Source organism: Nocardioides thalensis, from assembly GCF_013410655.1.
GTDB lineage: Bacteria > Actinomycetota > Actinomycetes > Propionibacteriales > Nocardioidaceae > Nocardioides > Nocardioides thalensis.
Genome location: NZ_JACCFP010000001.1, coordinates 4,347,306 through 4,569,810, shown reverse-complemented (window position 1 = coordinate 4,569,810; position 222,505 = coordinate 4,347,306). Strand labels below are relative to the sequence as shown.

The window sequence follows — 222,505 nt, the reverse complement described above, 5'->3', positions numbered from 1 at the left end:
AAGAGCCGCGCGCTGAGCGCCACCATCTCCTCGCCGTGCGCGTCGATGTGCGCGAGCAGCGGCGCGGAGAGCAGCGCCTTGGTCTCGCGCAGTCCCTGCGCCGCGCCGGTCGCGAGCTGTCCGGCGAGCTCGGTCACCGCGGCCTCCAGCTGATCGGCCGGGACCGCGCGCGTCACCAGGCCGTAGGTCGCCGCCTCGGCGCCGCTGAAGACCTCGCCGCCCAGCGCGGTCAGCGAGGCACCGCGCTGGGTGAGCCGCTGGAAGACCGTGAGCGAGATGACTGCCGGAGTCAGGCCGAGCTTGACCTCCGTCAGCGCGAACGTCGCGTCCTCCGCGACGATCGCGATGTCGGACGCCGCGATGATGCCGATGCCGCCGGCGCGGGCGGCACCCTCGACCACGGTGACGACGGGCTTCGGCATCGCGACGATCTGCCGCTGGAGCGCCACGATCGCCCGGGCGCCCTCCTCCATCGGCGTGGTGGCGGCCTCGGACAGGTCGGCGCCGGAACAGAACACGCGTCCCGACGACTTCAGCACCACGGCCAGCACGTCGCTGTCCGCCTCGGCCCGCTCGAGCCGCTCGAACAGCTCGGTGACCAGCTGCCGCGACAGGGCGTTGCGGTTGTGGGGCGAGTCGAGGGTGATCGTCGCGATCCGGTCGGCCACCTCGTAGTGGACGAGCTCGGCGGGCATCTCCTGTGCGTCGGTCATGCCCGTCATCCTGCCGAATCGGCGGTACGGCGCCGCGGGCGGTCCGACCTGCGGCGCCGTAGCGCTGGTTCAGCGGATGAGCTCGTAGAAGAGCAGGGCCACGGTGCCCTCCGAGCCACCCTTCGTCGTGACGCCCATTGTCTGCACATCCGGCGGGAGCACCCGGTTCAGGCCCCACCCGGCGCCGAAGCTGGTGACGGTCTCGTAGATCTCGCCGTCCTGGAAGAGGTCGGCGGCGACGTTGTGGTCGCCGTAGCGATGCGCGGTGCCGACGAGCAGCCGCTCGCCGCTCGGGGGGACGTCGGCCGTCCAGTCCTCGGCCGGCAGCGCGGTGACCTCCGTGTGGGTCAGCTGCCACACGTGCCCGCCCCATTCGACCGTCTCATCGACCTTGACGCCGCCGACCTCCACGACACCGGAGCGTGGCGCGTCGTATATCCCGAGTCCGATGACCGCGCCCGGCTCCGAGATCAGGTTGCCGTCCTCGTCCGTCAGACGCGCACTGAAGGTCACCTCGTCCCCCGCCTCGTAGGTGCGGCCACCGAGCCGGAAAGGCCCCAACAGGCTGCCGCCGCCGGTGCCGGGGTCGAGCATCGGGTCGGTCAGCTCGCCGTAGCCGCAACTGATGGTCGAAAGATCGTGACCGTCCGCGGAGAGGCTGATGTAGGCCTCGGGGTCCTCGATCCTGTTCGGTGTGGCATCGGTGCGCAGGTCGCACAGATCCGACCACGTGGGCTTCCCCTCATCGAGGGTGACGTCGACACTGACCTCGTTGTCCCCGGGCTCGCCGATCACGGCACCGAGGAGTGAGGACCCGGCGATGTCCTGACGGAAGGTGACCCCCTGCGCGGTGTAGCCGTCGGGATGCGCGCCGCTGAGCTCGTAGACCGCGAGTCCGACCACGGTGTGACCGGTCACGGTGATCTTCCGGTGTTCGCCGCTGTAGACGAGGACGTAGTCGGTGAAGTCCGGACGCGACGACTCGAAGCGCTGGGAGCCGTCCTTCACGAGCACGGCCTGGTCATCACCCTCCGTGGCCCAGGACACCAGCCGCGGCGCGTCCGACTTCGGCAGCGTCACCGTCACCGTCTCCTCGCCGGGCTCGGACTCGTAGCCGTCGGCGAACTCGAAGGTGTGACCCGTCGACGCGAGCGTCTCTGGTACCGGCACCCCCGCGAGCAGGTTGTCATTTGTCGGGTCGGGCCGGTCGAGGATCGCCACCCCGCCCACCACACCGGCCAGCACCACGGCGGCAGTACCACCCGCCACGGCGGCCCGGCGGCGCCGTACGGTCCGGACCCGGCCGTTGACCGCGCGGACCCGGTCGGTCAGGTAGTCGTCGTGCAGGTCGGCGCGCCCGGCGAGGGTCGCCCTGAGGTCGTCGATGGTGTTCATGCCTGTCCCTCCTCGGTCGCGAGAGCGGGGTCGATGCGCAGCTTGGCGAGCGCCTTGCTGGCCTGGCTCTTGACGGTGCCGACGCTGCAGTCGAGGAGCCGGGCGGTCTCCGCCTCGGACTGGTCCTCGAAGTAGCGCAGCACCACGACCGCCCGCTGCCGCTTCGGCAGCCGGCCGAGCGCCTGCCACAGGTCGTGGCTGGTGCCCGCCTGGTCGGTCGCGTCGGCGGCTCCGGTCTCCGGGAGGTCCTCCGTGGGGTGCTCGCCGTTCCACTTGCGCCGCCACCAGCTCGTGTAGGTGTTGACGAGGATCTTGCGGACGTAGGGCTCGGGGGTGCCGTCGATGCGGTCCCAGCTGAACCAGGCCTTCGTCAGCGCGGTCTGGAGGAGGTCCTCGGCGAGCGCGTGGTCGCGGGTGAGGAGGTACGCCGTCCGCAGCAGCGCCGTGGAGCGCGCTGCCACGAAGTCCTCGAACCCCACCGAGCGGGTCACGGCTCTCCCTTCGCCCGCGCCCTCGCGCAGGCCGGCCAGTGCTGTCATGTCCCCTACTACTGCGTGGGACCGCCAGATGGTTGCACGCCGTTCACCGGCTCTCTCTAGGCTCTGGGACATGAGTCAACCCCGCGACCCCTCCGCCTTCCTCGCCGACGGGGTCGTCGACCCGGGCGAGGGCGAGGAGCTGCTCCGCCTCGCCTCGGCCGACAACTTCCGCGACGTCGCCGGCCCGGGCTATCCGACGGAGGACGGCGGCGCCGTACGACGTGGGGTGTTCTACCGCTCCAACGAGCTGCGGCTCTCCGACGAGGACTCCTCGGCGCTCGCCGACCTCGGGCTGCGGCACGTCGTCGACCTGCGCTCGCAGCCGGAGATCGACCGGCACCCGGACCCGGAGATCGCGGGCGCCGACTGGGTGCACTTCGACGTGATCGGCATCCCGATGGAGGAGGTCGCCGGGCTCACCGACCGCGCCGGCGCCGTCGACGTCATGCACCGCGTCTATCGCAGCTTCGTCGAGACCGAGACCTCGCGCACCGCGTTCGGCGAGCTCTTCCGCCACCTCGCCACCGGCGGGCCGCAGCTCTACCACTGCACGGCCGGCAAGGACCGCACCGGCTGGGTCTCCGCGCTGCTCCTCCACATCGCGGGCGTCGACGACGCCACGATCGAGAGCGACTACCTGCTCACCAACCAGCTGACGGCGTCCAGCCGCGCCCGCGCCGAGGGCTCGCTGCGCCACCACCTCGGACCCGACGCCGTCGAGGTCTTCGAGCCCACGCTGGTCGCCGACATCGAGTACCTCCGCACGGCGTACGAGTCGGTGGAGAAGGAGTACGGCGACCGCGCGACCTACCTGCGGGAGGGCCTGGGGCTGGACGACGCCACGATCGGGGCGTTGCGGGAGCTGCTGGTGACGCGGTCGTAGGAGCCAGAGTGACCTATAGACCACTCTGGCTCCTACGACTCAGCGGGCGTCCGGGTCAGTAGGTCCCCTTGATCACGAAGAACGTGCCCCGGATCGTGCCGGCCAGCTTGGACTTCTGACGAGCGAACTTGAAGCGGTCGGCGAGCTCCTCGGGGACGTCCATCCCCTCGGACAGCTTGAAGCCGACCGCGCGCTTGCCGCCGTCCTCGAGCGCGTACATCACGTTGATCGCGAGGCCGGACTCGTAGAACACGAACGACCAGCGGGTGCCGTCGACGACGAACTCGGTCGCCTCGAGCGGGGTCGACTCGATGTAGAGGTCGCGCTCCTCCGCCAGGATCTGGTGCACCCGGTTGACGACGTCCGTGGCGTCCTCGGCCGGCTGGACCACGAACTCGTGGTCGTACTTGGTCTTGAAGTAGCGGGCCTCGTTCGCGCGGAGGCCGGCGAGGGCGTCGGCGACGGGCGACGACTCCAGCCCGGCGGTCGAGACGTCCTTGAAGTCGACTGCGGTGGTGGTCATGACTGCTCCTCTGAAGGTCTGGGTGAGTGGTGCTCGCTCTGTCGACGCCTGGCAGCGCGGGAGTGTGACACTCAGGGAGCAGGAGATCCGTGGGTGATCAGATCGACGGTGGCAGCTGCATCGGCTGGGTGACCTCGTCGGCCGCCTCGGGCCGTGGCGGCTTGCCGGGGATGTGCTGCTTGATGACCTGCTCGGTCGACGGGTCGAGCACGATCTCGTGGGTGTCGCCGTCACGGCCGTCGAAGCGCACCGAGACGGTCTCGAAGCCCTTGTGCCGCTGCATCTGGGCGTACATCGCGTAGGCCTTGCGGTCGGCCTCGGTGAGGTCGACGCGGTCGGTGAATGGGGTGAGCAGCGCCCGCGGCCACAGCCGTCGCGCGAGCACCACGTTGACCTCGATGCCGAGCACGCCCATGATCGCGCCGATGTAGAGCAGGCCGAACAGGCCCAGGACGACCGCGAAGACGTCCTCGAGCTGCTCGGTCGCGGCGAGCACGCGGGTGACGTAGACCGTTCCGAGGTACTGGAGGAGCTGCCACATCACGGCGATCGTGTAGCCGCCGGGCGCCGCGTGCGCGATCCGGTGCCGGGTCGCCTTCGCCGCGGCCATCCGCAGCAGGATCGTCATCACGAAGCCGAGAATCAGCAGCGTCAGCAGGCGCACCAGCCACGGGAACCAGCTGTGCGTCGCCATCTCGCCGACGATCTCGGTCTCGATCAGGACCGCGGAGAGCACGGAGATGCTGATGATCGCCGTGCCGGCGAAGGCCAGGAGCAGCAGGCTGTTGACCCGGATCAGCACCGGGTTGGTGCGGCTGTTGCGCGGCACCGACCACGCGGTCGCCTGCACGTTCTGGAGCGCCAGGCCCAGACCCATCGCACCGTAGAGGGCACCGAGCCCACCGACGATGATCGCTCCGACCGAGCCCTTCAGCCCGTCCTCGCCGCCGATCAGGTCGCCGATGATCGGGAACTGGCCGAGCGTCGAGTCGAGCACCTGCTCCTCGAACTGCGGGTTGCCCTGGAACACGAAGCCGAGGATCGACGTCGCCAGCAGCATCAGCGGAAAGATCGCGAAGAAGGCGTAGAACGTCAGGATCACGGCCAGGTAGTTGCCCTGGTCGTCGAAGAACTTGTAGATCACCGCCAGCGGGAACCCGAGGACGGGGTTGCGGCGCTGCGTCTCGTCGACAGAGCTCACCACACCCACGGGGGCAACCTATCCCGGCGTGCCCCACGGGGCCGGGAAGTTGGTCCCCTCAGAGCAGCCGCTGGCGGGCCAGAGCGACGGCAGCAGGCAGGTCGAGCTCCGCCCCGCGGGCCTCGGCGGCCGCTCGTATGCCCGGGTCCAGCGCCCGGATCGCCGCGCCGGTGCGACGCTCCCGGATGGTCGCGTCGGCGGGCACCTGGACGGCGCCCTCGTCGGCCAGCGCCCGGTCGGCGGCCGCCACGAGCGTGGCCGCGAGGTCGGCCGCACCGCGCTGCACGGCCAGCGCCGCGAACGTCTCGAGGCACTCGATCAGGCGGTAGTCCTGGCCGTGGGCGACGAGGACGTCGACCGACGCGCGCAGCCGGTCGGCGGCCGCGTCGGGCAGGCCGGCGGCGAGCTCGACGTCGGCGAGGCCCGCTTGCGCGAGCGCGACCTCGAGCTCGTCCTCGCCCTCGGTCCGCAGGCACTCCTCGAGACACTCCCGCGCCCGGTCGACGTCGCCGAGGTCGAGCGCCGTCATCGCGCGGTTGGCCAGCGCCACGGTCACGCCGAGGGCACCGTCGAGCGACCGGCGCATCGCGATCGCCTCGTCCATCAGCGCCGCCGCCTCCTCCGCCCGGCCGATGTCACGGGTGATCCCCGCGTAGGTGTTGAGTGCCCGGGCCGCCCACGAGCGGTCGACGGAGTCGCGAAGGAGCTCGTACGCCGCCCGGCTGTGCTCGTGCGCGAGCTCCGCGCGGCCCTGCTCGCCGAGGCAGATCGCCAGGGCGTACTCGGCCTGGCCGCGGATCTCGGGCGGAGCGTCGGGGGCAAGGGCGAGTGCGCGCGGCAGCCACTCGGTGTCCTCGCTGCCGGGTCCGGTGCGATACCAGTAGAGCCCGAGCGCGGCTGCGGTGCGGAGCAGCCGCACACCGGGCGGGTCGTCGCGGTCGGCCGCCGCGGCGAGGCGCTCGAGCGCGAGCCGGCAGTTCGCCCGCTCCCGGTCCAGGCGGCCGCGCCACGCCCGGTGCTGGTTTCCACGCAGTCCGCCGACGGAGGCGGCGGCCAGGTCGTGGAACCAGGCGGCATGCCGGTCGAGGGCCTCGTCCTCGGCACCTCGGTCGCCGGCGAGCCGCTCGGCGGCGTACTCCCGCACCGTCTCGAGCAGCCGGAACCCCGCCCCGGGGCGCGGTTCGAGCAGGTTGACCCGGGCGAGCGTCTCGATGTCCGCGGCCGTGGCGCCGGCCACCGCCTCCGCGGCGTCGGCGTCGAAGCCGCCGGCAAACGCCCCCAGCCGGGCGAACCGGTCGGCGAGGTCGGGTGGGAGCAGGTCGACGCTCCAGGCGATGGCGTCGCGGAGCGTCTGCTGCCGCGCCGTGCGGTCGCGGGGCCCGTCGGCTGCCAGGTCGAGCGCCTGCCGGGCGCGGAGCTGGGCGAGCATGGTGCCGACCGGGTGCTCCCCAGCGCGCGCGGCGACCAGCTCGAGGGCCAACGGCAGCCGGTCGAGGTGGTCGCACAGCTCCTCGAGCTCGGCGGTCGGCGCGTCCGGGAAGCGGTGGTCCGCGCTCCGTGCGCGCTCCACGAAGAGCCGGATCGCGTCGTCCATCGGGAGCGGATCGAGGACGCGGACGTGCTCGCCGTACAGCCTCAAGCGGACGCGGCTGGTGACCAGCACCCGCAGCCCGGGCGCCGCCGCCAGCAGCTCGGCGACGAAGGGCGCGGCGTCGTCCACCTGCTCGAAGTTGTCGAGGAGCAGCAGCGCGACCCGCGAGGCGAAGTGCTCCTTCAGGGGTACGACGACGTCGCCCGCCACCTCCTCGACGCCCACGGCGTCAGCGACGGCGCGCGCCACCAACCGCGGGTCCCGGAGCGCGTCGAGGCCGACGAACCACACCCCGTCCGGGTGGTCGGCGGCCAGCCGGTGCGCGACCGCGATGCCGACCCGGGTCTTGCCGATGCCGCCCGGGCCGGTGATCGTCGCCAGCCGCTGCTCGGGGTCGCGCAAGAGGTCGACGAGGCCGGTGACGTCGTCGTCGCGGCCGAGGAGCCGGGTGACCTGGGCGGGCAGGTGGCGGCGGGCGCGCAGCTCGACGTCCTCGGCCCGCAGCGCCGGGTCGTCGGCGAGGATCGCGGCCTGGAGGGCCTGGAGGTCGGAGCCGGGGTCGAGGCCGGTCTCTGTCGCCTTGAGGTCGCGCCCCGCGGTGTAGACCGCGAGCGCCTCGGCCTGGCGGTGGCACCGGTGCAGCGCGAGCATCAGGTGGCCGCGGAGCTCCTCGTGCAGGGGGTGGTCGTGCACTACCTGCTCCAGCCACGGGACCGCCTCCCGGTGTCGCCCGAGAGCCAGCATCGCCCGCGCCCTGGCGGCCAGGGCGGCCAGCCGCCTCTCCGCCAGCGCCACGGCCCGCGGCACGACGACCGGCACGTCGAGACCCGACCAGGCGTCACCGCGCCACAAGCAGAGCGCCTCGTCGACCTCGGTCAGCGCCGCGGCCGGGTCGGGCTCGGCAAGTGCGGAGGCCACCAGCTCGTCGAAGCGCAGCGCGTCGACCTCGACGCCGGAGAGGTCGAGCCGGTAGGCCCGTCCCTCGTTGAGCAGGCGGTCGCCGTACGGCCCGAGCGCGGAGCGCAGCGCCGAGACGTAGACCTGGAGGCTGCGCAACGGGTTGGCCGGGCCACCGCTCCCCCAGACCTCGTCCACCAGCCGCTCGACGAGGACCGCCTCGGGCGCGAGGGCGACCAGCACGCCCAGCACCGCGCGCTGCTTCGGCCCTCCGAGGTCGGCCACGACGCCGTCGACCGCGACCTCCAGCGGACCGAGCACGCCGATCCGGAGCCCGCTGTCCATGCCCTCGAGTCTCACCCGGCGCGTGCCGTCTTGAGCGGACTTTGAGCGAACCGGCGGAGACTCCCGTCACCCCCGATCGAGCCCGGAAGAGGTCACATCCATGCGACGTCCCGCCCTGTCCGCCCTGGCGGCCCTCCTCGCGCTCCCGCTGCTCCCCTCCGGGCCCGATGCGTACGGCGCCGCGCGCCTGCCCGATCTCGTGGTCAGCGCGGTGAGCGCGCCCGCCTCCGTCGACGCGGGCGCCACCCTCGCCGTGAAGGTCTCGGTGCGCAACGCCGGCCGGGCGCGCGCAGGGGCGTCGACGACGACGGTGCACCTCTCCGGCGACACCCGCCCCGGCGGCGACCTGGTGAGCCGCAGCGTCAAGGTCCCGCGGCTCGGGAGCGGGAGGACGGAGTCGGCGACCGTCCGCCTCGAGGTCCCCGCCGGCGCGGCCGGTGACTACCGCGTGCTGGCCTGCGCCGACGCCCGCAAGCAGGTCCGGGAGTCGAACGAGCGCAACAACTGCCGCGTGGCCACGCGCGCCGTGACGGTGGTGGCGCCGGTGGACTCCGAGTATCCGCGCACCCCGAACCCGCTCACGGTCGAGCCCGACCCCGACGAGGCACGCGCCGTCACCGAGATGGCCTACCAGCACCAGGACACGACGATCACCGCCACCGGTGCCGACGGCACGACGTACACGCTCACGATCCCCGCCCAGGCCCTGGTCGCGCCCGAGCAGATCACGATGACACCGGTCGCCGCGGTCGGTGACCTGCCTCTGTCAGGCGGCCTCGCCGCCGCCGTCGAGCTGAAGCCGCACGGCCTGCTGCTGATGAAGCCGGCGGTGCTCACCATCGACGGTCCGGACCTCGGGCCGCTCGCGCAGCAGACCCCGTTCTACTTCCACGGCGGCGGCGAGGACTTCCACCTCTACCCGCCGCTGCCTCCTCGGGCCGGCGACGGCGCCGACGTCGTGCGCCTGCCGGTCCTGCACTTCTCCACGCCGGGGGTCGGCCTGGGCACGACGGCCGACCGGGACGCGATGGCCGACTACCCGCCGTCCCGGCTCGGCGGCCAGATCACCGCCGACATCGCCGAGCTCCTGCGCAAGGAGCGGGAAGACCAGCTGAAGGGCGAGGAGCCGGACCCCGACGTGGGCCGTCAGGTCGTCGCCTTGCTGACGGAGTTCTACTACGCCGTCGTGAAGCCCGCGCTGGTGCGAGCGGAGGCGAACCCGCGCGACCGCGGCGCTGCCTTCGCCGCCATCGACCAGGCGCTCGGGTGGCTCCGGCAGATGCAGCTGCTCGGCGTCGGGGACGACGAGACCGACGAGACCCCGGAGATGCAGGACGCGATGGCGCGGTTCATCCGCGTCGCGGAGGCCGTGTACAGGGACGCGTGGAAGCAGTGCTCGGTCGAGCACGGCCTGGAGGCGCTGCCGGTCCTGCTGCGGCTGGCGCGGATGGCGCAGCTGCTCGGCTTCCCCTGGGGCGAGGAGGCGTTCCAGCGGTTCCTGAAGTGCGCGCGGTTCGAGGTCAGGTTCGACTCCCGGATCACCTACTCCGGTACGACGCCGGTGGGCGGCGAGAACCTGTACAACTACCCGGTCCAGCACTCCGGCTCGTGGCGGGCGAAGACGACCGCCATCGTCGAGCTCGCGGTCAACGGCGCCATCCAGCAGGCACCGCTGCCCCTCACGGAGGCGAGCTACCACTCGCACTACAGCTATCCCCGCAGTGACGGCAGCATGTGCTCCGGCTCGTCCACCCAGACCGGGTCGGTCCCCGGCACCCTCTCCACCTACGCCATCCCCGAGATCGTGAAGCCCAACCCGGCGGAGATCCTCCCCGGCGAGGAGGACACCTGGCGCGAGCCGGTCGTCAACCTGTTGGTCGTGGCCCGCCCCGTCCAGGTCAAGGACACCGTCCGCACGGTCGACTGCGGTGGTGGGGACTACACCGACACGACCACGTCACGGTGGCTGATGCAGTACAACGAGTTCCACGAGGCCGACCCGTCCCTCTACCGCGGCACCAAGGCCGACCGCAGCGGCGACCTGATGTACGCCAAGACGTGGGACGACAGCGTCAGCCACCCCAACCACCTCGGCGGGGAGGTCTGGCAGGAGACGACGGTGCTCGAGGTGTGGCACAAGCCGGCCGCGTGAGCCGAGGGCCCACGCGGCCGGTCCGAGAGGTGGGTCGTCAGCTGGGCGCGGGCAGCGACCGGCTGATGATCTCCTTCATGATCTCGCTGGTGCCGGCATAGATCTGCGAGACCCGGAGGTCGGCCCAGATCCGGGCGATCGGGTACTCGTTCATGTAGCCGTAGCCGCCGAACAGCTGGAGGCACTTGTCGGCGACCTTCTGCGCCCGCTCCGAGCACCACAGCTTGGCCATGGCGACGGTGGGGATGTCGAGCTTGCCCTCGAGGTGCAGCGCGATGCACTCGTCGACGAACGACCGCGCGACGCGTGCCTCGGTGGCGACCTCGGCCAGCTTGAACTTCGTGTTCTGGAAGCCCCAGATCGGGCGGCCGAACGCCTCCCGCTCGTGGACGTACTGCAGGGTCAGGTCGAGGCTCAGCTCCATCGCGGCCACGTTGGCGACGGCGACGATCAGCCGCTCCTGCGGGAGCTGCTGCATGAGCTGGATGAAGCCCTGGCCCTCCTCGGTGCCGAGCAGGTTGGAGACCGGGACCCGCACGTCCTCGTAGATCAGCTCGGCGGTGTCCTGGCCCTTCATCCCGACCTTGTCGAGGTGCTTGCCGCGCGAGAACCCGGGCGTGCTGGTGGGCACGAGGATCAGCGAGATGCCGGCCGCCGCCTCCTCGGGGTTGGTCTTGGCGACGGTGATGACCAGGTCGGCCTGGCGGCCGTTGGTGATGAAGATCTTCGAGCCGTTGATGACGTACTCGTCGCCCTCGCGGATCGCCTTGGTCTTCACGCTCTGGAGGTCCGACCCGGTGCCGGGCTCGGTCATCGCGATCGCGCCGACGCACTCGCCGGAGGCGAGCTTGGGCAGCCACTCGTGCTTCTGCTCCTCGGTTCCGTACGCGAGGATGTAGTGCGCCACAATCCCGTTGTGCAGCGAGACACCCCACGACGTGTCGAGGGCGCGAGCCTGCTCCTCGATGAGGATCGCCTCGTGCGCGAACGTGCCGCCGCCCCCGCCGTACTCCTCGGGGATGGAGCAGCAGAGCAGGCCGACGTCGCCGGCCTTGTTCCAGAGGTCGCGGTCGACCTCCTTGTTGGCGATGAACCGGTCGACGTTGGGCGTGATCTCCTTCTCGCAGAACGTGCGCGCTAGGTCACGGAAGTCGTCGAGGTCCTGGTCCATCCAGGGGGACCGGCGTCCGGGCATGTCAGTTTCTCCGTTGTCCTGTTGGGGGTTCAGTACGACTTGGGGAGGCCGAGCGAGTGCATGGCCACGAAGTTGAGGATCATCTCTCGGGAGACGGGGGCGATCCGGCCGAGGCGGGCGGCGATCAGGGCGTTGCCGAGACCGTACTCCGTGGCCAGGCCGTTGCCGCCGTGCGTCTGCACGGCGACGTCGGTCGCATTGCAGGCGATCTCGCCGCCGGCGTACTTGGCCATGTTGGCGTACTCGCCGGCCGTGAAGTCGTCGCCTGCGTCGTAGAGCGCCGCCGCCTTCTGCCACAGGAGGCGTGCCTGCTCGAGCTCGATCTTGACCTTCGCCAGCGGGTGGGCGATGCCCTGGTGGGTGCCGATCGGCTGGTCCTTCCAGACGCTGCGGGTCTTGGCGTACTCGACCGCCTTGTCGAGCGCGTAGCGCGCGGTGCCGCACGTCATCGCCGCGCCCATGATCCGCTCCGGGTTGAGGCCCGCGAAGAGCTGCCAGAGGCCGCCGTCCTCGTCGCCGATCAGCGCGTCGAGGGGCAGCCGCACGTCGTCGATGAACAGCGAGAACTGCTTCTCGGGAGCGTGGAAGTCCATCGGGATGTGCTGCGCCTCGAAGCCCGGCGCGTCGGTCGGCACCATGAACAGGGCCGGCTTGAGCTTGCCGGTCTTGGCGTCCTCGGTGCGCGCGACGATGAGCACCACGTCGGCCTCGTCGACGCCCGAGATGAAGACCTTGCGCCCGTTGAGGACCCACTCGTCGCCGTCGCGGGACGCGGTGGTCGTGATCTTGTGGCTGTTGGAGCCGGCGTCGGGCTCGGTGATGCCGAACGCCGCGATCGTCTCGCCGCTGGCGATCTTGGGCAGCCAGTGCTTCTTCTGCTCGTCGGTGCCGCAGCGGGTGATGATCGACCCGACGATCGCCGGGCTGACCACCATCATCAGCAGCGGCGCGCCCGCGGCCGACGCCTCCTCCAGCACCGCGGCGAGGTCGCCCATGCCGCCGCCACCGCCGCCGTACTCCTCGGGGATGTTGACGCCGAGGAAGCCGTGCTTGCCGAAGTCGGCCCACATCTCCGTGGTTTTGCCGCCCTCGCGGGTCTGGCGGGCGACGTACTCGTAGCCGTAGCGGCCGGCGAGCGCCTTGACGGACTCGCGGAGCGCGACGCGCTCCTCGGGCTCGGTGAACATCGCGGTCATCAGTTGTCCCCTTCTGCGTCAGAGGCGGCCTCGGCCGGCTCCACGACGGCGAGCACGGTGCCCGCCTCGACCTGCTGGCCCTCCGAGGCGGCCAGCTCCGTGACGATCCCGGCGTACGGCGCCGCGATCGTGTGCTGCATCTTCATGGCTTCCATGACCAGGATCGGCTGTCCCTCGGCGACCTCGTCGCCCACGGCCGCGCGCACTGCGACCACGCTGCCGGGCATCGGCGCCAGCAGGGAGCCCTCGGCGACCTGGTCGGCCGGGTCGACGAAGCGCGGCTTCTTGACCAGCGCGACGTGGCCCAGCGGCGACTCGACGTCGACCCGCGGCGCGAGCGGGTCGCCGCTCACGTGGACCGCGAAGGTACGGCGGACGCCGCCCACCTCGAGGACGACCTCGTCGCGACCGGCGCTCACGACAGTCACGTCCTCGAGGTCCGCGGAGCGGAAGCCGCGGCCGCCGTACCAACGGGCCTCGACCTCCTCCCCGTCGGAGCCCCCGTGCAGGAACGTGGTGACCTGCGGCTGCGAGACGACGTTGCGGAAGCCCGCCGGGATCCGCGTCTGCACCGGTCGGTCGAGGCGCGCGGCCTCGGCGAGTGCGACGGCGGCCGCGAACGCCGACAGCGGCACGGTCTGCTGGCCGCCCGGCGCCGCGCCGAGAACGGCGAGGTCGGAGCCGTCGAGCCAGGTGGTGTCCATGGTCGCGCCGGTCACGACCGGGTCGCGGAGAAGGTTGACCAGCAGGTCGCGGTTGGTCTTGAGTCCGTGGATCTCGGCCCGGGCGAGTGCCCCGGCGAGCTGGCGTAGCGCCTGGTCGCGGGTGGCCGCCCAGACGATGACCTTGGCGATCATCGCGTCGTAGAACGTGCCGATCTCGTCGCCCGCACCGACGCCGGAGTCGAGCCGGATGCCGTGGCCGGTCGTCCGGAACTCGCTGACGACGCCCGGCATCGTGAAGCGGGTGAGGGTGCCGGACTGCGGCTGGTAGCCGGCGGCGGGGTCCTCGGCGTAGAGGCGCACCTCGATCGCGTGGCCGTCGGGCTGCCCGACCTCGACGTCGGCGAGCGACCGGCCCTCGGCGACCGCGATCTGGAGCGCGACCAGGTCGACGCCGTGGACCGCCTCGGTGACCGGGTGCTCGACCTGGAGCCGCGTGTTCATCTCCAGGAAGTAGAAGCGATCCTTGGACACGTCGTAGAGGAACTCCACGGTGCCGGCGCCGAGGTAGTCGATCGCGTCGGCCGCGGCCTTCGCCGCCTCGTGCAGCGCCTTGCGGGTCGGCTCGGGCAGCGCGGGGGCGGGCGCCTCCTCGATCACCTTCTGGTGGCGCCGCTGCACGGAGCAGTCGCGCTCGCCGAAGACGATCGCGCCGTCAGGGGTGCCGACGACCTGGACCTCGATGTGGCGGCCGCTCTCGACGTACGGCTCCACGAAGACGGTGCCGTCGCCGAACGCCGACGCGGCCTCCGACGACGCCTTCGCGACCTCGTCGGCGAGCGCCGACAGCTCGCGGACGATCCGCATCCCGCGGCCCCCGCCGCCGGCGCTGGCCTTGACCAGGAGCGGGAGATCGGCCTCGGTCGCGGTCTCCGGCGTGAGGTTGCCGAGCACGGGCACGCCCGCCGCCTCCATCAGCTTCTTGGACTCGATCTTCGAGCCCATCCGCTCGATCGAGTCGGGCGCGGGACCGACCCAGGTGAGGCCCGCGTCGATCACGGCCTGCGCGAACGCGGCGTTCTCGGACAGGAATCCGTAGCCGGGGTGGACGGCGTCGGCGCCCGCCCGCCGGGCCGCCTCGATGACGAGGTCGCCGCGTAGGTAGGTCTCCGCGGGAGTGTTGCCGGGCAGGTGCACCGCCGCGTCGGCGTCGGCCACGAACGGCATGCCCGCGTCGGCGTCGGAGTGCACGGCGACGGTCTCGATGCCGAGGTCGCGGCAGGTGCGGAAGACGCGGCGGGCGATCTCGCCGCGGTTGGCGACCAGGAGTCGGGTGATGGTGGTGGTCACGGCGCGGCTCACATCCTGAAGACGCCGAAGTTCATGGCGCCCTCGATCGGCTGGTTGTCGATGACGGACAGGCAGATGCCCAGCACCGTCCGGGTGTCGCGCGGGTCGATGACCCCGTCGTCGTAGACCAGGCCCGACAGGAACTCCGGCAGCGACTGGTCCTCGACGGCCTGCATCACGAAGTCCTTGATGCCCTGGAACTCCTCGGCGTTGAAGGGCTCGCCCTTCTTCTCCGCCGACTCGCGCGCGACGATCTCCATCACGCCGGCGAGCTGCTCGGAGCCCATCACCGCCGACTTCGCCGACGGCCAGGTGAAGAGGAACCGCGGGTCGTAGGCGCGGCCGTTCATGCCGTAGTTGCCGGCGCCGTACGACGCGCCCATGATCACCGTCAGGTGCGGGACCTTGGAGTTGGAGACGGCGTTGATCATCTTCGCGCCGTCCTTGATGATGCCGCCCTGCTCGTAGTCCTTGCCGACCATGTAGCCGGTGGTGTTGTGCAGGAACAGCAGGGGCGTGTCCTTCTGGTTGGCCAGCTGGATGAACTGCGCGGCCTTCTGGGCCTCCTCGCTCATCAGCACGCCGCGCGCGTTGGTGACGATTCCGATCGGGTGCCCGTGCAGCTTGGCCCACCCGACGCAGAGCGAGGAGCCGTAGAGCGGCTTGAACTCGTCGAACGGCACGGCGTTGTCCGCCGAGGTGCCGTCGACGATCCGCAGGATCGCCTCGCGCGGGTCGAACGGCTCCTTGAGGTCCTCCGGGAAGAGGTCGAGCAGCTCCTCGGGGTCGAGGTCGGGCTCGGCGTACGTCGCCGCCGGCGGGTTGCCCTTCTTGCGCCAGTTCAGCCGCGCCATGCAGCGGCGGGCGAGCCGGATGGCGTCCTGCTCGTCCTGGGCGAGGAAGTCGCTCGAGCCGGAGATGCGGGAGTGCATCTCGGCGCCGCCGAGCGACTCGTCGTCGGTCTCCTCGCCGGTGGCCATCTTCACCAGCGGCGGCCCGGCCAGGAAGACCTTCGCGCGCTCCTTGACCATGATCACGTAGTCGCTCATGCCCGGCACGTAGGCGCCGCCCGCGGTCGAGTTGCCGAAGACGACCGAGATCGTCGGCAGCTTCATCGCCGACGACCGGGTCAGGTCGCGGAAGCCCTTGCCGCCGGGGATGAAGATGTCCTTCTGCGTCGGCAGGTCGGCGCCGGCCGACTCGGTGAGGTTGATCGACGGGAGCATGTTCTTCTCCGCGATCTCGGCGGCGCGGAAGCTCTTGCGCAGCGACATCGGGTTGAGGGCGCCGCCCTTCACCGTCGGGTCGTTGGCGACGATCATGCACTCGACGCCCTCGACGACGCCGATGCCGGTGACCATGCTCGCGCCGACGGCGAAGTCGGAGCCCCAGCCGGCCAGCGGCATCAGCTCGAGGAACGCCGAGCCCTCGTCGACGAGCAGCTCGATGCGCTCGCGGGCGGTGAGCTTGCCCCGCTGGTGGTGGCGCTCGATGTACTTGCCGCCCGCCTCGACGGCCTTGCGGTTCTGCTCCTCGATGCGGGCGATCTTCTCCAGCATCGCCGTACGGCGCCGCTGCTCGGGAGTGAGCTCCTCGGTAGCGGTGTCGGTAGCTGTGTCGGTCACGGTGTCGGTAGCGGTGTCGGTCACGGTGTCGGTCACTTGGCGTACCCCAACAGTCGGGCCGCCAGGTCGGTGAGCACCTCGGTGGCGCCACCCCCGATCGGCAGCAGGCGGACGTCCCGGTAGTGGCGCTCGACCTCGGACTCGCGCATGTAGCCCATGCCGCCGTGCAGCTGCACGGCCTGGTCGGCGACCCAGACGGCGGTGTCGACCGCGGTCTGCTTCGCGAGGCAGGCCTCGGCGATGACCTGCTCGCCGGCGATGTAGCGCTGGGCCACCTCGAGCGTGTAGGTCCGCGCGACCGCGACCTGCCGGTGCATCTCAGTCAGCTTCGCGCGCACGACCTGGTTGGCCAGGAGCGGCTTGCCGAACGTCTCCCGGTCCCTGCAGTACTGCGCGGTGAGGTTGAGGCATCGCAGCGCGTGGCCGTAGCCCAGCAGCGCGAGCCAGATCCGCTCGGTGACGAACTGGTCGGCGATGTAGTAGAAGCCGTGGTTCTCCTGGCCGACCAGGTTGGTGACCGGGACGCGCACGTCCTCGTAGGTCAGCTCGCCGGTGTCGGACGCGAGCCAGCCCATCTTGTCGAGCTTGCGGGAGACGCTGAAGCCGGGCGTGCCCTTGGGCACGACGATGAGCGAGATGCCGTGGGCTCCTTCGCCACCGGTGCGGCACGCGGTGGTGACGAAGTCGCCGCGCACCGAGGAGGTGATGAACATCTTGGCGCCGTTGATCACCCACTCGTCGCCGTCGCGCACCGCCTTGGTGGTGATGCCGGCGACGTCGGAGCCGGTGCCGGGCTCGGTGATCCCGAGCGAGCCGATCATGTCGCCGGAGAGGACGGGACGCACGTAGGTGTCGATGAGCTCCTTCGACCCGTTGGCCACGATGTGCGGGATCGCGATGCCGTGCGTGTAGGCCGAGGCCATCAGGCCGCCGGACCAGCCGGCCTCCATGAAGCCCTCCTGCATCGCGCAGGCGTCCATCAGGTCGCCGCCGTCGCCGCCGACCTCCTCCGGGACGCCGACGCCGAGCAGGCCCGCGTGCGCGAGCTTCTTCTGGAACTCCCGCGGGATCTCGCCGTCCTTCTCCCATTGGTCGAGGTGGGGCGTCACCTCGCGCTTGGTGAACTCGATCGCCGACTGCTTGAGGGCGATCTGCTCCTCGGAGAAGCCGTGGTTGAACGTGGTGGCCTGGACAGTCATCAGATGAGGTCCTCCTGGACGTGGACGATGCGGCTGCGCACCCATTCGCCGAGGCCCTTGGCCTGGGGGTCGAAGCGGTCGGTCTCGGCCACGCCCTGCCCCAGCAGGCCGCGGATGAGGATGTTGACGGCGCCCAGGTTGGGCAGCACGTAGACGTCGACGTCGAGGTCCTTGGCCTCGGGCACCAGCTCGCGCACCTTGCGCGGGCTCAGCAGCTTGGCGAGCCAGGTGACGCGGGCGTCGTACTTCGGCGAGCCGTCGTTGACCACCCACAGGCCGAGGTTGGCGTCGCCGCCCTTGTCGCCGGACCGGGCGTGCACGAAGGTGCCCAGCGGCATCCGGCGGGTGATGGAGTCCGGCGGCGCGGGGTACGGCGACGGGCGGCGGCCCAGGTCGGGGTCGAGCTCGTCGGGCGCGACCGACTCGATGAAGTCGGTCGGGTCGGCGATCACCTCGCGGGTGCCGTCGTGGTGCACGACGGTGTGCTCGACCAGCCCGCGGTCGACGTACTCCGGGGTGTAGACGCCGTACGGCGACGGCTTGCCCGGCGGGCCGGTCATCGTGAACCCCGGGTAGGAGCCGAGCGCGAGCTCCACGGCGGGGCCGGTGAACGGCTTGCCGAGCGGGTCGGGCGAGGGGTCCTTGCCGACGCAGCGCAGCAGCACCGACGCGCCTTCCTCGGTGTCGGCGTCGCCGAGCCGGGCGGCGGTCTGGGTCCAGGTCACCTCGCTGGCCTTGAACTGGCCGTCGAGCTGGCTGCGGATCCACTCCGCCTTCGCGTCGATGTCGAGGCCGGTGAGGATGAACTCCATCGTGTTGCGGTAGCCGCCGAGGCGATTGACCGCGACCTTGAGCTTCTCCGGCGGGGCGGTGCCGGTGACGCCGGAGATCTCGACCCGGTCCTTGGCGACCTCGCGCAGCCGGATGGTCTCGAGGCGGGTGGTGACGTCGGGGTTGAGGTAGCGGGTCGACTGGATCTCGTAGAGCAGCTGCGCGGTGACGGTGTCGACGGTGACCGCGCCGCCGGTGCCCTCGTGCTTGGTGATGACGCTCGAGCCGTCGGCGGCGACCTCGGCGATCGGGAACCCGAGCGGGCGGTCCATCGGCGCGCCGGAGCGGAACAGCTGACGGAACCCGGAGAAGTTGCCACCGGTGGCCTGGGTGCCGCACTCGATGACGTGGCCGGCGACGACGGCGCCTGCGAGCTGGTCGAAGTCTGTCGGGGTCCACCCGTGGTGGGCGATGGCCGGGGCGACGACGACCGAGGCGTCGGTGACGCGGCCGGTCACGACGACATCGGCACCCCGGGTCAGCGCGGAGGCGATGCCGAACGCGCCGAGGTAGGCGTTGGCGGTCAGCGCCCCCTCGAACAGGTTGGCCGGCCGCAGGTCGTCGCCCTCGACGTGGGCGACCTTCGCGTCGAGGCCGAGCCGCTCGGCGAGCTCGCGCACCTTGGTCGCGAGACCCGCGGGGTTGAGACCGCCGGCGTTGCTGACGATCTTCACGCCCCTGTCGAGCGCGAGCCCGAGGGTGTCCTCGAGCTGGCGGAGGAACGTGCGCGCGTAGCCGAGGTCGGCGTCGCGCAGCGTGTCCATGCCGAGGATGAGCATGGTCAGCTCGGCGAGGTAGTCGCCGGTGATCACGTCGACGTCGCCGCCCTCGAGCTGCTCGCGCAGTGCGGAGAGCCGGTCGCCGTAGAAGCCGGAGCAGTTGGCGATGCGGATCGCGCCGGTGGGTGCGGTCATCGGGGGTCCCTCCCTCCACCGGCGGGGCCGGCGAACGCCTGGGCGATGGTCAGCCACTTCTCGGCGTCAGCGCCGACGGCCACCAGGTCGGTGTCGTCGCGGTGCACGCGCTGGGTGACGAGCTGGCAGAAGTCGTAGGCCGATCCGGTCACCGACTGCGGCGCGTCGTCGGGTCCCCACGTCCAGGCCTCGCCGCTGGGCGCGGTCAGGGCGACGCGGAACTCCTCGGCGGGCGGCTCGAGCCCGTTGTTGGCGAAGGCGTAGTTGCGGGTGCGCACCCCGAGGTGGGCGACGTGCTTGATGCGGTCGGTGACCTCGGGTCGCCGCCCGACGGCGTCGTAGACGTCGAGCGCGTGGGCCCAGGTCTCCATGAAGCGAGCGGTGGCCATCGAGGTCGGCGACATCGGCGGCCCGAACCACGGCATCTTCTGCCCCTCGGGTACGGCGCGCAGCGCGCCCGCGAGCGCGGCGCGGCCTGCGTCCCAGCGCGCGAGGAGCTCAGCCGGCGCGTGGTTGCCGCTGATCTCGAAGGCGCCCTTGTCGACGAAGCCGTTGGGGTCCTCGATCGCCCGGAGGACGACCTCGTCCCACGCTTCCTTGCCCTCGGGGGTGTGGGCCGCGGCGGCGAGCACCGCCACCTCGTCGGTCCAGACCAGGTGCGCGATCGTGGTCGCGACGCTCCAGCCCTCGGCCGGCGTCGGCGCGTCCCAGCCGCTCTCGGGCAGGCCGGCGACCGCCGTACGCAGCTCGTCGCCCTCGGCGGTGAGGTCGGCGAGGACCCCTTCGAACACGCTCACGCGTCTCCTCCTTGCGTCTCCTGGAGGGCCGCCTCCAGCGTCACGGCCCACTGGTCGAGGATCCGCCGGCGACGGCGGGCGTCGTCGCCGATGGTGTTGGCGAGGCCGAGGCCGCGCACCAGGTCGAGCGTGGCCTGGACCAGCTCTCGGACGCCGGGCTGCGACTCGTCGGCACCGAGGAGGTCGAGCGTCATCCGATGCGTCTCGCGGCCGACGCGCTGCTCGAGGGGGGCGACCGCCTCGAGGAGCGCCGGGTCGGTCCGGGCGGCGACCCAGAGCTCGAGCGCCGCGGTGAACTCGGGACCGGCGAAGTGCTCCCCGAGCATGCGCACGACCGCCTGGGTGCGCTTGGCGCCCTGGGGCAGGTTCGCCACCGCGGCCAGCAGCTCCTGGCCGCGCCGCTCGGTCACGTGGGTCATCGTCGCGACGACGAGGTCGATCTTCGTGGGGAAGTGGTGCAGCTGCGCGCCCCGACTGACGCCGGCGCGCTCGGACACCAGCGTGGTGCTGGTGCCGCCGTACCCCTTCTCGACGAGCAGCTCGAAGGTCGCCTCCATCAGCCGCTGCCGCATGGCGCGGGTGCGCTCCTCCTGCGGAACGCGGGTGTGGGCGGACGTCGACACCCGCCCAGCATGGCCGCGAAGAAACAAACAGTCAAGACTGTCTGTAAGTGTTCATGTCACACTCACCCGCATGTCGAAGACGATCCTGATCACCGGCGCGTCCAGCGGCCTGGGCGCCGAGATGGCCCGCCAGTTCGCGGAGAAGGGCTACGACCTGGCGCTGGCGGCGCGCCGGACCGAGCGGCTCGAGGAGCTGAAGGCCGAGATCGCCTCGGCCCACGCAGGCCACGACCACGAGGCGCCGCGGATCGCAGTGCGCGCGCTCGACGTCACCGACCACGAGGCGGTCTTCTCGACGTTCCGGTCGTTCGCCGACGAGCTCGGCCGCATCGACCGGGTGGTGGTCAACGCCGGGCTCGGCAAGGGCGCGCGGCTCGGCACCGGACGGTTCGACGCCAACCTCGAGACGGCGATGACCAACTTCGTGGGCGCCCTCGCGCAGACCGAGGCGGCCATGGAGATCTTCCGCGAGCAGGAGGCCGGCCACCTGGTGATGGTGTCGTCGATGTCGGCGATGCGCGGGATGCCCAGCTCGATGACGACGTACGCCGCCACGAAGGCCGGTGTGGCGCACCTCGCCGAGGGGCTGCGCACCGAGCTGCACGGCACCCAGCTCCAGAAGCGGATCAAGGTGACCGTGCTCTACCCGGGCTACATCCGCTCGGAGATGAACGAGAAGGTCGAGCAGTCGACCCCGCTGATGGCCTCCACCGAGAAGGGCGTCCGCTCGATGGTCGCCGCCATCGAGAAGGAGGTCGCCGACGCCTGCGTGCCCCAGATCCCGTGGGCGGGCATGGCGCCGGTGATGAAGCACGCCCCGCTGGGCGTGCTCAAGAAGCTGATCTGACGGGTCAGACCCGTCCGCGGCGCAGCACCCAGAAGAGGGCCGCGATGACAAGGATGATCAGCAGGATGACCAGGATCGTCTTCATGAACCGCCGGTACCCAGAACCGCGGAGCCGAGCCGCTATCCGCCCTGGGTGATGATCCGGCGGCAGCGCTGCTCGAAGCCCGCGACCGCAGGCCCGAAGGCGGCGTACGCCTCGTTGGTCGTCTGCTTGTGGAAGTAGCGGTACCAGATCTGCTGTGCGATCACGGCGAACCGGAACAGCCCGTAGACCTCGTAGAACCGCCACTGCTCCGGCGTGAGCTCGAGACCCATCCGCTCGAGGTAGGCGTCGATGAGCTGGTGGCGGGTCCACATGCCCGGCTCGGCGGTGGGCTGCCGGCGGGTCATCTGGAAGAACTCGTCGTCGTCGGCCTGCACCCAGTACGCCAGCGTGCAGCCGAGGTCCATCAGCGGGTCGCCGACGGTGGCCAGCTCCCAGTCGAGCACGCCGATGATCCGGGTGGGGTCGTCGGCGGCGAGCACCATGTTGTCGAGCCGGTAGTCGTTGTGGATCATCCGCTGCCCGACGTCGGCGGGCTGGTGCTCGTCGAGCCAGGAGGTGATGTCGGACCAGTCGCCGGTGTCGTCGGTGCGCGCGTTGGCGAGCCGCTTGATCCAGCCACCGATCTGGCGCGCGACGTAGCCGTCGCCGCGGTTGAGCTCCTGGAGGTCGGGCACCGCCGTGACGTCGACGGAGTGCAGCGCGACCAGCGTGTCGACGGCCGCGTTGCAGAGGCCGTCGGCCTGCTCGGGGCTGACCGGGAAGCCGAAGTCGCGGCGCGGGATCAGCCCGTCGAGGCGCTCCATGACGTAGAGCTCGCTGCCGATGGGGCTGTCGGCCTCGGTGGCGTAGGCGATCATCCGCGGCACCTGGGGGAAGACCGGCGCCAGGGCCCGCTGGATGCGGTACTCCCGGCTCATGTCGTGGGCGCCCTTGGCCTTGGTGCCCGCGGGCGGCCGGCGCAGGATCAGCTCCCGCACGCCGCCCTCGCTCTCGACCAGCCGGAGCAGGTAGGTGAGGTTGGACGCGCCGCCGGGGAACTGCCGCACCTCGCCGATCTGTCCAGCGCCGGGGGCGACCTCGTCGAGCCACCTCTGCACGGCCCCGACGTCGAACGCGTCCTCGTCGCGGACCGGCCTGCTCTCGTCAGCCACTGCTCTCCTCCAGCTTCCGCGCCTGGGCGCGGAGCACCTGGTCGTAGGCGGGCCGGTCGCCCACCTTGAGGTCGTACGCCGCCCGCGCGGCCGGGTCGGGGAGCACCAGCTCCTCGCCGCGGTCGAGCGCCGCCAGCACCTCGGCGGCGATCTCCTCGGCGCCGAGGGGAGCCTGCTCGACCAGGTGCCGCATCACTCCGGCGAGCGCGGTGTCACGGCCCTGGATCGAGCTCATCAGGTTGGTGCGGAAGTACGACGGGCACACCACGTGGGCGGTCACGCCGTACGCCGCGAGCTCGTGGCCGGTCGTCTCGGTCAGGGCCACCACCGCGGCCTTGACCGCGTTGTAGGACGCCATGCCGGCCGGGTGTACCAGCCCCGCGAGCGAGGCGACGTTGACGACGCGACCGGACCGCTGCCGCTTGAACATCGGCGTGAACGCGCGGGTCCCGCGCACCGCCCCGAAGAGGTTGATGTCGAAGATCCACTGCCACTCGTCGAGGCCCGCCACGTCGAGCCGGCCGCCGCCCGCGACGCCGGCGTTGTTGACGAGCACGTCGATCCCGCCCCACGTCTCCTCGACGTGGGCGGCCGCCGCGGACCAGTCGTCGTCGCTGGTCACGTCGAGCCGGCGTACGCCGTCCGCCTCCCGCCGGTCGGTGCGCAGGACCTGCGCGCCGCGGCTCTCGTAGGCCGCGGCGAGCGCCGCGCCGAGGCCGGACGCGGCGCCGGTGATGAGAACACGTTCCGGTGCGGGCACGGCCGCGACTCTAGTGGGTCGGGCCAGACCGGGGGTGCGTCAGTTGTGCCCCACCCGCGGGCCGAGCCGGATGCTCCCGATGTCGAACGACCCGTCCCGCCGCGCGTCGTCGTACCAGATGTTGTCGGAGGTGCCGGTCGACGCGAGGGCACCGGTGCGCACCCAGCGCGGCTTGCCGATGCAGCCGCGCGGCACCGTGAACGACACCGTGTCGGCGCTCGGGCTGACGCCGGCACCGATGCGACCGGCGCACACGGCGGACCCGTTCTTCGTCGAGAGTCCCTTGAAGACCGTCCCGCCCTCGTTCTCGACGTACCCGAAGTAGCTCTTGCGCGGCGTGCGGATCCGGAGCTGCAGCGCGATGTGGTCGCCAAGCTCGCGAGCCTCGACCACGAGGCGCACCCGGGTGCCGCGGTGCCGGGTGGTGAAGCGGGTTACGTCGACCGTCTGGTTGGCGGGCGCGTCGGACTCGTCACCGCTCGGGATCGCGACCTTCACGACGTCGCGCGCCGGGTCACGGGCGACGTCGGTCGCCGCCGTCGCTGGCGGGACGCCCGCAGCAACGGCTGCCGCCGCCACGAGAGCGACGGCAGCCGTCCTGGTACCTCGAGAAAGCCTCATGTGCCGAGGCTAGGCCGCCGTGCGGGCGACGTCAGTCGTTCTGCGGGAAGCCCAGGTTGATCCCGCCGTGGCTCGGGTCGAGCCAGCGCGAGGTGACCGCCTTCTCGCGGGTGAAGAACTCCACGCCCTGCGGGCCGTAGGCCTTCGCGTCGCCGAAGATCGACGCCTTCCAACCACCGAACGAGTGGTAGGCGACCGGCACCGGGATCGGCACGTTGACGCCGACCATGCCGACCTCGGCGTCGAGCATGAACCGCCGGGCAGCGCCGCCGTCGTTGGTGAAGATGGCGGTGCCGTTGCCGTAGGGCCCGCTGTTGATGAGCTCGACGCCCTCGGCGTACGACGAGACGCGCACGACCGACAGCACCGGGCCGAAGATCTCGTCGGTGTAGACCGTCGAGGTGGTCGGCACCTTGTCGACGAGCGACGGGCCGAGCCAGAAGCCGTCGGGCTCACCGTCGACCTCGATCCCGCGCCCGTCGACCACGACCGACGCGCCGTCCTCGGCCGCGACGTCGAGGTAGCCCGCGACCTTGTCGCGGTGCTCCCGGGTGATCAGCGGGCCCATGTCGCAGCCGCGCCGGCCGTCGCCGATGACGAGCTTGCCCATCCGGTCGCGGACCTTCTCGATCAGCTCGTCGCCGACGGGGTCGACGGCGACGACGACCGAGATCGCCATGCACCGCTCGCCCGCGGAGCCGAAGCCCGCGTTGACGGCCGAGTCGGCGACCAGGTCGAGGTCGGCGTCGGGCAGCACCAGCATGTGGTTCTTGGCGCCGCCGAGGGCCTGCACCCGCTTGCCGTGGGTGGTCGCGGTCTCGTAGACGTACTTCGCGATCGGCGTGGAGCCGACGAACGAGATCGCCGCGACGTCGTCGTGCGTGAGCAGCGCGTCGACGGCCTCCTTGTCGCCGTGGACGACGTTGAAGACGCCGTCGGGGAGGCCGGCCTCCTTGAGCAGCGCGGCCATCCAGTTGGCGACGCTGGGGTCCTTCTCGCTCGGCTTCAGCACGACGGCGTTGCCCGTCGCGATCGCGATCGGGAAGAACCACATGGGCACCATCGCCGGGAAGTTGAACGGGCTGATGATGCCGACGACGCCCAGCGGCTCCTTGATCGAGTAGACGTCGACGTCGGTGGAGACGCCCAGCGAGTAGGCGCCCTTGCTCAGGTGCGGCATGCCGCACGCGAACTCCACGACCTCCAGGCCGCGGGCGACCTCGCCGGCCGCGTCGCCGAGCACCTTGCCGTGCTCGGAGGTGAGGATCGCCGCGAGCTCGTCCTTGCGCTGGTTGAGCAGCTCGCGGAAGCCGAACAGCACCTGCTGGCGCTTCGCGATCGACGTGCGGCCCCACGAGGCGAACGCCTCCTTGGCGGTGGCGACCGCCTTGTCGACGTCGGCCGCGGAGCCGAGGCGGACCTCCTTGGCCACGACGCCGAGCGCGGGGTCGTAGACGGGGCCGGTGCGGGTCGAGGTGCCGGCGTCGGGGCCGCCGGCGATCCAGTGGTCGAGCACGGGGGTGGTCATGCGATTTCTCCGTCCAGAAGGGTGAGTACGGCGTCGTACGTCGCGAGCGCCTCGCCGACCTCGTCGGCGGTGACGACGCACGGCGGTACGACGTGGATGCGGTTGTCGACGACGAAGGGCAGCAGTCCGCGCTCGACGCACGCCGCCTTCGCCTTGCCCATCAGCGCTGCGGGGAGGGGCTCGCGGGTCGCGGGGTCGGCGACCAGCTCCATCGCCCAGAAGACGCCCAGGCCGCGCACCTCGCCGACGACGCGGTGCTTGTCGGCCAGCTCGGCGAGGCCGGGCCCGATCACCTCGGCGCCGATCTGCCGGGCGTGGTCGACGATGCCCTCGGCCTGCATGGCGTCGAGCGCGCCGACGATCGAGGCCGCAGCGAGCGGGTGGCCGCTGTAGGTCAGGCCGCCGGGGAAGACCCGGTCGTCGAACGTCGCGGCGACCTCGTTGCTGATGATGACGCCGCCCACCGGCACGTAGCCGGAGTTGACGCCCTTGGCGAAGGTGATCAGGTCGGGCTTGACGTCGAAGCCGTCGAGGGCGAGCCACTCGCCCGTGCGGCCGAAGCCGGCCATCACCTCGTCGAGGATCAGCAGGATGCCGTGCTCGTCGGCGAGCGCCCCTACACCGGCGAGATAGCCCGGCGGCGGCACCATGATCCCGGCGGTGCCGGGGATGGTCTCGAGGAGGATCGCCGCGACGCTGGCGGGACCCTCGCACTCGACGACGCGCCGCAGGTGCTGGAGCGCGCGCTCGCACTCCTCCTCCGGCGTCGTGGCCCAGAACTCCGACCGGTAGAGGTAGGGGCCGAACGCGTGCACGTGGCCGCGCGCGTACTCGTTGGGGATCCGGCGCCAGTCGCCGGTCGCGACGATCGCGGCGCCGGTGTTGCCGTGGTAGGACCGGTAGCGCGAGATCACCTTGTCGCGACCGGTGTGCAGGCGCGCCATCCGGATCGCGTTCTCGATCGCGTCGGCCCCGCCGTTGGTGAAGAAGACCTTGTCGAGGCCGTCGGGTGCCAGCGCGGTGATCCGCTTGGCCGCCTCGCCCCGCGTCAGGTTGGCGGTCGCGGGCCCGATGGTCGCCAGCTTGTCGGCCTGCTCCTTGATCGCGGCGATCACCGCCGGGTGCTGGTGGCCGATGTTGACGTTGACCAGCTGGCTGGAGAAGTCGAGATAGGTGCGGCCCGAGTGGTCCCACACCTTGGTGCCGAGGCCGCCCGCGACGGGCAACGGCTTGAGCGCCGCCTGGGCGCTCCAGGAGTGGAAGACGTGCCCCTTGTCGAGCTCCGCGGTGAGCGCGTCGAGGTCACGGTCGAGGTCTGCTTGCGTCATTGCTCCTCATCTCGGTGCTGCTTCTCTGGTGATGCCGTGTCGTGCCCGGAACCGGCGGTACCGGGTGGATGAGCGCCCCACGCACTCACCCACCCGGCTGTCCCCGGACCGGGCGGGCGGCTAGTTGCCGCCCTCGGTGAGCTCGACCTCGATCGGCTCGTAGTCGGCACCGGTGGTGTCGACCTCGTCGCCCAGTTCCTCGATGGCCTGCTCGATGTAGGTGTTGTCGTAAGCGGTCTCGGGCGGCTCCTCGGTGATCAGGTTCTGTCCCTGCTCGTTGACCGCGGAGAGCGCCCCGTCGACGGTCTGCTGCCAGGCCGCCTCGTCGATCACGCCGATGCCGTTCTCTGCCGGCCAGATCAGCTTGTTGACCTCGTTGGCCATCCACAGCTCGTGGGTCGGCGGCCAGGCAGAGCCGGCGTCGACCGTGATCTGCGCGGCCTCCTCCACGTTGTCACGCGCGAACGCCCAGCCCTTGATGACGGCCTTCAGGAACGCGACCGTGGTCTCGGCGTACTCCTCGTCGCTCTCCAGCCGCTCGGTGTCGGCCCAGATCGCGTCCTGGAGCATGGCGCCCTCGGTGTCCTCGTAGGAGATGACGTTGAAGTCCTCCGGCTGGTAGAGCTCGCCGGTGTCGGGGTTCACGGTCTCGAGGAGCTGCGCGTACTCGTTGTAGGTCATCGCCTGCGCGGCGTCGATGTCGCCGGAGAGGAACGCGTTCATGTTGAAGTCCTGCGTGACGATCTCGACCGACTCGGAGTCGAGGCCCTCCGCGGCCATGGCCGCGAAGATCTCCCACTCGTTGCCGAAGCCCCACGAGCCGATGCGCTGACCCTCGAAGTCGGCGACCGACTCGATGCCGGAGTCGGCCCACGAGACCTGCAGCGTGCCCGAGCGCTGGAAGATCTGCGCGACGTTGGTCAGGTTGGCGCCACCCTCGATCGACCCGAGCACCTTCGGCACCCACGCGATCGCGTAGTCGGCGTCGCCGGCGGCGAGCGCGTCCTGCGGCACGATGTCGCCTCCGGACGGGACGATCTCGACCTCGAGGCCCTCCTCCTCGAAGAACCCCTGCTCGACGGCGGCGTAGTAGCCGGCGAACTGGGCCTGCGGCAGCCACTGCAGCTGCAGCGTGACCTCGGTCAGGTCGCCGTCGCCCCCGCCGCCACCGTCGTCGCTGTCACCACAGGCGGCGATCATCGGGGCGACGGCGATCGTGACCAGGCTGGTCACGAGGGCGCGTCTCATGCGGTTCTTCATGGGCAGGTTTCCTTTCATCGGGCATCCGTGGTGGGCCACTGGTGCTGCGCGAGGCGCTCGATCGCCGCGGTGACGACGTAGAACGCGAGACCGAGAAGGATCGCCGCGCCGACGTACGCCCAGGCACGGGCATAGGCGCTGGTCGCTGCGGACGTCGAGATGAAGGCGCCGAGCCCGCCGCGCGGACCGCCGAAGTACTCGGCCACCAGCGCGGAGATCACCGCGAGCGAGCTGGCGATGCGGACACCGGTGATGGCGTATGGCGCCGCTGTGGGCAGCGTGACCGCGCGGAACGACTGCAGCGGCCCGGCCGCGGTCGCGCGCATCAGGTCGCGCTGGATCGGCGTGGTCTGGCGCAGGCCCCGGAGCGTGTTGACGAAGACGGGCACGAACGCCGCGAGGGTGGCGATCATCCGTCGGCCGTACTCGCTGTCGGCGCCGTACATCGTGTTGAGGACCGGCGCGAGCGCGACGATCGGGACCACCGCGATCGAGGCGACGACCGGCGCGAGCATGCCGTCGACGGCGCGCACCCAGCCGGCGACGGTCGCCAGCAGGACGCCGAGCACACTGCCGGCCACCAGGCCGAAGAGCGCGTTGACGCCGGTGGTGGTCGCCGCCTCCTTGATCGCGTCGAAGTTGGCGGCGAACTCCTCGCGCACCTCCGCCGGGCCGGGCAGGAGGTACTCCTCGACGCCGACGACGTCGGTCAGCAGCCACCAGACGAACAGCCCGGCGAGCCCCACGACCACAGGCGCGGCGACGCGGAGCACCTGCCCGACCCCGCGCCCGGCGCGGGTCGGGGTGACGCTCGTGGTGACGGTGGTGGCAGTGGCCATCAGCGCTGCTCCCTGGCGGCCTTGGCCACCGGCGCGCCGTGCAGCGCCTCGCGCACCTCGGTGACCTTCTCGAAGAAGACGCTCGCCTCGCGCAGTGCCTCGTCGCGCGCGACCGACCGCGGGATCCCGGTGGTGACGATGCCGCTCACGCGGCCCGGGCGGGGCGACATCACGACGACCCGGTCGGACAGGAAGACCGCCTCCGGGATCGAGTGGGTGACGAACACGACCGCGGCCCCGGTCTCGCCGGCGATCCGCGCCAGCTCGGACTGCATCCGCTCGCGGGTCATCTCGTCGAGCGCGCCGAACGGCTCGTCCATCAGCAGCAGCCGCGGCCGCTCGGCCAGGGCGCGAGCGATCGCCACGCGCTGCTGCATGCCGCCCGACAGCTGGTCGGGGTGCCGGTCGACGAACGCCTCGAGGCCGACCAGCTCGGCGAGCTCGGCGACGCGCTCCTTGCGCTCGGCCTTGCCGACCCGGTGGAGCTCGAGCGGCAGCGCGATGTTGCCGGCGACCGTGCGCCAGGGCAGCAGGCCGGCCTGCTGGAACGCGATGCCGTAGTCCTGGTCGCGGCGCGCCTGGGCGGCGCTCTTGCCGAACACCTCGACGGTGCCGGCGGTCGGCTGGTCGAGGTCGGCGACCAGCCGCATCAGCGTGGACTTGCCGCACCCGGACGGGCCGATCAGCGACACGAACTCACCGGGGCCGACGGTGAGGTCGATGCCGGAGAGAGCCTCCACGGCGCCACCCTTGGCGGCGAAGACCTTGTCGACGCCGGTGACGCGGACGGCGTCGCCGGCCGGAGCGGTGTCGAAGGCGGAGCTGTCGAGGCTGTCGCGGCTGTTCACTGCTGGCCCTTCGGTGGGGGTCATCTCTTCGGTTCCGGTCATGCGGGGTCCCTGCGGCGTTGTTCGGAGGAGCGAAGCGGGGGAGAAGAACGTCGTGGGGTGCTCATGCTGTCGCCTCCCCGCGGCGGTAGTTCCTGAGCAGCACCCCGAGCAGCGCCACGAATCCGGCGGCCACCAGGCCGAGGCCGATGGCGCCGAGGATCGGCGCCCAGGCCTTCGCCGGGTCGCCGGACGCCTGGCCGGCGAAGCTGACCAGGAGCCGCCCGATGCCGTCGAGGTAGCCGGTCGACACCTCGGCGACCACGCCGCCGACCACGGCGCTGGCCGCAGCCAGTCGCAGGGCCGGCAGCAGGTAGGGCACGGCGGCGGGGAACCGCACCTTGAGCAGGGTCTTCCACCAGCCCGCGGCGTAGGTGTGCATCAGCTCGGTGTGGGTGCGCTCGGGCGACTGGAGGCCCTTGAGCGCTCCGACGGCGACCGGGAAGAACGCGAGATAGCTGGCGATCACCGCGACGGAGAGCCACGGCGGCCACTCCCAGCCGCCGATCTCGACGCGTGAGCCCCAACTGCGCACCACCGGGGCGAACGCGATGAGCGGCACGGTCTGGCTCAGCACGATCCAGGGCAGCAGGCCCCACTCGGCGATCCGGACGCCCTGCATCAGCACCGCGAGCAGGAGCCCGACGAGCGTGCCGGCGAGCCAGCCCACCGCGGCGATGCCGAGCGACACGCCCGCGGCCTTCGCCACGAGGAGCCACAGCGGCTCGGCGCCGTCGAGACTGGTGGCGGGCTCGAGGATCCGCTGCACGATGTCCCAGACGTGGGGCATCGCCAGGTCGGTGGTGCGCGGCAGCACCCGGTTGTCCCCCACCAGCAGGCCGTCCTCGGGACCGAGCGCCTTGTAGCCCTCCCACAGGGCGGCCACGGCGAGCAGGCCGAGGATCCCGAGGAGCAGGGGTCGGATTCGTGCGACCAAGGGCTCAGGCCTTCGCGGTCACGTGGTCGCGGAGCTTCGGCATGATCGACTCGCCGTACAGGCGCATCGTCTCCTCCTTGTTGTCGTGCTGGAGGTAGACCGAGAACTGGTCGACGCCGATGGCCTTGAGCTCCTCGAGCTTGGCGACGTGCTCCTCGGGGGTCCCGAGGATGCAGAAGCGGTCGACGATCTCGTCGGGCACGAAGTCGACGTGGTCGTTGTCGGCCTTGCCGTGGGTGTTGTAGTCGTAGCCGGTGCGGCCGGCGATGTAGTCGATCAGCACCTGCGGGAAGTCGGCCTCGGTCCCGTACTTGTTCACGATGTCGGCGATGTGGTTGCCGACCATGCCGCCGAACCACCGGGTCTGCTCGCGCATGTGCTTGATGTCGTCGCCGACGTACGCCGGCGCGGCGACGCAGAACGTCAGCGCCTCCGGGTCACGCCCGGCCGCCGCGGCCGCCTCCTTGACCTTGGTGATCATCCACTTGGCCACGTCGACGTCGGCGAGCTGGAGGATGAACCCGTCGCCCGCCTCGCCGGCCGTCTTCAGGGCGAGCGGTCCGTAGGCCGCGATCCAGACCTCGAGCTCGGACGTGCGTGCCCACGGGAACTGCAGGGTCGCGCCGTTGACCTCCACCGGCCGGCAGTTGCCGAGCTCGCGGATCACGTGGGTCGCCTCGCGCACCTCCTTGAGCGTGCACGGCTTGCCGTTGAGCACGCGGACGGCGGAGTCGCCGCGGCCGATGCCGACGACGGTGCGGTTGCCGTACATCTCGTTGAGCGTGGCGAACACCGACGCCGTGACCGTCCAGTCGCGCGTGGCCGGGTTGGTGACCATCGGGCCCACGATGACCCGCTTGGTCTCGTTGAGGATCGCCGAGTAGATGACGTAGGGCTCCTGCCACAGCAGGTGGGAGTCGAACGTCCACACGTAGTCGAACCCGTGCTCCTCCGCCTGCTTGGCCAGGCCGACCGTGCGCCAGGCGGGCGGGTTGGTCTGGAGAACAACTCCGAAGTCCATGGTGCTCCTTAGGTCAGGTACTGGGTCAGGTCGCGCTTGAGGAACTGGCCGTGGCCGACGGTTCCCTTGAACTCGCCGTTCTCGACGAGCACCGTGCCGCGGGAGATGGTCACGTCGACGTGCCCGTCGATCTCGAAGCCCTCCCACGCGGAGTGGTCCATGTTCATGTGGTGCTTCTTGCCCTCGCCGTAGCCGATCGAGGTGTGGCCGTTGGGGTCGTAGACCACGATGTCGGCGTCGGCACCGGGCTGGATGACGCCCTTCTTGCCGTAGAGGCCGAACATCCGCGCCGGCGTGGTGGAGATGAGCTCGACCCACCGCGGCAGCGAGATCCGGCCGTCGACGACGCCTTGGTAGAGCAGGTCGACGCGGTGCTCGATCGAGCCGATGCCGTTGGGGATCGCGCGGAAGTCGTCCTTGCCGAGCTCCTTCTGGTCCTTCATGCAGAACGGGCAGTGGTCGGTCGACACCATCTGGAGGTCGTTGGTGCGCAGCCCCTGCCACATGGCCTCCAGGTGGCCTTCCTCCTCGGAGCGAAGCGGCGTCGAGCAGACCCACTTGGCGCCCTCGAAGTCGCCCCACTCGTCGCTCTTCGCGCCGAGCTGCTTCTCGAGCGAGAGGTAGAGGTACTGCGGGCAGGTCTCGCCGAAGACGTTCTTGCCGTTGTCGCGGGCCCACGCGACCTGCTGCACGGCCTGCTTCGCGCTCATGTGGACGATGTAGAGCGGCGCGTCGGTGAGGTCGGCGAGCATGATCGCCCGGTGCGTGGCCTCCTCCTCCATCTGCCAGGCGCGCGCGATGCCGTGGAAGTACGGCGCGGTCTTGCCGGACTCGGCCAGCTGCGCGGCGAGGACGTCGATCGCGGGGCCGTTCTCGGCGTGCATCATCGTCAGGAGGCCCATCTCGCGGGCCTTCTGCATGGCCCGGAGGATCTGGGCGTCGTCGGAGTAGAAGACGCCGGGGTAGGCCATGAACATCTTGTAGGACGTGATGCCCTCGTCGACGAGGTTCTCCATCGCCTTGAGGGACTCGTCGTCGACGCCGCCGATGATCTGGTGGAAGCCGTAGTCGACGGCGCAGTTGCCGCCGGCCAGCTCGTGCCAGTGGGCGAGCCCGTCCTCGACGCGCTCGCCGTACTTCTGCACGGCGAAGTCGATGATCGAGGTGGTGCCGCCCCACGCCGCCGCGACGGTGCCGGTCTCGAACGTGTCGGACGCGAACGTGCCGCCGAACGGCAGCTGCATGTGGGTGTGGGCGTCGATGCCGCCCGGGATGACGAGCTTCCCGGTCGCGTCGATCACCGTGTCCACGCTGCTCGCGAGGTCGCTGCCGAGCAGCGTGGACCCGGGCTCGAGGACGGCGGCGATGGTCTCGCCGTCGACCAGCACGTCGGCGGTCACGGTGCCGGTCGCGTTGACGACCGTGCCGCCCTTGATCAGCAGGGTGCTCATTACTCTCCTCGGTGATCGAGTAGCCGGAGCCCCCTAGGGCTCCGGCGTATCGAGATTCAGGGCTTGGCGATCGCGGCGTACGAGTCGGGCCGGCGGTCGCGGTAGAACTGCCAGTCGTCGCGCATCTGCTGGACCATGTCGAGGTCGAGGTCGCGCACCAGCAGCTCCTCCTTCTCGCTCGAGCCGAGGTCGCCGACGAAGTTGCCGCGCGGGTCGATGATCTGGCTGGTGCCGTAGAACTTGACCGCCTCGGCGCCGTACTCGTTGTCCTCGAGACCGACCCGGTTGGGCTGGAGGACGAAGTAGCCGTTGGCGACCGCGGCGCAGGGGCCCTCGACCTCCCAGAGCCGGTTGGAGAGGCCGGGCTTGGTGGCGTTGGGGTTGAACACCATGTGCGCGCCGTTGAGGCCGAGCTCGCGCCAGCCCTCGGGGAAGTGGCGGTCGTAGCAGATGTAGGTGCCGACCTTGCCGACCGCGGTCTCGAAGACCGGGTAGCCGAGGTTGCCGGGACGGAAGTAGAACTTCTCCCAGAACTTCTCCACGTGCGGGATGTGGTTCTTGCGGTACTTGCCGAGGACCGTGCCGTCGGCGTCGACGACGACCGTGGTGTTGTAGTAGACGCCGGTCTGCTCCTCCTCGTAGATCGGGAGGATGTGCACCATGCCGAGCTCCTTCGCGAGCGCGGCGAAGCGCTGCACGATCGGGCCGTCGGCGGGCTCAGCGTAGCGGTAGTACTTCTGGTCCTGGGTGATGCCGAAGTAGGGGCCGTAGAAGAGCTCCTGGAAGCACATCACCTGGGCGCCCTGCTCGGCGGCGTCACGGGAGAACTGCTCGTGACGGTCGAGCATCGACTCCTTGTCGCCGGTCCAGGTGGTCTGGCTGATCGCTGCGCGCACGATGGTCAACGGGGGCCTCCGCAAGCTCGGGGAACTGTTATCTTGCTCACTGAACATTTCGCTTGGATTTCCCGCGTGTCAAGCGTTTCCGCACAATTCGGCGGTCGGAGGTGGCGATGGGACTAGACCTGTCCGCGCTGCCCGACCGCACGCCCCGGGGCATCGCCGGCGCGTTCAGCCGGGCGATCCGAGCGGGTGACCTCGCCCCCGGCGACCGGCTCCCGACGGTGCGCGACGTGGCCGAGGAGCTCGGCGTCTCCCCCGCCACGGTGAGCGCCGCCTGGCAGGCGCTGCGCCGTACGGGCACCGTCGTCTCGCGGGGCCGCGCGGGCACGTTCGTCAAGGACACGCCGACCCCGTGGCTCTCGCCGCGGCAGCGGTCACTGGTGGGCGCCGGGCGCGACGGGCTGCGGCTCGACCTGTCCCGCGGCACCCCCGACCCGACGCTGCTGCCGGACCTCGGCCCGGCGCTGCACCGGGTGTCCCAGCGCGCCACGACGCTGACCTACCAGGACGAGCCCGTGCTGCCCGGGCTGCGCGAGGAGCTGGTGCGCTCCTGGCCCTACGACGCGCCCGCGCTGACCGTCGTCGACGGCGCGACCGACGGCATCGCGCGCACCCTCGAGCTGCTCGTGTCGTACGGCGACCGCGTCGCGCTGGAGTCGCCCGGGTTCCCGCCGTTCTTCGACCTGGTGGAAGCCCTCGGCGGCGAGGTGGTGCCCGTCGATGTCGACGCCGAGGGCGTTCGGCCGGCCTCGCTGCGCGCGGCCCTCGACCAGCGACCGGTCGCTGTGGTGCTCCAGCCGCGCGCCCACAACCCGACGGGAGTCTCGATGTCGGCCGCCCGTGCGGAGCGGCTGGCCGGCCTGGTGCGTCGCGCCCGGACCGAGGTCTGGGTGATCGAGGACGACCACTCCGGCTGGATCTCGACCATGCCCGACGTGACCGTCGCGACCTGGCTGCCCGAGCGGGTCGTGCACGTGCGGTCCTACTCCAAGTCGCACGGTCCCGACCTGCGGATCGCGGCGCTCAGCGGCCCCACGGAGCTCGTCGACCGTCTCGTCGCGCGGCGCATGCTCGGCCCGGCCTGGACCTCGCGGATGCTCCAGACGATCCTCCTCGACCTGATCACCTCGTCGCGGTCGCTCGACGAGGTCGGCGAGGCGCGGCGGCAGTACTTCGCGCGTCAGCGCACCCTGGTCGACGCCCTCGCCGAGCACGGGGTGGCCATGTCGCAGCCGGACGGCATCAACCTGTGGCTGCCGGTGGCCGACGAGCGCGCTGCGATGGTGCACCTCGCCGCGTCCGGCGTGCGGGTCGCCGCGGGGACGGCGTTCGTCGCCGACCCTGGTCGCGGAGGTCCCCCGGGACCGTCACGAGACCACGTCCGCGTCACCTCGGGCCTGGTCACCCCCGCCGACGCGCCCGACGTGGCCGCGGCTCTGGCCGCGGCCACGCGGGCCGGCGGCTGAGAGCCCGCGCGATCGTCACCGGCTCGCCGCGCCGGGCCTCCGCGCGCGGCGCCGCGCGACGTGGTCCCAGACAGCGTTCTGTACGGCGAGGGTGAACCAGCCCGCGAGCGCCATGCCCGACAGGTTGACCAGCAGCTGGAGGCTGCTGCCCCAGATCTCCTCACCTGAGCCGAACGCCAGGCCGAGAGCGACGTTGCCCGCGGCCGGGATGGTCGTCACGGAGATGAACACCCCGGAGAGTCCACCAACCTTCGCAGAGGTCAAGGACAGGACGCCTGCGGCCGCTGCAATCACGGCGACGATGAAGGACCACTTGTCGGGCGTGTAGATGAAGGCCGTGCCGGCGCGCTCACCGGTGATGTCCTCCTCCACGATCCAGCCGAGCGCCCGGGCCGCCAGTGCGCACACGGACGTCACCGCGATCGCGATCACGAACCCGGTGACCAGGGTCCGTGCCGCGTGCCCGAACAGGGAGCCGCGGCGCCGTACCAGGGCTAGACCGAGTGCTGCGACGGCGGAGAACTCCGGTCCGAGAACCATCGCTCCGATCACGAGGATCTGGGAGTCCAGGACGATGGCGATGCTGGCGATCAGGGTGGCGAGGACCATGAAGGAGAGGTAGGTCCAGTTGAGCTCGGAGTCCTCGTAGGACCGCTGGGTCACCTCGGCCCACACGACGCTGTCCGCGCCGCTGCCGGGCGCGCGGCGCTCGGCGTCGAAGGCCGACTGGGAGAGCCAGGTCCGCACGGGCTCGATGTGCACCGTGCCGGACTTGTGCAGGCCGATCTCGCGCAGCTGGTCGACGATCGGGTTGGCGGCCTCGCGGGCGATGTCGGCCAGGACGAGGTCGCCCTCCGGCTTGCGGGCGGCGCCCGGGATCACCACCAATCCGCTGACGGCCGGGTCTGCCTCGAGCAGGTCGACCGCGCGCTGGGCGAGGTCGGGCGGCGCGGAGAGGCGAAGATGGAGCATCTGCTGATTGTCCTGTCGTGACGGCCGCGGTCACCGCGGCGGGTCGAAGCGGTAGCCCATCCCGGGCTCGGTGCGGAAGTAGACGGGCCGTGCCGGGTCGGGCTCGAGCTTGCGCCGCAGCTGGCCCATGTAGAGCCGCAGGTTGCCCTGCGCGGTCTCGTAGCCCGGGCCCCAGACCTCGAGGAGCAGCTGGCGCTGGCTCATCAGGGTCCCCGGGCTGCGCACCAGCACCTGGAGCAGGTGCCACTCGGTCGGTGTCAGCCGCACCTCCTCGCCGCGCACCGTCACCCTGGTGCGGGCGAGGTCGACCTCGACGTCGCCGAAGGTCACGGCGGGTTGCTCCTCCGCCGGCGTCGTACGGCGCAGCACCGCCCTCAGCCGCGCGAGCAGCTCGTCCATGCCGAAGGGCTTGGTGACGTAGTCGTCCGCGCCGGCGTCGAGCGCATCGACCTTGTCTGCACTGTCAGAGCGCCCGGACAGCACCAGGATCGGCACGTCGGAGCGGCCGCGCAGGGCGGCGATCACGGTGACCCCGTCCACGTCCGGCAAGCCGAGGTCCAGCACCACGGCATCGGGAGGGTTCTCCTGCGCGGCGGCGAGGGCCTCGGTGCCGTCGGCCGCGGCGACGACGTCGTAACCCCCCGCTCGAAGGTTGATGGCCAGCGCGCGCAGGATCTGCGGCTCGTCGTCGACGACGAGCACCCTGGTCATCTTGCACCAGCCACGGGCAGCGTGATCTCCATCGTCAGGCCCCCGCCGTCGGTGTCGTACGGCTTCAGTGTGCCTCCCATCGCATCGACGAGCCCGCGGGCGAGGGCCAGACCGAGGCCGAGTCCGCTCGCCGTGTCGGTGTCGCCGGCACGCTGGAACGGCTGGAACACCCGTTCGCGCTCGGCCGTCGGGATCCCCGGCCCCGAGTCGACGACCCGCAGCCGCACGTGCCCGTCCGCCACGTCCGCGGCGATCAGGGCAGGCCGCCCCGGCGGTGCGAACCGCTGGGCGTTGGCCACGAGGTTCGCCACGGCCCGCTCGAGGAGCCCGGCGTCGGCGATCACCGCAGGCAGGTCCTCGTCGACGTCGAGCACGACCGCGCGGGGGGCGACACCGAGCGAGTCCAGCGCCCGGGCCACCACGTCGTCGAGGTCGGTGGGGCGTAAATGCACGGGCAGCACGCCCGCCTGCAGCCGGCTCATGTCGAGGAGGTTGTCGACCAGGCCGGCGAGTCGGTCGAGCTCGCCGTCGGCCGCTTCGAGCAGCTCGGCACGGTCGCGGTCGGCCAGCGTGACGTCGGAGGACCGGAGCCCGGACACCGCAGCCTTCGCGGCGGCGAGCGGTGATCGCAGGTCGTGCCCCACCGCGGTGAGGAGGGCGGCCCGCAGTCGGTCGACGGCCTCCAGCTCGACGGCCGCGGCCGCTGCGGCCGCTCGCCGCTCCGCCACGTCGACGAGCCAGCTCACCATCCCCGCGACCGCGACGAACGCCGCGAGCGCGACCACGTTGTCCGGGGAGTCGACGTCCAGGGTCTGGTACGGCCGGGTGAAGAAGAAGTTCAGGAGCGCGGCCGAGACCACGACCGACAGCAGAGCAGGTCCCAGGCCGCCCACGAGCGCGGCGACCACGACCAGCACCAGGTAGATCGCGACGTCGCTCGCGAGGTTGAGGTGGTCGCGCAGCGGGACGAGGACCGGGAGCACCAGCGCCGGCGAGAGGACCGCGACGCCGTAGCCCCACCTCTGGCGCTGCTTGCTCACGCTAGTCGGACGCACGCCGGTCATTGTGCCGCCCTGAGGGACATCGCCACGGCACCAGCCAACCGCCCCGGCAGCCTTGGGTGCCCGTTCCTGTCAGGATCCTGACGCTCTGTGACGCAGGCCGCGTTAGGGACTCGTTAGGCGGCCGCCCGCGGCCGCCCAAGCGGAGTTGGGTGGCTCCTCGTGAACCACTCCGCACCCGCCGTGGCCGACACCGGCCACGCACCCCAGCCCTGGTGGAAGGTCATGTGCCTGACCGGCGTGGACTACTTCTCCACCCTCGGCTACCAGCCCGGTATCGCGTTCCTCGCGGCCGGCGCACTGAGCCCGCTGGCGACCGGGATCCTGGTCCTCCTCACGCTGTGCGGTGCCCTGCCGGTCTACCGCCGGGTCGCGGCCGAGAGCCCGCACGGCCAGGGCTCGATCGCGATGCTGGAGCGGCTGCTGCCGTTCTGGCGCGGCAAGCTGTTCGTCCTCGGCCTGCTCGGCTTCGCGCTCACCGACTTCATCATCACGATCACCCTCTCGGCGGCGGACGCCTCCGTCCACATCGTCGAGAACCCCCACGTGCCTGCCTTCCTGCACGGCCAGGAGCTCTGGATCACGATGGGCCTCATCGCGTTGCTGGGCGCGGTCTTCCTCAAGGGCTTCACCGAGGCGATCGGGCTCGCGGTCGGTCTCGTCGTCGCCTTCCTCGGCCTCAACGCGGTGGTGATCGTCGTGTCCGCCTTCCACGTCGTGGAGGACGCCCACCTGGTCACAGACTGGTCCGCGGCGCTCACCGCCGAGCACGGCAACGTCTTCTTCATGATCGCCGTCGCGCTCACGCTGTTCCCGAAGCTGGCGCTCGGCATGTCCGGCTTCGAGACCGGCGTCGCGGTGATGCCGCACGTCCTCGGCGCTGCGGGCGATGACGTGGAGCGACCTGCGGCGCGCATCGCCAACACCAAGAAGCTGCTGACGGCCGCGGCCGTCATCATGAGCGGCTACCTGATTTGCTCCAGCCTGGTGACCACCCTCCTGATCCCCGCGGCGGAGTTCGAGGACGGCGGCGAGGCCAACGGCCGCGCCCTTGCCTACCTCGCGCACCGCTACCTGGGCGAAGCCTTCGGCACGGCGTACGACGTCTCGACGATCGCCATCCTGTGGTTCGCCGGGGCCTCCGCGATGGCGGGGATGCTGAACCTGATCCCGCGCTACCTGCCGCGCTACGGCATGTCGCCCGAGTGGGCCGGCGCGGTCCGGCCCCTGGTCGTGGTGCTGACCTGCGCCGCGTTCCTGATCACCTGGATCTTCGACGCCGACGTCGACGCGCAGGGCGGCGCCTACGCGACCGGGGTGCTCGTGCTGATGGTGTCGGCGGCCGTCGCGGTGACGCTCGCGGCGCGCAAGGCGGGCCAGCGGTGGCTGACCGTCGGCTTCGGTGTCATCGCGCTGGTGCTGGGCTACACGCTCTTCGACAACGTCCTCGAGCGGCCCGACGGTGTGAAGATCGGTGGTTGCTTCATCGCCGCGATCATCACCGTCTCGCTGGTGTCGCGGCTCGCGCGTTCGCTCGAGCTGCGCACCACGGAGGTCACCTACGACGCCCGCGCCGAGGCGTTCGTCCGGGACTGCGCGCGCCGGCAGATGAGACTCATCGCCAACGAGCCCGACGGTCGCGACGTCGAGGAGTACCGCGCCAAGATCGTCCAGATCGTCGACGACCACGACCTCCCCGACACCAGCGACCTCGTGTTCATCGAGGTCACCGTCGAGGACTACTCCGACTTCGAGAGCCGGATCGAGGTGCACGGCGAGGTGCTGCACGGCGAGTTCCGCGTGCTCACGGTTCGGGCGTCCTCGATCCCGAACGCGCTCGCTGCGGTGACGCTGGACATCGCGCACCGCACCGGGACCCGGCCGCACATCTACTTCGAGTGGACGGAGGGCAATCCACTCGTGCAGCTGTCACGGTTCCTGCTGTTCGGGGTGGGCGACGTCGCGCCGGTGACCCGCGAGGTGGTCCGCCGCGCCGAGCCGGATCGTGGTCGGCGGCCGCACGTGCACGTGGGCTGACCGGGCCGACCCGGCGCGGCGGACATCCGGCCTAGCCGGCGTTGATCGCTTCCTGCCCGGAGGCGTAGAGGAACACGACGTAGGCCATCGCGTCGGAGTTGATGTCGAGCGCCTCGTGGCTGAGGTTGTCGATGCCGTCGCACTCCGAGTGGTAGCAGGGGTCGTAGGCGACGCCCGCCGTACCTCCCCACTTCGCGGCTTGGGCCGCGGTCTTCACGCCCTCCGCGCCGGTGAACAGGCCGCCCGCAGGGATGCCGTTGAGGATGAACGCCTGGTAGTCGGAGCGGGCGGTGAACGCCGTCGGCTCGGACGGGATGCCGCGCTCGGCGTAGTAGCGCTCGAACAGCGCCTCGATCTCGTCGGACCCGTCGGGACCGACCATGCCGAAGCCCGAGCCGTCACCGTCGTAGATGAACAGTCCGTAGTTGGGCGAGCCGACCATGTCGAAGTTGAGGTACATCTCGATCGCGGAACGCCCCTCGGTGCCAAGGTTGTTGACGTAGTAGTTCGAGCCGACCAGGCCGGCTTCCTCCGCGCCCCACCAGGCGAAGCGCACCTTGTTGGGGAACTCCCTGGTCGCCTTGGCGAGCTGCTCGGCGGTCTCCAGCAGCGCCGCGGAGCCCGAGCCGTTGTCGTTGATGCCTGCGCCCTCGGGGACCGAGTCGAGGTGGGCGCCGGCCATCACGACGTTGGTCGGGTCGCCGGTGCGCGACTCGGCGATCACGTTCTCGGTCTTTGCGGGCGTGCGGGTGACGTCGGCGAAGAGCCGCATCTCGAGGCCGTCGATGCCGGCGAACTCGGCCCCGCGGGCGTAGGTGGTGCTCAACGCGGGCAGCCCGCCGGTGTAGTCGTTGCCCAGGGTCACGGCAGGGATGCCGTTGCGGCTCGCGTCGGTGGTGTTGCCCTGGTTGAAGAACAGCACGCCGACCGCGCCGGCCTCGGCGGCGTTCTCGGCCTTGATCTCGAACGTGCAGTCGCCACGCTGGATCAGGGCGATGTCGCCCGCCGGGAACGTGGCGAAGTCACTGTCCTGGCAGCCACTGGTCGAGGTGTTGCCGAGCCCGAGGGCGATGTCGACGGCCGTGACGCCGGCGGTGACGTCGCCCGGCTCGGAGTGCGGCGTCGCGGCGAAGTCGGTGCCCAGGACGTACGACGTCGGCGTGGGCGCCGTCTGCTCGAGCTCCGAACCGCCCTGGTCCTCGAAGCTGTAGACGTCGAACTCCTGGCGGGTGACGACGTAGCCCGCCGCCTCCATCCGCTGCTCGACGTAGTCGACCGAGGCGTCGTAGCCGGGGGTGCCCGCGGAGCGGGTGCCGCCGTTGGCGGCGGCGATGTCAGCGAAGGCGTACTCGTGCTCCATGACGCCGTCGAGCGTCACGCACTCGAGCAGCTTGCGGACCGAGTCGTTGGTGCGGTTGCACTTCTGGCCGGGCTTGTCGGAGACGCCCGAGCCCGTGGCCGATGAGGCCGGGGTGAAGGCGAGGAGGATGAGTCCGAGGGTGGCAAGAACTGCGATGAGTCCCCGAGAAATTCTCAAGATGAGCTCCCTGTCCGGGGCGCGTCGGGTAGCGCCCGATCCGCCGAATGTAAGCCAGGTCACACATCTTGGGAAGGATCTCTGCGGCCGGACGCCGACCGGGCGATGGCCGGGTGAGTGCGCGGCCATCGGGTATCGCACCCCCATGACCGACGACGATCGGGACCTGCCGACGACCGACCACCCGCTGCACGGCGAGAAGCGGTCCAAGACCGGTCCGCTGCTGATCGTGCTGGGGATCTTCGTGGTCGCCGCGCTGATCTACGCGATCGGGCTCTGGGTCCGCTACAACACCTGAGCCGGCCGCGCTCCCGTGGCCGCGAGCGCGCAGACGCACGCCGCGGCCAGCGCGGCTGCAGCGGCGAGGAAGCCCGGTCCGACGCTGAAGATCGCGAGCAGGCCCAGACCTGCCGCCGGCGCCGTCGCGAGGGCCAGCACGATCGAGGCGGCACGCCGGGAGACGACGAGCGAGACGGCCGCCAGCGCCGGGACCGCCAGCATCGCCACGCTCCAGAACACGACGCGCGCGGCATCGCCGCCGCCCTGGGCGTCGATGACGGAGAGGTAGAGCAGCCAGGTCACGAGCGCGAGGGCGCCGCCGATGGCGGCGAGGACGCGCGAGACGGGCGACATAACCTGATCGTCCGGCCCTGGCGCCCTGGTGGCAACCGGAGTCCGCAACAACTACCTCGGTGAAACGACCGCTCCCTCGGTGCTGTGACCGGTCACAGCACCGAGGGAGCGGATCTAACACTGAGTTACATCAGCGCGCGGGCCGGGGCCTCACGCGGGGAACTTGCCGCCGGAGGCGGCGAGGTCGCGCAGCCACGGGGTGGCCTGGAAGCGGTCGCCGTAGGTGGCAGCTAGCTCATCGGCGCGCTTGAGGAAGGCGTTGAGGCCGATCTCGCCGTCGGCGCCCTCGTAGCCCTGCATGAACTGCGCGGCGCCACCGGTCATCGGCGGGAAGCCGATGCCCATGATCGAGCCGATGTTGGCCGCGGCGGCGGACGTGATGACGCCCTCCTCGAAGCACTTGGCGGTCTCGAGCGCCTCGGCGAACAGCATCCGGTCCTTGATGTCCTGGAGCGGGATCTGCTCCTCGGCCACGGGGAACAGCTCGGCCAGGCCGGACCAGATCGAGAGCCGCTTGCCCGTCTCCTGGTCGTAGTCGTAGAAGCCCGCCTTCCGCAGGCGGCCGGCGCGACCGGCCTCCAGCATCTTCTCGACCACGGCCGAGCCCGGGTGCTCCGTCCACGCGCCGCCGTCCTCGGCGGCGGCCTCGCGGGTCGCCTTGGCGATCTTGGCCATCAGCTCGAGGTTGAGCTCGTCGGAGAGCTGGAGCACCGGTGCGGGGTAGCCCGCCTGGGTGGTGGCCCGCTCGATCGAGTACGGCGCGACGCCCTCGGCGAGCATCGCCATGCCCTCGTTGACCATGTAGCCGATGACGCGCGAGGTGTAGAAGCCGCGCGAGTCGTTGACGACGATCGGCGTCTTCCGGATCAGCTGCACCACGTCGTAGGCACGGGCGAGCGCCTCGTCGGAGGTCTCCTTGCCGCTGATGATCTCGACGAGCGGCATCTTGTCGACCGGGCTGAAGAAGTGCAGGCCGATGAACCGCGGGCGGTCCTCGGCGTTCTCCAGGCCCTCGGCAAGGCCGGTGATCGGCAGGGTCGAGGTGTTGGAGCACAGCAGCGCGTCGGGCGCGAGGTGCGGCAGCACCTCGGCGAAGACCTTGGCCTTGAGGGCGGGGTCCTCGAAGACCGCCTCGACGACTAGGTCGGCGCCCTGCGCGTCGGCGGCGTCGCCGGTCGGGGTGATGCGGTCGAGCAGCGCCTGCGACTTCTCCTCGGTCAGGCGACCGCGGGAGATGGCCTTCTCGTTGAGGCCCTGCGAGTAGGCCTTGCCCTTCTCGGCGTTCTCGACGGAGACGTCCTTGAGGACCACCTCGACGCCGGCGCGGGCGAGCACGTAGGCGATGCCGGCGCCCATCATGCCTGCGCCGAGGACGACGGCCTTGGTGGGCTTCCAGGTCTCGATCCCCTGCGGGCGGAGCGAGCCGGAGTTGATCGCCTGCAGGTCGAAGAAGAACGCCTGGATCATGTTCTTGGCGTTCTGGTTGACGACCAGGTTGGTGAAGTAGCGGGTCTCGATCCGCGAGGCGGTGTCGAAGTCGACCTGTGCGCCCTCGACGGCGGCGCTCATGATGGCGCGGGTCGCGGGGTAGACCGCGCCCTTCGTCTGCTTGCGCAGCAGCGCCGGGAACGCAGGGAGGAAGCCGGCGAGCGCCGGGCTCTTCGGCGCACCGCCGGGCATCTTGTAGCCCGGGGCGTCCCACGGGGAGAGCGCGGCGTCGGGGTTGGCCTTCAGCCACGCCCGAGCGGCCGGGATCAGCTCGCCCTGGGTCGCGACGACCTCGTCGATGACGCCCTTCTCGAGCGCCTTGTCGACGCTGAACTGCGTGCCCTGGAGCAGCACGTCCATCAGCGCGGTCTGCAGGCCCCACTTGCGGACGGCGCGGGTGACGCCGCCGCCGCCGGGCAGCAGGCCGAGGGTCGACTCTGGCAGGCCGATCTTGTAGGAGCCCGCAACGGCGATCCGGTGCTGGGTGGCGAGCGTGATCTCGTAGCCACCGCCGAGGGCGGCACCGTTGATCGCGGAGACGACCGGCTTCGGGAACAGCTCGAGCTTGCGCAGGCTGGCCTTGACGCGCTCGGCCATCTGGAAGATCTCGGGCGCGTTCTCCTTGGTGGCACTGGCCATGCTGTTGAGGTTGCCGCCGGCGAAGAAGGTCTTCTTGGCCGAGGCGATGATCACGCCGGTGACGTCGTCCTGCTCGGCGTACAGGCGGTCGACCACCTGCTCCATCGAGGTGAGGTAGAGGTCGTTCATCGTGTTGGCGCTGGCGGTGGGGTCGTCGAGCGTCAGCGTGACGATGCCGTCGGCGTCCCGCTCGTAGCGCACGGCGGTCTGGGTGTCGGTGCTCATCAGTTGTCTCTTCCTTCTCTCAGACCGGTCAGACCAGCTCGACGATGGTCGCGATGCCCATGCCGCCGCCGACGCAGAGCGTCGCGAGGCCGCGGCGCAGGTCGCGCCGCTCGAGCTCGTCGATCAGGGTGCCGAGGATCATCGCGCCGGTGGCGCCGAGCGGGTGGCCCATGGCGATCGCGCCGCCGTTGACGTTGGTGATGTCGTGGCTGATGCCCATGTCGCGCATGAACCGCATGGCGACGGCGGCGAACGCCTCGTTGATCTCGAAGAGGTCGATGTCCGAGACCTCGAGGCCGGCGACCGCGAGCGCCTTGCGGGCAGCCGGGGCGGGGCCGGTCAGCATGATGACCGGGTCGGCGCCGGACACGGCGGTGGCGACGATCCGGGCCCGCGGCGTGAGGCCGAGGTCGGTGCCCGCCTGCTCGGAACCGATCAGCGTGAGCGCGGCGCCGTCGACGATGCCGGAGGAGTTGCCGGCGTGGTGGACGTGGTTGATCTTCTCGAGCCAGTGGTACTTCTCCAGCGCGACGTCGTCGAAGCCGGCGTCGGCGCCGATGCCGGCGAAGGACGGCTTGAGGCCGGCGAGGCCCTCGACGGAGGTGTCGGGGCGGATGGTCTCGTCGCGGTCGAGCACGGTCAGGCCGTTGATGTCCTTGACCGGCACGAGGGCGCCGTCGAAGTAGCCGTTGGCCGACGCCTTCGCGGCGCGGTGGTGGGACTCGGCGGCGTAGGCGTCGACGTCCTCGCGGTCCCAGCCCTCGACCGTGGCGATCAGGTCGGCGCCGATGCCCTGGGGCACGAAGCTGGTGCCGAAGGCGGTGCGCGGGTCGGTGGCCCAGGCGCCGCCGTCGGAGCCCATCGGGACGCGGCTCATCGACTCGACGCCGCCGGCGACGATCAGGTGCTCGAACCCGCCGCGCACCCGGCCGGCGGCCTGGTTGACGGCCTCGAGGCCGGAGGCGCAGAACCGGTTGAGCTGCACACCCGCCACGGTCTCGGGGTAGCCCGCAGCCAGCGCCGCGGTCTTGGCGATGTCGCCGCCCTGGTCGCCGATCGGGCTCACGACGCCGAGGACGACGTCGTCGACCCGGTTCGTGTCGAGGCTCGGGTTGCGCGCCTCGAGCTCGTGGAGCAGGCCGACAGCGAGGTCGACGGGCTTCACCTCGTGGAGGGAGCCGTTGGCCTTGCCCTTGCCGCGCGGCGTGCGCAGGTGGTCGTACACGAATGCTTCTGCCATGACCGTCCTCTAACTCGGATCGCGGCGACGGGAAGTGTGCCGCGCGTGGAAGTGGCTGCCACGATTGTGACACCATTACTGTCATGGTCAAGGGCGAGGGTCGTGCGACGGAGGTCACACCGGGTGGCGGGCGCTCCGGCGACGGGGCGCGGAAGGGCGACGGTTCCGACCGGCTGCTGACGCTGGCCGAGCTCACCGAGCGGGTCGGCATCACGGTGCGGACCGTGCGCTTCTACACGACCAAGGGCCTGCTGCCGCCGCCGATCCGGCGCGGCCGCTCGGGCTACTACAGCCCCCAGCACGTGGCGCGGCTCGAGCTCGTCCAGGAGCTGCAGAGCCACGGGTTCACCCTGTCGGCGATCGAGCGGTACGTCGCCGGCATCCCTGCCGACGCGACGCCGGAGGACATCGCGCTGGCGCGCACCATGCTCGCGCCGTGGCAGTCCGACCTCCCGGTCGAGATGGACCACGCGCAGCTCGAGACCAAGGCCGGGCGCCCGCTCTCCGACGACGACGTCGCCACGATGCAGGCGCTCGGCGTGCTGCGCAGGCGCGGCTCGTCGTACCTCGTCGCGGGCAACCAGCTCGCGATCGGCGTACGGCTGCTGGAGCTGGGGTTCCCCCGCGAGGTCGCCGTCGCGGCCGCGACCGTCTACCGCGAGCACGGCGAGCAGATGGCCAAGGAGCTCTACGACGTCATCCAGGAGAAGCTCGCGCCGCTCTACGACGACCCGCAGTCCGAGCACTTCCGCGAGGTCATGGAGCGGCTCAAGCCGCTGTCGGTCGGCGGTCTGGTCTCGGCCTACGAGGCCGCCGTGGCCCGCGCGGCCCGGAGGCCGCGCCGGCGCTAGCCTCAGCGCATCCCGGCGCTGAACGAGGCGGCGCTGTGGCCGCCGCCGGAGCCGGTACGGCGCCGCGCCGAGCCGGCGCTCGAGCTGCCGCCGCGACGCCGGCCGCCCTGGCCGCCGCCGGACTTGGCGCCGCCGGACTTGGCGCCGCCGGAAGCGGACTGCTGGGTCCGCTGCTGGCCGCCCTTGCCGCCCTGCGCCCGGCCCTTCTGACCCGAGGACTTGCCGCGCGAGCCGTTGCCGCGGCCCCGGCCGCCGGAGCGGCCGCCACCGTTGGAGCCACCATCGGTGACCACGACCAGCCCGCCGGGCCGCTCGCGCTCGCCCGGGGCGAGCTCCTTCAGCACCGGGTGGCTGGAGTCGGCGAGCCGGGTGGTGGTCGGGCGGATGCCCGCGGCGCGGGTGAGTGCGCGGACGTCGGAGCGCTGGTCGTCGGTCATCAGCGTCACGACGGTGCCCGCGGCGCCGGCGCGCGCCGTACGGCCGGAGCGGTGCAGGTAGGCCTTGTGCTCGGCCGGCGGGTCGGCGTGCACGACCAGCGCGACGTCGTCGACGTGGATGCCGCGGGCGGCGATGTCGGTGGCGACGAGGGTCGTCGCGCGGCCCTCGTGGAACGCCTCCATGTTGCGGGTCCGGGCACCCTGGCTCAGGTTGCCGTGCAGCTCGACGCTCGGGACGCCGTTCTTGTTGAGCTGCCGCGCGAGGGCCTTGGCGCCGTGCTTGGTGCGGGTGAAGACGACCGTGCGGCCGGGGGCCGAGGCGAGGTCGACGAGCACCGGCAGCCGCAGCTCGCGCGTCACGTGGAGGACGTGATGGTCCATCTTGGCGACGGGCGACTGGGCGGAGTCGGCCTCGTGCACCACCGGCTGGCTGAGGAACCGCTTCACGAGCACGTCGATCGCGTTGTCGAGCGTGGCGGAGAACAGCATCCGCTGGCCGCCCTTGGGCGTCCGGTCGAGGAGCCGGCGGACGGCCGGCAGGAAGCCGAGGTCGGCCATGTGGTCGGCCTCGTCGAGCACGGTGATCTCGACGGCCAAGAGGTCGCAGTGGCCCTGGCCGATGAGGTCCTCGAGCCGGCCCGGGCAGGCGAGGACGATGTCGACGCCGCGGCGCAGCGCGGACACCTGCGGGCCCTGGCCGACGCCGCCGAAGACGGTGGTCGTGCTCAGGCCGGCGGCCTTCGCGAGCGGCTCGAGGGTCGCCTGGATCTGGCTGACCAGCTCACGGGTGGGCGCGAGGATCAGCGCACGCGGCCGCTTGGGCGCCGGGCGCCGTGCCGACTGGGTGAGCCGCGCGACGACCGGGAGGCTGAAGGCGTAGGTCTTGCCGGAGCCGGTGCGGCCGCGGCCGAGCAGGTCCTTGCCGGCGAGCGAGTCGGGCAGCGTCGCGGCCTGGATGGGCGTGGGGACGGTGATGCCGGCGGCGTCGAGGACGGTCACCAGCGGGGCGGGCACGCCGAGGTCGGCGAAGCTCGTGGTCATGTCTGTGTTTCTCTCCGGGCGCGGAGCGCACACGCGTGCAGTCGGCGGACCCTGGTCGGCGTCTCGCCGTTGCTGTCCTGTCGGCGACAGGAGCGGAGAAGCGGGGTGCCTCCTGCGTGAGGAGGGCGCGGTCGCTGCGAGGCGTCGCGCGGGATCTGGGGCAAGACTGGCCAGATCAGTGGCTCCAGCCTACGGGGTCAACATCCGCAGCGGTGAATCCTCGGCACATCCATCGCGGGTGATTCGGCACACCATGGCGGCGGATTCGACCGACCATGGCGGCGGATTCGACGGACCATGAGGGCGGATTCGACCAGCCATGAGGGCGGATTCGGCCCTCACTCCGCCTGGACGGCGGCCCCGCGCTCGATGAGCCCGTCCACGTCGGCGATCCCCCACGCGGTGAGCGCCTCGCGCGTGTGCAGCCCGGGTTGGGCGGCGGGAGGGAGCCCGAGGCTCGCCCCGGTGCGGGAGAACCGGGGCGCGGGCTGGGGCTGCACGAAGCCCTCGTGCTCGACGAAGATCTCGCGGGCCTTGACGTGCGGGTGGCTGGGCGCCTCGCTCATCCGGAGGATCGGCGCGACGCAGGCGTCGGTGCCGTCGAAGATCGCGCTCCACTCGTCGCGGGTGCGCTCCTTGAACTTCGCGGCGATCAGGTCGCGCAGCTCGTCGTACGTCGCGAGGTCGTAGCGGTCGGGCGCGACGTCCTTGATGCCGAGCAGCTCGACGAACTGGTCGTAGAACTGCGGCTCCAGTGCGCCGACGGACATGTGCTCGCCGTCGGCGGTCTCGTAGATGTCGTAGTAGGGCGCGCCGCCGTCGAGCAGGTTGCTGCGGCGCTTCTCCTGGAACGTGCCGGCGCCGAGGAACGCGGCGGTCATCGTGTTGAGGTGGGCGGTGCCGTCGACGATCGCCGCGTCGACCACCTGGCCCTCGCCCGAGACCCGAGCCTCGAGCAGGGCGGCGAGGATGCCGATCACGAGGTACGTCGAGCCGCCGCCGAAGTCGCCCACGAGGTTGGCGGGGAACTGCGGCTTCTCCGGCACCTGGCCGAGTCCGTGCAGGGTGCCGGTGATCGCGATGTAGTTCATGTCGTGGCCGGCTGCGTGCGCCCACGGGCCGTCCTGGCCCCAGCCGGTCATCCGCCCGTAGACCAGGCGCGGGTTGCGCTCGCGGCAGGCGTCGGGCCCGAAGCCCAGCCGCTCGGCGACCCCGGGACGCATGCCCTCGACGAGCACGTCGGCGTCGGCGACCAGGTCGAGGACCGTGGCGACGGCCTCCGGGGTCTTGAGGTCGAGCGCGACGCTCGGGCGGCCGCGGTTCATCAGGTCGTGCGGGCCGCCGGTGAGCATCTGCCCGCCGGGCCGCTCGATCCGGATCACGTCGGCGCCGAGGTCGGCGAGCGTCATGCACGCGTGCGGACCCGGGCCGATGCCGGCGATCTCGACGACCTTGATGCCCTTCAGCGGGCCGGTGCCCTGACCCAGCGCGTACGTCATGGGCCGATCATGACACAACTACTGTCACGGTCGGCAGGGTGATCAGCCCGGCTCGACGATCTCCCGGAGCTCGAAATGCATGGGGTCGGTGTAGCTCCAGTCGCCGCCCCAGGCGAAGCCCCAATACTTGAAGATCGCGACGACCTCCGGGTGCATCTGCCCGACCGTGCCGCGCTGGTTCTCCAGGGAGTTGATGTCGATGGCCAGGCCGAACGAGTGGTTGGAGAGGGTCGTCGTACCGGCGATGAAGCGGGGGTAGTAGCAGCCCGCCGTCTGGTAGACCTCCTCGCCCAGGCCCCGCCGCTGCACCTCGGCGAGCGCGGCCTTGAGCTGCGGCATCATGTACTTGTTGCACGTGAGCTGGCCGAGCAGCGGCACCGTCTCCGTGACGATGTGCTCCCGCACCCACTGAGCTTCCGGCTGCACGCGGCCGCCGCCGATGGGGGTGTAGCGGAAGGTCCCGACCGCGTCGGCGTACGTGCCGACCGGGACGACCGACTGGAAAGTGCCGGGATCGATGCCGGTCTCGGCCACGATGTCGAGATCGGTGATCGAAAGCTCCGGAGCGAACTTCTGGATCGCCTCGCGCACCAGCTGCGGTGCCTTCGAGCCGGTGTGGATGAGCAGCGCGTTGCCCTGCGGGAGTCCCAGCTCCTCGCCCCAGGGCTCGTTGACGATCATGTCGACGTTGCCGATCTGCTGCTCCCACAGCGCACCGACGTGGATCTCTTGCACCTGTTCACCCGTGCCGATCGGCAGGTACTTCTCCTCGTCCATCGGCAGGCGCCCTGCCCCGACCGCGGGTACGGAAATCTCGCCCGCCGCGATCCGCTCCCACTGCGCCGGGAAGGTCTTGGCGCCGAGGTCGAACCGCCGAAACGTCTCCGGGTCGACGGCCGCGATGTTGTACCACTTGGACTCGAGCGAGACCTGGCCGAGAGAGAACTGCTCGGACGCCAGCACGCCCTTGTCGCCGTCGATCTTCACGGCCTGGATCTGCTCGACGAGGTCCTCCGGCAGGGTCTCGTCGCTGACGACGAGCAGGTCGTCGCCGTACAGCGGGCTGCCCAGCGGCCCCGGCGGCTCCACCGTCGGGCGGATCCGGTCGGAGGGTTCCGGCACGCCGGAGGAGGTGGTGCCGTGGGAGCCGGCGGCGTTGGTCGGGTCGTCCGGGTGCTCGGGCTCCTCGGAGCCGCCGCAGGCAACGCTGATGAGCGCGACCGCGGCCAAGGCCGCGACGCGCGCGCTCCGGTGCGCTGCCCCCATCTGTCCCTTCCTCCCAGGGTCGAGAGTAGTTCGGAACCCTAGGAGATGTGTCTTCCCCGCGACGCCCCGTCTCAGTCGTCCCGGAGGCTAGGACTCCTCGCCGATCACCCGCGCGGCGATCCACGCGATGTCGTCGGCGGTGGTCACCGGGTCGCCGCCGGGCTGCATGACGTGGGAGAGCACCAGGCGGATCACCATGTCGATCGCCGCGTCCAGGCGGTCGTCGGGGATGTTGATCTCGTAGCCCTGGATCCGCTCCAGGACGACCTGCTTCGCGCCCTCCATGAGGAACTGCGCGTGGGTCGTCAGGAGCGGCAGCAGCTCGGTGTCGGCCCCGTGGGTCGCGGAGACCACGGCGTGCAGCAGCGCGTTGTCCTCGGCGTACTTGAGCACCCGGCGGGCCGAGTCGCGCAGCGCCTGGACCAGGTCGTCAGGGTTCTCGTCGAAGGAGCGCTTCACGCCGGCGAGGAAGCGGTCGAGCTCCCGCAGGACCACGGCCTCGGCGAGGTCGGCCTTGGTGCCGATCTCGTTGTAGACCGTCTGCCGGCTGACGCCGACGTCGTCGGCGAGCCGGGCCATGGTGACCCGGGCCCAGCCCTCGGTGGTGAGGACGGTGCAGGCGGCGTCGAAGAGCCGGTCGCGCAGCGGAAGCGCGGCCGGCTCCACGAGCTCCCACGGGCGTGCCGTCACGTCGGGGAGGATAGCCATCGTCGGTGTCTTTTCCGGAACCGTCAGTCGGCGAGCGTCAGGGCCAGCACGGGGCAGGCCTGGACGGCGGCGTAGACGTGGGCCCGGTCGGACTCCGGGGGGTTCTCGTCGAGGACGTTGACCAGCTCCTCGTCCTCGTCGACCTCGAAGTAGTCGTTGGCCATGGCCTCGCACATGCCGAGGCCCTCGCACTTGTCGAGATCAGCGACGATCTTCATGGGGTCAGGCCTCCGCCTTCTCGGGATCGAACGGGATGAAGTCTGCCTTGTCGCGCACGCCGCAGTCGGGGCAGAACCAGTCCTCGGGGATGTCGGCCCACGCCGTGCCGGCGGGGAAGCCCTGGTGCTCGTCACCCGCGGCGACCTCGTAGGTGTAGCCGCAGCCGGGGCACCGCGCGGCGAGGATCTCGCCCTCGTGGTTCTGCAGCCACAGGTCCTCGTGCTGTACGTGGGTCTCCGGCGGCGGGAACTTGGCGAGGTACTTTGCCTCCTTGCCCGGCTTGATGTTGGCGAGGGTGACGTCGCCGTCGAGGTGCTCGACCACGCGGTGGTCCATCACCTTGCGCCACAGCGGCGGGATCAGGGCGAGGTTGATCATCCCGGCGTAGCCGGTCGGGAGGGCCGGCGACTCCTTGAAGTCACGCAGCGCCTGATAGCGCCGGGTCGGGTTGGCGTGGTGGTCGCTGTGCCGCTGCAGGTGGTACAGGAAGATGTTGGTGACGATGTTGTTGCTGTTCCAGCTGTGCATCGGCAGCACCCGCTCGTAGCGCTGCTTTGGTCCGACCTTCTGGCGCTTCATGCCGTAGTGCTCGAGGTAGTTGACGATCTCCAGCAGGGAGAAGCCGCACACGATCGTGATCGCGGCGTAGGGAAGGACCTCCCAGCCGAACAGAGCGACGAAGGAACCCCACAGCACGACCGACATCGCCCAGGCGTTCAGCACGTCGTTGCTCAGGTGGAACGGGTGGGTGCCCTTGCGGCGGAAGCGCTTGGCCTCGACCTCCCAGGCGCTCTTGAGCGAGCCGATGACGGTCCGCGGCCAGAACTCGTAGAAGTTCTCGCCGAGGCGCGAGCTCGCGGGGTCCTCGGGGGTCGCGACGCGGACGTGGTGGCCGCGGTTGTGCTCGATGTAGAAGTGGCCGTAGAACGTCGGCGCGAGCGTGATCTTGGCGAGCCAGCGCTCGACCGACTCCTTCTTGTGACCCAGCTCGTGGGCGGTGTTGATGCCGATGCCCACGATGGCGGCGATCGAGAATGCCCACAAGGCCCGGATCCACCAGTCGGTCGGCATCGTGGCGTTGTCGTAGAGGCCGCCGAGATTCGCGTCGCCCCAGGCGCCGGCGCCGACCCAGTCGAGGACCTGGCGGACCGGGTTGTGGCCCATCAGGATGTCGAACCCGCCGAGGAGAACGATGTACATCAACGGGATGTACATGAACACGACCCACCGGTAGTACTTGTCGTTCTCCAGCGCCTCGATGACCTCGTCCGGCGGGTTGGAGCTGTCACGGCCGAAGGCCAGGTCGAAGATCGGGATGATCCCGTTGACCAGCAGCGGCCCGACGAGCGCGAAGCCCCACCAGCCGCCGGTCGCGAGGTAGAGGAGGGCGAAGGCCACCCCGAACCCGGGCACCATCAGGCCCCAGAGCCACAGGTAGCGCTTCTTGTCCTTCCAGATCTCGGTGGTGCCTTCGGGGACGGACTTGCCGTATTCCTCGGGGTTGACGCTTGAGGTCGTCATCGAGCTCACTGCCCTTCCATCGAACGTTTGACAAGACGTTACGATCTGTAAAGGCGGTTTGACAAGACCTAGCGAGTTGTAAAGTTGGAGACGTCCAGATCCTGAGCGGCGCCGACCTCGCTCCCGGGCACCGCACGGAGGCCGAGCACGGCGGTCACCAGGTTGGCGACGTCGCCGTTGCGCACCGGCTGCGGACCGTCGTACGACGGACGGCCGCCGCCCGGGTCGGCGTAGTCGGGGTTCAGGCCGTAGAGGTCCCCCACCGCGACGCCCGCGCCCCAGACGACGAACGGGACCGTGTAGTCCGCCGGGGCGGCCGGGTCCTCGTGGTGGCGGGTGCCGGGCACGCCGCCGTGGTCGGCCGTGACCACGACCACCATCTCGTCGGCGAGGTCGGGGTCGCCGGTGATGGCCTCGACCAACCGGCCGATCTCGGCGTCCGCGGCCGCGACCGCGGCGTCGTACGGCGCCGATCCCCAGCCGGTGAGGTGGCCCGCCAGGTCGGGGCCGCGGAGGTGGAGGAACGTCAGGTCGGTGCCCTCGCGCACCTCGGCGAGCGCGCGGTCGGTGAGCGCCGACTCGTCGCCGGCGATCACCAGGTCGTCGATCGTGCCCGGCCAGGAGCGGTCCCAGGTGACGAACTTCGACTTCCCCGCCAGCACCGCGCTGCTGCCGCCCGCCCCGTCGACCACGGAGAAGACCGACGAGACGCCCGGAGCGGCCCGGCCGGCGCGCTCGGAGTTCCAGTCGACGCCGTGCCCGCCCGCGCTCGCGTCGATCCGCTCGCCGGTGACCATGCTCGTGTGGTTGGGCAGGGTGACGGTCTGCTCGTAGGCCGTGCGTGCGTTCAGGGTGCCCGCGCCCTCGGTGAGCAGGCGGCTCACCGTCGGGGTGGCGTCGGGCGCGACCGCCCACGACGCGAGGCCGTCGACCGACACGACGAGCACCCGCGCGTCGTCGGGGATCCCCGTGCCTGCGAGCTCCTCGGCCCGGTCGCCGAGCTCCCGGTCGCCCTCCGTCGACTGCCCGCCGGGGTCGTCGCTGGAGTCCTCCGCGGCCGTGCTGGTGGTCTCGCCGGGCGCCCCGCTCGAGGCGCTCGGACCAGGGTCGCGGGCGGCCGGCTCGTCACCGCCGGCGAGCCAGAGCACGCCGCCCAGCACGAGCGCCAGTACGACGACCGCTGCCACCGCCGCGGCGAACCACCGTCCCGAGGCGGGGTTCGCGTCAGCAGGCACCCGCCAAGGCTAGGCACTGCCAGGTTGGTCGAGTAGTCCGAGAGCCGCTAGGCGAGGACGTATCGGGACCCCTGTCAGCTGACCGGGAGCTCGGCCCCCGAGACGACCGGCAGCTCGGCGTACCCGCGGAGCACCCGGGTGCCCCGCCGCACCGGCGTGCCGGCGACGCGGAGGTCGGGGAAGCGCTCGTAGAGCATCCGCAGGCCGGCGGTCGCCTCGAGCCGCGCGAGGCTGGCGCCGACGCAGTAGTGGATGCCGGCCGAGAACGACAGGTTCTCCCCCGCGTTGGGGCGGGCGACGTCGAACCGGGCGGGGTCGTCGAAGACGTGGGGGTCGCGGTTGGCGGCCGAGAGGTAGACGAGGATCGCCTCGCCCTCCGCCACCCGCTCGCCCGCGACCTCGGTGTCGCGCATCGCGGCCCGCATCGTCAGCTGGACCGGCGACTCGTGGCGCAGCACCTCCTCGACGGCGTTGGGCCAGCCCTCGGGGTCGGCCTGGAGCGCACGGAGCTGGTCGGGGTGCTGGTCGAGCAGCGCGACGGCGTTGCCGATCAGGTTGACGGTGGTCTCGAAGCCGGCGCCGAGCACGAGCAGGCCGACGGCGTGCACCTCGACGTCGGTGAGCTGCTCCTCCCCGCGGGCGGCGCTCTGCTGCTGGTCGAGCAGGAGCTGGCTCATCAGGTCGTCGCCCGGGTCGCGGCGCAGCCGCTCGAGGTGGTGCGCGAACCAGGCGTGCATCTCGCGCAGGGCGGCGGACGCCGTACGGAACTGGCTCCAGCTCAGCCCCGGGTCGAGGGTGACGGCCGCGTGGTTGCCCCACTCGAGCACCAGCTCGCGCTCGGACTCGGGGATGCCGAGCAGGTCGGCGATGACGGCGACCGGGAGCTGCGCGGCGTAACGGTCGACCAGGTCGAAGGCGACCGGCTCGCCCGGCCGCACCGAGGCCGTGAGGTCGTCGAGCAGTCGCTCCGCGACGCCCGTCACCCGGTCGGACATCCGGCCGACCTTGCGCGCGGTGAACGAGCGGGCCACGAGCTTGCGGTAGCGGGTGTGCTGGGGCGGGTCGACGACGAGCATCGACGGCGGGTCGACCGGCGAGAGGGTGTCGTCCTCGCGCGCGAGCGCGTGCAGCCGACGCAGCGGCGCGGGCAGCTCGGCCAGTCCGGCGCCGGTGCCGAAGTCCTCGCTGCGCAGGATCGCGTTGCCGACCTCGTGGTCGACGGTGCCGCCGATGAAGCCGTTGCGGACGAGGCGACCCTGCGACCGCAGCTCCTCGTAGGCGGCGTACGGCTCGGCGATCAGCTCCGGGTCGGTGGCGAGGCGGGCGATCAGGTCGCCTCCCGCCGCCCCCTTGCGGAGGAACCGGCGCTGCAGGCCGTGCGCGATCGTCCATGCGGCGAAGTCGCGCGCGGTCCCGACGGGACGGGCGTTCTTGAAATCAGGCAACGACACGGTCCCCACCCTGCTCGGCCGCCGCCATGGAGTCCAGCACCCGCAGCACGCCCCGGGTGCGCTCGAGCAGCCGCGGCCGCAGCTCCTCGATGACCGCCTCCGGGAGGTCGGGGTCGAGCTGGGCGTCGCGGGCGAGCTTGAGGCGGTAGCGCAGCAGCGTCAGCAGTCCGGCCCGGTCGCCGAACAGCTCGGCGTACTCCTCCGACCACGGCAGGGTCACCGGTCGGTCGCCGCGAGCCGCCTCGCCGAGCCAGGTCTCGATCTCGCGCAGCGCCCGCCAACGGCGGTGGGTCTCGTTCCACGTCATCGGGGATCACGTCCTTCTGCTGGGGTGCCTCGAAACTAGGCGCCCGTACGGCGACCGCGCATCGTGCGGGAGCAGGCACCTGGGCGCGGTCGGCGTACGACCGTGGTAGCAAACCGGCGACCTGCCGGGGACGGATGACGGCGGCCCGGCTGCTCCCTACATTGGAGGGCATGGTGGGCAAGCTCAGGCGGCGGATCGAGGCGAACTGCCTCGCGCACGGCCTGCTCTACCCGTGGTGGGTGCCGGTCGTCGGGTTCGCCGGGCAGGTCGTGATCGTGGTGATCGCGCTCGCCCTCCGCGACGCCCTGTGGGCACCGCAGCCGGTCACGCTGACCCTGCTGCTCGTGCTCGTCGCGCCGTTCGTGCAGATCGGCCTGAGCCGGTGGCTGCCGTGGCCGCTGGACGCCCTCGGCGCGGTCGTCGCCTCGACGTGGCTGATGTGGCTCCCGCCCGACTCCGGCGGCTCCGTGCTGATCGACGCGGCCCCGGCGCTTCTCGCCTTCGCCACTGCCGAGACGACCGCCCGCGACGGCCTGCGGCCCGGTGCGGTCATGGCCGGCCTGTCGTTCGCGCTCATCGGCTTCGCCAACGCCGGCCCCGGCGTCGTGGCCGCCCCGGTGCACTTCCTCGACATCGTGCTCGGCTTCGTGATCGGGGCGATGCTGCTGTACCAGATGCGGGCGCTCGCGGCCGAGCGGCGTGCGCGGGAGCGCGCCTGGGAACAGGCCACCGCGGCCGAGCGCAACCGGATCGCACGCGAGATCCACGACCTCGTCGCCCACTCGCTCAGCGTCACCCTCCTGCACATCACCGGCGCCCGGCACGCGCTGCGCGACGTCGGTGAGTCCGAGGCGGACGCGGCCGACGCCGTCGACGAGGTCGACGCGGCGCTCGCGGACGCCGAGCGGGTCGGACGCCGCGCGATGGCCGACATCCGGCGCACGGTGAGCGCGATCGCCGACGGCCCCGAGCCGCGGCAGTCGCTGCCGTCGGCGGGCGACATCGCCGCGCTCGTCGACGAGCTCGACGCCGCCGGGCTGGACGTGGAGTACGCCGAGAGCGGTGACGCGTCCGCTCTTCCCGACGCCGCGGGCCTGGGGCTCTACCGGATCGCCCAGGAGTCGCTGGCCAACGTCGCCAAGCACGCGCCCGGCAACGTCGCCCGGGTGCGCCTCAGCTTCGCCCGTGGCGGCGCCCGGCTCACCGTGAGCAACCCGCTCGCCGGCGTCGCCCCGCGCCGCCCGGGCGACGACGTGGGCTCCGGCCTCGCGGGCATGCACGCCCGCGCCGAGCAGCTCGGGGCCACCCTGACCGCGGGGCCGGTCGGCGAGGACTGGGTCGTCGACGTTCGCCTGGGCTCCGCGTTCCGCGGGGTCGAGCTGCCCTGCGGTCGCACGATCGGTACGCCGGCCGCGGCCACCGGAGCGGCCACGTGACCGCGGCGGACCAGGTCCAGCCGGTGCGGGTGGTGCTGGTCGACGACCAGGAGCTGGTGCGCTCGGGCCTGCGCCGGATCCTGCGCCGGCGCGACGGCTTCGAGATCGTCGCCGAGTGCGCCGACGGCGCGGAGCTGCCCGGGGCGCTCGCGGCCCTCGAGGCCCCGGCCGACGTCGTGCTCATGGACCTCCGGATGCGCGACGTCGACGGCATCACGGCGACCGAGCGGCTCCGTGCGGATCCCGACGCCCCCGCCGTACTGGTGCTGACGACGTTCGACGACGACGCGATGCTCTCGGGAGCGCTGCGCGCCGGCGCGGTCGGCTTCCTGCTCAAGGACTCCTCGGCCGACGACCTGATCCGCGCGGTGCGCGCGGTCGCGAACGGCGACGGGTGGCTCGACCCCGCAGTCACCTCGCGGGTGCTGCGCGACTACCGCAGCGCACCGGCCGCGCCGGCGGCCGCCGTCCCGGACACCGGGCTCACCACCCGCGAGGTCGAGGTGCTGCGCGCCATCGCCGCGGGCCACACCAACAGCGAGATCGCCGCAGCGCTGGTCATCTCCGAGCTCACGGTGAAGAGCCACATCGGCCGGATCTTCACCAAGCTCGGCCTGCGCGACCGCGCGGCCGCGATCGTCTACGCCTACGACCACGGGCTGGCGACACCGGCTCCTTCGTAGGCGGTGGGGCGGGCCAGTGACGACCGTCACAAAGTTGCACCCGTCGCGCTAATGGTGCAAACTTGCACTCGTGACTGAGACGGTGCATCGACGCGAGGCGCGGCGGGTGGAGACCACCCACCGCCTGCGTCGCCGCGCCCTGGAGCTCACCCGCGACAAGGGGTTCGACGGCTGGACCATGGACGACCTCGCCGCGAGCGCCGAGGTGTCGCGGCGGACGGTGTTCAACTACTTCGACTCCAAGCTCGACGTGGTGCTCGGCCCCGACCACGAGCCGCCGGCGGAGGCGCTGGCGGCGTTCGTCGCCAAGCGGCCCACCGGCGACCTGGTCGACGACATGGCGGCGCTGGCCGTCGAGGTCATCCAGGAGAAGCAGACCGAGCTCGACCTGGTGATGCTCGCGCGCGCGGTGATCCTCACCGAGCCGCACCTCGTCGCCCTCGTGCACGAGCGGTTCGAGGCCAAGATGACCGACCTGGTCGATCTCATCATCCAGCGCGAGGGCGAGGACTACGGGCGCGCGCAGGCCGAGCTCGCCGTACGCCTCATCGTCACCGTCTTCGACACCGCGCTCAGCCGGATCGACCCCGCCGAGCCCAAGCCGATCGACGACCACATCGCCGACGCGGTCATCGACGCCCGCCGGCTGTTCGCCCGCACCACCTGAGGCACCCGCACCACCAGCAACGCCCCCGGCCGGACACCCCGGCATCCATCCCCAGGACCAAGGAGACCCCGATGGCCCGCCTGCTCTACAAGCTGGGCAGCACAGCGTTCCGGCGCTGGTACTACTTCCTCGCCGCGTGGATCGCCGTCTTCGCGGCGGTCGCCACCGTCGCCGTCGCCTTCTCGAAGCCGATGTCCGACGAGTTCACGATCCCCGGCATCCCCTCCGAGGAGGCGGCGGACCTCCAGCAGGAGCTCTTCCCCGAGGCTGGTGACGCGTTCGACGACGCCACCGTCAACGTCGTCGTCGCCGCGCCCGAGGGCCACACGCTCGACGAGCCCGCCTACACCGCGGCCATCGAGGACCTCATCGAGGCGATCCCCGAGCTGCCGCAGATGAACGAGGACCCGGCCGCCAACCCAGGCCTGGTCGACCCGAACGTCGCGGCCGCCAACGCGCCGCCGGCCTTCAGCCCGCTCTCGGAGGACGGCCGCATCGGCATCCTCAGCTTCGAGTGGGACGTCGAGACGCCCGCGGACCTCGAGGTCACCTCGATCGAGGAGCTCGAGCAGCTGCTCGACGACACCACCGACGAGACCGGCCTGGTCGCCGAGGCCAACGGTCCCGGCATGGCCGCGATGACGCCGCCGGGCGGCACCGCCGAGCTGATCGGCATCGGCATCGCGCTGGTCGTGCTGCTGCTGACGTTCGGCTCCGCCATCGCCGCGGGCATGCCGATCATCACGGCGCTCTTCGGCGTCGCTCTCGGCATGCTCGGCATCACCGGCATGACCGCGTTCATGGACATCGGCTCGAGCACCCCGATGCTCGCGACGATGATCGGCCTCGCGGTCGGCATCGACTACACCCTGTTCATCCTCGCCCGCTACCGCACCGAGCTGCACCACACCGACGACCGCGCCCACGCCGCCGGCATCGCGGTCGGTACGGCGGGCTCGGCCGTCGTGTTCGCGGGCCTCACCGTGCTCATCGCGCTCTCGGCGCTGGCCGTCGTGCGGATCCCGTTCCTCACCGCGATGGGCCTGGCCGCGGCGGCCACCGTGCTGATCGCGGTGCTGGTCGCGCTGACGCTGCTGCCCGCGCTCCTCGGCCTGCTGAAGTCGTGGACGTTCCGCGGCCGGGTGCGCCGCTACACCCCGGCTCGCGACGAGCACGGCCGGGTGCACAACAACGGCGTGCGCTGGGCCCGGCTGCTCGGCAAGGCGCCGCTCGCGTTCGTCGCCCTGGTGATCGTCGGCCTCGGCGTCCTCGCCGTACCGATCAAGGACATGTACCTCGCGTTCCCGACCGACAGCACCGCGCCGGCCGACACCACCCAGCGCCAGGCGTCCGACCTGATGTCGGAGGCGTTCGGCCCCGGTCGCGAGGGCCCGCTGCTGGTCGTCGTCGACGGCCGGGACATCGCGTCCGACGAGGAGCGCCAGCAGGCGTTCGACGACGTCACCGCGTGGGCGGCCGGACAGGACGACGTCCAGGACGCGACGCTGGTCGCGACCAACGCCCCGCTCGGCGAGGACGGCGCGCCGACCGGCGTCGGCACCGGCGCGATGATCCAGGTCACGCCGGCGTCGGGACCCGACGAGCCGGAGACCCTCGACCTGCTCGACGCGCTCCGCGACGGGCAGTCCGGCATCGAGGAGCAGACCGGCACGACCACGGGCGTCACCGGCCTGACGGCGATCACGACCGACGTCTCCGACCGGCTGAACGGGGCGCTGCCGCTCTACCTCGCCGTGGTCATCGGGCTGGCGTTCGTGCTGCTGGTGCTCGTGTTCCGCTCGATCCTGGTGCCGCTGACCGCCACCCTGGGCTTCCTGCTCTCGGTGCTGGCGACGCTGGGCGCGACGGTCGCGATCTTCCAGGAGGGCGCGTTCGGGATCTTCGAGGGCCAGCCGATCGTGAGCTTCATGCCGATCTTCCTGATCGGCATGGTGTTCGGCCTCGCGATGGACTACCAGGTGTTCCTGGTGACCCGGATGCGGGAGGCCCACGTGCACGGGCTCACCACCCGCGAGGCCGTCGTCGACGGCTTCCGCAACTCGGCCCGGGTCGTGACCGCCGCGGCGACGATCATGATCGCGGTGTTCGCGGGCTTCATGCTCGAGGACGACGCCGTCGTGAAGTCGATGGGCTTCGCGCTCGCCGCGTCGATCATCTTCGACGCGTTCATCGTGCGGATGGTGCTGATCCCGTCGGTGCTCTACCTGCTCGGGGAGAAGGCCTGGTGGATGCCGAAGTGGCTCGACCGGATCCTGCCGAACGTCGACGTCGAGGGTGAGTCGCTCGAGCGCGACTCGGCGCCGGTGTCGGTCGCTCGCAAGGACGACGACAAGGAGCTCGTCGGCGTCTGACGCCCCGACGGCCCGCGATCGTCGAAGGCCCTCGGCTGATCTACGTCAGCCGAGGGCCTTCTCGATGTCCCCGGTCAGCTTCTCCGGCTTGGTCGTCGGCGCGTAGCGGTCGATGACCTGCCCGTCGCGGCCGACGAGGAACTTCGTGAAGTTCCACTTGATCCCGTCGCCGATGAGGCCGCCCTGCTCGCCCTTCAGCCACTGGTAGAGCGGGTGCGCGCCGTCGCCGTTGACCTCGATCTTCGCGAACATCGGGAACGTGACGCCGTAGTTCGTCGAGCAGAACGAGGCGATCTCGGCCTCGTCGCCGGGCTCCTGGTGGCCGAACTGGTCGCACGGGAACCCGAGGACGGCGAAGCCCCGGTCGGCGTAGGTCTCGTGGAGCTTCTGGAGCCCTTCGTACTGCGGGGTGAAGCCGCACTTCGACGCGGTGTTCACGACGAGCACGACCTGGTCCTTGTAGGCGGAGAGGTCCTGGTCGGTGCCGTCGATGCCCGCGGCCGAGAAGTCGTGGAGGCTGGTCATGCCCGAAAGTGTGACAGGTTCAGCTCGACGCCGTCCCGCCTCACTGCGGCAGCACCCGCCGCAGGAACTCCCGGGTCCGCGGCTCCCGCGGATCACCCAGCACCTGGGTGGGAGGGCCCGACTCCACGATCCGCCCGCCGTCGAGGAAGCACACCTGGGTGGCGACCTCGCGGGCGAACGTCATCTCGTGCGTCGCCAGCACCATCGTGGTGCCGCCGGCGGCGAGGTCGCGCACGATCGCGAGGACCTCGCCCACCAGCTCGGGGTCGAGCGCCGCGGTGATCTCGTCGAGCAACAGCAGCTTGGGCGAGGTGCACAGCGCGCGGACCAGGGCGACCCGCTGCTGCTGGCCGCCGGAGAGCCGGTCGGGGTGGCTGTGCACGTGCTCGCCGAGCCCGAACCGGGTGAGCAGGTCGATCGCGCGCGCCTCGGCGTCCTTCTTCGAGAGCCCGTGCACCTTGCGCGGTGCGAGCGTGCAATTGGCGAGGACCGAGCGGTGCGGGAAGAGGTTGTAGGCCTGGAACACCATGCCGATGTCGCGGCGTACGTCCCGCGGGTCGACCAGCGGGTCCGACACCTCGAACCCGTCGAGCTCGATCACGCCGTCGTCGACCTCCTCGAGCAGGTCGAGGCAGCGCAGCAGCGTCGACTTCCCCGACCCCGACGACCCGATCAGGCACACCACGTCGCCCGGGTGCACGGTCAGCGACACGTCGTCGAGTACCACCCGGTCGCCGTACGCCTTGCGGAGGCTGCGCGCCTCCAGCAGCGGCACGCTCACAGCACACCCGCCCTCTCCCGACGTGCGATCCGGCGCGCGAGCCAGTCGCAGAGCCGGGCCAGCGGCACCGTGATCACGACGAAGAAGCAGGCGACCACGACGTACGGCGTGAAGTCGAAGTTGTAGTTGGCGTAGTCGCGCGCGGTGAAGAGCGCGTCGAACAGGGAGACCGACGCCACCAGCGCGGTGTCCTTCTGGAGCGAGACGAAGTCGTTGAGCAGGGGAGGTACGACGCGCCGCACCCCCTGCGGCACGACGACGTAGCGCATGGTCTGCCCACGGGAGAGCGCGAGCGCCTCGGCGCTGGCCAGCTGTGAGGGGTGCACCGACTCGATGCCGGAGCGGAAGACCTCGGCGACGTAGGCGGAGTAGGAGACGACGAGCGCGACGGTCGCCCAGAAGAACGGGTCGTTGGTCAGCCCCTGGAGCCGCAGGCCGGGCACACCGAAGACGAAGAGGAAGACCAGCAGGATCGTCGGGATGCCGCGGACCACGTCGGTGTAGACGACCGCGAGGCCGCGCAGCGGCACCAGCCACGGCGACCGCGACTGACGGACCAGGGCGATCGCCAGCCCGAGGGCGAGGATCACCGGCTCGGCGATGAGGAACATCTTCACGTTGAGCCAGAAGCCGTCGACGATCGCCGGGAACGACTCCCGCGCGTGGTGGCCGTCGAAGAACGTCTCCTGCACGCGGTCCCAGCCCGGCGAGAGGAGGATGCCCGCCACCAGCCCGCCGACCACGACGACGGTCACGAATGACGCGAGCGCCACGCGGCGCCGGGTCAGCGTGCGGCGTACCCGCCGGCGCTCGAGCTCGCGCGGGCTCGGCACCCAGTTGCGATCGGTGGTCGAGGAGGTCGCCCCGCGACCGTCACGAGACCCTTCGGAGCTCACTGCAGCTCGGGCACGCTCACGACGTCGGAGAGCCACTGCTCCTCGATATCCGCCAGGGTGCCGTCCTCCTTGAGCGTCTCCAGCGCCCGGTTGACACACGGCAGCAGCTCGCTGCCCTGCTCGAAGAGCATGCCGAACTGCTCCTGCTCACCGGTCTCGGGCTGGAACTGGCCGATCAGCTGGCTGCCGGGGATCTCGACGGCGCTGATGTAGAACGCGGTCGGCAGGTCGGCGAGGATCGCGTCGACCTGACCGTTCTCCATCGCCTGCTTGGCCACGTTGGTGTCGTCGAAGACGAGCGGCTCCTGCTCGGGCTGGATGATGTCGCGGATCGCAGTGAGCGACGTGGTGCCGGTCTGGGCGCCGAGCTTGAAGCCGGCGAGCTCCTCGAGGCTGGTGGCGTCGGCGGCCGGGCTGTCCTTGAGCGTGATCACGGCCTGCGCGGCGGAGTAGTAGCCCTCGGAGAAGTCGACGGACTCGTCGCGCTTGGCGGTGATCGAGACCTGGTTGATGTCGAAGTCGAAGTCGGTCGCGCCCGGCTTGAAGAGGCTGTTGAAGCCGACCTTGATCCACTCGACCTGGTCCTGCTCGAAGCCCATCTCCTCGGCGACCGCGTAGGCCACGGCCGACTCGAAGCCCTTGCCGTTGGTCGGGTCGTTGTCGACGAACCACGGCTCGTAGGCGGGCGAGTCGGTGCCGATCGTGAGGGTGCCGGGGTTCTTGAGCGGGAGGTCCTCGACCGCGCACTCGTCGGCCTCGGCGACCTCGCCGGTGTTGTCCTCGGCCTCCTCCTCCGGCGCGCAGGCACCGAACGCGACGACGAGGGCGGCGGTGCCGGCGATCGAGAGGCGGTGGACCAGGCGGGTGCGGCGCATGACGGGATCGTATTGCCCCGCCTCGCCGCCGATGACGGAGTGTCAGATTTAGCGGCCGGCGGCCGCGCGGCCGGTCAGGCGGCGCCGGGCAGGCGGGTCAGCTCGACGCCGGCGGCCTCGAGGCCGGCGGCGTGCTTGCGCAGGTGGTGCCTGCACCAGCCCAGGTCAGCAGACGCGTGGTGGCTCACCGCGACGGCTCGGGCGCCGCAGCGGTCGCACCGGAACGAGTCGCGGACGTCGTACGACGCCGCGGGCGTCGGGATGGTGGTGCTCATGTCGGCCTCCGGGTCGGTGGGTGGGCCGCTCGCGCGACCCCTGGTACCTAGTGAGATACCCGCGGAGGCGAAATGGTTCCGTCCGATCTCGATTCCCGCGGCGTCGGTGTGCCTGCGTCAGCGCCGGGCCCGCAGCACGCTCGCCTGGATCGCGGCCAGCGCGCCGACCACGAGGGCCTGGGCGGCGGCCCAGCCGCGGCCGACCGCGTCGAGGTCGAGGGCACCGGTCACGGCGACCTCGAGGCTGGCCACGACCCAGACGGCGTTGGCGCCGACGATGACCCACCCGACCGCGGCGGACCGGGGAGCGGCGGCGTACGCGCCGACCGCCACGGCGTAGGCGAGGAGGAAGGCGCCGATCCAGCGGAACGTGGTCGCGTCCCCGCCGAGCAGGTCGGTGAGCGGTCCGGCGGCCACCAGGTAGGCCAGGCCGTTGGCGCCGGTCACGAGCGCGTCGAGGCCGAACCAGCGGCGGCGGGCGGTGGTGGCGGTGTGGTCGAGCTGGGTGGCGGTCATCGTCTTCTCCTCCATCGGTGGGCGTGGGCTCCACCATGGCCGCGCGCGGTGCGCGCTGGCGATGACCTCGGAGGTCATGCGGACGACACCGTTGCCGTCCCGGTCCTCACCAGGTGATCGCGCCCCGCAGCCGGATCGAGCTCAGCGCCGACGCCATCGGCAGGTCGAACGTCACCGCCGACTCGGAGACGTCGACGATCGCGCCGCCCTCGGCGGAGACGTCGAGGTACCAGATCCGGTCGTCGGCCTCGTTGGTCGGGTTGAGGTGGATGTCGAAGACCTCCCACCAGCCGATCTCACCGCGCTCCCCGCGCTCGGCCAGGTCGACGAGGTCGTAGGTGCCGGGTCCGGCGTACGCCGGCACCGCGACGCCGAGCGAGCCGACGGGCACGCCCCCGACCAGCACCGGGTCGGGCGCCTCGACGAGCACGCGCAGCCAGGAGAGCGGCGGCGGGCCGTCGTCGAGCGCGTCGGGGTCGGGAGCCGGGTGCGCCTCCTCGCGGGTGCAGGGCAGCACCGCCGAGCCGCTGCCGACCTCGCCGCCGGAGAACGACAAGGTGACCTCCGCCGTCCCCTGCCCGGACAGCCGGGCGCGGCGCCGTACGTCCTCCTGGCGGTCGGCCTCGGCCTGCCGGGCCGCGACGTTCTCGGGCCGCGCGGCGGTGACGCGGTCGGCCCACGGCTGCGGCAGCGCGGCCTCGAGGAACGACGTCGCCGCCTCCTCCTGGGCGCGGACCTCCACGGCCTCGGCCTGGGCGCTCGCGTCCGCACGGGTACGCCGGTCCGCGGTCAGCAGCTCGGTCTTCTTGGCGTCCGCCCAGCTGGAGGCGAGCTTCGCGATGTCTTTCCAGGCCACCGGACCACCGTAGGCGCGACCGTCGCGCAGCGCTTCCGCCTTGCGGATGAACCCGCGTCAGCGCAGGCAGCGCGGGCGGCTGGCCGGGACTGTGGCTCAGCCGGGGATGGCGAGCGAGCGCAGCTCGGCCTGGTAGCCCGCGTAGGCCGCGCGCATCTCGGCCGCGGGCCAGCCCCGCGGGAGCAGCGCGCCCGGCAGCAGGGGGTCGGCGGCCAGGTGCCGCACGACCTGTGCGGCCACCGCGAGCCGGGGCGCGGGCTCGGCGGTCGTGGCCAGGGCGGCGAGGAGGTCCCGGCCTTCCCGCGCCCACGCGGCGAGGTCCCACAGGCTCGCGGCCAGCGCGACCGGGTCCTCGTCGGGAGTGGCCGTGAAGGTGCTGAGCACGAGGTCGTCGGCGTAGGCCCGCGGTCGGCTCAGGTTGGCGGGCCGGGTCCAGACCCCCTCGCGCAGCTCGGCGAGGCGGTACGCCGACAGCCGCTCGCGCAGCGCGGCGCGCTCCGGTCCGGAGCGGCCCGCGACCACCACGACCGCCATCTCCCAGGTGCCGTCCCACGTCGTCTCGGCATCGAGCACCGCCTCGTCCTGCCGCCGCTGCCGGCGGGCGAGGCGCTCGCCCAGGACGTAGTCGCCGTCCTCGCGGCGGAGGTCGCCGGAGGCCACCGCGCGGGTGAGCGCGACCCGGGTGGTCGCGGCGGGGATGCCGAAGTGCTCGCCGGCGCGGACCAGGTCGGCGGAGCTCAGCCGGGCCGGGTGCGCGCCGAGCAGCAGGCTGAGGACCACCGACCGGGCCGGGAGAGGGGCGAGGTCGACGGGCACGCCGCCACCCTCCCACGCTACGGATCTCGACACAACTGTGACCGGACCTGTAACGTCGCGGCATGACCGATGCCGCGCCCTGGCGCCGCTCCGCCCACGACGGGCCCGACTCGCCGTACCGCGATGCCGGGCCGGTCGCCGACGGCCCGGCGTCGTACCGGACTCTCACCTACGAGGTCGACGGCCGGGTGGCGCGGCTGACCTTCGACCGGCCCGAGCAGGGCAACTCGATCACCCCGGACACCCCCGTCGAGCTCGCCGACGCGGTCGAGCGGGCGGACCTCGACCCCCGGGTGCACGTCATCGTCCTGAGCGGGCGCGGCAAGGGGTTCTGCGGCGGCTACGACCTGGCGGCCAGTGCGGAGCACCTGATGGACGGCCAGCTGGCGGGCGACGCCACGCCCGCCGGCACCGTGCTCGACCCGACCGTGCAGATGCACAACCACGACCCGGCGGGCACGTGGGACCCGATGGTCGACTACGCGATGATGAGCCGCTTCACCCGCGGCTTCGCGAGCCTGCTGCACGCGAACAAGCCCACCGTGGCGAGCATCCACGGCTTCTGCGTCGCCGGCGGCACCGACATCGCCCTGCACTGCGACCAGATCGTGATCGCCGCCGATGCCAAGATCGGCTACCCGCCGACCCGGGTCTGGGGCGTCCCCTCGGCCGGCCTGTGGGCGCACCGCCTGGGCGACCAGCGGGCCAAGCGACTGCTGTTGACGGGCGACACCCTGTCCGGTCGTGAGGCGGTCGAGTGGGGGCTGGCGATCGACGCGCCCGAGCCGGAGGACCTCGCCGAGCGCACCGAGGCGCTGGTGCAGCGGATCGCCGCGATGCCGCTCAACCAGCTGATCATGGTCAAGCTCGCCCTCAACTCCGCGCTGCTCGCCCAAGGCGTCGAGAACAGCCGGATGATCAGCACGGTGTTCGACGGGATCTCCCGGCACACCCGCGAGGGCTACGCCTTCCAGCAGCGCGCCGCCGAGGCCGGCTTCCGACAGGCGGTGCGCGAGCGCGACGCATCGCCGTACGACGACGGCGGCCCGGCCACCAGCAACGTCACCCACCGCGACAAGGAATGAGCGACATGTCCAGCACGCACGAGGTCTTCAACCAGGTCCCGCCGCTGGTGGGCCACAACGCCGCCGCCGACCCGGCGCTGCGGGAGGGGGTCGAGCGCGAGGGCGCCGGTTGGGCGCTGCCCGAGATCGACGAGCTCGGCCGGCTGGCCGGCACCGCGGAGGCGCAGGAGTGGGGCCGCCTCGCCGAGCGGGTGCCGCCGCGGCTGCACACCCACGACCGCTACGGCAACCGCGTCGACGAGGTCGAGTACGTGCCGGCGTACCACCGGCTCATGGAGACCGCGGTCTCCCACGGCCTCCACGGCGCTCCGTGGGCCGACGACCGGGACGGCGCGCACGTCGCCCGCGCAGCGAAGTTCTACTCCTGGCAGGTCGACGCCGGCCACGGCTGCCCGATCTCGATGACCTACGCCGTGGTGCCCGCCCTGCGCGCGAACCCCGAGCTCGCCGCGCGGTTCGAGCCGCTCCTCACCAACCGCGAGTACGACTTCGGGCTCCGCGACCCGGAGACCAAGCGCGGCCTGATCGCCGGCATGTCGATGACCGAGAAGCAGGGCGGCTCCGACGTCCGCGCCAACACGACGACGGCGACCCGGCAGGCCGACGGCAGCTATGTGCTGCGCGGCCACAAGTGGTTCACCTCGGCCCCGATGTCCGACCTGTTCCTGACGCTGGCGCAGACCGACGCCGGCGTCACCTGCTTCCTCGTGCCGCGGGTGCTGCCCGGCGGCGAGCGCAACGCGATGCGGTTCATGCGGCTCAAGGACAAGCTCGGCAACCGCTCCAACGCGTCGTCGGAGATCGAGTACGACGCCGCGGTCGGCTGGCTGGTCGGCGAGGAGGGGCGCGGCGTGCGCACCATCGTCGAGATGGTCAACATGACCCGTCTCGACTGCGTGATCGGCTCGGCGGCGGGCATGCGGATCGCGCTCGCGGGCGCGGCCCACCACGCCCGCCACCGGTCGGCTTTCGGCGAGCTGCTCATCGACCAGCCCGCGATGCGCAACGTGCTCGCCGACCTCCAGGTCGAGTCGGAGGCCGCGACCACCGCCATGCTCCGGCTCGCGGGCGCCAACGACCGCGCGATCCGTGGCGACGAGGGCGAGGCCGCGCTGCGGCGGATCGCGCTCGCGGTCACGAAGTACTACGTCTGCAAGCGCGCCCCCATGGCGGTCGGCGAGGCGCTCGAGTGCCTCGGCGGCAACGGCTACATCGAGGACTTCGACCTCGCCCGCGTCTACCGCGAGATGCCGCTGCTCTCGATCTGGGAGGGCTCCGGCAACGTCGCCGCGCTCGACGCGCTGCGTGCGATGGCGAAGGAGCCGCACACCCTCGACGCGTTCTTAGCCGAGGCCGACCTCGCCGCCGGCGCCGACGCCCGCTACGACGAGGCGGTCGACCGGCTGCGCAAGGAGTTCACCTCCTTCGACGACATCCAGCTCCGCGCGCGGCGCATCGTCGAGCAGATGGCCCTGGTCTTCCAGGGCTCGCAGCTGCTGCGGCACGCCCCTGCCGCGGTGGCCGACGCGTTCTGCGCCTCCCGGCTCGGCCGCGACTGGGGCGGCGCGTTCGGCACGCTGCCGGCCGGGCTGGACCTGGCTCCGATCCTCGAGCGCACCGAGACCGGCTTCCCGGGCTGACGGCTCAGGGGCGGGCCGGCTGCCCCAGCGCCTTGCGCAGGAGCTTGGCGAGGTCGGCCTGCTCCCTTGCGCTGAGCTGAGAGGACGCGTTCCTCGCGAACTCGAAGCTCTTCTCGAAGTCGTCGTTGAGCGCGTCACCCGCCGCCGTACGGCGCACCTCCTTGAACCGGCGGTCGTCGGGGTTCGCCTGCCTCTCGACGAGTCCCCGCGTCTCCAGGCGGCTGACGATCTGGGTGACGTTGGACGCGTCGCACCCCAGCTCGTCGGCGAGCTCCCGCATCCCGCGGGGACGGGAGATCCGGCCCAGCACGCAGGCCTGCGCGACGCTCAGGTCGTGCTCGTCCGCCGCGACCTCGTAGGCGCGGTCGTAGGCGTCGACGAAGTCGAACATCGCGCGCTCGGTCTCGCTCGACGGCGTGACCGGTCCGGAGGGAACCGCCATGCCCCGAAGATTAGCACTTGATTCTCTCAAGTACCTTGTGCGACCGTAATGCTTGATTCACTCAAGTACCTAGGGAGAACCTGATGCCGCATCTCTTCGAACCCCTCTCGATCGGGAAGATCCAGCTGCCGCACCGGCTGGTGATGGCCCCGATGACCCGCAGCCGCGCCTCGGCCGACGGTGTGGTCGGCGCGCTGACCGCGGAGTACTACCGGCAGCGTGCGAGCGCCGGCCTGATCATCAGCGAGAGCATCCAGCCCAACGCCCTCGGCCAGGGCTACATCCTCACGCCGGGGCTGCACACCGACGAGCAGGTCGAGGGCTGGCGAGCGGTGACCGACGCCGTCCACGAGGCGGACGGCCGGATCATCGCCCAGCTCACGCACACCGGGCGGATCGGGCATCCCAGCCTGTACCCGAACGGCGAGCTCCCGCTGGCGCCGTCCGCGGTCGCGTCCGGCGAGCAGCTGTTCAGCCTCGAGGGCATGCTCGACCACCCCGTGCCCCGCGCCATGACGGCCGACGACATCCGGGCGACGATCGCCGACTTCGCCACCGCGGCGCGCAACGCCATCGACGCCGGCTTCGACGGTGTCGAGGTGCACGGAGCGAACGGCTACCTGGTCCACCAGTTCCTCGCCGACAACACGAACCTGCGCACCGACGACTACGGCGGCAGCGTCGAGAACCGGATCCGGTTCGCCGTCGAGGTCGTGACTGCCGTGGCCGACGTCGTGGGTGCCGACCGCACCGGCATCCGCCTGTCCCCGGCCAACCCCTTCAACAACATCCAGGAGGCCGACCCGGTCCCGGTCTACCGAGGACTGCTCGCAGCGCTGGCCGACCTCGGCCTGGCCTACGTGCACCTCGTCGAGACCGGCGACCGGGAGCTCACCCGGGGGCTCCGCGACGCGTGGTCCGGCCCGCTGGTCCTCAACCCGCATCCCTCGCCTGACGCCTTCCCTGCCTCGCCCGAGGCGGCGACGGCGGCGCTCGATGACGGCCTCGCGGACGCGGTCTCCCTGGCCACGCTGTGGCTGGCGAACCCCGACCTCGACGCCCGCATCAGGGCGGGGGGTCCGTTCAACACGCCGGACCCCGCGACGTTCTACGGCGGCGACGACTCCGGCTACACCGACTACCCGACCCTCGACCAGGCGCACGCATGAGCGAGACGCTCGCGACCCGAGGCGCCGCCGCGCCTGCGCGGGGGCCGCGATCAAGGCACGCGCTCGTCGTCCTCGTCCACCCACGACCGGACTCGTTGACGGCGACCATGGCTGCGCGCGCCCGGGATCGGCTGTCGGCGACCGGCTACACCGTGGACCTGCTCGACCTGTACGCCGAGGGCTTCGACCCGGCCCTGCGGCCGGATGACGAGCCGGACTGGGCGGACGCCGGCAAGGAGTACTCGGCCGAGGTCCGGGGACACATGGCGCGCGTCGCGGCCGCCGACCTGATCGTGGTCGTGTTCCCTGTCTGGTGGTACGGCCTGCCCGCGATGGCCAAGGGCTGGGTGGACCGGGTCTGGAACCGCGGCTTCGCCTACGAGCCGGCCACCCTCGCGGGCAGGAGGATGCTGTGGATCGGACTCGCGGGCGGGCCTGCCGACCACTTCGCCGCGCACGACTTCGACAGGGTCCTCGACGTCCAGCTCCGCGTCGGGATCTCGGAGTACTGCGGCATCGCGGACGTGGAGGTGCACCTGATCCACGACACGCTGACCGAGCCCCGTGTCGAGGCCGTCGACGAGGTCCTGGGCCGCGCCACGGCCGCGGCCTAGGCGGGTGAGGGGGAACCCCGATCACCGCCTGCGCACTCGTCCCCAGGGCTTGTAGACCGCCAACGCAGTGGCGAGCGTGAGCGTCGAGAGCGAGACGGCCGGCGGGAAGAACAGGGTCTCGACCCTGCTGGCCGGGGGTGACGCCGTCAACAGTTCCTCCCCGTAGGAGGCGACGGCGTCCATCCCCGGCTCCAGCAGGACCACGATGAGGGCGCACAGGGCCAGGTTGAGCACGAGCTTCACCGCGACCCACCAGTACCGGACCAGGCCCCACTTGGTCCCGACGCCGAGCACGACGCCGCTGACGAGGCACACCAGCCCGGACGCCAGCATCGGCCAGACGACGAACTCCGCCAGAGCGCGGTAGGCGAGGCTGCGCACGCTCACGTCGTCGGCGAACCAGCCGGTCAGGACCAGGACGGCGACGATGACGTCGACACCGATCCACGCACCCGCCGACGCGATGTGCACGACGAGCGTCGCCCGCCGCCACCCCCGGGAGAGCTGCCACCCGCGGGCGGACCCAGCGGCGGACGCCGGAGCCCCTCGCGGCCCGGCGGAGACACTCACCGTTCGGCCCGGCGACCGCGACGGATCAGGCTGACCGCCGCGCTGATCGCCCAGACCATGCAGAGCAGACGGCCCAGCAGGATGAACGCTGCGCCCTCGAACACGAGGAGTGACGACAGCGACAGCACGCATGCGCCCAGCGCGACCGCGGACAGCACCCGGACCGGACGGCCGAACGCCCCTTCGCGGGAGGTCAGGAACGCGAACGTCCCGAGGGCGACCACGTGGGCCGTGCCGCCCGCGATGAAGTTCGCGTCGCGCAGCAGCTCGACGGCCCCCAGCGAGGCGGTCGGCGCAACCGCGGCGAGGACCCACGCGCAGGAGCTCGCCACCAGCATGAGGACGACCGCGGCCAGGCCCCACGGGCGGCCACTCCTGGCTCCGACGGCGCGGACGAACCACGCGAGGGACAGGACCGAGACGGCCTGGCTCGCGCCCATCAGTACGGCGGCGCGCGGGTTGTCCGCGAACCAGCTGCGGACCGACTCCGACGACGAGTCCGGCAGCGGGAGCGCCGAGGACGCGGCGGCGGAGACCAGGGCCTCCGTCGCGAAGTAGGCGAGGACGAAGCCCAGGGCGGCGACCAGGGCCGCTGATCCCGTGCGGGCGGGACGGTCTGCACCGATGGTGGGCACGGACTGGGTGGTCATGTGCTGCTCCTTGTCGTGGTCGGGTTTCACGTGCGACCCACCCTGACCAGAGGCCGGCGCGGCTACATCGGCCAGGCGGCCGCCGTCCGTCAGGGCTCGTCGTACCGCCAGCCTCGTGGCGCCGTACCGGCCCGACATCCGTCCCCGAGCGACACCTCGACTACGTCCCCGGACGTACGGATCAACCACCTGGCCGATGTTGTCCTCCGCCTCCCCGCAGGACGATCCGGGCATGGATCAACGCAGCGCGACCGACAGCAGGCAAGCCGCGCCCCGCGCGCAGGATCGGGGCGGACTCGGTCCGGTGGGGCTCACGGGACGGTTCCCACTCACGGACCTGCCGACCGGCGTGCTGCTGCTGCTCGTCGCGGTCGGCCTCCCCCGCACCGTGCTCGCGGACCTCGACGTGGTCGCGCCCGAGAGCGGGCTCCTGTACTACGTGCTGGCGCTGGCGCCGTTCGCGATCTGGCTGGCGGTCGCCGTCGTGCGCAGGAGCAGGCGGCCGTTCGCGGACTTCGCCGTCCTCGGCGCCGTCTACGGACTGTCGCTGATCGCGGTCCACCTCGCGCTCTGGGACGCGGCCGCCGGCTACGGCAACCGGCCGCCTGCGGGGGCGGTCGACTTCGCCGGGCAGTTCAGCGGCGGGTGGTACGACGTCGCCCTCCGGGCGCACGTGAGCGCGGTGGCCCTGCTGATCGGGGTCGGCAGCGGCCTCGCCGTCGCGCTGGTGGCCGTCATCGCCCGCGCCTGGCGGACCAGGCGCGGGCGATGGGCGGGCTGAGCGGCCGCGGTCAGTCGGTCGGCTCCGGCGTCACCAGCCGTGCCCCCAGGCACTCGGCCACGAGCACCAGCCACGCCGCCGCCAGGATCACGTCCTTGAGGACGTACTGCGCCGCGAGCGTCGGCAGCCCGCCGGGGAACATCTCGCCGGGGAACAGCAGGACCGGCGACAGGATGCCGGCGAGCCACCCCGCCATCAGGACCAGGCCGGGCTTCAGGAACCTGCCCGTGAGCAGGACGATCCCGAGCGCGAGCTCGATCGCGGCCGTGGCAAGGACGGCCGGCCTCCCGTCGACCAGACCGAGGGTGAGCACCTCGGTGGTCCGCATGACGAGCCCCTCGGCCGGCGAGGCACCGGGGAAGAACTTCAGCGACCCGAAGGCGGCGATCACGACGCCGAGGCTGATCCTCAGCGCCGGCAGACCGACGCCGGTCAGGCGACGCCGGACGGCGTCGAGCAGCGGGGGCGCACCTTCGGGGACGCGACGGCTGCCGTTCGTGGCGGCGGGGTTCTCGATGGTGGTGGACATGGGTTCCTCCTCGTCGTTGTCGGTGTCCCCCACGCTCGTCGGATCCGAGGGGTGCCGAATCGGCCGCACGACGACACTCCTGCTGCGCGCCGGACCGCACTCCACCTCGTCACCTACGCACCGCGGCGTACCGATCGCTGCGCACCGCCGCGGATGCGCGAACCGCCCGGCGCACGGAGGCTGACGACCGTGCCTCCCCTGCGCGACGTACTCATGACCGCGGTGCTGGCGGTGCTCTGCCTCGCCTCCATCCCTGCTCTCGACGGCGCCAGCGACACGGACCGGGCGATGGACGCCGGCGCGGCGCTGCTCGTCCTGGTGGCCGCGGGAGCCACCGCCGGCCGCACCCGGGTCCCGGTGCCGGCGCTGGTCGCGGTCGCGGCGGCGACGTCCGGCTACCTGCTCCTCGGCTATCCGTTCGGGCCGATCCTCGTCTGCCTGGCGGTCGCGGTGTGGAGCGCGGCCCGCCACAGCGATCCGACGGCGGCCTCGGTCGCGGCCGTGGTGGCGTGCGTGGCCCTGCTGCTGCCGCTGCCCCGGCACCCGGGAGCCCTGGGAGGGACGATCGGCATCGTGCCCGCGCTGGCCTGGGTCGCTGTGCCGTACACGGCGGGGCTGGCGCGCAGGCTCGTCGTCGAGGCCGGCCTCCGTGAGCGTGCCGAGGCCGATCGGCGCCTGATCGCCCACGAGCGCCTGCGCCTCGCGCACGAGGTGCACGACATCGTCGGCCACGCTCTCGCCGCCATCCAGATGCAGGCCGACATCGCCCTCCACATCGGCGACGACGCCCGGGACCGGCAGCGCGCCGCTCTCGTCACGATCAGCCGCGCGAGCCGCGACGCGATGGGCGACCTGCGCTCCGCCCTCGGTACGGCGCCGCCGGCGACGACGAGCACCGACCTCGACCCGCCACCCGGGCTGGACCGGCTCGACCGGCTGATCGCAGGGGTCCAGGCCGCCGGCACGCGGGTCCGGCTGGACGTCCGTGGGAGACGGCGGGTCCTGCCGGCAGGCATCGACCTCGCGGCGTACCGCCTGGTGCAGGAGTCGCTGACCAACGTGGTGAAGCACAGCTCCCAGCCGCACGCGGTCGTGACCGTGAGCCACGCGCCCGACCGGCTGGAGCTGGAGATCACCAACAGCCACCACGCCGGCGCGGACGGGCCTCGGGTCGCGGGGCTCGGCACGGCGAGCATGCGCACGCGGGTCGAGGACCTCGGCGGCTCCTTCCGCGCCGGCTACGACCACGACGGGCGGCGCTACGTCGTCACCGCCGTCCTGCCCACGCACGTCGAGGAGGTGACGCGGTGATCTCCGTCCTCATCGCCGACGACCAGGACCTGGTCCGGATGGGCCTCCGCTCCCTTCTCGAGCACGCCGAGGGCTTCGACGTGGCAGGCGAGGCCGCCGACGGCCTCACCGCGGTCGAGCTCACCCGGCGGCTGCGGCCGGACCTGGTCCTGATGGACATCCGCATGCCCGGGATCGACGGCCTGACGGCGACCGAGCGCCTCCTGTCCGACCCGGCGACCAGCGCCACCAGGATCCTGGTGCTGACGACGTTCGAGCACGACGAGTACGTCTTCCAGGCGCTGCGGCACGGAGCCAGCGGCTTCCTGCTCAAGAACACACCACCCCGGGAGCTGCTCGACGCGATCGCGACGGTCGCCGACGGCGGATCGCTCCTCAGCCCCTCGGTCACCCGGACGCTCATCCGGGAGTTCACCGAGCTCGCGCGCGCCCCTCGGTCCCCACACCCGCGGCTCGCCGACCTGACCACGCGGGAGCGCGAGGTCATGGCCCTGGTCGGTCGCGGACTCTCGAACGAGGAGATCGCCGAAGAGCTGGTGGTCAGCCCGGCCACCGCCCGCACCCACGTCAGCCGGGCGATGGTCAAGCTCGCGGCCCGGGACCGCGCCCAGATGGTGGTCTTCGCCTACCAGTCGGGCCTGGTCTGATTGCGGGGTCGCCCACGACAACGGACATCCTGACCAAGGTTCTGGCTCGCGGGACCGTCGACCGGGTGCTGCAGCGGCGCCCGCGTCCTAGCATCGGAAGGTATGGCTGCGCGGCCCCGCCACAACCTGGGCGCACCCACCAGCGCGTTCGTGGGTCGCGTCGAGGAACTGGCCGGGGTCCGCGCGCTGATGCGCCGCTGCCGGCTCGTCACGCTGACCGGCGTCGGTGGCTGCGGTAAGTCCCGGCTCGCCGACGCCGTCTGTCGCGGGATCCTTTCGTCCGAGCGGGACGCCCCTGGCGACGGCGTCTGGTGGGTCGACCTCGGGTCGGTGACCGCTCCCGAAGAGGTCGCGGACGCGTGCCTGCGCGTCTACGGCATCCGACGCGAACCGGACCGTGACCCCGTGGACACCCTGTGCACGCAGCTGGCCGACCGCGACCTCCTGATCGGCCTCGACACGTGCGAGCACGTGCTCGACGCGGTGGCGGACCTCACCGACCGACTCCTGCGGTCCGCCCCGGCGGTGACTCTGCTCGTCACCAGCCGCGAGCCGCTCGGTGTCGCGGGCGAGGCCGTGTGCCGCGTCCCGTCGCTGACGGCGCAGGACGCGGTCGACCTCTTCCGCCTGCGGGCGCAGCTGGCTGCGGGCGAGGCGGCCGTCGACGGGGGTGACGAGGACGTCGCCGCGATCTGCGCGCGCGTGGATCGCCTGCCGCTGGCCATCGAGCTCGCCGCCAGCTGGACCCGGATCCTGTCGCCCCGACAGCTGTTGAGCGGACTCGACGACCGGTTCCGCCTGCTCACGGGCGGATCGCGGCGCGCGATTCCGCGGCACCAGACGCTGCTCGCCTCCATCGCCTGGAGCCATGACCTGCTCACCGCGCCCGAGCAGGTGGTGTTCCGCCGGCTGGCCGTGTTCGCGGGGAGCTTCGACCTGGACGGCGCCGCCGCCGTGGCCGGCGATCAGGGCGGCGACAGCGACGAGGTCGTCGACCTGCTCGGGCGTCTCGTGGACAAGTCGCTCGTGGTCTGCGAGCGAGCAGAGCACGAGGTGCGGTACCGGCTGCTGGACACGGTGCGGCACTTCGGCGAGGACCGCCTCACCGCCGCGGGCGAGCTGTCGGAGGTCCGCGACCGGCACCTCGAGTGGTGCGCCCGGCGCGCGGAGTCGGCGGCAGCGGACCCGCAGGACTACGACAGCTGGCTCGCATCGGTCCACGCCCTCGGCGACAACGTCAGGGCGGCGCTGGACTGGGGTCTCGGTGACGACGAACCCCGCGGCGAGCTGGCGCGCCGACTGGCCGCCGCGATGGTGATGCCATGGATGCTGACCGGCCGTACCCACGAGGGCCTCGGCATCCTCCGGCGTGCCCTGGCGCCCGCACGCGACGACGCGCTGCACGAACGGCTGCTGGCGGGCGCCGGCCTGATCGAGATGATCAGTGGTCCGGTGTGGGAGCAGCCCGCGATCGGCGCGATCGATCCGGAGCGCTTCGTCGATCCGGTCGCACGGGCACGCGGCCTCATGGTCGACTGCTTCGTCACGTTCTTCTCGGACCACGCGGCGTGCGAACCACGAGCCCTCGCGGCCACCGCCGCTGCCGAGGCCGCGGGCGACGGGTTCTGCCGCGACCTCAGCCGCGTCCTGGCCGCCTTCAGCCTCACCGCGCGCGACCGTCACGCGGAGGCGGTCGCCGTTGCGAGGCCGGCACTGGAGTCCAGCCGCGCGCGGCGGGACCGCTTCTGCACCGGGTTCGCGCTGTGCATCGAGCAGTACGGCGCGATGCAGACCGGCGACCTGCGCAGGTCCGTCGCCATCGGTCGCGAGATGGTCGACGAGGTCGCACCTCTGGGTGACTACTTCGCCATCGGGACGCTGACCTCCAACCTCACGCTGGCGCTCACCCTCGCCGGAGAGACCCCCGCGGCGCGGGCGATCATGCGCCCCATCGTGCAGTCGGTGCAGACCGCGCCCGACGTCGACGTCGTCGGGTTCCAGGTGGCCATGGGTCACGTCTGCCTCCACGACGGCGAGTGGGAGGAGGCCCTGCTGTGGTTCCAGCGGGGGCTTCGTCGCCTGGACCACGTCTCCGTCGACTGGACGGCCGCCAGGAGCATCGCGGGCGCCGTCGAGGCGCTCCGCCGGCTCGGTCGGACGACCGAGGCGACCGAGCTGCTCGACCGCGGCGAGCACCTGGGGACCGCGTTCGAGAGCCCCCAGCTCCGCGCGGACCTGCTCACCCAGCGCGCCCTCCTCGTGAGCGCCGACGACCCGGCGGCGGCGTTCGACCTCCACCACGCAGCGCTCGCGGTGCGCCGCGACGCCGGGCTGCGCGTCTTCCAGCCGGACAGCCTGGACGCCCTGGTCGCTCTGACCACTCACGATCACGCGTCCGAGCAGGCCGTCCGGGTGCTGGCGGCCGGCTCTGCCGCGCGGGCGGCGATGGGCCACCCCCGGTCCAGGACCGCGGAGGGCGAGCACGACGACGTCGTACGTCGTCTCCGGGAGGCGCTCGGCGACGACACCTTCGCCCGCGCGTGGGCGGAGGGGTCAGACCTGTCCCTCGACGAGGCTGTCGCCCTGGTCCAGCGCAGCAGGGGCGCCCGCGACCGGCCTCGCACCGGCTGGGCGAGCCTCACGCCGACCGAGCTCGAGGTGGTGCGCCTCGTCGCAGCGGGACTGTCCAACACCGCGATCGGCCAACAGCTCTTCATGAGCCGCTCGACCGTCAAGACCCACCTGGGCCACGTCTTCGAGAAGCTGGGCGCGTCCAACCGGATCGAGGTGGCCGCGCTGGCGAGCAGCCGTCCGGCGCCTCAGGACTGATCGCTCAGGCGAGCCCGACGAGGCCCGTGCCGGCCGGCCGGCCGGTCAGTTCTTCTTGGCGGCCGCCTTGCCGCCCTTGCTCCCGGCCTTCTTCTTCTGGGCGGTGGTGCCGCCCTGGCTGCTGTCGCTGTTCTTCTTCCCGCCGCCGCTGGACTTGCCGCCCTTCTTCGAGGCCTCGGGGGTGTTCGCGATCTTCGCGGCGCGCTGCTTGGACATCCCCTTGTCCTTCAGCGCCTCGTACTGCTTCTCGTTCTTCACGTTGGCGGACTTGCTCGGCATGTCTCCTCCATCGTCGATGGGTCACACCGAGCGGTACCCGGGTCACACCTCGTCAACCCGCGACGTCGTGAGCATCGCTGCGGTACGAGCTGCGCTCGACCACGGTGCCGTCCGGGTTCTTCACGACGTGCCCGACCTCCGCGTGCTTCGCCAGCCGACGACCTTCCGCGGCGGCCTCCTCCTGGGTGTCGAACACGAGGTGGCTGAGCCCCTCGCCCTCGATCTGGTTGGTCCACTGGCCATCGACGAACACGGTCTCGACGTCACCGGCAGGCACGGCGTGCTCCTCTGGGTCGGGGAAGGGGCGCCGGGGAGGTTCCCCAACGCCGGCTCCTCACACCTCTAACCCTCGATCCCGGTCGCGGTGTGCGGCGCGCCGACCGGCTTGCTCTCGGGCGATCCTCGCTGGCGTAGGTAGATCGCCATCACCGCGAACGAGCCGACGGCCAGGAACTCCGACTGCCAGTTCTGCAGCGTGCGCGCCCAGAAGTCGGAGTGCAGGAGGTAGGCGCCCCAGCCGATCGGGTCACGCATCTGCTGCAGGCGGGTCTCGTTGTACGCCGCCCAGCCTGCGACCGACTGGACGAGCCACGAGGCGAGGAAGATCGCGCCCACCATGGCCGCCAGCGAGTTCGAGTAGAGGCTCCGGCGCCACCCGGCAGCCTTCGCCCAGGCCGGGGAACCCGCCTCGGCGTGCTCGCCGACCTTCTGCTCCTCATCGCTCTCGAGCCCTGCCTTGTCGAGCTCCTTCGACTCCGGAGAGCCTCGCTGGAGGAGCCAGACGGTGAGGAGGAGGTAGAGCAGGAACTGGAGGAACTCGCTCTGCCAGTTCTCCGAGACGTCGACTGCGAAGTCCGCGGACGTCACGTAGTCCCACCACCCGATCGTGCCGAGGCGCTCTCCGACCTGCTGGTCGTTGAACTGCTGCCAGCCCGAGAACGCCTGCGCGACGAGGGAGACCAGGAAGAGCAGGCCGAACACCAGGGCCAGCGAGTTGTTCGCGATCGCCTTCTTCATCGGTGGATCAACGCCGCCGTCAGGAGGAGCGCGAGACCGCCCCAGATGATCACCAGATAGGCGACGAACATGACGCGCATCGGTCAACCTCCCGAGATCGTGCAGTCGTAGGGATGCGGAGGACGAGCGGTGCAGCCGGCAGCCGTCACCTTCCACCCGTCGTCGAAGAGGCCGAGGAACGTGGTCTCCCCCTGGTACTCGACGTTGCTCGCGGTGTTGAAGACGTGCACCGATCCGGCTCCTGCCGGGCTCGGCAGCCGCTCCTCGACGATCGCCTGCGGGCAAGGCCTGCCGGCGGACTGCTCGAGCTCCGAGCGGGTGGCCGGAGCCAGCAGCGCACACGCCGCCGCCCCGTTATGATCGGCGAGGGCGGCGTAGAACTCGTCCGCGACGTCCGCGACGCCGTCCGTGGTGCTGCTGCCACACGCCGACAGCGCCAGGGTGGCGAGGAGCACGCCGACCACCGGCGACGTCGAGACGATGCCACTCATGCCGGTGCGGTACCCGATGGTCGGTCCGGCAAGACCTCCGCTACGCGAGGCGCTGGTCCCGACCGAGTCGGCGGACCCGGAAGGCGAGGTGGAGCACCCGATCGCCCTGGATCACGACGTGCGGGTCGTCGAGCAGGTGCTGGCCGTCGACGGCGCCGAAGAATCGCTTTCCTGACCCGAAGACGACCGGGACGACATCCATCGCGACCTCATCGACCAGTCCGAGCTCGAGGGCCTGCCCGCCGAGGTCGCCCGCGGCGACACCGACGTTCCGGTCCGGGCCGGCGAGCTCCTTGGCTCGCTCGATCGCGGCCGCGACTCCGTCGACGAAGTGGTAGGGCGCCTCGGGGTGCCACCCTTCCGGTCGCGGTCGGTGGGACACGACCACGACGTGCTCGCCTGACGGCGGCACGCCGCCCCACCCGTCGGTCAGGTCGAACAACGAGCGCCCGATGACCAGGACGCCGAGCCGCTCCCAGACCTGCGCCAGGTAGTCGGCGGACGCACGCGACACCATCGCACCCTGGTTGCCGACAGGCACGTCACCGTTGCCGTACCAGTCGAAAAGCGGTCCGACCTCGTCGTTCGCGTCAGCGATGAAGCCGTCCACCGACACCACGTTGTGCATCACCACGCTGCTCATGACCAATATCTCCGTTCGCTTGTCCGGGCTGCTGTTCAACCATCTGATTGAATAGACCGGCCACTCCTCCGGAGCTCATCGGTCGCCGGCGGTCCGGCCGGCAACGCCCCCTCGCACGCTGCGTTCGCTCCTGTAGGTGAGCACGGCGACCCCGCTGGCGAGGGTGGTGTGCTCGGACAGGGCGAACCGACGTGGCCGGGAGGCCCCGTTCCCCGGCGCCGGGCACGGTCAGGCCGATGGGGTGATGGCCAGCTTGCCGACTGTGCCTCCGTCGGCGAGGGCTCGCATCGCAGCCGGACCGTCCTCCAGGGAGTACAGCGTCGGGGCTCCGGCCTCGATGACCCCGAGCCTGATCAGCTCGTCCAGCTCGGCAACCAGCTCCGCGTACAGGCCGGGAACCTGCTCGGCGAACGCCCCGATGTGCAACCCCGCGACGTGCACCCGGTGCTCGAACACCAGGTCGTGGGTGCTGACCGAGGCGTCCCCCGACGCCGCACCGAACACCACCACCCGGCCCGTGAACGGCTTCGCGACCGAGAGGCTCGTCTCGAACGTGGTCCGACCCACCGACTCCAGCACCAGGTCGACACCACCGGTCGCCTCGAGGATCCGCGCCGTCAGATCGGTCCCGGCCCGGTCCAGCACCACCTCGGCACCGAGCCCGGCCAGTACGTCGTGCTTGTGGCCGGACGCCAACGCCACCACCCGCGCACCGTAGTGCCGCGCCAGCCGGACAGCGGCCTGACCGACCCCACCCGCCGCGGCGTGCACCAACACCCACTCCCCCGCCGCGAGCCGGCCCATCGGCCGCAGCGCCGCCAGGGCCGTGGCCCAGTTCAGCACCAGCCCCAGGGCAGCGGCGTCGCTCCAGTCCTTCGGCACCGGCGCGGCAGCCACGGCCGCCACAGCGACGTACTCGGCGAAGGCACCCGGACCCACCCCGATGACATGGCTGCCGACCGGCAACGGGTCCGCGACATCCGGCCCCACCGCGACGACCTCACCCGCCACCTCGAACCCGGCGACGTACGGCGCCGCCGGGCCACCGGCATAGCGTCCCGTGGTCTGCATGACATCAGCGAAGTTGAGGCCCGCGGCACCCACCTTCACCAGGTAGTCCCCCGGCCCGGCCTGGGGCACCGGCAGGTCGTGGACGAGCTCGAGGGCAGCGGGGCCGTCGAGGGACCGCTGGACCAGCCCCTTCATCGTCGTGGGCAGGTCACCGGTCGTCATGGTGGTGTGAACGCGCCCGACCGGCCGTTGCTTCCGGCGAGATCGCGAGCGCTCGAGGCCGCGATCTACCCACGTAACAGCGCGATACGCCTCAGTGTTGTCTGGGCCAATCCGTAAGATCTCCGGCGTGCCGCTGGGACTCGACCTCCACCTGGACCTCACCCGCGGCCGGCCCGGGCGATCGCTGGAAGAGGCACTGCGGGCGGCGATCACCGACGGCAGGCTCGCTCCCGACACCCGTCTTCCGGCCGCCCGGAGTCTCGCCGCGGACCTCGGGATCAGCCGCAACACCGTCGCCGACGTCTACGCACAGCTCGCGGCCGAGGGATGGCTGACGGCCCGCGTCGGAGCCGGGACCTGGGTGGCTCACCGTGGGACCGCCGCTTCCGGTGCGCGCCCCGCTCCCGTGAGGAAGCGCCCTTGGGTCGGCCTCCGCGCCGGCATCCCGTCGACGACGGTGTTCGGGCGGCGGGAGTGGACGACGGCCGTCAGGCAGGCGGTTCTCGACGCGTCGGCCGCCGACCTCGGCTACCCGGACCCGGCCGGCACCCCGCAGCTGCGGGCCGCGCTCGCGGCGTACCTCGCGCGCACCCGGGGCGTCGTCGCGCGCCAGGACTCGATCGTGGTCGGGCACGGTTACGCGGAGCTGCTCGGACTCGTGTGCCGAGCGCTCCGCAACCGTGGGGCCGAACGTGTGGCCGTGGAGCAGTACGGCCACGACAGCCACCGCCGGGTGATCGCGGCCGCCGGGCTCACCGTCGTGCCGGTGCCGGTCGACGAGGACGGAGCCGAAGTACGGCTCCTGGAGCGGCTGGGGGTGTCGGCCGTCGTGCTGACGCCCGCGCACCAGTTCCCGGTCGGCGTCCCGCTCGCCCCCGACCGACACAGGTGGCTGGCGAGCTGGGCCGGACGGACGGGCGCACTCGTGATCGAGGACGACTACGACGGAGAGTTCCGCTACGACCGCCGGACGATCGGCGCACTGCAGTCCCTGGCCCCGGACCGGGTCGCGTACGTCGGCACGGCCAGCAAGGCGACGGTGCCGGCGATCGGCCTCGCCTGGGGCGTCCTTCCCGGCTGGCTGCTCCCCGACGTCCTCGAGCAGCGCGACCTCTCCGGAGCCCGGCCGTCGGCGCTGAACGAGCTGGCCCTCGCCCGCTACCTGACGGACCACCACTACGACCGGAGCGTCCGCAGGTTGCGCGCGACCTACCGCATGCGCCGGGCGCGACTGGCGCAGGTCACGGCCGAGGAGCTGCCCGGGTGCGAGGTCACCGGGCTGTCGGCAGGCCTGCAGTGCCTGCTCACACTTCCTCCACACGTGCCGGAGGACGCGGTGCTGCGCGAGGCCCTCGATCGCGGGCTGCGACTGGAAGGCCTCGGGTCGTTCTCCTGCGAGGGTGCACCCGGAGACCTTCCCCCGGCCCTCGCGATCGGCTACGCCGAGCCCGCGCCGGCGCAGTACGACCGGGCCCTGCAGCTGTTGGTCGAGAGCATCCGCTCCGCGTCGCCCGCGGGGGCCGCATTGGCCCGGCCGCGCACGCGATGATTGCCCCAGCGGCTTGGCTGCACCCGCGCCTAGCGTCGCCCGCATGACCGTCACTGACTACGTCTCCGTCCCCGTCCGCCTCGACTTCGACGCCATCGCTCCCGGCTTCTCGCGAGCCGTCAGCGCCCTCGACGACGCCGCCACCGCAGAGCTCGACCGTGTCGGCATCGAGCCCGCCGTACGGGAGGTCGTCCGACTGCGTGCCTCGCAGCTGAACGGCTGCTCCTACTGCGTCGACATGCACGCCCGCGCCGCGCGCGCTGCCGGCGTGTCCGCTCAACGCGTCGACGCGGTCGCGGTGTGGGTCGAGTCGGGCCTCTTCACCGAGCGGGAGCGGGCGGCGCTCGACTTCACCGAGCAGGTCACCATGATGGCGACCACGAAGGTCCCCGAGCAGAGCGTTCGGGGAGTGGTCGCCGCGTTCGGGGAGGAGGGTGCGGCGGCCCTGCTCAGCCTCGTCATCGCGATCAACACCTGGAACGCGATCGGCGTCGCGACCCGGTGCTGGCCGACCGCCGTCCGCCGCGAGGGCTGACGATGCCGCTGGTGCTGCGGAGCTCCTGGACCCGCGGGCCCGAGCGGGAGCCTTCGGGCCCGGTGCTGGTCGAGGTGACTGTCTTCGCCCCCGCCGTCCGTCGTGACCTGCCCGGCATCTTCCGGGCCGGGATGCGGCTGCGGGAGGGGTGGCCCGAGCTCCACGGAGCGGTCGGGATGTGGTTGTGGACGCGACCGTTCGCCGGGACCTGCGGGTCCGTGTCGGTCTGGCGGGACCGGGAGTCCCTGATGTCCTTCGTGGTCCGCCCGGACCACCTCGACGTCGTGCGGAGGTACCGGCAACGGGGGAACCTGACGTCGAGCTCCTGGCACCAGGCCTGGCAGGGGCCGGAACCACTGTGGCGACGAGCGGCCTCCCGGTTGGGGCCCGGCGTCGCCCCACCGTCTCGGTGAGCCCGACGCCGGGACCCGATCACGTCGCCGCGGTCTCGCGGAAGTGCGACTCGATCTGGTCGCTCGTCGTCAGCCAGACCCCGGTCTGCGAGGTGATGTAGTGCAGGGCCCGGTCGAGGTACTTGGCCCGTGCGGGCTGACCGATGATGAAGGGGTGCAGGGCCAGGCCCATCACCCGACCGGTCGGCACATCGGTCATCAGCTGGTTCAGGTGGTCGATGACCATCTGCTCGAACTCGCGACCGGTCTGGCCCTTCAGGCTGAAGATGCCGAGGTCGTTGAGCTCGACGCTGTAGGGGATGCTCAGCACGTCGGCGTGCTTCAACCGATAGGGCTGGTCGTCGTTCGTCCAGTCGAGCGTGTAGCCGTAGCCCAGCTCCTCGAGCAGAGCAGGCGTCTGGAAGGTCTCCGTGAGCGCCGGGCCCATCCAACCTCGAGGCTGCTGCCCGGTGGCCTTGTGGATCGTCTCGGAGATCTCCAGCAGCTCCGCGCGCTCCTCCTCGGGACCGAGGTTCGCATGGATGCTCGAGTTCGTGCGGCCGTGGGCGAGCCAGGCCCAGTCGCGGTCCCGGCCCGCGGCGACGATCTGCGGGTACTGCTCACACACCTCGGAGTTGATCAGCGCGCTGGCGCGCACGCCGTACCGGTCGAGGATCTCGATGACCCGCCAGATGCCGACCCGGGCGCCGTAGTCGCGCCACCCGTAGTTGAGGGCGTCCGGCACCAGGCCGGCTGTCGCCTCGACCAGGGAGGTGGACGGCCGGTCCACGTGGAAGTGCTCGATGTTGAGCCCGATGTAGACCGCGACCTTGGCGTCACCGGGCCACTGGACGGGCTCTCTTTCGATGATCGGGCTGTAGTCGAACACGTCTGCGTGCATCGTGGATCGCCTTCTTTCAGGGGATGAGGGGGATGGACGGGGTCGGCACGACCACCAGACGCACCGGGCGCACGATGCGTGACATGGAGACGCCCACGACGCGTCGGGCCGGGCGGGATGACGAGGGCCCGGGGCTCGCTCGATCGACGACGGCGCCCCTGGGACTAGACTAACGGGACACAATCATCTCTCCGTTAGAAGTTGAGAGCAGGTGCGTCATCGTGACAGCCGGTGAAGTCCCCAACCTCTATCCGTCCGAGCCCGTTCCGGTGCGGCTCATGAACACCATCTGGGCCGACCGCGACGGAGTGCACGACGCGTTGGGCACCGTCGGCCAGCTCGAGCAGTGGGCCCGGCAGTGCGGGCTCTCGCCCGCCAGCAAGCTCACGCGCGACGACCTCGACAGCGCCCGCGCGCTGCGGGACGCCGTACGCCGCCTCGCCGCCTCGGCGCTCGACGACGACCGCCCCGGAGCGGTGCCGGACCTGTCGACCGAGGACGCCCTGGGCGTCCTCAACGGCTTCCTCGGGGCGCTGTCGCCCGAGCTGCTCCACGACCAGGACGGGGGCTATCGCCGGGGTTGGTCCACGGAGCTCAGAGGATTCGCGCGGACACTTTCCAACGTGGCCCTCGATGCCACCGATGTCCTCGACGAGGCCGGCCGGCGGCTCGGCGTCTGCCACGGCCCGGGGTGCGTCCTCTACTTCGCGCGCGTTCCCGCCAGGCGCGGATGGTGCTCCGACGCCTGTGGCAACCGCGCGCGGGTGGCCCGGCACTACCAGCGCACCAAGGGTGGCGCCGGCCGTTGAGCAGTGAATCGCAGTTTCTAACGCTTCTGGTCTTGCCATCCATTAGTCGCCGCGGTTACCGTTTCCTCCTAATGGCGCATTTGCCCTATTCCATTAGTCATCCAACGGGGACGACGGGGCAGCGCAGATGATGGAGGTCAACCGTGAGCAAGCCGGCTCTGAAGACCGGACACGTCGCACTGAACGTGACCGACCTGGACCGCTCGATCGCGTTCTACGAGGCGTTGTTCGCCTTCGACGTCCTGGCGCGGTCGAAGGACGAACGCGCCTGGGCGCTTCTCGGCAACGAGGGCGTCCTGTCCATCGCCCTGTGGCAGCAGAGCGACGGCGAGTTCCCCACTGCTCTCCCGGGCCTGCACCACCTGTCCTTCGAGGTCGCTGACGTCGCGGCGGTGCGTGCCGCCGAGCAGACGCTCAAGGGGCTGGGCGTGGAGTTCGCCTACGACGGCATCGTCGCGCACGGCGAGGGCGCGCCGTCGGGCGGCGTGTTCTTCAACGATCCCGACGGCGTCCGCCTCGAGATCTACGCCACCACCGGCGTCGACGGCCACCCCGCGCCGGTGCCGGACGCGCCGACCTGCGGCTTCTTCTGAGCGGCAGGGGCGAAGAGGGTTCGGGACCGACGCGGTCCCGGACCCTCTCTCGTCCCGTCGACCGAGATCTGATGCGAGAGGACTGAGGAACACATGCATCACCCAGGAGAGCTCAACGTGCAGGCCCGTGCCGGCATCCACGGGGTCGCGCACGGGAGCGCCACGGTCGTGAACGACATCCCCGCCGTCGCGGGGCAGTTCCTGCTGGATCAGCGGATGATCGTGGTCTCCGCTGTCCGCGACGGCGCGGTGTGGACCACGATCCTGGTCGGGGAACCCGGCTTCATCCAGGCCGGGGCGGACTCCTCCGTCCGGATCCGGACCGAGCTGCCACCGGAGGACCCACTGTTCGGCGCGTTCGACTCGCCCCACGAGATCGGCATGATCGCGATCGAGCCCGAGACCCGGCGCCGGATGCGGATCAACGGACGTGCACGGCTGGACGGCGGTCTGCTCACCGTGCAGGCCGACCAGGTCTTCGGCAACTGCCCGAAGTACATCCAGACCCGCCGCGGGCGGTTCGTCGACGGGTCACCGGTCACCTCACGGTCCACCGGGAGCACGCTGACCGAGGACCAGGTCGCCTGGATCGGCTCGGCGGACACGTTCTTCGTCGGCACCACCGCCGCGGGACTTGGCTCCGACGCCAGCCATCGCGGCGGGAATCCCGGGTTCGTCGACGTCGCCTCCGACCGGGTCTCCTGGCCCGACTACGTCGGCAACTCGATGTACATGACGCTCGGGAACCTCGACCTCGACCCCCGTGCCGGCCTGCTCTTCGTGGACTTCGAGCGTGGTCACACCCTGCACGTCAGCGGCACGGCCAGCGTCGACTGGGACCAGGACCGCGCGGCGCAGTGGCCCGGAGCCCAACGGGTCGTCGACCTCGAGATCAGCCGGGTGATCCAGCTCGACCACCGTGTCTCCCTGCGCTGGGACCTGGAACGGCTGTCCCGGTTCAACCCACCCCTCGAGGACTCGCAGCCATGAAGATCGATGTCGACCGCACGACGTGCGAGATCCACGCGCAGTGCGTGTTCGCCGCCCCCGACGTGTTCTCCCTCGACGAGGACGACGAGCTCGTGTACGACGCCGACCCGGGCCCGGAGCACGACGAGGCGGTCCGCAGCGCGGCGCTCGTCTGCCCCGTCCAGGCGATCAGGGTCTCCGGCGACCTGGCATGAGGACGGTTGTCGTGGCCGGTGCCGGACTGGCCGGGCTCAGCGCCGCCGCGGAGCTGCGCCGCCGCGGCTGGGACGGACGGCTTGTGATCATCGGCGAGGAGAGACACCGCCCGTACCGACGGCCTCCCCTCTCGAAGGAGTACCTGCTCGCGACGACGCCCCCCGTGCTCGACCTCCCCCAGGCCGACGACTTGGCAGCGGAATGGCGGCTGGGCCGGGCGGCCGCCGGACTGGACCTGCGCCCGCGCCGGGTGCGCCTGGCGGGAGGGGAGGAGATCGGCTTCGACGGGCTGGTCATCGCGACCGGTGCCGCGGCGCGCGCTGAGCCTCCCGCTCTCGCGCACCCCGGCGTCGTCCGGCTGCGAGGCCTCGACGACGCGACCGCGCTGCGGGACCGGCTCACCACGAGCCGGCGCGTCCTCGTGGTCGGCGGCGGCTTTCTCGGGACGGAGGTCGCGGCCGCTGCTGTGCAGCTCGGCAAGGACGTCACCCTCGTGGATCGCGGACCGCAGCCCCTTCTTCGCGCAGTGGGCGCGCGGGTCGGCCACCTGGTCGCGGACCTCCACCGAAGCCACGGCGTCGATGTCCGGCTCCAGACGCAGGTTCGCCGCCTGTCCGGTGGATTGAGGAGCCTGAGCGTCCAGCTCGACGACGGCGCGGTCGTGGCCACCGACCTCGTGGTGGCCGCCCTCGGTTCCCACCCTTCGACCGGCTGGCTCGCCGGCTCGGGTCTCCGCGTCGACGGCGGGGTCATGGTCGACGCCCGCGGGCTCGCGGCCCCGGGGGTCACCGCCGCGGGCGACGTCGCCCGCTGGCCGCACCCCGTGCTCGACCACGAGCACGTGCGGATCGAGCACTACGCCACCGCCGCCGATCAGGGCCGGCTGGCTGCCCGCGCCCTTCTCGGCGACCTTCCCGACGACCGGGCTGCGCTCCTTCCGTCGTTCTGGTCGCACCAGTACGACTGGCGCCTGCAGTCCGTCGGCTTCACCGGCTCCCGGTTCGAGTTCACGCTGGTCGACCACGACGGCACGGACCGGTTCACCGGTGAGTACCGCCACCGCGGTCGTCTGGTCGGAGCCATCACCAACGGGCGTCCGCGCGCCCTCGTCGACTACCGGACGGAGCTCCTGACTCAGGCCGCTGCTGCCGGATAGTCCGGGAGAGGCTGCTTGCTCCGACTCCATACTATGCCGTATGGTTTGGCCATGTCGACCTTGATCGCCAGCCCGACCACAATGACAAGGTCCTCGGGCTTCTGGACCGTGCTCCTGGCGGTGGTCCACGTCCTTGCGACTCCGCTGTTCTACGCCGACTCGCTGCAGAGCATCCTCGACGCCGGCGTGCTCGGGGCCGTCGACTCGGACCCCGACCTGACAACGCTCCGGGCCGCGGCGTTCTGGTACGTCACCGCCGGCCTCCTGCTGGGAGCTGTCGGTTGGATGGTGATGCTCGCGGAGCGACGAGGCACGGGCGCCCCGCGGGGATTCGCGCTCGCCCTCGGGTTGACCGGGGCCTGGGGGGTCATCCTCAGCCCGCTTTCGGGATTCTGGCTCTTCCTCGTCATCGCGTTCCTCGCCCGTCGCAACACGGTCCAGGCATGAGACATCACATCAGCGTGATCACCCTGGCCGTGGACGATCTCGATCGAGCCGTCGGGTTCTACCGGGCCCTCGGGCTGGAGACGCCCGGCGTGATCGGCACCGAGTTCGAGGGCGACGAGAGCACGCCCGCAGGCGACGTCGCCATGTTCAAGCTCGCCGGTGGGCTCATCCTGGCGCTCTATCCCCGATCGGAGCTGGCCAAGGACGCCAAGGTCGCGGCGGGGTCTCCCAACGCAGCCGAGTTCAGCATCGGCCACCTCGTCGACACCAGGGAGGAGGTCGACGCCGTGCTCGCTGAGGCGAAGGCGGCCGGCGCGACGTTCACCGATCAGCCCCACGACCGCCCGTGGGGCATCTACTCGGGCTACTTCCGTGATCTCGACGGTCACCTGTGGGAGATCATCTGGAGCCCGAACGGGCCGGCTCTCTGACGCTGCGGAGCTCCCCCGCTCGGGCGGTGGCCCACAGCGCGAAACCGAACAGCACCAGGCCGCAGGCGATGTCCAGGACGACGTGGCCCTGTCGCCACCATGCCATGTCCGTCGCCGCGGGGACCGCGTAGTGGGCGAGGCCGACCAGGCCTGACACGGAGTACACGGTGAGCGCGACGGCCGCTCCCACGATCCTGCGGCGGTGCCAGAGGACGAGCGCCAGGACTCCGAACGCGGTGAAGACGAACCACGACAGCCCGACCGCGGCCTGGGACGGCACCGGGACGTCGCTGCCAGGGGCCGGCGCCGGGTAGTCGCGGTAGTTCACGTAGTTGTCGACGTAGTGCACCACCGACACCGCCACCGCGATCGCCCAGGACCGGTGGAGAATGCGCCCCGCGCGTTCGTACATGAGCCGCCCCTTCCGGATGCCGAAACATACCACACGGTATGTTCCGCCGTAGCGAGCGGGGATCGCTGCGGGTTGGTTCGGGGCCGGCCCAGGGGTCTCACCAATGGTCGCGGGCACATCCCCCGCAGGACAGTGGCTGTTCATCCCAGAAAGGAACAACGATGTTCAGCACACGTACGGCGCGCGCTCTCGCGACCACGGCCGCGATGATCTCGGCGGCGGCGTTGGCCGGCACCACGGCACTCGGTGCCGCAGCGGACGGCCATCACACCACCTCCGGGGACCTCCAGGGCTCGCTCGACGGAGTCGTCCGCCACGGTGCCGTCGGTGCCCTCGTCGAGGTGCGCGGCGATAGCGGCCCGTGGCGCGCAAGCGCCGGCGTGGCCGAGATCGGCTCCACGCGGCCGGTGCTGGAGCACAGCCGGTTCCGGATCGGCAGCATCACCAAGTCGTTCACCGCGACGGTCGTCCTCCAGCTCGTGGACGAGGGCCTCATCGAGCTCGACGACCCGTTGGCGCTGTGGTTCCCCGCCATCCCGAGGGCTCAGGACATCACCGTCCGGCACCTGCTGGGCCACACGAGCGGGATCTTCGACTCGTTCCGCACCATGCCGAGACCACCTGCACCGGCCTTTCTCGAAGCGACCCGCCGCACCTGGACACCCCAGGAGCTGATCGATCGGGCGCTTGCTCATCCCCCGGTGTTCGACAGGCCGGGCTCCGAGTTCTCCTACTCGAACACCAACTACACGATCCTGGGAGCCATCGTCGAGCGCGTCGTCGGTGCGAGCTACGGCGAGGCCATCGAGCAGCGGATCCTTCGACCTCTGAAGCTCAGCGACACCTCGCTGCCGGGCACCCGGACGCGGATCAATGGTCCGCATTCCCAGGGCTACGTACCGCTCCTACGGGACGGTCGGGTCGAGCTGGCCGACTTCACCGAGATGAATCCCTCCATCATGGGCGCGGCCGGCGAGATGATCTCGACGACCGAGGACCTGAACGACTTCTTCGATGCCCTCCTCAGCGGCGAGCTCGTCTCGCCCGAGCTGGTGACGGTCATGAAGACCCCCAGCACTCCCGGAGGGCGCTACGGCCTGGGCTTGTGGATCGTCCGGACCTCGTGCGGCGACGTCGCCTATGGTCACGACGGGGACGCCATCGCGTTCCAGTCGTACTCCTTCGCGAGCGGCGAGCGCGACCGGCAGGTCACCGTCGCCCTCACCCCTGACTTCTCGGGAGATCCGGACGACGCGGTCGACGCCCTGATCGACGAGGCACTCTGCGGCTGACCACTGCTCGCGCCGTCGCGTCGCCGCTAGCTCTCGAGCGTGGCGAGGATCCTGTCCCACAGGCGTGAGATCTCCCGCATCGGCATCGGCGGCAGGTGGTGGTAGCCGCCGATGAGGACGAGGTAGATCATCCGCGCCACCGCCCGGGCTTCGCTCTTGCTGCTCGTCATGTCTTGGAGCACGGACTCCAGGTAGTCGAGCCTGCGACGATCGATCTCCTCGAGTGCGGTGCGAGCAACCGCGTCCTGCGTCGCCCAGCCCCGCACGGCGACCTCCAGCGACGCGGAGCCGGCTCCGCCCCTGACGACTGCCGCCTGCAGCCGTTTGATCCGCTGCTGCGGCGCGTCGCCCGCACCTGCCTCGGCAAGCTCAACGTAGCGCTGCGTCTCCCGGTAGGAGAAGTGCTCCAGCATCGCTGCCTCGAAGTCGGCGACCCCCGAGAAATGGTGGTAGAAGCTGCCCTTGGTCAGGCTCAGCTCGTTGCACAGCCGATCGATCGTGACGGCCCGGTGGCCCTCGCGGGCCAGGACGTCGAGGCCCTTCTCGAGCCATCTCTCGCGAACTGACATGCTCGCACCTTTCCGTAGGCGCCTGGCGGCACGTGCGCGAGACTATCGATCGCCGTGCTCCGGCCACCTACGCACTCGACCGGTCGCGCGGCGGAGCTGCTCAGGGCGTCGCCGGCTCGCGCGCCGGCGTTGCCGCCCGCTCGGCCATCACGAAGGCCGCGGACAGGGCGATCACCAGGCCTGCCACCATGCCCGTGAGGTTCAACATCCGGTACACCGATGTCATCTGGTCGCTGAGGTCCGCGCCGGCCGCCAGGCTGATCGTGCGTCCGAAGCCGTAGGCGAACAGCGAGCCGCTGCCGATCCACGTCGCTGACACTGCCCGGCCGAGCGGCCAACCGCGGAACAGACCGATCAGGCCCAGGATGCCTGCGGCTGCGAGCAACGCCAGGCCACCCTCGACGAGCTCGCCGAATCGTGTGAGGAACGTCCACGGGACGTCGTACCAGCCGTCCGGCGCGAAGATCCCCTGCCCGATCCTCACGACACCGACGCCGGCGGCAAGGACGGCGGCCGTCACCCCGAGGACTCGCTGGACCCCGAAGGTGGGGCCGCGTCGGCACGTGCCCGCGAGCGCCGCCTCCCACCTGACGCGGGAGTACAACGCGAACGACGTCGTGACGAGAACCCCCTGGATCGCGAACGACGATCCGACCAGGACGTACGCCCAGTCCTCGACCAGTCCTTCACGCAAGCTGATCAGCTCCCCCGTGGTGGTCAATGACGATGTGAAGCCAGTGACCACGAGGAGTACCGCGGGCACGAGGAAGCCGGTCCCGATCCATGCAGGCACGATCACGAGCCAGGCCGGCACCCGCATGCCCCACGGGTGGGTCAGCGCCATCGCCACCGCCACCGCCACGAGGTCCATCAGGCCCGTCACGATGTTCTGCACCTCCCACCCGGAATGGGCAGGAGAGCTCTCCGGTACTCCGACCATGACGCCCGCCACCCAGAGCGCCTTGAGCACGAGGTACGGCGCCACGGCGACCACCAGACCGTAACCGGCCACGATCCTGATCCTGGAAGGCTTTCCTTGCGTCGATGGCATACCGTACGGTATCGCATGATCCGCTCGAACAGACACCGGCGCATGGTGGCGCTACGTGAGGAAGGACGAAACCGATGAGCGACGACTCCAGGACGGCGATGCCGGGCTTCTCCGGCAGCGTCAACATCGCGATGAAGATCCCGCGAGCGCAGTACGACGCCACGGTGGCGTTCTACCGCGACGTCCTCGACCTGCCCGTCACCGACGTCAGCGACTCGGCGATCGCCACCGGCGTCTCACGAAGCCACCGCTGCGAGTTCGGGCCGAACACACTGTGGCTCGACGAGGTGGAGAACTACAGCCGATCCGACCTCTGGCTCCAGGTCGACACCGACGACATCGCCGCAGCGATGGATCGCTTGGCAGCCGCCGGCGTGACGCCGCAGGACGAGCTGGAGCCGTTGCCCGACACGGCACGGGCGCACTGGATCACCAACCCAGCAGGCATCGTCCATCTTGTCGGTCAGAAGGACCTCTGACCGCGCCGACCAGACATTCACCCGCGCGAGGGGGTCAGGTCACTCGTTCGAGGGGCGCCTGACCGTTGCGGCGAAAAGAAGATGGTGGCCATGCCATCCATGACCTCCCTTCTTCGCCGCAGCCTCATCGTCCTCGCTGGATCGGGTCTGGCCGTCGCCACGACCGCCGCCGCGCACTCGTCTCGAGCCCACGAGAGCCAGGCGGTCGCCGTACCGGTCGACCGCGCCGGCGAGCCGGGCTGGCTCACTCCGCAGTCCATCGACGGCGTCGGGCGGTTCACGATGCGCGGTCCGAACGTCGAGGGTGACCAGATCCGGTTCCAGATGCACGCCGAGACCGCGCGAACGGGCCTGACCCGGGGTGCCTTCTCCTTCCGCCACCACTCGCCGGCCTCCGGGGCCGAACCGGCGTGGACGGCGCGCGGTCGGGGCCGGGTGACCTGCCTGCTCGTCGACGGAGACATCGCGCTCCTCACGGCGGTTGTCCGCCACGAGGTGGTGCCCGGTCAGCCGAACGGCACCGGCCCGCACGCCTTCTACATGAAGATCACGGACGCCTCCCCCGATCGCGTCTCCTTCATCCAAGGTCCGCCGCCGCCGTACGGCGCGGACTACGGCATCCACGGGTGCAGCGATCCCGAGGCGATCCCGGGCATCCCGCCGGAGGCGGTCGACAGCTACGTGCTCGAGCGTGGCGACTGGCGGCTGCAGGGCCCGTGACCCGTGCCGTTCGCGGCTCTCAAGCCGCGACCCCGAGCCGGGCGAGGAAGGCCGCCGCCGCGGGCGAGGGCCCGCGCCGGCTCCACACGACGTGCTCGGCCCGGGACGGCCCGCCGCGGACCGCGATGGTCGTGACGCCGTCGAGCCTCGGCGCGAAGGCCTCGGGGAGCAGGCCCACGCACAGCCCGCTGCGGACCAGAGCGGCCATGAGGTGGGCGTCGGTCACCTCGAACGCGACCTCCCGGTCCAGCTGCGCGGCCGCGAACGCCCGGTCGGTCTGGGCCCGTCCGGGAGTACCGGTGGGGAAGTCCGCGAACACCTCGTCCGCGAGCTGGTCGAGCCCGAGCCGCTTCCGGTGGGCGAGGCGGTGATCGGGGGCCACCACCGCGACGTGGTGATCGGTCGCCAGCACGTGGCCCTCGACACCCTCGACCGTCGCTCCGGCCGGGAGCCCGAGGAAGGCGACGTCGAGGCGCCCGTCGGTGACGCGGCGCACCAGAGCGTCGCTGGCGCCGGTGAGCAGGCCGATCCGCACCTGGGGATGGTCCTGGTGGAACCCGCTCAGCACCTCCGGGACGTCGACGGCGGCGACGGTCGGGATGACCCCCACCGACAGGCGTCCGCGAATCTCGCCGGTCGCCGCCGCCACCTCCGCCCGCGCGCGCTCGGCCGCCTCCAGGCACTGCCGGGCCGCCGGCAGGAACGCCTCTCCCGCAGCGGTCAGGCTCACGCGGCGGCTCGTGCGGTGGAACAGCCGCGTGCCGAGCTCCTGCTCCAGGCGCGCGACCTGGTGGCTGAGCGCCGACTGCACCACGAAGCATCGCTCGGCGGCGCGCGTGAAGTTCTCCAGCTCGGCCACTGCGACGACGTACCTCAGTTGTTGTAGGTCCACGCGATCAATCGTCACCGACGATGGATCGGATGACAAGCATGTGTTGGACAGATGGTTGGTGCCCGACGAGGCTGGAGCCAGGTTTCGACACGAAAGGAGACGCATCATGAAGGTTCTGGTGATCGGAGGCACCGGGTACGTCGGGAGTGCGGCGGTTCGCCGGCTGCGGGCTGCCGGGCACACCCCGGTCGTCCTCGTCCGCAACGCCGCCAATGCGCCGGCGGGGGTCGAGAGCCGGGTCGGAGACCTTCGGGACCCCGCCTCCCTGCGGGCCGCGATCACCGACGACCTCGACGCGGTGGTCCACGCCGCCACACCCACCGGCGACTGGCGGGCCGACGAGGTGGCCCTGGACACCCTGGTCGGGGCGCTCGCCGGTCGCGCGCTCCTCTACGTCAGCGGCGTCTGGGTGCTCGGCAGCACGGTCGAGCCGGTCGACGACTCCGCGCCGGCCCGCCCGATCCGGATCGTGGAGGGTCGTGACTCACTCGAGACGATCGTCCAGAGCGCGCGCGACCTCCGTGGCATCGTGGTGCGCCCCGGCATCGTGCATGGCGCCGGCGGCGGCATCCCGGCCATGATGGTCGACTGGGCCCGAGCGACGGGAGCGGGGCGGTTCGTCGGGGAGCCCGGTGTGCGCTGGCCGATGGTCCACGTCGACGACCTGGCTGACCTCGTGGTGCTCGCCCTCGAGAGCGCCGAGCCCGGCGCCGTGCTGCACGGCATCGCCGAGTCCGCCGTGCCCGTCGACGAGCTCGCGAGGGCAGCCGACATCGCGGTCGGCGGCACGGGGCAGGCCAAAGCATGGCCGGAGGTCGAGGCCGCGACCGAGCTCGGTGCCGAGTTCGCGGAGGCACTGGCGCTGCACCAGGAGGTCGTTGCCACCGCGGCTCGCGAGCTCGGGTGGACCCCGATCCGGCCCGACGCCGTCGCCGACCTGCGCGAGGGCAGCTACGCGGCGCGCACGCCACGGGACAAGATCGTCGTCCAGCCGGCCGACGGGGCCGAGCGCACCGTGGACATCGACGCGATCGTCGAGCTCGTCCGTCGCGTCGAGGTCGCCCAGCAGACCGAGGACGTCACGGCGTGCCCGGCGCCTTCGAGCAGCACAGCGTGTGGACCACCGCCCACGGCAAGCGGATCGTCGGGAAGGACGAGATCACAGCCTTCACCCGTGCGGTGCTCCCGGGCGCGATGCGCGAGTCCACCGCGACCTACGACGTCGAGCACATCCTCTTCGTGCGCGACGACGTCGCCGTGGTGAACATCCGGCAGCGGCCGGTCGGGCTCGACGGAGCCCCTCTCGACGGCGTGCCCGAGGGGCGGCCGGTGCACGTGCTGGTGCGTAGCGGCGACAGCTGGCGGATCGCGGCCGGGCAGAACACGCAAGTGCGGGACTGAGCCGAAGACCGGGTCGTGGCGGGATCCCCCTGTCGGTCGTCGGGTACCGGTGCGCGTCTCACGGCGGAGCCGACTCAGGTCCAGCCGACCGGGTGACTGCGTAGCCGGCCAGGAGGACGCCCGCTACGGCAAGGATCCCGCCAACCGTCTTGCTCGTCGTCGGCTGCTCGCCGGTCATCACCGCCAGCGCGTAGCCGACGGCCGGAATGGCGGCGGTCAGCACTCCGGACACACTGGCCGGGGTGCGGCGCGCGCCGTACGTCCACAACAGAAGAGTGGCGCCGGAGGCGACGACGCCCAGATACAGCGTCGCGCCGATGCCCGCGGTGCTCACCGTCAGCTGCGCGCGTCCCCCAGCGATCTCCCAGAGCTGCCACGGGAGCAGCAGGATCACACCCCACAGCGCGGTGGCAGCGGCCAGCACCACAGGGTCGTCGGTGGGCACGTCGCCGGCTGCGCCCGTCTCGGCGCTGCCCGAGCGGCGCAGCAGCACCGTGTAGGCGGCGTAGGCCAACACGCCCGCGAGCACCAGGACGACTCCACGATCGAACCTGGCGCCGCCTGAGGCGATCAGGACGACGCCCGCAGTGGCCAGGAGGAGCCCAACGAGGGTCCCGGTTGCCACACGCTCACGCAGGGCAACGGCCGCGAGCCCGGCCGTCGCCACGGGTAGGACCGCCTGCAGCAGGGCGGTCGTTCCCGCGGTCGTGTAGAGCAGCGCGACGTTCTGGAGTCCGTAGTACGCCGCCACGCCGGTCAGTCCGAGCACGGCGGTGAGGGGAGTCCGCAGCATGCGCCCCAGCCCCTCGCGGCGCAGCGCCAGCGGCAGCAGCACAGCCACGCACAGGACGAACCTGAGAACGGTCAACACGGCAGGCGACGTCGACGTCAGAGCGCTCTCCGACACCACGAACGTCGTGGCCCAGATCAGCACAGCGCTCGACAGCGCCATCAGAGGCGCAGCTGAAGTCACGGGCGGAACGAGCGCAGGCGGCAGAGAACCCGGCGCTGGCCCGAGCCGAGGCCCGGAGTGCCGTCCCGCGATCCGATCCCGGCGGCGCCAGGTCTGGATCGACTGCCCGGTGGTGTCGACGTCGTGGTCACGCCACCCGTCACCTGCGGCTCCTCTCCGGCGGAACCATGGGCCACCGCCATACCGTACGTTACTGTATGGCCCGCCGGACGCCGAACGCCGAGGTGGATCCTCCGCGCCTGTGCTGCGACGGCGCTCGGAGACCCGGCGCAGACCGGCTCGCCGGCCGCGAGTCCGGCACCGGCGCGGCGCCGCCCGAAATCAGAACATCCCGAACCCTGAGGGTTCGGGATGTCCGGGACTCCTAAGAGGAGACTACGTGCGCGAGGGGGGAGTTGAACCCCCACGTCCTTTCGGACACACGGACCTGAACCGTGCGCGTCTGCCTATTCCGCCACTCGCGCTCTGCTGTCGGCATCGCTGTTCGACAGCCGGGCAAGGCTATCCCAGGCGGTGCCGCGCGCCCAAACTGGCGGTCGATCGCGGCACCTATACGATCGAGCGGACCGTTCGGACCGCAAGGTGACGACTGTGCAGGGCGACAGGGAGGAGGCCGCGATGGGTGGGTTGCAGCGTTTCGAGCAGCGTCTCGAGCGCGCCATCTCCGGCGTCTTCGCGCGCACGTTCCGCAGCGCGGTGCAGCCGGTCGAGATCGCCGCGGCGCTCCAGCGCGAGCTCGACAACAAGGCGCAGATCCTGTCCCGGGAGCGGCGGCTGGTGCCCAACGCGTTCGAGGTCGAGCTCGCCAGCTCCGACCTGGACCGGCTGGCGCCGTACGACTCGACGCTGGCGGGCGAGCTCTCGACCCAGCTCCAGGAGCACGCCGACCTGCAGAGCTATGTGTTCCCCGGCCCGATCAAGATCGCGTTCACCGCGGCCGACGACCTCAGCACGGGCCAGCTCCGGGTGCTCAGCCGCGCGGAGGCGACGGTCACCGGCAGCAGTCGCGGCGGGGGCCGGCAGCGCACCCGCGCGGTGCTCGACGTCAACGGCACCCAGCACCCCCTGCAGCCGCCCGGGCTCGTCGTCGGGCGCGGCAGCGAGGCCGACCTCCGCATCAACGACCCCGGCATCAGCCGGCGGCACGCCGAGTTCCTCGTCTCCACCGTCCAGGGCAGCGGCCTCGCCCCGGGCGAGGGCGAGCTCCACATCGAGGTGCACGACATGGGCTCCACCAACGGCATCACCGTCAACGGGCACAAGGTGGCCCGGGCCGTCCTCGCCGACGGCTCCCGGGTCCAGGTCGGCCACACCTCCCTGACCGTGCGCTTCCTCCCGGAGCCCCACCAGGAGTCGCCCGGTGTCTGAGCTGACCCTGTTCCTGATCCGGATCGCCTACCTGGCGATCCTGTGGATCTTCGTGCTGTCCGCGATCTCGGTGATCCGGTCCGACATGTTCGGCGCCCGGATGCCCACGCCCGCCACCGGCGGCAAGCCGCCGAAGCAGCCCAAGCAGAAGGCGCCGCCGAAGCGGCGGGGCGCGCCCACGCACGTCGCGGTCGTCCAGGGCCCCAACACCGGCATCACCGCCGCGCTGGCCGACGCCCCGATACTGATCGGCCGCGGCAACGACGCGGCGATCCGCCTCGACGACGACTACGTCTCCACCCGGCACGCGCGGATCGCGGCGTCCGGTGACCAGTGGTTCGTCGAGGACCTCGGCTCCACCAACGGCACCTACCTCGGCAACCAGCGGCTCACCCAGCCGACCACGATCATGCTCGGGTCGCAGGTGCGGATCGGGAAGACCGTCCTGGAGCTCCGGAAGTAGCCGCGGATGACCGAACCAGCTCCCGGGCCCGAGACCGTCCCGTCGCCTGACGCCGCCCCCCGCCCCGCGGGTGGTGCGGACCTGCGCCTGCGCTACCACGCGGTGTCCGACGTCGGCCGCGTCCGCAAGGACAACCAGGACTCCGGGTACGCCGGGCCGTGGCTGCTCGCCGTCTGCGACGGCGTCGGCGGCGCCGCGCGCGGCGACATCGCCTCCAGCACGGCGATCGCCGAGCTCCGCCAGCTCGACGTCCCACCCACCGGCGACCTGCTCATCCGCGTCACCGACGGCCTCCACGACGCGCACGAGTCGATCGGCAGCCAGGTCGACGCCGACCCGGCGCTCAACGGCACCAGCACAACGGCCACGCTCGCCCTGTTCGACGGGCGCAAGGTCGCCATCGGTCACGTCGGCGACTCCCGCGGCTACCTCTTCCGCGAGGGCGAGCTCTCGCAGCTGACGACCGACCACACGTTCGTGCAGAGCCTGATCGACGAGGGCCGCATCACCGAGGAGGAGGCGCGCACCCACCCGCACCGCAACCTCATCCTCAAGGCGCTCGACGGGCTGCACGAGGTGGAGCCCGACCTGTTCGCCCTCGAGCTGGTGCCCGGCGACCGGCTGTTCCTCTGCAGCGACGGCGCCTGCGGCGTGCTGGAGGCCGGGCGGATCGCCGACATCCTCTCCGGCGGCAGCCCCGAGTACGCCGCCATCGAGCTGGTGCGCGCCAGTCTCGACGCCGGCAGCTCCGACAACGTCACCTGCGTCGTCGCCGACGTGCTCACCGAGGAGCAGGCCGCGGCCGACCCGACGTACGCCGCCCTCCAGCCGCAGACCGTCGGCGCCGCGGCCGAGCTGCGTCGCCGGCTCCCGCGCAGCCTGTTCCGCGGCCACCGCTCCGGTGACACCGGCGAGCTCGAGCCGGTCGACGCCGAGATCCCCGAGGGCATCGACTTCGCGATCCAGGCCGACCCGCCGATGGATCCGGAGACCTACCGCTACGCGCCGCGCGCGCCGCAACGGTTCCGCTGGGCCCGCCGGCTGATGGCGCTCGCCCTGGTGCTCGGTCTCGCGTGGGTCGGCGTCGCCTCGGCGTACTGGTGGACCCAGCAGCAGTACTACGTCGCCGAGGCCGACGGCATGGTCGTCATCTACCGCGGCGTCAACGACCTTCCCGGCCTCTCCAGCGTCTACCGCGAGACGACCATCCCGGTCGACAGCCTCTCGGAGTCGCAGGCCGAGGACGTCGCCGACGGCCTCGACGCCGACAGCTACGACGACGCCGAGCAGATCGTGCGCAACCTCGCGAAGGACGCGCAGCTTCCCGTGGACCCGAGCCTGGGCGGGGCGGCCGACTGACATGCCCAACAACGCCGGCCTGATGGGGTTCGTCCACCGCCGACGGCGCGGAGCGGAGCTGTTCCTTCTCGTGCTCGCGCTCGTCGTCGGCGTGGGCGCCTACGCCGCGGTCGGCCTCGGCGTCGACGGCGAGGTGCCCACCAACATCCTCGGGTACGGCGGGTGGCTGGCCGCCCTCGTCGTCGTCGCCCACGTGGTGGTGCGGATGGTCGCGCCGTACGCCGATCCGGTGCTGCTGCCGGTCGTCGCGGCGCTCAACGGCCTCGGCCTCGCGATCATCCGGCGCATCGACGTCGCCGAGGACACGTCCAACGCCGACAACCAGCTGATGTTCATGACCGTCGGCGTCGCGCTCTTCGTCGCCGCGCTGTTCCTCATCCGCGACCATCGGCTGCTGGGCCGCTACACCTACACGCTCGGCCTGGTCTCGCTCGGGCTGCTGGTCCTGCCGATGCTCCCCGGCATCGGCAACGAGGTCAACGGCGCCCGGATCTGGATCGCGCTCGGACCGCTCAGCTTCCAGCCGGGCGAGGTCGCGAAGGTGCTGCTGGTCTTCACGTTCGCCGGCTACCTGGTCGTCCACCGCGACGCACTGGCGCTCGCCGGCCGTCGCCTGCTCTTCATCGACCTGCCGCGCGGTCGCGACCTCGGCCCGATCCTCGCCATGTGGGGCATCAGCCTCTGCATCCTCATCCTGCAGAAGGACCTCGGCTCCAGCCTGCTGTTCTTCGGCCTGTTCCTCGTCATGCTCTACGTCGCCACCGAGCGCGCCGGCTGGCTGTTCGTCGGCAGCGCGATGTTCCTCGGCGGGGCCGCGGCGGCGTACGTCTTCGTCGGCCACGTCGGCCAGCGCGTCGACATCTGGCTCGACCCGTGGGCCGACCCCGACGGCAGCGGCTACCAGCTGGTCCAGAGCCTCTACGGCTTCGCGTGGGGCGGCCTGATCGGGCAGGGCCTCGGCCAGGGCGTGCCCGACCGCATCCCGGAATCGCACAACGACTTCATCCTGGCCGCGATCGGCGAGGAGCTCGGTCTCACCGCGGTGATCGCGGTCCTGCTCCTCTACGGCCTCATCGTCGAGCGGGCGCTGCGCGCCGCGCTCATCTGCCGCGACGGCTTCGGCAAGCTGGTCGCGGTCGGCCTCGGAAGCGTCATCGCGCTCCAGGTCTTCGTCGTCGTCGGCGGCGTCACCCGGCTCGTGCCGCTCACCGGTCTCACCACACCGTTCCTCTCGGCCGGCGGCAGCTCGCTGGTCGCCAACTGGGTGATCGTCGCGATCCTGCTGCGGATCTCCGACCAGGCCCGGCGGCCGCTGCCGGCGCTGACGGACCAGGACGAGGACCCGGACGAGGCGAAGACCCAGGTGGTGAAGGTGGTGAACGACGAGAGATGAACAAGCCGATTCGCGCCATCTCCACCTTCTGCCTGCTGCTCTTCCTGGCGCTGATGATCAACGTGTCCTACCTCCAGTTCTGGGCGGCGGAGGACCTCAACGAGCACCCCGGCAACGCCCGCGTCGCCGAGGCGGCGTTCAGCCGTGAGCGCGGCGCGATCATCGTCGGCCGCGACCCGATCGCGCGCAGCGTCGAGAGCGACGACCGCTACGAGTTCCTGCGCAAGTACCCCAAGCCGTGGCTCTACGCCAACGTCACCGGATACCTCCAGTTCGCCAGCCAGACCGGTCTGGAGCGGTCGCAGAACGAGATCCTCTCCGGCGAGGACCCGCGGCTCTTCGTCAACCGGCTCGTCGACCTGGTGCGCAACGAGACCAACAAGGGCGGCAACGTGCTGCTCACCCTCGACCCCGAGGCGCAGGAGGCCGCCTACCACGCGCTCGAGGCCGCGGTCGGCCCCGAGGGCGAGGGATCGGTCGTGGCGATCGAGCCCAAGACGGGCAAGATCCTGGCGATGGTGTCGCTGCCGTCGTACGACCCCAACGAGCTGGCCACGCACGACTTCGAGGCGGCGGGAGAGGCCTACCGGGCGCTCGAGGACGACGAGCGCGAGCCGCTGCTCAACCGGGCGATCCAGACCCGCCTGTTCCCCGGCTCGACCTTCAAGATCGTGACCGCGGCGGCAGCGCTCGACAGCGGTGACTACGCCGTCGACGACCTGGTGCCCTCGGGAGCCACCTACCAGCCGAACGGTGTGGGCAACGTGATCGACAACGAGGGCCGCACCGCGTGCGACGCCGAGAAGATCACCTTCGAGACCGCGATGGCGTGGTCGTGCAACACCGCGTTCGCGCGGATGGCCGTCGAGCTCGGCGAGGACGCGCTGCGCGAGCAGGCCGAGGAGTTCGGCTTCAACAGCGACTCCTTCGACGACCTGCCGTCGTCGGTCGAGTCGGTCTTCCCGACCGGCGACCTCGAGGACACGTTCCTCGCTCAGACCGGCTTCGGCCAGTTCGAGGTGCAGGCGACGCCGCTGCAGATGGCGATGGTCGCGGCTGCGGTGGCCAACCGCGGCACGCTGATGAAGCCCTACCTCGTCGAGGAGGTGCAGTCCGCGGAGTACGAGACTCTCGAGACCACCGACCCCGAGGAGCTGCGTTCGGCGATCGGCGCGGGTGCCGCCCAGGACCTCACCGACCTGCTCGTCGCCACGGTCGACGAGGGCACGGCCAACGTCGCGGCGATCCCGGGCCTGTCGGTGGCGGGCAAGACCGGCACCGCGCAGCGCGGCGACGGGCTGCCGCCGTACGCGTGGTTCACGTCGTTCGCGCCGGCGGAGAACGCCGAGGTGGCCGTCGCTGTCATGATCCAGGAGGCGCCGGGGAAGGACATCTCCGGAGGCGGCCTCGGCGGACCGGTGGCCAAGGCTGTGATGGAGGCGGTGCTGCAGTGAGCGAACAGGGCGGACAGGGGGATCCCGTGCAGTACGCCGACGCCGCGCGCCGCTACCGGCTCGACAGCCGGATCGCGACCGGCGGGATGGGCGTCGTCTGGCGCGCCACCGACACCCGGCTCAACCGCGAGGTCGCGGTCAAGGTGCTCAAGCACGAGTACGTCGACGACCCGACCTTCCGGACCCGCTTCGAGACCGAGGCGCGGCACGCCGCGTCGCTCCACCACCCCGGCATCGCCGGCGTCTTCGACTACCAGGCCGACCCGGCCGGGCTCGGTGAGGGCGGTGCGCCGTACCTCGTCATGGAGTACGTCGACGGCGCGCCCCTGTCAGCGCTGCTCGCCCAGGCGAAGTCCGACGGGCGCCGGCTCGACCCCGACGTGGTGCGCGACCTGATGGGACAGGCCGCCGCCGCCCTCGGCGTCGCCCACGCGGCCGGGATCGTGCACCGCGACGTGAAGCCCGCCAACCTGCTCGTCACGCCCGAGGGCCAGGTCAAGGTGACCGACTTCGGCATCGCCCGCGCCGGCGACTCCGCCCAGATCACCCGCACCGGCGCGGTGATGGGGACGCCGCAGTACCTCTCGCCCGAGCAGGCGCGCGGCAACACCTCGACGCCCGCGTCCGACGTCTACGCGCTCGGCGTCGTCACGTTCGAGTGCCTGGTCGGCCGGCGGCCGTTCGAGGCCGACACGCCTGTCGCCGCGGCGCTCGCGCACCTGCAGCAGCCCGTGCCCGAGCTCCCGGGCGACGTGCCCGCCGACCTCGCCGCGGTCGTGCGGCGCGCGATGGCGAAGAACCCCGAGGAGCGCTATGCCGACGGCACCGCGTTCGCCCAGGCACTGCGCGACCCGTCCGCCGCCGCCGCGGCGGGTGCCGGGACGCTGGCCCCGGAGACCGCAGCGACCGCGGTGATCCCGGGCGCCGCGGCCGCAGTCGCCGGCGCCGCTGCCGCGGGCATCACGACGCCGCAGCCCGACCGGCCGGAGCCGGCAGCGGCGTACGCCGGCGACGACGAGGAGCGGCGCCGCTCGCCGTGGCCGGCGATCCTGCTGGTGCTGTTGCTGGTCGCGATCGCGGTCCTGATCGCCTACCTGTTCCTGGGCGGCGACGACGAGGAGCCGGCGACCGACACGAGCACCTCGCAGTCGACCAAGGAGCGGAAGTCGCCGCGCAACGACCGGATCGTGATCGACGAGGACGACTACGTCGGACGCGACGTCGACGTGGTGGCGGACGAGCTGGAGGGGCTCGGGCTCGAGGTCGCACTCGACGAGGTCACGAACGACGGGACCGCGACCGAGGGCGAGGTCGAGGGCCTCAGCCCGACGGGAACGGTGGAGGAGGGAACCATCATCACTGTCACCTACTTCGGCGCGCCTGACGTCGAGACCCCGGACTCGCCGGACTCGCCGGACACGCCGGACAGCACAGCGACGACCGAGACGTCGGAGCCGCCGCCCACGACGGAGCCGCCACCCACGGAAGAGACGTCCCCGACCGAGCAGACCTCCCCCACCGAGCAGTCGTCCGCGACCGGACTCCTGGAGGACACCGAATGACGACCGGACCGGGCGAGGGCCACGGCGTGGTCGGCGGCCGCTACCAGCTCGGCGAGCTGCTCGGGCGCGGCGGCATGGCCGAGGTGCGCAAGGGCACCGACACGCGGCTCGGCCGCGTCGTCGCAGTCAAGCGGCTGCGCACCGACCTCGCCTCCGACGCGACGTTCCAGGCGCGGTTCCGGCGCGAGGCGCAGTCGTCGGCGTCGCTCAACCACCCGGCGATCGTCGCCGTCTACGACACCGGCGAGGAGCCGGCGCCCGACGGAGTGGCCCAGCCCTACATCGTCATGGAGTACGTCGCCGGCCGCACCCTGCGCGACATCCTGCGCGAGGGTCGCAAGATCCTCCCCGAGCGCGCGCTCGAGATCACCAGCGGCGTGCTGTCTGCCCTCGACTACAGCCACCGCGGCGGCATCATCCACCGCGACATCAAGCCGGGCAACGTCATGCTCACGCCGTCCGGCGACGTGAAGGTGATGGACTTCGGCATCGCCCGCGCGATGAGCGACGCCGCCTCGTCGATGACCCAGACCGCCGCGGTCGTCGGCACCGCGCAGTACCTCTCCCCCGAGCAGGCGCGCGGCGAGACCGTCGACTCCCGCTCCGACGTCTACTCCGCCGGCTGCCTGCTCTACGAGCTGCTCACCGGCCGGCCGCCGTTCGTGGGCGACTCGCCCGTCGCCGTCGCCTACCAGCACGTGCGCGAGCCCGCCGTACCCCCGTCCCACCACGACGCCGACCTCACCCCGCAGATCGACGCGATCGTGATGAAGTCGCTCGCCAAGCGGGTCGAGGACCGCTACCAGTCGGCTGCCGCGATGCGCACCGACATCGAGCGCTACCTCGCCGGCCGGCCGGTCCAGGCCGTCGCGCCCCCGCCGCCGGTCGACCCCGGCCCGCCGACCGCGGTGACCGCCGTCGTGCCCCCGTCCGACGCCGCGAGCGACACGTCCGTGCGCGGCACCCCGGTGCGCGACGACGAGGACGACGAGCCGAAGCGTGCCTGGCTGTGGGTGCTGCTGGCGCTCTTGGTGATCGCGCTGATCGCCGCCGCGTTCTGGGCGTGGCCCAAGCTGTTCCCCGGCGGCCCGGAGGAGGTGCCGGTGCCCGATGTCGTCGGCGCCGACCGCGACGCGGCCGAGGAGGAGCTCGAGCTGGCGGGCTTCGACGTCGACGACCGGCTCGTCGAGTGCAGCGACCGCTACGAGGTCGACCAGGTCATCACCCAGGAGCCGCAGCCGGGGGAGTACGCCGTCGCCGAGTCCACGACCGTCGAGCTCACCCTGTCCAGCGGCAGCTGCGACTTCCCGATGCCCGCCGTCACCGAGATGTCCGAGCAGGCCGCGATCGCCGCGCTCGTCGAGGAGGGCATCCCGCGGCGCAACATCACGACCCTGCCCGACCCGTGCGACTCCGACGAGCCCGCCGACACCGTCGTCGAGCAGACGCCGCAGGCCGGCGAGCAGGTCGGCCGCGACGACCAGGTGCAGCTGTGCCTCTCCGACGGCCCGGAGGCGGTGCCGAACGTGGTCGGCAAGACCCGGGAGCAGGCGGCCCGGGCCCTGCGCGACGCCGGCTTCCGCCCGGTGTTCGCCAAGGACCCCGACTCGACCGAGCCCGCCGGGACGGTGACGCGCCAGGTGCCGCAGGCCGGCACCGACCTCCCCGAGGGGTCGCAGGTGACGGTCTACTACTCGACGTTCGTCGAGCCGGAGGACACCGACGAGGACGGCCTGACCGACGACGAGGAGGGCGAGCTCGGCACCGACCCGAGCAACCCCGACTCCGACGGCGACGGCCTGACCGACGGCGACGAGGTCAACGCCGAGGCCCCGACCGACCCGATGAACCCCGACACCGACGGCGACGGCGCCACCGACGGCGACGAGGTCGAGGCGGGCACGGACCCCAAAGACCCGCTCAGCTTCCCGTTGCCGGGCGAGGGCAACGAGGAGGAGTAGCGCCGCCTAGCGCAGCGGCTCGGCGTACCTGATGTCCACGAGGCCCTCGAACGCCGGCGCCTCGACCTGCTGCTCGGTCTCGACGTCCCACCCGATCGCGATCTCCGGGTCGGCGGCGTCGGCGCGGTAGCCGGCGACGATCGGGTCGCTGTCGAGCGCCGACAGCAGCGCCGTCGGGTCGCCGACCGCCTCGATGTCGTAGGGCTCGGGGTAGGGCACGCCCTGGAGCTGGACCGCGTTGCCCTCGCACTTGATGCCGGTCGTGCTCACGACCCGCTGGCCCTCGATGACGACGGCCTCCGCGCCGGCGCGCCACAGCGAGTTGACGACCGCCTGGATGTCCTGCTGGTGCACGACGTAGCGGCGCAGCACGTCGCCGGACGCCCCCGCGTCGCGGGCGTCCTCGAAGAGGTCGTCGGGGGCGTCGGAGAGGGTGATCGACAACCCGGGCCCGGTGCGCGGCGTGAGCCCGGCGGGGTCGTGGAGGCGCTCGACCTCGTGGCGGGTGGTGCGCACCCGGAACGAGCGCACGTTCTCCGACATCCGGTCGATGTCCTGCTCGAGGTCACGCGCCCGCGCCTGGAGCTGCTTGACGTCGTCGGCCTCCGCCTCGGCGAGGCTCGCGAGGTCGGTGTAGCGGCCGGGTCGCAGGTCGGTGCCGCCGCTGTCGGCGGCGGACACCGCGAAGAGCGCGCCGCTCAGCAGCACGACCGTGGGCGTGCCGATGCGCCACGCCAGCGACCGCCGCGCGTGATGCCGGGGCGGCTTCGCGCCACCGTCGGGCGCGGAGTGGAGGGGTCGGCCCTCCGCCTCGTGCGCGCCCGTCATACTCTCTAGCGTAGGTGGGCGTCGTGGCCGATGCGCCATGCCCACCGCCGTATCGAGATCAGAGCCCGCCGAGGAGCGAGTCGTGTCCAAGCTGTCCCGCCTGTCCAGCCTGCGCAAGGACAAGTCCGACGACCCCCTCGCACCCGAGACCGGCCCGGTCTTCAGCGTCCGGTTCGTCATCGCCCTGGTGCTGATCCTCGGCGGCATCGCGTGGCTGGCGTACTACTACCTGGGCGTGCGGCCGACCGACGGCTGGATCGACGGCCTCCCGGTCAAGGACCAGGAGGGCACCGGTCCGATGGCCGTGCAGAAGCTCCAGGGCTGGAACTACCTGATCGGGTTCGGCGCGATCATGCTCGGCCTGGTCGTCTCCGCCCACCGGTCCACCCCGCTCGGCCGCGGCCGCGGCGTCGTCGTGGGCATGCTCGGCTGCTTCGTCATCGGCCTGCTGTGGATCTGCGTCTACTACGTGACCCAGACCGCCAACCCGCCGAAGGACATCGCGATCTTCAACGACCTGGAGCAGAAGAACCTGTTCGTCGGCATCGCGCTGATGGCGGTCGGTTTCACGTTCGCCACGAAGTGGGAGTGAGCGCCCCGAACCGCAACGGCGCCCCCGGTCGAGGACCGGGGGCGCCGTGGTTTTTCCCCACCGTTGTCCACAGCTGGGGAGAACTACAGCCGTGTAGTTCATCCCCAGTGGTGGATAACCCTGGGGACAAGCGCTAGATGAGCATGCGGACGGCGGTCGCGGCCACGAGCAGCACGCCGACCGCGACGCAGCCGGCCGTCTGCACGGTGGTACGCCGCTCCCGCGGGGCGTAGATCAGAGCGGCCCCGACCGCGAGGCCGCCCAGGAACCCGCCGAGGTGGCCCTGCCACGAGACACCCGGCGCCAGGCTGATCGCCACGGCGAGCACGAGCGTGAACCCGAACTGCGAGAGGTCGACCTTCGCCTTCCGCGCCACCACCAGCTGCGCCGCCAACAGGCCGAAGATCGCGCCCGACGCGCCGACCGCGGACCCGGTGCCCGTCAGCCAGAGGACGGCGACGCCGCCGGCGAGCGCCGACAGCAGGTAGAGCGCGAGGAACCGGGCGGTGCCGAGGATCCGCTCGAGCACCGGGCCGAGCTGCCACAGCGCGAGCATGTTCATGCCGATGTGCCACCACTCGACGTGGGTGAAGGCGTGGGTGAGCAGGCGCCACACGCCCCCGTCGAGGACGCCGGGCAGCCACCGGCCGTCGGCGATCATCGAGCAGGTCGCCGAGCTCTCGACCCCGGTGAAGTAGCGACTGACGTCGCCGGCCAGCGTGCACCGGCCATCACCGAGCATCATCAGCCAGGCCACGAGCGGGCTGTCGTTGCCGCCGGTCGCGGTGACCGCGAGCCACACGACCCCGCTGATCGCCATCAGCACGAGCGTCGCGCGGCCGGGGGTCTCCGGGCGCAGGCCGCCGTACGCCGTACGGCCCGCGCGCGTGGACTTCGCGCCCTCGGCGACGCAGTCCGGGCACTGGAAGCCGACCGAGGCCTCGCGCATGCAGTCGGGGCAGATCGACTTCCCGCAGCGCTGGCAGCGGATGTGGGCCTCGCGGCCGGGGTGCCGGTAGCAGACCGGCACCCCGCCGGCAGGTTGCTCGCTCAAGTTGGGCGCTCGATCAGGCCCCGGTGATCTGGACCGACTCGATGACGACCGGGTCGAGCGGCTTGTCGCCGGGACCGGTCGGGACGCCGGCGATGGCGTCGACGACGTCGCGCGAGGCCTGGTCGGCGACCTCGCCGAAGATCGTGTGCTTGAAGTTGAGCCAGGTGGTGGCGCCGACGGTCACGAAGAACTGCGAGCCGTTGGTGCCCTTGCCGCCCTGCACGCCGGCGTTGGCCATCGCGAGCAGGTAGGGCTTGTCGAAGGTGAGCTCGGGGTGCGGCTCGTCGTCGAAGGTGTAGCCCGGGCCGCCGGTGCCGGTGCCCTGCGGGCAGCCGCCCTGGATCATGAAGCCGGGGATGATCCGGTGGAAGCCGAGGCCGTCGTAGAACGGCGTGCTGCCGGCCGAGCCCTCGCGCGGCGAGGGGCGGTAGGGACCGTCGGGCGAGACCTCGACCGGGTTGCCCGTCGCCAGGCCGACGAAGCTCTTCACGGTGCGCGGCGCGTGGTCGGGGAACAGGTTGACGACGATGTCGCCCTTGTTGGTCTTCAGCGTGGCCTGGAGGTCTGACATGGGTTCCCTTGCAAGTCGGTGGGGGTGGCGGCCCGGCACCGGTGCGCGGGCCCACCGGCGATCCTACGCAGCCGCCCGGAGGGCTGGAGTCGGGCGTCTGTCCGTGGTGGGATGGGGTATCAGTCCTGCACGTGTCCCCCACGAAAGGTTCTGTCATGGGTCGCAAGAAGAACTCGGCGCTGCTCGAGGCAATCGAGACCGCCGAGGAGTACGTCGAGTCCGCCATCGACCACGCGAAGGACTTCTTCGAGGACACCGCCAAGCCCGCCCTGTCCGACGCGCGGGACAAGGCGGCCCCGGTCGTCGCCGACGCCCGCAAGAAGGCCGCCCCGGTCGTCGCCGCGGGCGCCGCCACCGTCGCCACCAAGGCCGCACAGGCCAAGGACTACGCCGAGACGAAGGCCGCCGAGGCCACCGGCAAGAAGCCGAAGAAGCGCTCCAAGATCAAGATGCTGCTGCTCTTCGGCGCGATCGGCGGCGCTGTGGCCGTGATCGCCAAGAAGCTCCAGGCCGGCGCCTCCGAGCAGAGCAGCCCGTGGCAGTCCGACTACAAGCCGGCCGCGCCCCCGACGCCTCCGACGCCGACCGCGGTCCAGGACCCGGTGACCGAGGAGGACGCCGTGCCCGAGGGCACCCACGGCGACCCGCTCGGCGAGGAGTCGCGCTCCGAGTGATCGCGGGCTAGCGCTTCGCGAGCTCCGGGTGGTCGGCCCGCAGGCGCTCGGCCACCCGGCGCTCGACCCAGAAGATCAGGCCGGGCACCAGACCGGCGACCATCATCAGCAGGAACTGCGGGATGCTCCAGCGCGCCTTCTGGCTGAGCACGAAGGCCACGACGACGTAGACCATGTAGATCCACCCGTGCACCAGCCACACCGGGGTGAGGTCCTCGCCCAGCTGCTGGAGCCCGCTGCCGTCCTCCAGCCCGTACTTGAGGACGAAGCCCACGGTGCCGACGAGCAGCAGCACGCCGACCACCAGCGCGAGCACGCGGTAGACGATGAAGAGCCTGGTCACGGGGCCGAGGCTAGCCGCTGCTCGTCGTCGGCCTCGTCGGCGGCGTCGTCCGCACCCCCGACGGTCGTGACGTCGCGCACGTAGCGCCACCACAGGAAAGCGGCGAACGCCGCGAACACCCACCACTCGATGGCGTAGAGCAGGTTGCGCAGCGCGGTGAACGTGCCGACCGGCGGGAGCTGGTCGAGCGTCGCCGGCTCCAACCCGGCCTCGGGCTCGCGCAGGACGACGTAGCCGCCGTACAGGTCCTGGTCGACGCGCTGGACCAGGTCGGCGACCCGCAGCTGCGGGAGCACGTCGTCGTCGGGGTCGTCGTCGGCCTCGCCGGTGCCCTCGGGCGGCTGCAGCCAGCCCACGACATCCGCGGTGCCCTGCGGTACGGCGGCCGCGAGCCTCGCGTCGACGTCGGCCACCCAGCCGCGCACCACCGGGACGGCCGGCTCTCCGGGGCCGCCGACGGTCAGCGGCGTGACCACCCAGAAGCCCTCGTGGCCGGCGTCGTCCTCGCGGCCCGCGACCAGCACGGTGCCCTCCGGCAGCCAGGTCCCGGAGACGGTGACCGGGCGGCCGACGTCCTGCCCGGGGAACGGGTCGTCGGGACCGAGCAGGCTGGTGATCGCCACCGGGTCGGCGCCGGTGAGGTCCTGCTGCTCGGCGGCGCGCCGCACCTGCCAGGCGTCGTACTGCCACGCGCCCATGCCGACCGCGATCCCCACGCAGACGAGGGCGAGCAGGTGGGCAGCCCACAGCCGAGGACTCCACCAGTGCGCCCGCTGCTCCACAGGATCAGCGTACGGAGGGCCGCGGTCTTCACCGAATCGGACTGGTCTTACCACTTGACCAACTGGCCACATCGTCGTACGGTCGTCGGCATGGCCCTGAAACCCGTGCAGCGGCAGTCCGTGTCCGACCAGGTCTTCGACCAGGTGCTCTCCGAGGTCGTCGACGGCGAGCTCGGCGTCGGCGAGGCACTCCCGAGCGAGCGCCGGCTGGCCGAGGTGCTCGGCGTCTCCCGGCCCGCGGTGCGCGAGGCGCTCCAGCGGATCGCGCAGACGGGCGTGGTCGAGGTGCGGCACGGCGGCGCGACCACCGTGCGCGACTTCCGTCGCCACGCGGGGCTCGACCTGCTGCCGCGGCTGCTGGTCCGCGGCGGCCAGCTCGACGCGGCCATCGCGCGCAGCATCGTCGAGGCCCGCACCCAGATCGCCCCCGGCATCGCCGCTCTCGCCGCCGAGCGCGGCGGCCCGGCGACGGCAGCGGCGCTGGCCGACGTCGTCGACCGGCTCGCCGCCTCCGCCGACCCGGTGACGTGGCAGCGCGAGGTGCTGGCCCTGTGGGACGTCGTGGTCGACGCCGCCGACTCGCTGGTCTACCGGCTGATGTTCAACAGCCTCCGCGCCGCCTACGAGCCCGCGCTGCCGGTGCTCGGCGCGCTGCTCGAGGAGGAGGTCGGCGTGGTGGAGCCCTACCGGGTGCTCGTCGCGGCGATCGGCGCCGGCGATCCCGGTACGGCGCGGGCCGCCGCGGAGCGGGTGCTCGACCCCACGGCGGGGTCGCTGCTGGCCGCCTTCGCCGCCCTGACCGAGCAGGCTGAGCAGACCGAGGATGAGGCATGAGCACGCCCGTCGACCCGCGCGTCGAGGCGCTGGCGCGGCAGCAGGTCGCGGAGGACGAGGCCCGGATCACCGGCACGTCCGTGCGCGGGCAGCGTCGTACCTCCCAGACGCTGAGCGAGGTGTTCCGCGCCTTCTGGCACCACCCGTCGCCGTACATCCTGACCACCTGCCTGGTCACGGCCGTCACCGCGCGCGTCGTGGTCGGCGGCGGCTCGTGGTGGGAGCTCGCCATCCCGGCCGGGCTGCTCGCGGTGATGCCGGTCGTGGAGTGGCTCATCCACGTCTGCATCCTGCACTGGCGGCCGCGGAAGGTCGCCGGCGTCACCGTCGATCCCCTGCTGTCGCGCAAGCACCGCGAGCACCACGCGAACCCGCGGGAGATCCCGCTGGTGTTCGTGCCGTGGCAGGTGGAGCTCTACCTGCCGCTGATCATCTTCGGCATCGCCTGGCTGGTCATGCCGGGCTGGCCGGCGACGCTGACCATGGTCTCGGTGGTCTACCTGCTGCTGTCCGGCTACGAGTGGACCCACTACCTGCTGCACAGCGACTACCGGCCCAGGTCGCGGTGGTACCGCGCGGTGTGGCGCAACCACCGCCTGCACCACTACAAGAGCGAGCACTACTGGTTCACGGTGACCACCGCGGGGACGGCCGACCGGCTGTTCGGCACGAACCCCGATCCGAGCACGGTGCCGACGTCACCGACGGTCCAGAGGCTGCACGCCCTCGACCTCTGACACGATCTGCGGCATGACCGTCCACCACCTCAACTGCGCGAGCATGCACCCCCGGTTCGGACCCCCTGCGGTCGCGCACGTGCTGCTGGTCGAGCGCCCGGAGGGCCTTCTCCTCGTCGACACCGGCCTCGGGACCGGCGACCTCGGGTCACGGAGCCGCACGGGGCGCGGGTTCGTGACGGTCCAGCGACCGCGGCTCGCGCCGACCGAGACGGCGGTCTCCCAGGTGGCCGCCCTCGGTCACGAGCCCGGCGACGTCACCGACATCGTGCTCACCCACCTCGACCTCGACCACGCGGGCGGGCTGGGCGACTTCCCGGCGGCGCGCGTGCACCTGCACCGCGACGAGCTCGAGGCGGCGACCAGGCCGTCGCTGCGGGAGCGGGCCCGCTACCTCGCAGCACAGTGGGAGCACGGCCCGCACTGGGTGCGCCACGACGAGTTCGGCGAGGACTGGTTCGGCTTCCGCGCCACCACGCTCAGCGACGACGTGCTGCTGGTCCCGCTCCCGGGCCACACCCGTGGGCACTGCGGCGTCGCCGTACGCCGGCCCGACGGGCACTGGCTGCTCCACGCGGGCGACACGACGTTCGACTCCGGCGACCTCCACGTGCCGCCGTCCTGCCACCGCGGGCTGGCGCTCTTCCAGGCGGCGATGGCGCTCGACAACGGTGCGCGACGAGCGACGGTCGAGCGGCTCCGGGCGCTGTCCACCGACCAGGCGGGCGCGGTCACCGTCTTCTGCGCGCACGACAAGCAGTCGTTCGACGACCTCGCCGCGGGCGCCCCCGGCGGAGCGGTGGGATAGCTCAGTCGGCGCAGACCGCGAACGGCAGGTGCCGGCCCTCGGTGAGCTCGACCGCGCTGGCCGGCCGCGCCAGGTCGTAGCCGATCCGGCCGCCCGAGGGGTCGGCGACGCCGCGGGCGAACGCGACGCCGAACTCCGGGTCGGTGCGCGGCATGACGTCGGCGATCCGCATCCGCTCGAACGCGTCCTCGCGGTCGGGACCGAGGCGCACGGTGACCAGCTCGCCGCCGAACGCGACCGAGAAGCCCTCGATCGGGTCGAGCATGCTCAGCTCGGCCGCCGGCGCCGCCGCCAGCTGGGCCTGCATGCCGTCGCCGAAGACGGTGTCGAACGGCAGGCAGTCGGTCTCGACGTACGTCGACGCCGCCGGGTCGCCGACGAGGTCGTGCAGCGCCGCGTCGGCCGCCCAGGTCTCGTCGCCGTCGGGCAGTGGTTCGGACGACACCAGCCTGCGCTGGGTGTCGATCTCGACGTCGTCGAGCGGACCGACGCCGTAGGTGGCGGCCCGGCGTACGTCGTCCATCCGCACGTCCTCGTGGAACGCGATCACCCAGTCGGTCGTCTCGCCGACCCCGTAGTGGGCCTCCCACGCGACGTCGTCCTGGCCGAAGCCGTACTCCCGGCGCAGTCGTTCATCGTCCGGCCGGAGCAGCCCGTCGGAGAGCATCGCCGCGCCCTCGGCCGCCGCCCAGAACTTGCGCCGCTCGTCGGCGGGCGAGTCGCCGTCGAGGGACCCGAACCCGAGCACCAGTCGCAGCTGGTCGAAGTCGGTCACCTCCAGCACGGTGGCCTCCGCGGGCACGAGCGCGAGCGCCGCGGCCGACGGCTCGAGGTCGGGGTCGTAGTCGGTCGAAACCGCCGCCGAGTCGATGTCGGGCGGGCGGAACGGCTCGGGGTCGTCGCTGCACGCGCTGGTCAGGGCCGCTGCGAGCGCAAACACCGCGCAGAGCCTGACCTTCACGGGGGGCAGTCTGCCACGGTCTCCGCCCGCGACCGGACAGTCCCGCCAACCCGTGCCTCGCCCGGCTCCGTCACCTCAGGCGTACGTCGACGACCGCCTCCGGCCGGAGGGTCACCGGACCGAGCAGCCCCGACGGGAGCGGCCTGTTGGTGCGCCGGTTCTGCAGCGTGTTGGTCACCCGCACCTCGATCGCGTTCTCGCCCGGCCGGAGCGCGTCGGTCGCGTCCACGAGGTACGGGCTCCACAGGAGCCGCGGCAGCTCCACTCCGTTGATCGTCACCACCGCCAGGTCGCCGACCTTGCCGAGGTCGAGCAGCAGCCGGCGGTCGGCCAGCTCGGCGCCCGTGAGCTCCAGGGTCGTCTTGTACACCGCGCTGCCCGAGAACTTCGGGTCGATCGCGGTCCACGAGCCCAGCTCGGTCGGCCGGGCCGTCTCCCCGTCCCGCTCGAGACGCACCGTCCACGGGCCGTCCACCGCGATCGGCCGCAGCTCGTCGGTCACGGTGACCTCGCCCCGGTAGGTCTTCCCCTTGTGCCGCGCCACCAGCGCACTGGTGCCCGGCTCCGGCACCACGAGGGTCGCGAGCAGCGACGCGGGATCCACGTCGAGCTCCGCCGCCTCGACCTCGAGCGCGTCGTCGACCAGGTGCGGCCCGCTCGTGGCGCCGTCGCGGAACACGATCGCGATCGTCTCGTAGGGGTCGAGCTCGAGCGGCACGATCGTCTCGCCGGTGCCGCCCTCGTCATACGTCGTGGCGGCGTCGGTGCTGCCGGTGCGCGGGTCCCAGACCTCGGGCACGCCGTCGGTCGGGAGCGTCGCCGCGGTCGCGACCGCGGCTCCGGACTCGTTGTTCACGAGGTAGGCGACATCGTCGCCCCGCCCGGTGCGCAGCACCCGCACCGCCGGCGCGGCGGGCGCCAGCTCGGCCGCGGCCGTGCCGGCCGCCCGCGCGAGGTGCGGTAGTGCCTCGTTGTCGCCCACGACGGCGACCTGTCCGGCGCCCCGGCGGGTCCACGAGCCCGACGCGCCACCGAACAGGGCGTCCAGCGCGGTGGCCAGGGCGGCATCGCGTCCCCGCGCCTCGTGCTCGGGCAGCGCGCCGACCGCGACGACGCGGCCACCAGTCCGGACCAGCTCCTGGAGCGTCCGCACGGTCTCCAGGTCGAGCACCGGCGTCGACGGCACGACGACCATGTCGTACGTCGCCGCGCCCACCTGCAGCCGTCCGCTGCGCGGACGCGCGTGGAAGCGGGTGCGCGCGTCGCGGGAGAAGGAGCCGTCGCTCACCAGGTCGAAGTCGACCTGGCCGCGCTCCAGCGCGTACGCCGCGCCGCTGAGACGGGCGTCGAGCTCGTGCTCCTCGTCGGTGGTGCGGGTCTGCTCGGCCGCGCGCTGCGGCTGGAGCAGGGCGGTGCGGGCCAGGGACTCGCCGCGGCCCAGCTCGCTCACGCGCCCGATCCAGGCGTCGACGTCGCCCATCGCGTCCCAGAACGTGCTGCTGGGCCCGAACGGCGGGGCGAAGTACACCTGCTGCTCGTCGGTCCACAGCGCGTGCAGCGCGAAGGAGTTGATGCCGCGGGTCGCCAGCGCGCCGATCGTGGCGTGCATGTACTCCGGCGCGACGTCCCAGCCGGAGTTGCCGAACACCTCGGACAGCGCCATCTCCGCACCGCTGTGGTGAGCGGCGGCCGCGGCGTTGCGGCCGAGCGTGGTCTGCCGCCCCGCCGTGTAGTCCTCGGTGATCATGTCCGTGCCGGGCACCTGGGCGTACTGGTTGTTCTTCGCGAGGTCGCCGGTGCTGTGCATCCGCTGCTGCGGGCTCTCCTCGTCCAGCAGCGGGTTGGTGATCAGCTGGAGGCCGTGGTCGTCCATCCACTCGGCCTGCCGCTGGTAGTAGTTGGTCGCGAACGCGTTGTTCACCGCGCGCCAGTAGGCGCCGGAGTGGCGCTCCCCCGCGCGACCGAGCTGGTCGAATGCCGCCGTGTAGGCGATGCCGGGCGTCGCGCCGGCCTCCTCGACCAGGCCGGCGAGGCTGTCGGACCACGGCAGCCGCTTGAACGGCCACGGCTCCGCGGAGGAGATGAACGGCTCGTCGTCCCAGAAGCCCGGCACGACCGTGCCCATCGCCCAACCGAAGCGACGGACGTACTCGCCCTGGACGACCTCGAGGAGCCGGTCGGTCGCGTCCGGGTCGAGCAGGTCGAGGTAACCGCGGTGGTAGCCGCTGGTGTCGTCCTTGAGCACGGCCGTGCCGTAGGTGTCGACCATCCACCGGCCGGCCGGCACGTGCCACGACCCGTCCTCGAGCTCCTCGGTCAGCTCGACGAGGTCCTCGCCGGCGGTCGATCCCGCCGGCCGTGCGGCAGCCGCGACGGCGCCCTCGACCCGGACGGTCGGGCCGCCGAACTCGCCGATGTCGACGGCGCTGTCGAACGTCCGCGACCACAGCTCGCCACCGGCGGGCCCGGTGACCGTGAGGTTGCCCCACGTCACGCGCTGGAGGCCCTCGACCGCGTCCTCGATGCCGACGCCGCCGTACTCCGCGCTGACCGCGGGCGCCCCGGTCGGGTACGTCGCGTCGACGGCCACCGGCTGCGTGGTGCGGTTGATGACCGGCTTGATCTGGTCGCCGCTGACCGTGACGTTGATCGTCTGCTCGCTGCGGGGGTGGAATCCGGGCGTGGGCACACCGGTGGTCAGCCGGGTGCGCTCGTCACCGTCGACCCGCCAGACGCTGGCCCGGCCCTTCACGTCGACGTCGACGAGGTAGCCCTCTCGCCCGTCGGCGGACGAGCGGACCATCAGCTGCGCACCGGAGGCCGTCAGCCGCACCTTGCCGCTGACGGTGTAGTCGGTCCACGCGGAGCCGGCGACGACGGGGTGGGCGCCCTCGCGGAGCGCACCGTCCACGACGAGGCGGCCCTCGGTGACGCTCAGGCCGCTCGACTCCGCCGGGTCGATGGTGGTCGGCCCCTCCACGACCAGGGTCGACCGCTGCAGCGCCTTCAGCCGCAGCTCCGGGCTGGGCTCGTAGGTCTTGTCACCGACCGTGCCGCCGTTGGCGATGATGCCGCCGGCCTTGCCGCTGGGGAAGTTGCTGTCGTTGTAGAGCCAGATCCGCATCCCGGTGCGCTCGGCCTCGCGCAGCACGTGCTCGACGATGTCGAACCACGCCTCGGTGAAGAACGCGGGCTGCATCTTGTCGCCGCCGTACGGGAACAGGACCGCCTCGTTGATGCCCTTGTCGCGCAGTTCCGCCATCTGGGCGTCCACCACGGCCGGCGTGACGTTGCCCGTCCAGTACCAGTAGACCATCGGGCGCGTGTCCCCCGCCGGGTCGGCGAACGCCGCCGGGTCGAAGCCCTCCGCCTGTACAGCGGCCGCCACCCGGCTGTCCGCAGGGTCGGCGGGAGCGGGCACCGCCGGCCCGGCCGTGAGGGACAGCCCGACGACCGCAGCCGTCGAGACTGCTCCCGCACCGAGGAGGCGGCGTCGGCGTGCTGATCGGTTCATGGGTCCGAGTCCCTTCGTGAGGTCCGTCACTGCGTGGCGTGCAGAACCTAAGCCGAAGGGCGTCGCAATTGGAACGTTTCAGTCCGCATCCGGCCACGGGCTTGACCGGCGAGGGTCGCCGGCAGGGCCGGCGCATCGCATTCCAGGCCAGCGTGGCGAGACGCCGTCGATCGCAAGGCCGACGAGGGAAGGCGATCTAGAGAGCGAAGCGATCGCCGACCGAGGAGAACGCAGCGAGCGGCGGTGTATCGCCACGCTGGGTGGAGCCTAGGGGACTCGAACCCCTAACCCCCTGCTTGCAAAGCAGGTGCGCTACCAATTGCGCCAAGGCCCCTTGGTTCGTGGCGGTCGCGGGGCGACCGCCTCGACTGCGGGTTGCTACGCCTCCGGGAGCTTGTCCGTGGCCTCGGCCCACAGGGCCTGCTCGGCCTTGCTCTCCTGGAGCTTCTTCACCGCGAACGCGACGCCCGCGGCGGCGAGCGCGGACAGAAAGATCTTCTTGAACACCGCGTCAGCGTACCGACGACCCGTTCTCCTGCGGAAATCGCGTTGCGCCGCCGGCCATCCAGAACAGCCACCCCGCGAAGCCGTACAGGGCGGCGAACATGGCGTTGAGGCCCAGCAGCTCGAGCACGGACGCACCCGGAAGGTCGTCCCACCCGGCCATCAACGAGACCGCGAAGGTGACGCCCAGCGACGCCGCGGTCACGGCGAGTGCCACCGCCATCGCGCGGGCGCGGAGGCGGGCGATCAGTGACCCGGCCACGAGGACGACGATGACGCCCAGGTAGATGCGGTCCCTCTCACCACCCTCGCCGATGACGCCGAGCGCGCCGGCCGCCAGGACCAGGAAGAGCGTCGTGCCGATGGCCCACGCGATGCCGACGCGGTAGTAGGTGGTCTCGCTGAACATGGCGGCGTCCCCTTCCCGGATGCGCGGCACCGACTGCGGTGCCCGGCACTCACGCTAGGTCACCCGATGGTCAGGCGGAGGGGAGGAAGTGTGGAGGTTCGGTGCAGGTCGATCGGCGGGCCGCGGTCTGCGCCGAAATGACGACCGCCGCCGACCGGTCGGGGTCGGCGGCGGTGCGCGCGAGTGGGCCTAACAGGACTTGAACCTGTGACCTCTTCCTTATCAGGGAAGCGCTCTAACCGTCTGAGCTATAGGCCCGGGTGGCAGGTCGCTCTGGGTGGAAGCCCCGCGGCGACGAGCCGAGGAGGAACGTTACCGGAGGGGGTCCCGCCGCAACAAAACGAGGTGGCTCAGTGGCCGTCCTCGGCGAGGGTGAGCTCGATGCCGCCCAGCAGCGCGGCCGCCATGTTGTAGAGGAAGGCGGTCAGCGTGGCCGCGGCGGTGATCAGCACGACGTCGATCGCGGCCACCAGCATGGTGAACCCGAGCACCCGCGAGGTGCCGACGTAGTCCTCGACCCGGAAGTCGGCAGTGTCCTCGCCGCCGATGGCCTCCTGGACGGTGCTGTTGATCGAGTCCCAGACGCCGGCGGCGCCAAGCACCTGCCACACCATCGCGACGGAGACGACGGTGACGACCGCGAACGCGATCGAGAGCAGGAACGAGGTCTTCATGACCGACCACGGGTCGACGCGCGTCAGGCGGAGCCGCGCACGGCGCGGCACGCGGGGCCGGCTGGTCACCGTCGCGCCGGGAGGCAGCGACGGCGCCGGCGCACCGGCGGGCGGGCCCGGCTTGTCGGGCAGCGGACCCGGCTTGTCGCTGGCGAGCGGCGGGCGGACGGTGCTGTCGTCCTTGCCGACCGGGGAGCCCGGGATGCGAGGTCGCGTCGACGGCTCGGTGGCACGGTCGGTCATCAACCCTCACTCTCCCCGGCGCCATCGGTGGCGTCGGTGTCGCCCGTCTCGGCGGGGTCCATGGCACCGATTGTGTCATCCGGACCCGAATCGGGCGATCCGGTCGTCTCGACAGCGCTCTCGGCGGCGGCGCCGTCACCGTTGTCGGCACCGTTGCCGGCACCGTTGTCGTCATCGCCGGCGTCGATCTCGTCCTCGACCCGCGACTCCACGGACCGGGCGACCACCGCGACCGAGTCGCCGGCCTTCGGGGTCACGAACTTCACGCCCTGGGTGGAGCGTCCGGTCGGCCGGAAGTCGTCGTTGATCGGGCTCCGCACGACCTGGCCGCCGGTGGTGATCGAGAGGACCTCGTCGCCGTCCTCGACGATGAAGGCGCCGACCAGGACGCCGCGCTCCTCGTTGGTGAGCGTCATCGCCTTGATGCCGAGGCCGCCACGGGACTGGAGGCGGTAGTCGGAGATGCGGGTGCGCTTGGCGTAGCCGCCGTCGGTGATGGTGAAGACGTACTGGACCGCCTCGTCGCTGTCCTCGTGCGCCGCCTCGGCCGCGCGGATCACCGACATCGAGAGCAGCGAGTCGCCGTCGCGGAACTTCATGCCGGTGACGCCCGACGTCGCCCGGCCCATCGGCCGCAGCTGCTCCTGCTCGCCCGCCTCGACCTCGGCCGGGGTGAGCGCCGCCTTGAACCGGATGGCCTGGCCCTTGCGCGACACCAGCAGGATGTGGTCGCCCTCGCTCGCCAGCTCGGCGCCGATCAGCTCGTCGTCGTCCTCGCGGAAGTTGATCGCGATGACGCCCGCCTGGCGCGGGCTGTTGTAGTCGCCGAGCCGCGTCTTCTTGACGAGGCCGTTCTTCGTGGCGAGCACGAGGTACGGCGCCTGCTCGTAGTCGCGGATCGCCAGCACCTGCGCGATCGACTCGTCGGGCTGGAAGCTCAGCAGGCCGGCGACGTGGCCGCCCTTGGCGTCGCGCGACGCCTCCGGGAGGTTGTAGGCCTTCGTGCGGTAGACGCGGCCGGCCGTGGTGAAGAACAGCAGCCAGTGGTGGTTGGTCGTGGCGATGAAGTGGTCGACCACGTCGTCTCCGCGCAGGGTCGCGCCGCGGACGCCCTTCCCGCCGCGCTTCTGGCTGCGGTACTGGTCGGCGCGGGTGCGCTTGGCGTAGCCGCCGCGGGTGATGGAGACGACGAGCTCCTCGTCGGGGATGAGGTCCTCCATCGAGAGGTCGCCGTCGGCCGCGATGATCTGCGTGCGCCGGTCGTCGCCGTACTTCTCGACGATCTCGCCGAGCTCGTCGCCGACGATCTGCCGCTGGCGCTCGGGCTTGGCCAGGATGTCCTCGTAGTCGGCGATCTCGAGCTCGATCTTCGCGAGCTCGTCGATGATCTTCTGCCGCTCGAGGGCGGCCAGCCGCCGGAGCTGCATGTCGAGGATCGCGTTGGCCTGGACCTCGTCGATGTCGAGCAGCTCGATGAGCCCCTGCCGGGCGTCGTCGACCTCGGGCGAGCGCCGGATGAGGGCGATCACCTCGTCGAGCATGTCGAGCGCCTTGACCAGGCCGCGGTAGATGTGTGCCCGCTTCTCGGCGTCCGCGAGGAGGTAGCGGGTGCGCCGGACGATGACGTCGATCTGGTGCGTGACCCAGTTGCTGATGAACTGGTCGATGCTCAGCGTGCGCGGCACGCCGTCGACGAGCGCGAGCATGTTGGCGCTGAAGTTTGTCTGCAGCTCGGTGTGCTTGAGGAGGTTGTTGAGCACGACCCGCGCGACCGCGTCACGCTTGAGCACCACCACCAGTCGCTGGCCGGTGCGGTCGGAGGTGTCGTCGCGCACGTCAGCGATGCCCTGGACCTTGCCGGAGTCGGCGAGCTCGGCGATCTTGAGCGCCAGGTTGTCGGGGTTGACCATGTAGGGCAGCTCGGTGATCACCAGGATCGTCCGGCCGCCGCTGTCCTCGTCGACCTCGATCACCGCGCGCTGGGTGATCGAGCCGCGGCCGGTGCGGTACGCCTGCTCGATCCCGTCGCGGCCGACGATCAGCGCGCCGTTGGGAAAGTCGGGGCCCTTGATCCGCTCGATCAGCGCGTCCTGGAGCTCCTCGCGGGTGGCGTCGGGGTGCTCGAGCGACCACATCGCGCCGGCCGCCACCTCGCGGAGGTTGTGCGGCGGGATGCTCGTCGCCATGCCGACCGCGATGCCCGCCGAGCCGTTGACCAGCAGGTTGGGGAACCGCGACGGGAGGACGACGGGCTCCTGGGAGCGACCGTCGTAGTTGGGCTGGAACTCGACGGTGTCCTTCTCGATGTCGCGGACCATCTCGAGCGCCAGCGGCGCCATCCGGCACTCGGTGTAACGCATGGCCGCGGCCGCGTCGTTGCCGGCGGAGCCGAAGTTGCCCTGGCCGTGGACCAGCGGCGCCCGCATCACCCAGGGCTGGGCGAGCCGGACCAGGGTGTCGTAGATCGCGGTGTCGCCGTGCGGGTGGTACTGACCCATCACGTCGCCGACGACACGGGAGCACTTGGAGAAGCCGCGGTCGGGGCGGTAGCCCCCGTCGTACATCGCGTAGAGCACCCGGCGGTGCACCGGCTTGAGCCCGTCACGTACGTCGGGCAGCGCCCGGCCGACGATGACCGCCATCGCGTAGTCGATGTAGGCCCGCTGCATCGAGGTCTGCAGCTCGACGGGCTCGATCCGCCCGCCGGGGCCGCCGCCCTCGCCGCCGCCGAGGTTGCTGGTCGTCTCAGTCACGATTGCTCTTTCTGGCTCGTTCTAACGATTTCTAAGGGATCTGCTAGATCGTCAGATATCGAGGAATCGGACGTCCTTTGCGTTGCGCTGGATGAAGGAGCGCCGCTGCTCGACGTCCTCCCCCATCAGGATCGAGAAGATCTCGTCGGCGTGGGCGGCGTCGTCGAGCGTCACCTGGAGCATCAGCCGCTGGTCGGGGTCCATCGTGGTCTCCCACAGCTCCTTGGCGTTCATCTCGCCGAGACCCTTGTAGCGCTGGACCGGGTTCTCCTTCGGGAGCTTCTTCCCGGCCTCGGTGCCGGCGCGCAGCAGGGCGTCGCGCTCGGAGTCGGAGTAGACGAACTCGTGCTCGTGAGGCTTGTTCCAGCGGAGCCGGTAGAGCGGCGGCTGCGCCATGAAGACGTGGCCGTGCTCGATGAGCGGCTTCATGAACCGGAACAGCAGCGTCAGCAGGAGCGTGTTGATGTGGTGGCCGTCGACGTCGGCGTCGGCCATCAGCACGACCTTGTGGTAGCGCAGCTTGTCGAGGTCGAACTCCTCCTGGATGCCGGTGCCCAGTGCGGAGATGATCGACTGCACCTCCTGGTTGCCCAGGACCTTGTCGATGCGCGCCTTCTCGACGTTGAGGATCTTGCCGCGGATCGGGAGGATCGCCTGGATGCGCGGATCGCGGCCCTGTCGGGCGGAGCCGCCTGCCGAGTCACCCTCGACGATGAAGACCTCGCACTCCTCGGGGTTGCGTGACTGGCAGTCGGACAGCTTGCCGGGGAGGCCGCCACCGCCGAGCAGGCCCTTGCGGTTGCGGGCAAGGTCGCGCGCCTTGCGGGCGGCGATGCGCGCAGACGCCGCGGCCTGGGCCTTGCGGATGATGTCCTTGCCCTCGACGGGGTTCTTCTCGAGCCAGGCACCGAGCTGGTCGTTGACCACGCCCTGGGCGAAGCCCTTGGCCTCGGTGTTGCCGAGCTTGGCCTTGGTCTGGCCCTCGAACTGCGGCTCGCCGAGCTTGAGGCTGATGATGGCGGTCAGGCCCTCGCGGATGTCGTCTCCGGTGAGCCGGTCCTCCTTCTTCTTGATCAGGCCCCACTCCTCGCCCCAGCGGTTCATGAGCGAGGTCAGCGCGGCGCGGAAGCCCTCCTCATGGGTGCCGCCCTCGGGAGTGTTGATCGTGTTGGCGAACGTGTGGACCGACTCGTTGTAGGACGAGGCCTGCCACTGCATGGCGACCTCGAGGCTCATCGGGTTGTCGACGTCCTGCGGCGTCTCGGCCTCGAACGCGATGATCGACGAGAGCGTCGCCTTGCGCCGGTTGAGGTGGTCGACGTAGTCGGCGAGGCCGCGCTCGTAGCAGAAGACCTGCTCCAGCGCGTGGCCGTCGGCGTGGATCGCGTCGGGGTCGGCCTGGTCGAGCTCGTTGGCGACGGTCTCGTCGGCCACCGCCTCGGCGATGTCGCCGGACTGCGGCCGCTCGTCGCGCAGCACGATCTTGAGGCCCTTGTTGAGGAACGCCATCTCGCGGAACCGGGTGGTGATGGTCTCCAGCGAGTACGTCGTGGTCTCGAAGATGTCGGGCGAGGCGGTCCAGATCACGGTGGTACCGGTGCCCTCCCCCTCCTCGAGCTCGCGGACCTGGCGCAGGGGGTAGTCGGGGATGCCGAGCGAGAAGTCCTGCTCCCAGAGGTAGCCGCGGTTCTTGATCTCGAGGCGGAGGTGGGTCGACAGCGCGTTGACGACGGACGAGCCGACGCCGTGCAGACCGCCGGAGACCTTGTAGCCGCCGCCGCCGAACTTGCCGCCGGCGTGCAGCACGGTGAGCGCGAGCGTCGCCGCCGGCAGCTCCTGGCCGGGAGCGGTGTCGGTCGGGATGCCGCGGCCGTTGTCGGTGACGCTGATCGAGCCGTCCTCGCGCAACGTGACCTGGATCGTGTCGCAGTAGCCCGCGAGCGCCTCGTCGACCGCGTTGTCCACGATCTCCCAGATCAGGTGGTGCAGGCCGCGCTCGCCGGTGGACCCGATGTACATGCCGGGCCGCTTGCGGACCGCCTCGAGCCCCTCGAGGACCTGGATCGCCGACGCGTCGTAGTCACCGAGGGGTGCCTGGCCGTTCGTCGGGGTGGTGGGCTCGTCCTGGGTCGACAAGTGAGGTCCTCTTTCGGGAGGTGGAGGCACGACGAAGGCCGATGCGCAACAGCCGTGAGGATGCGCGCCCGGCCCGATCGCCATGATAGCCGTTTACGGGCCTCCAGGCACGTAGGCACCCCGCCGCGGGGGGCGTCTGTGGACAAGTTCGGGCCCTGAGCGCGCCGGAAGGGCCTCTAGCAGCGCCGCGCAGGGGTGCGGGTGGGTCCCGATACGGCGCCGCGGGCGTTCGGGCGCCGTATCGGCGTCCTCGCGCTCGCCGTCGCGCTCACCCGTAGGTGTCGCGCGGGCCCCGCCCGTCGCGGGTGCCGAGCCGGCCGTGCTTCCAGCTCGGCGCGGTCGGCCCGAGCACCTCGACGACGGTCACCGTGCCGTCGCCGAGCTCGGCGTTGAGCCGCTTGACGAGGGACGCCGCGAGCAGCTTCAGCTGGGTCGCCCATGCGGTGGAGTCGGTGCGCACGACGAGGGTGCCGTCGGTGAGCGCCTCGGGCGTGGAGTGGGCGCCGATCTCGGGACCGACGATCTCGCCCCACCGTGCGAAGACCGCCCGCACCTGGAGGTCGAGCCCCCAGCCGCGCTCCTCGATGATCCGGGCCACCTCCGACCCGAGCAGCTGCGGGTCGCGCTCGCCGGGGTGCGCCCCGCTGGTGGGCACGTCCTGCGCGCGGGACCGCCGCCAGAGCCGGTTGTCCTTGCCCCCGCCGGACTTGCTCGTACGGCGCCGCGGCACATCCGACTTCCGTCCGCCCGCGGTGCCGCGGAGGATCGCGCGCGCCAGGTCGAGCCCTTCGGGACGGTGGTCGTCGTCGCCCGGCTCGGGAGAATTGCCCGCACTGGTGGGGGTTTCCGGGTCGTCGGGGCGTTCCTGGTCAGGCACGGGTGACCTCGCCGCCGGCCACGTGGAACACCGCGCCCGAGAGCTGCTCGGGCACGTCGGCCTCGACGGCGGCGGTGACCAGGACCTGCTCCGCGCCCGAGACCAGCGCCGCCAGCTGGGCGCGTCGCTCGGTGTCGAGCTCGGCGAAGACGTCGTCGAGGATCAGGATCGGGTCGTCGCCGTCGGCGCGCAGCAGGTCGTAGGACGCGAGCCGCAGCGCGAGCGCGAATGACCACGACTCACCGTGGGAGGCGTAGCCCTTCACGGGCAGCCGCTGGTCCTCGCCCGGCCCGAGCGTCATCACCAGCTCGTCGCGGTGCGGGCCGACCAGGGTGATGCCGCGACGGATCTCGTCGGACTGGCGGCGGGCGAGCTCGGAGCGGAAGGTCTCGTGACGGCCGGTGCGGGCCTCCTCGACCACCAGAGGAACCGACGGCTCGTAGGCGATGCGGGCGTCGTCGCGCGACGCCCCACGCGCCACCGCCTCGTAGGCCTTGCCCAGGTACGGCGCCAGGTCGGCCACGAGGCGCTCCCGCGCCTCGAGCAGCTCGGTCCCGGTGGCGACGAGCTGGTCGTCCCACACGGCGAGGGTCGCGAGCGCGCCCTCGCGCGCGGGCCCGCGGGCGGCGTACAGCGTCTTGAGGAGGGTGTTGCGCTGCCGGAGCACCCGGTCGTAGTCGGCCTTGACCCCCGCGAGCCGCGGCGTGCGCAGCACGAGCAGGTCGTCGAGGAACCGCCGCCGGTCCGACGGGTCGCCCTTGACCAGGGTGAGGTCCTCGGGGCTGAAGACGACCGTGCGCACCAGGCCGACCAGGTCGCGGGCGCGCGGCAGCGGCGACTTGTTGACGCGGGCGCGGTTGGCGCGGCCGGGGTTGAGCTCGATCTCGAGGACCGCCGTGCGCCCGTCGCGTACGACGGCCGCGCGGACCACCGCCTGCTCGGCACCGGCCCGCACCAGTGGCGCGTCGGTGGCGACGCGGTGCGAGGAGAGCCGTGAGAGGTAGTCGATCGCCTCGACCAGGTTGGTCTTGCCCTGGCCGTTGCGCCCGATGAACGCGGTGACCCCCGCCTCGAGGGGCACGTCCACCTCGCCGTACGACCGGAAGTCGTGGAGGGTCAGGTGGCTGACGTGCACCCGACCATCATCCCTCAGACGTCCGGGTTGGCCTCGCCACCCGGGGGCGGCTCGGTGTGCACGGCGTGACCGCCGAACTGGTTGCGCATCGCGGCGATCGCCTTCATCGCCGGGCTGTCGTCCTGGCGGGAGGTGAACCGCGCGAAGAGCGACGCGGCGATGACGTGCATCGGGACGGCGTTCTCGATGGCCGCCTCGACGGTCCACCGGCCCTCGCCGGAGTCCTCGGCGTAGCCGCGCAGCTTGTCGAGGTGCTCGTCCTCGCGGATCGCCTCGGTCAGGAGGTCGAGCAGCCAGGAGCGGACGACGGTGCCGGTGCGCCAGGAGGAGAAGATGTCGGGCACGTTCTCGACGAGCTCGGACTTCTCGAGCAGCTCCCATCCCTCGGCGTAGGCCTGCATCATCGCGTACTCGATCCCGTTGTGGACCATCTTCGCGAAGTGGCCGGCACCCGGCGCGGACCCGCAGTGCACCAGGCCGTCCTCGGTGTCACCCGGCTTGAGCGCCTCGAACGCCGGCATCACCTTCGCGGCGTCCTCGGCCGCGCCGCCGTACATCAGGGCGTAGCCGTTCTCGAGCCCCCACACCCCGCCGGAGACGCCGCAGTCGACGAAGCCGATGCCCTTCTCTGCCAGCGAGGCGGCGTTGACCGCGTCGTCGGTGTACTTGGAGTTGCCGCCGTCGACCACGAGGTCGCCCTCGCCGAGCAGCTCCTTGAGCTCCGCGATGGTCGAGCGGGTCGGGTCGCCGGAGGGCACCATCACCCACACGACCTTGGGGCTGGGGAGCGCGTCGACCAGCGCGGCCAGGCTGTCGACGTCGCTGACGTCGGGGTTGCGGTCGTAGCCGACCACGGTGAGGCCCGCGTTGCGCATCCGGGTGCGCATGTTGCCGCCCATCTTCCCGAGGCCGACGAGTCCGATGTGCATATGGGGAGCCTAGCGGGCGCGACGAAGGAGCGGCCGCGTGGCGAGGCAGGTCGAGCGAGGCCGCGACCGAGCCTGCGAGGTCGCGACGCCGAGTCGAGACCCTTTCAGCGACTAGCTCAACAAGCGCCGGGGCATCAACAGGTACTTGAATCCCGCCTCGGAGCTGTCCTCGGTGGTGCCGCTGATGACGACCGGCTTGGACGCCTGCGTGAACGCGAGCTCGACGACCGCCTCGTCGATCGCGGTGAGGCCGTCGAGGAGGAACTGCGGATTGAAGCCGGTGACGAGGTCCTCGCCGTCGATGGTCGCGGGCACCGACTCGGCCGCCTGGGCCTCGTCGCCGGAGCCGGCCTCGAGCGTCAGGGCGCCGTCCTTGAACGCCAGCTGCACCGCGGTGTTGCGCTCGGCGACGAGCGCGACGCGCTTGACCGAGTCGATGAGCGCGGCCTTGTCGATCGTCGCGACGGTGAGCCGCTCGCTGGGGAAGAGCGCCCGCACCTTGGGGAACTCTCCGTCGAGCAGGCGGGTCGTCGTACGGCGGACCCCGCCGGGGCCGCTGCCCTCGAAGCCGATGAGCCCGTCGCCACTGCCCGACGCGGACAGCGCGATGGTGATCTCCGGGCCGGCGGTGAGGGACTTCGCGGTGTCGCCGAGCACCTTGGCCGGGACCAGCGCGGCGAGCGAGGCGTCCGGGGTGCCGGGCGTCCAGCCGAGCTCGCGCATCGACAGCCGGAAGCGGTCGGTGGCGAGGAGCGTGATGGTGTCGCCCTCGATCTCGATGCGCACCCCCGTGAGCACCGGGAGCATGTCGTCGCGGCCGGCGGCGGTGACCGCCTGGCCGACCGCGTGCGCGAACGTCTCGCTCGGCACCGTGCCGGTGGCGGCGGGCATCTCCGGGATCGTCGGGTAGTCGGCGACCGGCATCGTCTGGAGCGAGAACCGCGAGGAGCCGCAGGTGATGGAGACCCGGGCGCCCTCGAGCGACACGTCGACCGGCTTGCCCGGCAGCGCGCGGCAGATGTCGGCGAGGAGCCGGCCGCTGACGAGGGCGGTGCCCTCGTCGCTCACCTCGGCGGTGAGGGTGGCGCGGGCCGAGGTCTCGTAGTCGAAGGTCGACAGCACGAGGCCGTCGTCGCCCGCCTCGATGAGCAGGCCGGCGAGCACCGGTGCGCTGGGACGGACGGGCAGGCTGCGCGCCGCCCAGGCGACAGCGTCAGCGAGGACGTCGCGGTCGACTCGGAACTTCACAGTGGTGTCCTTCTTGGGGCGTCAGCGTCCGGGCGTCGCACTCATGTCCCGGCAGGGAATGACACGGGTGTGGTGGTGGGGAGCATCCTGCCACGCGGGTGGTGCGGCTCGCAGCGGGGCGGGAGGGGTCGTTTCCACAGGGAGAGGGCCGGTCGGAGTTCGACGTCGTTGGGGTGCGTAGGAATTCTCGTAGGAGTCATAGCGTCGGTGGAATCTGTGGACGACCGGCATCGGCGCTGGTCAGACCGGGTGTGGGTGCGCACAGGGGCTGTGGACGAGTCGTGTACGACGAGGGGCGCGGTGTGGACCCGGCGCGGTTGTGAATCACACGCACCGGTCGGTCCCCCGAATCCTCCCCGTGTAGTTCGGAGGTAATTCGGGGTTTCGTCCACAGGCGGGCGTGGTGACCAGCAGGGGGTCAGCCCTGGCGGGCCTGCATCTTGACCCGGTTGGTGAGCTCGCTGACCTGGTTGAACACGGCGCGCCGCTCGCCGAGCAGCTGGTTGATCTTCCGCTCGGCGTACATGACGGTCGTGTGGTCGCGGTTGCCGAACTGGGCTCCGATCTTCGGCAGCGACAGGCCAGTGAGCTCGCGGCAGAGGTACATCGCGATCTGGCGGGCCATCACCAGGTGGCGCCCGCGGCTCGGGCCGGTGAGCTCGTCGATGGAGAGGCCGAAGTAGTTCGCCGTCTGGGCGATGATCAGCGACGCAGTGATCTCGGGCTCGCCCCCGTCGGGGATGAGGTCCTTGAGCACGATCTCGGCGAGGGTCAGGTCGACCTCCTGCCGGTTGAGGTTGGCGAACGCCGTCACCCGGATCAGCGCGCCCTCGAGCTCGCGGATGTTGGTCTGGATCTTCGAGGCGATGAACTCGAGCACGTCCGGCGGCGCGGTGAGCCGGTCCATCGCGGCCTTCTTGCGGAGGATCGCGATCCGGGTCTCGAGGTCGGGGACCTGGACGTCGGTGATCAGGCCCCACTCGAACCGGTTGCGCAGCCGGTCCTCGAGCGCCTCGAGTCGCTTGGGCGGGCGGTCGGAGGTGAGGACGATCTGCTTGTTGGCGTTGTGGAGGTAGTTGAACGTGTGGAAGAACTCCTCCTGGGTCTGGGTCTTGCCCTCGAGGAACTGGATGTCGTCGATGAGCAGGACGTCGACCTCGCGGTAACGACGCTTGAAACGGTCCTGCCGGTCGTCGCGGATGGAGTTGATGAACTCGTTGGTGAACTCCTCCGAGCTCACGTAGCGCACCTTCGCCCCGGTGTAGAGGCTGCGCACGTAGTGGCCGATCGCGTGGAGAAGGTGGGTCTTGCCCAGCCCGGAGTCGCCGTAGACGAGCAGCGGGTTGTAGGACTTCCCGGGCGCCTCGGCGACCGCGACGGCGGCCGCGTGCGGGAACCGGTTCGACGAGCCGATGACGAACGTCTCGAAGGTGTACTTCGGGTTGAGCCGCGCCTCGTTGGCGGTGCCGGGCCGGCTCGGATCCGCGGCGTCGTACGACGGGGGCGTGGGGGCGCCGGATGGATAAGTCGACGAGTCGACCTGTTGATTTGTCGACAAGTCGCCTTCGGCCGACAGGCCCGGGAGAGTCGTGTCGTCGAACGAGACCGGCTCGGCCGGCGCATCGCTGTGCAGGCTGGCGTCGACGGTGACCGCGAGCTGCACCTCGTTGCCGAACTGCTCGGTGAGGGCGTCCTCGAGCTGGCCGCGAAGGCGGCCCTCGAGCCGCTTGCGCGTGAAGTCGTCGGGGACCGCGACGATCGCGGTGGTGCCGTGCATGGTGACCGGCTTGCTCGCCTGGAGCCAGGCGCGCTGGTGGGCCTGGAGCTCGTCGATGACCGCGCGCCAAGCGGTCTCGAGGCGGGCCGTCGCGTCACCGGACTCGGTGGTCGCCGCCGTGGTGGCGGGCGACTGCCCCTCGTTGCCGGCCTGCATGCGGCCCTCGTCCGACGTCCCGTCCACGGGCATTCCTCTCCTGCTCTCGACCTCGGGTCGTGGCCGGTCGCGGGGGCGAACGGTCACGCTTCGGAGGGACTCGCCCGCCGGTGGGCGGCCGGGCACCTCCACAACTTTGTCCACAGGTTGTGAACACTGGGCCGTCGACGTCGACGGCGCCTGCCCGAGGCCGATGCGTGAAGCGGTCAACGACGAGTTTCCGCAGGTCAGCCCCCCAGTCCGGAGAGTTCGGCCGAGGCTGCGGCCTCGTCTGTTGTGCCACGTCGCGACAAGCGGCGGGGAATCCCGGATGGGTCGAACCTAACCGCCGCCGCGCCTGTGGATCAACCCGCTATCCACAGGGCGTGCGGAATTGTGGTGAACTGGTTCCCGGCAGCGGCGGACCGAGGTGATCCGTCGGTTTGACCCTGTTCCTCGCGCCCGCGTACCGTTGGGCGGTCATCCGGTGTCGACCGGTGCCGCATGCCCACGGACTTCCACGCCCGTGAGTGCGCGGTGCCAGCCGAAGTCGAACCGAGTCGGTCTGACCGGGTGGCCCTTCCCGAACGAAACCTGAGAGGCCCATCGTGAGCAAGCGGACGTACCAGCCGAACAACCGTCGTCGTCACAAGACGCACGGCTTCCGACTGCGGATGCGCACCCGCGCCGGTCGCGCGATCCTGTCCAGCCGCCGCCGGAAGGGCCGCAAGAGCCTCGCCGTCTGAGGCGGAGGCCGGGCATTCGTGTTGCCTGCCGCCCACCGGCTGAGGGAATCGGCCGACTTCCAGCGCGTCACCCGCCAGGGTCGGCGCGCTGGTTCGCGCACCCTGGTGGCGCATCTCGCGCCCGGGGAGTCCGGCGTGGCGGTGGGCCTGGTGGTCAGCAAGCAGGTGGGCGGCGCGGTCGTCCGCAACCGCGTGAAGCGCCGGCTCCGTCATGCCGCGAGCGCGCGCCTCGACCAGCTGCCCGCGGGTTCGCGACTCGTCGTGCGGGCGCTCCCGGCGTCGGCCGCGGCGTCGTACGAGGAACTGGGCACCGACCTCGACCGTTGCCTCCAACAGGTGACGCAGCAGCGAGCGCCCCGGTGAAGTGGGTCCTGATCGGACTGGTGCGGGTCTACCAGTTCACGCTCAGCCCGCTGCTGGGCCAGGTCTGCCGCTACTACCCCTCCTGCTCGCACTACGCGGTCGAGGCGCTCGACCGGCACGGCGCGATCAAGGGGAGCTGGCTGACCGTACGGCGCCTCGGTCGTTGCCACCCGTGGGCCCCTGGCGGGGTCGACCATGTTCCACCTCGAGTTCCACCGCTCCGCACGGCCTCCGCCGGCGCAGCCACCAAGCCTGCAGCAACCAACCCTGACCTAGGAGTCTGAGTGGGGATCATCGGCGACATCGGCCACTTCATCATGGTGCCGCTGTACTACATCATCTCGGCGGTGCTGATCGGCTGGCACAAGCTCTTCGACCTGATCGGTCTCGACCCCGCCGGGGGTGCCGCCTGGGCGCTGTCGATCGTCGGCCTCACGCTGGTCATCCGCGCTGCACTGATCCCGCTCTTCGTGAAGCAGATCAAGTCGAGCCGCAACATGCAGCTCATCCAGCCGAAGGTGCGCGAGCTGCAGAAGAAGTACGGCCACGACCGGCAGCGTCTCGCCGAGGAGACGATGAAGCTGTACAAGGAGGCCGGCACCAACCCGTTCGCCTCCTGCCTGCCGATCCTGCTCCAGATGCCGATCTTCTTCGCGCTGTTCCGGCTGCTCGACCAGGCGGCGAAGCACCAGAAGGAGCACGGCTTCCTGACCAAGGAGCTCGCGACGCAGTTCGGGAACTCCGAGCTGTTCGGTGAGATCGGCCTCGCCCGCTCGTTCTGGGCGGCGAGCCCGATGGGCGAAGGCGCCGACAACGTCGCCGTGATGATCGTGGCGGCGATCCTGGTGCTGGCGATGACCGCGACGACCTTCACCACGCAGCGCCAGCTGATGGCCAAGAACATGCCGGCCGACGCACTGACGGGCCCGTACGCGCAGCAGCAGAAGATGCTGCTCTACATCCTCCCGGTGGCGTTCGGCCTCGGTGGCGTAGCGTTCCCGATCGGTGTCCTCCTGTACTGGACGACGTCGAACCTGTGGACCATGGGCCAGCAGTTCTACGTGATCCGCAACAACCCGGCCCCCGGTACGCCTGCCTTCAAGGCGAAGCAGGACCGCGACAAGGCGAAGGCCGCCAAGCACCCCGAGAAGTACGCCGCGTACGAGGCGCCGGCCGAGGGCACCGAGGTCACCGAGACCGACCGGCGCCCCGCGACCCGCCAGCAGCCCAAGCGGCAGTCCCGCTCCCAGCGCAAGAGCGGCCCCGCGAACCAGAACAACCCGGGCGGCAAGCCCAAGACCGATGGAGGCACCCCGTGAACGCCGAGCTCGACACCACCGAGGCCGAGACGACCGAGACCACCGACTCCGCTGCCGACCAGGACGGCGGAACGTCGCTCGTGGAGCGTCTCGAGCAGGAGGGCGACATCGCCGCCGACTACCTCGAGGAGCTGCTCGACATCGCGGACCTGGACGGCGACCTGGACATGGACGTCGAGGCCGACCGCGCCGCGGTCTCGATCGTGGGCGCCGACCTCAGCCAGCTCGTCGGCCCCGACGGCAAGGTGCTCGAGGCCCTCCAGGAGCTCACCCGTCTGGCGGTCTACCGGGAAACCGGCGAGCGCTCGCGGCTCATGCTCGACATCTCCGGGTTCCGCGCCGACAAGCGCTCCCGCCTGACGAAGCTGGGCGAGGAGACGGCCGCCGAGGTGAAGGCGTCCGGCAAGCCGGTGTCCCTCGACCCGATGTCCCCGTTCGAGCGCAAGATCGTGCACGACGCCGTCGCCGCCGCCGGTCTGACCTCGGAGTCCGAGGGCGTCGAGCCGCGTCGCTACGTGGTCGTCCTGCCGCCCGCGGCCGACTGACCCTCGCGCGTCGTCGTTTCACGTGAAACCAGGACCCGACGACTCCGCTCCCCCGCCCGGCCCCGGCGCCCCGCCGCGGGTGGCGGAGCGCCTCTTCCCCGGTGATCGTCTCGAGGTCGCTTCGGCGTACGCCGGACTTCTGGCAACCGATGGCGTCGTCCGTGGGCTGATCGGGCCGCGGGAGGCGCCCCGCCTGTGGGGCCGGCATCTCGTCAACTGCGCCCTCATGTCCGCTGCGCTGCCCGACGGGGCCAGGGTCGCCGACATCGGATCCGGCGCCGGACTGCCGGGGCTGGTGCTGGCGATCGCCCGGCCCGACATCTCGATGACGCTGGCGGAGCCGCTGCTGCGGCGGACGACCTTCTTGCAGGAGGCGGTCGAAGAGCTCGGGCTCGAGAACGTGACGGTCCGTCGCGACCGTGCCGACGCCCTGCACGGGGTCGAGACGTTCGACGTCGTGACGGCGCGGGCGGTGGCTCCGCTCGAGCGGCTCCTGGGCTGGTGCATGCCCCTGGTCTCCCCCACCGGTGAGCTGGTGGCGATGAAGGGCACCTCGGTCGAGGAGGAGGTGGCGGGCGCGGCGACCGTGCTCTCCCGGCTCGGCTGTGGAGAGCCGGTGATCGAGGTGTACGGCGAGCAGCTGGCGGAGGAAGATGCCTCCGTCGAGCCGATCCGGGTGGTCCGCGTGGGCTGGCGGGATCGGGTCCGAGGACCGGCCGCGGCGCGAGTAGAGTTGCCGACTTCGGGCGCCGCTGGACGGCGGCCCGGCACCGGTTCCCACAACCGGCGGCGCGGTACGGATCGCTCGCGACAGCAGTCGCGGAGGCGAGGAGACAAGGCATGAACGGTGACGAGACCACGTCCGAGAGCCAGGGGGATTCTTTGTCCGGGAATGAGTTTTCCACCGACGCCGACGCGCCTTCTGAGCGTGAGCATCCACAGGAGCCCAGTGGTTTTCCACAAGCGCCCGTGAGTGCCGAGGCCGCGGTTTCACGTGAAACCACCGAGTCCGTTTCACGTGAAACGCCCGGGTTCGCAGTTCGCACGGCGGCCGATCTCGCCGAGTACGGCGCCCCGCTCGAGGACGACCAGACGCCGCTGGCGCGGGCCGCACACCACTCCGTGCTCGTCCGCTCCGGGATCTCCCACCCCGCCGTCGCCCGACCGACCGAGACGCGGGTGTTCGTCGTCGCGAACCAGAAGGGCGGCGTCGGCAAGACGACGTCGACGGTGAACCTCGCGGCCGCCCTGTCCCAGCTCGGGCAGCGGGTCCTGGTGATCGACCTCGACCCGCAGGGCAACGCGTCGACCGCACTCAACATCGACCACCACCGCGGCACCGCGTCCACCTACGACGTGCTCGTCGACGGTGCCCCGCTCTCCGAGGTCGTCCAGTACTGCCCCGACGCGCAGAACCTCGCGGTGGTGCCGGCGACGATCGACCTCGCCGGCGCCGAGATCGAGCTGGTGAGCGTCGTCGCGCGCGAGGGCCGGCTCAAGAAGGCCCTCCAGGCGCACCCGCAGATCGGCACCGCGGCCGAGGCCGGGGACGAGCGGTTCGACTACGTCTTCATCGACTGCCCCCCGTCGCTGGGCCTGCTCACGCTCAACGCCCTCGTCGCCGGCGACGAGATGATGATCCCGATCCAGGCGGAGTACTACGCGCTCGAGGGCCTCGGCCAGCTGCTGTCGACGGTCGACATGGTCCGCGCGCACCTGAACCCGTCGCTCGCCGTCTCGACCATCCTGCTGACGATGTACGACGCCCGCACCCGTCTCGCTGCGGGCGTCGCCGCCGAGGTGCGCGAGCACTTCGGAGACCAGGTGCTGAAGTCCGCGATCCCCCGCTCGGTCCGGGTCTCTGAGGCGCCGTCGTACAGCCAGACCGTCATGACCTACGATCCCGGTTCGCCGGGCGCGCTGAGCTATCTGGAGGCCGCGCGCGAGATCGCAACCCGAGGGAGCGTGGAGTGAGCAGCACCCCGTCGCGCAGGGGCCTGGGGCGAGGGCTCGGATCGCTCATCCCCACCGCTCCCCCTGTCAACTCCGACGCCCACGATCCGGACTTTGCCGCGAGGGGGCCTGCCAGCGCCTCGGCGGACCAGGGGTCCACCGAAACCGAGAACGGCCCGCAGATCGAAAATCCCGATCTGGCGCCCGTCGACGGCGCTCATTTCGCCGAACTGCCGGTCGGCCAGATCCGGCCGAACGCGGTCAACCCGCGCACGGTGTTCGACGAGGAGGCGATGGCCGAGCTGGTCCACTCCATCAAGGAGATCGGCCTCCTCCAGCCGGTCGTCGTGCGCAAGGTCGGGCCGGAGGCCTATGAGCTGGTCATGGGCGAGCGCCGCTGGCGCGCGACCCAGGCAGCCGGGCTCGAGACGATCCCGGCGATCGTCCGCGAGACCGACGACACCGACATGCTGCGCGACGCGCTGCTGGAGAACCTGCACCGCTCGGACCTCAACCCGCTCGAGGAGGCCTCGGCCTACAACCAGCTGCTCGAGGACTTCGGCTGCACCCACGACGAGCTCGCCCAGCGGATCGGGCGATCGCGGCCGCAGATCAGCAACACGATCCGGCTGCTGAAGCTGGGTCCCGCGGTGCAGCGGCGGGTGGCCGCCGGCGTGCTGTCGGCCGGCCACGCGCGGGCGCTGCTCGCGCTCGACGACCAGGACGCCCAGGACCGTCTCGCCCAGCGGGTCGTCGCCGAGGGCATCAGCGTGCGCGGCCTCGAGGAGATCATCTCCGTCGGGGACCTCAGCAAGAACAAGCGCACCAAGCGTCCCAAGCTGACCGCGCCGGGGCTGGCGGAGCTGTCCGACCGGCTCGCGGATCGGCTGGAGACGCGGGTCAAGGTCGACCTGGGTCAGCGCAAGGGGAAGATCACGATCGAGTTCGCCAACACGGGGGACCTGCAGCGGCTCGTGGAGATCATCGATCCTCGGAATCGGTCGGATCGGCCTATCTGAGCCCACCGGTGGTTGAGGCGCGACGAGCGCAGCGAGGAGCCTCGAAACCTCCGGGGGGGTGGTGGTTCGCGCCGTCGGGCGCGGCCGCGGCTGCGCCTCCGGGCGCCCTCCCGGCTTGCTCGCTCCGCCGCGCTACGGCGCTCTTCGGTCGGGCGCCGCGTGGCTAGGGGCGCCGGCGCGTCGTCGCGAAATCGCCGGGAGGGAGCCCGGCGGCTCCGCCACGACCGCACCCGACTTCACGTGGTGGGCTGCGGCCGCGCGTCGTCGCGAAATCGCCGGGACGGACCCCGGCGGCTCCGGCGCGGTCACCCACGACCCCGGCGAACGCATGTGGTGAGCGGCGACCCGTGTCAAATGTCGACTTATCGATGTGGCGACTTGTCGATCAAGAGATGAAGCGGCTAATCGGTAGGTGACTGCGCCTCGCGCTCGGCCTTCTTGCGGGCGCGCTCGGCGAGCTCGGCGGCGTCCATCTCGGCGGCCTTCTGCGGGGTGGGGGCGGAGCCGCCGAGGCGGGCGGGGGTCCACCAGGTGCCGGGGGCCTTCTCGTCCTCGGGGTAGTCGTCGAGGACCTCGTCGAGCATGCGCTGCATGACGGAGCGGAGCTCTGCGGTCTCGGCGACCGGATCCTCGCCCGTCGGGTAGAGGGGCTCGCCGACCTTGACGATGATCGTCTTGGGGCTGCGGGAGAAGTCCTTGGGGTGGTCCTTGGTCATCAGCCGGTGGGCTCCCCAGACGATCACCGGGATGAGGGGGACGCCGGTCTCGGCGGCGAGGCGGGCGGCGCCGGTCTTGAGCTCCTTGATCTCGAAGGAGCGCGAGATCGTGGCCTCGGGGTAGATGCCGACGATCTCGCCGGACTCGAGGTAGGACTTGGCGTCGACCAGGGCCTGGTCGGGGTTGGCGCGGTCGACGCGGATGTGGTGGAAGGAGCGGAGCAGGTGGCCCACGCCGGCCTTGTCCATCATCTCCTTCTTGATCATGAACCGGACCAGGCGGCCCTGCGGCTCGGCGCCGGCGCCGCCGTAGATGAAGTCGACGTAGCCGGTGTGGTTGATCGCGAGGAGAGCGGCGCCCTTCTTGGGGATGTGCTCGGAGCCGGTGACGACCACCCGCTGGCGCATCAGCTTGAACAGCACCTTGGCGGCGACGATGACGGGCGGGTAGGTGATGTCCAGCATCGTTCGAGTGTGACAGGCGCGCGGAATGACCGCGACACCGTGCGACGCAGAATCCGCGACTGGAATTGTCCCCAGCGAACAAAAACTGGGGGGTGGCTAGCGTCGCGTGGCCAAGAAGTCAGCGATCCGGCCGATGGCCTCTTCGAGTACGTCGACGTCGGGCAGCGTGACGAGGCGGAAGTGGTCGGGCTCGGGCCAGTTGAAGCCGGTGCCGTGGGTGACCAGGATCTTCTTCGCCCGCAGCAGCTCGATCACGAACTGCTCGTCGTTCTCGATCGGGTAGACCGCAGGGTCGAGGCGGGGGAAGCAGTAGAGCGCGCCACGCGGGCGCACCGAGGTGACGCCGGGGATCTCGTTGAGCAGGCGGTCGGCCAGCATCGACTGCTCGTAGAAGCGGCCGCCGGGGACGATCAGCTCGTTGATGGACTGGTAGCCGCCGAGGGCGGTCTGGATCGCGTGCTGGGCGGGCACGTTGGCGCACATCCGCATGTTGGCGATCAGGGTGAGGCCCTCGAGGAACTCCTCCGCGATCTCCTTGGGGCCGGAGATCATCACCCAGCCGGCGCGATACCCGCACACGCGGTAGGCCTTCGAGAGCCCGCTGAAGGTCAGGCACAGCACGTCGCTGCCGGCGGCCTCGGCGGCGTGATGGTGCACCGCGTCGTCGAACAGGATCTTCTCGTAGATCTCGTCGGCGAAGACGACCAGCTGGTGGCGGCGCGCGATGTCGACGAGCGCGGCCACCATCTCCTTGCTGTAGACGGCGCCGGTGGGGTTGTTGGGGTTGATGATCACCAGGCCGTGCGTGTTCTCGGTGATCTTCGACTCGATGTCGTCGAGGTCCGGCATCCAGCCGTTCTCCTCGTCGCACCGGTAATGGACCGGAGTGCCGCCGGACAGCGTGACCGCGCCGGTCCACAGCGGATAGTCGGGCGCGGGGACCAGGATCTCGTTGCCGTCGTCGAGGAAAGCCTGGAGCACCATGGAGATCAGCTCGGAGACGCCGTTGCCGATGAAGACGTCCTCGACCTCGGTCTCGCGGAGGCCGCGGGACTGGTAGTACTGCGCGACCGCGGTGCGCGCGGAGTAGATGCCCTGGGAGTCGCTGTAGCCCTGGGACTCGGGCAGGTGGTGGGTGACGTCGGCGAGGATCGCCTCGGGGGCCTCGAAGCCGAACGGTGCGGGGTTGCCGATGTTGAGCTTGAGGATGCGGTGGCCTTCTGCCTCGAGGCGCTGTGCCTCGACGAGGATGGGGCCTCGGACGTCGTAGCGGACGTTTCGCAGCTTCTGGCTCTGGCGGATCTTGCGCACGGCTCATTGTCGCAGGCGGTACGGCGGGGGTGCCTCCCGGTTGTCTGCCGGTGATCCCGGTGGGTGACCCCAGGGACGCCGGCTGCGCCGGCCCGCTGCCGCTCCCGGCTTGCTCGCTCCGCCGCGCTTCGGCGCTCGTCGGTCGCGCGCCGCGCGGTGCGGGGCGCCGGCGCGTCGTCGCGAAATCGCCGGGAGCGGCACCGTCCCGGCTCCGCCGGCATCCCTGGTGCCGCTGGTTGTCGTGGTCGCCACGTCGATCGCGGGTCGCCGCTCGCCGTACCATCGTGGTGTGGCTCGGACCACCGTTCCGTTGACGCTGGATCACGTGGCCGCCCTCGATGAGCTGGGTGGGCCGTGTCGAGCGTGCCTGTTCTGGGAGCTCGACCCGGTGCGGCGGGACGCGGTGGCGGAGGGGGAGCGCGCCGACGTGAAGGAGGCGTGGATCTCCGAGGTGCTGCGGGAGTGGGGGTCGTGCGGGCGGGTGGCGCTCGTGGACGGGGTGCCGGTGGGGTTCCTGGTCTATGCGCCGGCGGCGTACCTGCCGGGGGCGGCGGCGTTCCCGACGGCGCCGGTGTCGCCGGACGCGGTGCTGTTGACGACCGCGCGGGTGCGGGAGGAGTACGGCGCCGCGGGGATCGGCCGGCTGCTGGTGCAGGGGATGGCGCGCGACCTGATCGGGCGCGGCGACGGGGTGCGGGCGGTGGAGGCGTTCGCGACCACGGGGCGCCTGCGCAGCGGCGAGGGGTGCGTGGTGCCGGCGGAGTTCCTGGCGCGGGTGGGGTTCAAGACCCATCGCGCCCATCCGCGCACGCCGCGGATGCGGATGGAGCTGCGGTCGATCGTCACGTGGCGCGACGAGGTCGAGGCCGCGATCGAGAAGCTGGTCGGCGTCGTGCAGCCGCAGAAGCGGCCGACGCCCGCGCACCGCGACCTCAACTGACGCGCTGACCCCCCTGGCGCTCAGGGGGCGAGGAAGGCCTCCGCGGTGGCGTCGAGGAGCGGGTTGGTCCCCGCGCCAGGGAGGTAGCCGTAGTTGAGGGTCCACAGGATGGTGCCACCGACCCCGTGCTCGCGCACCCACGCACCCTTGGCGCCGATCGAGCGCTCGTCCTCGTAGGACAGCATGCCGGCCGGTGCTGCCGCGGGATCGACCGCAGGGACGTAGCCGCCGCCGTCGTAGAGCCGGTACGTCGACTGCGCCGCGGCGTCCCAGTGGAGCGATCCGTGGGAGAGATAGCCCTTGCGGACCAGCTCGGCATAGCCGAGCGCGGCGTCCTGGACCTCGAAGATGTCGTTGCCGGCGTCGTACTCGCGCGGACCGTCGATCTCCGGGCCGTAGTAGATGCCGTAGAAGCCGATGCCGATGCCGAGCCGGGCCGCGGGCACGCCGGTGCGGACGTACGCCGCGATGCTGGACGAGATGTCGACCGGGTGGTCGGGCCCGGCGCCGGTCAGGGCACCGGAGAACCAGGAGTGCCACCCGGTGCCGTGACCCCACCAGGTGGTGCCGACGCCGTACGTCATCAGGTTGTACTGGTCGACCGCGTTGGCGACGTCGGCCTGCCACTGCTCGACCTTGCCGCCCGGGCGGAGGAAGTTGATGTTGACGGCATAGCCGGGGAACGTGATGAGAGCGGGCGTCCGGTCGTAGCGCGGGCGGCTCGCGAGCTCGGTGCGGAGGTCAGCGATGAGTGCTCGAAGACGGCGCCGGGCCTCGGCCGCACCGACGCCGCAGCCCGCCTCGCCGCCCAGGCAGTTCTCCCAGTCGAGGTCCACCCCGTCGTAGTCGTGGGCGACCAGGTAGTCGGCTACGGCCTCGACGAACGCCGGCCGACGCGCGTCGCTCGTCGACGCGACGAACCCGCGCCCGTCCAGACCGTCCCCGCCGAGCATCAGGAGGGCCGCGGTCCCGGCAGCGTGAGCCCTTCGCACCAGGTAGTCCTCGACCGAGTCGCCGCGGCCGTCCGGAGCGAGTCCTGGGTCGTGGGCCGTGCCGGCGCCCGGGACCACCGTGCCGGGCCGACCGCCCAAGGACCCGCCACCCGGCGCGACACGACCGAACACGAGGTGGGTCATCGCGTCCATGTCGACGACCTCCGGCGGATACATCTGGTCCCAGAACCAGCCGGCGTAGTAGCCGGTCACCCACGGGGTGCTGCCGTGGGGAGCATCCTCGGCGACCACGGTCACCGCCCGGCTCCGCATCGCCCCGGCATCCCGCCAGCGCGGCGCGACGGCGCGATAACGGGCCGTCCGTCCCACCGTCGTGGCGAGCACGACCTGCCGGCGCTGCTGGCCCGCTCCCGTCACGGTCTGCCACCGACCGTCTCGCCGCACCTGCAGGCGGACCGGCCGGCCCCGCCGCACGGGGCGCACCGTCGCGGTGAGACGCACCCGGGTGCCGGTGCGTACGGCGTGGGGCGCCGCGAGCCGGATACCCGACGCCCGCCGCGACTCCGACCCGATCCTGCCCGGCTCGGCCGGCGCGGGGGGAGCCGCGACGAGCACGAGGCCCGCGAGGACGGCCGACAGGACGGCAACGTAGGCGACGACGGCGGCAGGGACGGGGCTTCGCATGTGCCGATGCTGCGCCGTCGGCGGCACCCCGCGTGCCGGGGCGCTCGAGATTCATCCTCGAGACGGACGACAACGAGACCTTGGTCCCGGGACCCCCGGGGAAGGTCCCGGGACCCGAGAAAACGGCCGACGCCCGCCCACCGCGAGCGGTAAGCGGGCGCCGTACTAGTCAGGCGCTCGGCCTCGTCAGCTGATGAGGTCCTCGAGCTCCTTGAGGATCGCGGCCTTCGGGCGGGCGCCGACGATGGTCTTCACGACCTCGCCGTTCTGGTAGACGTTGATGGTCGGGATGCCGGTGACGCGGTACGACGCCGGGGTGACCGGGTTCTCGTCGACGTTCATCTTCCGGAACTCGATCTTGTCGCCGTGCTGGCCGGCGATCTCGTCGAGGATCGGGGCGACCTGGCGGCACGGGCCGCACCACTCGGCCCAGAAGTCCACGAGGACGGGCTTGTCGGACTTGAGGACCTGCGCCTCGAACTCGGCGTCGGTCACGGCGGAGATGTTGTCAGCCACGGAGGGCCACCCTTCGGATCTGGAAAGTGAACGAAACGTCTAGCAGGAGAACGTACGCCTCCCCGCTGGCATTCCCGGTCAGGAGACGCCGGCGGTGGCGGCTGCGTGCGCGATCTCGGCGAGGTACTTCTCGGCGTCGAGCGCGGCCGCGCAGCCGGTGCCGGCAGCGGTGATCGCCTGCTGGTAGCGGCGGTCGACCAGGTCGCCGGCGGCGAACACGCCCGGCTGGTTGGTCGCGGTCGAGCCCGGCTGTACGACGACGTAGCCGTCGTCGTCGAGGTCGATCTGGCCCGTGAGCAGCTCCGAGCGCGGGTCGTGGCCGATCGCGATGAACAGGCCGGTCGCGGCCATGTCGCGCTTCTCGCCGGTCACCGTGTCGCGGAGCGTGATCGACTCCAGAGAATCGGTGCCGTTGATCGAGTCGACCTCGGCGTTCCAGACGATCTCGAGCTTGGGGTCGGCGAACGCGCGCTCCTGCATGATCTTCGAGGCGCGCAGCTCGTCGCGGCGGTGGATCAGCGAGACCTTCGAGCCGAACCGGGTGAGGAACGTCGCCTCCTCGACCGCCGAGTCGCCGCCGCCGATGACCGCGATGTGCTGCTCGCGGAAGAAGAACCCGTCACACGTCGCGCAGTAGGAGACGCCGCGGCCCGAGAGGGTCTCCTCGTTGGGCAGGCCGAGCTTGCGGTAGGCCGAGCCCATCGCCAGCACCACCGTGTGAGCGGTGTAGGTGTCGGTCGCGGTCTTGACGACCTTGACCGGACCGGACAGGTCGACCTCGACCACGTCGTCGGCCACCAGCTCGGCGCCGAAGCGCTCGGCCTGGGCGCGCATCTCGTCCATCAGGGCCGGGCCCATGATGCCGTCGCGGAAGCCTGGGAAGTTCTCGACCTCGGTGGTGTTCATCAGCGCGCCGCCGGCGGTCACCGAGCCCTCGAACACGAGCGGGTGCAGGTTCGCCCGCGCGCTGTAGACGGCGGCCGTGTAACCGGCGGGACCGGAGCCGATGATGATGACGTTGCGCGGCTCGGTGGCGGTGCTCAAACCGGTGTCGGACATGTGCGGAGTGCTCCTCGGGAGGGCAGGGGGGGGCTGGTGGGACCGTGTGGTGTCAACCCGATCGTAGGCCGGGATGTTCCCCGGCCCGAGGCCCGCCCGCCGGACGGTCAGCGGCCGCCGCGCGCCCGCGAGGGCAGCGTCGTCGACCGCAGCACGTCGGCGGTGTCGCACTGGAGCACGTCGACGACCTGGTTGTCGCCCTGCGGCTCGCGGAAGGCGGCCATCGCCGAGCGCCCGTCGTAGCGGACGCCGAAGTGGATGCCGGGACCCCAGGCGGCCGGCGCGCACTGGAACCCACGCGGAAGCACCACGAACGATCCGAGGTAGTAGCCGCGTCGTACCCCGTCGAGCTTCTCGATCTGGAGCCACTCGAGGTCGGCCTTGAGGTGGCCCGTCCGGACCTGCGGCGTCGTGGCGGGCGCCTTGATCCGGAGCGTTCGGAGGGCCGGGCGGTCCTCGTTGCCGAGGACCATCTCGCCCGGGCCGGTGCCGTCGGAGGGGGCCTTCGCCGACCCGAGGTCGTCGGCGGCTTCGGCCTCGCCGCGGTCGACCGCACCGCCATCGGCGTCGGCGCCGGCGCTCGCCTGGTCGGGCGACGACGACTGGTCCAGGTACTGGCCCACGGCGACGCCGCCGACCACGAGGGCCGCCGCGGCGACCAGCAGCCCGGCCGCCGTACGGCGCCGCCGGCTCGCGAGCGGGACCACCGCGGCGGTGCGGTCGTCCTCCGTGTCGTCCGTCGTGCCGTCCGCCGGGCCGGCCTCCTGTTCGCGGTCGGCGACGAGGCCGGCGAGGGTGGCGTCGAGCCGGGACGCGACCTCGGGCGGCACCGGACCGGCGGCCCGGGCGTCGGCGAGCAGCCGGCGCACGGCCGCGTCGTCGGCGGCGGAGGCGGGTCCGTCCTGGCGCTCGTCGTCGGTGGGGGAGGTCATGGCTGTCCTGTGCTCGGGAGTCAGTGACTCATAGTCGGGAGGGGGCGCGGTCCTCGTCGGGCGGGCCGCGCGGAGGGGATGTGGGTCCGACGTCCGGTCCGGACGGCGGGTTCCCCGTGACCGGTGTGACGGCCGCCGCGTCGGCGCTGGTGTCGGTGTCGTCGAGCAGCGGCCGCAGCAGTTCGGCGAGCCGGGCCCGCCCGCGGGAGCAGCGGGACTTCACCGTGCCCTCCGCACAGTCGAGGATGGCCGCCGCCTCGGCCACCGAGTAGCCCTCCATGTCGACGAGCACGATCGCCGCCCGCTGGTCCGCCGACAGCTCGCCGAGCGCGGCCAGCACCTGGCGGCGCTGGTCGGCGCGCGCGGAGTGCTCGGCCGGGTCGAGCGTCTCGTCGGTCCCGGACGCGGCGGTGTCGAGCGAGCCCCGGCCCGTCTCGTCGACGTCGTCGGGCAGGGGGTCGGCGCGTCGTACCTTCGCCGCACGCAGGCGGTCGAGGCAGGCGTTGACCACCACCCGGTGCAGCCAGGAGGTGACCGCGGCGTCGCCGCGGTAGGAGCCCGCCCGGCGGAACGCGGCGATCATCCCGTCCTGGAGACCGTCGGCCGCCCCCTCGGGCTCGCCCATCGTGCGCAGCGCCACCGCCCACAGCCGGTCGCGGTGGCGCGCGAAGAGCTCGCCGAACGCCTCGGCGTCGCCCGCGACGTGGGCGGCGAGGAGCTCGGCGTCGGTGCGCTCGTCGGTGCGCACTGTGCGCTCAGTCGCCACGGACCACCACCTCTGCCAGCTCTGCACGGTAGCCGCCCGAGACCTCCGGAAGCGAGGTGATCCAGAGCAGCACGTAGCGACCGTCGACCGGCTCCTCCGGCTCGAGCGAGGCCGTCGGCCCGGTCGCCTCCACCTCCGCGACGGGGTCGCCGGTCGGGGCGCCGGTGGGCGCGGTGTCGGTGACGTACATGCGCACCGTCGTCGGAGCGCCGAGGAAGGTCAGGTCGGCGGAGTGCACCGTCGCGGCGTCGCCGAGGTCGAGGACCAGCCCCACGCCGGGCTTGAGCCCGCCGGGGCCGAACTGCTGCTCGTAGGTGTCGGTGGGCCAGGTCGAGGCCGGGTCGCCGTCGATCGCGTTGGAGACCTCGTCGGGGTGCTCGTCGTCGCCGAACGGGTCGAGGTCCGACGCGGTCAGGCCGGTCAGCTGGCGCACCGGCGCGGCGGCCGGGGAGCTGGCCGACCGCGACGGCGTGGGGTCGGGCTCGGCGCCCAGCGGCGTGCGCCCGCGGCCGAGGTTGAACGCGACGATCACCGCGAGCAGCAGCAGCAGAGCGGCGGAGATGCCCATCGCCAGGCGCAGCCAGCTCCGCCCCGGCACGGCGTCGTCCTCGCCGATCTCTCCGGTCGCCGGACCGAACCCGTCGGTGTCGGCCGTCCACGGCCAGTACTCCTTGCCCTCGGCGGGCGGCGGAGGCGGCATCGACACCGGCGCCGGACGGGGTACGTCGTCCCGCGGCCGGCGTACCGGGTCGGGCGCGAAGAGCGGGCGCTCCGGCGGCTCCTCGAACGGCGGGGGCGGGGGCGGCGGGGTCGCCCGGGCGCGGAGCCAGGCGACGTCGTCGCCGTCGCCGAAGACCGGCATGCCGGCCTCGGTCGGCAGGTCCACGACGGCCGGCGCCGCTGTCCCATCAGTGTCGGCATCGGCGTCGCTGCGGGCGTCGGCTTCTGGCTCGGCGTCAGCGGCGACGTCAAGGTCCTCATCGTCGTCCTCGTCGTCGGCCTCGGCGTCGGCGTCGACCAGCCGGGTCTCGGGCTCGTCCCCGTCGGGAGCCGGGCCGGGCTTCGGGGAGGACGCGGTGAGCGTCGCGATGCGCTGCGTGGCCGGCGGGTCCGCCGCGGCGGCACTCTCGCCGGCCGACCGCTCCGGCGCGGCCTGTGCCTGCGCGACCGGCCGGACCGTCGGTATGCCGTCGGTGTCGTCGCGCTCGTGCGGCAACGGGTCGTCGACCGTGGGCAGGACCACGGGACGCACCTCGTTGACCGGCGGCACCGACGCGGCGAGTGCCTCCGGCAACCCGGTGGGATCACCGAGGAAGTCCAGCAGCCGCTGCTGGATCGCGGGCACGGTCTCGAGGTCGGCGGAGGCGCTCGAGGCCCAGCGGAGCCGGCCCTCGCCGGAGCGGTGGGCGGTGAGGTCGAGCCACAGCTGGTCGAGGGGTCGCGGTACCCCGGCGCGGACCCGCCGCGGCGACAGTACCTCGCCGTGCGCGACCGGCGCCGCCGCGACGGCCGACGTCGAGGGGCCGGGCCAGGTCGCGGTGAGCGCGCAGTAGAGCAGGCCGGCGAGGTCGGCGCGGTCGGTGGCCTCGTCGCTCCCGGTGATGCCGTGCAGCGCCGCGTCGACGCACAGGCCGATCAGCCGGACCGCGCCGTAGCGGTCGATGAGCACGTTCTCGGGGTTGAGCCGGCCGTGCACGACGCCGGCCGCGTGCGCCCGAGCGATCGCGCCGGCGACGTCGGCGGTGAGCCATGCCGAGCGCCGCGGGCCGAGCGGCCCGGTCTGGCGGACGAGGATGTCGAGCGAGATGCCGGTGCCCCACTCGTTGACGACGTAGCAGAGCCCGTCGCGGTGGTCGGCGTCGAGCACGCGCAGGATGCGGGCGTCGAGCACCTGCGCCGAGAGGCTCGCGGCGTCGAGCAGGGGCTGCGCCCGCTCGTCGTCCTCGGCGAGCACGTGCAGGGCGACGGGGCGCTCGAGGACCAGGTCGTGGGCGCGCCAGAACCGGCCGCTCCCGCTCTCGCTCAGCAGGTCGACCAAGCGGTAGCGGCCGGCGAGCACGTCACCCGGCCGCGTCGACTGTGCCACGGGAGCCACCCCAGTCCTTTCCGTGTCCCTCGTTCATCGTAGGCCGCTCGCACCGGCGATGTGCGGGTACGCCGCGGCCCGCCGCCGAACCGCACCGAGCCCTCAACCGCGTCGCAACCGGCCGGTCACCGTGGCGAGCACCGACGTCACCTCACGCAGCCCCAGCAGGCGCGCCAGCACGACGAACGCGACCACGTCGACGGCCGTGATCAGCACCCCCTCGAGCAGTGCCCACGGCCAGCTGTCCGCACCGGGGAGCTGGTCGCTTGCGCCGCCGACGACCCAGGCCGCGATCGCCGCGACGGCGCTCGCGACGCCGGCCGCCACGAGGAGCCGGAGCGCGAAGCCTCCCAGCGTCCCGAGGCCGCTGCTACCGATCCGCCGCTGCAGCATCGCGAACGACACCGCGGCGCCGACGCCGTACGCGCCGGTGTAGGCGAGGATCAGCGCCGGTGCGGTGTTGCCGGCGTCGGACATCCCGACGAACCACACGGCCAGACCGACGTTGACCGCGGCGATCAGGCACTGGATGAAGAACACCGTGCGGTTGAGCTCGAGCGCGTAGAACCCGCGCAGCGTCAGGTAGTGGATCGTGAACAGCACGATTCCGGCCCCGAACAGCGAGAGCGGCGTCTCGAAGAGGTGGTACTTCGCGGCCGTGGCGCCGTGGCCCCAGATCACCTGGGCGATGTCGTCGGCGACCACGGGCAGCAGCAGCGCGAACGGCACCAGCACCACCAGCGCGGCGCGGATCGTGTCGGTGAGCGTCCGCCCCAGCGCGGGCAGGTCGCTGCCGGCCGCGTGGGCGGCGAGCCGCGGCAGGATCGCGGTCGCGAGCGACACCGTGATGATCGAGTGCGGCACCATCGTCACCAGCTGGGCGCTCGAGTAGACGAACACACCGGTGCCGTCGTCGGACTCGGCCGTGCCCCCGGAGGCGAGCCGCACCACGACGACGTACGCCGCCTGGTTGACGATGACGAACAGCACGGTCCACACGCCGAGCCGGAACGTCGCGCCCAGCCCGGTGTGCAGGAAGTCGAACCGCGGGCGGTAGCTGACGCCGGCTGCGCTCAGGAACGGCACCAGGATCACCAGCTGGGCCAGGATCCCCACCGTCGAGCCGATGCCGAGGAGCGCCTCCTGACCCCCGGTGAACAGCCCGCCCTGCTCGGGCTCGGACGCCGGCCCGAACGCGAGCAGGTAGATCACCAGCACGCTGACGGCGATCACGTTGTTGGCGATCGGCGCCCACATCATCGGGCCGAACCGGCCGCGCGCGTTGAGGACCTGGCCGACCAGCACGAACATCCCGTAGAAGAAGACCTGCGGCAGGCAGAACCGCGCGAAGTCGATCGCCGACTGGCGCTGGGCCGCGAGCTCGGGGTCGCGGTAGTCGGCGTCGAGCATCACGTCCATCACGGTCGGCGCCGCGATGACGAGCAGCACGGTCACCGCGCCGAGGAACAGCACCGCGAGCGTCATGATGCGGTCGACGTACGCCGCCCCACCGTCCGCGTCGCCCTTCATCGCCCGGACCAGCTGCGGCACGAGCACCGCGTTGAAGACGCCGCCGGCGAGCAGGATGTAGAGCATGTTGGGCACGGTGTTGGCGACCGTGAACACGTCGGCGCCGACGCCGGCCCCGAGCGCGGCCGCGAGCAGCGTGGAGCGGATGAACCCGCTGAACCGCGAGACCACGGTGCCGGCGGCCATCACCGCGCTGTTGGCGAGGATCCGGCGCTGCTCACCGGCCGGCTCGGCGGCGGGCGAGGCCGGTGTCGACGGCCCGGCCGGGTCGATCGGGTCGCTCATGCGCCGCTCGTCGGGGCCTCGGTGGGTGCGGCGCCGGCCGGCTCCGGCGCGGTGGCGTCCTCGCCTGCGGTGCCCCCGTCGGGCTCGTCCTCGCTCCCACCCGTGCCGCGGATGCGCCGTACCAGCCGGATCGCGATCGCCACGAAGAGGATGCCGCACCCGCCGCCGATGAACCACCAGATGATCTCGCCGACCTGGCCCGAGCGCACCGGCACCACGGCGGTCGCGCCGAGGGAGTTGCCCTCGATGTCGGTCACCGCGAGCCGGACGTTGTGCACGCCGAGCGCGTCGGTGTGGGCGTCGAGGACCACGGTGGTGCGGCTGTTGGGGGCGAGCTCGACCGGGTCGCCGGACTCGATGGCGATGCCGTCCTCGGTGTCGGCCGAGATCCGCACGGTGACCGGCTGCTTGAGCTGGTTCCTGACGGTGACGGCGAAGCTGCCGTCGGCGCTGGACAGCGTGACCCCGGGCGGCGCGCTGATCCGCACCCGCGCCTGCACCCGGCGGATCCAGTCCTCGGACGCCGACAGCATCGAGGCGGTGCCGCTCGGGTCGGGACGGGCGGAGTACGACGCGCCGGTCAGCGCCTCGGTGCGGACCTGGTCGCCGACCGTGTCGTTGCGGCTGAGCATGCGTTGGAGGGTGTCGCCGGCGTCCGCGAGCCCGCGCGCCTGGTCGAAGAGGTAGTCGGGGAGCTCGTAGTCCTCCTGGTCCTCGGGGTAGTCGAGGTCGTCGAGCCCGATCTCCTCGGTCGCGCCCGCAGCCACCTGGCCGACGGTGCCGACGTCGAGCCACCGGGGATCGAGGCCGGACCAGAAGTCGCCGGCGTCGGCGGGGTCGACCGAGCCGGGCAGCACGACGACGAGCGGCGCCGGGTCCGGCGAGAGCAGGCGGACGGCGGCCTCGCTCAGCATCCGCTGGCGCAGCTGGAGCCCGGTCAGCCGCGGGTCGGGGCCCGGACCGCCGGTCGAGGCGGCGTACGACGTGACGACCACCCGGTGCTGCCCGACCTTGCCCACCCGGGGCGGGCCGTCGGGGAACGCCTCGGGGCCGAACATCCGGTCGGTGAGCAGCACCGCCGAGGAGTCGTCGGCGAGCAGGAAGCCGTTGGCGTCGAGGTAGCCGCCCGGCGACCCGAGCACCGGCGTGGTGATGATGCCCCAGTCGTCGAGGATCGAGGTCTGCTCGCGCGCCCGCCGGTAGAGCCGCGGGTCGCTCTCCGCCGCACCGGCCACGTCGAGGTCGCCGTACGGCAGCGCGAGCACCTGGCCGTTGGACAGGCCGGTGCCGAGCTCGTCCTCGAGGTCGTCGAGCCAGGCCTGCGCCTCCGGGTTCGCCGGCTCGGCCGACTCCTCCTCGCCGGCGTCCTCGCCGACGGCGGTGTCGGTGGCCTCGGGGTCCACGCCCTCGCCCTCCTCCTGGCCGTCCTCGCCGGGCGCGGGGCCGGTCGGCGCGATCGAGCGCCCCTTGTTGCCGCGGGCCAGCTGGCGCACCGCGTCGGGGACGGCGGGGTCGACCAGCCAGCTCACCGGGTCGTCGACCGACGCGCTGCCGAACGCGAGCAGCCGGCCGAGGTTGCCATCGGCGGAGAGCGCCTGGTCCCACAGGCCCCGGCGGCCGACCGCGCCGTTGGGCAGGTGGGTGATCCGCCGCCGCAGCGGGATCACGACGGCCGCGTCGACGGTGCGGTCCTCGGCCATCCGCGGGCCGATGTAGGGAAGGAAGGTCCGTGCGCGCCCGTCGGAGTTCGAGTCGTACGGCGTCGCCTCACTGCTCCCGAGCGCGTGCACGCCGAACCAGTAGACGCCCGGGCCGGTGAGGAACGGCGCGAGCTCCGAGCGCGGGACGGTGAGGGAGTACGACGCGGACTCCCCCGGGTCGATGTCGCCGACCTCGTCCTCGACGCCCTCGGTGAGGATCCGGTTGCCGACGACCTCCTCGGGGTCGGCCTGCGCGGCCTCCGCGAGCTCGGCGGCGGTGGTCATGGGCTTCTGGTCGAACCCGGCGCCGCACGCCGGGTCCGCCGAGCAGTCGAAGAACGGGTAGACGGTGACGTCCTCCCACGCGACGACGTCGGTGTTGGTCACCGTCCCGGTGATCTCGATCGGTCCGCTCTCGGGCACGTAGCCGGGAGCCAGTTCGTCGATGGTGAGCGTCAGCGCCGGCTCGTACGGCGCCTCCTCCGCGGCTGCGCGCGCCGGCCCGGGCGCGACCACCGAGGCCGTCGTCAGCCCGCCGCCGGCGAGTGCGGCCACCACTGCCCCACGCACGAGGGCAGGACGACAGCGACGGACCACGCCACGAGGGTAGTGCCGCGCCATACCGACTCGGACCGGGGCGCGCTGCACTCCTAGACTCACCCTTCGTGTCCGACCAGAACCGCCCCGCGTCCGAGCCGTTGCGGCTCGTCGACGTCCAGCAGGCGGTGACCGCGGAGCTCGACCGGATCGCGCCGGTGATCGACGACCTCGGCGCCCGGTTCGCAGACGCCGGGCACGAGCTGGCGCTGGTTGGGGGCCCGGTGCGCGACGCGATGCTCGGCCGCCGCTCCAACGACCTCGACTTCGCGACGTCGGCCCGGCCCGAGGTCACCGAGCGGATCCTGCGCGGGTGGGGCGACGCCTGGTGGGACATGGGCCGCAGCTTCGGGACCATCGGCTGCCGCAAGGGCGACTGGGTGGTCGAGGTGACGACCTACCGCTCCGAGACCTACGACCCCGACAGCCGCAAGCCCGACGTCGACTACGGCGACACCCTGGCCGGCGACCTCGGGCGGCGCGACTTCTCGGTCAACGCGATGGCGGTGCGGGTGCCCGGCCGCGAGATCGAGGACCCGTTCGGCGGCGTCGTCGACCTGGCGCACCAGGTGCTGCGCACCCCCGGCCGCCCCGAGGACTCCTTCTCCGACGACCCGCTGCGGATGATGCGGGCGGCGCGGTTCGCCGCGCAGCTGGGCTTCTCGGTCGATCCCGACGTGGTCCGCGCGATGACCGAGATGGCGGAGCGGCTCTCGATCGTGTCCGCCGAGCGGATCCGCGACGAGCTCGTGAAGCTGATCATGGCGCCCCACCCGCGGCTCGGACTGACGCTGCTCGTCGACACCGGCCTCGCCGACATCGTGCTGCCCGAGCTGCCCGCCCTCAAGCTCGAGCGCGACGAGCACCACCGCCACAAGGACGTCTACGAGCACTCGCTGACCGTGCTCGAGCAGGCGATCGAGCAGGAGGAGGCGAGGTTCGGCGGCAAGCCCGACTTCGTCTCCCGGTTCGCCGCCCTCATGCACGACGTCGGCAAGCCGAAGACGCGCCGCTTCCTCGACGACGGCACCGTGACGTTCCACCACCACGACGTCGTCGGCGCCAAGATCACCCGCAAGCGGATGCAGGCGCTGCGCTTCTCCGGCGACGAGACCGACGCCGTGTGCAAGCTGGTCGAGCTGCACCTGCGGTTCCACGGCTACGGCACCGGCGAGTGGACCGACTCCGCCGTACGGCGCTACGTGCGCGACGCCGGCGACGAGCTCGTCCGCCTGCACGTCCTGACCCGGGCCGACTGCACCACCCGCAACAAGCGCAAGGCCGACCGGCTGCGCCGTACCTATGACGACCTGGAGGCCCGCATCGAGCGGCTGTCCGAGGAGGAGGAGCTGGCGGCGATCCGGCCCGACCTCAACGGCAACCAGGTCATGAAGATCCTCGGCATCAAGCCCGGCCCCGAGGTCGGCGAGGCGTACCGGTTCCTGCTCGACCTGCGGCTCGACGAGGGCCCGAAGTCCCCCGACGAGGCGAAGGCCGCATTACTTGCATGGTGGGCAGAACGCTCGGAGGGCCGTCCGCCCGCGGGTTAGGTTGCGCGGCATCATCCCGCCTGCTCGGAGGTCCGATGTCCCGCCGCCCTGTCGTCGCCGCCCTGACCGGCGTGCTGCTCGCGTTCCTCGCCGCCACCCTCGCCGCCGTCCCGGCGACGGGACGCCCGTCTGCCCAGGTCGCAACGGACGCGACCAAGCCCAACATCGTCGTGATCACCCTCGACGACATGCGCGCCGACGACCTCCAGTGGATGCCCCGCACCCGCGCGCTCATCGGCGACCAGGGAGTGACGTTCGAGCACGCCTACTCGTCCTACCCGCTGTGCTGCCCGGCCCGCTCGTCGTTCCTCACCGGCCAGCACGCCCACAACCACGAGGTGTGGTCGCACCTGGAGCCGTACGGGTTCAAGACGCTGCGTGACGCGGAGGCGCTGCCGGTCTGGCTCCAGGACGCCGGCTACGACACGGTCTTCTTCGGCAAGTACCTCAACGGGTACGGCGTCCAGCCCGCCCCCGACGGGAGCGCGGCGGACTCGCGGCGCTACATCCCGCCCGGCTGGAGCGACTGGCAGGGCGCGCTCGACGGTGGGCCCGGGCCCGGGGAACCGCTCGCGGGCGGCACCTACCGGTTCTTCAACACCACGCTCAACGACAACGGCACGTTCGCGCTCCAGCCGGGTGTCTACCAGTCCGACGCGTTCGCGAACCTCACCGAGACGATCGTCGCCGAGCAGGCGGCGGCGGACGGCCCGTTCTTCCTCTGGGCCAACTACGTCGCCCCGCACCACGGCCAACCCGGCGAGGCCGACGACCCTGCCCCGATCACCCGCGACGACGGCAAGGTCACCGACTTCCAGACGACGGCCCGCCCGCCGCGGTGGCGCAACACGCTCGACGAGGAGCTCACGGTCGCGCCGGGCGCAGCGGGCGAGGACGACGTCAGCGACAAGCCGTTCTTCATCCGCACCCTGCCGCCGCTCAACGACGCCGAGCAGGCGGGGCTCCTCGAGACGGCGCGCCAGCGCGCGGAAGCCCTCGGCGCCACCGACGAGGCGGTCGCCCGGACGATCACGGCCCTCGAGGCGAGCGGGGAGCTCGACGACACCCTGGTCGTCCTCACCTCCGACAACGGCTACTTCCTCGGCGAGCACCGGATCCGGCAGGGCAAGACGCTGCCCTACGAGCCCGCCCTCAACGTGCCGCTCCTCGTGCGGGGCCCCGGCATCCCGGCGAGCGAGGTGCGCAGTGACCCGTTCACGACCACCGACTTCGCGCCGACGCTGCTCGCCGCGGCCGGCGTCGACGTCGACTGGCCCTTCGACGGCGTCTCCCTCCTCGAGGTCGCGCGGCACGGCGACCAGGGCTGGCGTCGGGGCGTGCTCACCGAGACCGGGCCGCGCAACGTGATCGCCAATCTCGACGAGTCCGGCCCGCCGCTCCAGCTCCGGCGCGGCGATCGCGAGTCGCTCAGCTACAGCACCGGCGTACGCACCGCTCGCTATCTGTACGTCGAGCACGCGGACGGCTTCCGCGAGCTCTACGACATGGAGAGCGACCCGGCGCAGGTGAGGAACGTCGTCGACCTCCCGGCCTACGCCGATGACGTCGCGGCCCTCGCCAAGTACCTCCGCGACCTGCGCCTCTGCAAGGGCGGCTCGTGCGCCAAGCCGCTGCCGCGGTCCCTCCAGGCCGGACCCTGAGACTCGCCTCGAGCGCTGTGACCGGGGCCACCTGAAGTTACTACCGCAGCAGGACGTGGGCCCGGTGGGCGCCGTGGCAGGGTCACGGCTCATGACGACAACCCACGAGGCCCGGATGCTCGAGGCCGAGACGGAGATCGCGGCGTCCCCGGAGCAGGTCTGGGAGCTCGTTTCCGACCTGCCGCGGATGGCGAGCTGGAGCCCGCAGGTGGTGCGGACCATCGTGCGCGGGGGCGAGGTGCGCGAGGGCGCCAAGGCGATCAACATCAACCGCAGCGGCTGGAAGGTGTGGCCCACCCAGTCGAAGGTCACCGTCTTCGAGCCGGCGAAGCGGATCTCGTTCCGTGTCGCCGACAACTGGCTGCACTGGACCTACGAGCTGACCCCGACGGCCGCCGGCACCCACGTCCGCCTGACACGTACGGCGCCCGACGGCCTCTCGCCGATCTCGGCGAAGCTGCAGGGCGTGATGATGGGCGGGCTCGACAAGTTCGACCGCGAGGTCCAGGCGGGCATGGAGACCACGCTCGCGCGGATCAAGGCCGAGCTCGAGTCCTGATCGAGTCGGCGCGTCTTCACGCAAAAATGACGCCGAGTCGGCTCGTGATCACGAGCCGACTCGGCGTTCTTCACACAGGTGGGGCGATCACTCGCCGCGAATGAAGGCCTCGAGCTGGGCGCGACCCTCGGTGTCCTCGATCTGCACCGGCGGGCTCTTCATCAGGTAGGCCGACGCCGGGATGATCGGGCCGCCGTGGCCGCGGTCCTTGGCGATCTTGGCCGCGCGGACGGCGTCGATGATGATGCCGGCCGAGTTGGGCGAGTCCCAGACCTCGAGCTTGTACTCGAGGTTGAGCGGGACGTCACCGAACGCGCGTCCCTCGAGGCGCACGTAGGCCCACTTGCGGTCGTCGAGCCAGGCGACGTAGTCGGAGGGGCCGATGTGGACGTTCTTGTCGTCGATCTTGCCGGCGAGCGAGCCCTCGAGGTTGGAGGTCACGGCCTGGGTCTTCGAGACCTTCTTGGACTCCAGGCGCTCGCGCTCGAGCATGTTCTTGAAGTCCATGTTCCCGCCGACGTTGAGCTGGTAGGTGCGGTCCAGCGCCACGCCGCGGTCCTCGAACAGCTTGGCCATCACCCGGTGGGTGATGGTCGCGCCAACCTGCGACTTGATGTCGTCACCGACGATCGGGACGCCCGCGTCCTCGAACTTCTTGGCCCACTCGGGGTCGGAGGCGATGAAGACGGGCAGCGCGTTGACGAAGGCCACGCCGGCGTCGATCGCGCACTGGGCGTAGAACTTGTCGGCCTCCTCCGAGCCCACCGGCAGGTAGGACACCAGCACGTCGACCTCGGCGTCCTTGAGCGCCTGGACGACGTCGACCGGGTCGGCCGCCGACTCCTCGATGGTCTGCCGGTAGTACTTGCCGAGGCCGTCGAGCGTCGGGCCGCGCTGGACCTCGACACCGAGGGTGGGCACGTCGGCGATCTGGATCGTGTTGTTCTCCGAGGCGTTGATGGCCTCGGACAGGTCCTTGCCGACCTTCTTGTCGTCGACGTCGAACGCGGCGACGAACTCGACGTCACCCACGTGGTAGTCGCCGAACTGGACGTGCATCAGGCCGGGCACCGTGCCGTTGGGGTCGGCGTCCCGGTAGTAGTGCACGCCCTGGATCAGGGACGTGGCGCAGTTGCCCACGCCGGCGATCGCTACTCGAACGGAACTCATGGGAGCCCTTCCTTGGTCGTCTCTGCTTCAGCTGCTGCTGTCTTGGTGTCGGTGCCGCGTTCTGCGTTGATCAGGTCGGAGAGCCAGCGGACCTCGCGCTCGACCGACTCGACGCCGTGCCGCTCGAGCTCGGCGGCGTAGCGGTCGACCTCGCGCTGGGTCATCGCGAGCTCGCGCTGCACCCGGTCGAGGCGCTCCTGGAGCCGGGACCGGCGCCCTTCGAGGACGCGGAGCCGGATCTCCATGTCGGTGGAGCTGAAGAACCGGAACCGGATGTCGAAGTTGTCGTCCTCCCACGCGGCAGGACCCACCTCGGACATCAGTCGCGAGAACTCCTCGGTGCCCTTCTCGGTCACCTGGTAGACGATCCGCTGCCGCCGCGACGTCGGCTGGGCCGAGCCGGTGAGCTCCTCGATGAGGTTGTTGCGGAGCATCTTCTTCAGCGCGGGGTAGAGCGACCCGTAGGACAGGATCCGCCCCCACCCGAGCATCAGGTTGAGCCGCTTGCGCAGCTCGTAGCCGTGCATGGGTCCCTCGTGCAGCAGTCCGAGGACCGCCAGCTCGATGGTGTCGCCACGCCGTGCCATGCGATCTATCGTACCGATATATCCGCGGAATGCGAACATCCGATGGATCGCAGGTGTCGTCGGAGCGTACCCAGGGCCGCCTCCGGGGTGGGTCTCCCGTCCGTCGAATGGAGGCTCATCCGCCCGACACGTACGCTGACCCCCCGTGGCAGGCAAGCGCGCGGCAGCATCCCGGTCGAAGACGGCGAAGTCCCCGAAGACCCCGAAGACCGCCAAGCAGCGGATCCTCTGGTTCCTCAAGTGGGGACTCATCGGCGGTCTCGTCATGCTGCTCATCGCCGCTGCCGGCTTCTTCGTCGCCTACCGGATGATCGACATCCCGGACCCCAACGACGAGTTCCTCACCGAGACCACCCACGTCTACTTCGCCGACGGCAAGACCGACCTCGGCAGCTTCGCGATCCAGGAGCGGGACGCGATCGACTACGACGAGATGCCCGAGTCGATCAAGGACGCCGTGGTCGCGGCCGAGAACCAGTCGTTCTGGACCGACGAGGGCATCGACCCCAAGGGCATCCTCAGCGCCGCGTTCAACAACGCCTCGGGCGGTACGACGCGGGGGGCGTCGACGATCACCCAGCAGTACGTGAAGATCCTGTACCTCACGCAGGAGCGCACCTGGAAGCGCAAGCTCAAGGAAGCGATCCTGTCGCTGAAGATCCAGAACCAGTACTCCAAGGAGCAGGTGCTCGAGGGCTACCTCAACACCATCTACTTCGGCCGCGGCGCCTACGGCATCCAGGCCGCCGCGCAGGCCTACTTCGGCATCGACGCCAAGGACCTCGACCTCAAGCAGTCGGCCGTGCTCGCCGCGATCCTCAACGACCCCAACGACCTCGACCCCGACAACGGCCGCGCCGCCAAGCGCGACCTCAAGGGCCGCTACCAGTACGTCATCGACTCGATGGTCGAGATGGAGGAGATCGACTCGAGCCGGGGCGAGAAGGCGCGCAACAAGCTGCCGAAGGTCGAGGAGGAGGCGCGCGAGGACTCCTACGGCGGGCAGAAGGGGCACATGCTCCAGATGGTGCGCCAGGAGCTGCTCCGCCTCGGCTACACCGAGGAGGAGATCGACGGCGGCGGCCTCGAGGTCACCACGACGTTCACCGAGCAGGCGATGACCGCTGCCGAGGACGGCGTGCTCGCGGCCAGGCCCGACGGCTTCAGCGACAAGGAGCTGCACGTCGGCGTCGCGAGCGTGGAGCCCGGCACCGGGGCGGTCCGTGGGTTCTACGCGGGCCAGGACTACCTCCAGTCCCAGCTGAACTGGGCGATCGAGGGGGGCCAGGCCGGCTCGACGTTCAAGGCCTTCGCCGTGGCCGCCGCCCTGAAGGAGGGCTGGTCGCTCAAGGACACGTTCGACGGCAACTCCCCCTACATCGCGCCCGACGGCAACGACTTCGAGAACCAGGGCGACCAGGACTACGGCTCCGCGGTCAGCCTGCTCGCCGCGACCGAGGACTCGGTCAACACGGCGTTCGTCGACATGACCCTCGAGACGCCCAACGGCCCGGAGCGGATCATCGAGACCGCCAACGAGATGGGCATCCCGCCGGAGAAGCCCGGCAGCGACAAGTACGGCTTCCCGACCGACACTCGCGGCCTCCAGGCCAACGCACAGGTCGCGCTCGGCTCGCAGACGGTCAGCCCGATCAACATGGCCAACGGCTACGCGACGCTCGCGGCCAACGGCGTCATGGCCGAGCCCTACATCATCGAGAAGGTCGTCGAGCCCAACGGCGAGACCTGGACCCACAAGGTCGACTCCGAGCGGGTGCTCAGCGAGGACATCGCGGCCGACGCGTCGTACGCCCTCCAGCAGGTGGTCGAGGTCGGCACCGGCACCGGCGCCCAGGCGATCGGCCGGCCGGCCGCTGGCAAGACCGGCACCGCGACCAACGACGACGGCGAGGTCGTCTCGGCGTGGTTCGCCGGCTACACGCCGCAGCTGTCCACGGCAGTGACCTACGTGCGTGGTGACGGTGCCGACCAGATCGACGGGTGGCTGCCCGAGTTCTTCGGCAGCGCGTTCCCGCTCGACACCTGGGTCGCGGTGATGAACGGCGCGATGGAGGGCCTCCCGATCGAGGACTTCCCGGAGCCGGCCTGGGTCGACGGCGAGGCGCCCGCGGAGGGCCACGCGCCGTACACCCCGCCCCCGCCGCCGCCGAAGACCAAGAAGCCGGACCCCGAGCCGAAGGACAGCGACGGCGACGGCGTGCCCGACGACCGGGACAAGTGCCCGGACAACCCGGACATCCCGGGTTCGCCCGACCCCGACGGCAACTGCGAGGTGGGCGACCAGAGCGGGCCGCAGGACAGCGACGGCGACGGCACGCCCGACGACTCCGACCCGTGCCCCCAGGACCCGCAGGACGCGTGCACCGAGGAGCCGGACAGCGACGGCGACGACATCCCGAACAGCGACGACCCGTGCCCGAACGACCCGCTGAACCTGTGTGACGACGGCGATGGCGGCGGCGGCGGAGACGACCCCGACAACCCGGACAACCCGGGCGGCGGCGGCGGTGGTGGCGGCGACGGACGCCCCGCAACGGCCGCACAGCGGACGACGACGCGGCGACGCCGGCGGCCGGTCCAGCCGGACGTGTCCTAGTCTCGCGGCGTGACCCGCGTCCACCCGACCCGCGACGACCGGGTGGTCGCCGCGGTCAGCGAGGGCGTGGGCGGGCCGCTCGGCGACCACGCCGGACGGCACCCCTGGTGGACGCCCACCCGGGTGCTGCTGCTGATGACGGCGGTGGTGTTCGCGCTCGGCATGGTGCAGAAGGCCCCGTGCTCGCTCGCGGAGGGCAAGGACCAGAACTGGACCTACTCCCACATGTGCTACTCCGACCTGCGGCCGTTGTACGTCGGGCGCGGGCTCGCCGAGCACGCGTGGCCCTACTCCGGTGACGACCAGACCCGCGAGCGCTACGAGGTCATGGAGTACCCGGCGGCCATCGCCTACTGGGCGTGGGGCACGGCGTGGGCGACGCACCTGCTCAACGGGTCGCCCGACGTCGAGGAGCGCTATCGGATGCCCGTCGACGGCCTCTACGGCCTCGACGACGTGCGGCGCGAGACCAACATCTTCGTGCTCGTCAACGCCGTCGGCTTCGCGGCCCTCGCGCTGCTGAGCGTGTGGCTGCTCGCCCGGGTGAACCCTGGCCGACCGTGGGACGCGGCGGCGTACGCCCTGTCCCCGGCGCTGCTGCTGACCGGGCTCATCAACTGGGACCTGATGGCGGTCGCGCTGGTCGCCGGAGCCCTGCTGGCCTGGGCGCGTGACCGCCCGCTGCTCACCGGGATCCTGATCGGGCTCGGGACCGCGACCAAGCTCTACCCCCTGTTCCTGCTCGGCGGCGTGCTGATCCTGGTCCTGCGCCAGAAGAGGTACGGCGCCGGCGCGCTCGCGTTCCTCGGCGCCGCCGGTGCGTGGGCGCTCGCGAACGCCCCCGGCTACCTCACCGGCCGCGAGCAGTGGGAGGTCTTCTGGAGCTTCAACGCCGAGCGCGGCCCCGACCTCGGGTCGCTGTGGCTGGTGGCCGAGCAGGCCGGCGACCTCGGCATCACGGCGCACACGGTGAACGTGTGGTCGTGGATCCTCTTCGGCGCGTGGTGCGTCGGGGTGTTCGCGCTCGGCATGACCGCGACCCGCGCGCACGGCCACCACCCGCGCCTCGCGCAGCTCGGGTTCCTGGTGGTGGCGGGCTTCCTGATCGTCAACAAGGTCTACTCGCCGCAGTACGTGCTGTGGCTGCTGCCGCTCGCGGTGCTGGCGCGCCCGCGGTGGCGCGACCAGATCGTCTGGCAGGCCGGTGAGATCTTCTACTTCTGCTCGGTGTGGTGGTACCTCGGCGGCTACCTCAGCTCACCGGGCGACGGTGAGCCGGGCTTCTACTGGGTCGCCATCGTGGTGCGCGTGCTGGCCGAGCTCTACCTGTGCGCGGTGATCGTGCGCGACATGTTCCGCCCGGAGCACGACCCGGTGGCGGAGTCCCCAACCGCAGGCAGGCGGGGGGAGCAGCGAAGCGGAGTGAGCGAAGCGAGCGTAGCTGCGACCCCCGCTCACCGATTGAGCTCGTAGGTCAGCCCTCGACCACGATCCGGTCGAACGTCGTCGCCGTGTAGCGCACCCGCACGTCGACCTGGTCGCCCACCTCGGGCACCCGCGCGCCCTGCGGCACGAACAGCATCGACGCCTGCATGTGCGGCGGCTCGGCGAAGAGCCGCTGCTTGCCCTCGATTGAGTACGGCGACCGCACGAAGCCGATCGCGTCGAGCCCGCCGCGGGCGAGCGTCGCCGCGCGCGCCTTGACGGACTGGTCGCCGGTGGGCGCCTCGAGCCCGATGCCGTGGGCGGTGCCACCGCTCACGACGAGGACGTGCCCCGACTTCGGCGCGGTGCGGCCGCGGTAGCCGAACACGTCGCCGCGCTCGACCGGGTGCACGTCGAGGACGGTGGCCGTCACCTTCAGCGCGCCGCGGTCGCCGAGCCACAGGCTGGTGCCGATGCGCGGGCGGAACGTGAAGTCCGGCCAGCTCGCGGAGAGCGACTTGAGCTCGGCGTCGGTGAGGTGGCTGACCCAGGCCGTCGTGAGCCCGGCGTCGGCGGCGACCGTCGAGGTCAGGATCCGGTTGACCTCGCCGAGGTGGGAGCCCTGCTGGAGCGGGAGGTGGAGGGCGACGCCCTCGACGCGGGCGCCGGGGTGCTTGCGCAGCAGCGCTCCGGCGTCCCACAGCTCGCGGCCGGTCATGCCGTGCCGCCGCATCGAGGTGGCGTGCTCGAGCACCAGCCGGGCCTCGGGCTCGGCGGCGAGCAGGGCGCGGAGGTCGTCGTACCTGCTGACGGTGTGGACCACCCGCCGGGCGAGGGCGGGGTCGACCGGCTCGACGAACGGCCGCCACGGCGTCAGCACGAGCACGTCGCCGCGCCAGCGCGACGCGACCTCGGGCAGCTCGTCGTACGTGCCGACCGCCAGGGTCGTGACGTCGTGCTCGCGGTCGGCGAGCCACTGCGTCTTGCGGGCGAGCCTGCCCAGCGTGAACCCGTAGCCGTTGCCCTTCGCCACCGGCACCAGGCCGGGGTGGGTGCGGGCGACGTCCTCGAGGTGGGCCCGCCAGCGCGGGCCGTCGACGGTGAGGGTGAGGCTCATCGTGCTCCTCCGGCTCAGCGCCGCGCGAGGTAGATCTGGAACGCCTTGTAGAGCGCCCGGTTGATCGGCAGGTCCCACTCGCCGGCGTACTCGACCGCCTCGCCGCCGGTGCCGACCTTGAACTGGATCAGCCCGACGTGGGAGTCGTCGGAGTCGAGGGTGTCGGTGATGCCGCGGAGGTCGTAGACCGCGCAGCCGGACGCGAGGGCGTCCTGGATCATCGCCCACTGGACGGCGTTGGAGCCGCGCACCTCGCGCTTCTCGGTGGACGAGGCGCCGTAGGAGTACCAGTAGTGCTCGCCCACGCGGACCGCGAGCGTGGCCGCGACCAGGTCGCCCTGGTGACGGCCCAGCCAGAGCTTCAACCGATCAGGCGCGTCGGCGTTGAGCGCGTCCCACATGACCTCGAAGTAGGGGAGGGGGCGCGGGGTGAAGTGGTCGCGCTCGGCGGTGTGCACGTAGAGGTCGTGGAACGCCTTGAGGTCGTCGCGGGTGCCCGCGCTCACCTCGACCCCCTCCTTGGCGGCCTTCTTGATGTTGCGGCGCCAGAGCTGGTTCATGCCCTTGAGGACCTCGTCCTCGGTGCGCGCGGTGCCGTCGGGGTGGCGCAGCGGGACCTGGAACACGTACTGCGGCTGCCCTGCCGCGAAGCCGCCCTCGGCGGCCTGGTGGCGCCAGCCGAGGTCGTGCAGCTGGGCGACGACCCGGGCGCCGGCGGCCGAGCGCTCCTCCGGCGGCACCTGGCCGAGCAGCTTCACGTCCGGGTCGGCGACACCCTCCTTGACCTGGGCGGCGGTCCAACGGCGGGTGACGACCGGCGGTCCGATGCGTACGGCGAACGCGCCCTGCCGCTTGAGGTGGGCGACCATCGGGTCCAGCCAGTCGCGGAGGCAGTCGCTGTCCCAGTCGATGACCGGGCCCTCGGGGAGGTAGGCGAGGAAGCGGTTGAGCTTCGGCAGCTTGCGGTAGAGCACGAGCGCGGCGCCCCGCTGCTTGCCGGAGTCGTCGAACCAGCCGAGCGACTCGCTGCGCCACTCGCTCTTGACCTGGGCCCAACCCGGGGTCTGGAGGAAGCTCGCCGACGGGAGGCTGGCGAGGTGGTCGCGGTGCTCGGTCGGGGTGATCGGGCGCACGCTCGGCATGCCCGACAGGCTAACGGTGGCCGGTGGTGGCCGGGCAGGGCCGGGGTCCTGGGGCTGGGCGACCGGCTGCGCCGGCCGGCCCGCTCCCGGCTTGCTCGCTCCGCCGCGCGACGGCGCTCTGCGGTTGCGCGCCGCAGTGCTCGGGGCGCCGGCGTGTCGTCGCGAAATCGCCGGGAGCGGACCGTCCGTCGCCGCCGGTCGACCAGCCCGCGTCCGGTGGTTGAGGTGCGAGGCCGCCCGCGGCCGAGCCTCGAAACCTCCGGACGCTCCGCTCAGAGCCTCTCGCGCAGCCAGGCGAAGTCGGCGACGTGGGCGTCGGCGGGGCCGGGGGTCTCACAGATGACCGGGGCGCCGGCGTCGCGGACCACGGAGGCGAGGAGGTCGGGGTCGATCTGGCCCTGGCCGAAGTTGGCGTGGCGGTCGGCGCCGGAGTCGAAGGCGTCGCGGCTGTCGTTGCAGTGGACGAGGTCGATGCGGCCGGTGATCTTCTTGACGTCCTCGACCACGGTCTCCAGGGCGTTGCCGCCGGCGTGGGCGTGGCAGGTGTCGAGGCAGAACCCGACCATGTCGGCGCCCTCGGCGGACTCGATCGCGGCCCAGACGCCGGCGATGCGGTCGAGGTAGCGAGTCATCGCGTTGGTGCCGCCGGCGGTGTTCTCGATCAGCAGCGGGATCTTGATGTCGGTCGCCTCGACGGCCTTGCGCCAGTTGTCGAAGCCCTTGGCGGGGTCGTCGTCGTCCTGCACGTGGCCGCCGTGGACGATCAGTCCCTTCGCGCCGAGCTCGGCGGCGGCGTCCATGTGCTGCTGGAGCAGCTTGCGGCTGGGGATCCGCTGGCGGTTGTTGGTCGTGGCGACGTTGATCAGGTACGGCGCGTGGACGTAGAGGTCGACGCCGGCCGACTCGGCCGCCGCCCGGAGCGCGGCCGCGCCGCCGTCGTAGGCGAGGACGGGGCCCTTGTAGCTCTGCGGGTTGCCCAGGAAGAACTGCACCAGCGGGGCGTTGCGGGCCTGCGCCTCGGCGATCGGGTCGGACTGGTCGACGTGGGCTCCGATGGCGATGGCGCTCATGCGGACCACCATAGGAGGGAGCAGGGACAACGCCCTCCCTCAGGATGAACTTGCCGAGACTTCCGTTTAGGCGGGGTCGCCGCGGCCTACGATCCCTGCCATGAGCACCCTGACCGTGGAGACCGGCGGCCGGTCGTGGACCTTCGAGGAGCCGCTGGTCGTGACCATCGGCCGCGACCCCGCGAGCGTCGTCGCGCTGACCGGCGCGTCCACCTCGCGCCGGCACGCCGAGCTGCGCTCCGACGGCAACGGCTGGGTGCTGGTCGACGTCGGCAGCAGCAGCGGCACCTACCTCAACGGCACCCGGGTCACCGAGGTGCGCCTCACCGGGCAGACCGAGGTCCGCTTCGGTGCCGTCGACGGCGAGCCGATGCGGCTCACCGTCGTGGGCGCCCAGCCGGCGCCGCCGCGACCCGGTCATCCGGCCGGCCCCGCCGCGGGCATCCCGCCGGGCCTCGACCAGACGATCGTGCCCGGCGCCGGACCGGCGATGCCCGGTCTCGGTGGCGGCCCGGGCGTGCTGGTGCGCGTCGGCGGCGAGGGCAAGCGGTTCGCGCCCGGCACCATCGTGCGGATCGGCCGCGACCCCCAGGGCGAGGTCACGGTCGACGACCCGTCGGTGTCCCGGCTGCACGCGACGGTCGAGATGCGCGCCGACGGCTGGTGGTTCTTCGACCGCTCGACGGCCGGCACGTTCGACGAGGAGGACCGCGTCGGTCAGCGCCGGCTCGAGGAGCCGGTCACGCTGATGCTCGGCCACCCCACGGCGGGCGTCGAGGTCGAGATCATCCCGATCGTCGCCGCGGGCCAGGCCCAGAAGCAGCTGGCCGCCAAGAAGCGCAACAGGGCGCTGGTCATCGCGGCCGCCGCGGTCGCCGTGCTCGTGGTGGCCGGTGGCATCGCGGTCGGCGTGGCCCAGCCGTGGAAGGACGACCCGAAGCCCTCGGGCACCACCACCGCGGGCGAGGAGCTCACCGAGGCCGAGCTCGACCGGGCCAAGGCCGCGAGCGTCTGGATCATCGCGGTCGACGAGGCCGGTGAGTCGATCTACACCGGGTCCGGCAGCTTGATCAGCGAGGACGGCCTGATCCTCACCAACGCCCACGTCGGCAAGCCGTCGGCGCCCGGCCAGGAGCCCCCTGCCGAGGACCCGGCCGGCCTGCTCGTCGCGTTCCCGCCCGCCGACAACCTCGACGGTGCCGTCGAGGTGAAGTACGCCGCCGAGCCGCTCGTCGCCGACGGCGTGCTCGACCTCGCGGTCCTCCAGATCACCGGCGACAAGGACGGCAACGCGATCGCGCCGGAGGACCTCGACCTGCCCGAGCCGATGCCGCTCGGCACCAGCGGCGACGTCGAGACCGGCGACGACATCCGCGCTCTCGGGTTCCCGGGCCTCGCGGCGATCACCCTCGACGACCCGTCGCACCGCGGCCTCACGGTGACTCGCGGCGTCGTGTCGACGTTCAACGCCGAGGAGGGCGTGGGCGACCGCGCCTGGATCGACAGCGATATCCGGATCGGCTCCGGCAACTCGGGCGGCGCCTCGATCAACGACGACGGCGAGCTGGTCGGCATCAACTCGGCCGTCGTCACCGCCGGCACCTCGCAGGGCCAGGCCGGGGAGTTCACCGGCGGCTCCGCGCTGATCCGCCCGGTCGACCTCGCCGCCGACATCCTCGAGATCGCGGAGGCCGGCGGCGACGAGTCCTACGTCTCCCCCTACCTCGAGGACGTGCCCGAGCCGCCCACGCCCGACGACGCCAGCGTGACGCTGGAGTCGGGTGGCTGGTCGCTCGACGGGGCGGCGACCTGCGCCACCCCGAGCACGCCCGACAACCCGCAGACCCTGACGGGCGCGGAGATCCCGGGCACCGTCTACGCCGAGTACAACGTGACCGGCGTGCCCGACGGGACCCCGTTCGAGATCCAGTTCTGGGCGCTCAACGGCAAGAAGCAGCTCGGCGAGCCGCTGCAGGGCACCTGGGACCAGGGCCCCGACACGATCTGCGTCTCGATCACCATCGAGATCCCGATCGAGCTCGAGGGTCTCAACGCGGTGATGGTCGTCGGCGACGCGGGGGTCGACAACCCGGTCTTCTTCGGCTGACCGACACGGACCGACACACGGACCGACACACGGACCGACACAGCGCAGTCGTACGGCGGCCGCGGGGCACGACGATTCCCGCGGCGCCGTACACCGCTGATAGCCTTGGCCGCTGCTCGCCCGGATCCAACGGGCGGGTTCCTCCTGCCACGGAAGGACCGTGGCCGCTGAGACCGAAGGAGGTGGGTGCATTGCGCGCCTACGAAGTCATGGTGATCCTCGAGCCCAGCCTCGACGAGCGCACCGTCGAGCCGTCGCTCGACAAGTACCTCAACGTCATCCGCAAGGACGGCGGCACCGTCGACAAGGTCGACGTCTGGGGTCGCCGCCGGATGGCCTACGAGATCAAGAAGAACGCCGAGGGCATCTACGCGGTCATCAACCTGTCCGCCGAGCCCGCGACGGTCGCCGAGTTCAACCGCCAGCTGGGTCTCAACGAGGCCGTGCTGCGCACCAAGGTGCTCCGCCCGGCCTGAGTCCGGCAGGTCCTTGTGGACTGCGCCTTCCGCTTGTCGGAGGTCACGGCCACGATGGACCAACACACCACGCATCTGATCTCTAGGGAGACACGCAATGGCAGGCGACACCGTCATCACCGTCATCGGCAACCTCGTCGATGACCCGGAGCTGCGCTTCACCCCGTCGGGTGCGGCCGTGGCCAACTTCCGGATCGCGTCGACGCCGCGCACCTTCGACCGCCAGAGCAACGAGTGGAAGGACGGCGAGGCCCTCTTCCTGTCGTGCGCCGTCTGGCGGCAGTACGCCGAGAACGTCGCGGAGTCCCTCACCAAGGGGATGCGCGTGATCGTCCAGGGGCGCCTGAAGTCGCGGCAGTACGAGACGCGCGAGGGTGAGAAGCGGACCGCTTTCGAGATCGACGTCGAAGAGGTCGGTCCCGCGCTGCGCTACGCGACCGCCAAGGTCACCCGGGCCCAGCGCTCGGGCGGTGGCGGCGGCTACGGCGGTGGCCAGGGAGGCGGTCAGGGCGGTGCCCCGGCCAACGACCCGTGGGCCTCGCAGGGCGCTCCCGCGCAGTCGCAGCAGTCTGCTCCCGCAGGCGGCAACGACCCGTGGGCGGCTCCGGGCGTCGGCTCGGACGAGCCTCCCTTCTGATCCACCGCCGGTGGTCGAGGAGGTCGCCCCGCGACCGTCACGAGACCCCGGCACCGACATTCCACATCAACCATTCCGGCCGTCGTGACTGAGCGGCCGGGCTTCTGAAGGAGGAGCACCACAATGGCGAAGCCAGTCATCCGCAAGCCGAAGAAGAAGGTTTGCCAGTTCTGCAAGGAGAAGGCGACCGGTGTCGACTACAAGGACACCGCGCTGCTCCGCAAGTTCATCTCCGACCGCGGCAAGATCCGCGCGCGTCGCGTGACCGGCAACTGCGTCCAGCACCAGCGCGACGTGGCGACCGCGGTCAAGAACGCCCGCGAGCTCGCGCTGCTGCCGTACACCTCGGCCGGTCGCTGAGCGGGAAGGGAGAGCTGAGATGAAGATCATCCTGACCCAGGAGGTCGACGGCCTCGGTGCCGCCGGCGACGTCGTGGAGGTCAAGAGCGGCTACGGTCGCAACTACCTCCTCCCGCAGGGCTTCGCGATCCGCTGGACGCGCGGCGCCCAGTCCGAGGCCGACGCCATCAAGGCGTCCGTGAAGGCCAAGGCCGTCCGCGACGAGGCGCACGCCGCCGAGATCAAGAGCAAGCTCGAGGGTGCGCCGGTCGACGTCAAGGTGAAGGCCGGCCAGGGCGGCCGCCTCTTCGGCGCCGTCACGGTCGCCGACATCGCCTCGGCGCTCGGTGAGGTCACCGGCGAGTCGATCGACAAGCGCACGATCGTCCTCGGCAGCCCGATCAAGACGCTGGGCAACCACGCCGTCTCGGTCAAGCTGCTCGACGACGTGTCGGCCTCGGTCGCGCTCAACGTCATCCCTGCCTGATCTGACAGGTTGGTCGAGTAGCCCGAGCCCCCTGGGGCTCGGGCGTATCGAGACCAGTACGTCGAAGCGGCCGTCCCCTGCGTGGGGGCGGCCGCTTCGTCCTTTCTGATCGTTAGGGTCGGCCGCATGCGATCGAAGCGTTGGATCCTGTCCGTGACCGGTGTCCTGGCCCTCTCGCCGCTGCTGGCGGCGTGCGGCGACGACGATCCCGAGGAGCAGGCGGACGACCCGGCCACCTCTGCGGCGTCGGAGGAGCCCAGCGAGTCGCTCGCGACGCCGACCGAGAGCGTGGACCCCGTCGAGACCAGCCCGACCGAGTCCGAGACCACCGCCGCCGGCCTGCCGGCCGCGTGCGACGTGATCGCGCCGATCGACGTGGCGACCGCCTATGGCGCGACGCCGGGCGAGGGCTCCATCGGTGGCGGCGGCTACAGCGAGAACGACGTCGAGTGGCAGACCGACAACTGCGACTTCGAGGCCGAGGACTTCTTCGAGCTCGAGCTCGCGCTCGCCGGCCCCGACGACTTCCCGGCCGGCTTCACCTGCCCGCTGCAGACCGACGTGGCGTCGACGGTCAAGAAGGTCAAGGTCCCCGGCGCCGACTCCGCGAGCTGGGAGGTCTCCGACGGCCAGCCCTTCGAGGGCTCGCTGCGGGTGTGCACCGCCGACTACGTGTTCGACCTGACCCTGGAGTTCGAGGAGGGCTACCAGCACGAGGGCGACCCGCAGATGCAGACGATCGGGCTCGCTCAGGTGGTCGTGGGCAAGCTGGGCTGATCGCCGGGCGGCGTCTCCCGAGCCGCCGCCCACTCCCGCCCCGCGAACACCAGGCTCAGCACGATCAACGCGAGCTGCGCCAGCGGCACCAGGGTGCCGACGACGTCCTCGACCTCGTCGATGCCGCCGCCGTAGACGAGCACCGGACCGACCATGACGGCGGCCATCGCGACCGCCGTCCACTGGAAGAGGCCGGCCGCGACGCGGGAGTCCTCGACGGCCGCGGAGCCGAGCCGGTGGCACAGCAGCGCGAAGCAGCCGAAGCGCGGCAGGCCCGCCGCCCACGCCAGCGCCGGCTCGGCGTCGTCGAGCCACTCGGAGGGCCCGGGGAACCAGAGGACCGAGTCGGTGACGAGCGCCAGCAGGCCGAGCGTCCAGAGCGCCGCGTTGAAGCGGTACGGCGGATCGTCGCGCAGCGTGCGGAGGGCCAGGAGGAGCAGCAGCCACCCGAGTGGGTTGGCGTAGAGGTCGAACCGCAGCGTCGGGGTCTCGAGCAGGATGACGGCCACGGCGAGGGCGATCGCGTAGAGCGGCTTCACCGGCTCGCCCCGGTCACCAGCCAGCGGTCGCCGTACGCACGACGGACGAGGGTCACCAGCCGGCCGCCCATGAAGACCAGGCAGAAGACCGCCCACAGCCAGGTGAGCGTCGCGTCGGGCACGGCGGCGGCGAGGAGCACCAGCGGAGCGTATCCGGCGAGCACGACGAGGCCGGCGACCGCGAGGTAGCGCCCGTCGCCCGCGCCGATGAGCACGCCGTCGAGCACGAACACCACCCCGGCGACGGGTTGCGCGAGCGCGGCCACGAGCAGGGCCGGGACGAGCGCGTCGTGGACCGCGTGGTCGGAGGTGAACAACGGCCCGAGCCACGGGCTGGTCGCGGCGAGGCCGACGCCGGTGACGACCCCGCACACCACGCCCCAGCCGACCATCCGCCGGGTGACGCTCCGGGCGGCCTCGACGTCACCGGCGCCGAGGTAGCGCCCCGTGATCGCCTGCGCCGCGATCGCGATGGCGTCGAGGGTGAACGCGAGGAAGCCCCAGATCGTCATCGCGAGCTGGTGGGTGGCGATCGGGACCGCCGGGTCGCCGCCGTGGCGCCCGGCCACGACGACGGCGTACGTCGTGACCAGCAGCGAGGCGCGCAGGGTCAGGGTGCGGACGAGGAGCGGTACGCCGGCCCGCGCGGCGCTGCGGATGCCGGGCAGGTGCGGCCGCAGCGACGAGCCCTCGCGGCGAGCCGAGCGGGCGACGACGGCGACGAGGACGCCCGCGCACGCCAGCTGCGCGAGCACCGAGCCGAGGGCCGACCCGGCGATGCCGAGCCCGTCGAAGGCGCCGGCGCCGTACACCAGGAGCACGTTGAGCAGCAGGTTGAGCACGTTGCCGGCGACCGCGACGACGAGCGGGGTCCGGGTGTCCTGGAGGCCGCGGAGCACTCCGGTCGCCGCGAGCATGAGCAGCAGCGGCGTGACGCCGAGCATGGCGATCCGGAGGTACGTCGCCGCCGGCCCCGCGACGTCCGCCCCCGGTCCGAGCAGCGCGACGAGGGGCTCGGTGAGGAGCACGCCCGCGACCGTCACCGGCACGCCGATCGCCACCGCCAGCCAGAGGCCGTCGACGCCCTGGGTGAGGGCGTCGCCGCGCCGCCCGGCGCCGAGCTGGCGCGCGACGCCGGCCGTGGTGCCGTAGGCGAGGAAGACGCACAGGCCGACGAGGGTCTGCAGGATCGTGCCCGCGATGCCGAGGCCCGCCAGCTCCGGGGTGCCGAGGTGGCCGACGACGGCGGCGTCTCCGAGGAGGAACAGCGGCTCGGCGACGAGGGCGAGGAACGCAGGTATCGCCAGCCGGCCGATCTCCCGGTCGTCGCTCGTCAGCCGCACACGGCCGCGCCCGCGCGGCGCCAGGGGCGCCGTCACGGGCCCTTCGTCCCAGCCGGTGGATAACTGGTCTGGACCTGTGGATATCGAGGACGCGCCGCTCGCTGGTGGCCGTCCACCGGGAGGCGTCCACATGTCGGCCGGGTGAACGAGGAAATCTGCCGGGTATTTCCGCTCCACACCTGTGGACTCGTGTCTGCGCAGGTCAGAGCGCGGTTCGCCGGTCTTCTCACACCTGCCTCCACAGCCTCGTCCCCAACCACTGCACACGCGCCACGCGTGTCGTCCACCTCCGACCCCGGGTTATCCCCAAGGCTTGTGAACAACGGGCTTTCCCGCGCCCTGCGCGCCACGTAGGTTCGCGACTCGAGTCTCCCTCGGCCCGGCTCCACCGGGCGAGGCGGGGTTGTGTCGGGGGTGCCCCGTTAGGTGCCGTTCCGGGTGCGGATCGATGAGCAAGTGCGGAAGGGACAGCAGTGAGTCTCGCGGAGGACGTGACCGACTACCCGCCCGACGACTGGGGCGACGGGCCGGCTCCCTACGAGCCCGGACAGGCCCCGCGCGACTCCACCGGCCGCACGCCTCCGCAGGACATGGCGGCCGAGCAGTCCGTGCTCGGCGCGATGATGATCTCCAAGGACGCCATCGCCGACGTCATCGAGACCGTCCGCGGCGTCGACTACTACCGCCCGGCCCACGAGGCGATCCACGACGCGATCATCGACCTCTACGGTCGCGGCGAGCCGGCCGACATGATCACCGTCGCCGGCGAGCTCCAGCGCCGCGGAGAGCTCCAGCGGGTCGGTGGCGCCCCCTACCTCCACACCCTCGCGGCCAACGTGCCGATCGCCGCCAACGCCGGCTTCTACGCCGAGATCGTGCGCGAGAAGTCGATCCTGCGGAAGCTGGTCGACGCCGGCACCAAGATCGTCCAGATCGGCTACGCCGGCGAGGGCGAGGTCGACCACATCGTCGACGCCGCGCAGGCCGAGGTCTACCAGGTCACCGACCGCCGCAAGGCCGAGGACTACGTCCAGATCGGCGAGATCATGGACGCCGTCCTCGACGAGATCGAGGCGATCGAGGGCCGCGAGGCCGGCATCTACGGCGTGCCCACCGGCTTCGCCGACCTCGACGACCTGACCAACGGCCTGCACGCCGGCCAGATGATCGTGGTGGCGGCGCGCCCCGCGATGGGAAAGTCAACGCTGGCTCTCGACCTGTGCCGCGCAGCGTCCATCCAGCACAACCTGACCAGCGCCTTCTTCAGCCTGGAGATGACGCGCTCCGAGATCACGATGCGCATGCTCTCGGCCGAGGCACGGGTCCCGCTCAACCACATCCGCAACGGCAAGATGTCGACGGAGGAGTGGGACCGGATGGCGCGCCACACGGCGAAGGTCTCCTCGGCGCCGCTCTTCATCGACGACAGCCCCAACATGACGATGATGGAGATCCGCGCGAAGGCGCGCCGGCTCAAGCAGCGCCATGACCTCAAGCTGATGGTCATCGACTACCTCCAGCTGATGACGTCGGGCAAGAAGGTCGAGTCCCGCCAGCTCGAGGTCTCCGAGTTCTCGCGGCAGATCAAGCTCCTCGCGAAGGAGCTCGAGATCCCGGTCATCGCGCTCTCGCAGCTCAACCGTGGTCCCGAGCAGCGTGCCGACAAGCGGCCGATGATGTCGGATCTTCGCGAATCGGGCAGTATCGAACAAGATGCGGACATGGTCATCCTTTTGCATCGAGATGACGTCTTCGAGAAGGAGTCGACCCGCCCCGGCGAGGCCGACCTGATCGTGGCCAAGCACCGCAACGGCGCCACCCGCGACATCGTCGTGGCCTTCCAGGGCCATTACAGCCGCTTCGTCGACATGGCCCACTGAGAGCACCTGGGTCTGTCCTCGACTCCTCCTAACGGGCTCCAGGACCTGGCAGATGCCTCGTGCTCAGGAGGCTGCCAGGTCCAGGGTGCCGTAGAGGGCACCGGTGAGGACCCTGTCGTCCCCCGTCCGCCGTGCGTAGGGCGCCAGAGGCACCAGGTCGTACTCGACGCGGATCTCGAGGCCGGTGGGTGGGCTGGCTGCGTCGTCGACCAACCACACGGCCACGAAGTCCACCGCGGCGCGGTCCGGCTCGACCGGCACCCGGTCGAGCGGGTGCGCACCGCCCAGCAGGACCGAGGCGGAGCTCGCCTCCGCCTCATGCGTCACCTCGTCGAGGCCGGGCCGCGATCCGCGACTCCAGAGGGTCGGCTCGACGCCGGCCCGTCCACTGACGATGACCCACGCCTGGCCCGGTTCGCGGACCCAGCCACGGTCCGGCAGCCACGCCGCCGTGTGCGGCCTCGCGTGAGCCAGCGTGGGTCGGAGGACACCGGGGCGGCGTGCGAATCTCGTGGGAAGGTCGACCTCTCCTACGGTTCTCCTGCCGGCTCGCGCGAGCTCCGGCGTCGAGTAGAGCCCTTCGGCGACGCCCATCTCGAGCTCGCCCGTCTCCAGGCTCACGCGCTGGGTGACACCGTCGAAGGTGACCTCCCAGGTCGCCTCGGCGAGGTCCTCGTCGGCCACGACGAAGGCGCCGGGCTGACCCCATTCCGAGGACTCCGTGGTCACCTCCCCGAGCTCGGTCTCCTCCTGGCCGACCCGAAGCACGACCGCGGCACCCTCTGCGGCCAGTGCTTCGAAGGCCTGTGCCGGGTCCTCCTCGGATGCTCCGTATGCCGTGGCGAGGGCCGTGCCGGCAGTCGTCCTACCACCCCATTCGATCGGGACGAAGACGCTCCCGTCGGGCGCATGGAGCTCACCGCCGTCCTCCGATGACCGGTCGCCGCCCCTGGATCCGCGCGGCAATCGCTCCACCGGTTCGCCGATCGTCACCTCCAGCACCGCGGTCGGGATCCGCACCTCCACGCGGTGCGCGACCTCGAGACCGGAGTCGCCGCCGTCCAGGCCAGAGATGGCGACCATCTGGCCGTCCTCGGCCACGTCACGCCACGGCTGCCACCACGCAAGACCGAGCACGGCGGCGCCTGCAACGGCGGCTGCGATCCAGGCCCGTCGACTCATGGGGCGCCACCAACGCGGGCAAGAACTGGCCAAACGACACCGCGGACGTCATGCCGAGAGCACCAGCGGCGCCCGGCTGTCACAGATCGCCGTGTCATCTCGTCGACCGGGCCGTCCGAAGAGTCTCGAAACAGAAAGAGAGGTCGATGGCCCGCATGCGCATCATCTCCGCGCTCGTCTTGCTCGGAGCCGCCTCCATGATCCTCGTCGGCGTGTGGTGCCGGGTGGACCCAGCAGGTTTCGCCGAATGGGCGGGGTGGCCCAACCACGAGCACTTCCTGCACGACGCGGGCGTCTTCCAGATCGCCATCGGACTGATGATGGCTCTCGGGCTGTGGTGCCGCGACGCGCTGACGGTGGGCCTGGCGGGCTTCGTCTTCACGAACCTCTTCCACGCGCAGAACCACTTCGCGGACCGCGCCGACGGCGGTCGGGACGGCGACTGGATCCAGCTGTTGGTCCTCGCCGGCGTGGGGGCGATCGCTCTCTTCCTGCGCCTGCGACTGCAACGCACGACCGCGACGACGCCGTGACCCACGGAGGCCCTCACCGGAGCCGGACTCCTACCTCGGCTGCGATCGTCTCGACCATCGTGGTGAGGCGATCCATTCGTGACGGCATCGTGTGGCGATAGTCGGCGATGGTCAGCAGCCCGGGGCCGACGAAGGCCCACGCACGGGCGCGGGCCCAGGTCCCGTCGTCGGCGGCGGCCGCGACGCGGAGCACCTCGCGAGCTGGCGCGTCGAACATGCTCCACGCGTAGAGCAGGTCTACGGACCGGTCCCCGACACCGAGCCCGCCGAAGTCGATCACTCCGGTGTCAGCGCCGCCGACATTCCGGCCGGGTCCGAGAAGTGGGGCTATCGCTGCGGTGAGCCGGTGACCGACACGATCGACCGCTGGGCCGACCAGGCGGCAGCACAGCTGCGGGACCTGTTCGACCCCGACAGCGTTCGCGAGGCGTGGCGCCGCGTTCGCGACGTCCCCGCGGCTACCGAGGCGCCCTGCTGGGTGCACACCGACCTCTCCGTGGAGAACATCCTGGCGCACCACGATGGGCAGCTCGCGTGGAGTGACTGTACGAAGGTGCCCAGGGACTCCGCCATCGCAGCCTGCTGGGTGGCATCCAGTGCAAGGGGGAGGTCGCCCGGCACCCACGACACGACGGCCCATGGCCGTGGGAACGCAGGGCCGGGCTCGCCGACGGTGACCACCTCGGGGACCGCGACCGGAAGATGCGGCGCGAGGCGGGGCAACCAGCGCACCTCGTTGGCCAGGTCCGCGACGTACTCGTCGGATCGCGGCAGGCGGATCGCCCAATCGTCGCCGACGCGGAACACCCAGTTGCTGCTCCCCGCCGCGCGGACCTCTCGGACCGGGAGCTCGGCCAGGTGCGGAGCCTGCTCGCGGAGCAGCCGGACCACGACCTCGGAGTCCGGGACAGCAGTGCCGACCCCCCGCCCCGGCGTCACGAGCCGCCACTCGCGGACGTGCCGGGGACCGCGCGCAGGTCCGCCCCGAAGACGAGTGCCGGGCCGTCGTGGGCGTGGACCTCACGTTCGAGAACGAGGCCGATCTTGGCCGCCACCCGCTGCGAGGCGACGTTGTCGGGCCTGATGATGGCGACGAGGTGCTCGGCCCCTGCGTCGCACGCGGAGTCTCGAACGGAGGCCGCTGCTTCGGCGGCGTAGCCCCGGCGCCGGAGTGGGGCGTGGACGTGCCACCCCACCTCGAGCAACTGCTCTCCCTCGACCTCCTGCATGGTCAGACCGCAGTCGCCCACGAACTCCCCCTGGTGGGTCTCGACCACCCAGAGTCCGAAGCCGTACTCGGCGTAGTTGCGGCGCGTCCAGTCGATCCAGCCCTCGGGGCCCCGTGTGCCACCGATCTCCAGCCGCGCGATGTCCGGCAGGTCAGCCTCGGTCATCTCGCGGAACCGCAGCCGCGGCGTGGGAGCAGGCAGCACGCTCGAACCCTATGTCCGGCTCGCTCTCGAGGCACCGCTGCTGGCGGCCCTCCCTGCCAGGATTCCGGACCTGTTGCGGCTCCGCGACAGGGACGCGTGGAGGAGGTCGACAACGCTGCCGAGAAGCCCGCTCGCCTCGGAAGGAACCTCGATGTCCACTCCACTGCCCCGACCTGCCGGCGACGCAGCCGACCTCGCGACCGTGACCCCGCTCGACGACGGGCCCCTCCAGGTCGAGGGGGCGTTCCGGGTGGTCGACCCCGACGGCACGACCCACGACCTCGGCGATCGGCCGTCGGCCTACCTCTGCCGCTGCGGAGCCTCGGCTCGGAAGCCGTTCTGCGACGGCAGCCACCTGCGGGTGGGCTTCCGGACGGCCGCGGAACCGGGCCAGTGACGCTCGGTCACGCAGCAGCGGCGGGCTGCAACGCGACCGCCTCACCGGTGTGCGGGTGCATGGGACGCGGCTTGCGCGCGCCGGCGGCCAGCATCCCGAGGACCGCCACCAGCAGCAGCACGCCGGCCAGGACCATCACCGACTCGACGGCGATCCGGTCCGCGAGCGGCCCGAAGACCACCATCGACAGAGGCATCGCCACCGAGATCACGATCCCGTAGAAGCCGAAGACGCGCCCGCTCATGCTCTCCTCGACCCGCTCCTGGAGCACCGTGGTCGCCGGCACGAGCAGCGCCTGGAACCCCAGGCAGATGACCAGCCCCAGCACGGAGAAGACCCAGAAGTTGGCCGACACACCCAGCCCCACCACCAGCACGCCGACGACGACCGAGGCCGCAGCCATGAGCCGCATCGGCCGCTTCACCTTGGGCCCGACGGTGGCCATCGCCGCGCCTCCGAGGAGCATCCCGACGCTCCAGAACAGCTCGTTCACACTGAGCATCCACACCGCGTCGCCGAAGCTGCGCGAGACCATCAGCGGCGTCAGGTGCGCCGGCGCGCCGGCCATGAACATCACCACCGCCACCAGGGTCATCACCCAGCGGACCGACGCGTGACCGCGCACGTACCGCACGCCGGCCACCAGGTCACCGAAGTAGGACAGCTGCTCACCGGAGCGGACCACCCGCGTGGTCGGCACCAGGGTCAGGAGGAGCACGCCCCCGACGGCGGTCACCACGTCGATGAAGAAGACCGTGACGATGCCCGCGCTCGCGTAGACCGCGGCCGCGAGCGCCGGCGCGAACAGCATGATCCCCGAGCTGATCGACTGCTGGATGCCGTTGACCCGCATCAGGTGCTCCTTGGGCACGATCTGGGGGAGCATCGCGTTGACCGCCGGCGACTGGACGCCCGCGAGGGCCGAGCGCGCCGCCAGCGCGAGGTAGATCATCCACAGGTCGCCGGACCCGGTCAGCATCAGCAGCGCGAGCAGCAGCGTGACCGCGGCGATCGTCGAGTCAGCGCCGATGATCAGCAGCTTGCGCGAGTGCCGGTCGGCCCAGACGCCACCGAAGACCGAGACCACGGCCTGCGGAAGCATGCTGGCCACGACGCTCGTCGTCAGCACGGCCGCCGAGCCCGTCTCGATCGTGAGGTGCCACATCACGGCGTAGCTGACGATCATCGACCCGAGCGACGAGACCGTCTGGCCTCCGAGGAAGACCAGCACGTTCCGCTTCCAGTTGTCCGACCCGTTCGACATCGCGATCCGCTCCTGCGTCAGGTGGGCCGCCGTACCGGCCCCTCACCCATCCCACGAACAGACAGCGCCCGATCCGACACACTGCCGAGATGAAGGTCATCGACGAGCTTTCCGGCGGCTGGTTCCTGCTCGAGGAGGACGGACGCCTCTACCTGGACGCCCGCTACAGCTACAGCGCGGTCATCGACGACTCCGCCCTGGTCGAGCTCGACCCGGAGGAGGTCGCCGCCTACCGGGCCGGCGGTCGCGACCACATCAGCGAGCTCGCGACCGCGATCCACATGAGCGCGCCGTACCGGGGCGACTCGCCGTACTTCAGCCGGGACCTCTACCGGGGAGACCAAGGACGACAATGGCGCTCGGCCGTGGCGGCAGCAGTCGCCGCCCACCGCAGCGGGTGATCGCCGAGCCGTGAGCACAGGGAGGATCCATGAGCACCATCACCGATGAGCAGGTCCAGGAGCTCGCCGCGACGGCGCAGCCCTACAGCGTGGCGCTGTTGTCGTGGGGTCCGCGGCGCGAGCAGGCCGGAGCCGACGAGATCGAGCGCGCGCACCAGCGCCGGATGGTCTCGTTGCGCGCCGCCGGCGTCATCGCGGTGCTGTGTCCGGTGGCGTCCGACACCGTGTGCGGCGTCGCCATCATGACCGTCCCGGCCGACGAGGCGCGTGCGGTGATGGCCGACGACCCGTGCGTCCAGGCGGGGATGATGACGTGCGACGTGCACCCCTGCCACGGCTTCCCGGGGGACTCGCTGCCGTGAGCCTCACGATCGTCACCGGCGGCACGCGCGGGATCGGCGCGGCGATCGCCACGCGCCTGGCGAGTGACGGCCACGACCTCGTGCTCGGCTACGCGCGCGACGAGGAAGCAGCCGCGGCGACCGCGGCAGAGGTGCGCGCGGCCGGGGTCCGGTGTGCGACCGTTCGCGCCGACCTCCTCGACGACGGCGGCATCGAGGCGCTGTTCGGCGCTGCCGCCGACCTGGGCCGCCTCACCGGGGTCGTCAACAACGCCGGTGCGACCTACCGCTACGCGCCGTTGGCGGACACGCCTCCCGACGAGGTACGGCGCGTCATCGAGCTCAACCTGACCGCTCCGGTGCTGGTCGCGCAGGCAGCGGTCCGTGCGCTGAGCACGGATGCGGGCGGGGCCGGCGGGGTCATCGTCAACATCACCTCCGGCGCGGCGACGCTCGGGTCCCCGGGCGAGTACGTCCACTACGCAGCGGCCAAGGCGGGGCTCGACCTGATGACGAAGGGCCTCGGGATCGAGGTCGGGCGCCAGGGCGTCCGCGTCGTCGCCGTCGCGCCCGGTCTCGTCGACACCGACCTGCACGCGGCGACCGGCGATCCGGGCAGGCTCGCAGCCATGGCCCCGACCATCCCGCTCGGGCGCCCGGCCGCCCCGGCCGAGATCGCCGAGTCCGTCGCCTGGCTGATGAGCGACGCCGCGTCGTACGTCACCGCCACGACGATCAGGGTGGCCGGCGGCCGTTGACGGCCAATGCGATCCACCGCAAATCGCGTTGACCTCGCGGCACCGCGCTCGTTGAATCGGGGGATGCCCGCGATCCGGTTCGAGACGCCTGCGACCGACGCCCTCCTCGAGGAGTGGCGCCACGTCCACAACGTCATCATCCCGACCGCGCCGCTGTCGCTCGAGGAGGTGCGCGAGCGCAGCACCCGCAACCACCTCGAGCTCGCGTACGTCGATGACGTGCTGGTCGGCAACAGCACGGTGTGGCCGCCGTCGGCCGAGATCCCGGTCGCACGGGTGATCGCTCGCGTGCTGCCGGACCACCGCCGACGCGGGTACGGCGAGCAGATCTACCGACGTGCCGTCGCACATGCGCGCCGCCTGGGTGCGACGAGGCTGGGCACCGTCGTGCTGGCCTCGAACACCGACGGCCTCCGTTTCGCCCAGGACCACGGTTTCGTCGAGACCGAGCGCTACCTGCGGCCCGAGGACACGATCCCGTGGATCGAGCTGGAGACCACGCTCGCGACCGCGGAAGGTCAGCCCGACAGCTAGGCGCGCGCCAGGTCGCCCGCCGGCGGCGGCCCGTCGAGACCGAAGATCTGCGCGAGGTCGGCGGATCGATGTCCGGACCGGACGCCCTCGACGAGGATGCAGGTCGGCGTGGAGCTGTCGGTCCGCAGGTGCCGGATCGCCTGGTACTCGGGCGAGCCGTACCAGCGCTGGGCCGCCTCGCGATCGCTGAAGCGCAGCAGCGTCACGAAGCCGTCCCACTCGCCTTCGAGCACCCGCGCAGGGAAGTTCTGCACGAGGATCTCGGCGCCGTACGCCTCGAGGGAGAGGTCCACCGACCGCACGTACTCCCCGATTTCCGGGCCGACCTGCAGGTCGGCCGTCCGTACCAGGACGTACGCAGGGAGGTTCTCTTCGAGCGTGACCACGGCGACTCCTCGAGCTCAAGATTGTGGAGCGATCGCTCCACAATTATTGGAGCATATACTCCATATCTGTGGGAAGGCCACCGAAGCACAGCGCCGACGACTTCATCGACGCCGCCATCGCCCTGTACGCCGAAGGCGGGATCCGGACGGTGACGCTCGGCGCGGTCGCCGAGTCGATCGGTGCGGCGAACGGTTCGATCTACCACCGGTTCCCCGACCGGCCCTCGCTCCTGGCGGCGGTGTGGCTCCGCACGTCGGACCGGTTCGCGTCCGGCTACCGCGAGACGCTGGGCGAGCCGTCGGCCGACAGCGCCGTGGACGCCGCGGTCTGGGTCGTGGAGTGGTGCCGGGCCCACGTGGCGGAGGCCCAGGTGCTGCAGGCCGGCGCCCGCGCCCTCGGTCGCGACGAGTGGCCGCCCGAGGCGAGGGCGGCCGACACGACCGACAAGCACCTGCGCCGCGACATCGGCCGCATCGTCGCCCAGGTCCAGGCATCGAGTGGGGCGAATGCGGACCAGATCGTGTTCGCCATGCTGGAGCTGCCGCTCGCGGTCGTGCGTCGCAGCCTCCAGGCCGGCAAGCCGCCCGGCCGTCGCGAGGTCGAGCTCGTCCGCGGCCTCGCCCGGCTCATCCTCACCCAGCCTGCCAGCTGACGGACCGGGCCCGGCGGGGCCTCAGCCGGGCCCGTCGGGGTGCGCCAGGTCGTAGGCCCGCGCGACCTTCTGCGGCACCACCATCCGCCAGGCCTCGACGACGAGCTCCCTGGCCTCGGCCGGCTCGAGTGCGCCGAGGTCGGCCTCGACCCAGTTGAACCGCATCTCCGACTCGCGTGGCAGGTGGAACTTGTGCGGCTCGCCGTCGACCAGGCCCGCCCGCTCCTCCTTCGGGAACGCGAAGCCCATGACGGTCTCGTCGAGGGAGAAGGCGGCGTAGACGATCTGCCCGACGCGGAACCGCCACCGGCCGCGCACCTGGGCGACGTACGACCGCTCCAGCTCGTCGCCGAGCTCGCGCACGTCGTCGAAGGTCGCCATGCCGGAGACGGTAGGCGGCTCCGCCGACAGGCACGAATAGAACGTGTTCTAGGAGGCCCCCTATGCTGTCGCGGGTGGACGCGAGCCGCGCGATCGAGAACCTCCTCTACACCTACGCCGAGCGGGTCGACCTCGGCGACTTCGACGGTGTCGCCGAGCTGTTCGCGCACGCCACCATCCACGGCGTCCCCGACGGGCCGCCCGAGACCCGCTTCCACGGCGCCGAGGCCGTGCGCAGGCTCTACGAGACGACCACCCGCCGGCACGACGACGGCACGCCCCGGACCAAGCACCTGACCACCAACGCGATCATCGAGGTCGACGAGGAGGCGGGTACGGCGAGCAGCCGCTCGAGCTACTGCGTGCTGCAGGCGACCCCGGACCTGCCGCTCCAGCCGATCGTCACCGGCCGGTACCACGACACGTTCCACGTCGTCGACGGCGCGTGGTGCTTCGCGTCGCGGACGATCTTCATCGACCAGACCGGCGACCTCTCCCACCACCTGGATCTCTGAGCGAGGATGCGCCCATGCAGCTGACCCGAACGTTCATCTACGACGCCCCGGCCGGCCAGGTCCTGGCGATGCTCCGCTACCCGGGCTTCTGGGACCGGGTCGCCCGGGCGACCGGCGCGACGTCGTCATCGACGCAGGTCACCGAGGCCGGCGAGACGATCGAGGTGGTGACCGAGCAGGACCAGAAGGTGGTCGGCGTGCCCGCGTTCGCGAAGAAGTTCGTCGGCGAGACCACCCGGGCGATCATCCGCCAGACCTGGCGGGGCGATGCGGCCGACTACGTGATCGACACGCCCGGCAGCCCGATCTCCATCACCGGCAGCGCGACCGTGGCCGAGAGCGGCCGGTCGACCGTCGTCACCTACGACCTGGACGTCCGCTGCGGCGTGCCGATCGTCGGCAAGAAGCTGGAGGCGCTGGTGTGCGACCTGACCGGCAAGGGCCTCGACACCGAGCACGAGGTGGGCGCCGACTGGCTGGCGGGCAACGTCTGAGCCCTCAGTCTGGGCCATCACAGCTCGGACATCCGGCGGGCCAGGAACTCCCGCTCCGGCTCGGTGGGCGCGAGCGCCAGCGCCTCGCCGTACGACGCCCGCGCCGCGTCGTGCCGGCCGAGCCGGCGCTCCAGGTCGGCCCGCGTGGCCGGCAGCAGGTGGTAGCCGGCGAGCCGGCCGTCGGCATCTAGCGCGTCGACGATCACGAGGCCCGCCTCCGGCCCGTCCGCCATCCCGACCGCGACCGCGCGGTTGAGCTCGACCACCGGCGAGTCGGTCCACGCCCGCAGGGCGGTGTACAGCCGGGCGATCCGCGCCCAGTCGGTCTCGGCCGGGGTCGCGGCCAGGGCGTGACACGCGCTGATCCGCGCCTGGAGGACGTAGGGCCCGTCGGCCGTCGCGGACGCTAGGAGCGCCAGTCCCTCCGCGATCGCCGCACGGTCCCACCGCGCCCGGTCCTGCGCCTCGAGCGTGACCAGCCGTCCCTCCGCGTCGAGGCGTGCCTCGCGCCGCGAGTCCTGGAGCAGCAGGAGGGCAGCGAGACCGGCCGCCTCGGGCTCCTCGGGCATCAGCTCGACCACCAGCCGCGCGAGCCGGATCGCCTCGTCGCTGAGGTGCCGGCGGACCAGGTCGTCACCGGCGCTGGCGGAGTAGCCCTCGTTGAAGAGCAGGTAGACCACCGCCAGCACCCCGCCCAGCCGCTCGGGCAGCAGGTGCGGGGGCGGCACCCGGAACGGGATCCCCGCGGCCCGGATCTTGTGCTTGGCCCGCACCAGCCGCTTCGCCATGGTCGGCTCCGAGACCAGCAACGCGCGGGCGATCTCGGCGGTCGTGAGGCCGGCGAGGGTCCGCAACGTCAGCGCGACCCGCGCCTCGAGCGGCAGCGCCGGGTGGCAGCAGGTGAAGACCAGGCGCAACCGGTCGTCGGGGATCTCGTCGGCTCCGACAGCCGCACCCGGACCGCTGCCGTCGTACGACGCCTCGCGCTCGGCCATCACACCCAGCTCCTCCAGCTTGGCCGCCTCCGTCCGGGCACGGCGCAGCACGTCCATCGCGCGGTTGCGCCCGACCGTCGTCAGCCAGGCGCCCGGCCGGTCGGGCACGCCCTCGACCGGCCAGCGCTCGGCGGCGCGGGCGAAGGCCTCCTGGGCGCACTCCTCGGCGAGGTCCCAGTCACCGGTGACGCGGATCAGCGTCGCGACGACGCGCCCCCACTCCGCGCGGAAGGCGGCCGCCACCGCGTCGCCGGCCGTCGTCACCGCGGCATCACGGGACGTGGAGCGGGCGCAGCTCGAGCGTCCCGATCTCCGCGACCGGGTGCTGGCCAGCGACCTCGAGCGCCTCGTCGAGGTCCGCGCACTCGAGCAGGTCGTAGCCGCCGACCTGCTCCTTGGTCTCCGCGAAGGGCCCGTCGGAGACGAGCATCTCGCCGTTCCGGACGCGCACGGTGGTCGCGGTGTCGGCGCGCGCCAGCCGGTTGCCGTCGACGCGCACGCCGCGGGCCGTCATCTCCTCGACCCACGCCGCGGCGCGCTGGTCGAGCGCCCGGCGCTCCTCCGGCGTGAGCTCCAGGTCCTCGTCGCCGCAGACCAGCATCAGGTACCTCATCGGCGCTCACGCCCGGATCCGGTCACGCGGCCGAGCGTACGGCGCAGCACGGACCTTCGCCGCTCGCGCCGCTCGGCCTCGCGCTCGAGGGCCGCGATCCGCTCGCGCGCGGAGGCGAGGATCATCTCGGGGTAGGCGTTGCTCTTCACCATGTCGTGCTCTCCTTCGGGTGGCGGCTCTTGTCGGTACGACGAAGCGCCACCGCTCCGATGGACAACCCGTGGGACATCGGCCGGCCACCGTTGCGTGATCCGGGTCACACCGACCACCATCGACGCATGACGGCCACCGACGCCACCCCGGACACGACCACCACCGACCCGCTCGACGTCGCGACGATGTGCGAGGCGTTCCAGAACACCGTTGCGCGGTGCGGCGGCGACGTCGCCCTCCGCACGCCCGGCGGCGCGCAGGAGATCACCTGGCAGGAGTACGGCGACCGCGTCCGCCGGATCGCGGCCGGACTGGCGGCGCTCGGCGTCGGGCCCGGCGACACCGTCGGGTTCATGCTGCTCAACCGGCCGGAGTTCGCGCTGGGCGACACCGCGGCGCTGCACCTGGGCGCGATCCCGTTCTCGATCTACAACACGTCCTCGCCCGAGCAGATCTCCTACCTCTTCGGCAACGCCGGCAACAAGGTCGTCGTGACCGAGCAGATGTTCCTCCCGCAGATCCGCGCCGCCGAGACCGGCGCCGAGACGATCATCAGCATCGACGGGGGCGAGGGCACCATCTCGCTCGACGACGTCGAGACGGCCGGGGCCGACGACTTCGACTTCGAGTCCTCCTGGCGCGCGGTCGGGCCCGACGACGTGCTCACGCTGATCTACACCTCCGGCACCACCGGCCCGCCCAAGGGCGTGGAGCTGACGCACGGCAGCATGCTGGCCCAGCTGCGCGGCATCAACGCCGTGCTGGAGGCGAAGCCCGGCGACCGCGGCACGTCGTACCTCCCGGCCGCCCACATCGCCGACCGCTGGGGCGCCCACTACTCGCCGATGGTCTTCGGCGGCACGATCACCTACGTCACCGACCCGAAGGCGGTCGTCGGCGTGCTCGGCGAGGTCCGGCCGACCGTGTGGGGCGGGGTGCCGCGCATCTGGGAGAAGCTCAAGGCCGGCCTCGAGGCGAAGGGCGTCACCGACCCCGCGGCGCTCGACGAGGAGACCCGCACGGTGGTCCGCCAGCTCATCGGTCTCGACGACGTCCGCTACACCGTGTCGGGGGCGGCGCCGATCGCGCCCGAGGTGCTGACCTACTTCGCCGAGCTCGGCATCCCGATCTGCGAGCTGTGGGGCATGTCCGAGATCTCGTGCTGCGGCACGGTCAACCCGCCCGATGCCGTCAGGATCGGCACCGTCGGCAAGGCCCTCCCCGGCCTCGAGGTCCGGCTCGCCGACGACGGGGAGCTGCTCGTGCGCGGTGCCCAGCTGATGCGGGGCTACCGCAACCAGCCCGAGAAGACCGCCGAGGTGATCGACGGCGAGGGCTGGCTGCACACCGGCGACATCGCCACCATCGACGACGACGGCTACGTCACGATCGTCGACCGCAAGAAGGAGCTGATCATCAACTCCGCCGGCAAGAACATGTCGCCGGCCAACATCGAGCAGGCCGTCAAGGCCGCGCACCCGCTGATCGGCCAGGCGGTCGTGGTCGGCGACCGGCGCCCCTACAACGTCGCGCTCGTCGTCCTCGACCCCGACGTGTGCGCGGCGTACGCCGAGCAGGCCGGCCTGGCCGACGGATCGGCAGCGGCGCTGGCCGACGACCCGGGCGTGCAGCAGCAGGTCGCCGACGCGATCGCCACGGCCAACGCCCGGCTGTCGCGCGTCGAGCAGGTCAAGAAGCACCGGATCCTCGCCACCGACTGGCTTCCGGGCGGTGACGAGCTGACACCGACGATGAAGCTCAAGCGCAAGCCGATCGGCGCGAAGTACGCCGACGTCATCGAGGAGATGTACGCCGAGGACACGCCCGACGACTGATCGGACGCGGGAAGCATCACGGAGGGGTCGTGGCTACTCCGTGCCTGGCGGGCCGTCGAGGACGGTGGGCGCGTACTCGAGCAGCTGCAGCCGACCGTCGAGCGTCCGCGCCTCGATCAGGTCGAGCCGGACGTCCGGCCAGCCGTCGTACATCCGGTCGGCGCCGGTCGCTCCGTTGACGACGGGGAACACGACGACGCGGTAGCGGTCGACGAGGCCGGCGGTCAGCAACGACCGGCACAGGCTCACGCTGCCGATGGTGCGCAGCGGGAGGTCCCCGTCCCGCTTGAGCTCCCCCACCGCCTCGACCGCATCGCCCGACACCAGCGTGGAGTTCTCCCAGTCGAGAGGCTCGTCGAGGGTCGAGGAGAACACGAGCTTCGGACGGCGCGTCAGCTCGTCGATGAAGTCCTCGCCGGCCTCGGCGAAGCCGCGGAACATCCGGTACGTCGTCGCGCCCATCAGCAGCGCGTACTCGGACGCGCCGTCCTTGCCGAGGAAGTCGTAGTAGTCGGGTCCGCCCATCCCCCACAGGCCCGGCCAGCCCTCGGCGGAGCCGAAGCCGTCGAGCGAGGTGATGTAGTCGATCATCAGTTCCGCCATCGTTTCCCTTTCGTGAGAGCCGGCGGGTGTGCCGACGGTCGGTGGCCGCTCACCCCGACGCGCGCACCCCGGCACGCCGCGTCGTCGAGTGGGTCATCCGGTAGTGCGACGGGGAGACCCCGTAGCTGCGTTGGAACGCCTGGCGCAGGGTCTCGTCCGTGCCGAAGCCGCACCGGTCGGCGATCGCCTCGACGGTGAGGTCGGTCGTGGCGAGGAGCTGGGCCGCGGCCTCGCACCGCGCGCGTCGTACGAACCGGCCGGGCGGGATCCCGAGCTCGCGCAGGAACAACCGGGTGAGGTGCCGCTCGCTCACACCGGATCGCTCCGCGAGGCCGGCCGTGGTCAGGTCGGCGTCGAGGTGCGCCTTGACGTGGTCGACGGCCTCGCTGACGACGGACGACGCCGCGGGGGGCGACGAGGTGAACATGCTCATCTGGGCCTGGTTGCCCGGCCGCTGCATGTAGGTCACGAGCTGGCGGGCGACGTCGCGCGCCACCCGCGGCCCGGCGTCCTCCTCGACGAACGAGAGGGTCAGGTCGAGGCCCGCGGTGACGCCGGCCGACGTGCAGAAGCGGCCGTCCACCACGAAGATCGGGGCCGGGTCCCACCGGACCCGCGGGAACCGGTCGGCGAGCAGCTGCGCGTGGTCCCAGTGGGTCGCCGCGCGCCGGCCGTCGAGGATGCCCGCGGCAGCGAGGATCCCCGCCCCCGTGCAGACCGAGGCCACCCGGCGGGCGTCGCGCGCGAGGCGGCGCACGTGCGCCACCACCACGGCGTCGTCCATCGCGTCGACGTACCCGATGCCCCCGGAGACGACCAGGGTGTCGAGCGGGCCGCGCGTCCGCTCCAGCACGCGGTCGGCAACCAGGGTGAGCCCGGTGCCGGTGTGGACCGTGCCGCCGCCCGGTGCCGCCAGCTGCACGGAGTAGACGGCGCGTCCGGTCACCTGGTTGGCGAGCTGGAGCGCGCTGACCACGCTGGCGATGTCGAGGGCCTCGGCGGCGTGGTAGCCGACGACGAGGACGCGGCGGGGAGCCATTCCCCCACGCTAGGCCGCCCGGTGTCCCTCCGCGAGAGGTCAGGAATGACGGGTTCCCCAAGATTCCGGACTCCGGTCGGCCGCGACCGGCCGTCGGGGCGATCGCGGTGACCGTAGGGTGAGCCGATGGTCGACATCCGCCCGGCGACCGCGGCCGACAGCGCCGTCGTCGCCGAGATCTGGCACGCCGGCTGGCACGACGCCCACGACGGCAAGGTGCCCGACGCGCTCGTGGCCGCGCGCCCACGGGAGTCGTTCGACCGGCGCGCCGTCGATCGCGTGCCCGACACGATCGTCGCCGTCGCCGACGGCGAGGTCGTCGGGTTCGTGATGGTGGAGGGCGACGAGATCGACCAGGTGTACGTCGCCGCGGCGCACCGCGGCACCGGCACCGCCGCGCCCCTGCTGGCCGCCGGCGAGCGGCGGGTCGCCGAAGCCGGGCACCCGACGGCCTGGCTGGCGGTGGTCCCGGCCAACAGGCGGGCGCGACGGTTCTACGAACGGCAGGGCTGGCGCGACGACGGGCCGTTCGAGCACGCCGCGCCCGGCCCCGACGGCCCGATCGCCGTGCCGTGCCACCGCTACGTCAAGGGCGTCGGCACGGCCTGACCCTCGGACCCTCGGGCAGGCCGGTTCTGTCAGGTCGGGTCCGTCAGGTCGGCAGCTCGGTGTTGAACGGCCGGATCTCGACCTTGCCCCGGCAGGCCTTCGACGCCTCGCCGGCCAGCCGCACCGCCGTGTCGCGGTCCGGGACGTCGATCACCCAGAACCCGGCGATGTACTCCTTCGCCTCCAGGTACGGCCCGTCGGTCACGACGGGAGCCTCGCCCTGGCCGTCGATCACCGCGGCCTTCGTCGCGTCGTCCAGGCCGTCGGCGAAGACCCAGTAGCCCTCCTCCTGGAGCCGCTCGTTGAACGCACCGGTGGCGGCGAACGACGCGAGCATCTCCTCCCGCGAGCCGTAGCCGCCGAACTCGCCCTGCTCCGCGGGGCCGTGGACGGTCATCAGGTACCTCGTCATCGCATTGCTCCTCGTGTCGGTCCGGCGGTCCCGCTGACCGCCGCTCACCCTCGCCACGAACGGCGCCCCCTCCATCCGACACCCTCGCCCGAGCTCGTGTCACCCGGGTTCGTCGCGTGAGGTCGGAAATCCTGGGAGATCGGGCTTGACCTTGACGCTGCGTCAACCTCGCAAGGTCTTCCCATGACCACCACACCAGCCATCCGCGTCGCCGGGCTCACCAAGTCCTACGGCGACAACCACGTGCTGCGCGGCGTCGACCTCGACGTGGCGCCGGGCAGCATCTTCGCCCTGCTCGGCTCCAACGGCGCCGGCAAGACCACGTGTGTGAAGATCCTCTCCACGCTCCTCAAGGGCGACGGAGGCAGCGCCACCGTCGCCGGCCACGACGTCGCGACCGCGCCCGCGGAGGTGCGGGCGTCGATCAGCCTGACCGGACAGTTCGCCGCGGTCGACGAGATCCTGACCGGCCGGGAGAACCTGGCGCTGATCGCCCGGCTCCGCCAGCTGCCCGACCCGGGCGCGGTCGCCGACCGGCTGCTCGCGCGGTTCTCCCTCACCGACGCGGGTGGTCGCCGCGTCGCGACGTACTCCGGGGGGATGCGGCGCCGGCTCGACATCGCGATGAGCCTCATCGGCGACCCGCCGGTGATCTTCCTCGACGAGCCGACCACCGGCCTCGACCCGCAGGCCCGGATCGAGGTCTGGGACGCCGTCAAGGAGCTCGCGGCGGGCGGCACGACCGTGCTGCTCACCACCCAGTACCTCGACGAGGCCGAGCACCTCGCCGACCGGATCGCGATCCTCCACGAGGGCGTGATCATCGCCGACGGCACCCTCGCCGAGCTGAAGGCCCTGTTGCCGCCGGCCGAGGTCACCTACGTCGAGAAGCAGCCCACCCTCGAGGAGATCTTCCTGAGCATCACCGGGTCTCGTGACGGTCGCGGGGCGACCTCCTCGACCACCAAGGAGGAGTCCCGATGAGCACCGCCATCAGCAACACCGTCGCCCTCACCGGGCGCTCGCTGACCCACATCCTGCGCAGCCCCGACACGATCATCACCACGGCGCTGACGCCGATCGCGATGATGCTGCTGTTCGTCTACGTCTTCGGCGCCTCGATCGACACCGGGGCCGACGGGAAGTACGTCAACTACCTGCTGCCCGGCATCCTGCTGATGACCGTCGCCTCCGGCACTGCCTACACGGCGTACCGCCTGTTCATGGACGTCTCCGGCGGCATCTTCGAGCGGTTCCAGTCGATGCCGATCGCACGGTCCTCGGTGCTGTGGGGCCACGTCCTCACCTCGATGGTCGCCAACCTGGTCGCGCTGGTGATCGTCGTGCTCGTCGCGCTGCTGATGGGCTTCCGCAGCGGCGCGGGCGTCGTGGCCTGGCTGGGAGTCGCCGGTCTGCTGGCCCTGTTCACGCTGATGATGACGTGGCTCGCGGTGATCCCCGGCCTCGCGGCCAGGTCGGCCGACGCCGTGAGCGGGTTCGGCACCCCGCTGATCTTCCTGCCGTTCCTGAGCTCGGCGTTCGTCCCCACCGACGGGATGCCCGGCCCGGTGCGGTGGTTCGCCGAGAACCAGCCGGTCACGCCGATCGTCAACGCGATCCGCGCGCTCTACGCCGAGCAGCCGGTCGGCGACGACGCCTGGCTCGCCGTGGCCTGGTGCGGGGGCCTGCTGGTGGTCGCCTACTTCTTCGCGATGCGTGCCTACCACCGCAAGATCGACTGAGGCAGGCTGCGTTCATGGAGTCGCCATGCTGACGATCAGCCAGCTCGCGGCGTACGCCGGGGTCACGCCGCGGGCCGTGCGCTTCTACCACCAGAAGGGCCTGCTGCCGGAGCCCGAGCGGGACCACTCGGGCTACCGGCGGTACGACGCAGCGGCCGTCGTCGCGTTGATCCGGATCAGGACGCTCGCCGACGCCGGAGTGCCGCTCTCGCGGGTGCAGGAGCTGCTCGGGGCGAGTGACGAGGAGTTCGCGGCGGCGGTCGAGGAGATCGACCGCCGCCTGCGCGCCGAGATCCGAGAGCGGCAACGAAGCCGGGAGCGGATCGCCCAGCTGGCGGCCGGTGACAGCCTCGCGCTGCCGCCGGAAGCCGTTGCCTATCTCGACCGGATGCGCGCGGTCGGCGTGCCGGAGGTCGTGGTCGAGGCGGAGCGCGATGCGTGGATCCTGATCGCCGCGCAGCTGCCGGACGAGATGCCGTTCTACATGGAGATGAAGACCCAGCAGCTCGAGGACCCGCGCACGCTCGAGCTCTACCGGACCTTCACGGACATGTCGGGATGGGCGCCCGACGACCCGCGGCTGATCGGTGTGGTCGAGACCATGATCAGTCAGCTCGAGGAGGTGCCCGCAGAGGCGTGGGAGCAGGAGGAGGCGTTGTCCGACGACCTGGCGGCGCTGCTCGACCAGGCGTTCCTCGCCTCCGTGCCGGTCGCGCCGCGCATCCTCGAGCTGCTCGAGGAGCGCGGCTGGACCGGCTGGACCAAGCTCAAGCCGCTCGCCTCCTGACCTCAGCCGATCCCGGAGCGGAAGCCCTCGCGCCAGCTGGACCAGTGCGGCGCCCAGCCGAGCTCACGCTTCGCCTTGGCGTTCGACGAGCCGCGCACGGTGGTCATCAGGGCCAGGCCGAACTCGCCGATCAGCGGCCGCGCCAGCCATGCCGGCAGCCGCATCGGCTTCTTGCCGTCCAGCTGCTCGGCCAGGTAGGGCAGCCACTCGCTCATCGGAGCCGGGTCGTCGTCGACGATGTTGTAGATCCCGGGCGCGGCCCGGTCGATCGCGGCCACCGTCGCGGCCGCGCCGTCGTCGATGTGGAGCCACGACCAGACCCCGGTGCCGCCGCCGACGACGGGGAACTTGCCCTTCCGGACGGCCTCGCCCATCTCGCCCGTGCGGGACATCGTGTTGCCGGGGCCGTAGAAGTTGCCGTAGCGCAGCACGATGCCCTCGATGCCCGGCGCCGTGGTCGTCGCCCTCTCCACGTGCTTGATCGCGGCCAGCGATTGCCGCGCCTCCTTGCCGGGGTCGTCGATCAGCGGGTCGGCCTCGGTCTTGACCGGTCCGCCCGTGCGCTGGTTGGTCCAGTGCCCGCCATAGCTCTGGGCGACGAAGCGGCGAACGCCGTGCGCCCGGGCCGCGGCGAGGAGGTGGTCGGTGCTCTCGGTCCGCAGCCGGTTGGTCAGCGCGAAGTCCCGGTCCCACTTCTTCAGGTTGCCGCTCATGGATCTGAGCGCCGTGAGCTGGTGGACGATCACGTCCGGCTTGGCCTCGGCGACCGCCGCGTCCACGCTGGCCGCGTCGAACGGGTCCATCACGATGCCCGTCGCGCCCAGGGCGTCGACGGCCGCGCGGCCGGTGTCGTTGCGGCTGGACCCGAAGACGTCGTGGCCCGCCTCGGTGAGCAGGCCGACGAGCCGGGTTCCCATGGCGCCGGTCGCGCCGGCGATGAAGATACGCATGATCCATCTCCTCCTACGTCGTTGGGGGTTGTTGCTGGCCCCTTCGACGGGACAGCCGTCCTGCGTGTGACAGTCCCCGGAAAAAACCTCGAGCCGGCCCCTGCGTCGGGACGGCATGCTGGTCCCATGACGACGCTCGCCGAGGCGCACGACCAGCTGCGGCCGCTGATGTTCTCGATCGCCTACCGGATGCTCGGCAGCGTCGTCGAGGCCGAGGACGTGGTGCAGGAGGCGTTCCTCCGGCTGCACCGCAGCGCTCCGGACGGCGTCGACAACCTCGAGGCCTACGCGACGACGGTGACGACGCGGCTCGCCATCGACACGCTCCGCTCGGCACGGGTGCGCCGGGAGCAGTACGTCGGGCCGTGGCTGCCGGAGCCCATCGTGGACGACGACGACCTCGACCCCGCCTACCGGATCGAGCTCGATGACACCGTGTCGACCGCGTTCCTCGTCCTGCTCGAGGCCCTGACGCCGGTGGAGCGCGCGGTCTTCGTGCTGCGCGAGGTGATCGGCTACGAGTACGACGAGATCGCGTCCGTCGTCGAGAAGAGCGAGGCCAACTGTCGGCAGATCTTCGCGCGCGCGAGGAAGCGCATCAGCGACGGGACCCCGCGGTTCGACGCCACCCGCGAGCAGGGCGCTCGGCTCGCGTCGCAGTTCATCGCCGCGGTCGCCGGCGGCGACATGGCCGGCCTGGAGCGGCTCCTGGCCGACGACGTGGTCTTCGTGGGCGACGGCGGCGGTCGCGCCCCGGCCATCCAGAAGCCGATGGTCGGTGTGACCGCCGTCGCGCGGTTCCTGCTCGGACTGATGCGCGCCGGCGAGCGGTTCGGCGTGCTCCTCGAGCACGCCGTCGCCAACGGCCAGCCCGCACTGGTCACCCGCGGGGCGGACGGCGCCCTCCTCGGCGTGATGACGATCGACGTCGAGGACGGACGGATCGCGCGGCTGCACAACGTCATCAACCCCGACAAGCTCGGCCACCTCGGCCCGGTCGGCGACCTCACCGCGCTCCTCCGCGGCGAGGCCTGATCCGACGCGCAGAGACAAGAAAGGAGAGGCCCGGCGGCCTCTCCACTTCCAAGGTATAGCGCACAGGGGGCCTTGCGGCAAGGCCCCATCGGGGCGGCAGAATCCCCGCTCCGCGGTCCACCGGCCGCGGCCCACCGACCCGGAGCCGATGCCCTCGTGAGCACCTCAGCGTTCGCGCTGCCCGACCACCTCGACGCCAAGTCCGACCCCGACCTCATCGCCGCTGACGAGCGGCACTTCGCCGCCATCCAGCGCAGCCTCGACGAGACCCTCGCCGAGCTCACCGAAAGGCTCGACACGGAGCGCAAGCGGGCCGGCGGCACCGGACAGGCCGCGATGGACCGCGACCTCGAGGTGCACCGGCTGACCGCGCGCCTGCGCACGCTGCGGCGCTACACCCTCGACCTGTGCCTGGGTCGCGTCGTCCCGGCCGACGCCGACGCGCAGCCGGTGTACGTCGGCCGCCTCGGCCTCACGGACCGGGACGGGCGGCGCCTGCTCGTCGACTGGCGATCGCCCGCGGCAGAGCCGTTCTTCGCCGCCACGCACGCCGACCCGCAGGGGCTGGCGAGCCGGCGGCGCTACCGCTGGACCAAGGGCCGGGTCACGGACTACTGGGACGAGGTCTTCACCCCCGAGGGCCTCGAGGGACACGCGGCGCTCGACGACCAGTCGGCGTTCATCGCCAGCCTCGGCAGCAGCCGGTCGCAGCGGATGCGCGACGTGCTCGGCACCATCCAGGCCGACCAGGACGCGATCATCCGTGCCGGGTCGCGCGGCGCGCTCGTCGTCGACGGCGGCCCCGGCACGGGCAAGACCGTGGTCGCGCTGCACCGGGCGGCGTACCTCCTCTACGCCGACCCGCGGTTGGGGCACCGCCGCGGCGGCGTGCTGTTCGTCGGGCCCAGCCGGCCCTACCTCTCGTACGTCGCCGACGTCCTGCCGAGCCTCGGGGAGGAGGGCGTGCAGACCTGCACGCTGCGCGACCTCGTGCCCGGCGGCGACAAGCTCGGCGAGGAGCCGGACCCCGAGGTGGCCCGGCTGAAGGCAACGGCCGCGATGGTCGGCGCGATAGAGCCGGCGGTCGGGCTCTACGAGGAGCCGCCGAAGGAGGGCATGGAGGTCGAGACGCCCTGGTCCGACGTCTGGGTCAGCACGGCCGACTGGGCCGAGGCGTTCGGCGCTCCCGACCCGGGCACGCCGCACAACGAGGCGCGGGCGCAGGTGCGACAGGCGCTCGTCGACATCCTGGTCGACAAGCTCGCGGACGAGGACGACGTGCCGGAGGACCAGCTGCGGCGCGCGTTGCTCGCGCACCGCGGCATCGAGGAGGAGCTCGGCAGGTCCTGGCCGGTGCTCGACCCGGAGGACGTCGTCGGCGACCTGTGGGACGTTCCGGCCTACCTGCGGATGTGCGCGCCGTGGCTCACGCCCGACGAGGTACGCCTCCTCCAGCGCGACGACCCTCGGGCGTGGACGATCTCCGACCTCCCGCTGCTCGACGCCGCTCGTCTCCGGCTCGGCGACCCCGACGCTGCGCGCCGAGCGCGGCAGCGGGAGGCCGCGCAGCGCGCGGAGGAGGCTCGGATGGAGGAGGTCGTCGACGAGCTCATCCGTCACGACGAGGAGGGCATGTTCGCCCAGCTCCGCCAGGACGGGATCCGTGCGGCGCTCGTCGACGAGGACGCGCTGCCGTCCGCCGACCCGGACCTGCTGGCCGGGCCGTTCGCCCACGTCGTCGTCGACGAGGCGCAGGAGCTCACCGACGCGGAGTGGCAGGCGCTGCTGGCGCGCTGCCCGTCGCGGAGCTTCACGATCGTGGGCGACCGCGCGCAGGCCCGGCACGGCTTCCTCGAGAGCTGGGAGGAGCGGCTCTCGCGGGTCGGCCTCGACGCCGTCACGATGGCGTCGCTGAGCATCAACTACCGCACGCCCGCCGAGGTGATGACCGAGGCGGAGCCGGTCATCCGCGCGGTGCTGCCCGACGCCAACGTCCCGACATCGGTGCGCAGCACCGGCGTACCCGTCGTGCACGCGACGGTGTCCGAGCGCGACGCGATCCTGGCGGCGTGGCTCGACGAGCACCTCGAGGGCACGGCCTGCGTGATCGGCGATCCGGCCTACCGGGAGACCGACCGGGTGCGGTCGCTCACGCCGGAGCTGGCCAAGGGCCTGGAGTTCGACCTGGTCGTCCTGGTCGAGCCCGACGCGCTCGGGGCGGGGATCGAGGGCGGCGTCGACCGCTACGTCGCCATGACCCGGGCGACCCAGCAGCTGGTCGTGCTCACCTGAGCGACACCCGGCCCCCTTAGCCTGCCCCCATGAAGATCGCCATCGCCGGTGCGACCGGTGTCGTCGGCCGCCACGCTGCCGAGGCCGCGACCGACCAGGGCCACGACGTCGTCCCGCTCGCGCGCAGCCTCGGGGTCGACGTCCTCAGCGGCGACGGGCTGGCGGCCCGTCTCGACGGAGTGGACGCCGTCATCGACTGCCTCAACATCGCGACCAGCCGCAAGCGGCCGGCCGTGGAGTTCTTCACCGCGACGAGCGACAACCTGCTCGCCGCGGAGGAGCAGGCCGGCGTCGCGCACCACGTGCTGCTCTCCATCGTCGGCATCGACGAGGTGCCGTTCGGCTACTACGACGGCAAGGTCGCCCAGGAGCAGCGGGTGCGCGACAGCGGCCGGCCGGCGACCATCCTGCGGGCGACCCAGTTCCACGAGTTCGCCGAGCAGATGCTCGAGCGGGCGAAGATCGGGCCGGTCGTGATGGCGCCGAAGATGCTCTCGGCGCCGGTCGCGGCGCGGGAGGTGGGCGCGGCGCTGGCCGAGCTGGCGGCGGGGACGCCCCACGGCGAGACCCTGGAGATGGGTGGCCCCGAGCAGCTGGAGATGTCCGAGCTCGTGAGCCGCGTCGGGAAGGCGCGCGGCGCGGGCAAGGTGATCTCTGCCCGGCTGCCCGGCGCGGCCGGCAAGGCGATGACCGCGGGCCACCTGGTGCCGTCGGCGCCGTGGCGAGTCGGCACCCAGACCTGGGACGACTGGTTCGCGGAGCGGGGTCGGTGACCACGTTCGTCGCCGTCGCGGGCGTCGTCGTCGCGCTCGCCGCCCTGGCTTCTTCCGCCGTGCTGATGCGGTCGAACGCGCGGCTGCGCGGCCGGCAGGCCGAGATGGAGAGCCTGCTCGACGCGGACTCCGCGGAGCGGCTGGCCGAGTGGGACGAGGCGCCGGCCAGCACGACCAGGGAGATCGCGATCGTGATCAACAACGTCGCCGAGCTGGCGGTCCGCGAGAACCGGGCGGCCGGCCTGCTCAACCGCGTGCGGCCGTCGATGCTCCAGCGGATGGTCTACGACGAGGTGGCGCGGCAGCTGCGCGAGCGACTGGACGAGGAGGGCGTCGAGGCCGACGTGCTCGTGCGGATCGTCCACTGACGACGACGGGCAGGCCTGTCGCCACCCGTGTCACAAACCCGCTCCGCCCGACGTCAGCCCCACGAACGCATCCCCTCACCCCAGGAGCAGACATGCCCAGCATCGAGTCACTGATCCTCGACGTCCCCGACGTCGACGCCGCCCGCGAGTTCTACGCCGCGGCGTTCGGCGACCTCGGCGACCGCCTGCAGCTGCGGGCGTCCGCCGACCCCGCCACCGGGTTCGGCGGCTACAGCATCTCGCTGATCGTCGCCCAGCCGGCCGACGCCGACAGCTACTTCGAGTCCGCCGTCGCCGCCGGAGCCACCGTCATCAAGCCGGTCACCAAGTCGATGTGGGGCTACGGCGGGGTCGTGCAGGCGCCCGACGGCGCGGTCTGGAAGTTCGTCTCGGAGAGCAAGAAGAACAAGGGCCCGGCGACCGGCGAGATCGAGGCGATCGTCCTGCTCATCGGCGTCGAGGACGTCCGCGCCAGCAAGGAGTTCTACGTCGACCGCGGCCTGAAGGTCGCCAAGAGCTTCGGCAAGAAGTACGCCGAGTTCGCGCCCGACGGCGGCGTGAAGCTCGCGCTCCTGCGCCGCGCCGAGGTGGCCAAGGACGCCGGCGTGCCCGACGCCGAGGGCCCGCACCGGATCACCATCAGCGGCGTCGGGTCCTTCACCGACCCGGACGGCTACACCTGGGAGCAGGCGTCCTGACCGTCACCGCATCCCGAAGAGGAACCGCGTGGGGGCGGTCCGCCGGACGAGTAGGTCGTACGTGGCCACGGTGAGCGCGAGGGACACGACCACGATGACGACGTACTTCAGCGGCGCGGCGAGGTCCCAGCCGACGACGCCGAAGGCGACGGCCACCACGACCGGCTGGTGCAAGACGTAGAGCGGCAGCACGGCGTCGCCGAGGTACGTCGACACTCGCTGGGTCGTGGTGGGCGGCCGGCCGGTGGCGGGAGCGGCCGACGGCGGGCGCGGGCGGTCCAGCAGCCCCAGGATCGCCACCACCGCGCACCACCCGGTCACGCCGAACCCCGCTCGACCCAGCACGGCGAGCACGCCCATGTCGGTGAACGGGTCGTCCACGCTCATCATCGCGGGGGCGCCGAGCACGAACAGCGCGATGCCCGTCCACAGCGCGAGCCGCGCGCAGCCGCGCACCGCGTCGCGGAAGCGCCGGTCGGCCACGAGGAAGAGGCCGGCGGCGAAGAACAGCAGATAGGCGACGCGGTGCCACCCGCCGTAGGCTTCCTCGAGGCCGAGACCGGCGCAGACCGCGGCCAGGGGCACTGCGGGCAGCAGCACCAGGGCGGGCGCGCGCTCGACGGCTCGCCCTGCCGCGTCGCCCAGTCGTCCGGTCCAACGGGGAGGCACCACCGCCGCCGGGACGGCGAGGAGCAGCGAGAAGCACAGCAGGAGCACGACGAACCACAGGTGGCCGGACTCGAAGTGCTCGCCCTGCACGACGAACGGCAGGTGGTCGACGGACAGGTGGACGTCGAAGAACCGCGGGTAGAAGTCGGCGTACGACTCGTCATAGCTCGACTCGGCGGCGCGCAGCCGCAGCCACTGCGGCAGCGGCAGCAGGACGAACGTCGCGAACACCAGCGGGACGCCGAGGCGGCGCAGCCGCTCCACGGCGAAGCCGCCGGGCCCGCGCCGCACCAGCGACTGGCGGGCGCCGAAGCCGCCGATCACGAACAGCAGCGGCATCGCCCACACGACCAGCACGCCGATGACCAGCATCAGCGGCGCCGTGTCGTCGTTCTTGACGTAGAAGTCGTCCTCGCTGTCGAAGACGAGTGCCGAGTGGAAGAACACCAGGCCGACGACGACCAGCGCGCGCAGGGCGTCCATCTCGGTGCGGCGCTCGGGAGGAGCGCCGGTCCCGGTCCCGTCGGCCGGGATGGTCGCCATGGGCGACAGCGTAGGTCAGCCGAGCACCTCTGCGGCGTGAACCGTGGCGTGCTCGTCCTCGATCGCGTCGGCGAGCTTGCGGATCTCCTCGTCGGTGAGGTCGACGCCGACCTCCTCGGCGCCGTGCCGCAGCTCCGCGGCGACGGTGCCCTCGGTGGCGCCGTCCTGCCACGACGTGACGCGGTCGACGACGGCCTGGATGGCTTCCAATCGCTCCTGATCAGTCATGACGGGGAGGTACCCAGCCCGACGGGTTGAAACAGGGACTCAGTCGTTGCGGTAGGCGGGTGCCCGGGCCTCGCGCTCCTCGGCCGAGCGCGCCAGGAGGGGGAGCACGCGCGGCGGCACCACCGTGCCCAGCACCACGACGCTCGTGGACCGCACGACCGACGTCGAGCGGTTGAGCTCGAGCAGCGTCTCCTGGAGGTCGGCGTGCGAGCTGGCGCCGACCTTGCAGACCACGTCGGCGCTGCCGGTGGTCATGTGGGCCTCGAGGATCGTCGGCAGCGCCTCCAGCTCGGCCGCGACCTCGTCCAACGCTCCCTGCGCGATCTCGAGGGTGACGAACGCCGTGAGCTGGACGCCGGCCGCCTCGAGGTCGACGTCGGGGCCGTACCCGGTGACCACGCCGGAGGCCTCCAGCCGTTGCAGCCGGGCCTGCACCGTGGCGCGCGCGACCTGGAGCCTCCGGGACAGCTCGAGGGCGCCGGCGCGGGGGTGCTCGCGAAGGGCGGTGAGCAGCGCGATGTCCAGACGGTCCAGAGCCATGCACAGAGCCTAGTCCAACGGGTGCGGGGGCGGTCGGAGTGAGCACTTTGACCAGTGCTTGCTGGCCGGGTTGTGCAGGTGATCGCCACCGGGTTGGCTGTGCGCGTAGCAGGACCGCCGACCCGGGAGGAACCCATGACCGAGCTCGCCACCCGCCTGACCGACGCCGAGCGCCTCGCGGAGCTCGACCTCGACCAGTTGCGCCAGCTGGTCGGCCTGGTCGACCACGACCCGTCGCAGGACCCGTTCCCCGTCAGCGGCTGGGACGCCGTCGTCTGGGCCGTCGGCAACGCGGTCCAGACCACCCACTTCTTCCGCTCCGCGTTCGGCATGGACCTGGTCGCCTACGCCGGGCCCGAGACCGGCCTACGCGACCGCCACTCGTTCGTCCTCGAGGCCGGCGCGGTCCGCTTCGTCATCGAGGGCGCCGTCGCGCCCGACAGCCCCGTCGTCGACCACCACGCGCGCCACGGCGACGGCATCACCGACATCGCACTCGAGGTCCCGGACGTCGACAAGTGCGTCGCGCACGCCGAGGCGCAGGGCGCGACCGTGCTCGCGGCGCCGTACGAGATCAGCGACGAGCACGGCACCGTCCGTCTGGCCGCGATCGCGACGTACGGCGACACCCGCCACACGCTGGTCGACCGCAGCCGCTACCACGGCCCCTACCTGCCGGGCTACGTCACCCGCGAGGGCAAGGCCCTCGGCCCGCGCACGTTCCAGGCGCTCGACCACGTCGTCGGCAACGTCGAGCTCGGCCGGATGGACGAGTGGGTCGACTTCTACCGCCGGGTCATGGGCTTCACGAACATGGCCGAGTTCATCGGCGACGACATCGCGACCGACTACTCCGCGCTGATGTCGAAGGTCGTCGCCAGCGGCAACCACCGCGTGAAGTTCCCGCTCAACGAGCCGGCGATCGCCAAGAAGAAGAGCCAGATCGACGAGTACCTCGAGTTCTACGGCGGGCCGGGCGCCCAGCACCTGGCGCTGGCGACCACCGACATCCTCGCCGCCGTCGACCACCTGCGCGCCGCGGGCATCGAGTTCCTCAACACGCCCGACTCCTACTACGAGGACCCCGAGCTGCGCGCGCGGATCGGCGAGGTGCGGGTGCCGGTCGAGGAGCTCCAGAAGCGCGGCATCCTCGTCGACCGCGACGAGGACGGCTACCTGCTGCAGATCTTCACCAAGCCGGTCGGCGACCGGCCGACGGTCTTCTTCGAGCTGATCGAGCGGCACGGGTCGCTCGGGTTCGGCAAGGGCAACTTCAAGGCCCTGTTCGAGGCGATCGAGCGTGAGCAGGAGCGCCGCGGCAACCTCTGACGAGGTCGGCGCGACTACTCCTCCGGAGGGGTGCCGAGCGACGGGTCGCGCTTGAAGCGCAGCGTGGCCCGCGCGCCGGCCCGGTAGACCTTGACGGTCCGTCCGGGAGGGTTGTCCTCGAGGATGCCGGACCAGTCGGAGAACCGGTCGAGCCGGTAGCCGTAGACCCACGCCATCGTGCGCAGTGCCCGCACCGACGGGCGGCCGACCAGCACCTGCCCGGTGTGGATCGGGCTGTCGGTGAACGCGCTGCCCTGTCCGACGACGCCGTTGGTCCGCACGCGCAGGATCGCCTCGCGCGACGGCTCGACCTGGGTGTCGAGGATGAGGAACTCGGCGTTGCTCTGGCTCATCACGTGGAAGACGTCGTCGTAGCGCATCGTGTGGTAGAGGAAGCCGAGGCAGAGCACGACGTCGGCCTGCGGCCGCTCCTTGTCCAGCGTCGTGAAGATGTCGCCCACGATGAACCGGTAGCGGTCGGGGTCGACGCCGTAGTGCTGGAGGTTCTCCTCCGCGTGCGCGACCAGCTCCGGGCGGCCCTCGGCGCCGGTGACGTGGCTCGCGCCGGCCCGGAGCGCGGCGTACGTCCAGCGGGCGTCGTGGCTCGCGATGTCGAGCACCCGGGCGCCCTCGAGCACGTCCTTGTTGTCGGTGATGATCGCCTCGTGCCGCAGGTTGAGCCGCGACCGCGTCGCTGCGGTGGTGCTCGTGTCGAGGAACCGCGGGTGCTGGTCGATGAACCCCGTGCCCGGCGCGATGGTCCACGAGCCCGGCGCGGTCCGGCGCGCGGGCAGCGACTCGACGGGCCCGGCGGCGTCCAGGGTCGGGAGCGCGCCGTTGGCCGGGTGGGCCGGCGCCGGGTGGGCGAACGCGCGCAGCCGGGTGCGCAGCTTCAGCCGGGCACGACCCTTGTTGATCACCCGTCCGGCACTGCTGGTGCTCTTCACTGTGGCTCCCTCCGCGTTGCGAGACGACTCTCACGCTCTCATGTGGACGCCGTACCCCACCCCCACGTTGCTTCATCGGCCAAAACTCGTCCTGCTGCAACCGACGCTGCGCGCGTAGTGTCGACGGCATGAGTCTCGTGATCGCCGACGTCATCGCCGAGCTCGACCCGGAGCGGGGCCTGCGGATCGGCGGCCGGCCGCGCGGCGCCGGCGCCACCTTCCCGGTCAACGACCCCGCGACGGGCAGCCCGCTCGCCCACGTCCCCGACGGTACGGCGGCCGACGCCACCGCCGCGGTCGACGCCGCTGCCGGAGCCCTCGGCGAGTGGGCGGCCTCGGCGCCGCGTGTCCGCGCCGAGGTGCTGCGCCGTACGTTCGAGCTGATGGTCGCCAACGGCGACCGCCTCGCCGCGCTGATGAGCGCCGAGAACGGCAAGGCGCAGGCCGACGCCAAGGCGGAGGTCGCTTACGCCGCCGAGTTCTTCCGCTGGTTCGCGGAGGAGGCGGTGCGATCGGAGGGCGACTACGCGACCGCGCCCGCGACCGGGGCCAAGACGTTCGTGACGCACCAGCCCGTGGGCGTCGCGGTGCTCGTGACCCCCTGGAACTTCCCGGCCGCCATGGCGACGCGCAAGATCGCGCCCGCGCTGGCCGCGGGCTGCACCGTGGTGCTCAAGCCCGCGTCGGAGACCCCGCTCACCGCGATCGCGATCGTCGACCTGATGCGGGAGGCCGGCCTGCCCGACGGTGTGGTCAACCTGGTCACGACCAAGGACTCCGGCGCCGTCGTGGGCGCGTGGCTCGAGGACGAGCGGGTCCGCAAGATCTCGTTCACCGGCTCCACGCCGGTGGGCCGGCGGCTGCTGCACCAGGCGGCCGACCGTGTCGTCAACGCGAGCATGGAGCTCGGCGGCAACGCGCCGTTCGTGGTCACGGCCGACGCCGACCTCGACGCCGCCGTCGCGGGCGCGATGATCGCGAAGTTCCGCAACGGCGGCCAGGCGTGCACCGCTGCCAACCGGTTCTACGTCCACGCCGACGTCGCCGACGCCTTCGTCGCCCGCTTCGGCAAGGCGGTCGAGGCCCTGCGCGTGGGGCCCGCGTCGGACGAGCAGACCGAGATCGGCCCGATGATCACCGAGAAGGCCGCGGGCGAGATCCGCGAGAAGGTCGACGCGGCGGTCGCCGCAGGCGCCCGGATCGCCCACCAGGCCACGGCTCCCGACGGCGGCGCCTACGTCGCGCCGGTCATCCTGACCGACGTCGCACCCGACGCCGAGATCCTCACCGACGAGGTCTTCGGGCCGGTCGCGCCCGTCGTCACCTGGCACGACGAGGAGGAGATGATCCGCCTCGTCAACGACACCGAGTACGGCCTGGCCGCCTACGTCTACGCGGGCCGCCTCCAGGACGCCCTCAAGATCGCCGAGCGGGTCGAGGCCGGCATGGTCGGCATCAACCGCGGGCTGGTCTCCGACCCGTCCGCGCCGTTCGGCGGGGTCAAGCAGAGCGGGCTCGGCCGCGAGGGCGCGCGCGAGGGGATCCGGGAGTTCCAGGAGACCCGCTACTTCTCCGTCGACCTGATCTGACGGCCGCGGACCCCGCCGGGCTCCCCGGTCCTATCCTCGGGACCATGCGCTACGTCGCCGTGTGCGGACCGGCCGACGCCGACCCCGCGCTGCTCGACCATGCCCGGCGTGCCGGGCGGCTGCTGGCGGCGGGGGGCTGGGTCGTGCTCACCGGCGGCCTCGGTGGAGTGATGGCCGCGGCCGCCGAGGGCGTGTCCGCCGCCGGCGGTACGGCGATCGCGATCCTCCCGGGCACCGACCGGTCTGCCGCCGCCCCGGGCCATGCCTTCGCCCTGCCGACCGGGATGGGGGAGATGCGCAACGCGCTGCTCGTGCGCAGCGCCGACGCGGTGCTCGCGATCGGTGGGTCGTGGGGCACGCTGTCCGAGGTCGCCCTGGCTGCGCGGACGGCCGTGCCGTTAGCGGTGGTCGCGGGCGAGGTGCCGTCCTTCGCGGGCGACGAGGTCGTGGTCGCGGAGACGGTCGACGAGGCGATCAGGGCGCTGCAGGAGAGAAGCTGATGGAGCTCGAGTTCAGCGGCCCGGTGTTCGAGTGGCGCGGGCCCGCGCCGTTCTACTACGTCGCCGTGCCCGAGGAGGACAGCGCCGACATCAAGGCCGACGAGGCGATGCTCAGCTATGGCTGGGGCTGCATCCCGGTGACGGCGACGGTGGGCGACACCGAGTTCACCACCTCGCTGTTCCCCAAGGACGGGCGCTACCTGCTCGGCCTCAAGGTCGCGGTCCGCCGTGCCGAGGGCATCGACGAGGGCGACCACGTCGCCGTACGGATGCGGGTCGAGCCGATCGCCTGATCAGCGCAGAAGCCCCTCGAGGGCCGCGCGGAGCACCTCGTGACGGGTGTGGCCGTCGTGCCCCGTGGCCAGGAAGTGCTGGCCGACGAACAGCGAGTAGGCCGTGAGCGCGCGGGCCTCGGTGTCCAGCGGGTCGTCGCAGATCTGGGCGAAGAGGTCGCGCAGGTAGGCCATCCGGCGCTCGTCGACCCCACGCAGCCGGGCCTCGACGGCGGGATCGCGCCGGGCCCAGTCGCGGATCGCCAGCTCCGCGCGCTGGCCCTCGTCGGCGACGGCGAACGCGAACGCGATGTCGAAGAGCTCGCGCAGCTTGTCGCGGGCGGCCCCGGGATGTGACTCGAGCTGCTCGATGACGTTCTCCACGGCCAGCTGCTCCCAGCGGTCGAGGACCCGCTGGAGGAACGCGGCGCGGTCGGGGAAGTGCCAGTAGAAGCCGCCCTTGGTGACGCCGAGGCCGTTGGCCAGCTGCTCGACGCGCACCGCGTCGGGGCCGCCTGCGGCGAGCACCGGCAGCGCGGCGTCGACCCACGCCTCGGCGGGTGTCTTCGCGGTGGCCATGGCGGAAATCTATACGCCACCGTATTGACCGGCCCCGCTGCTGCGCCGTACCGTCGTCCATACGGCACCGTATAGAAGGGCGGCGGCATGAGGATCCCCAACGAGCGGCACCTGGCCGTGGACCTGCGCGTCCACGACCTGCTGCGCGACTTCAGGCTGGAGGACGTGTGGCAGCTCCCCGAGGTCACCGGGTCCCGTGACGACTTCGAGCTCGTCATCGAGCGGATCCGCTCGGGCTCTCCGATGTCGTCGGGCAACCTCGCGAGCCGCTTCGTCTGGGGCGTGCGCCAGCTGCTGGGGAAGGTGTTCGACCTCGGCGACGTCGCCCACGCGACCGACGGCAGGGCGGACGGGCTCCCGATCCCCGGCGCCGAAGAGACGAGCATCGTGCCGCGGCTGCCGGCCGACCTGAGGGGGACCGCCGACGACCTCCGGTTCACCGATCTGCCGTTCGTCCCGGTCTACCGCACGGCGACCGAGTTCGCGGCCGAGATCTCCAACCGCACCGTGCACGGCGTGCTCCACCTGTCCTGGATCCCGGTCGGCGGCGAGCGGTACGAGGGCCGGATGGCCGTCTACGTGAAGCCGCGCGGGTGGTTCGGCGAGGCCTACATGGCCTTCATCAAGCCGTTCCGGTACCTGATCGTCTATCCCGCGCTGGAGAAGCAGATGGCGCGCGAGTGGGCGGAGCTCACCGCGGCACGGTGAGCCCCGCCCGTACGCCGGTCAACGGGTCGCGGCCAGCCGGCGCGCGACCGTCGGGATGACGATCGAGGCGGCGACCACGTGCAGCGTCGCGAGCGAGAACGCCGTCGCGGTGTCGAAGCCGAACGTGAAGTCGGGGACCACGGAGAGCGCGGTCAGCGCGACGGTGGTGCGGACGAACGTCGACCGCGGGCGCCGCGCCTTGCGGGCCAGCACCGCGGCGAGCGCGACGCCGATCAGCGAGAAGATCAGCGTCAGCTGGGGGAACGCCAGGAACGGGATCGGGACGCCGTGGGAGTCCTCGAAGGACACGCCCGCGGCCGACGCGACCGCCGCGAGGACCGTGGTGGTGGCCGCGGCCCGCCGCGGCCGCGACGCCGTGCTTCCAGACGGGACGGCGGTCGGTGGTGGCGTGCGCGGTCGCGGTGGCGGCCGGGTGGAACTGGGTGGTGGTGGACATCTCGGTCTCCATCGTGTGAGTGAGGATGCGAGCCACCTGCTGTGACCCGCTCTTTCCCTCTCCACGGATGAGACGGACCGGATCCGACAGACTCATCACCACCAATTCGTCGCGATGGCGACGAGTACCGTCAGAACGTGACCACCGCCCTCGTCGTCGCCGGCATCGCCCTGGCGGCGTGGGCGCTCTCCTGCGCGGCGATGGTGCTCTTCGCCCGCCGGCTGCCCGACGGCATGCTCAAGCAGGTCGCCGAGTTCCTGCCCGCGTGCGTCACCACCGCGCGCCGCCTGCGCAAGCACCCCGACGTCCCGCGCCGCGCCAAGGTCGCGCTGCTCGTGGCCGTGCTCTGGGTCGTCTCGCCGATCGACCTGCTCCCGGAGTTCCTGCCGGTGATCGGTCCGCTCGACGACGTGGTCGCGGTCGTGCTCCTGCTGAGGTACGCCGCCCGCAGCATCCCGCGCGGGACGCTGCTCGCGGCGTGGCCCACCGACCCGCGCCTGCTCGAGCGGCTCCTCGGCAACAAGTCCGTAGACGCAGGGACCGACCAGCCGCCCCAAACCCGCTAGGCCGCACCACACCGGGACTTCTACGGTTCTCGACGACAAGAGAACAACGGTTCCGGGCGGGCCGGCGACGGTTGGTTATCACTCCGAATGATGGTGTTGCGGGTTCGACTCCCGCCGTGCCACGGGCACGTAGCTCAAGGGCAGAGCTCATGTCGGTCGTCATCACACGCCCGCGCCGGACCAACCAGAGCGGGGGCCGGAGCCCTTTCGGTCACCCGCTCGCAACGACGCAGGAGAGCGGGCCGGAGCGGATCGGTTATCTCTCCCTGACACGGAGGCCCCCGAGAAGGGCCAGCCCGCGCGGCCACGGTCGCGCGGGTCCACCCGGTCGGCACACCACGCCCGGCTCCTGCGCCGTACCCACCCCACAGAGATCACGAGAGGACACCACGATGGACGTGCTGCGCGCCTTCAACCGGCGCCGCACCGCACAGGTCGACCAGGCAGACCCCCGCCAGCGGCGCAACACCGCCGGCGGCTTCACCTTCACGCTCGACGACGCGGCGCGGCTGCGCCGCTTCCTCGTCCTCGGCGTCGACGGCGGCACCTACTACGCCGCGCCGCGTGAGCTGGCCGAGCAGAACGTCGAGGTGGTCGGGCGGATGGCCATGGCCGACCCGGAGACCCTGGTCTCCACCATCGTCGAGGTGTCCACCAGCGGCCGCGCCCCGCGGCAGAACCCGGCGCTCTTCGCGCTGGCCTACGCGGCAGCGGTCCCGGAGTCGTCCCGGCTCGCGCTCGACGCGCTGCCGCGGGTCGCCCGGACCGGCACGCACCTGCTGCAGTTCGCGGCGTACGTCGAGCAGTTCCGTGGCTGGGGTCGCGGCCTGCGCCGCGCGGTCGGCGGGTGGTACACCTCGAAGGATCCCGACGCCGTCGCCTACCAGGCGGTGAAGTACCGCCAGCGCGAGGGCTGGTCGCACCGCGACCTGCTGCGGCTGGCGCACCCGGTCACCGACGACCCCGCGCTGCGGGCGACGTTCGACTGGATCGTCCGTGGCTCGGTCGGTGACGCGGTCCCGGCGCTGGTCGACGGCTTCGTGCGCGCTCAGGCGGCGACCGATGTCACGACCTGGACCGACCTCGTCGTGCGCCACCGGCTGACCTGGGAGATGCTCCCGGATGCCGCGCTCGGCGAGGCCGCCGTGTGGGACGCCCTGCTCGACGTCGGCCTGCCCCCGACGGCGCTGCTGCGACAGCTGCCCCGGCTGACCCGGCTGGGACTGCTGCCCGACCGTGGCGGCCGCACCGCCGAGGTCGTGGCCCGGCTGACCGACGCCCAGCGGCTCCGCAGCGGTCGCGTGCACCCGGTCAACGTCCTGGTCGCGCAGCGGACGTACGCCGCCGGGCGCTCGGCGCGCGGCGCGGGCACGTGGGACCCGCAGCAGAAGGTCGTCGACGCGCTCGACGCCGCGTTCTACGCGGCGTTCGGCGCGGTGGAGCCCTCGGGCACCCGGACGCTGGTGGCGGTCGACGTCTCCGGCTCGATGCACGCGCCGATCGCGGGCCTGCCGCTGACGGCCCGTGAGGCGTCGGCGGCGCTGGCCCTGGTCCAGCTCGCGACGGAGCCGTCGGCCACAGCGGTCGGCTTCTCCGCGGACGGCCCGGGCTGGCGGTCCGACGCGGTGCTGAAGCGGCTGCGGATCTCCCCGCGGCAGCGTCTCGACGACGCCCTGCGCGTCGTCGACCGGATGCCGATGGGTGGCACCGACTGCGCCCTTCCGATGCTGTACGCGGCGAAGGAGCGACTGGCCGTCGACACGTTCGTGGTCTACACGGACAACGAGACGTGGGCAGGCTCGGTGCACCCGCACCAGGCGCTGCGGGACTATCGCCAGCGGTCCGGGATCGCCGCGAGGCTGGTCGTGGTCGGCATGACCGCGACCCATTTCAGCATCGCGGACCCGAACGACGCGGGGATGCTCGACGTCGTCGGCTTCGATGCGGCGGTGCCGTCGCTCGTCGCCGACTTCGCGCGAGGCGCCTCCCGTTGACGGGTCAGCCCTCGGCCGCCGGCCGGCAGCTCCGCCGCCGGTCGGCGGCCGTCGCGCTCCCAGGTGAGGGTCAGCCGACGACCTGCTCCGCGAGGCTCCTCATGCCCTCGATCGCCTCGTCGCTGGTGCCGGTGACCGAGAACGAGTAGTAGTCGTCGCCGTCGAGCACCTCGAGCAACGAGCCCGCCAGGTAGGCGTCGTCGCCGAGGTCGACGGGCTCGGCGTCGGGGCTGTAGCCCTTGGTGTCCTCGTAGAGCGACTGCACCGTGACCCCGTTGTCGGCGAACATCTCCGAGAGGTGTCCCTCGCGCAGCAGGGTGATCGAGACGACCTTGACCGGTGGCGCGTCGGTGTTGCTCCACACGCACTGGTCGCCGCCGGTCTGCTCCTGGTGGGTCGACTCACCCTCGTCGAAGGGGCTGCCGAAGGCCTCCTCGAGATCGGCGGTCGTGACCAGGGAGCACACGTCGACCTGCTCGGGGCCGTCGCCGTCGCCGCCGTCGCCGCCACTGTCGCCGCCGCCCTGCGACGTACCGCCGGAGTCGTCGTCGCCCGCGTCGTCGCCGCAGCCGGCCAGCGCGAGGGTGAGGCTGAGCAGGGTGGCACCGAGAAGCGTCGAGGTCCGCATGCCGGGAACCTAGGCGCGTCAGCCGCTCCCCGCTGGTTGTTGACGATCTGTCACGGTCCGCACGAAATCGCGCGGGCGGCGGAAGACCCGTCGGGACCGGGGTTTCCTCGCCCGTGACACAGTTAGACTGAGGGACGCCGTGAGCCCGGAGACGGGCAACCGAGACTTGGGGGACGAGTGACCGAAGCGGTACGCGCACGGGTGATTCCCGCCCGCGAGGCGGAGCAGCCTCTCGAGCACCTCGACGAGGCGATCCAGGTCGCCGCGGCCGCCGAGGACGAGGCCTTCCAGTCCGTCGAGCCGGTCGACATCGCGCCCGGGAGGCCGATCTCCTACGAGGAGTTCGGAGCCGCCTACGTCCGGCGCGTCCTGCACAAGGACCGCGTCCTGAAGATGGTCAACGAGGTCCTCGGCCCCGAGCTCGTGCTCGGTCCCATCGGCGCCGGCCCCGGCCGCTCGTTCGCGTCGGTCAGCGTCGTCGCCAGCTTCCGCCCGACGAAGGGCGAGGAGGTGCCGGGCGACCTGCTGACCTATCGCGTCTTCCTGCCCATGGCCATCGTCTTCGACCTCGACATGAAGATCGACCGGCACCGCTTCAACGCCGACGTCGTGCTCCCGCTGCTGATGCGGATCCACACCGAGGCGCCGCTCCGGATCCGGATCGACATCGAGCTGCCGGAGGAGGACGAGATCGTCCTGACCCTGCAGACCCCGACCCGCCGCGGCGCGGTGCTGCAGAAGCTCACCGGGCTCGAGGGGGAGCTGCGGCGCTTCCTGCTGAAGGTCGTCCGCACCGAGCTCGCGAAGGACTACGTCGCCAAGGCGACCCACCTCGACATGGAGCGCCTGATCGACACGACCTGGGGCGCCCTGTCGGCCAACTTCCTGCCGCGGGCGCCGGAGGACCGGCGTGCCTGAGGCCGCCGAACACTACTGGCCAGTCACCCCTCCCGGACGTCACCGACCCGACCTACTGTCGAAGCATGACGACCACACTCAACGGTCAGCGCGCGCGGACGCACACGCCCGTCAGCCCGGAGCCGCCGATCGCCGGTGACGAGGTCTCGACGCTCCTCGGCTCGCTGGAGCGGCAGCGGGCGACCTTCGCCTGGAAGATCGGCGACCTCGACGACGAGGCGCTCGACACCCGGCTCGGGCCGTCCACGATGACCCTCGGCGGGATGGTCAAGCACCTCGCGATGGTCGAGGACGACGTGTTCACCAAGGCGCTCCTCGGGCGGCCGCTGCCCTCGCCGTGGGACCGCGTCGACTGGGACGGACAGCCCGACTGGGAGTGGCGATCCGCTGCTGCCGACACCCCCGAGCGACTGCTCGCGCTCTGGCACGACGCCGTACGGCGCTCGCGGGCCGCTGTCGACAAGGCGCTGGCGGCGGGCGGGCTCGACTACGCCGCGGATGTCATGTTCGCCGACGGCGCGCCGAGCCTGCGGCGGCTCCTGGTCGACATGATCGAGGAGTACGCGCGGCACAACGGTCACGCCGACCTGCTCCGGGAGTCGATCGACGGCCGCACCGGCGAGGACCCGCCCCAGGACTTCCCCGGCTGGCCGCGCCCCGTCGACCGGTAACGTCGGGCAGATGGAGAAGCTCAGCGCAGAGCAGTTCGCGGCCACCGAGGGCCTCCAGGACTGGCAGGTCGTCGGCTGGCAGGCGTGCACCGTCTTCCGCACGGGTGACTTCGCGACCGGCCTCCGCCTCGTCGACGAGATCGGCCGGCTCGCCGAGGACGCCGACCACCACCCCGACCTCAACCTCCGCTACCCGCTGCTGGAGGTGCGGCTCGCGACCCACTCCGAGTCGGCGCTCACCGACAAGGACGTGACGCTCGCCCGCCAGATCTCCGCCGCGGCGGAGGCGCTCGGCGTGGCCGCCGACCCGGAAGCCATCGCCGGCTCCGAGGTCGCCCGCACCGCCGACTGACCCACGACCCGGCCCGGCGCGCCGTCTGCCCGCCGACCAGCCGGGTACCGCTCCAGAACGACCTGTTCCCGACCACTGGAGCGCAGATGACGACGTCGACACCCAAGATCGCGATCATCCTCGGCAGCACCCGTCCGGAGCGGAAGGGACTGGCTGTCGCCGACTGGGTCATGAAGCAGGCCGCCAGCCGGCCCGCGACCTACGAGCTGATCGACCTGCGGGACCACCCGCTGCCGCTGCTCGACGAGCCGATCCCGCCGTCGATGGGGCAGTACCAGAACGAGCACACCAAGGCGTGGGCCGAGGTCATCGCGCCGTACGACGGCTATGTCTTCGTCACGCCGGAGTACAACCACGCCACCTCGGGCGTCCTGAAGAACGCGATCGACTACCTCTACGCGGAGTGGAACAACAAGGCCTGCGCCTTCGTCGGCTACGGCTCGCTCGGCGGCGCCCGCGCCATCGAGAACCTCCGTGCGATCGCGAGCGAGCTGCAGATGGCGCACGTCCGGCAGCAGGTCTCGCTGTCTCTCTACACCGACTTCGAGAACTTCACCGACCTCGCGCCGGCCGAGCAGCACGACGAGGCCGTGCAGACGATGTTCGAGCAGCTCGAGTCGTGGGCGACGGCACTGCGGACGGTGCGCGCGTAGCGCTCCGCGTCGCGGTCGACCCGCTCCGACTGCCGGCCCGGCGTCCGGGTACCTCCCGGACGTCTGCCGGCAAGCCCTTGTCCGTCCTGGCAGACCGCACCAGACTCGGCAGCAAGGGCGACGACACCAGGAGGACTGATGAGCACCACACCCGAAGACCCGCTGAGCGACGACCAGATGACGACCTCGCCCGACGGCGGCGCCACGCCGATGCCGGGCGACGCGGACGGCAGCGACGGCGACGCGACCGACACCAGCGACGGTGACGCGAGCGACGGCGACGGCACCGACGGCGACTCGACCGACTCCGACGGCACTGACGGGGACTCCTCCGACAGCGACGGCACCGACGGGGACTCCTCCGACAGCGACGGCACCGACGGGACCGGGCTCTGACCGCTCTCGACCTGCTCAGCGGCGACGCCCAGACCTTCCTCACCAAGGTCTGGGCGTCGCGCGTCCACCTGCACCGCACCGATCCGGAGCGACTCGCGGGCCTGCTGAGCCTCGCCGACGCCGATCGCCTGCTCACCTCGTCCGGCCTGCGCACGCCGGCGCTCCGGCTGGCGAAGGACGGGTCGGTCCTCGCCGACGGGTCGTTCGTCCGCACGGGCGCGACCCTCGCCGGCAAGCCGCTCACCGGGCTGGTCGATGCGCGCAAGGCGCTGCGGCTGTTCGACGAGGGCGCGACGGTCGTCTTCCAGGGCTTGCACCGCTACCACCCACCGCTGATGGAGCTGGTCGCCGAGCTCGAGCTCGAGCTGGGGCATCCGTGCCAGGCCAACGCCTACCTCACTCCGCCCGGCTCCCAGGGCTTCGCCGTCCACTCCGACTCCCACGACGTCTTCGTGTTCCAGACCGCAGGCTCGAAGCAGTGGGAGGTGCACGGCGCCGAGGGCGTCGACGACGTGCTTCTCGAGCCCGGCCTGTCGATGTACCTGCCCACCGGCACGCCGCACGCCGCGCGGGCGCAGGACTCGGTGTCGCTGCACGTCACCCTCGGCATCAACCAGCTGACCTGGCGGGGTCTCGTGGAGCGCGCCGTCGCGCCCGCGCTGGCGACCGTCTCCGACGCGCACCTGCCCGCCGGCTACCTCGACGACCCGGCCCAGCTCGTCGGCGGCCTCGCCGACCGGCTGGACGCGCTCGCACGGGAGGTACGGCGCCTCGACGCGGGCGCCGCGGCCGAGCAGGAGGTGCGCCGCTTCCTGACCAGCCGGCCGTCCCGCCTGCCCGGCGGCCTCCACGACGTGCTCGCCGCGCGCGACCTGGCCGACGACACGCCGGTGCGCCGGCGCCCGGGTCACCCGTGCGTGCTGCTCGACCGACCGGCCGCCGACCAGGTCGAGGTGCTGCTCGGCGACCGCTCGCTGACGGTCCCCGCTTGGATCCGTCCCGCGCTGGAGGAGGTCCGGGCGCGGCCGTCGTTCACCCCCGGCGACCTGGCCGCGCACCTCGACCCGCAGAGTCGGCTGGTGCTCTGCCGCCGGCTGCTGCGGGAGGGCCTGCTCGAAGCCGTGCCGGCGTCGGCTTGACTGGACCGGTGACCGCCGACCGCTTCGCGTGCGCCGCCGCGAGCCTGGGCCGCGGTGAGCCCCTCGCCGGCACCGCCACCCACGTGCGGACCTGGCTCCTGCTGGAGCACTCGGGTCCGTGGGGCAACACGGCCCTGCTCGACGCCCGGCTGCCCGACGGTCTCGGGCCGGAGCTGCGCCGACGCGCGCAGCAGCTGCGGGCGAAGATCCTCCTCGTGCGCCGTGCCCGTGCGGCGCGCGACCCCGAGCGGCTCAACGTCTTCGCGGCGTGGGCGGACCCGGTCCGACCCCGGCTCGAGCACGGCACCGTCGCGGACCTGCGCGAGGTGCTCGACCTCGACCTCGGCGCCCTCCGCGCCGGCGGTACGACGGGACTCGACCCGGTCGAGCAGCCGCTGTTCGCCGTCTGCACCAACGGCCGCCACGACGCGTGCTGTGCGGAGTTCGGGCGCCCGGCCGCGATGCGGCTCGACGAGACCCACCCCGAGCTGGCCTGGGAGGTCTCGCACATCGGGGGCGACCGCTTCGCCGGCAACCTGGTCGTGCTCCCGGACGGGCTCTACTACGGGCGGGTCACACCGGAGTCGGTGAGCGCGATCGCCGACCGCCACCTCGCCGGCGAGCTGTCCCTCGACGAGCTGCGCGGCCGCTCGGCGTACCCCAATGCCGTCCAGGCCGCCGAGGTCGCCCTCCTGCGCCGGCTCGGCACGACGGCCAAGGACGCGGTCCGCCTGACCGGTCGGGAGGTCGACGGCGACCTGACCGTCGCCCGGTTCGCCGCCGGCGCCCGGGACTGGGAGGTCCGGGTGCGCACCGTCCAGGACGCCGCGTCGGCCACCCGGCTGACGTGCAAGGCGGCGCGCGACAACCCGATCCCGCGGTACGACGTCGTCGCGGTGGAGCGGCACTGACGCGTGGGGCCGGGGCGGCGGAGCCTCAGGAGTCGGCCAGCAGCTCCCGCACGCGCGGCACCACCTTGGTGCCGTAGAGCTCGATGGCGCGCAACAGGTAGGGGTGCGGCAGCGTGCCGTTGGAGTACTTGAGGTCGAAGCGCTGGATGCCGAGCGCCCGCACGGTGGCGGCGATCTTCTGCGCGACGGTCTCGGGCGAGCCGACGTACAGCGCTCCGTGGTCGACCTCGGCGTCGTACTGCTCCCGGGTGCCCGGGCCCCAGCCGCGCTCGCGCCCGATCCGGTTGCGCATCTGCTGGTAGTGCGGGTAGAGCACCTCGCGCGCCTCGTCGTCGGTGTCGGCGACGAACCCCGGCGAGTGGACGCCGATCGGCAGCGGGTCGTGCCCGAGCTCATCGAGCGCACGGCGGTAGAGGTCGGTGAACGGCGCGAAGCGGGCGGGCTCGCCGCCGATGATCGCGAGCATCAGCGGGAACCCGTAGCGAGCAGCGCGTACGACGGACTCCGGCGACCCGCCGACGCCGATCCACGCCGGGACCGACCCGCGCTCGGTCTTGGGGAAGACCTCCGCGTCGCGCAGCGGAGCCCGCAGCTCTCCGCGGTCCCAGGTGACCCGCTGCTCGCCCTGGAGCGCGGCGAACAGGTCGAGCTTCTCCACGAACAGCCGCTCGTAGTCGCCGAGGTCGTAGCCGAACAGCGGGAACGACTCGGTGAAGGAGCCCCGGCCCAGCGTGACCTCGGCGCGCCCGCCGGAGATCGCGTCGAGGGTCGCGAACTTCTCGTAGACGCGCACCGGGTCGTCGGAGCTGAGGACGGTCACGGCCGTGCCGAGCAGGATGCGCGAGGTCCGGGCGGCGATCGCCGCGAGCGGCAGCTCGGGCGCGCTGATCGCGAAGTCGCCGCGATGGTGCTCGCCGATCCCGAACGCGTCGATGCCGACGTCGTCGGCCAGCACCCCCTCGGTCACCACGTTGCGGATGACCTCGGCGTGCGCGAGGCGCTCGCCGGTGTGGGGATCGACGGTGACGTCGCCGAAGGTGTCGAGCCCGAAGCTGAGCCCGGGAGGCTCGGTCGGCCCGGCCTCGGCCATCACTCGGCCTTGTCGCCGGTGGCCTCGTCACCCTGCTGCGCGAGGGCCGCGTCGATGTCGAGCTCGCGCACCTTGCCGATCAGCTCGGTCAGCGCCGGAGCGGGCAGCGCGCCTGCCTGCGAGAACACGAGCGTGCCCTTCTTGAACGCCATCAGCGTCGGGATCGACTGGATCTGCGCCGCCGCCGACAGCCCGCGCTCCTCCTCGGTGTTGACCGAGCCGAACACGATGTCGTCGTTGGCCTGCGCCGCCTCCTCGTAGATCGGCGCGAACATCCGGCACGGCCCGCACCACGACGCCCAGAAGTCGACGAGCACGATCTCGTTGTCGAGCACCGTGCGCTCGAAGTTGTCGGCAGTCAGGTCCAGGGACGGCATGGTGTCTCCAACGGTAGCCCCGCCCTCCTGATTCCCCCGCCCAACCGGCACGGTTGGCGTGACGAACGGGCAGGGTTGGCGTGACGAACGGGCAGGGTTGGCGTGACGAACCGGCAGCGCCGTACGACGGCGGGCCGCCTAGGCTCCGGGACGTGCGCGCCCTTCTCCCGTTCCTGCTGGTCGGATCACTCGCCGGCGCCGGGTGCGCGGCCGACGATCGACCGGACGCGATCGAGTCTCGACCGAGCACCGAGACCCCGACCGTCTCGCCCACGCCGACCCCGCCCGGAGGGCTGACGGCGACCCCACCGCCACGGTCGTCGAAGGAGCGAGTGCGGCACCTCGGCATCGACGCCTCGCATCACCAGGGCACGATCGGGTGGGAGGCGGTCGCGAACGACGGCATCTCGTTCGCCTACCTCAAGGCGACCGAGGGCGCGACCTTCACCGACCCGATGTTCGCCACGAACGCCCGGCAGGCCGCCGACCTCGGCATCGAGGTTGCGGGCTATCACTACTTCTCGCTCTGCACCCCGGGCGCCGACCAAGCCCAGCACTTCGTGTCAGTGATCGAGGATGCACCGTCGGGTTGGCTGCCGCCCGCTGTCGACGTCGAGCTGCTCGGCTCCTGTTCGACCCCGCCGCCACGCGAGGCGCTGCTCGCCGAGATCAAGACGTTCCTCGAGGTCGTCGAGCGGCACACCGGCCAGCGGCCGGTCGTCTATCTCTTCCCCGACTTCGAGGAGGAGTACGGCGCCGCCGCCGAGCTGTCCGGATACCGCCAGTGGGTGCGCGACCTGGACGGCCGGCCCGAGCGCGACTGGTGGGTCTGGCAGCAGACCGACAGCGGATCCGTGGACGGCGTGGACGGACCGGTCGACGTCAACATCCTGTTCCGCCGCGAGGTCGTCGCGCGCTGAGCAGGGCACTGCCGGTTCGTCCAACCAACTCTGCCAGTTCGTCCAGCCAACCGTGCCGGTTCGTCGCGCCAACCGTGCCGGTTCGGCGGGTCAGCGGATCTGTTGTTCCCGGTGGACGGGGACGACGCCGATGGCGAGGAGGGGGAGCACGGCGGCGAGGGCGTACGCGGCGCCGTACCCCCAGTGTGTGATCAGGAGCCCGAACAGAGGTGGCACGAGGGCCGCGACCGCGTGCTGGGCGGTGTTCTGGGCGCCGAGCGCCCGCCCGGACCAGAAGGGGCCGGCCTTCTCGGCGATCGCGGTGTAGGCGAGGCCGTTGTCGGCGACCGTGACGGCGGACGCGACGACGAGCAGCGCCACCGCGACGGCGGTCCACCAGCCGCCGGACAGCGACGCGGCGCTGCCGAGCAGGAGCAGGGTCAGGGCGGCGAGCACCGCGACCACCCGCATCGGTCGCATCCGGCTGCCGACCAGGTCCGAGACCCAGCCGGAGCTGATCCGAGCGGCCGCCCCGGCGACCTGCGTGCCGGCGATCAGCAGCCCGGCGGGACCGGGCTCCCAGCCGAGGTCGGTCACCAGCCAGGTCAGGCCGAACGCCCACACCAGGAACTGCGGCACCACGAGCAGGACGGACGCCGCGTGCACGCGCACCAGGAAGCCGTCGACCCGGTAGGGGTTCGTGTGCCCGTCGCCCTCGGCCCGCGGCGGGCGCGGCGGGTCGAGCACGATCACCAGCACCAGCAGGATCGCGAGCGCGCACGCGACCGTCGGCACGCCCAGCGCCAGCGCGATGCCCTGGTCGGCGGCCAGCACGGCCATCGTCGCTGCGCCGAGCCCCACGCCGATCGGCTGCGCGGCCTGTCGGATGCCCATCGCCAGGCCCCGCCGCTCGGGCGGGAACCACCCGACGACGACGCGTCCTGACGCCGAGTTCGCCGACGCGCCGCCGATGCCCGCGAAGAACAGTGCCACCGCCAGCGTCACCGTGCCCGGCGCCAGGATCGCGGCGATCCCGCCGAGCACCGCGACCGACAGCCCGGCGACGAGCGCGAACCGCTCGCCCCGACGGTCGACCACGAACCCCCACGGCAGCAGCGCCACCATCTGCCCCGCGACGGTCGCCGCAGCGACGAGACCAGCCGCAGCGAGCGACAGTCCCCGCCCCCCATCACCCACCGCCGCGTGCAGCTCAGGAATCAGGAACGCCGGCCCCGTCACCATCGTCGTCGACGCGGCCGACGCCAGCGTCCCCGCGGCGAGGATCGCCCAGCGGCGCCGTACCGAGATCAGCGCATGCGGCGGCACTTCCTGACCCGCCGCAACCACCCGTGAGCTCACCCGGTCAGTCAACGCCGATCACGAACCGCCCGCACAATCAGTCCCACCAAACACCAAGTGAGATAAACCACTCACCGGCCCGCGTCCGCGATCATCGACGTCCGGCTCGGGACCGGATGGTGGAGCCGCGCGGAGCGAGCCCATCCCGGCGATTCCGCGACGACGCGCCGGCGCCCCGACCCCTGCGGCGGCCTCGGAAGGAGCGCGCCGACGCGCGGCGGAGCGAGCAAGCCGGGATGGGATCGCAGAGCGAGGCGAAGCCAGCCGGGCCCGTGCCGGCCACACCCACCGCGGATGACGGGCCAAACCCCCCGAAGGGCTAGGCCATCATGAGCGGCGCCCCCGGCGGATCCTCCCCCGAGGGGACGATCGCCGAGATCACGGTCCCGTCCGCCCGCTGGATCCCTGCCGGGTTCTGCGGCTCGCCGTCGAGGCGCGGCCCCTGCCCGTCGAGGGGTACGACGACCGCGGCGCCGTGCTTCACGACGACGTCCTCGCCACGCACCGAGAACGTCAGCGGTCCCTCGCCCTCCTCGACGAACAGCTCGAGCTCGTCGGCGCGGACGGTGACCCGCACCCGGGTGCCGCGCAGCGTCACCCGGTAGACGAGGCTCTCCCAGGACTCGGGGAGGCGCGGGTCGATGGTCCACTGCCCGTCACCGCACTGGACGCCGAGGTCGCGGAAGCCGCCGAAGCCGGCGACGAGGGTGCTCCAGACGCCACCGGTCGACGCGACGTGCACGCCGTCGGCGGTGTTGTTGTGGCGGTTGTCGAGGTCGACGAACAGCGCCGAGTGGAAGTAGCGCAGCGCGAGCTCGTGGTAGCCGACCTCGGCCGCGATGATCGACTGCACGACCGCCGAGAGCGTCGAGTCACCGGTGGTGATCGGGTCGTAGTACTCGAAGTCGGCCTTCTTCTGCTCGGCCGTGAACTCCTCGCCCTGGAGGTAGAGCGCGAGGACGACGTCGGCCTGCTTGAGCACCTGGAACCGGTAGATCACCAGCGGGTGGTAGTGCAGCAGCAGCGGCCGCTTGTCGAGCGGCGTGCGCTCGAGGTCCCACATCTCCCGCTCGAGGAAGTGCATGTCCTGGGGGTGGATACCGAGGTAGTCGTCGAACGGGATGTTCATCCCCTTCGCCGCCTCGGCCCACTCCGACGGCTCCTCCTCCTGGAGGCCGGTACGCCGCACGAGGTCGTCGTATGCCGCCGGGTCGTCGCGCTGGAGCTGCCACACCGCCTGCGCCGCCCGGCGCAGGTTGAAGCGCGCGAGCACGTTCGTGTACAGGTTGTCGTTGACGACGGTCGTGTACTCGTCTGGCCCGGTGACGCCGTGGATGTGGAACGTGCGGGTGCCCTCGTCGCGCCAGAACCCGAGGTCGGCCCACAGCCGCGCGGTCTCGACGAAGATGTCGATCGCCTCGCGGGCGAGGAAGTCGTCGTCGCCCGTGGCGCCGACGTACTGGCTCAGCGCGTACGCGATGTCGGCGTCGATGTGGTACTGCGCGGTGCCGGCCGCGTAGTAGGCGGACGCCTCGTTGCCGTTGATCGTGCGCCACGGGAACAGCGCGCCGCGCTGGGCGAGCTCGCGCGCCCGGATGCGGGCGTGGTCGAGGAGCCCGTAGCGGAAGCGCAGCGCGTTCCGGGCGGCGTACGGCATCGTGTAGGTCAGGAACGGCATCACGTAGATCTCGGTGTCCCAGAAGTAGTGGCCGCCGTAGCCCGAGCCCGTCACCCCCTTCGCGGCGACGCCCTGCGTCTCCGCCCGCGCCGACGCCTGCGCGAGCGCGAACAGGTTCCACCGGATGGCCTGCTGCACGTCGGGGTGGCCGGGCACCTCGACGTCGCAGCGCGCCCAGAACCTGTCGAGCCACTCGCGCTGCTCGGCGAACAGGCCGTCCACGCCCTCGTCGGCCGCGCGGCCGAGCGTCCGCTCGCAGCGGTCGATCAGCTCGCGCGCGGGCACCGACGCGGCGGTGTGGACGGCGACGAGCTTGGTCAGGGTCACGGTCTGGCCGGGCTCTGCGGCGATCCGGTAGATCACCTTGGCCAGGTCGTCGTCGGCGTGGGCCTGGGCGTCGTACGGCGCGTCCGTGTCGAGCTGGTGGTCGGCGACGATCCCGAGCGTCATCTTGCTGTCCGCGCACTCGTAGCCGAGCCGGAGCCGGCCACTCTCGGCGTCGGCGCTCGCCAGCCGCGGCTCGAGCACCCGCCGGTTGAACCGGTCGGCCTTGCGCGGGTCGCCCATCGAGCCCTCGGTGCGGTCGTCCTCGCGGAACTCCGACGGCTTGTCCTGCCGGTTGAGCACCTGCGACGACAGCACCAGCGAGGCGCGCTGGTCGATCATCGACACCTCGAACGTCATCACCGCCAGGTGGCGCTGTGCGAGGGACACCATCCGCCGGCTGCGGATCCGCACCCGCTTGCCGCCGGGCGTGCGCCACAGCAGCTGGCGGGTGAGCACGCCGTCGCGGAAGTCGAGCGACCGCTCGTACTCGCGCAGGTCGGCGGTCGACATCTGCAGGGGCTCGTCGTCGACGTACAGCCGGATCACCTTGGGGTCGGGCGCGTTGACGATCGTCTGCCCGACCCGCGCGAAGCCGTAGGCCTCCTCGGCGTGGAGGATCGGCCACGTCTCGTGGAAGCCGTTGACGTAGGTGCCGTCGACGTGGGCGTCGCGACTCTCGGAGAAGTTGCCGCGCATGCCGAGGTAGCCGTTGCCGACGGAGAAGAGCGACTCGGTGACGCCGAGGTCGTCCGCGGAGAAGCGCTTCTCGACCAGGCGCCACTCGTCGAGCGGGAAG

The 222,505-nt window shown here is 71.7% G+C and carries 225 protein-coding genes, 4 tRNA genes and 1 pseudogene (1 of these 230 running past the window's edge); 102 read left to right on the top strand and 128 right to left on the bottom strand.

Annotated features, from left to right (window positions below; genetic code table 11):
* The 3 genes from HNR19_RS22255 to HNR19_RS22245 form a co-directional block, all read right to left on the bottom strand.
* The coding region (locus HNR19_RS22255; protein WP_179669989.1) for an enoyl-CoA hydratase-related protein at positions 1-713 on the bottom strand (713 nt) is incomplete at its 3' end.
* A gap of 69 nt (positions 714-782) precedes the next feature.
* Positions 783-2,108 carry a hypothetical protein gene (locus HNR19_RS22250; protein WP_179669988.1) on the bottom strand — a complete coding sequence of 442 codons (1,326 nt, stop codon included), beginning with the start codon at positions 2,106-2,108 and terminating at the stop codon, positions 783-785.
* Positions 2,105-2,647, bottom strand: coding sequence for a SigE family RNA polymerase sigma factor (locus tag HNR19_RS22245; RefSeq protein WP_179669987.1), 543 nt, complete (start codon positions 2,645-2,647; stop codon positions 2,105-2,107). Before HNR19_RS22245 ends, HNR19_RS22250 begins: the two co-directional genes overlap by 4 nt.
* Positions 2,648-2,717: 70 nt before the next feature.
* Here HNR19_RS22245 and HNR19_RS22240 point away from each other — a divergent pair, with 70 nt between their 5' ends.
* A complete protein-coding gene (locus tag HNR19_RS22240) occupies positions 2,718-3,530 on the top strand; it encodes a tyrosine-protein phosphatase (RefSeq protein WP_179669986.1) in 813 nt (270 codons plus the stop codon).
* Between the two features lie 55 nt (positions 3,531-3,585).
* Here HNR19_RS22240 and HNR19_RS22235 read toward each other — a convergent pair whose 3' ends face one another.
* The 3 genes from HNR19_RS22235 to HNR19_RS22225 form a co-directional block, all read right to left on the bottom strand.
* On the bottom strand, positions 3,586-4,053 hold the full coding sequence (locus HNR19_RS22235) for a phage tail protein (protein WP_179669985.1): 468 nt from the start codon (positions 4,051-4,053) through the stop codon (positions 3,586-3,588).
* A gap of 97 nt (positions 4,054-4,150) precedes the next feature.
* The gene (locus HNR19_RS22230) at positions 4,151-5,263 is read right to left on the bottom strand and encodes a YihY/virulence factor BrkB family protein (RefSeq protein WP_343047329.1); all 1,113 of its coding nucleotides are present in this window, start codon (positions 5,261-5,263) and stop codon (positions 4,151-4,153) included.
* A 49-nt stretch (positions 5,264-5,312) separates the two neighbouring features.
* A complete protein-coding gene (locus HNR19_RS22225) occupies positions 5,313-8,087 on the bottom strand; it encodes an ATP-binding protein (RefSeq protein WP_179669984.1) in 2,775 nt (924 codons plus the stop codon).
* Positions 8,088-8,187: 100 nt separating this feature from the next.
* Between HNR19_RS22225 and HNR19_RS22220 the strand changes: the two genes are divergently transcribed.
* Positions 8,188-10,239 carry a CARDB domain-containing protein gene (locus HNR19_RS22220; protein WP_179669983.1) on the top strand — a complete coding sequence of 684 codons (2,052 nt, stop codon included), beginning with the start codon at positions 8,188-8,190 and terminating at the stop codon, positions 10,237-10,239.
* A gap of 37 nt (positions 10,240-10,276) precedes the next feature.
* Here HNR19_RS22220 and HNR19_RS22215 read toward each other — a convergent pair whose 3' ends face one another.
* The 8 genes from HNR19_RS22215 to HNR19_RS22180 all read right to left on the bottom strand — a co-directional run bounded on the left by HNR19_RS22215 (position 10,277) and on the right by HNR19_RS22180 (position 20,631).
* Positions 10,277-11,434 (bottom strand): acyl-CoA dehydrogenase family protein, encoded by a 1,158-nt coding sequence (locus HNR19_RS22215; RefSeq protein ID WP_179669982.1) that lies wholly within the window; start codon positions 11,432-11,434, stop codon positions 10,277-10,279.
* 29 nt (positions 11,435-11,463) lie between these two features.
* On the bottom strand, positions 11,464-12,630 hold the full coding sequence (locus HNR19_RS22210; RefSeq protein ID WP_179669981.1) for an acyl-CoA dehydrogenase family protein: 1,167 nt from the start codon (positions 12,628-12,630) through the stop codon (positions 11,464-11,466).
* The gene (locus HNR19_RS22205) at positions 12,630-14,642 is read right to left on the bottom strand and encodes an ATP-binding protein (protein WP_179669980.1); all 2,013 of its coding nucleotides are present in this window, start codon (positions 14,640-14,642) and stop codon (positions 12,630-12,632) included. The genes HNR19_RS22210 and HNR19_RS22205 overlap by 1 nt, the downstream gene beginning before the upstream one ends.
* A gap of 8 nt (positions 14,643-14,650) precedes the next feature.
* Positions 14,651-16,201 carry an acyl-CoA carboxylase subunit beta gene (locus HNR19_RS22200; protein ID WP_179670447.1) on the bottom strand — a complete coding sequence of 517 codons (1,551 nt, stop codon included), beginning with the start codon at positions 16,199-16,201 and terminating at the stop codon, positions 14,651-14,653.
* Between the two features lie 98 nt (positions 16,202-16,299).
* Positions 16,300-17,466 (bottom strand): acyl-CoA dehydrogenase family protein, encoded by a 1,167-nt coding sequence (locus tag HNR19_RS22195; protein WP_179669979.1) that lies wholly within the window; start codon positions 17,464-17,466, stop codon positions 16,300-16,302.
* Positions 17,466-19,211, bottom strand: a complete 1,746-nt coding sequence (locus HNR19_RS22190) for an acyclic terpene utilization AtuA family protein (protein WP_179669978.1) — start codon at positions 19,209-19,211, stop codon at positions 17,466-17,468. Before HNR19_RS22190 ends, HNR19_RS22195 begins: the two co-directional genes overlap by 1 nt.
* Positions 19,208-20,008, bottom strand: a complete 801-nt coding sequence (locus HNR19_RS22185) for a TIGR03084 family metal-binding protein (protein WP_179669977.1) — start codon at positions 20,006-20,008, stop codon at positions 19,208-19,210. Before HNR19_RS22185 ends, HNR19_RS22190 begins: the two co-directional genes overlap by 4 nt.
* Positions 20,005-20,631, bottom strand: coding sequence for a TetR/AcrR family transcriptional regulator (locus HNR19_RS22180; RefSeq protein WP_343047328.1), 627 nt, complete (start codon positions 20,629-20,631; stop codon positions 20,005-20,007). The genes HNR19_RS22185 and HNR19_RS22180 overlap by 4 nt, the downstream gene beginning before the upstream one ends.
* 70 nt (positions 20,632-20,701) lie before the next feature.
* On the opposite strand from HNR19_RS22180, the gene HNR19_RS22175 reads away from it, so the two are divergent.
* Positions 20,702-21,478 carry an SDR family oxidoreductase gene (locus HNR19_RS22175; protein ID WP_179669976.1) on the top strand — a complete coding sequence of 259 codons (777 nt, stop codon included), beginning with the start codon at positions 20,702-20,704 and terminating at the stop codon, positions 21,476-21,478.
* A 120-nt stretch (positions 21,479-21,598) separates the two neighbouring features.
* Here HNR19_RS22175 and HNR19_RS22170 read toward each other — a convergent pair whose 3' ends face one another.
* From HNR19_RS22170 to HNR19_RS22115, 12 genes are all read right to left on the bottom strand, one after another.
* Positions 21,599-22,675, bottom strand: a complete 1,077-nt coding sequence (locus tag HNR19_RS22170) for a phosphotransferase (RefSeq protein ID WP_179669975.1) — start codon at positions 22,673-22,675, stop codon at positions 21,599-21,601.
* Positions 22,668-23,435: an SDR family NAD(P)-dependent oxidoreductase gene (locus HNR19_RS22165; RefSeq protein ID WP_179669974.1), complete on the bottom strand. Its 768-nt coding sequence runs from the start codon at positions 23,433-23,435 to the stop codon at positions 22,668-22,670. Before HNR19_RS22165 ends, HNR19_RS22170 begins: the two co-directional genes overlap by 8 nt.
* Before the next feature lie 39 nt (positions 23,436-23,474).
* Positions 23,475-24,056 carry a hypothetical protein gene (locus HNR19_RS22160; protein WP_179669973.1) on the bottom strand — a complete coding sequence of 194 codons (582 nt, stop codon included), beginning with the start codon at positions 24,054-24,056 and terminating at the stop codon, positions 23,475-23,477.
* A gap of 31 nt (positions 24,057-24,087) precedes the next feature.
* On the bottom strand, positions 24,088-25,584 hold the full coding sequence (locus HNR19_RS22155) for a CoA-acylating methylmalonate-semialdehyde dehydrogenase (protein WP_179669972.1): 1,497 nt from the start codon (positions 25,582-25,584) through the stop codon (positions 24,088-24,090).
* Positions 25,581-26,912: an aspartate aminotransferase family protein gene (locus HNR19_RS22150; protein WP_179669971.1), complete on the bottom strand. Its 1,332-nt coding sequence runs from the start codon at positions 26,910-26,912 to the stop codon at positions 25,581-25,583. The genes HNR19_RS22155 and HNR19_RS22150 overlap by 4 nt, the downstream gene beginning before the upstream one ends.
* Positions 26,913-27,032: 120 nt before the next feature.
* The gene (locus tag HNR19_RS22145) at positions 27,033-28,172 is read right to left on the bottom strand and encodes an ABC transporter substrate-binding protein (RefSeq protein WP_179669970.1); all 1,140 of its coding nucleotides are present in this window, start codon (positions 28,170-28,172) and stop codon (positions 27,033-27,035) included.
* 14 nt (positions 28,173-28,186) lie between these two features.
* Complete coding sequence (locus tag HNR19_RS22140; protein ID WP_179669969.1) at positions 28,187-29,011, bottom strand: ABC transporter permease; 825 nt, start codon at positions 29,009-29,011, stop codon at positions 28,187-28,189.
* Positions 29,011-29,901: an ABC transporter ATP-binding protein gene (locus HNR19_RS22135; protein WP_246303569.1), complete on the bottom strand. Its 891-nt coding sequence runs from the start codon at positions 29,899-29,901 to the stop codon at positions 29,011-29,013. Before HNR19_RS22135 ends, HNR19_RS22140 begins: the two co-directional genes overlap by 1 nt.
* A 61-nt stretch (positions 29,902-29,962) precedes the next feature.
* Positions 29,963-30,835: an ABC transporter permease gene (locus HNR19_RS22130; RefSeq protein WP_179669968.1), complete on the bottom strand. Its 873-nt coding sequence runs from the start codon at positions 30,833-30,835 to the stop codon at positions 29,963-29,965.
* 4 nt (positions 30,836-30,839) lie between these two features.
* Positions 30,840-31,856, bottom strand: a complete 1,017-nt coding sequence (locus tag HNR19_RS22125) for a TIGR03842 family LLM class F420-dependent oxidoreductase (RefSeq protein WP_179669967.1) — start codon at positions 31,854-31,856, stop codon at positions 30,840-30,842.
* 8 nt (positions 31,857-31,864) lie between these two features.
* Positions 31,865-33,307: a dihydropyrimidinase gene (gene hydA, locus HNR19_RS22120; RefSeq protein ID WP_179669966.1), complete on the bottom strand. Its 1,443-nt coding sequence runs from the start codon at positions 33,305-33,307 to the stop codon at positions 31,865-31,867.
* Between the two features lie 56 nt (positions 33,308-33,363).
* Entirely contained in the window at positions 33,364-34,203 is an 840-nt protein-coding gene (locus HNR19_RS22115) for a nitrilase-related carbon-nitrogen hydrolase (RefSeq protein ID WP_425490735.1), read from the bottom strand.
* 116 nt (positions 34,204-34,319) lie between these two features.
* Here HNR19_RS22115 and HNR19_RS22110 point away from each other — a divergent pair, with 116 nt between their 5' ends.
* On the top strand, positions 34,320-35,675 hold the full coding sequence (locus HNR19_RS22110; RefSeq protein WP_179669964.1) for an aminotransferase-like domain-containing protein: 1,356 nt from the start codon (positions 34,320-34,322) through the stop codon (positions 35,673-35,675).
* A gap of 15 nt (positions 35,676-35,690) precedes the next feature.
* Here HNR19_RS22110 and HNR19_RS22105 read toward each other — a convergent pair whose 3' ends face one another.
* From HNR19_RS22105 to HNR19_RS22095, 3 genes are read right to left on the bottom strand one after another with little or no spacing between them, the layout of a single operon-like run.
* Positions 35,691-36,647: a DUF389 domain-containing protein gene (locus HNR19_RS22105; RefSeq protein ID WP_179669963.1), complete on the bottom strand. Its 957-nt coding sequence runs from the start codon at positions 36,645-36,647 to the stop codon at positions 35,691-35,693.
* A gap of 30 nt (positions 36,648-36,677) precedes the next feature.
* Complete coding sequence (locus tag HNR19_RS22100) at positions 36,678-37,358, bottom strand: response regulator (protein WP_179669962.1); 681 nt, start codon at positions 37,356-37,358, stop codon at positions 36,678-36,680.
* Positions 37,355-38,413 carry a DUF4118 domain-containing protein gene (locus HNR19_RS22095; protein WP_179669961.1) on the bottom strand — a complete coding sequence of 353 codons (1,059 nt, stop codon included), beginning with the start codon at positions 38,411-38,413 and terminating at the stop codon, positions 37,355-37,357. The genes HNR19_RS22100 and HNR19_RS22095 overlap by 4 nt, the downstream gene beginning before the upstream one ends.
* A gap of 168 nt (positions 38,414-38,581) precedes the next feature.
* Between HNR19_RS22095 and HNR19_RS22090 the strand changes: the two genes are divergently transcribed.
* Positions 38,582-40,456, top strand: coding sequence for an APC family permease (locus HNR19_RS22090; RefSeq protein WP_343047327.1), 1,875 nt, complete (start codon positions 38,582-38,584; stop codon positions 40,454-40,456).
* Positions 40,457-40,487: 31 nt separating this feature from the next.
* On the opposite strand, the gene HNR19_RS22085 is transcribed toward HNR19_RS22090, so the two are convergent.
* Positions 40,488-41,993: a M28 family metallopeptidase gene (locus HNR19_RS22085; RefSeq protein WP_218910347.1), complete on the bottom strand. Its 1,506-nt coding sequence runs from the start codon at positions 41,991-41,993 to the stop codon at positions 40,488-40,490.
* A 145-nt stretch (positions 41,994-42,138) separates the two neighbouring features.
* On the opposite strand from HNR19_RS22085, the gene HNR19_RS22080 reads away from it, so the two are divergent.
* Positions 42,139-42,291, top strand: coding sequence for a hypothetical protein (locus tag HNR19_RS22080; protein WP_179669960.1), 153 nt, complete (start codon positions 42,139-42,141; stop codon positions 42,289-42,291).
* Here the strand turns inward: HNR19_RS22080 and HNR19_RS22075 are convergent.
* The 3 genes from HNR19_RS22075 to HNR19_RS22065 all read right to left on the bottom strand — a co-directional run bounded on the left by HNR19_RS22075 (position 42,279) and on the right by HNR19_RS22065 (position 46,218).
* A complete protein-coding gene (locus tag HNR19_RS22075) occupies positions 42,279-42,626 on the bottom strand; it encodes a hypothetical protein (protein WP_179669959.1) in 348 nt (115 codons plus the stop codon). The two genes, HNR19_RS22080 and HNR19_RS22075, sit on opposite strands and share 13 nt — an antisense overlap.
* 150 nt (positions 42,627-42,776) lie before the next feature.
* On the bottom strand, positions 42,777-44,978 hold the full coding sequence (locus tag HNR19_RS22070) for a 3-hydroxyacyl-CoA dehydrogenase NAD-binding domain-containing protein (RefSeq protein WP_179669958.1): 2,202 nt from the start codon (positions 44,976-44,978) through the stop codon (positions 42,777-42,779).
* 28 nt (positions 44,979-45,006) lie between these two features.
* Complete coding sequence (locus HNR19_RS22065; RefSeq protein WP_179669957.1) at positions 45,007-46,218, bottom strand: acetyl-CoA C-acetyltransferase; 1,212 nt, start codon at positions 46,216-46,218, stop codon at positions 45,007-45,009.
* A gap of 83 nt (positions 46,219-46,301) precedes the next feature.
* On the opposite strand from HNR19_RS22065, the gene HNR19_RS22060 reads away from it, so the two are divergent.
* Positions 46,302-47,069 carry a MerR family transcriptional regulator gene (locus HNR19_RS22060; protein WP_179669956.1) on the top strand — a complete coding sequence of 256 codons (768 nt, stop codon included), beginning with the start codon at positions 46,302-46,304 and terminating at the stop codon, positions 47,067-47,069.
* A 2-nt stretch (positions 47,070-47,071) separates the two neighbouring features.
* Here HNR19_RS22060 and HNR19_RS22055 read toward each other — a convergent pair whose 3' ends face one another.
* From HNR19_RS22055 to HNR19_RS22015, 9 genes are all read right to left on the bottom strand, one after another.
* Positions 47,072-48,547, bottom strand: coding sequence for a DEAD/DEAH box helicase (locus HNR19_RS22055; RefSeq protein ID WP_179669955.1), 1,476 nt, complete (start codon positions 48,545-48,547; stop codon positions 47,072-47,074).
* A 338-nt stretch (positions 48,548-48,885) separates the two neighbouring features.
* Positions 48,886-50,046 (bottom strand): CaiB/BaiF CoA transferase family protein, encoded by a 1,161-nt coding sequence (locus tag HNR19_RS22050; protein WP_179669954.1) that lies wholly within the window; start codon positions 50,044-50,046, stop codon positions 48,886-48,888.
* Positions 50,047-50,088: 42 nt separating this feature from the next.
* Complete coding sequence (locus HNR19_RS22045; RefSeq protein WP_179669953.1) at positions 50,089-51,312, bottom strand: M15 family metallopeptidase; 1,224 nt, start codon at positions 51,310-51,312, stop codon at positions 50,089-50,091.
* Between the two features lie 87 nt (positions 51,313-51,399).
* Entirely contained in the window at positions 51,400-52,020 is a 621-nt protein-coding gene (locus HNR19_RS22040) for a TetR/AcrR family transcriptional regulator (protein WP_179669952.1), read from the bottom strand.
* Between the two features lie 23 nt (positions 52,021-52,043).
* The gene (locus HNR19_RS22035) at positions 52,044-52,238 is read right to left on the bottom strand and encodes a ferredoxin (protein ID WP_179669951.1); all 195 of its coding nucleotides are present in this window, start codon (positions 52,236-52,238) and stop codon (positions 52,044-52,046) included.
* Positions 52,239-52,242: 4 nt separating this feature from the next.
* A complete protein-coding gene (locus HNR19_RS23350; RefSeq protein WP_281366487.1) occupies positions 52,243-53,760 on the bottom strand; it encodes a fatty acid desaturase in 1,518 nt (505 codons plus the stop codon).
* Between the two features lie 68 nt (positions 53,761-53,828).
* Positions 53,829-54,995: an alkaline phosphatase family protein gene (locus HNR19_RS22025; protein ID WP_179669950.1), complete on the bottom strand. Its 1,167-nt coding sequence runs from the start codon at positions 54,993-54,995 to the stop codon at positions 53,829-53,831.
* A gap of 74 nt (positions 54,996-55,069) precedes the next feature.
* Positions 55,070-56,446, bottom strand: a complete 1,377-nt coding sequence (locus HNR19_RS22020; protein WP_218910346.1) for a cytochrome P450 — start codon at positions 56,444-56,446, stop codon at positions 55,070-55,072.
* Positions 56,433-56,753, bottom strand: a complete 321-nt coding sequence (locus tag HNR19_RS22015; protein WP_179669949.1) for a hypothetical protein — start codon at positions 56,751-56,753, stop codon at positions 56,433-56,435. Before HNR19_RS22015 ends, HNR19_RS22020 begins: the two co-directional genes overlap by 14 nt.
* 170 nt (positions 56,754-56,923) lie before the next feature.
* Here HNR19_RS22015 and HNR19_RS22010 point away from each other — a divergent pair, with 170 nt between their 5' ends.
* The 4 genes from HNR19_RS22010 (at position 56,924) to HNR19_RS21995 (ending at position 61,911) form a co-directional block, all read left to right on the top strand.
* The gene (locus HNR19_RS22010) at positions 56,924-58,189 is read left to right on the top strand and encodes a sensor histidine kinase (RefSeq protein ID WP_179669948.1); all 1,266 of its coding nucleotides are present in this window, start codon (positions 56,924-56,926) and stop codon (positions 58,187-58,189) included.
* Positions 58,186-58,872: a response regulator gene (locus HNR19_RS22005; RefSeq protein ID WP_179669947.1), complete on the top strand. Its 687-nt coding sequence runs from the start codon at positions 58,186-58,188 to the stop codon at positions 58,870-58,872. The genes HNR19_RS22010 and HNR19_RS22005 overlap by 4 nt, the downstream gene beginning before the upstream one ends.
* Positions 58,873-58,942: 70 nt before the next feature.
* Positions 58,943-59,539, top strand: a complete 597-nt coding sequence (locus HNR19_RS22000; RefSeq protein ID WP_179669946.1) for a TetR family transcriptional regulator — start codon at positions 58,943-58,945, stop codon at positions 59,537-59,539.
* Between the two features lie 71 nt (positions 59,540-59,610).
* On the top strand, positions 59,611-61,911 hold the full coding sequence (locus HNR19_RS21995; protein WP_179669945.1) for an MMPL family transporter: 2,301 nt from the start codon (positions 59,611-59,613) through the stop codon (positions 61,909-61,911).
* Positions 61,912-61,956: 45 nt separating this feature from the next.
* On the opposite strand, the gene HNR19_RS21990 is transcribed toward HNR19_RS21995, so the two are convergent.
* The 8 genes from HNR19_RS21990 to HNR19_RS21955 form a co-directional block, all read right to left on the bottom strand.
* On the bottom strand, positions 61,957-62,436 hold the full coding sequence (locus tag HNR19_RS21990; protein WP_179669944.1) for a glutathione peroxidase: 480 nt from the start codon (positions 62,434-62,436) through the stop codon (positions 61,957-61,959).
* Between the two features lie 40 nt (positions 62,437-62,476).
* The gene (locus tag HNR19_RS21985; RefSeq protein WP_179669943.1) at positions 62,477-63,211 is read right to left on the bottom strand and encodes an ATP-binding cassette domain-containing protein; all 735 of its coding nucleotides are present in this window, start codon (positions 63,209-63,211) and stop codon (positions 62,477-62,479) included.
* Positions 63,212-63,213: 2 nt separating this feature from the next.
* A complete protein-coding gene (locus tag HNR19_RS21980; protein WP_179669942.1) occupies positions 63,214-64,113 on the bottom strand; it encodes an ABC transporter permease subunit in 900 nt (299 codons plus the stop codon).
* Positions 64,110-64,988 (bottom strand): ABC transporter substrate-binding protein, encoded by an 879-nt coding sequence (locus HNR19_RS21975; RefSeq protein WP_179669941.1) that lies wholly within the window; start codon positions 64,986-64,988, stop codon positions 64,110-64,112. Before HNR19_RS21975 ends, HNR19_RS21980 begins: the two co-directional genes overlap by 4 nt.
* Positions 64,989-65,062: 74 nt before the next feature.
* Positions 65,063-65,263, bottom strand: coding sequence for a DUF7455 domain-containing protein (locus HNR19_RS21970; RefSeq protein WP_179669940.1), 201 nt, complete (start codon positions 65,261-65,263; stop codon positions 65,063-65,065).
* 117 nt (positions 65,264-65,380) lie between these two features.
* The gene (locus HNR19_RS21965) at positions 65,381-65,779 is read right to left on the bottom strand and encodes a hypothetical protein (protein ID WP_179669939.1); all 399 of its coding nucleotides are present in this window, start codon (positions 65,777-65,779) and stop codon (positions 65,381-65,383) included.
* A gap of 106 nt (positions 65,780-65,885) precedes the next feature.
* The gene (locus tag HNR19_RS21960) at positions 65,886-66,635 is read right to left on the bottom strand and encodes a hypothetical protein (RefSeq protein ID WP_179669938.1); all 750 of its coding nucleotides are present in this window, start codon (positions 66,633-66,635) and stop codon (positions 65,886-65,888) included.
* 96 nt (positions 66,636-66,731) lie between these two features.
* A complete protein-coding gene (locus tag HNR19_RS21955) occupies positions 66,732-67,451 on the bottom strand; it encodes a PaaX family transcriptional regulator C-terminal domain-containing protein (RefSeq protein WP_179669937.1) in 720 nt (239 codons plus the stop codon).
* A gap of 62 nt (positions 67,452-67,513) precedes the next feature.
* Here HNR19_RS21955 and HNR19_RS21950 point away from each other — a divergent pair, with 62 nt between their 5' ends.
* Both HNR19_RS21950 and HNR19_RS21945 read left to right on the top strand, forming a co-directional pair.
* Positions 67,514-68,536 (top strand): crotonase/enoyl-CoA hydratase family protein, encoded by a 1,023-nt coding sequence (locus tag HNR19_RS21950; RefSeq protein ID WP_179669936.1) that lies wholly within the window; start codon positions 67,514-67,516, stop codon positions 68,534-68,536.
* 5 nt (positions 68,537-68,541) lie between these two features.
* Positions 68,542-70,176, top strand: coding sequence for an acyl-CoA dehydrogenase family protein (locus HNR19_RS21945; RefSeq protein ID WP_343047326.1), 1,635 nt, complete (start codon positions 68,542-68,544; stop codon positions 70,174-70,176).
* A 4-nt stretch (positions 70,177-70,180) separates the two neighbouring features.
* Here the strand turns inward: HNR19_RS21945 and HNR19_RS21940 are convergent, their stop codons facing one another.
* Entirely contained in the window at positions 70,181-70,618 is a 438-nt protein-coding gene (locus HNR19_RS21940; protein ID WP_179669934.1) for a MarR family winged helix-turn-helix transcriptional regulator, read from the bottom strand.
* Between the two features lie 83 nt (positions 70,619-70,701).
* On the opposite strand from HNR19_RS21940, the gene HNR19_RS21935 reads away from it, so the two are divergent.
* Both HNR19_RS21935 and HNR19_RS21930 read left to right on the top strand, forming a co-directional pair.
* Positions 70,702-71,787 (top strand): alkene reductase, encoded by a 1,086-nt coding sequence (locus HNR19_RS21935; protein ID WP_179669933.1) that lies wholly within the window; start codon positions 70,702-70,704, stop codon positions 71,785-71,787.
* The gene (locus tag HNR19_RS21930) at positions 71,784-72,401 is read left to right on the top strand and encodes an NAD(P)H oxidoreductase (protein ID WP_179669932.1); all 618 of its coding nucleotides are present in this window, start codon (positions 71,784-71,786) and stop codon (positions 72,399-72,401) included. The genes HNR19_RS21935 and HNR19_RS21930 overlap by 4 nt, the downstream gene beginning before the upstream one ends.
* Before the next feature lie 21 nt (positions 72,402-72,422).
* Here HNR19_RS21930 and HNR19_RS21925 read toward each other — a convergent pair whose 3' ends face one another.
* Both HNR19_RS21925 and HNR19_RS21920 read right to left on the bottom strand, forming a co-directional pair.
* A complete protein-coding gene (locus tag HNR19_RS21925; RefSeq protein WP_179669931.1) occupies positions 72,423-72,872 on the bottom strand; it encodes a hypothetical protein in 450 nt (149 codons plus the stop codon).
* A 95-nt stretch (positions 72,873-72,967) separates the two neighbouring features.
* Positions 72,968-73,621, bottom strand: coding sequence for a hypothetical protein (locus tag HNR19_RS21920; protein WP_179669930.1), 654 nt, complete (start codon positions 73,619-73,621; stop codon positions 72,968-72,970).
* A gap of 232 nt (positions 73,622-73,853) precedes the next feature.
* Here HNR19_RS21920 and HNR19_RS21915 point away from each other — a divergent pair, with 232 nt between their 5' ends.
* Positions 73,854-74,402 (top strand): hypothetical protein, encoded by a 549-nt coding sequence (locus HNR19_RS21915; RefSeq protein ID WP_179669929.1) that lies wholly within the window; start codon positions 73,854-73,856, stop codon positions 74,400-74,402.
* A gap of 10 nt (positions 74,403-74,412) precedes the next feature.
* Here the strand turns inward: HNR19_RS21915 and HNR19_RS21910 are convergent, their stop codons facing one another.
* A complete protein-coding gene (locus tag HNR19_RS21910) occupies positions 74,413-74,931 on the bottom strand; it encodes a DoxX family protein (RefSeq protein WP_179669928.1) in 519 nt (172 codons plus the stop codon).
* A 189-nt stretch (positions 74,932-75,120) separates the two neighbouring features.
* On the opposite strand from HNR19_RS21910, the gene HNR19_RS21905 reads away from it, so the two are divergent.
* From HNR19_RS21905 to HNR19_RS21895, 3 genes are all read left to right on the top strand, one after another.
* Positions 75,121-76,242, top strand: a complete 1,122-nt coding sequence (locus HNR19_RS21905; RefSeq protein ID WP_179669927.1) for a histidine kinase — start codon at positions 75,121-75,123, stop codon at positions 76,240-76,242.
* Positions 76,239-76,889, top strand: a complete 651-nt coding sequence (locus tag HNR19_RS21900) for a response regulator (protein WP_179669926.1) — start codon at positions 76,239-76,241, stop codon at positions 76,887-76,889. Before HNR19_RS21905 ends, HNR19_RS21900 begins: the two co-directional genes overlap by 4 nt.
* 102 nt (positions 76,890-76,991) lie before the next feature.
* Positions 76,992-79,718 (top strand): helix-turn-helix transcriptional regulator, encoded by a 2,727-nt coding sequence (locus HNR19_RS21895; protein ID WP_179669925.1) that lies wholly within the window; start codon positions 76,992-76,994, stop codon positions 79,716-79,718.
* A gap of 45 nt (positions 79,719-79,763) precedes the next feature.
* Here HNR19_RS21895 and HNR19_RS21890 read toward each other — a convergent pair whose 3' ends face one another.
* The 6 genes from HNR19_RS21890 to HNR19_RS21865 all read right to left on the bottom strand — a co-directional run bounded on the left by HNR19_RS21890 (position 79,764) and on the right by HNR19_RS21865 (position 83,381).
* Positions 79,764-79,997 carry a DUF7218 family protein gene (locus HNR19_RS21890; RefSeq protein WP_179669924.1) on the bottom strand — a complete coding sequence of 78 codons (234 nt, stop codon included), beginning with the start codon at positions 79,995-79,997 and terminating at the stop codon, positions 79,764-79,766.
* 52 nt (positions 79,998-80,049) lie between these two features.
* A complete protein-coding gene (locus tag HNR19_RS23030) occupies positions 80,050-80,274 on the bottom strand; it encodes a DUF2188 domain-containing protein (RefSeq protein WP_179669923.1) in 225 nt (74 codons plus the stop codon).
* Between the two features lie 65 nt (positions 80,275-80,339).
* On the bottom strand, positions 80,340-81,014 hold the full coding sequence (locus tag HNR19_RS21880; protein WP_179669922.1) for a DUF6766 family protein: 675 nt from the start codon (positions 81,012-81,014) through the stop codon (positions 80,340-80,342).
* A gap of 83 nt (positions 81,015-81,097) precedes the next feature.
* On the bottom strand, positions 81,098-81,505 hold the full coding sequence (locus HNR19_RS21875; RefSeq protein WP_246303567.1) for a hypothetical protein: 408 nt from the start codon (positions 81,503-81,505) through the stop codon (positions 81,098-81,100).
* A gap of 40 nt (positions 81,506-81,545) precedes the next feature.
* Entirely contained in the window at positions 81,546-82,148 is a 603-nt protein-coding gene (locus HNR19_RS21870; RefSeq protein WP_179669921.1) for a dihydrofolate reductase family protein, read from the bottom strand.
* Between the two features lie 228 nt (positions 82,149-82,376).
* Positions 82,377-83,381, bottom strand: a complete 1,005-nt coding sequence (locus HNR19_RS21865; RefSeq protein ID WP_179669920.1) for a zinc-binding dehydrogenase — start codon at positions 83,379-83,381, stop codon at positions 82,377-82,379.
* Positions 83,382-83,508: 127 nt separating this feature from the next.
* On the opposite strand from HNR19_RS21865, the gene pdxR reads away from it, so the two are divergent.
* The 3 genes from pdxR to HNR19_RS21850 are packed head-to-tail and all read left to right on the top strand — an operon-like array spanning position 83,509 to position 85,878.
* On the top strand, positions 83,509-84,930 hold the full coding sequence (pdxR, locus tag HNR19_RS21860) for a MocR-like pyridoxine biosynthesis transcription factor PdxR (RefSeq protein WP_179669919.1): 1,422 nt from the start codon (positions 83,509-83,511) through the stop codon (positions 84,928-84,930).
* Between the two features lie 43 nt (positions 84,931-84,973).
* Entirely contained in the window at positions 84,974-85,465 is a 492-nt protein-coding gene (locus HNR19_RS21855) for a carboxymuconolactone decarboxylase family protein (protein WP_179669918.1), read from the top strand.
* 11 nt (positions 85,466-85,476) lie between these two features.
* Positions 85,477-85,878, top strand: coding sequence for a hypothetical protein (locus tag HNR19_RS21850; protein WP_179669917.1), 402 nt, complete (start codon positions 85,477-85,479; stop codon positions 85,876-85,878).
* Between the two features lie 19 nt (positions 85,879-85,897).
* On the opposite strand, the gene HNR19_RS21845 is transcribed toward HNR19_RS21850, so the two are convergent.
* Positions 85,898-86,758 carry a polysaccharide deacetylase family protein gene (locus tag HNR19_RS21845; RefSeq protein ID WP_179669916.1) on the bottom strand — a complete coding sequence of 287 codons (861 nt, stop codon included), beginning with the start codon at positions 86,756-86,758 and terminating at the stop codon, positions 85,898-85,900.
* Between the two features lie 221 nt (positions 86,759-86,979).
* On the opposite strand from HNR19_RS21845, the gene HNR19_RS21840 reads away from it, so the two are divergent.
* The 7 genes from HNR19_RS21840 (at position 86,980) to HNR19_RS21810 (ending at position 91,379) form a co-directional block, all read left to right on the top strand.
* Positions 86,980-87,567, top strand: coding sequence for a CGNR zinc finger domain-containing protein (locus HNR19_RS21840; RefSeq protein ID WP_343047325.1), 588 nt, complete (start codon positions 86,980-86,982; stop codon positions 87,565-87,567).
* A 143-nt stretch (positions 87,568-87,710) separates the two neighbouring features.
* On the top strand, positions 87,711-88,160 hold the full coding sequence (locus HNR19_RS21835) for a VOC family protein (RefSeq protein WP_179669914.1): 450 nt from the start codon (positions 87,711-87,713) through the stop codon (positions 88,158-88,160).
* A gap of 93 nt (positions 88,161-88,253) precedes the next feature.
* Positions 88,254-89,150 (top strand): pyridoxamine 5'-phosphate oxidase family protein, encoded by an 897-nt coding sequence (locus HNR19_RS21830; RefSeq protein ID WP_179669913.1) that lies wholly within the window; start codon positions 88,254-88,256, stop codon positions 89,148-89,150.
* A complete protein-coding gene (locus tag HNR19_RS21825; RefSeq protein WP_179669912.1) occupies positions 89,147-89,344 on the top strand; it encodes a ferredoxin in 198 nt (65 codons plus the stop codon). The genes HNR19_RS21830 and HNR19_RS21825 overlap by 4 nt, the downstream gene beginning before the upstream one ends.
* On the top strand, positions 89,341-90,501 hold the full coding sequence (locus tag HNR19_RS21820; RefSeq protein WP_179669911.1) for an NAD(P)/FAD-dependent oxidoreductase: 1,161 nt from the start codon (positions 89,341-89,343) through the stop codon (positions 90,499-90,501). Before HNR19_RS21825 ends, HNR19_RS21820 begins: the two co-directional genes overlap by 4 nt.
* A 51-nt stretch (positions 90,502-90,552) precedes the next feature.
* Positions 90,553-90,948: a DUF6463 family protein gene (locus tag HNR19_RS21815; RefSeq protein ID WP_179669910.1), complete on the top strand. Its 396-nt coding sequence runs from the start codon at positions 90,553-90,555 to the stop codon at positions 90,946-90,948.
* Positions 90,945-91,379, top strand: a complete 435-nt coding sequence (locus HNR19_RS21810) for a VOC family protein (protein ID WP_179669909.1) — start codon at positions 90,945-90,947, stop codon at positions 91,377-91,379. Before HNR19_RS21815 ends, HNR19_RS21810 begins: the two co-directional genes overlap by 4 nt.
* On the opposite strand, the gene HNR19_RS21805 is transcribed toward HNR19_RS21810, so the two are convergent.
* A complete protein-coding gene (locus HNR19_RS21805; RefSeq protein WP_179669908.1) occupies positions 91,348-91,791 on the bottom strand; it encodes a hypothetical protein in 444 nt (147 codons plus the stop codon). The two genes, HNR19_RS21810 and HNR19_RS21805, sit on opposite strands and share 32 nt — an antisense overlap.
* 161 nt (positions 91,792-91,952) lie before the next feature.
* On the opposite strand from HNR19_RS21805, the gene HNR19_RS21800 reads away from it, so the two are divergent.
* Complete coding sequence (locus HNR19_RS21800; RefSeq protein ID WP_179669907.1) at positions 91,953-93,083, top strand: serine hydrolase domain-containing protein; 1,131 nt, start codon at positions 91,953-91,955, stop codon at positions 93,081-93,083.
* Between the two features lie 26 nt (positions 93,084-93,109).
* On the opposite strand, the gene HNR19_RS21795 is transcribed toward HNR19_RS21800, so the two are convergent.
* On the bottom strand, positions 93,110-93,652 hold the full coding sequence (locus HNR19_RS21795) for a TetR/AcrR family transcriptional regulator (protein WP_179669906.1): 543 nt from the start codon (positions 93,650-93,652) through the stop codon (positions 93,110-93,112).
* A gap of 100 nt (positions 93,653-93,752) precedes the next feature.
* Entirely contained in the window at positions 93,753-94,739 is a 987-nt protein-coding gene (locus tag HNR19_RS21790) for a hypothetical protein (protein WP_179669905.1), read from the bottom strand.
* 38 nt (positions 94,740-94,777) lie between these two features.
* Between HNR19_RS21790 and HNR19_RS21785 the strand changes: the two genes are divergently transcribed.
* Together HNR19_RS21785 and HNR19_RS21780 are read left to right on the top strand one after the other, a co-directional pair.
* Positions 94,778-95,182, top strand: coding sequence for a VOC family protein (locus HNR19_RS21785; RefSeq protein ID WP_246303566.1), 405 nt, complete (start codon positions 94,778-94,780; stop codon positions 95,180-95,182).
* A 90-nt stretch (positions 95,183-95,272) separates the two neighbouring features.
* Entirely contained in the window at positions 95,273-95,902 is a 630-nt protein-coding gene (locus HNR19_RS21780; protein ID WP_179669904.1) for a hypothetical protein, read from the top strand.
* Positions 95,903-95,921: 19 nt separating this feature from the next.
* Here the strand turns inward: HNR19_RS21780 and HNR19_RS21775 are convergent, their stop codons facing one another.
* Entirely contained in the window at positions 95,922-96,794 is an 873-nt protein-coding gene (locus HNR19_RS21775) for a LysR substrate-binding domain-containing protein (RefSeq protein WP_179669903.1), read from the bottom strand.
* Positions 96,795-96,900: 106 nt separating this feature from the next.
* Between HNR19_RS21775 and HNR19_RS23025 the strand changes: the two are divergent.
* Positions 96,901-97,326: pseudogene (locus HNR19_RS23025) on the top strand (NAD-dependent epimerase/dehydratase family protein); the annotation flags it as partial.
* Positions 97,327-97,598: 272 nt separating this feature from the next.
* Positions 97,599-98,195, top strand: a complete 597-nt coding sequence (locus tag HNR19_RS23020; RefSeq protein ID WP_246305077.1) for an SgcJ/EcaC family oxidoreductase — start codon at positions 97,599-97,601, stop codon at positions 98,193-98,195.
* Between the two features lie 58 nt (positions 98,196-98,253).
* On the opposite strand, the gene HNR19_RS21765 is transcribed toward HNR19_RS23020, so the two are convergent.
* Both HNR19_RS21765 and HNR19_RS21760 read right to left on the bottom strand, forming a co-directional pair.
* Positions 98,254-99,147 carry a DMT family transporter gene (locus tag HNR19_RS21765; RefSeq protein WP_179669902.1) on the bottom strand — a complete coding sequence of 298 codons (894 nt, stop codon included), beginning with the start codon at positions 99,145-99,147 and terminating at the stop codon, positions 98,254-98,256.
* 401 nt (positions 99,148-99,548) lie between these two features.
* Positions 99,549-99,632, bottom strand: a tRNA-Leu gene (locus tag HNR19_RS21760).
* A 154-nt stretch (positions 99,633-99,786) separates the two neighbouring features.
* Here HNR19_RS21760 and HNR19_RS21755 point away from each other — a divergent pair.
* The 7 genes from HNR19_RS21755 to pknB are packed head-to-tail and all read left to right on the top strand — an operon-like array spanning position 99,787 to position 108,728.
* Positions 99,787-100,536, top strand: coding sequence for an FHA domain-containing protein (locus HNR19_RS21755; protein WP_179670439.1), 750 nt, complete (start codon positions 99,787-99,789; stop codon positions 100,534-100,536).
* On the top strand, positions 100,529-100,999 hold the full coding sequence (locus HNR19_RS21750; protein WP_179669901.1) for an FHA domain-containing protein FhaB/FipA: 471 nt from the start codon (positions 100,529-100,531) through the stop codon (positions 100,997-100,999). Before HNR19_RS21755 ends, HNR19_RS21750 begins: the two co-directional genes overlap by 8 nt.
* Positions 101,000-101,005: 6 nt before the next feature.
* A complete protein-coding gene (locus HNR19_RS21745) occupies positions 101,006-102,358 on the top strand; it encodes a PP2C family protein-serine/threonine phosphatase (protein WP_179669900.1) in 1,353 nt (450 codons plus the stop codon).
* Between the two features lies 1 nt (position 102,359).
* Positions 102,360-103,751: an FtsW/RodA/SpoVE family cell cycle protein gene (locus tag HNR19_RS21740; RefSeq protein ID WP_179669899.1), complete on the top strand. Its 1,392-nt coding sequence runs from the start codon at positions 102,360-102,362 to the stop codon at positions 103,749-103,751.
* Positions 103,748-105,205, top strand: coding sequence for a peptidoglycan D,D-transpeptidase FtsI family protein (locus tag HNR19_RS21735; RefSeq protein WP_179669898.1), 1,458 nt, complete (start codon positions 103,748-103,750; stop codon positions 105,203-105,205). Before HNR19_RS21740 ends, HNR19_RS21735 begins: the two co-directional genes overlap by 4 nt.
* Entirely contained in the window at positions 105,202-106,767 is a 1,566-nt protein-coding gene (locus HNR19_RS21730; RefSeq protein WP_179669897.1) for a protein kinase domain-containing protein, read from the top strand. The genes HNR19_RS21735 and HNR19_RS21730 overlap by 4 nt, the downstream gene beginning before the upstream one ends.
* Positions 106,764-108,728 carry a Stk1 family PASTA domain-containing Ser/Thr kinase gene (gene pknB, locus HNR19_RS21725; protein ID WP_179669896.1) on the top strand — a complete coding sequence of 655 codons (1,965 nt, stop codon included), beginning with the start codon at positions 106,764-106,766 and terminating at the stop codon, positions 108,726-108,728. The genes HNR19_RS21730 and pknB overlap by 4 nt, the downstream gene beginning before the upstream one ends.
* 6 nt (positions 108,729-108,734) lie before the next feature.
* Here the strand turns inward: pknB and HNR19_RS21720 are convergent, their stop codons facing one another.
* Positions 108,735-109,556 carry a DUF881 domain-containing protein gene (locus tag HNR19_RS21720; protein ID WP_179669895.1) on the bottom strand — a complete coding sequence of 274 codons (822 nt, stop codon included), beginning with the start codon at positions 109,554-109,556 and terminating at the stop codon, positions 108,735-108,737.
* An 82-nt stretch (positions 109,557-109,638) separates the two neighbouring features.
* Here HNR19_RS21720 and HNR19_RS21715 point away from each other — a divergent pair, with 82 nt between their 5' ends.
* Positions 109,639-110,148 carry a cell division protein CrgA gene (locus HNR19_RS21715; RefSeq protein WP_343047324.1) on the top strand — a complete coding sequence of 170 codons (510 nt, stop codon included), beginning with the start codon at positions 109,639-109,641 and terminating at the stop codon, positions 110,146-110,148.
* A 133-nt stretch (positions 110,149-110,281) separates the two neighbouring features.
* On the opposite strand, the gene HNR19_RS21710 is transcribed toward HNR19_RS21715, so the two are convergent.
* Positions 110,282-111,202, bottom strand: a complete 921-nt coding sequence (locus HNR19_RS21710; protein WP_179669893.1) for a rhomboid family intramembrane serine protease — start codon at positions 111,200-111,202, stop codon at positions 110,282-110,284.
* 13 nt (positions 111,203-111,215) lie between these two features.
* Positions 111,216-111,773: a peptidylprolyl isomerase gene (locus tag HNR19_RS21705; protein ID WP_179669892.1), complete on the bottom strand. Its 558-nt coding sequence runs from the start codon at positions 111,771-111,773 to the stop codon at positions 111,216-111,218.
* Positions 111,774-111,928: 155 nt separating this feature from the next.
* On the opposite strand from HNR19_RS21705, the gene HNR19_RS21700 reads away from it, so the two are divergent.
* Complete coding sequence (locus HNR19_RS21700; protein WP_179669891.1) at positions 111,929-112,447, top strand: hypothetical protein; 519 nt, start codon at positions 111,929-111,931, stop codon at positions 112,445-112,447.
* A 7-nt stretch (positions 112,448-112,454) separates the two neighbouring features.
* On the opposite strand, the gene HNR19_RS21695 is transcribed toward HNR19_RS21700, so the two are convergent.
* A complete protein-coding gene (locus HNR19_RS21695; protein ID WP_179669890.1) occupies positions 112,455-112,790 on the bottom strand; it encodes a DUF3817 domain-containing protein in 336 nt (111 codons plus the stop codon).
* Positions 112,787-113,572: an SURF1 family cytochrome oxidase biogenesis protein gene (locus HNR19_RS21690; RefSeq protein ID WP_179669889.1), complete on the bottom strand. Its 786-nt coding sequence runs from the start codon at positions 113,570-113,572 to the stop codon at positions 112,787-112,789. Before HNR19_RS21690 ends, HNR19_RS21695 begins: the two co-directional genes overlap by 4 nt.
* Positions 113,573-113,662: 90 nt before the next feature.
* On the opposite strand from HNR19_RS21690, the gene HNR19_RS21685 reads away from it, so the two are divergent.
* The 3 genes from HNR19_RS21685 to HNR19_RS21675 are packed head-to-tail and all read left to right on the top strand — an operon-like array spanning position 113,663 to position 115,951.
* Complete coding sequence (locus HNR19_RS21685; protein WP_179669888.1) at positions 113,663-114,406, top strand: FadR/GntR family transcriptional regulator; 744 nt, start codon at positions 113,663-113,665, stop codon at positions 114,404-114,406.
* Positions 114,403-115,143, top strand: coding sequence for a sterol desaturase family protein (locus HNR19_RS21680; protein WP_179669887.1), 741 nt, complete (start codon positions 114,403-114,405; stop codon positions 115,141-115,143). Before HNR19_RS21685 ends, HNR19_RS21680 begins: the two co-directional genes overlap by 4 nt.
* Before the next feature lie 13 nt (positions 115,144-115,156).
* Positions 115,157-115,951, top strand: coding sequence for an MBL fold metallo-hydrolase (locus HNR19_RS21675; protein ID WP_179669886.1), 795 nt, complete (start codon positions 115,157-115,159; stop codon positions 115,949-115,951).
* Between the two features lies 1 nt (position 115,952).
* Here the strand turns inward: HNR19_RS21675 and HNR19_RS21670 are convergent, their stop codons facing one another.
* The 14 genes from HNR19_RS21670 to dnaA all read right to left on the bottom strand — a co-directional run bounded on the left by HNR19_RS21670 (position 115,953) and on the right by dnaA (position 133,300).
* Complete coding sequence (locus HNR19_RS21670; protein WP_179669885.1) at positions 115,953-116,912, bottom strand: hypothetical protein; 960 nt, start codon at positions 116,910-116,912, stop codon at positions 115,953-115,955.
* 70 nt (positions 116,913-116,982) lie between these two features.
* Positions 116,983-120,426, bottom strand: a complete 3,444-nt coding sequence (locus HNR19_RS21665; protein ID WP_179669884.1) for a glycosyl hydrolase — start codon at positions 120,424-120,426, stop codon at positions 116,983-116,985.
* Between the two features lie 261 nt (positions 120,427-120,687).
* Positions 120,688-120,760 (bottom strand) — tRNA-Ala (locus HNR19_RS21660).
* Between the two features lie 44 nt (positions 120,761-120,804).
* Positions 120,805-120,933 carry a DLW-39 family protein gene (locus tag HNR19_RS22405; protein WP_343047323.1) on the bottom strand — a complete coding sequence of 43 codons (129 nt, stop codon included), beginning with the start codon at positions 120,931-120,933 and terminating at the stop codon, positions 120,805-120,807.
* 4 nt (positions 120,934-120,937) lie between these two features.
* Entirely contained in the window at positions 120,938-121,339 is a 402-nt protein-coding gene (locus HNR19_RS21655) for a hypothetical protein (protein WP_179669883.1), read from the bottom strand.
* Positions 121,340-121,523: 184 nt separating this feature from the next.
* Positions 121,524-121,597: transfer RNA gene (locus HNR19_RS21650), tRNA-Ile, on the bottom strand.
* Positions 121,598-121,689: 92 nt separating this feature from the next.
* On the bottom strand, positions 121,690-122,256 hold the full coding sequence (locus HNR19_RS21645; protein WP_179669882.1) for a DUF3566 domain-containing protein: 567 nt from the start codon (positions 122,254-122,256) through the stop codon (positions 121,690-121,692).
* Positions 122,256-125,009, bottom strand: coding sequence for a DNA gyrase subunit A (gene gyrA / locus HNR19_RS21640; protein WP_343047322.1), 2,754 nt, complete (start codon positions 125,007-125,009; stop codon positions 122,256-122,258). Before gyrA ends, HNR19_RS21645 begins: the two co-directional genes overlap by 1 nt.
* Before the next feature lie 51 nt (positions 125,010-125,060).
* Positions 125,061-127,229: a DNA topoisomerase (ATP-hydrolyzing) subunit B gene (gene gyrB / locus HNR19_RS21635; protein WP_179669881.1), complete on the bottom strand. Its 2,169-nt coding sequence runs from the start codon at positions 127,227-127,229 to the stop codon at positions 125,061-125,063.
* A 184-nt stretch (positions 127,230-127,413) separates the two neighbouring features.
* Positions 127,414-128,022, bottom strand: a complete 609-nt coding sequence (locus HNR19_RS23660) for a DciA family protein (RefSeq protein ID WP_179669880.1) — start codon at positions 128,020-128,022, stop codon at positions 127,414-127,416.
* Positions 128,015-129,157: a DNA replication/repair protein RecF gene (gene recF / locus HNR19_RS21625; protein ID WP_179669879.1), complete on the bottom strand. Its 1,143-nt coding sequence runs from the start codon at positions 129,155-129,157 to the stop codon at positions 128,015-128,017. Before recF ends, HNR19_RS23660 begins: the two co-directional genes overlap by 8 nt.
* 14 nt (positions 129,158-129,171) lie before the next feature.
* On the bottom strand, positions 129,172-130,086 hold the full coding sequence (gene gnd / locus HNR19_RS21620; protein WP_179669878.1) for a phosphogluconate dehydrogenase (NAD(+)-dependent, decarboxylating): 915 nt from the start codon (positions 130,084-130,086) through the stop codon (positions 129,172-129,174).
* 111 nt (positions 130,087-130,197) lie between these two features.
* A complete protein-coding gene (gene dnaN / locus HNR19_RS21615; protein ID WP_179669877.1) occupies positions 130,198-131,334 on the bottom strand; it encodes a DNA polymerase III subunit beta in 1,137 nt (378 codons plus the stop codon).
* 418 nt (positions 131,335-131,752) lie between these two features.
* On the bottom strand, positions 131,753-133,300 hold the full coding sequence (gene dnaA, locus HNR19_RS21610; RefSeq protein ID WP_218910343.1) for a chromosomal replication initiator protein DnaA: 1,548 nt from the start codon (positions 133,298-133,300) through the stop codon (positions 131,753-131,755).
* Between the two features lie 554 nt (positions 133,301-133,854).
* Here dnaA and rpmH point away from each other — a divergent pair.
* The 8 genes from rpmH (at position 133,855) to HNR19_RS21570 (ending at position 139,191) form a co-directional block, all read left to right on the top strand.
* Complete coding sequence (rpmH, locus tag HNR19_RS21605; protein WP_030483636.1) at positions 133,855-133,992, top strand: 50S ribosomal protein L34; 138 nt, start codon at positions 133,855-133,857, stop codon at positions 133,990-133,992.
* An 18-nt stretch (positions 133,993-134,010) separates the two neighbouring features.
* Positions 134,011-134,355, top strand: coding sequence for a ribonuclease P protein component (gene rnpA, locus HNR19_RS21600; protein ID WP_179669876.1), 345 nt, complete (start codon positions 134,011-134,013; stop codon positions 134,353-134,355).
* On the top strand, positions 134,352-134,639 hold the full coding sequence (yidD, locus tag HNR19_RS21595; RefSeq protein ID WP_179669875.1) for a membrane protein insertion efficiency factor YidD: 288 nt from the start codon (positions 134,352-134,354) through the stop codon (positions 134,637-134,639). The genes rnpA and yidD overlap by 4 nt, the downstream gene beginning before the upstream one ends.
* Before the next feature lie 33 nt (positions 134,640-134,672).
* Positions 134,673-135,674 carry a membrane protein insertase YidC gene (gene yidC / locus HNR19_RS21590; RefSeq protein ID WP_218910880.1) on the top strand — a complete coding sequence of 334 codons (1,002 nt, stop codon included), beginning with the start codon at positions 134,673-134,675 and terminating at the stop codon, positions 135,672-135,674.
* Complete coding sequence (locus tag HNR19_RS21585) at positions 135,671-136,219, top strand: Jag family protein (protein ID WP_179669873.1); 549 nt, start codon at positions 135,671-135,673, stop codon at positions 136,217-136,219. Before yidC ends, HNR19_RS21585 begins: the two co-directional genes overlap by 4 nt.
* Before the next feature lie 22 nt (positions 136,220-136,241).
* Positions 136,242-137,063, top strand: a complete 822-nt coding sequence (rsmG, locus tag HNR19_RS21580) for a 16S rRNA (guanine(527)-N(7))-methyltransferase RsmG (protein ID WP_343047320.1) — start codon at positions 136,242-136,244, stop codon at positions 137,061-137,063.
* A gap of 125 nt (positions 137,064-137,188) precedes the next feature.
* Complete coding sequence (locus HNR19_RS21575; protein WP_343047319.1) at positions 137,189-138,193, top strand: ParA family protein; 1,005 nt, start codon at positions 137,189-137,191, stop codon at positions 138,191-138,193.
* Complete coding sequence (locus HNR19_RS21570) at positions 138,190-139,191, top strand: ParB/RepB/Spo0J family partition protein (RefSeq protein ID WP_179669871.1); 1,002 nt, start codon at positions 138,190-138,192, stop codon at positions 139,189-139,191. Before HNR19_RS21575 ends, HNR19_RS21570 begins: the two co-directional genes overlap by 4 nt.
* A gap of 401 nt (positions 139,192-139,592) precedes the next feature.
* Here the strand turns inward: HNR19_RS21570 and HNR19_RS21565 are convergent, their stop codons facing one another.
* Together HNR19_RS21565 and HNR19_RS21560 are read right to left on the bottom strand one after the other, a co-directional pair.
* Complete coding sequence (locus tag HNR19_RS21565; protein WP_179669870.1) at positions 139,593-140,372, bottom strand: lysophospholipid acyltransferase family protein; 780 nt, start codon at positions 140,370-140,372, stop codon at positions 139,593-139,595.
* A gap of 96 nt (positions 140,373-140,468) precedes the next feature.
* Positions 140,469-141,683 (bottom strand): aminotransferase class I/II-fold pyridoxal phosphate-dependent enzyme, encoded by a 1,215-nt coding sequence (locus HNR19_RS21560; protein WP_179669869.1) that lies wholly within the window; start codon positions 141,681-141,683, stop codon positions 140,469-140,471.
* A gap of 325 nt (positions 141,684-142,008) precedes the next feature.
* Here HNR19_RS21560 and HNR19_RS21555 point away from each other — a divergent pair, with 325 nt between their 5' ends.
* Positions 142,009-142,623, top strand: coding sequence for a GNAT family N-acetyltransferase (locus HNR19_RS21555; protein ID WP_343047318.1), 615 nt, complete (start codon positions 142,009-142,011; stop codon positions 142,621-142,623).
* Between the two features lie 20 nt (positions 142,624-142,643).
* Here the strand turns inward: HNR19_RS21555 and HNR19_RS21550 are convergent, their stop codons facing one another.
* From HNR19_RS21550 to HNR19_RS21515, 8 genes are all read right to left on the bottom strand, one after another.
* Positions 142,644-144,260: a glycosyl hydrolase family 18 protein gene (locus tag HNR19_RS21550; RefSeq protein ID WP_179669867.1), complete on the bottom strand. Its 1,617-nt coding sequence runs from the start codon at positions 144,258-144,260 to the stop codon at positions 142,644-142,646.
* A gap of 186 nt (positions 144,261-144,446) precedes the next feature.
* Complete coding sequence (gene trxA / locus HNR19_RS21545; RefSeq protein WP_179669866.1) at positions 144,447-144,776, bottom strand: thioredoxin; 330 nt, start codon at positions 144,774-144,776, stop codon at positions 144,447-144,449.
* Positions 144,777-144,854: 78 nt separating this feature from the next.
* Positions 144,855-145,835 carry a thioredoxin-disulfide reductase gene (gene trxB, locus HNR19_RS21540; protein ID WP_179669865.1) on the bottom strand — a complete coding sequence of 327 codons (981 nt, stop codon included), beginning with the start codon at positions 145,833-145,835 and terminating at the stop codon, positions 144,855-144,857.
* Positions 145,836-145,942: 107 nt separating this feature from the next.
* A complete protein-coding gene (locus tag HNR19_RS21535) occupies positions 145,943-146,767 on the bottom strand; it encodes a hypothetical protein (RefSeq protein WP_179669864.1) in 825 nt (274 codons plus the stop codon).
* A gap of 28 nt (positions 146,768-146,795) precedes the next feature.
* Entirely contained in the window at positions 146,796-147,533 is a 738-nt protein-coding gene (sigM, locus tag HNR19_RS21530; protein ID WP_343047317.1) for an RNA polymerase sigma factor SigM, read from the bottom strand.
* A complete protein-coding gene (locus HNR19_RS21525; protein WP_179669863.1) occupies positions 147,523-149,619 on the bottom strand; it encodes a protein kinase family protein in 2,097 nt (698 codons plus the stop codon). Before HNR19_RS21525 ends, sigM begins: the two co-directional genes overlap by 11 nt.
* A gap of 102 nt (positions 149,620-149,721) precedes the next feature.
* Positions 149,722-151,434 (bottom strand): murein biosynthesis integral membrane protein MurJ, encoded by a 1,713-nt coding sequence (gene murJ, locus HNR19_RS21520; protein WP_179669862.1) that lies wholly within the window; start codon positions 151,432-151,434, stop codon positions 149,722-149,724.
* A complete protein-coding gene (locus tag HNR19_RS21515; protein WP_179669861.1) occupies positions 151,431-153,731 on the bottom strand; it encodes a DUF6049 family protein in 2,301 nt (766 codons plus the stop codon). Before HNR19_RS21515 ends, murJ begins: the two co-directional genes overlap by 4 nt.
* 101 nt (positions 153,732-153,832) lie before the next feature.
* Here HNR19_RS21515 and HNR19_RS21510 point away from each other — a divergent pair, with 101 nt between their 5' ends.
* The 3 genes from HNR19_RS21510 to HNR19_RS21500 all read left to right on the top strand — a co-directional run bounded on the left by HNR19_RS21510 (position 153,833) and on the right by HNR19_RS21500 (position 157,501).
* Entirely contained in the window at positions 153,833-155,281 is a 1,449-nt protein-coding gene (locus HNR19_RS21510) for a CCA tRNA nucleotidyltransferase (protein ID WP_218910874.1), read from the top strand.
* A gap of 35 nt (positions 155,282-155,316) precedes the next feature.
* Complete coding sequence (locus HNR19_RS21505) at positions 155,317-156,942, top strand: sulfatase family protein (RefSeq protein ID WP_179669859.1); 1,626 nt, start codon at positions 155,317-155,319, stop codon at positions 156,940-156,942.
* A gap of 91 nt (positions 156,943-157,033) precedes the next feature.
* Entirely contained in the window at positions 157,034-157,501 is a 468-nt protein-coding gene (locus HNR19_RS21500) for an SRPBCC family protein (RefSeq protein ID WP_179669858.1), read from the top strand.
* 87 nt (positions 157,502-157,588) lie between these two features.
* On the opposite strand, the gene HNR19_RS21495 is transcribed toward HNR19_RS21500, so the two are convergent.
* Together HNR19_RS21495 and HNR19_RS21490 are read right to left on the bottom strand one after the other, a co-directional pair.
* Positions 157,589-158,671, bottom strand: coding sequence for an inositol-3-phosphate synthase (locus tag HNR19_RS21495; RefSeq protein ID WP_179669857.1), 1,083 nt, complete (start codon positions 158,669-158,671; stop codon positions 157,589-157,591).
* The gene (locus HNR19_RS21490; RefSeq protein WP_179669856.1) at positions 158,668-159,258 is read right to left on the bottom strand and encodes a PadR family transcriptional regulator; all 591 of its coding nucleotides are present in this window, start codon (positions 159,256-159,258) and stop codon (positions 158,668-158,670) included. Before HNR19_RS21490 ends, HNR19_RS21495 begins: the two co-directional genes overlap by 4 nt.
* Positions 159,259-159,403: 145 nt before the next feature.
* Between HNR19_RS21490 and HNR19_RS21485 the strand changes: the two genes are divergently transcribed.
* Entirely contained in the window at positions 159,404-161,875 is a 2,472-nt protein-coding gene (locus HNR19_RS21485) for a transglycosylase domain-containing protein (protein WP_343047316.1), read from the top strand.
* 9 nt (positions 161,876-161,884) lie between these two features.
* Positions 161,885-163,348, top strand: coding sequence for a glycosyltransferase 87 family protein (locus HNR19_RS21480; RefSeq protein WP_179669855.1), 1,464 nt, complete (start codon positions 161,885-161,887; stop codon positions 163,346-163,348).
* A gap of 1 nt (position 163,349) precedes the next feature.
* Here HNR19_RS21480 and HNR19_RS21475 read toward each other — a convergent pair whose 3' ends face one another.
* From HNR19_RS21475 to HNR19_RS21465, 3 genes are all read right to left on the bottom strand, one after another.
* Entirely contained in the window at positions 163,350-164,417 is a 1,068-nt protein-coding gene (locus tag HNR19_RS21475) for an alanine racemase (RefSeq protein ID WP_179669854.1), read from the bottom strand.
* A 14-nt stretch (positions 164,418-164,431) separates the two neighbouring features.
* Complete coding sequence (locus tag HNR19_RS21470; RefSeq protein ID WP_179669853.1) at positions 164,432-165,559, bottom strand: lipid II:glycine glycyltransferase FemX; 1,128 nt, start codon at positions 165,557-165,559, stop codon at positions 164,432-164,434.
* A 272-nt stretch (positions 165,560-165,831) separates the two neighbouring features.
* Positions 165,832-166,629, bottom strand: coding sequence for a deoxyribonuclease IV (locus HNR19_RS21465; protein WP_179669852.1), 798 nt, complete (start codon positions 166,627-166,629; stop codon positions 165,832-165,834).
* 100 nt (positions 166,630-166,729) lie between these two features.
* Between HNR19_RS21465 and HNR19_RS21460 the strand changes: the two genes are divergently transcribed.
* The 6 genes from HNR19_RS21460 to HNR19_RS21435 all read left to right on the top strand — a co-directional run bounded on the left by HNR19_RS21460 (position 166,730) and on the right by HNR19_RS21435 (position 171,452).
* Entirely contained in the window at positions 166,730-168,736 is a 2,007-nt protein-coding gene (locus tag HNR19_RS21460) for an FHA domain-containing protein (RefSeq protein WP_179669851.1), read from the top strand.
* A gap of 191 nt (positions 168,737-168,927) precedes the next feature.
* Positions 168,928-169,212 (top strand): 30S ribosomal protein S6, encoded by a 285-nt coding sequence (rpsF, locus tag HNR19_RS21455; RefSeq protein WP_179669850.1) that lies wholly within the window; start codon positions 168,928-168,930, stop codon positions 169,210-169,212.
* A 97-nt stretch (positions 169,213-169,309) separates the two neighbouring features.
* Positions 169,310-169,849: a single-stranded DNA-binding protein gene (locus tag HNR19_RS21450; protein ID WP_179669849.1), complete on the top strand. Its 540-nt coding sequence runs from the start codon at positions 169,310-169,312 to the stop codon at positions 169,847-169,849.
* Positions 169,850-169,972: 123 nt separating this feature from the next.
* Positions 169,973-170,209, top strand: a complete 237-nt coding sequence (rpsR, locus tag HNR19_RS21445; RefSeq protein ID WP_179669848.1) for a 30S ribosomal protein S18 — start codon at positions 169,973-169,975, stop codon at positions 170,207-170,209.
* Positions 170,210-170,228: 19 nt separating this feature from the next.
* Complete coding sequence (rplI, locus tag HNR19_RS21440; protein ID WP_179669847.1) at positions 170,229-170,675, top strand: 50S ribosomal protein L9; 447 nt, start codon at positions 170,229-170,231, stop codon at positions 170,673-170,675.
* Between the two features lie 126 nt (positions 170,676-170,801).
* Positions 170,802-171,452: a hypothetical protein gene (locus tag HNR19_RS21435; RefSeq protein WP_179669846.1), complete on the top strand. Its 651-nt coding sequence runs from the start codon at positions 170,802-170,804 to the stop codon at positions 171,450-171,452.
* Here the strand turns inward: HNR19_RS21435 and HNR19_RS21430 are convergent.
* Both HNR19_RS21430 and HNR19_RS21425 read right to left on the bottom strand, forming a co-directional pair.
* Complete coding sequence (locus tag HNR19_RS21430; RefSeq protein WP_179669845.1) at positions 171,425-171,991, bottom strand: hypothetical protein; 567 nt, start codon at positions 171,989-171,991, stop codon at positions 171,425-171,427. The two genes, HNR19_RS21435 and HNR19_RS21430, sit on opposite strands and share 28 nt — an antisense overlap.
* Positions 171,988-173,370: an MATE family efflux transporter gene (locus HNR19_RS21425; protein WP_343047315.1), complete on the bottom strand. Its 1,383-nt coding sequence runs from the start codon at positions 173,368-173,370 to the stop codon at positions 171,988-171,990. Before HNR19_RS21425 ends, HNR19_RS21430 begins: the two co-directional genes overlap by 4 nt.
* Before the next feature lie 437 nt (positions 173,371-173,807).
* Between HNR19_RS21425 and dnaB the strand changes: the two genes are divergently transcribed.
* Positions 173,808-175,214, top strand: coding sequence for a replicative DNA helicase (gene dnaB, locus HNR19_RS21420; protein ID WP_343047314.1), 1,407 nt, complete (start codon positions 173,808-173,810; stop codon positions 175,212-175,214).
* A gap of 63 nt (positions 175,215-175,277) precedes the next feature.
* Here dnaB and HNR19_RS21415 read toward each other — a convergent pair whose 3' ends face one another.
* Positions 175,278-176,396, bottom strand: a complete 1,119-nt coding sequence (locus tag HNR19_RS21415; protein WP_179669843.1) for a hypothetical protein — start codon at positions 176,394-176,396, stop codon at positions 175,278-175,280.
* A 146-nt stretch (positions 176,397-176,542) separates the two neighbouring features.
* Between HNR19_RS21415 and HNR19_RS21410 the strand changes: the two genes are divergently transcribed.
* Complete coding sequence (locus HNR19_RS21410; protein WP_218910341.1) at positions 176,543-176,929, top strand: hypothetical protein; 387 nt, start codon at positions 176,543-176,545, stop codon at positions 176,927-176,929.
* Between the two features lie 13 nt (positions 176,930-176,942).
* On the opposite strand, the gene HNR19_RS21405 is transcribed toward HNR19_RS21410, so the two are convergent.
* Genes HNR19_RS21405 through HNR19_RS21395 form a run of 3 tightly spaced genes read right to left on the bottom strand, consistent with a single transcriptional unit; the run spans position 176,943 to position 178,362 of the window.
* Complete coding sequence (locus HNR19_RS21405) at positions 176,943-177,209, bottom strand: protein kinase family protein (protein WP_343047313.1); 267 nt, start codon at positions 177,207-177,209, stop codon at positions 176,943-176,945.
* Positions 177,210-177,256: 47 nt separating this feature from the next.
* Complete coding sequence (locus HNR19_RS21400; protein ID WP_179665967.1) at positions 177,257-177,868, bottom strand: phosphotransferase; 612 nt, start codon at positions 177,866-177,868, stop codon at positions 177,257-177,259.
* On the bottom strand, positions 177,865-178,362 hold the full coding sequence (locus HNR19_RS21395; RefSeq protein WP_179669842.1) for a GNAT family N-acetyltransferase: 498 nt from the start codon (positions 178,360-178,362) through the stop codon (positions 177,865-177,867). Before HNR19_RS21395 ends, HNR19_RS21400 begins: the two co-directional genes overlap by 4 nt.
* A gap of 151 nt (positions 178,363-178,513) precedes the next feature.
* Between HNR19_RS21395 and HNR19_RS21390 the strand changes: the two genes are divergently transcribed.
* Positions 178,514-178,759, top strand: coding sequence for a CDGSH iron-sulfur domain-containing protein (locus HNR19_RS21390; protein ID WP_179669841.1), 246 nt, complete (start codon positions 178,514-178,516; stop codon positions 178,757-178,759).
* Between the two features lie 7 nt (positions 178,760-178,766).
* On the opposite strand, the gene HNR19_RS21385 is transcribed toward HNR19_RS21390, so the two are convergent.
* On the bottom strand, positions 178,767-180,023 hold the full coding sequence (locus tag HNR19_RS21385; RefSeq protein ID WP_179669840.1) for an MFS transporter: 1,257 nt from the start codon (positions 180,021-180,023) through the stop codon (positions 178,767-178,769).
* 89 nt (positions 180,024-180,112) lie between these two features.
* Here HNR19_RS21385 and HNR19_RS21380 point away from each other — a divergent pair, with 89 nt between their 5' ends.
* From HNR19_RS21380 to HNR19_RS21365, 4 genes are all read left to right on the top strand, one after another.
* Complete coding sequence (locus tag HNR19_RS21380) at positions 180,113-180,424, top strand: hypothetical protein (RefSeq protein WP_179669839.1); 312 nt, start codon at positions 180,113-180,115, stop codon at positions 180,422-180,424.
* A gap of 29 nt (positions 180,425-180,453) precedes the next feature.
* The gene (locus HNR19_RS21375; RefSeq protein WP_179669838.1) at positions 180,454-180,786 is read left to right on the top strand and encodes a YciI family protein; all 333 of its coding nucleotides are present in this window, start codon (positions 180,454-180,456) and stop codon (positions 180,784-180,786) included.
* Positions 180,783-181,523, top strand: a complete 741-nt coding sequence (locus HNR19_RS21370; RefSeq protein WP_179669837.1) for an SDR family oxidoreductase — start codon at positions 180,783-180,785, stop codon at positions 181,521-181,523. Before HNR19_RS21375 ends, HNR19_RS21370 begins: the two co-directional genes overlap by 4 nt.
* A gap of 63 nt (positions 181,524-181,586) precedes the next feature.
* The gene (locus HNR19_RS21365) at positions 181,587-182,057 is read left to right on the top strand and encodes a GNAT family N-acetyltransferase (RefSeq protein WP_179669836.1); all 471 of its coding nucleotides are present in this window, start codon (positions 181,587-181,589) and stop codon (positions 182,055-182,057) included.
* On the opposite strand, the gene HNR19_RS21360 is transcribed toward HNR19_RS21365, so the two are convergent.
* Positions 182,054-182,443: a DUF1330 domain-containing protein gene (locus tag HNR19_RS21360; RefSeq protein ID WP_179669835.1), complete on the bottom strand. Its 390-nt coding sequence runs from the start codon at positions 182,441-182,443 to the stop codon at positions 182,054-182,056. The two genes, HNR19_RS21365 and HNR19_RS21360, sit on opposite strands and share 4 nt — an antisense overlap.
* Before the next feature lie 68 nt (positions 182,444-182,511).
* On the opposite strand from HNR19_RS21360, the gene HNR19_RS21355 reads away from it, so the two are divergent.
* Positions 182,512-183,096, top strand: a complete 585-nt coding sequence (locus HNR19_RS21355) for a TetR family transcriptional regulator (RefSeq protein ID WP_179669834.1) — start codon at positions 182,512-182,514, stop codon at positions 183,094-183,096.
* Positions 183,097-183,117: 21 nt separating this feature from the next.
* Here the strand turns inward: HNR19_RS21355 and HNR19_RS21350 are convergent, their stop codons facing one another.
* Complete coding sequence (locus HNR19_RS21350) at positions 183,118-183,477, bottom strand: MmcQ/YjbR family DNA-binding protein (RefSeq protein WP_179669833.1); 360 nt, start codon at positions 183,475-183,477, stop codon at positions 183,118-183,120.
* A 74-nt stretch (positions 183,478-183,551) separates the two neighbouring features.
* On the opposite strand from HNR19_RS21350, the gene HNR19_RS21345 reads away from it, so the two are divergent.
* Both HNR19_RS21345 and HNR19_RS21340 read left to right on the top strand, forming a co-directional pair.
* Positions 183,552-183,992: a nuclear transport factor 2 family protein gene (locus HNR19_RS21345; protein ID WP_218910340.1), complete on the top strand. Its 441-nt coding sequence runs from the start codon at positions 183,552-183,554 to the stop codon at positions 183,990-183,992.
* A 14-nt stretch (positions 183,993-184,006) separates the two neighbouring features.
* A complete protein-coding gene (locus HNR19_RS21340; protein ID WP_179669831.1) occupies positions 184,007-184,486 on the top strand; it encodes a DUF2505 domain-containing protein in 480 nt (159 codons plus the stop codon).
* A gap of 17 nt (positions 184,487-184,503) precedes the next feature.
* Here the strand turns inward: HNR19_RS21340 and HNR19_RS21335 are convergent, their stop codons facing one another.
* Genes HNR19_RS21335 through HNR19_RS21325 form a run of 3 tightly spaced genes read right to left on the bottom strand, consistent with a single transcriptional unit; the run spans position 184,504 to position 186,246 of the window.
* On the bottom strand, positions 184,504-185,745 hold the full coding sequence (locus HNR19_RS21335) for a sigma-70 family RNA polymerase sigma factor (protein WP_179669830.1): 1,242 nt from the start codon (positions 185,743-185,745) through the stop codon (positions 184,504-184,506).
* Between the two features lie 7 nt (positions 185,746-185,752).
* Entirely contained in the window at positions 185,753-186,094 is a 342-nt protein-coding gene (locus HNR19_RS21330; protein WP_179669829.1) for a YciI family protein, read from the bottom strand.
* Entirely contained in the window at positions 186,091-186,246 is a 156-nt protein-coding gene (locus tag HNR19_RS21325; protein WP_179669828.1) for a hypothetical protein, read from the bottom strand. The genes HNR19_RS21330 and HNR19_RS21325 overlap by 4 nt, the downstream gene beginning before the upstream one ends.
* 126 nt (positions 186,247-186,372) lie before the next feature.
* Here HNR19_RS21325 and HNR19_RS21320 point away from each other — a divergent pair, with 126 nt between their 5' ends.
* Complete coding sequence (locus tag HNR19_RS21320; protein ID WP_179669827.1) at positions 186,373-188,082, top strand: AMP-dependent synthetase/ligase; 1,710 nt, start codon at positions 186,373-186,375, stop codon at positions 188,080-188,082.
* A 33-nt stretch (positions 188,083-188,115) separates the two neighbouring features.
* Here HNR19_RS21320 and HNR19_RS21315 read toward each other — a convergent pair whose 3' ends face one another.
* The gene (locus HNR19_RS21315; RefSeq protein WP_179669826.1) at positions 188,116-188,685 is read right to left on the bottom strand and encodes a dihydrofolate reductase family protein; all 570 of its coding nucleotides are present in this window, start codon (positions 188,683-188,685) and stop codon (positions 188,116-188,118) included.
* A gap of 49 nt (positions 188,686-188,734) precedes the next feature.
* Positions 188,735-189,724, bottom strand: a complete 990-nt coding sequence (locus tag HNR19_RS21310; RefSeq protein WP_179669825.1) for a GlxA family transcriptional regulator — start codon at positions 189,722-189,724, stop codon at positions 188,735-188,737.
* 126 nt (positions 189,725-189,850) lie between these two features.
* Here HNR19_RS21310 and HNR19_RS21305 point away from each other — a divergent pair, with 126 nt between their 5' ends.
* Positions 189,851-190,333, top strand: a complete 483-nt coding sequence (locus HNR19_RS21305; RefSeq protein ID WP_179669824.1) for a GNAT family N-acetyltransferase — start codon at positions 189,851-189,853, stop codon at positions 190,331-190,333.
* 43 nt (positions 190,334-190,376) lie between these two features.
* Here HNR19_RS21305 and HNR19_RS21300 read toward each other — a convergent pair whose 3' ends face one another.
* On the bottom strand, positions 190,377-190,745 hold the full coding sequence (locus HNR19_RS21300) for a YciI family protein (protein ID WP_179669823.1): 369 nt from the start codon (positions 190,743-190,745) through the stop codon (positions 190,377-190,379).
* 183 nt (positions 190,746-190,928) lie between these two features.
* Between HNR19_RS21300 and HNR19_RS21295 the strand changes: the two genes are divergently transcribed.
* Genes HNR19_RS21295 through HNR19_RS21285 form a run of 3 tightly spaced genes read left to right on the top strand, consistent with a single transcriptional unit; the run spans position 190,929 to position 193,274 of the window.
* A complete protein-coding gene (locus HNR19_RS21295; RefSeq protein WP_179669822.1) occupies positions 190,929-191,729 on the top strand; it encodes an ABC transporter ATP-binding protein in 801 nt (266 codons plus the stop codon).
* Positions 191,726-192,487 (top strand): ABC transporter permease, encoded by a 762-nt coding sequence (locus HNR19_RS21290; protein ID WP_179669821.1) that lies wholly within the window; start codon positions 191,726-191,728, stop codon positions 192,485-192,487. The genes HNR19_RS21295 and HNR19_RS21290 overlap by 4 nt, the downstream gene beginning before the upstream one ends.
* A gap of 25 nt (positions 192,488-192,512) precedes the next feature.
* A complete protein-coding gene (locus HNR19_RS21285) occupies positions 192,513-193,274 on the top strand; it encodes a MerR family transcriptional regulator (RefSeq protein WP_179669820.1) in 762 nt (253 codons plus the stop codon).
* A gap of 2 nt (positions 193,275-193,276) precedes the next feature.
* On the opposite strand, the gene HNR19_RS21280 is transcribed toward HNR19_RS21285, so the two are convergent.
* Positions 193,277-194,224: an NAD-dependent epimerase/dehydratase family protein gene (locus HNR19_RS21280; RefSeq protein WP_179669819.1), complete on the bottom strand. Its 948-nt coding sequence runs from the start codon at positions 194,222-194,224 to the stop codon at positions 193,277-193,279.
* Positions 194,225-194,350: 126 nt separating this feature from the next.
* On the opposite strand from HNR19_RS21280, the gene HNR19_RS21275 reads away from it, so the two are divergent.
* From HNR19_RS21275 to HNR19_RS21255, 5 genes are all read left to right on the top strand, one after another.
* Complete coding sequence (locus HNR19_RS21275; protein ID WP_179669818.1) at positions 194,351-195,259, top strand: RNA polymerase sigma-70 factor; 909 nt, start codon at positions 194,351-194,353, stop codon at positions 195,257-195,259.
* A gap of 156 nt (positions 195,260-195,415) precedes the next feature.
* Positions 195,416-197,551 carry an RNA polymerase recycling motor ATPase HelR gene (gene helR / locus HNR19_RS21270; protein ID WP_179669817.1) on the top strand — a complete coding sequence of 712 codons (2,136 nt, stop codon included), beginning with the start codon at positions 195,416-195,418 and terminating at the stop codon, positions 197,549-197,551.
* A gap of 29 nt (positions 197,552-197,580) precedes the next feature.
* The gene (locus tag HNR19_RS21265) at positions 197,581-198,324 is read left to right on the top strand and encodes an SDR family oxidoreductase (RefSeq protein WP_179669816.1); all 744 of its coding nucleotides are present in this window, start codon (positions 197,581-197,583) and stop codon (positions 198,322-198,324) included.
* Positions 198,321-198,692 (top strand): hypothetical protein, encoded by a 372-nt coding sequence (locus HNR19_RS21260; RefSeq protein ID WP_179669815.1) that lies wholly within the window; start codon positions 198,321-198,323, stop codon positions 198,690-198,692. Before HNR19_RS21265 ends, HNR19_RS21260 begins: the two co-directional genes overlap by 4 nt.
* 92 nt (positions 198,693-198,784) lie before the next feature.
* Positions 198,785-199,390: a VOC family protein gene (locus HNR19_RS21255; protein WP_179669814.1), complete on the top strand. Its 606-nt coding sequence runs from the start codon at positions 198,785-198,787 to the stop codon at positions 199,388-199,390.
* Positions 199,391-199,393: 3 nt separating this feature from the next.
* Here the strand turns inward: HNR19_RS21255 and HNR19_RS21250 are convergent, their stop codons facing one another.
* From HNR19_RS21250 to HNR19_RS21240, 3 genes are read right to left on the bottom strand one after another with little or no spacing between them, the layout of a single operon-like run.
* A complete protein-coding gene (locus tag HNR19_RS21250) occupies positions 199,394-200,602 on the bottom strand; it encodes an acyltransferase family protein (protein ID WP_179669813.1) in 1,209 nt (402 codons plus the stop codon).
* Between the two features lie 15 nt (positions 200,603-200,617).
* Positions 200,618-200,830 (bottom strand): hypothetical protein, encoded by a 213-nt coding sequence (locus tag HNR19_RS21245; RefSeq protein ID WP_179669812.1) that lies wholly within the window; start codon positions 200,828-200,830, stop codon positions 200,618-200,620.
* 39 nt (positions 200,831-200,869) lie between these two features.
* Complete coding sequence (locus tag HNR19_RS21240) at positions 200,870-201,370, bottom strand: Lrp/AsnC family transcriptional regulator (protein ID WP_179669811.1); 501 nt, start codon at positions 201,368-201,370, stop codon at positions 200,870-200,872.
* Between the two features lie 135 nt (positions 201,371-201,505).
* Here HNR19_RS21240 and hppD point away from each other — a divergent pair, with 135 nt between their 5' ends.
* The gene (hppD, locus tag HNR19_RS21235) at positions 201,506-202,699 is read left to right on the top strand and encodes a 4-hydroxyphenylpyruvate dioxygenase (protein ID WP_179669810.1); all 1,194 of its coding nucleotides are present in this window, start codon (positions 201,506-201,508) and stop codon (positions 202,697-202,699) included.
* Positions 202,700-202,713: 14 nt separating this feature from the next.
* Here the strand turns inward: hppD and HNR19_RS21230 are convergent, their stop codons facing one another.
* Complete coding sequence (locus HNR19_RS21230; protein ID WP_179669809.1) at positions 202,714-203,646, bottom strand: methyltransferase domain-containing protein; 933 nt, start codon at positions 203,644-203,646, stop codon at positions 202,714-202,716.
* Positions 203,647-203,774: 128 nt separating this feature from the next.
* Between HNR19_RS21230 and HNR19_RS21225 the strand changes: the two genes are divergently transcribed.
* From HNR19_RS21225 to HNR19_RS21215, 3 genes are read left to right on the top strand one after another with little or no spacing between them, the layout of a single operon-like run.
* Entirely contained in the window at positions 203,775-205,235 is a 1,461-nt protein-coding gene (locus HNR19_RS21225) for an NAD-dependent succinate-semialdehyde dehydrogenase (protein WP_179669808.1), read from the top strand.
* A 44-nt stretch (positions 205,236-205,279) separates the two neighbouring features.
* Entirely contained in the window at positions 205,280-205,735 is a 456-nt protein-coding gene (locus HNR19_RS21220) for an SLOG cluster 4 domain-containing protein (RefSeq protein WP_179669807.1), read from the top strand.
* Positions 205,735-206,028 carry a DUF1905 domain-containing protein gene (locus tag HNR19_RS21215; RefSeq protein WP_179669806.1) on the top strand — a complete coding sequence of 98 codons (294 nt, stop codon included), beginning with the start codon at positions 205,735-205,737 and terminating at the stop codon, positions 206,026-206,028. The genes HNR19_RS21220 and HNR19_RS21215 overlap by 1 nt, the downstream gene beginning before the upstream one ends.
* On the opposite strand, the gene HNR19_RS21210 is transcribed toward HNR19_RS21215, so the two are convergent.
* Positions 206,029-206,586 carry a TetR/AcrR family transcriptional regulator gene (locus tag HNR19_RS21210; protein WP_179669805.1) on the bottom strand — a complete coding sequence of 186 codons (558 nt, stop codon included), beginning with the start codon at positions 206,584-206,586 and terminating at the stop codon, positions 206,029-206,031.
* An 87-nt stretch (positions 206,587-206,673) separates the two neighbouring features.
* Between HNR19_RS21210 and HNR19_RS21205 the strand changes: the two genes are divergently transcribed.
* Positions 206,674-207,294, top strand: coding sequence for a DUF2867 domain-containing protein (locus tag HNR19_RS21205; RefSeq protein WP_179669804.1), 621 nt, complete (start codon positions 206,674-206,676; stop codon positions 207,292-207,294).
* Positions 207,295-207,312: 18 nt separating this feature from the next.
* Here the strand turns inward: HNR19_RS21205 and HNR19_RS21200 are convergent, their stop codons facing one another.
* Positions 207,313-207,603, bottom strand: coding sequence for a DUF6069 family protein (locus HNR19_RS21200; RefSeq protein ID WP_218910338.1), 291 nt, complete (start codon positions 207,601-207,603; stop codon positions 207,313-207,315).
* A 285-nt stretch (positions 207,604-207,888) separates the two neighbouring features.
* Here HNR19_RS21200 and HNR19_RS21195 point away from each other — a divergent pair, with 285 nt between their 5' ends.
* From HNR19_RS21195 to HNR19_RS21185, 3 genes are all read left to right on the top strand, one after another.
* Positions 207,889-208,317 carry a YkvA family protein gene (locus tag HNR19_RS21195; protein ID WP_343047312.1) on the top strand — a complete coding sequence of 143 codons (429 nt, stop codon included), beginning with the start codon at positions 207,889-207,891 and terminating at the stop codon, positions 208,315-208,317.
* Positions 208,318-208,373: 56 nt separating this feature from the next.
* Positions 208,374-208,439: transfer RNA gene (locus HNR19_RS21190), tRNA-Arg, on the top strand.
* A 270-nt stretch (positions 208,440-208,709) separates the two neighbouring features.
* Positions 208,710-210,311 (top strand): TROVE domain-containing protein, encoded by a 1,602-nt coding sequence (locus tag HNR19_RS21185; RefSeq protein ID WP_179669803.1) that lies wholly within the window; start codon positions 208,710-208,712, stop codon positions 210,309-210,311.
* Positions 210,312-210,381: 70 nt separating this feature from the next.
* Here the strand turns inward: HNR19_RS21185 and HNR19_RS21180 are convergent, their stop codons facing one another.
* Positions 210,382-210,939 carry a hypothetical protein gene (locus HNR19_RS21180; RefSeq protein ID WP_179669802.1) on the bottom strand — a complete coding sequence of 186 codons (558 nt, stop codon included), beginning with the start codon at positions 210,937-210,939 and terminating at the stop codon, positions 210,382-210,384.
* A gap of 177 nt (positions 210,940-211,116) precedes the next feature.
* Between HNR19_RS21180 and HNR19_RS21175 the strand changes: the two genes are divergently transcribed.
* The 7 genes from HNR19_RS21175 to HNR19_RS21145 all read left to right on the top strand — a co-directional run bounded on the left by HNR19_RS21175 (position 211,117) and on the right by HNR19_RS21145 (position 215,979).
* A complete protein-coding gene (locus HNR19_RS21175; protein ID WP_179669801.1) occupies positions 211,117-211,857 on the top strand; it encodes a hypothetical protein in 741 nt (246 codons plus the stop codon).
* Positions 211,858-211,922: 65 nt separating this feature from the next.
* Positions 211,923-212,528, top strand: coding sequence for a DinB family protein (locus tag HNR19_RS21170; protein WP_179669800.1), 606 nt, complete (start codon positions 211,923-211,925; stop codon positions 212,526-212,528).
* A gap of 10 nt (positions 212,529-212,538) precedes the next feature.
* Positions 212,539-212,880: a 4a-hydroxytetrahydrobiopterin dehydratase gene (locus HNR19_RS21165; RefSeq protein ID WP_179669799.1), complete on the top strand. Its 342-nt coding sequence runs from the start codon at positions 212,539-212,541 to the stop codon at positions 212,878-212,880.
* 86 nt (positions 212,881-212,966) lie between these two features.
* Positions 212,967-213,533: an NADPH-dependent FMN reductase gene (locus HNR19_RS21160; RefSeq protein WP_179669798.1), complete on the top strand. Its 567-nt coding sequence runs from the start codon at positions 212,967-212,969 to the stop codon at positions 213,531-213,533.
* Positions 213,534-213,671: 138 nt separating this feature from the next.
* Complete coding sequence (locus HNR19_RS21155) at positions 213,672-213,929, top strand: hypothetical protein (protein WP_179669797.1); 258 nt, start codon at positions 213,672-213,674, stop codon at positions 213,927-213,929.
* 335 nt (positions 213,930-214,264) lie between these two features.
* A complete protein-coding gene (locus HNR19_RS21150) occupies positions 214,265-215,068 on the top strand; it encodes a JmjC domain-containing protein (protein WP_343047311.1) in 804 nt (267 codons plus the stop codon).
* A gap of 8 nt (positions 215,069-215,076) precedes the next feature.
* Positions 215,077-215,979, top strand: coding sequence for a sucrase ferredoxin (locus tag HNR19_RS21145; RefSeq protein ID WP_179669796.1), 903 nt, complete (start codon positions 215,077-215,079; stop codon positions 215,977-215,979).
* 25 nt (positions 215,980-216,004) lie between these two features.
* Here the strand turns inward: HNR19_RS21145 and HNR19_RS21140 are convergent, their stop codons facing one another.
* Positions 216,005-217,069 carry an LLM class flavin-dependent oxidoreductase gene (locus HNR19_RS21140; protein ID WP_179669795.1) on the bottom strand — a complete coding sequence of 355 codons (1,065 nt, stop codon included), beginning with the start codon at positions 217,067-217,069 and terminating at the stop codon, positions 216,005-216,007.
* A complete protein-coding gene (gene trxA / locus HNR19_RS21135; RefSeq protein ID WP_179669794.1) occupies positions 217,069-217,446 on the bottom strand; it encodes a thioredoxin in 378 nt (125 codons plus the stop codon). Before trxA (HNR19_RS21135) ends, HNR19_RS21140 begins: the two co-directional genes overlap by 1 nt.
* A gap of 152 nt (positions 217,447-217,598) precedes the next feature.
* Here trxA (HNR19_RS21135) and HNR19_RS21130 point away from each other — a divergent pair, with 152 nt between their 5' ends.
* Positions 217,599-218,366 carry a GH25 family lysozyme gene (locus HNR19_RS21130; protein WP_179669793.1) on the top strand — a complete coding sequence of 256 codons (768 nt, stop codon included), beginning with the start codon at positions 217,599-217,601 and terminating at the stop codon, positions 218,364-218,366.
* A gap of 90 nt (positions 218,367-218,456) precedes the next feature.
* Here the strand turns inward: HNR19_RS21130 and HNR19_RS21125 are convergent, their stop codons facing one another.
* Both HNR19_RS21125 and HNR19_RS21120 read right to left on the bottom strand, forming a co-directional pair.
* A complete protein-coding gene (locus HNR19_RS21125) occupies positions 218,457-219,671 on the bottom strand; it encodes an MFS transporter (RefSeq protein ID WP_343047310.1) in 1,215 nt (404 codons plus the stop codon).
* A 352-nt stretch (positions 219,672-220,023) separates the two neighbouring features.
* Positions 220,024-222,505, bottom strand: partial view of a glycoside hydrolase family 65 protein gene (locus HNR19_RS21120; protein WP_179669792.1) — the 3' portion only. Its footprint extends 65 nt past the window's final position; only the last 2,482 of its 2,547 coding nucleotides appear in the window; its start codon lies beyond the right edge, outside the window; the stop codon is at positions 220,024-220,026.

Excerpts from the sequence above, each read along its gene's own strand:
- HNR19_RS22250 (WP_179669988.1), bottom strand. The coding sequence starts at position 2,108 with ATGAACACCATCGACGACCTCAGGGCGACCCTCGCCGGGCGCGCCGAC.
- HNR19_RS22245 (WP_179669987.1), bottom strand. The coding sequence starts at position 2,647 with ATGACAGCACTGGCCGGCCTGCGCGAGGGCGCGGGCGAAGGGAGAGCC.
- HNR19_RS22240 (WP_179669986.1), top strand. The coding sequence starts at position 2,718 with ATGAGTCAACCCCGCGACCCCTCCGCCTTCCTCGCCGACGGGGTCGTC.
- HNR19_RS22235 (WP_179669985.1), bottom strand. The coding sequence starts at position 4,053 with ATGACCACCACCGCAGTCGACTTCAAGGACGTCTCGACCGCCGGGCTG.
- HNR19_RS22225 (WP_179669984.1), bottom strand. The coding sequence starts at position 8,087 with ATGGACAGCGGGCTCCGGATCGGCGTGCTCGGTCCGCTGGAGGTCGCG.
- HNR19_RS22220 (WP_179669983.1), top strand. The coding sequence starts at position 8,188 with ATGCGACGTCCCGCCCTGTCCGCCCTGGCGGCCCTCCTCGCGCTCCCG.
- HNR19_RS22215 (WP_179669982.1), bottom strand. The coding sequence starts at position 11,434 with ATGCCCGGACGCCGGTCCCCCTGGATGGACCAGGACCTCGACGACTTC.
- HNR19_RS22210 (WP_179669981.1), bottom strand. The coding sequence starts at position 12,630 with ATGACCGCGATGTTCACCGAGCCCGAGGAGCGCGTCGCGCTCCGCGAG.
- HNR19_RS22200 (WP_179670447.1), bottom strand. The coding sequence starts at position 16,201 with ATGCTGGAGAAGATCGCCCGCATCGAGGAGCAGAACCGCAAGGCCGTC.
- HNR19_RS22195 (WP_179669979.1), bottom strand. The coding sequence starts at position 17,466 with ATGACTGTCCAGGCCACCACGTTCAACCACGGCTTCTCCGAGGAGCAG.
- HNR19_RS22190 (WP_179669978.1), bottom strand. The coding sequence starts at position 19,211 with ATGACCGCACCCACCGGCGCGATCCGCATCGCCAACTGCTCCGGCTTC.
- HNR19_RS22175 (WP_179669976.1), top strand. The coding sequence starts at position 20,702 with ATGTCGAAGACGATCCTGATCACCGGCGCGTCCAGCGGCCTGGGCGCC.
- HNR19_RS22160 (WP_179669973.1), bottom strand. The coding sequence starts at position 24,056 with ATGAGGCTTTCTCGAGGTACCAGGACGGCTGCCGTCGCTCTCGTGGCG.
- HNR19_RS22155 (WP_179669972.1), bottom strand. The coding sequence starts at position 25,584 with ATGACCACCCCCGTGCTCGACCACTGGATCGCCGGCGGCCCCGACGCC.
- HNR19_RS22150 (WP_179669971.1), bottom strand. The coding sequence starts at position 26,912 with ATGACGCAAGCAGACCTCGACCGTGACCTCGACGCGCTCACCGCGGAG.
- HNR19_RS22145 (WP_179669970.1), bottom strand. The coding sequence starts at position 28,172 with ATGAAGAACCGCATGAGACGCGCCCTCGTGACCAGCCTGGTCACGATC.
- HNR19_RS22140 (WP_179669969.1), bottom strand. The coding sequence starts at position 29,011 with ATGGCCACTGCCACCACCGTCACCACGAGCGTCACCCCGACCCGCGCC.
- HNR19_RS22135 (WP_246303569.1), bottom strand. The coding sequence starts at position 29,901 with ATGACCGGAACCGAAGAGATGACCCCCACCGAAGGGCCAGCAGTGAAC.
- HNR19_RS22125 (WP_179669967.1), bottom strand. The coding sequence starts at position 31,856 with ATGGACTTCGGAGTTGTTCTCCAGACCAACCCGCCCGCCTGGCGCACG.
- hydA (WP_179669966.1), bottom strand. The coding sequence starts at position 33,307 with ATGAGCACCCTGCTGATCAAGGGCGGCACGGTCGTCAACGCGACCGGC.
- HNR19_RS22110 (WP_179669964.1), top strand. The coding sequence starts at position 34,320 with ATGGGACTAGACCTGTCCGCGCTGCCCGACCGCACGCCCCGGGGCATC.
- HNR19_RS22105 (WP_179669963.1), bottom strand. The coding sequence starts at position 36,647 with ATGCTCCATCTTCGCCTCTCCGCGCCGCCCGACCTCGCCCAGCGCGCG.
- HNR19_RS22100 (WP_179669962.1), bottom strand. The coding sequence starts at position 37,358 with ATGACCAGGGTGCTCGTCGTCGACGACGAGCCGCAGATCCTGCGCGCG.
- HNR19_RS22080 (WP_179669960.1), top strand. The coding sequence starts at position 42,139 with ATGACCGACGACGATCGGGACCTGCCGACGACCGACCACCCGCTGCAC.
- HNR19_RS22075 (WP_179669959.1), bottom strand. The coding sequence starts at position 42,626 with ATGTCGCCCGTCTCGCGCGTCCTCGCCGCCATCGGCGGCGCCCTCGCG.
- HNR19_RS22070 (WP_179669958.1), bottom strand. The coding sequence starts at position 44,978 with ATGAGCACCGACACCCAGACCGCCGTGCGCTACGAGCGGGACGCCGAC.
- HNR19_RS22065 (WP_179669957.1), bottom strand. The coding sequence starts at position 46,218 with ATGGCAGAAGCATTCGTGTACGACCACCTGCGCACGCCGCGCGGCAAG.
- HNR19_RS22060 (WP_179669956.1), top strand. The coding sequence starts at position 46,302 with ATGGTCAAGGGCGAGGGTCGTGCGACGGAGGTCACACCGGGTGGCGGG.
- HNR19_RS22055 (WP_179669955.1), bottom strand. The coding sequence starts at position 48,547 with ATGACCACGAGCTTCGCCGACCTCGGCGTGCCCGCCCCGCTGGTGACC.
- HNR19_RS22050 (WP_179669954.1), bottom strand. The coding sequence starts at position 50,046 with ATGACGTACGCGCTGGGTCAGGGCACCGGCCCGCTGAAGGGCATCAAG.
- HNR19_RS22045 (WP_179669953.1), bottom strand. The coding sequence starts at position 51,312 with ATGGGGGCAGCGCACCGGAGCGCGCGCGTCGCGGCCTTGGCCGCGGTC.
- HNR19_RS22040 (WP_179669952.1), bottom strand. The coding sequence starts at position 52,020 with ATGGCTATCCTCCCCGACGTGACGGCACGCCCGTGGGAGCTCGTGGAG.
- HNR19_RS22035 (WP_179669951.1), bottom strand. The coding sequence starts at position 52,238 with ATGAAGATCGTCGCTGATCTCGACAAGTGCGAGGGCCTCGGCATGTGC.
- HNR19_RS23350 (WP_281366487.1), bottom strand. The coding sequence starts at position 53,760 with ATGACGACCTCAAGCGTCAACCCCGAGGAATACGGCAAGTCCGTCCCC.
- HNR19_RS22015 (WP_179669949.1), bottom strand. The coding sequence starts at position 56,753 with ATGACGTGGAACGAGACCCACCGCCGTTGGCGGGCGCTGCGCGAGATC.
- HNR19_RS22010 (WP_179669948.1), top strand. The coding sequence starts at position 56,924 with ATGGTGGGCAAGCTCAGGCGGCGGATCGAGGCGAACTGCCTCGCGCAC.
- HNR19_RS21995 (WP_179669945.1), top strand. The coding sequence starts at position 59,611 with ATGGCCCGCCTGCTCTACAAGCTGGGCAGCACAGCGTTCCGGCGCTGG.
- HNR19_RS21990 (WP_179669944.1), bottom strand. The coding sequence starts at position 62,436 with ATGACCAGCCTCCACGACTTCTCGGCCGCGGGCATCGACGGCACCGAC.
- HNR19_RS21975 (WP_179669941.1), bottom strand. The coding sequence starts at position 64,988 with ATGCGCCGCACCCGCCTGGTCCACCGCCTCTCGATCGCCGGCACCGCC.
- HNR19_RS21970 (WP_179669940.1), bottom strand. The coding sequence starts at position 65,263 with ATGAGCACCACCATCCCGACGCCCGCGGCGTCGTACGACGTCCGCGAC.
- HNR19_RS21965 (WP_179669939.1), bottom strand. The coding sequence starts at position 65,779 with ATGACCGCCACCCAGCTCGACCACACCGCCACCACCGCCCGCCGCCGC.
- HNR19_RS21950 (WP_179669936.1), top strand. The coding sequence starts at position 67,514 with ATGACCGATGCCGCGCCCTGGCGCCGCTCCGCCCACGACGGGCCCGAC.
- HNR19_RS21945 (WP_343047326.1), top strand. The coding sequence starts at position 68,542 with ATGTCCAGCACGCACGAGGTCTTCAACCAGGTCCCGCCGCTGGTGGGC.
- HNR19_RS21940 (WP_179669934.1), bottom strand. The coding sequence starts at position 70,618 with ATGGCGGTTCCCTCCGGACCGGTCACGCCGTCGAGCGAGACCGAGCGC.
- HNR19_RS21935 (WP_179669933.1), top strand. The coding sequence starts at position 70,702 with ATGCCGCATCTCTTCGAACCCCTCTCGATCGGGAAGATCCAGCTGCCG.
- HNR19_RS21930 (WP_179669932.1), top strand. The coding sequence starts at position 71,784 with ATGAGCGAGACGCTCGCGACCCGAGGCGCCGCCGCGCCTGCGCGGGGG.
- HNR19_RS21920 (WP_179669930.1), bottom strand. The coding sequence starts at position 73,621 with ATGACCACCCAGTCCGTGCCCACCATCGGTGCAGACCGTCCCGCCCGC.
- HNR19_RS21915 (WP_179669929.1), top strand. The coding sequence starts at position 73,854 with ATGGATCAACGCAGCGCGACCGACAGCAGGCAAGCCGCGCCCCGCGCG.
- HNR19_RS21910 (WP_179669928.1), bottom strand. The coding sequence starts at position 74,931 with ATGTCCACCACCATCGAGAACCCCGCCGCCACGAACGGCAGCCGTCGC.
- HNR19_RS21895 (WP_179669925.1), top strand. The coding sequence starts at position 76,992 with ATGGCTGCGCGGCCCCGCCACAACCTGGGCGCACCCACCAGCGCGTTC.
- HNR19_RS21890 (WP_179669924.1), bottom strand. The coding sequence starts at position 79,997 with ATGCCGAGCAAGTCCGCCAACGTGAAGAACGAGAAGCAGTACGAGGCG.
- HNR19_RS21880 (WP_179669922.1), bottom strand. The coding sequence starts at position 81,014 with ATGAAGAAGGCGATCGCGAACAACTCGCTGGCCCTGGTGTTCGGCCTG.
- HNR19_RS21875 (WP_246303567.1), bottom strand. The coding sequence starts at position 81,505 with ATGAGTGGCATCGTCTCGACGTCGCCGGTGGTCGGCGTGCTCCTCGCC.
- HNR19_RS21870 (WP_179669921.1), bottom strand. The coding sequence starts at position 82,148 with ATGAGCAGCGTGGTGATGCACAACGTGGTGTCGGTGGACGGCTTCATC.
- HNR19_RS21865 (WP_179669920.1), bottom strand. The coding sequence starts at position 83,381 with ATGACGACCGGTGACCTGCCCACGACGATGAAGGGGCTGGTCCAGCGG.
- HNR19_RS21855 (WP_179669918.1), top strand. The coding sequence starts at position 84,974 with ATGACCGTCACTGACTACGTCTCCGTCCCCGTCCGCCTCGACTTCGAC.
- HNR19_RS21845 (WP_179669916.1), bottom strand. The coding sequence starts at position 86,758 with ATGCACGCAGACGTGTTCGACTACAGCCCGATCATCGAAAGAGAGCCC.
- HNR19_RS21830 (WP_179669913.1), top strand. The coding sequence starts at position 88,254 with ATGCATCACCCAGGAGAGCTCAACGTGCAGGCCCGTGCCGGCATCCAC.
- HNR19_RS21825 (WP_179669912.1), top strand. The coding sequence starts at position 89,147 with ATGAAGATCGATGTCGACCGCACGACGTGCGAGATCCACGCGCAGTGC.
- HNR19_RS21820 (WP_179669911.1), top strand. The coding sequence starts at position 89,341 with ATGAGGACGGTTGTCGTGGCCGGTGCCGGACTGGCCGGGCTCAGCGCC.
- HNR19_RS21815 (WP_179669910.1), top strand. The coding sequence starts at position 90,553 with ATGTCGACCTTGATCGCCAGCCCGACCACAATGACAAGGTCCTCGGGC.
- HNR19_RS21810 (WP_179669909.1), top strand. The coding sequence starts at position 90,945 with ATGAGACATCACATCAGCGTGATCACCCTGGCCGTGGACGATCTCGAT.
- HNR19_RS21805 (WP_179669908.1), bottom strand. The coding sequence starts at position 91,791 with ATGTACGAACGCGCGGGGCGCATTCTCCACCGGTCCTGGGCGATCGCG.
- HNR19_RS21800 (WP_179669907.1), top strand. The coding sequence starts at position 91,953 with ATGTTCAGCACACGTACGGCGCGCGCTCTCGCGACCACGGCCGCGATG.
- HNR19_RS21795 (WP_179669906.1), bottom strand. The coding sequence starts at position 93,652 with ATGTCAGTTCGCGAGAGATGGCTCGAGAAGGGCCTCGACGTCCTGGCC.
- HNR19_RS21785 (WP_246303566.1), top strand. The coding sequence starts at position 94,778 with ATGAGCGACGACTCCAGGACGGCGATGCCGGGCTTCTCCGGCAGCGTC.
- HNR19_RS21780 (WP_179669904.1), top strand. The coding sequence starts at position 95,273 with ATGCCATCCATGACCTCCCTTCTTCGCCGCAGCCTCATCGTCCTCGCT.
- HNR19_RS23020 (WP_246305077.1), top strand. The coding sequence starts at position 97,599 with ATGGCCGGAGGTCGAGGCCGCGACCGAGCTCGGTGCCGAGTTCGCGGA.
- HNR19_RS21765 (WP_179669902.1), bottom strand. The coding sequence starts at position 99,147 with ATGGCGCTGTCGAGCGCTGTGCTGATCTGGGCCACGACGTTCGTGGTG.
- HNR19_RS21755 (WP_179670439.1), top strand. The coding sequence starts at position 99,787 with ATGGGTGGGTTGCAGCGTTTCGAGCAGCGTCTCGAGCGCGCCATCTCC.
- HNR19_RS21745 (WP_179669900.1), top strand. The coding sequence starts at position 101,006 with ATGACCGAACCAGCTCCCGGGCCCGAGACCGTCCCGTCGCCTGACGCC.
- HNR19_RS21740 (WP_179669899.1), top strand. The coding sequence starts at position 102,360 with ATGCCCAACAACGCCGGCCTGATGGGGTTCGTCCACCGCCGACGGCGC.
- HNR19_RS21735 (WP_179669898.1), top strand. The coding sequence starts at position 103,748 with ATGAACAAGCCGATTCGCGCCATCTCCACCTTCTGCCTGCTGCTCTTC.
- pknB (WP_179669896.1), top strand. The coding sequence starts at position 106,764 with ATGACGACCGGACCGGGCGAGGGCCACGGCGTGGTCGGCGGCCGCTAC.
- HNR19_RS21720 (WP_179669895.1), bottom strand. The coding sequence starts at position 109,556 with ATGACGGGCGCGCACGAGGCGGAGGGCCGACCCCTCCACTCCGCGCCC.
- HNR19_RS21705 (WP_179669892.1), bottom strand. The coding sequence starts at position 111,773 with ATGTCAGACCTCCAGGCCACGCTGAAGACCAACAAGGGCGACATCGTC.
- HNR19_RS21700 (WP_179669891.1), top strand. The coding sequence starts at position 111,929 with ATGGGTCGCAAGAAGAACTCGGCGCTGCTCGAGGCAATCGAGACCGCC.
- HNR19_RS21685 (WP_179669888.1), top strand. The coding sequence starts at position 113,663 with ATGGCCCTGAAACCCGTGCAGCGGCAGTCCGTGTCCGACCAGGTCTTC.
- HNR19_RS21680 (WP_179669887.1), top strand. The coding sequence starts at position 114,403 with ATGAGCACGCCCGTCGACCCGCGCGTCGAGGCGCTGGCGCGGCAGCAG.
- HNR19_RS21675 (WP_179669886.1), top strand. The coding sequence starts at position 115,157 with ATGACCGTCCACCACCTCAACTGCGCGAGCATGCACCCCCGGTTCGGA.
- HNR19_RS21665 (WP_179669884.1), bottom strand. The coding sequence starts at position 120,426 with ATGAACCGATCAGCACGCCGACGCCGCCTCCTCGGTGCGGGAGCAGTC.
- HNR19_RS21655 (WP_179669883.1), bottom strand. The coding sequence starts at position 121,339 with ATGTTCAGCGAGACCACCTACTACCGCGTCGGCATCGCGTGGGCCATC.
- HNR19_RS21645 (WP_179669882.1), bottom strand. The coding sequence starts at position 122,256 with ATGACCGACCGTGCCACCGAGCCGTCGACGCGACCTCGCATCCCGGGC.
- gyrB (WP_179669881.1), bottom strand. The coding sequence starts at position 127,229 with ATGGCGATCGGGCCGGGCGCGCATCCTCACGGCTGTTGCGCATCGGCC.
- gnd (WP_179669878.1), bottom strand. The coding sequence starts at position 130,086 with ATGCACATCGGACTCGTCGGCCTCGGGAAGATGGGCGGCAACATGCGC.
- dnaA (WP_218910343.1), bottom strand. The coding sequence starts at position 133,300 with ATGCCCGTGGACGGGACGTCGGACGAGGGCCGCATGCAGGCCGGCAAC.
- yidC (WP_218910880.1), top strand. The coding sequence starts at position 134,673 with ATGGTGCCGCTGTACTACATCATCTCGGCGGTGCTGATCGGCTGGCAC.
- HNR19_RS21565 (WP_179669870.1), bottom strand. The coding sequence starts at position 140,372 with ATGCTGGACATCACCTACCCGCCCGTCATCGTCGCCGCCAAGGTGCTG.
- HNR19_RS21550 (WP_179669867.1), bottom strand. The coding sequence starts at position 144,260 with ATGCGAAGCCCCGTCCCTGCCGCCGTCGTCGCCTACGTTGCCGTCCTG.
- trxB (WP_179669865.1), bottom strand. The coding sequence starts at position 145,835 with ATGTCCGACACCGGTTTGAGCACCGCCACCGAGCCGCGCAACGTCATC.
- HNR19_RS21535 (WP_179669864.1), bottom strand. The coding sequence starts at position 146,767 with ATGACCTCCCCCACCGACGACGAGCGCCAGGACGGACCCGCCTCCGCC.
- murJ (WP_179669862.1), bottom strand. The coding sequence starts at position 151,434 with ATGAGCGACCCGATCGACCCGGCCGGGCCGTCGACACCGGCCTCGCCC.
- HNR19_RS21505 (WP_179669859.1), top strand. The coding sequence starts at position 155,317 with ATGTCCCGCCGCCCTGTCGTCGCCGCCCTGACCGGCGTGCTGCTCGCG.
- HNR19_RS21500 (WP_179669858.1), top strand. The coding sequence starts at position 157,034 with ATGACGACAACCCACGAGGCCCGGATGCTCGAGGCCGAGACGGAGATC.
- HNR19_RS21495 (WP_179669857.1), bottom strand. The coding sequence starts at position 158,671 with ATGAGTTCCGTTCGAGTAGCGATCGCCGGCGTGGGCAACTGCGCCACG.
- HNR19_RS21490 (WP_179669856.1), bottom strand. The coding sequence starts at position 159,258 with ATGGCACGGCGTGGCGACACCATCGAGCTGGCGGTCCTCGGACTGCTG.
- HNR19_RS21475 (WP_179669854.1), bottom strand. The coding sequence starts at position 164,417 with ATGAGCCTCACCCTCACCGTCGACGGCCCGCGCTGGCGGGCCCACCTC.
- HNR19_RS21470 (WP_179669853.1), bottom strand. The coding sequence starts at position 165,559 with ATGCCGAGCGTGCGCCCGATCACCCCGACCGAGCACCGCGACCACCTC.
- HNR19_RS21465 (WP_179669852.1), bottom strand. The coding sequence starts at position 166,629 with ATGAGCGCCATCGCCATCGGAGCCCACGTCGACCAGTCCGACCCGATC.
- HNR19_RS21460 (WP_179669851.1), top strand. The coding sequence starts at position 166,730 with ATGAGCACCCTGACCGTGGAGACCGGCGGCCGGTCGTGGACCTTCGAG.
- HNR19_RS21450 (WP_179669849.1), top strand. The coding sequence starts at position 169,310 with ATGGCAGGCGACACCGTCATCACCGTCATCGGCAACCTCGTCGATGAC.
- rpsR (WP_179669848.1), top strand. The coding sequence starts at position 169,973 with ATGGCGAAGCCAGTCATCCGCAAGCCGAAGAAGAAGGTTTGCCAGTTC.
- rplI (WP_179669847.1), top strand. The coding sequence starts at position 170,229 with ATGAAGATCATCCTGACCCAGGAGGTCGACGGCCTCGGTGCCGCCGGC.
- HNR19_RS21435 (WP_179669846.1), top strand. The coding sequence starts at position 170,802 with ATGCGATCGAAGCGTTGGATCCTGTCCGTGACCGGTGTCCTGGCCCTC.
- HNR19_RS21415 (WP_179669843.1), bottom strand. The coding sequence starts at position 176,396 with ATGAGTCGACGGGCCTGGATCGCAGCCGCCGTTGCAGGCGCCGCCGTG.
- HNR19_RS21410 (WP_218910341.1), top strand. The coding sequence starts at position 176,543 with ATGGCCCGCATGCGCATCATCTCCGCGCTCGTCTTGCTCGGAGCCGCC.
- HNR19_RS21390 (WP_179669841.1), top strand. The coding sequence starts at position 178,514 with ATGTCCACTCCACTGCCCCGACCTGCCGGCGACGCAGCCGACCTCGCG.
- HNR19_RS21385 (WP_179669840.1), bottom strand. The coding sequence starts at position 180,023 with ATGTCGAACGGGTCGGACAACTGGAAGCGGAACGTGCTGGTCTTCCTC.
- HNR19_RS21380 (WP_179669839.1), top strand. The coding sequence starts at position 180,113 with ATGAAGGTCATCGACGAGCTTTCCGGCGGCTGGTTCCTGCTCGAGGAG.
- HNR19_RS21375 (WP_179669838.1), top strand. The coding sequence starts at position 180,454 with ATGAGCACCATCACCGATGAGCAGGTCCAGGAGCTCGCCGCGACGGCG.
- HNR19_RS21365 (WP_179669836.1), top strand. The coding sequence starts at position 181,587 with ATGCCCGCGATCCGGTTCGAGACGCCTGCGACCGACGCCCTCCTCGAG.
- HNR19_RS21350 (WP_179669833.1), bottom strand. The coding sequence starts at position 183,477 with ATGGCGACCTTCGACGACGTGCGCGAGCTCGGCGACGAGCTGGAGCGG.
- HNR19_RS21340 (WP_179669831.1), top strand. The coding sequence starts at position 184,007 with ATGCAGCTGACCCGAACGTTCATCTACGACGCCCCGGCCGGCCAGGTC.
- HNR19_RS21330 (WP_179669829.1), bottom strand. The coding sequence starts at position 186,094 with ATGAGGTACCTGATGCTGGTCTGCGGCGACGAGGACCTGGAGCTCACG.
- HNR19_RS21325 (WP_179669828.1), bottom strand. The coding sequence starts at position 186,246 with ATGGTGAAGAGCAACGCCTACCCCGAGATGATCCTCGCCTCCGCGCGC.
- HNR19_RS21320 (WP_179669827.1), top strand. The coding sequence starts at position 186,373 with ATGACGGCCACCGACGCCACCCCGGACACGACCACCACCGACCCGCTC.
- HNR19_RS21315 (WP_179669826.1), bottom strand. The coding sequence starts at position 188,685 with ATGGCGGAACTGATGATCGACTACATCACCTCGCTCGACGGCTTCGGC.
- HNR19_RS21310 (WP_179669825.1), bottom strand. The coding sequence starts at position 189,724 with ATGGCTCCCCGCCGCGTCCTCGTCGTCGGCTACCACGCCGCCGAGGCC.
- HNR19_RS21305 (WP_179669824.1), top strand. The coding sequence starts at position 189,851 with ATGGTCGACATCCGCCCGGCGACCGCGGCCGACAGCGCCGTCGTCGCC.
- HNR19_RS21300 (WP_179669823.1), bottom strand. The coding sequence starts at position 190,745 with ATGACGAGGTACCTGATGACCGTCCACGGCCCCGCGGAGCAGGGCGAG.
- HNR19_RS21295 (WP_179669822.1), top strand. The coding sequence starts at position 190,929 with ATGACCACCACACCAGCCATCCGCGTCGCCGGGCTCACCAAGTCCTAC.
- HNR19_RS21290 (WP_179669821.1), top strand. The coding sequence starts at position 191,726 with ATGAGCACCGCCATCAGCAACACCGTCGCCCTCACCGGGCGCTCGCTG.
- HNR19_RS21285 (WP_179669820.1), top strand. The coding sequence starts at position 192,513 with ATGCTGACGATCAGCCAGCTCGCGGCGTACGCCGGGGTCACGCCGCGG.
- HNR19_RS21280 (WP_179669819.1), bottom strand. The coding sequence starts at position 194,224 with ATGCGTATCTTCATCGCCGGCGCGACCGGCGCCATGGGAACCCGGCTC.
- HNR19_RS21275 (WP_179669818.1), top strand. The coding sequence starts at position 194,351 with ATGACGACGCTCGCCGAGGCGCACGACCAGCTGCGGCCGCTGATGTTC.
- HNR19_RS21265 (WP_179669816.1), top strand. The coding sequence starts at position 197,581 with ATGAAGATCGCCATCGCCGGTGCGACCGGTGTCGTCGGCCGCCACGCT.
- HNR19_RS21255 (WP_179669814.1), top strand. The coding sequence starts at position 198,785 with ATGCCCAGCATCGAGTCACTGATCCTCGACGTCCCCGACGTCGACGCC.
- HNR19_RS21250 (WP_179669813.1), bottom strand. The coding sequence starts at position 200,602 with ATGGCGACCATCCCGGCCGACGGGACCGGGACCGGCGCTCCTCCCGAG.
- HNR19_RS21245 (WP_179669812.1), bottom strand. The coding sequence starts at position 200,830 with ATGACTGATCAGGAGCGATTGGAAGCCATCCAGGCCGTCGTCGACCGC.
- HNR19_RS21240 (WP_179669811.1), bottom strand. The coding sequence starts at position 201,370 with ATGGCTCTGGACCGTCTGGACATCGCGCTGCTCACCGCCCTTCGCGAG.
- hppD (WP_179669810.1), top strand. The coding sequence starts at position 201,506 with ATGACCGAGCTCGCCACCCGCCTGACCGACGCCGAGCGCCTCGCGGAG.
- HNR19_RS21225 (WP_179669808.1), top strand. The coding sequence starts at position 203,775 with ATGAGTCTCGTGATCGCCGACGTCATCGCCGAGCTCGACCCGGAGCGG.
- HNR19_RS21220 (WP_179669807.1), top strand. The coding sequence starts at position 205,280 with ATGCGCTACGTCGCCGTGTGCGGACCGGCCGACGCCGACCCCGCGCTG.
- HNR19_RS21215 (WP_179669806.1), top strand. The coding sequence starts at position 205,735 with ATGGAGCTCGAGTTCAGCGGCCCGGTGTTCGAGTGGCGCGGGCCCGCG.
- HNR19_RS21210 (WP_179669805.1), bottom strand. The coding sequence starts at position 206,586 with ATGGCCACCGCGAAGACACCCGCCGAGGCGTGGGTCGACGCCGCGCTG.
- HNR19_RS21205 (WP_179669804.1), top strand. The coding sequence starts at position 206,674 with ATGAGGATCCCCAACGAGCGGCACCTGGCCGTGGACCTGCGCGTCCAC.
- HNR19_RS21185 (WP_179669803.1), top strand. The coding sequence starts at position 208,710 with ATGGACGTGCTGCGCGCCTTCAACCGGCGCCGCACCGCACAGGTCGAC.
- HNR19_RS21180 (WP_179669802.1), bottom strand. The coding sequence starts at position 210,939 with ATGCGGACCTCGACGCTTCTCGGTGCCACCCTGCTCAGCCTCACCCTC.
- HNR19_RS21170 (WP_179669800.1), top strand. The coding sequence starts at position 211,923 with ATGACGACCACACTCAACGGTCAGCGCGCGCGGACGCACACGCCCGTC.
- HNR19_RS21165 (WP_179669799.1), top strand. The coding sequence starts at position 212,539 with ATGGAGAAGCTCAGCGCAGAGCAGTTCGCGGCCACCGAGGGCCTCCAG.
- HNR19_RS21160 (WP_179669798.1), top strand. The coding sequence starts at position 212,967 with ATGACGACGTCGACACCCAAGATCGCGATCATCCTCGGCAGCACCCGT.
- HNR19_RS21155 (WP_179669797.1), top strand. The coding sequence starts at position 213,672 with ATGAGCACCACACCCGAAGACCCGCTGAGCGACGACCAGATGACGACC.
- HNR19_RS21150 (WP_343047311.1), top strand. The coding sequence starts at position 214,265 with ATGGAGCTGGTCGCCGAGCTCGAGCTCGAGCTGGGGCATCCGTGCCAG.
- HNR19_RS21140 (WP_179669795.1), bottom strand. The coding sequence starts at position 217,069 with ATGGCCGAGGCCGGGCCGACCGAGCCTCCCGGGCTCAGCTTCGGGCTC.
- trxA (WP_179669794.1), bottom strand. The coding sequence starts at position 217,446 with ATGCCGTCCCTGGACCTGACTGCCGACAACTTCGAGCGCACGGTGCTC.